Origin of the sequence: Pseudomonas sp. EpS/L25, assembly GCF_001512295.1 — a bacterium.
Taxonomy (GTDB): domain Bacteria; phylum Pseudomonadota; class Gammaproteobacteria; order Pseudomonadales; family Pseudomonadaceae; genus Chryseomonas.
Genome location: NZ_LNUP01000002.1, coordinates 56,591 through 284,492, shown reverse-complemented (window position 1 = coordinate 284,492; position 227,902 = coordinate 56,591). Strand labels below are relative to the sequence as shown.

Annotated in this window: 196 protein-coding genes, 1 tRNA gene and 4 pseudogenes (2 of these 201 cut by a window edge); 119 read left to right on the top strand and 82 right to left on the bottom strand. The window is 67.2% G+C overall.

Annotated elements, in window-relative coordinates; all coding sequences use genetic code 11:
• Together AR540_RS02540 and AR540_RS02535 are read left to right on the top strand one after the other, a co-directional pair.
• Nucleotides 1-398 carry the 3' portion of an SDR family NAD(P)-dependent oxidoreductase gene (locus AR540_RS02540; RefSeq protein WP_059226284.1) on the top strand. The gene continues 328 nt to the left of window position 1, outside the view, so 398 of the gene's 726 nt are visible here — the last part of the coding sequence; its start codon lies beyond the left edge, outside the window; the stop codon is at nucleotides 396-398.
• Between the two features lie 307 nt (nucleotides 399-705).
• Entirely contained in the window at nucleotides 706-960 is a 255-nt protein-coding gene (locus tag AR540_RS02535) for a DUF2790 domain-containing protein (RefSeq protein WP_059226283.1), read from the top strand.
• Between the two features lie 111 nt (nucleotides 961-1,071).
• Here AR540_RS02535 and AR540_RS02530 read toward each other — a convergent pair whose 3' ends face one another.
• Entirely contained in the window at nucleotides 1,072-2,523 is a 1,452-nt protein-coding gene (locus tag AR540_RS02530) for an amidase (RefSeq protein ID WP_059226282.1), read from the bottom strand.
• A gap of 106 nt (nucleotides 2,524-2,629) precedes the next feature.
• On the opposite strand from AR540_RS02530, the gene AR540_RS02525 reads away from it, so the two are divergent.
• The 4 genes from AR540_RS02525 to AR540_RS02510 all read left to right on the top strand — a co-directional run bounded on the left by AR540_RS02525 (nucleotide 2,630) and on the right by AR540_RS02510 (nucleotide 7,120).
• Entirely contained in the window at nucleotides 2,630-3,202 is a 573-nt protein-coding gene (locus AR540_RS02525) for a TetR/AcrR family transcriptional regulator (protein WP_059226281.1), read from the top strand.
• Nucleotides 3,203-3,327: 125 nt separating this feature from the next.
• Nucleotides 3,328-4,242, top strand: a complete 915-nt coding sequence (locus tag AR540_RS02520; protein ID WP_059226280.1) for an EthD domain-containing protein — start codon at nucleotides 3,328-3,330, stop codon at nucleotides 4,240-4,242.
• Between the two features lie 465 nt (nucleotides 4,243-4,707).
• Entirely contained in the window at nucleotides 4,708-5,931 is a 1,224-nt protein-coding gene (locus tag AR540_RS02515) for an MFS transporter (protein ID WP_236711995.1), read from the top strand.
• Nucleotides 5,932-6,148: 217 nt separating this feature from the next.
• Nucleotides 6,149-7,120, top strand: a complete 972-nt coding sequence (locus AR540_RS02510) for an endonuclease (RefSeq protein ID WP_059226278.1) — start codon at nucleotides 6,149-6,151, stop codon at nucleotides 7,118-7,120.
• Between the two features lie 146 nt (nucleotides 7,121-7,266).
• Here AR540_RS02510 and AR540_RS02505 read toward each other — a convergent pair whose 3' ends face one another.
• Nucleotides 7,267-8,499 carry a glutamate carboxypeptidase gene (locus AR540_RS02505; protein WP_059226277.1) on the bottom strand — a complete coding sequence of 411 codons (1,233 nt, stop codon included), beginning with the start codon at nucleotides 8,497-8,499 and terminating at the stop codon, nucleotides 7,267-7,269.
• A 180-nt stretch (nucleotides 8,500-8,679) separates the two neighbouring features.
• A complete protein-coding gene (locus tag AR540_RS02500) occupies nucleotides 8,680-9,129 on the bottom strand; it encodes a DMT family transporter (RefSeq protein WP_059226276.1) in 450 nt (149 codons plus the stop codon).
• Nucleotides 9,130-9,638: 509 nt separating this feature from the next.
• Here AR540_RS02500 and AR540_RS02495 point away from each other — a divergent pair.
• Nucleotides 9,639-12,107, top strand: a complete 2,469-nt coding sequence (locus AR540_RS02495; RefSeq protein ID WP_059226275.1) for a PAS domain S-box protein — start codon at nucleotides 9,639-9,641, stop codon at nucleotides 12,105-12,107.
• 76 nt (nucleotides 12,108-12,183) lie between these two features.
• On the opposite strand, the gene AR540_RS02490 is transcribed toward AR540_RS02495, so the two are convergent.
• The 9 genes from AR540_RS02490 to vapB all read right to left on the bottom strand — a co-directional run bounded on the left by AR540_RS02490 (nucleotide 12,184) and on the right by vapB (nucleotide 20,765).
• Nucleotides 12,184-13,587, bottom strand: coding sequence for an LLM class flavin-dependent oxidoreductase (locus tag AR540_RS02490; protein ID WP_059226274.1), 1,404 nt, complete (start codon nucleotides 13,585-13,587; stop codon nucleotides 12,184-12,186).
• A gap of 8 nt (nucleotides 13,588-13,595) precedes the next feature.
• Nucleotides 13,596-14,549 carry an ABC transporter permease gene (locus tag AR540_RS02485; protein ID WP_059226273.1) on the bottom strand — a complete coding sequence of 318 codons (954 nt, stop codon included), beginning with the start codon at nucleotides 14,547-14,549 and terminating at the stop codon, nucleotides 13,596-13,598.
• Nucleotides 14,546-15,535, bottom strand: coding sequence for an ABC transporter permease (locus AR540_RS02480; protein ID WP_059226272.1), 990 nt, complete (start codon nucleotides 15,533-15,535; stop codon nucleotides 14,546-14,548). The genes AR540_RS02485 and AR540_RS02480 overlap by 4 nt, the downstream gene beginning before the upstream one ends.
• Nucleotides 15,519-17,057, bottom strand: a complete 1,539-nt coding sequence (locus tag AR540_RS02475) for a sugar ABC transporter ATP-binding protein (RefSeq protein ID WP_059226271.1) — start codon at nucleotides 17,055-17,057, stop codon at nucleotides 15,519-15,521. The genes AR540_RS02480 and AR540_RS02475 overlap by 17 nt, the downstream gene beginning before the upstream one ends.
• Entirely contained in the window at nucleotides 17,054-18,019 is a 966-nt protein-coding gene (locus AR540_RS02470; protein ID WP_059226270.1) for a sugar ABC transporter substrate-binding protein, read from the bottom strand. The genes AR540_RS02475 and AR540_RS02470 overlap by 4 nt, the downstream gene beginning before the upstream one ends.
• A 12-nt stretch (nucleotides 18,020-18,031) precedes the next feature.
• Complete coding sequence (locus AR540_RS02465) at nucleotides 18,032-18,388, bottom strand: hypothetical protein (protein ID WP_059226269.1); 357 nt, start codon at nucleotides 18,386-18,388, stop codon at nucleotides 18,032-18,034.
• A gap of 4 nt (nucleotides 18,389-18,392) precedes the next feature.
• On the bottom strand, nucleotides 18,393-19,619 hold the full coding sequence (locus AR540_RS02460; protein WP_059226268.1) for an SfnB family sulfur acquisition oxidoreductase: 1,227 nt from the start codon (nucleotides 19,617-19,619) through the stop codon (nucleotides 18,393-18,395).
• A gap of 505 nt (nucleotides 19,620-20,124) precedes the next feature.
• Nucleotides 20,125-20,535 carry a type II toxin-antitoxin system tRNA(fMet)-specific endonuclease VapC gene (gene vapC / locus AR540_RS02455; protein WP_059226267.1) on the bottom strand — a complete coding sequence of 137 codons (411 nt, stop codon included), beginning with the start codon at nucleotides 20,533-20,535 and terminating at the stop codon, nucleotides 20,125-20,127.
• Nucleotides 20,535-20,765 carry a type II toxin-antitoxin system VapB family antitoxin gene (gene vapB / locus AR540_RS02450; protein ID WP_059226266.1) on the bottom strand — a complete coding sequence of 77 codons (231 nt, stop codon included), beginning with the start codon at nucleotides 20,763-20,765 and terminating at the stop codon, nucleotides 20,535-20,537. The genes vapC and vapB overlap by 1 nt, the downstream gene beginning before the upstream one ends.
• Nucleotides 20,766-21,031: 266 nt before the next feature.
• Between vapB and AR540_RS02445 the strand changes: the two genes are divergently transcribed.
• Entirely contained in the window at nucleotides 21,032-22,216 is a 1,185-nt protein-coding gene (locus AR540_RS02445) for an NAD(P)/FAD-dependent oxidoreductase (RefSeq protein ID WP_059226265.1), read from the top strand.
• Nucleotides 22,217-22,229: 13 nt separating this feature from the next.
• Here AR540_RS02445 and AR540_RS02440 read toward each other — a convergent pair whose 3' ends face one another.
• Nucleotides 22,230-22,490, bottom strand: coding sequence for a hypothetical protein (locus tag AR540_RS02440; protein ID WP_059226264.1), 261 nt, complete (start codon nucleotides 22,488-22,490; stop codon nucleotides 22,230-22,232).
• 258 nt (nucleotides 22,491-22,748) lie between these two features.
• On the opposite strand from AR540_RS02440, the gene cydP reads away from it, so the two are divergent.
• The 7 genes from cydP to AR540_RS02405 all read left to right on the top strand — a co-directional run bounded on the left by cydP (nucleotide 22,749) and on the right by AR540_RS02405 (nucleotide 29,088).
• On the top strand, nucleotides 22,749-22,892 hold the full coding sequence (gene cydP / locus AR540_RS25680; RefSeq protein WP_017641416.1) for a cytochrome oxidase putative small subunit CydP: 144 nt from the start codon (nucleotides 22,749-22,751) through the stop codon (nucleotides 22,890-22,892).
• Between the two features lie 33 nt (nucleotides 22,893-22,925).
• Nucleotides 22,926-24,539, top strand: a complete 1,614-nt coding sequence (locus AR540_RS02430; protein ID WP_059226262.1) for a cytochrome ubiquinol oxidase subunit I — start codon at nucleotides 22,926-22,928, stop codon at nucleotides 24,537-24,539.
• A 10-nt stretch (nucleotides 24,540-24,549) separates the two neighbouring features.
• Nucleotides 24,550-25,689 (top strand): cytochrome d ubiquinol oxidase subunit II, encoded by a 1,140-nt coding sequence (gene cydB / locus AR540_RS02425; RefSeq protein ID WP_059226261.1) that lies wholly within the window; start codon nucleotides 24,550-24,552, stop codon nucleotides 25,687-25,689.
• Between the two features lie 25 nt (nucleotides 25,690-25,714).
• Nucleotides 25,715-25,831, top strand: a complete 117-nt coding sequence (gene cydX, locus AR540_RS02420; RefSeq protein WP_007158843.1) for a cytochrome bd-I oxidase subunit CydX — start codon at nucleotides 25,715-25,717, stop codon at nucleotides 25,829-25,831.
• A complete protein-coding gene (locus AR540_RS02415) occupies nucleotides 25,818-26,114 on the top strand; it encodes a cyd operon YbgE family protein (RefSeq protein ID WP_059226260.1) in 297 nt (98 codons plus the stop codon). Before cydX ends, AR540_RS02415 begins: the two co-directional genes overlap by 14 nt.
• A 216-nt stretch (nucleotides 26,115-26,330) precedes the next feature.
• Nucleotides 26,331-28,292 carry a methyl-accepting chemotaxis protein gene (locus AR540_RS02410; protein WP_059226259.1) on the top strand — a complete coding sequence of 654 codons (1,962 nt, stop codon included), beginning with the start codon at nucleotides 26,331-26,333 and terminating at the stop codon, nucleotides 28,290-28,292.
• Nucleotides 28,293-28,395: 103 nt separating this feature from the next.
• Nucleotides 28,396-29,088 (top strand): NYN domain-containing protein, encoded by a 693-nt coding sequence (locus tag AR540_RS02405; RefSeq protein ID WP_177339181.1) that lies wholly within the window; start codon nucleotides 28,396-28,398, stop codon nucleotides 29,086-29,088.
• A gap of 22 nt (nucleotides 29,089-29,110) precedes the next feature.
• Here the strand turns inward: AR540_RS02405 and AR540_RS02400 are convergent, their stop codons facing one another.
• Nucleotides 29,111-29,758, bottom strand: a complete 648-nt coding sequence (locus tag AR540_RS02400; RefSeq protein ID WP_059226258.1) for a TetR/AcrR family transcriptional regulator — start codon at nucleotides 29,756-29,758, stop codon at nucleotides 29,111-29,113.
• A gap of 145 nt (nucleotides 29,759-29,903) precedes the next feature.
• Between AR540_RS02400 and AR540_RS02395 the strand changes: the two genes are divergently transcribed.
• From AR540_RS02395 to AR540_RS02360, 8 genes are all read left to right on the top strand, one after another.
• Entirely contained in the window at nucleotides 29,904-30,323 is a 420-nt protein-coding gene (locus AR540_RS02395) for a DUF2147 domain-containing protein (protein WP_059226257.1), read from the top strand.
• A gap of 21 nt (nucleotides 30,324-30,344) precedes the next feature.
• Nucleotides 30,345-31,229 (top strand): TorF family putative porin, encoded by an 885-nt coding sequence (locus AR540_RS02390; protein WP_059226256.1) that lies wholly within the window; start codon nucleotides 30,345-30,347, stop codon nucleotides 31,227-31,229.
• Between the two features lie 12 nt (nucleotides 31,230-31,241).
• Nucleotides 31,242-32,876 carry a xylulokinase gene (locus AR540_RS02385; RefSeq protein ID WP_059226255.1) on the top strand — a complete coding sequence of 545 codons (1,635 nt, stop codon included), beginning with the start codon at nucleotides 31,242-31,244 and terminating at the stop codon, nucleotides 32,874-32,876.
• Nucleotides 32,873-33,529, top strand: a complete 657-nt coding sequence (locus AR540_RS02380) for a class II aldolase/adducin family protein (RefSeq protein WP_059226254.1) — start codon at nucleotides 32,873-32,875, stop codon at nucleotides 33,527-33,529. The genes AR540_RS02385 and AR540_RS02380 overlap by 4 nt, the downstream gene beginning before the upstream one ends.
• Nucleotides 33,530-33,537: 8 nt before the next feature.
• Entirely contained in the window at nucleotides 33,538-35,016 is a 1,479-nt protein-coding gene (locus AR540_RS02375) for an aspartate aminotransferase family protein (protein ID WP_059226253.1), read from the top strand.
• Nucleotides 35,017-35,027: 11 nt separating this feature from the next.
• Nucleotides 35,028-35,648: a hypothetical protein gene (locus AR540_RS02370; RefSeq protein ID WP_059226252.1), complete on the top strand. Its 621-nt coding sequence runs from the start codon at nucleotides 35,028-35,030 to the stop codon at nucleotides 35,646-35,648.
• A 22-nt stretch (nucleotides 35,649-35,670) separates the two neighbouring features.
• Entirely contained in the window at nucleotides 35,671-36,858 is a 1,188-nt protein-coding gene (locus AR540_RS02365) for a hypothetical protein (protein WP_059226251.1), read from the top strand.
• Between the two features lie 65 nt (nucleotides 36,859-36,923).
• On the top strand, nucleotides 36,924-38,369 hold the full coding sequence (locus tag AR540_RS02360) for an aldehyde dehydrogenase family protein (protein ID WP_059226250.1): 1,446 nt from the start codon (nucleotides 36,924-36,926) through the stop codon (nucleotides 38,367-38,369).
• 48 nt (nucleotides 38,370-38,417) lie between these two features.
• Here AR540_RS02360 and AR540_RS02355 read toward each other — a convergent pair whose 3' ends face one another.
• Entirely contained in the window at nucleotides 38,418-40,403 is a 1,986-nt protein-coding gene (locus tag AR540_RS02355; protein ID WP_059226249.1) for a sigma-54-dependent Fis family transcriptional regulator, read from the bottom strand.
• A 180-nt stretch (nucleotides 40,404-40,583) separates the two neighbouring features.
• Here AR540_RS02355 and AR540_RS02350 point away from each other — a divergent pair, with 180 nt between their 5' ends.
• From AR540_RS02350 to AR540_RS02340, 3 genes are read left to right on the top strand one after another with little or no spacing between them, the layout of a single operon-like run.
• The gene (locus AR540_RS02350; protein ID WP_059226248.1) at nucleotides 40,584-41,600 is read left to right on the top strand and encodes a Gfo/Idh/MocA family oxidoreductase; all 1,017 of its coding nucleotides are present in this window, start codon (nucleotides 40,584-40,586) and stop codon (nucleotides 41,598-41,600) included.
• Nucleotides 41,601-41,605: 5 nt separating this feature from the next.
• The gene (locus tag AR540_RS02345) at nucleotides 41,606-42,394 is read left to right on the top strand and encodes a TIM barrel protein (RefSeq protein WP_059226247.1); all 789 of its coding nucleotides are present in this window, start codon (nucleotides 41,606-41,608) and stop codon (nucleotides 42,392-42,394) included.
• A gap of 46 nt (nucleotides 42,395-42,440) precedes the next feature.
• Nucleotides 42,441-43,367 carry a sugar ABC transporter substrate-binding protein gene (locus AR540_RS02340; RefSeq protein WP_059226246.1) on the top strand — a complete coding sequence of 309 codons (927 nt, stop codon included), beginning with the start codon at nucleotides 42,441-42,443 and terminating at the stop codon, nucleotides 43,365-43,367.
• 194 nt (nucleotides 43,368-43,561) lie between these two features.
• On the opposite strand, the gene AR540_RS02335 is transcribed toward AR540_RS02340, so the two are convergent.
• The 7 genes from AR540_RS02335 to AR540_RS02305 form a co-directional block, all read right to left on the bottom strand.
• Entirely contained in the window at nucleotides 43,562-44,176 is a 615-nt protein-coding gene (locus AR540_RS02335) for a TetR family transcriptional regulator (RefSeq protein WP_059226245.1), read from the bottom strand.
• Nucleotides 44,177-44,516: 340 nt separating this feature from the next.
• The gene (gene fabF / locus AR540_RS02330) at nucleotides 44,517-45,803 is read right to left on the bottom strand and encodes a beta-ketoacyl-ACP synthase II (RefSeq protein ID WP_059226244.1); all 1,287 of its coding nucleotides are present in this window, start codon (nucleotides 45,801-45,803) and stop codon (nucleotides 44,517-44,519) included.
• A 177-nt stretch (nucleotides 45,804-45,980) separates the two neighbouring features.
• Entirely contained in the window at nucleotides 45,981-47,441 is a 1,461-nt protein-coding gene (locus AR540_RS02325; RefSeq protein WP_059226243.1) for a DHA2 family efflux MFS transporter permease subunit, read from the bottom strand.
• A 73-nt stretch (nucleotides 47,442-47,514) separates the two neighbouring features.
• Complete coding sequence (locus AR540_RS02320; protein WP_059226242.1) at nucleotides 47,515-48,321, bottom strand: oxidoreductase; 807 nt, start codon at nucleotides 48,319-48,321, stop codon at nucleotides 47,515-47,517.
• Between the two features lie 39 nt (nucleotides 48,322-48,360).
• Complete coding sequence (locus AR540_RS02315; protein WP_059226241.1) at nucleotides 48,361-51,429, bottom strand: efflux RND transporter permease subunit; 3,069 nt, start codon at nucleotides 51,427-51,429, stop codon at nucleotides 48,361-48,363.
• On the bottom strand, nucleotides 51,426-52,541 hold the full coding sequence (locus AR540_RS02310; RefSeq protein WP_059226240.1) for an efflux RND transporter periplasmic adaptor subunit: 1,116 nt from the start codon (nucleotides 52,539-52,541) through the stop codon (nucleotides 51,426-51,428). Before AR540_RS02310 ends, AR540_RS02315 begins: the two co-directional genes overlap by 4 nt.
• Nucleotides 52,542-52,617: 76 nt before the next feature.
• Nucleotides 52,618-53,235 carry a TetR/AcrR family transcriptional regulator gene (locus tag AR540_RS02305; protein WP_059226239.1) on the bottom strand — a complete coding sequence of 206 codons (618 nt, stop codon included), beginning with the start codon at nucleotides 53,233-53,235 and terminating at the stop codon, nucleotides 52,618-52,620.
• 97 nt (nucleotides 53,236-53,332) lie between these two features.
• On the opposite strand from AR540_RS02305, the gene AR540_RS02300 reads away from it, so the two are divergent.
• Nucleotides 53,333-54,784: an efflux transporter outer membrane subunit gene (locus tag AR540_RS02300; RefSeq protein ID WP_059226238.1), complete on the top strand. Its 1,452-nt coding sequence runs from the start codon at nucleotides 53,333-53,335 to the stop codon at nucleotides 54,782-54,784.
• Nucleotides 54,785-54,982: 198 nt separating this feature from the next.
• Here AR540_RS02300 and AR540_RS02295 read toward each other — a convergent pair.
• Nucleotides 54,983-55,351: pseudogene (locus AR540_RS02295) on the bottom strand (TetR/AcrR family transcriptional regulator); the annotation flags it as partial.
• A gap of 176 nt (nucleotides 55,352-55,527) precedes the next feature.
• On the opposite strand from AR540_RS02295, the gene xdhA reads away from it, so the two are divergent.
• The 4 genes and pseudogenes from xdhA to guaD all read left to right on the top strand — a co-directional run.
• Nucleotides 55,528-56,967, top strand: coding sequence for a xanthine dehydrogenase small subunit (xdhA, locus tag AR540_RS02290; RefSeq protein ID WP_059226236.1), 1,440 nt, complete (start codon nucleotides 55,528-55,530; stop codon nucleotides 56,965-56,967).
• Complete coding sequence (gene xdhB, locus AR540_RS02285) at nucleotides 56,960-59,359, top strand: xanthine dehydrogenase molybdopterin binding subunit (RefSeq protein ID WP_059226235.1); 2,400 nt, start codon at nucleotides 56,960-56,962, stop codon at nucleotides 59,357-59,359. The genes xdhA and xdhB overlap by 8 nt, the downstream gene beginning before the upstream one ends.
• Complete coding sequence (xdhC, locus tag AR540_RS02280) at nucleotides 59,356-60,180, top strand: xanthine dehydrogenase accessory protein XdhC (protein ID WP_059226234.1); 825 nt, start codon at nucleotides 59,356-59,358, stop codon at nucleotides 60,178-60,180. Before xdhB ends, xdhC begins: the two co-directional genes overlap by 4 nt.
• Nucleotides 60,181-60,202: 22 nt before the next feature.
• Nucleotides 60,203-61,501, top strand: a pseudogene (gene guaD / locus AR540_RS02275) (guanine deaminase); the annotation flags it as partial.
• A 231-nt stretch (nucleotides 61,502-61,732) separates the two neighbouring features.
• Here guaD and ptaA read toward each other — a convergent pair.
• Nucleotides 61,733-62,896: a pyoverdine biosynthesis transaminase PtaA gene (gene ptaA / locus AR540_RS02270; protein ID WP_059226233.1), complete on the bottom strand. Its 1,164-nt coding sequence runs from the start codon at nucleotides 62,894-62,896 to the stop codon at nucleotides 61,733-61,735.
• 311 nt (nucleotides 62,897-63,207) lie between these two features.
• Between ptaA and AR540_RS02265 the strand changes: the two genes are divergently transcribed.
• The gene (locus AR540_RS02265; protein ID WP_059226232.1) at nucleotides 63,208-64,545 is read left to right on the top strand and encodes a YjgN family protein; all 1,338 of its coding nucleotides are present in this window, start codon (nucleotides 63,208-63,210) and stop codon (nucleotides 64,543-64,545) included.
• Nucleotides 64,542-65,594 (top strand): M48 family metallopeptidase, encoded by a 1,053-nt coding sequence (locus tag AR540_RS02260; RefSeq protein WP_082706884.1) that lies wholly within the window; start codon nucleotides 64,542-64,544, stop codon nucleotides 65,592-65,594. The genes AR540_RS02265 and AR540_RS02260 overlap by 4 nt, the downstream gene beginning before the upstream one ends.
• Before the next feature lie 527 nt (nucleotides 65,595-66,121).
• Here the strand turns inward: AR540_RS02260 and AR540_RS02255 are convergent.
• Nucleotides 66,122-67,219, bottom strand: a complete 1,098-nt coding sequence (locus AR540_RS02255) for an NADH:flavin oxidoreductase/NADH oxidase (protein ID WP_059226231.1) — start codon at nucleotides 67,217-67,219, stop codon at nucleotides 66,122-66,124.
• A 92-nt stretch (nucleotides 67,220-67,311) separates the two neighbouring features.
• Here AR540_RS02255 and AR540_RS02250 point away from each other — a divergent pair, with 92 nt between their 5' ends.
• Both AR540_RS02250 and AR540_RS02240 read left to right on the top strand, forming a co-directional pair.
• Nucleotides 67,312-67,635: an ArsR/SmtB family transcription factor gene (locus tag AR540_RS02250; protein ID WP_059226230.1), complete on the top strand. Its 324-nt coding sequence runs from the start codon at nucleotides 67,312-67,314 to the stop codon at nucleotides 67,633-67,635.
• 398 nt (nucleotides 67,636-68,033) lie between these two features.
• A complete protein-coding gene (locus AR540_RS02240; protein ID WP_177339180.1) occupies nucleotides 68,034-69,062 on the top strand; it encodes an SGNH/GDSL hydrolase family protein in 1,029 nt (342 codons plus the stop codon).
• Between the two features lie 59 nt (nucleotides 69,063-69,121).
• Here AR540_RS02240 and uraH read toward each other — a convergent pair whose 3' ends face one another.
• Entirely contained in the window at nucleotides 69,122-69,493 is a 372-nt protein-coding gene (uraH, locus tag AR540_RS02235; RefSeq protein WP_059226227.1) for a hydroxyisourate hydrolase, read from the bottom strand.
• A gap of 217 nt (nucleotides 69,494-69,710) precedes the next feature.
• Here uraH and puuE point away from each other — a divergent pair, with 217 nt between their 5' ends.
• The 4 genes from puuE to AR540_RS02215 are packed head-to-tail and all read left to right on the top strand — an operon-like array spanning nucleotide 69,711 to nucleotide 72,657.
• A complete protein-coding gene (gene puuE / locus AR540_RS02230) occupies nucleotides 69,711-70,619 on the top strand; it encodes an allantoinase PuuE (protein ID WP_059226226.1) in 909 nt (302 codons plus the stop codon).
• Entirely contained in the window at nucleotides 70,616-71,128 is a 513-nt protein-coding gene (uraD, locus tag AR540_RS02225; protein WP_059226225.1) for a 2-oxo-4-hydroxy-4-carboxy-5-ureidoimidazoline decarboxylase, read from the top strand. The genes puuE and uraD overlap by 4 nt, the downstream gene beginning before the upstream one ends.
• 24 nt (nucleotides 71,129-71,152) lie before the next feature.
• Entirely contained in the window at nucleotides 71,153-72,160 is a 1,008-nt protein-coding gene (alc, locus tag AR540_RS02220; protein ID WP_059226224.1) for an allantoicase, read from the top strand.
• On the top strand, nucleotides 72,157-72,657 hold the full coding sequence (locus AR540_RS02215; RefSeq protein WP_059226223.1) for an ureidoglycolate lyase: 501 nt from the start codon (nucleotides 72,157-72,159) through the stop codon (nucleotides 72,655-72,657). Before alc ends, AR540_RS02215 begins: the two co-directional genes overlap by 4 nt.
• A 175-nt stretch (nucleotides 72,658-72,832) precedes the next feature.
• Here AR540_RS02215 and rarD read toward each other — a convergent pair whose 3' ends face one another.
• The 3 genes from rarD to AR540_RS02200 form a co-directional block, all read right to left on the bottom strand.
• The gene (gene rarD, locus AR540_RS02210; protein ID WP_059226222.1) at nucleotides 72,833-73,741 is read right to left on the bottom strand and encodes an EamA family transporter RarD; all 909 of its coding nucleotides are present in this window, start codon (nucleotides 73,739-73,741) and stop codon (nucleotides 72,833-72,835) included.
• A complete protein-coding gene (locus AR540_RS02205) occupies nucleotides 73,738-74,589 on the bottom strand; it encodes an EamA family transporter (protein WP_059226221.1) in 852 nt (283 codons plus the stop codon). Before AR540_RS02205 ends, rarD begins: the two co-directional genes overlap by 4 nt.
• Nucleotides 74,590-74,662: 73 nt before the next feature.
• Nucleotides 74,663-75,247, bottom strand: coding sequence for a DUF3060 domain-containing protein (locus tag AR540_RS02200; protein WP_059226220.1), 585 nt, complete (start codon nucleotides 75,245-75,247; stop codon nucleotides 74,663-74,665).
• A gap of 172 nt (nucleotides 75,248-75,419) precedes the next feature.
• On the opposite strand from AR540_RS02200, the gene AR540_RS02195 reads away from it, so the two are divergent.
• From AR540_RS02195 to AR540_RS02185, 3 genes are all read left to right on the top strand, one after another.
• A complete protein-coding gene (locus tag AR540_RS02195; RefSeq protein ID WP_059226219.1) occupies nucleotides 75,420-76,310 on the top strand; it encodes a LysR family transcriptional regulator in 891 nt (296 codons plus the stop codon).
• Between the two features lie 66 nt (nucleotides 76,311-76,376).
• The gene (locus tag AR540_RS02190) at nucleotides 76,377-76,928 is read left to right on the top strand and encodes a peptidylprolyl isomerase (protein WP_059226218.1); all 552 of its coding nucleotides are present in this window, start codon (nucleotides 76,377-76,379) and stop codon (nucleotides 76,926-76,928) included.
• A 95-nt stretch (nucleotides 76,929-77,023) separates the two neighbouring features.
• Nucleotides 77,024-78,895: an ABC transporter ATP-binding protein gene (locus AR540_RS02185; protein WP_059226217.1), complete on the top strand. Its 1,872-nt coding sequence runs from the start codon at nucleotides 77,024-77,026 to the stop codon at nucleotides 78,893-78,895.
• Here the strand turns inward: AR540_RS02185 and AR540_RS02180 are convergent.
• Nucleotides 78,850-79,467 (bottom strand): hypothetical protein, encoded by a 618-nt coding sequence (locus AR540_RS02180; protein WP_059226216.1) that lies wholly within the window; start codon nucleotides 79,465-79,467, stop codon nucleotides 78,850-78,852. The genes AR540_RS02185 and AR540_RS02180 overlap by 46 nt on opposite strands.
• Nucleotides 79,468-79,581: 114 nt before the next feature.
• On the opposite strand from AR540_RS02180, the gene AR540_RS02175 reads away from it, so the two are divergent.
• From AR540_RS02175 to AR540_RS02160, 4 genes are all read left to right on the top strand, one after another.
• Nucleotides 79,582-79,818, top strand: coding sequence for a hypothetical protein (locus AR540_RS02175; RefSeq protein WP_059226215.1), 237 nt, complete (start codon nucleotides 79,582-79,584; stop codon nucleotides 79,816-79,818).
• A gap of 128 nt (nucleotides 79,819-79,946) precedes the next feature.
• Nucleotides 79,947-80,303, top strand: coding sequence for a 6-carboxytetrahydropterin synthase QueD (gene queD / locus AR540_RS02170; RefSeq protein WP_082706883.1), 357 nt, complete (start codon nucleotides 79,947-79,949; stop codon nucleotides 80,301-80,303).
• A 224-nt stretch (nucleotides 80,304-80,527) separates the two neighbouring features.
• Complete coding sequence (locus tag AR540_RS02165) at nucleotides 80,528-81,994, top strand: inorganic phosphate transporter (RefSeq protein WP_059226213.1); 1,467 nt, start codon at nucleotides 80,528-80,530, stop codon at nucleotides 81,992-81,994.
• A gap of 138 nt (nucleotides 81,995-82,132) precedes the next feature.
• A complete protein-coding gene (locus AR540_RS02160; protein WP_059226212.1) occupies nucleotides 82,133-82,315 on the top strand; it encodes a hypothetical protein in 183 nt (60 codons plus the stop codon).
• A 109-nt stretch (nucleotides 82,316-82,424) separates the two neighbouring features.
• Here AR540_RS02160 and AR540_RS02155 read toward each other — a convergent pair whose 3' ends face one another.
• Complete coding sequence (locus tag AR540_RS02155) at nucleotides 82,425-82,634, bottom strand: hypothetical protein (RefSeq protein ID WP_059226211.1); 210 nt, start codon at nucleotides 82,632-82,634, stop codon at nucleotides 82,425-82,427.
• A 422-nt stretch (nucleotides 82,635-83,056) separates the two neighbouring features.
• Between AR540_RS02155 and AR540_RS02150 the strand changes: the two genes are divergently transcribed.
• The 28 genes from AR540_RS02150 to cobA all read left to right on the top strand — a co-directional run bounded on the left by AR540_RS02150 (nucleotide 83,057) and on the right by cobA (nucleotide 116,620).
• Complete coding sequence (locus AR540_RS02150; protein WP_059226210.1) at nucleotides 83,057-85,288, top strand: NADP-dependent isocitrate dehydrogenase; 2,232 nt, start codon at nucleotides 83,057-83,059, stop codon at nucleotides 85,286-85,288.
• Nucleotides 85,289-85,397: 109 nt separating this feature from the next.
• A complete protein-coding gene (locus AR540_RS02145; RefSeq protein ID WP_059226209.1) occupies nucleotides 85,398-85,850 on the top strand; it encodes an NUDIX hydrolase in 453 nt (150 codons plus the stop codon).
• Nucleotide 85,851: 1 nt separating this feature from the next.
• Nucleotides 85,852-86,961 carry a tRNA 2-thiouridine(34) synthase MnmA gene (gene mnmA / locus AR540_RS02140; RefSeq protein ID WP_153014151.1) on the top strand — a complete coding sequence of 370 codons (1,110 nt, stop codon included), beginning with the start codon at nucleotides 85,852-85,854 and terminating at the stop codon, nucleotides 86,959-86,961.
• A complete protein-coding gene (gene hflD, locus AR540_RS02135; protein WP_059226208.1) occupies nucleotides 86,958-87,578 on the top strand; it encodes a high frequency lysogenization protein HflD in 621 nt (206 codons plus the stop codon). Before mnmA ends, hflD begins: the two co-directional genes overlap by 4 nt.
• 87 nt (nucleotides 87,579-87,665) lie before the next feature.
• A complete protein-coding gene (gene purB / locus AR540_RS02130) occupies nucleotides 87,666-89,036 on the top strand; it encodes an adenylosuccinate lyase (RefSeq protein ID WP_059226207.1) in 1,371 nt (456 codons plus the stop codon).
• Nucleotides 89,037-89,094: 58 nt separating this feature from the next.
• Nucleotides 89,095-90,273, top strand: a complete 1,179-nt coding sequence (locus AR540_RS02125) for a ribosomal protein uL16 3-hydroxylase (protein ID WP_059226206.1) — start codon at nucleotides 89,095-89,097, stop codon at nucleotides 90,271-90,273.
• Nucleotides 90,274-90,284: 11 nt separating this feature from the next.
• Nucleotides 90,285-90,815, top strand: a complete 531-nt coding sequence (locus AR540_RS02120; protein ID WP_059226205.1) for a DUF7931 domain-containing protein — start codon at nucleotides 90,285-90,287, stop codon at nucleotides 90,813-90,815.
• The gene (locus AR540_RS02115) at nucleotides 90,812-91,570 is read left to right on the top strand and encodes a secretin N-terminal domain-containing protein (protein WP_059226204.1); all 759 of its coding nucleotides are present in this window, start codon (nucleotides 90,812-90,814) and stop codon (nucleotides 91,568-91,570) included. Before AR540_RS02120 ends, AR540_RS02115 begins: the two co-directional genes overlap by 4 nt.
• A 258-nt stretch (nucleotides 91,571-91,828) precedes the next feature.
• On the top strand, nucleotides 91,829-92,242 hold the full coding sequence (locus AR540_RS02110; RefSeq protein WP_059226203.1) for an NADH-quinone oxidoreductase subunit A: 414 nt from the start codon (nucleotides 91,829-91,831) through the stop codon (nucleotides 92,240-92,242).
• Nucleotides 92,243-92,252: 10 nt separating this feature from the next.
• The gene (locus AR540_RS02105; RefSeq protein ID WP_059226202.1) at nucleotides 92,253-92,927 is read left to right on the top strand and encodes a NuoB/complex I 20 kDa subunit family protein; all 675 of its coding nucleotides are present in this window, start codon (nucleotides 92,253-92,255) and stop codon (nucleotides 92,925-92,927) included.
• 50 nt (nucleotides 92,928-92,977) lie between these two features.
• Nucleotides 92,978-94,762, top strand: a complete 1,785-nt coding sequence (gene nuoC / locus AR540_RS02100) for an NADH-quinone oxidoreductase subunit C/D (RefSeq protein ID WP_059226201.1) — start codon at nucleotides 92,978-92,980, stop codon at nucleotides 94,760-94,762.
• Nucleotides 94,763-94,764: 2 nt separating this feature from the next.
• Nucleotides 94,765-95,265 (top strand): NADH-quinone oxidoreductase subunit NuoE, encoded by a 501-nt coding sequence (nuoE, locus tag AR540_RS02095; protein ID WP_058764029.1) that lies wholly within the window; start codon nucleotides 94,765-94,767, stop codon nucleotides 95,263-95,265.
• The gene (nuoF, locus tag AR540_RS02090) at nucleotides 95,262-96,611 is read left to right on the top strand and encodes an NADH-quinone oxidoreductase subunit NuoF (RefSeq protein ID WP_059226200.1); all 1,350 of its coding nucleotides are present in this window, start codon (nucleotides 95,262-95,264) and stop codon (nucleotides 96,609-96,611) included. Before nuoE ends, nuoF begins: the two co-directional genes overlap by 4 nt.
• A 136-nt stretch (nucleotides 96,612-96,747) precedes the next feature.
• Nucleotides 96,748-99,465: an NADH-quinone oxidoreductase subunit NuoG gene (gene nuoG, locus AR540_RS02085; protein ID WP_059226199.1), complete on the top strand. Its 2,718-nt coding sequence runs from the start codon at nucleotides 96,748-96,750 to the stop codon at nucleotides 99,463-99,465.
• Nucleotides 99,462-100,472 carry an NADH-quinone oxidoreductase subunit NuoH gene (gene nuoH / locus AR540_RS02080; protein WP_059226198.1) on the top strand — a complete coding sequence of 337 codons (1,011 nt, stop codon included), beginning with the start codon at nucleotides 99,462-99,464 and terminating at the stop codon, nucleotides 100,470-100,472. Before nuoG ends, nuoH begins: the two co-directional genes overlap by 4 nt.
• Nucleotides 100,473-100,482: 10 nt before the next feature.
• A complete protein-coding gene (gene nuoI, locus AR540_RS02075) occupies nucleotides 100,483-101,031 on the top strand; it encodes an NADH-quinone oxidoreductase subunit NuoI (RefSeq protein WP_058793297.1) in 549 nt (182 codons plus the stop codon).
• Between the two features lie 9 nt (nucleotides 101,032-101,040).
• The gene (gene nuoJ / locus AR540_RS02070) at nucleotides 101,041-101,553 is read left to right on the top strand and encodes an NADH-quinone oxidoreductase subunit J (RefSeq protein WP_059226197.1); all 513 of its coding nucleotides are present in this window, start codon (nucleotides 101,041-101,043) and stop codon (nucleotides 101,551-101,553) included.
• A 25-nt stretch (nucleotides 101,554-101,578) separates the two neighbouring features.
• Nucleotides 101,579-101,887 (top strand): NADH-quinone oxidoreductase subunit NuoK, encoded by a 309-nt coding sequence (gene nuoK, locus AR540_RS02065; RefSeq protein ID WP_059226196.1) that lies wholly within the window; start codon nucleotides 101,579-101,581, stop codon nucleotides 101,885-101,887.
• A complete protein-coding gene (gene nuoL / locus AR540_RS02060; RefSeq protein WP_059226195.1) occupies nucleotides 101,884-103,731 on the top strand; it encodes an NADH-quinone oxidoreductase subunit L in 1,848 nt (615 codons plus the stop codon). The genes nuoK and nuoL overlap by 4 nt, the downstream gene beginning before the upstream one ends.
• Nucleotides 103,732-103,758: 27 nt before the next feature.
• Nucleotides 103,759-105,291, top strand: coding sequence for an NADH-quinone oxidoreductase subunit M (gene nuoM, locus AR540_RS02055; protein WP_059226194.1), 1,533 nt, complete (start codon nucleotides 103,759-103,761; stop codon nucleotides 105,289-105,291).
• 7 nt (nucleotides 105,292-105,298) lie between these two features.
• Nucleotides 105,299-106,750 carry an NADH-quinone oxidoreductase subunit NuoN gene (nuoN, locus tag AR540_RS02050; RefSeq protein ID WP_059226193.1) on the top strand — a complete coding sequence of 484 codons (1,452 nt, stop codon included), beginning with the start codon at nucleotides 105,299-105,301 and terminating at the stop codon, nucleotides 106,748-106,750.
• A 334-nt stretch (nucleotides 106,751-107,084) separates the two neighbouring features.
• A complete protein-coding gene (locus tag AR540_RS02045; RefSeq protein WP_236711994.1) occupies nucleotides 107,085-109,118 on the top strand; it encodes a M13 family metallopeptidase in 2,034 nt (677 codons plus the stop codon).
• A gap of 88 nt (nucleotides 109,119-109,206) precedes the next feature.
• Nucleotides 109,207-110,877, top strand: a complete 1,671-nt coding sequence (locus AR540_RS02040; RefSeq protein ID WP_059226192.1) for a bifunctional protein-serine/threonine kinase/phosphatase — start codon at nucleotides 109,207-109,209, stop codon at nucleotides 110,875-110,877.
• 205 nt (nucleotides 110,878-111,082) lie between these two features.
• Nucleotides 111,083-112,327 (top strand): nitrate regulatory protein, encoded by a 1,245-nt coding sequence (locus AR540_RS02035; protein WP_059226191.1) that lies wholly within the window; start codon nucleotides 111,083-111,085, stop codon nucleotides 112,325-112,327.
• Nucleotides 112,328-112,614: 287 nt separating this feature from the next.
• On the top strand, nucleotides 112,615-113,940 hold the full coding sequence (locus AR540_RS02030; RefSeq protein WP_059226190.1) for a CmpA/NrtA family ABC transporter substrate-binding protein: 1,326 nt from the start codon (nucleotides 112,615-112,617) through the stop codon (nucleotides 113,938-113,940).
• Between the two features lie 28 nt (nucleotides 113,941-113,968).
• Complete coding sequence (gene ntrB / locus AR540_RS02025; RefSeq protein WP_059226189.1) at nucleotides 113,969-114,814, top strand: nitrate ABC transporter permease; 846 nt, start codon at nucleotides 113,969-113,971, stop codon at nucleotides 114,812-114,814.
• Between the two features lie 11 nt (nucleotides 114,815-114,825).
• Complete coding sequence (locus AR540_RS02020; protein ID WP_059226188.1) at nucleotides 114,826-115,626, top strand: ABC transporter ATP-binding protein; 801 nt, start codon at nucleotides 114,826-114,828, stop codon at nucleotides 115,624-115,626.
• Between the two features lie 241 nt (nucleotides 115,627-115,867).
• On the top strand, nucleotides 115,868-116,620 hold the full coding sequence (gene cobA, locus AR540_RS02015) for a uroporphyrinogen-III C-methyltransferase (protein WP_059226187.1): 753 nt from the start codon (nucleotides 115,868-115,870) through the stop codon (nucleotides 116,618-116,620).
• A gap of 250 nt (nucleotides 116,621-116,870) precedes the next feature.
• Here the strand turns inward: cobA and AR540_RS02010 are convergent, their stop codons facing one another.
• From AR540_RS02010 to AR540_RS01960, 11 genes are all read right to left on the bottom strand, one after another.
• Nucleotides 116,871-118,283, bottom strand: coding sequence for a lipid II flippase MurJ (locus tag AR540_RS02010; protein ID WP_059226186.1), 1,413 nt, complete (start codon nucleotides 118,281-118,283; stop codon nucleotides 116,871-116,873).
• An 8-nt stretch (nucleotides 118,284-118,291) separates the two neighbouring features.
• Entirely contained in the window at nucleotides 118,292-119,113 is an 822-nt protein-coding gene (locus tag AR540_RS02005) for an acyltransferase (protein ID WP_059226185.1), read from the bottom strand.
• Complete coding sequence (locus tag AR540_RS02000; RefSeq protein ID WP_236711993.1) at nucleotides 119,110-120,510, bottom strand: O-antigen ligase family protein; 1,401 nt, start codon at nucleotides 120,508-120,510, stop codon at nucleotides 119,110-119,112. The genes AR540_RS02005 and AR540_RS02000 overlap by 4 nt, the downstream gene beginning before the upstream one ends.
• Complete coding sequence (locus AR540_RS01995) at nucleotides 120,507-121,595, bottom strand: glycosyltransferase family 4 protein (protein ID WP_059227902.1); 1,089 nt, start codon at nucleotides 121,593-121,595, stop codon at nucleotides 120,507-120,509. The genes AR540_RS02000 and AR540_RS01995 overlap by 4 nt, the downstream gene beginning before the upstream one ends.
• Nucleotides 121,586-122,821: a glycosyltransferase family 4 protein gene (locus tag AR540_RS01990; protein WP_059226184.1), complete on the bottom strand. Its 1,236-nt coding sequence runs from the start codon at nucleotides 122,819-122,821 to the stop codon at nucleotides 121,586-121,588. Before AR540_RS01990 ends, AR540_RS01995 begins: the two co-directional genes overlap by 10 nt.
• 7 nt (nucleotides 122,822-122,828) lie before the next feature.
• On the bottom strand, nucleotides 122,829-124,142 hold the full coding sequence (locus AR540_RS01985; protein WP_059226183.1) for a hypothetical protein: 1,314 nt from the start codon (nucleotides 124,140-124,142) through the stop codon (nucleotides 122,829-122,831).
• Nucleotides 124,129-125,319 (bottom strand): glycosyltransferase, encoded by a 1,191-nt coding sequence (locus tag AR540_RS01980; protein WP_059226182.1) that lies wholly within the window; start codon nucleotides 125,317-125,319, stop codon nucleotides 124,129-124,131. The genes AR540_RS01985 and AR540_RS01980 overlap by 14 nt, the downstream gene beginning before the upstream one ends.
• A 2-nt stretch (nucleotides 125,320-125,321) precedes the next feature.
• Nucleotides 125,322-127,325: a GumC family protein gene (locus AR540_RS01975; protein ID WP_059226181.1), complete on the bottom strand. Its 2,004-nt coding sequence runs from the start codon at nucleotides 127,323-127,325 to the stop codon at nucleotides 125,322-125,324.
• A complete protein-coding gene (locus AR540_RS01970) occupies nucleotides 127,322-128,134 on the bottom strand; it encodes a polysaccharide biosynthesis/export family protein (RefSeq protein WP_059226180.1) in 813 nt (270 codons plus the stop codon). Before AR540_RS01970 ends, AR540_RS01975 begins: the two co-directional genes overlap by 4 nt.
• Nucleotides 128,135-128,139: 5 nt before the next feature.
• Nucleotides 128,140-129,051 carry a glycosyltransferase family 2 protein gene (locus AR540_RS01965; RefSeq protein WP_059226179.1) on the bottom strand — a complete coding sequence of 304 codons (912 nt, stop codon included), beginning with the start codon at nucleotides 129,049-129,051 and terminating at the stop codon, nucleotides 128,140-128,142.
• Between the two features lie 71 nt (nucleotides 129,052-129,122).
• Entirely contained in the window at nucleotides 129,123-130,562 is a 1,440-nt protein-coding gene (locus AR540_RS01960; protein ID WP_059226178.1) for an undecaprenyl-phosphate glucose phosphotransferase, read from the bottom strand.
• Nucleotides 130,563-130,836: 274 nt separating this feature from the next.
• On the opposite strand from AR540_RS01960, the gene AR540_RS01955 reads away from it, so the two are divergent.
• Genes AR540_RS01955 through AR540_RS01945 form a run of 3 tightly spaced genes read left to right on the top strand, consistent with a single transcriptional unit; the run spans nucleotide 130,837 to nucleotide 134,672 of the window.
• Nucleotides 130,837-131,856, top strand: a complete 1,020-nt coding sequence (locus tag AR540_RS01955) for a ligase-associated DNA damage response exonuclease (protein WP_059226177.1) — start codon at nucleotides 130,837-130,839, stop codon at nucleotides 131,854-131,856.
• Nucleotides 131,853-133,574 carry an ATP-dependent DNA ligase gene (locus AR540_RS01950; protein ID WP_059226176.1) on the top strand — a complete coding sequence of 574 codons (1,722 nt, stop codon included), beginning with the start codon at nucleotides 131,853-131,855 and terminating at the stop codon, nucleotides 133,572-133,574. Before AR540_RS01955 ends, AR540_RS01950 begins: the two co-directional genes overlap by 4 nt.
• 3 nt (nucleotides 133,575-133,577) lie before the next feature.
• Nucleotides 133,578-134,672: an FUSC family protein gene (locus tag AR540_RS01945; protein WP_059226175.1), complete on the top strand. Its 1,095-nt coding sequence runs from the start codon at nucleotides 133,578-133,580 to the stop codon at nucleotides 134,670-134,672.
• Here AR540_RS01945 and AR540_RS01940 read toward each other — a convergent pair.
• Nucleotides 134,612-135,112, bottom strand: a complete 501-nt coding sequence (locus AR540_RS01940) for a hypothetical protein (protein WP_059226174.1) — start codon at nucleotides 135,110-135,112, stop codon at nucleotides 134,612-134,614. The genes AR540_RS01945 and AR540_RS01940 overlap by 61 nt on opposite strands.
• Nucleotides 135,109-135,555, bottom strand: a complete 447-nt coding sequence (locus tag AR540_RS24530) for a GNAT family N-acetyltransferase (RefSeq protein WP_160328325.1) — start codon at nucleotides 135,553-135,555, stop codon at nucleotides 135,109-135,111. The genes AR540_RS01940 and AR540_RS24530 overlap by 4 nt, the downstream gene beginning before the upstream one ends.
• 351 nt (nucleotides 135,556-135,906) lie before the next feature.
• Between AR540_RS24530 and AR540_RS01930 the strand changes: the two genes are divergently transcribed.
• The 5 genes from AR540_RS01930 (at nucleotide 135,907) to AR540_RS01910 (ending at nucleotide 140,179) form a co-directional block, all read left to right on the top strand.
• Nucleotides 135,907-136,686, top strand: a complete 780-nt coding sequence (locus tag AR540_RS01930) for a transporter substrate-binding domain-containing protein (RefSeq protein ID WP_059226172.1) — start codon at nucleotides 135,907-135,909, stop codon at nucleotides 136,684-136,686.
• A 99-nt stretch (nucleotides 136,687-136,785) separates the two neighbouring features.
• Nucleotides 136,786-137,523 (top strand): ABC transporter permease, encoded by a 738-nt coding sequence (locus AR540_RS01925; RefSeq protein ID WP_059226171.1) that lies wholly within the window; start codon nucleotides 136,786-136,788, stop codon nucleotides 137,521-137,523.
• Nucleotides 137,520-138,230 (top strand): ABC transporter permease, encoded by a 711-nt coding sequence (locus tag AR540_RS01920; protein ID WP_059226170.1) that lies wholly within the window; start codon nucleotides 137,520-137,522, stop codon nucleotides 138,228-138,230. The genes AR540_RS01925 and AR540_RS01920 overlap by 4 nt, the downstream gene beginning before the upstream one ends.
• A 37-nt stretch (nucleotides 138,231-138,267) precedes the next feature.
• Nucleotides 138,268-139,380: a succinylglutamate desuccinylase/aspartoacylase family protein gene (locus AR540_RS01915; RefSeq protein ID WP_059226169.1), complete on the top strand. Its 1,113-nt coding sequence runs from the start codon at nucleotides 138,268-138,270 to the stop codon at nucleotides 139,378-139,380.
• A gap of 34 nt (nucleotides 139,381-139,414) precedes the next feature.
• Complete coding sequence (locus tag AR540_RS01910) at nucleotides 139,415-140,179, top strand: ABC transporter ATP-binding protein (RefSeq protein ID WP_059226168.1); 765 nt, start codon at nucleotides 139,415-139,417, stop codon at nucleotides 140,177-140,179.
• 76 nt (nucleotides 140,180-140,255) lie between these two features.
• Here AR540_RS01910 and AR540_RS26170 read toward each other — a convergent pair whose 3' ends face one another.
• A complete protein-coding gene (locus tag AR540_RS26170; RefSeq protein ID WP_269085513.1) occupies nucleotides 140,256-140,384 on the bottom strand; it encodes a hypothetical protein in 129 nt (42 codons plus the stop codon).
• A gap of 473 nt (nucleotides 140,385-140,857) precedes the next feature.
• On the opposite strand from AR540_RS26170, the gene AR540_RS01905 reads away from it, so the two are divergent.
• Together AR540_RS01905 and AR540_RS01900 are read left to right on the top strand one after the other, a co-directional pair.
• Entirely contained in the window at nucleotides 140,858-141,583 is a 726-nt protein-coding gene (locus AR540_RS01905) for a TorF family putative porin (RefSeq protein WP_059226167.1), read from the top strand.
• A gap of 658 nt (nucleotides 141,584-142,241) precedes the next feature.
• Nucleotides 142,242-143,459 (top strand): sensor domain-containing phosphodiesterase, encoded by a 1,218-nt coding sequence (locus AR540_RS01900; RefSeq protein ID WP_082706881.1) that lies wholly within the window; start codon nucleotides 142,242-142,244, stop codon nucleotides 143,457-143,459.
• 15 nt (nucleotides 143,460-143,474) lie between these two features.
• Here the strand turns inward: AR540_RS01900 and AR540_RS01895 are convergent, their stop codons facing one another.
• Together AR540_RS01895 and AR540_RS01890 are read right to left on the bottom strand one after the other, a co-directional pair.
• On the bottom strand, nucleotides 143,475-147,836 hold the full coding sequence (locus AR540_RS01895; RefSeq protein WP_059226166.1) for a DEAD/DEAH box helicase: 4,362 nt from the start codon (nucleotides 147,834-147,836) through the stop codon (nucleotides 143,475-143,477).
• An 85-nt stretch (nucleotides 147,837-147,921) separates the two neighbouring features.
• Nucleotides 147,922-148,866 (bottom strand): NAD(P)-dependent oxidoreductase, encoded by a 945-nt coding sequence (locus AR540_RS01890; RefSeq protein ID WP_059226165.1) that lies wholly within the window; start codon nucleotides 148,864-148,866, stop codon nucleotides 147,922-147,924.
• A 207-nt stretch (nucleotides 148,867-149,073) separates the two neighbouring features.
• Here AR540_RS01890 and AR540_RS01885 point away from each other — a divergent pair, with 207 nt between their 5' ends.
• The 4 genes from AR540_RS01885 to AR540_RS01870 all read left to right on the top strand — a co-directional run bounded on the left by AR540_RS01885 (nucleotide 149,074) and on the right by AR540_RS01870 (nucleotide 154,589).
• Complete coding sequence (locus AR540_RS01885; RefSeq protein WP_059226164.1) at nucleotides 149,074-150,303, top strand: maltoporin; 1,230 nt, start codon at nucleotides 149,074-149,076, stop codon at nucleotides 150,301-150,303.
• Nucleotides 150,304-150,402: 99 nt separating this feature from the next.
• The gene (gene egtB / locus AR540_RS01880; protein ID WP_059226163.1) at nucleotides 150,403-151,686 is read left to right on the top strand and encodes an ergothioneine biosynthesis protein EgtB; all 1,284 of its coding nucleotides are present in this window, start codon (nucleotides 150,403-150,405) and stop codon (nucleotides 151,684-151,686) included.
• A gap of 3 nt (nucleotides 151,687-151,689) precedes the next feature.
• The gene (gene egtD / locus AR540_RS01875) at nucleotides 151,690-152,652 is read left to right on the top strand and encodes an L-histidine N(alpha)-methyltransferase (RefSeq protein ID WP_059226162.1); all 963 of its coding nucleotides are present in this window, start codon (nucleotides 151,690-151,692) and stop codon (nucleotides 152,650-152,652) included.
• A gap of 104 nt (nucleotides 152,653-152,756) precedes the next feature.
• A complete protein-coding gene (locus AR540_RS01870) occupies nucleotides 152,757-154,589 on the top strand; it encodes a putative bifunctional diguanylate cyclase/phosphodiesterase (protein WP_059226161.1) in 1,833 nt (610 codons plus the stop codon).
• A gap of 52 nt (nucleotides 154,590-154,641) precedes the next feature.
• Here the strand turns inward: AR540_RS01870 and AR540_RS01865 are convergent, their stop codons facing one another.
• Complete coding sequence (locus AR540_RS01865; protein WP_059226160.1) at nucleotides 154,642-155,652, bottom strand: aldo/keto reductase; 1,011 nt, start codon at nucleotides 155,650-155,652, stop codon at nucleotides 154,642-154,644.
• A gap of 96 nt (nucleotides 155,653-155,748) precedes the next feature.
• Between AR540_RS01865 and AR540_RS01860 the strand changes: the two genes are divergently transcribed.
• Nucleotides 155,749-156,660, top strand: a complete 912-nt coding sequence (locus tag AR540_RS01860; RefSeq protein ID WP_059227898.1) for a LysR family transcriptional regulator — start codon at nucleotides 155,749-155,751, stop codon at nucleotides 156,658-156,660.
• A gap of 153 nt (nucleotides 156,661-156,813) precedes the next feature.
• On the opposite strand, the gene AR540_RS01855 is transcribed toward AR540_RS01860, so the two are convergent.
• Entirely contained in the window at nucleotides 156,814-158,127 is a 1,314-nt protein-coding gene (locus AR540_RS01855) for a DEAD/DEAH box helicase (RefSeq protein ID WP_059226159.1), read from the bottom strand.
• Nucleotides 158,128-158,177: 50 nt separating this feature from the next.
• Nucleotides 158,178-159,092, bottom strand: a complete 915-nt coding sequence (gene prmB, locus AR540_RS01850) for a 50S ribosomal protein L3 N(5)-glutamine methyltransferase (RefSeq protein WP_059226158.1) — start codon at nucleotides 159,090-159,092, stop codon at nucleotides 158,178-158,180.
• Between the two features lie 162 nt (nucleotides 159,093-159,254).
• On the opposite strand from prmB, the gene AR540_RS01845 reads away from it, so the two are divergent.
• On the top strand, nucleotides 159,255-161,021 hold the full coding sequence (locus AR540_RS01845) for a thiamine pyrophosphate-requiring protein (protein WP_059226157.1): 1,767 nt from the start codon (nucleotides 159,255-159,257) through the stop codon (nucleotides 161,019-161,021).
• A gap of 77 nt (nucleotides 161,022-161,098) precedes the next feature.
• Nucleotides 161,099-161,416, top strand: a complete 318-nt coding sequence (locus AR540_RS01840) for a hypothetical protein (protein WP_236711992.1) — start codon at nucleotides 161,099-161,101, stop codon at nucleotides 161,414-161,416.
• On the opposite strand, the gene AR540_RS01835 is transcribed toward AR540_RS01840, so the two are convergent.
• From AR540_RS01835 to AR540_RS01825, 3 genes are read right to left on the bottom strand one after another with little or no spacing between them, the layout of a single operon-like run.
• Entirely contained in the window at nucleotides 161,417-162,286 is an 870-nt protein-coding gene (locus tag AR540_RS01835) for a rhomboid family intramembrane serine protease (protein WP_059226155.1), read from the bottom strand.
• On the bottom strand, nucleotides 162,283-163,242 hold the full coding sequence (locus AR540_RS01830; RefSeq protein WP_059226154.1) for a metallophosphoesterase: 960 nt from the start codon (nucleotides 163,240-163,242) through the stop codon (nucleotides 162,283-162,285). The genes AR540_RS01835 and AR540_RS01830 overlap by 4 nt, the downstream gene beginning before the upstream one ends.
• Entirely contained in the window at nucleotides 163,242-164,126 is an 885-nt protein-coding gene (locus tag AR540_RS01825; protein WP_059226153.1) for an NAD(+) kinase, read from the bottom strand. Before AR540_RS01825 ends, AR540_RS01830 begins: the two co-directional genes overlap by 1 nt.
• 135 nt (nucleotides 164,127-164,261) lie before the next feature.
• Between AR540_RS01825 and AR540_RS01820 the strand changes: the two genes are divergently transcribed.
• Nucleotides 164,262-165,146, top strand: coding sequence for a DUF1853 family protein (locus tag AR540_RS01820; protein ID WP_059226152.1), 885 nt, complete (start codon nucleotides 164,262-164,264; stop codon nucleotides 165,144-165,146).
• On the opposite strand, the gene AR540_RS01815 is transcribed toward AR540_RS01820, so the two are convergent.
• The 3 genes from AR540_RS01815 to AR540_RS01805 all read right to left on the bottom strand — a co-directional run bounded on the left by AR540_RS01815 (nucleotide 165,119) and on the right by AR540_RS01805 (nucleotide 169,749).
• Complete coding sequence (locus tag AR540_RS01815; RefSeq protein WP_082706880.1) at nucleotides 165,119-166,042, bottom strand: pyridoxal-phosphate dependent enzyme; 924 nt, start codon at nucleotides 166,040-166,042, stop codon at nucleotides 165,119-165,121. The two genes, AR540_RS01820 and AR540_RS01815, sit on opposite strands and share 28 nt — an antisense overlap.
• Before the next feature lie 18 nt (nucleotides 166,043-166,060).
• Entirely contained in the window at nucleotides 166,061-167,374 is a 1,314-nt protein-coding gene (locus AR540_RS01810; RefSeq protein ID WP_177339179.1) for a chromosome partitioning protein ParA, read from the bottom strand.
• Nucleotides 167,375-167,694: 320 nt separating this feature from the next.
• Complete coding sequence (locus AR540_RS01805; RefSeq protein WP_059226150.1) at nucleotides 167,695-169,749, bottom strand: NADPH-dependent 2,4-dienoyl-CoA reductase; 2,055 nt, start codon at nucleotides 169,747-169,749, stop codon at nucleotides 167,695-167,697.
• Nucleotides 169,750-170,135: 386 nt separating this feature from the next.
• Here AR540_RS01805 and AR540_RS01800 point away from each other — a divergent pair, with 386 nt between their 5' ends.
• Nucleotides 170,136-171,158, top strand: a complete 1,023-nt coding sequence (locus tag AR540_RS01800) for a hypothetical protein (protein WP_059226149.1) — start codon at nucleotides 170,136-170,138, stop codon at nucleotides 171,156-171,158.
• Nucleotides 171,155-172,189 (top strand): AraC family transcriptional regulator, encoded by a 1,035-nt coding sequence (locus AR540_RS01795; RefSeq protein ID WP_059226148.1) that lies wholly within the window; start codon nucleotides 171,155-171,157, stop codon nucleotides 172,187-172,189. The genes AR540_RS01800 and AR540_RS01795 overlap by 4 nt, the downstream gene beginning before the upstream one ends.
• 211 nt (nucleotides 172,190-172,400) lie before the next feature.
• On the opposite strand, the gene AR540_RS01790 is transcribed toward AR540_RS01795, so the two are convergent.
• The 3 genes from AR540_RS01790 to AR540_RS01780 are packed head-to-tail and all read right to left on the bottom strand — an operon-like array spanning nucleotide 172,401 to nucleotide 175,244.
• Nucleotides 172,401-173,192 (bottom strand): ABC transporter ATP-binding protein, encoded by a 792-nt coding sequence (locus tag AR540_RS01790; RefSeq protein ID WP_059226147.1) that lies wholly within the window; start codon nucleotides 173,190-173,192, stop codon nucleotides 172,401-172,403.
• Nucleotides 173,186-174,178 (bottom strand): ABC transporter permease, encoded by a 993-nt coding sequence (locus AR540_RS01785; RefSeq protein WP_059226146.1) that lies wholly within the window; start codon nucleotides 174,176-174,178, stop codon nucleotides 173,186-173,188. Before AR540_RS01785 ends, AR540_RS01790 begins: the two co-directional genes overlap by 7 nt.
• Entirely contained in the window at nucleotides 174,159-175,244 is a 1,086-nt protein-coding gene (locus tag AR540_RS01780; protein ID WP_059226145.1) for an ABC transporter substrate-binding protein, read from the bottom strand. The genes AR540_RS01785 and AR540_RS01780 overlap by 20 nt, the downstream gene beginning before the upstream one ends.
• A 469-nt stretch (nucleotides 175,245-175,713) precedes the next feature.
• Here AR540_RS01780 and AR540_RS01775 point away from each other — a divergent pair, with 469 nt between their 5' ends.
• Entirely contained in the window at nucleotides 175,714-178,224 is a 2,511-nt protein-coding gene (locus tag AR540_RS01775; protein WP_059226144.1) for a mechanosensitive ion channel domain-containing protein, read from the top strand.
• 2 nt (nucleotides 178,225-178,226) lie between these two features.
• On the top strand, nucleotides 178,227-178,967 hold the full coding sequence (locus AR540_RS01770; protein WP_059226143.1) for an NUDIX domain-containing protein: 741 nt from the start codon (nucleotides 178,227-178,229) through the stop codon (nucleotides 178,965-178,967).
• Here AR540_RS01770 and cysE read toward each other — a convergent pair.
• The 3 genes and pseudogenes from cysE to AR540_RS01755 all read right to left on the bottom strand — a co-directional run bounded on the left by cysE (nucleotide 178,949) and on the right by AR540_RS01755 (nucleotide 180,875).
• Nucleotides 178,949-179,737 (bottom strand): serine O-acetyltransferase, encoded by a 789-nt coding sequence (gene cysE / locus AR540_RS01765; RefSeq protein ID WP_059227894.1) that lies wholly within the window; start codon nucleotides 179,735-179,737, stop codon nucleotides 178,949-178,951. The two genes, AR540_RS01770 and cysE, sit on opposite strands and share 19 nt — an antisense overlap.
• Before the next feature lie 141 nt (nucleotides 179,738-179,878).
• Nucleotides 179,879-180,322, bottom strand: a pseudogene (locus tag AR540_RS01760) (GNAT family N-acetyltransferase); the annotation flags it as partial.
• Between the two features lie 10 nt (nucleotides 180,323-180,332).
• Entirely contained in the window at nucleotides 180,333-180,875 is a 543-nt protein-coding gene (locus AR540_RS01755) for a helix-turn-helix domain-containing protein (protein ID WP_059226142.1), read from the bottom strand.
• Between the two features lie 664 nt (nucleotides 180,876-181,539).
• On the opposite strand from AR540_RS01755, the pseudogene AR540_RS01750 reads away from it, so the two are divergent.
• The 8 genes and pseudogenes from AR540_RS01750 to AR540_RS01715 form a co-directional block, all read left to right on the top strand.
• A pseudogene (locus AR540_RS01750) lies at nucleotides 181,540-181,716 on the top strand (general stress protein); the annotation flags it as partial.
• A 215-nt stretch (nucleotides 181,717-181,931) separates the two neighbouring features.
• Nucleotides 181,932-183,737 (top strand): methyl-accepting chemotaxis protein, encoded by a 1,806-nt coding sequence (locus AR540_RS01745; protein WP_059226140.1) that lies wholly within the window; start codon nucleotides 181,932-181,934, stop codon nucleotides 183,735-183,737.
• Between the two features lie 2 nt (nucleotides 183,738-183,739).
• On the top strand, nucleotides 183,740-184,201 hold the full coding sequence (locus AR540_RS01740; RefSeq protein ID WP_059226139.1) for a chemotaxis protein CheW: 462 nt from the start codon (nucleotides 183,740-183,742) through the stop codon (nucleotides 184,199-184,201).
• Nucleotides 184,198-185,442, top strand: a complete 1,245-nt coding sequence (locus AR540_RS01735) for a CheR family methyltransferase (protein WP_059226138.1) — start codon at nucleotides 184,198-184,200, stop codon at nucleotides 185,440-185,442. The genes AR540_RS01740 and AR540_RS01735 overlap by 4 nt, the downstream gene beginning before the upstream one ends.
• Nucleotides 185,439-185,966, top strand: a complete 528-nt coding sequence (locus tag AR540_RS01730) for a chemotaxis protein CheW (protein WP_059226137.1) — start codon at nucleotides 185,439-185,441, stop codon at nucleotides 185,964-185,966. Before AR540_RS01735 ends, AR540_RS01730 begins: the two co-directional genes overlap by 4 nt.
• Nucleotides 185,963-188,152 (top strand): hybrid sensor histidine kinase/response regulator, encoded by a 2,190-nt coding sequence (locus AR540_RS01725; protein ID WP_059226136.1) that lies wholly within the window; start codon nucleotides 185,963-185,965, stop codon nucleotides 188,150-188,152. Before AR540_RS01730 ends, AR540_RS01725 begins: the two co-directional genes overlap by 4 nt.
• Nucleotides 188,149-189,186 (top strand): chemotaxis-specific protein-glutamate methyltransferase CheB, encoded by a 1,038-nt coding sequence (cheB, locus tag AR540_RS01720; protein ID WP_059226135.1) that lies wholly within the window; start codon nucleotides 188,149-188,151, stop codon nucleotides 189,184-189,186. The genes AR540_RS01725 and cheB overlap by 4 nt, the downstream gene beginning before the upstream one ends.
• 93 nt (nucleotides 189,187-189,279) lie before the next feature.
• Complete coding sequence (locus AR540_RS01715; protein WP_059226134.1) at nucleotides 189,280-190,302, top strand: GGDEF domain-containing response regulator; 1,023 nt, start codon at nucleotides 189,280-189,282, stop codon at nucleotides 190,300-190,302.
• Nucleotides 190,303-190,488: 186 nt separating this feature from the next.
• Here AR540_RS01715 and AR540_RS01710 read toward each other — a convergent pair whose 3' ends face one another.
• Nucleotides 190,489-191,403: a diguanylate cyclase domain-containing protein gene (locus tag AR540_RS01710; RefSeq protein ID WP_059226133.1), complete on the bottom strand. Its 915-nt coding sequence runs from the start codon at nucleotides 191,401-191,403 to the stop codon at nucleotides 190,489-190,491.
• A gap of 6 nt (nucleotides 191,404-191,409) precedes the next feature.
• A complete protein-coding gene (locus AR540_RS01705; protein WP_059226132.1) occupies nucleotides 191,410-198,009 on the bottom strand; it encodes a response regulator in 6,600 nt (2,199 codons plus the stop codon).
• A 257-nt stretch (nucleotides 198,010-198,266) separates the two neighbouring features.
• On the opposite strand from AR540_RS01705, the gene AR540_RS01700 reads away from it, so the two are divergent.
• The gene (locus AR540_RS01700; protein WP_059226131.1) at nucleotides 198,267-200,372 is read left to right on the top strand and encodes an NAD(P)-binding protein; all 2,106 of its coding nucleotides are present in this window, start codon (nucleotides 198,267-198,269) and stop codon (nucleotides 200,370-200,372) included.
• Here AR540_RS01700 and AR540_RS01695 read toward each other — a convergent pair.
• Genes AR540_RS01695 through ccmA form a run of 10 tightly spaced genes read right to left on the bottom strand, consistent with a single transcriptional unit; the run spans nucleotide 200,301 to nucleotide 208,027 of the window.
• Complete coding sequence (locus AR540_RS01695) at nucleotides 200,301-201,212, bottom strand: hypothetical protein (RefSeq protein ID WP_153014150.1); 912 nt, start codon at nucleotides 201,210-201,212, stop codon at nucleotides 200,301-200,303. The genes AR540_RS01700 and AR540_RS01695 overlap by 72 nt on opposite strands.
• Before the next feature lie 35 nt (nucleotides 201,213-201,247).
• Nucleotides 201,248-202,435 (bottom strand): c-type cytochrome biogenesis protein CcmI, encoded by a 1,188-nt coding sequence (gene ccmI / locus AR540_RS01690; protein WP_059226130.1) that lies wholly within the window; start codon nucleotides 202,433-202,435, stop codon nucleotides 201,248-201,250.
• Nucleotides 202,432-202,884, bottom strand: coding sequence for a cytochrome c-type biogenesis protein (locus tag AR540_RS01685; protein WP_059226129.1), 453 nt, complete (start codon nucleotides 202,882-202,884; stop codon nucleotides 202,432-202,434). The genes ccmI and AR540_RS01685 overlap by 4 nt, the downstream gene beginning before the upstream one ends.
• A complete protein-coding gene (locus AR540_RS01680) occupies nucleotides 202,881-203,414 on the bottom strand; it encodes a DsbE family thiol:disulfide interchange protein (RefSeq protein ID WP_059226128.1) in 534 nt (177 codons plus the stop codon). Before AR540_RS01680 ends, AR540_RS01685 begins: the two co-directional genes overlap by 4 nt.
• Nucleotides 203,414-205,375 carry a heme lyase CcmF/NrfE family subunit gene (locus AR540_RS01675; RefSeq protein WP_059226127.1) on the bottom strand — a complete coding sequence of 654 codons (1,962 nt, stop codon included), beginning with the start codon at nucleotides 205,373-205,375 and terminating at the stop codon, nucleotides 203,414-203,416. Before AR540_RS01675 ends, AR540_RS01680 begins: the two co-directional genes overlap by 1 nt.
• On the bottom strand, nucleotides 205,372-205,827 hold the full coding sequence (ccmE, locus tag AR540_RS01670) for a cytochrome c maturation protein CcmE (protein WP_059226126.1): 456 nt from the start codon (nucleotides 205,825-205,827) through the stop codon (nucleotides 205,372-205,374). Before ccmE ends, AR540_RS01675 begins: the two co-directional genes overlap by 4 nt.
• Nucleotides 205,824-206,000: a heme exporter protein CcmD gene (ccmD, locus tag AR540_RS24365; protein WP_065242498.1), complete on the bottom strand. Its 177-nt coding sequence runs from the start codon at nucleotides 205,998-206,000 to the stop codon at nucleotides 205,824-205,826. Before ccmD ends, ccmE begins: the two co-directional genes overlap by 4 nt.
• Complete coding sequence (locus tag AR540_RS01665; RefSeq protein WP_059226125.1) at nucleotides 205,997-206,743, bottom strand: heme ABC transporter permease; 747 nt, start codon at nucleotides 206,741-206,743, stop codon at nucleotides 205,997-205,999. The genes ccmD and AR540_RS01665 overlap by 4 nt, the downstream gene beginning before the upstream one ends.
• Nucleotides 206,744-206,753: 10 nt before the next feature.
• The gene (gene ccmB / locus AR540_RS01660) at nucleotides 206,754-207,425 is read right to left on the bottom strand and encodes a heme exporter protein CcmB (RefSeq protein WP_059226124.1); all 672 of its coding nucleotides are present in this window, start codon (nucleotides 207,423-207,425) and stop codon (nucleotides 206,754-206,756) included.
• Nucleotides 207,422-208,027, bottom strand: coding sequence for a cytochrome c biogenesis heme-transporting ATPase CcmA (gene ccmA, locus AR540_RS01655; protein ID WP_059226123.1), 606 nt, complete (start codon nucleotides 208,025-208,027; stop codon nucleotides 207,422-207,424). Before ccmA ends, ccmB begins: the two co-directional genes overlap by 4 nt.
• 120 nt (nucleotides 208,028-208,147) lie before the next feature.
• Between ccmA and fliK the strand changes: the two genes are divergently transcribed.
• On the top strand, nucleotides 208,148-209,725 hold the full coding sequence (gene fliK, locus AR540_RS01650; RefSeq protein WP_059226122.1) for a flagellar hook-length control protein FliK: 1,578 nt from the start codon (nucleotides 208,148-208,150) through the stop codon (nucleotides 209,723-209,725).
• On the top strand, nucleotides 209,722-210,036 hold the full coding sequence (locus AR540_RS01645) for an EscU/YscU/HrcU family type III secretion system export apparatus switch protein (RefSeq protein ID WP_059226121.1): 315 nt from the start codon (nucleotides 209,722-209,724) through the stop codon (nucleotides 210,034-210,036). Before fliK ends, AR540_RS01645 begins: the two co-directional genes overlap by 4 nt.
• 69 nt (nucleotides 210,037-210,105) lie before the next feature.
• Here AR540_RS01645 and AR540_RS01640 read toward each other — a convergent pair whose 3' ends face one another.
• Nucleotides 210,106-210,996, bottom strand: coding sequence for a VOC family protein (locus AR540_RS01640; RefSeq protein ID WP_059227890.1), 891 nt, complete (start codon nucleotides 210,994-210,996; stop codon nucleotides 210,106-210,108).
• Complete coding sequence (locus AR540_RS01635) at nucleotides 210,993-211,751, bottom strand: serine O-acetyltransferase (protein ID WP_059226120.1); 759 nt, start codon at nucleotides 211,749-211,751, stop codon at nucleotides 210,993-210,995. Before AR540_RS01635 ends, AR540_RS01640 begins: the two co-directional genes overlap by 4 nt.
• Before the next feature lie 161 nt (nucleotides 211,752-211,912).
• Between AR540_RS01635 and pdeM the strand changes: the two genes are divergently transcribed.
• The gene (pdeM, locus tag AR540_RS01630; protein WP_059226119.1) at nucleotides 211,913-212,587 is read left to right on the top strand and encodes a ligase-associated DNA damage response endonuclease PdeM; all 675 of its coding nucleotides are present in this window, start codon (nucleotides 211,913-211,915) and stop codon (nucleotides 212,585-212,587) included.
• 235 nt (nucleotides 212,588-212,822) lie between these two features.
• Here pdeM and AR540_RS01625 read toward each other — a convergent pair whose 3' ends face one another.
• On the bottom strand, nucleotides 212,823-213,047 hold the full coding sequence (locus AR540_RS01625) for a hypothetical protein (protein WP_059226118.1): 225 nt from the start codon (nucleotides 213,045-213,047) through the stop codon (nucleotides 212,823-212,825).
• A 265-nt stretch (nucleotides 213,048-213,312) separates the two neighbouring features.
• The gene (locus tag AR540_RS01620; protein WP_059226117.1) at nucleotides 213,313-214,194 is read right to left on the bottom strand and encodes a polyprenyl synthetase family protein; all 882 of its coding nucleotides are present in this window, start codon (nucleotides 214,192-214,194) and stop codon (nucleotides 213,313-213,315) included.
• A 136-nt stretch (nucleotides 214,195-214,330) separates the two neighbouring features.
• Here AR540_RS01620 and fni point away from each other — a divergent pair, with 136 nt between their 5' ends.
• From fni to AR540_RS01590, 6 genes are all read left to right on the top strand, one after another.
• Complete coding sequence (gene fni / locus AR540_RS01615; protein ID WP_059226116.1) at nucleotides 214,331-215,380, top strand: type 2 isopentenyl-diphosphate Delta-isomerase; 1,050 nt, start codon at nucleotides 214,331-214,333, stop codon at nucleotides 215,378-215,380.
• Between the two features lie 26 nt (nucleotides 215,381-215,406).
• Nucleotides 215,407-216,675, top strand: a complete 1,269-nt coding sequence (locus AR540_RS01610) for a nucleotide disphospho-sugar-binding domain-containing protein (RefSeq protein WP_059227887.1) — start codon at nucleotides 215,407-215,409, stop codon at nucleotides 216,673-216,675.
• On the top strand, nucleotides 216,665-217,831 hold the full coding sequence (crtY, locus tag AR540_RS01605) for a lycopene beta-cyclase CrtY (RefSeq protein ID WP_059226115.1): 1,167 nt from the start codon (nucleotides 216,665-216,667) through the stop codon (nucleotides 217,829-217,831). The genes AR540_RS01610 and crtY overlap by 11 nt, the downstream gene beginning before the upstream one ends.
• Nucleotides 217,828-219,324: a phytoene desaturase gene (locus AR540_RS01600; RefSeq protein ID WP_059226114.1), complete on the top strand. Its 1,497-nt coding sequence runs from the start codon at nucleotides 217,828-217,830 to the stop codon at nucleotides 219,322-219,324. The genes crtY and AR540_RS01600 overlap by 4 nt, the downstream gene beginning before the upstream one ends.
• Nucleotides 219,325-219,326: 2 nt before the next feature.
• Nucleotides 219,327-220,262 (top strand): phytoene/squalene synthase family protein, encoded by a 936-nt coding sequence (locus AR540_RS01595; RefSeq protein WP_059226113.1) that lies wholly within the window; start codon nucleotides 219,327-219,329, stop codon nucleotides 220,260-220,262.
• A 315-nt stretch (nucleotides 220,263-220,577) separates the two neighbouring features.
• A complete protein-coding gene (locus AR540_RS01590; protein WP_059226112.1) occupies nucleotides 220,578-221,108 on the top strand; it encodes a gluconate 2-dehydrogenase subunit 3 family protein in 531 nt (176 codons plus the stop codon).
• Between the two features lie 39 nt (nucleotides 221,109-221,147).
• Here AR540_RS01590 and AR540_RS01585 read toward each other — a convergent pair whose 3' ends face one another.
• The 4 genes from AR540_RS01585 to moaB form a co-directional block, all read right to left on the bottom strand.
• Nucleotides 221,148-221,675: a sterol desaturase family protein gene (locus AR540_RS01585; protein WP_082706878.1), complete on the bottom strand. Its 528-nt coding sequence runs from the start codon at nucleotides 221,673-221,675 to the stop codon at nucleotides 221,148-221,150.
• 268 nt (nucleotides 221,676-221,943) lie between these two features.
• A complete protein-coding gene (gene yegS, locus AR540_RS01580) occupies nucleotides 221,944-222,888 on the bottom strand; it encodes a lipid kinase YegS (RefSeq protein WP_059227882.1) in 945 nt (314 codons plus the stop codon).
• A 284-nt stretch (nucleotides 222,889-223,172) separates the two neighbouring features.
• Entirely contained in the window at nucleotides 223,173-224,369 is a 1,197-nt protein-coding gene (locus tag AR540_RS01575; RefSeq protein WP_059226111.1) for a molybdopterin molybdotransferase MoeA, read from the bottom strand.
• A complete protein-coding gene (gene moaB, locus AR540_RS01570; protein WP_059226110.1) occupies nucleotides 224,366-224,905 on the bottom strand; it encodes a molybdenum cofactor biosynthesis protein B in 540 nt (179 codons plus the stop codon). The genes AR540_RS01575 and moaB overlap by 4 nt, the downstream gene beginning before the upstream one ends.
• Before the next feature lie 90 nt (nucleotides 224,906-224,995).
• Between moaB and mobA the strand changes: the two genes are divergently transcribed.
• The 5 genes from mobA to AR540_RS25145 all read left to right on the top strand — a co-directional run.
• Complete coding sequence (gene mobA, locus AR540_RS01565; RefSeq protein ID WP_059226109.1) at nucleotides 224,996-225,574, top strand: molybdenum cofactor guanylyltransferase MobA; 579 nt, start codon at nucleotides 224,996-224,998, stop codon at nucleotides 225,572-225,574.
• 110 nt (nucleotides 225,575-225,684) lie between these two features.
• Nucleotides 225,685-225,906 carry a YgdI/YgdR family lipoprotein gene (locus tag AR540_RS01560; protein ID WP_059226108.1) on the top strand — a complete coding sequence of 74 codons (222 nt, stop codon included), beginning with the start codon at nucleotides 225,685-225,687 and terminating at the stop codon, nucleotides 225,904-225,906.
• A gap of 76 nt (nucleotides 225,907-225,982) precedes the next feature.
• Nucleotides 225,983-226,059 (top strand) — tRNA-Pro (locus AR540_RS01555).
• Between the two features lie 300 nt (nucleotides 226,060-226,359).
• Nucleotides 226,360-227,613 carry a tyrosine-type recombinase/integrase gene (locus AR540_RS01550; RefSeq protein ID WP_082706877.1) on the top strand — a complete coding sequence of 418 codons (1,254 nt, stop codon included), beginning with the start codon at nucleotides 226,360-226,362 and terminating at the stop codon, nucleotides 227,611-227,613.
• Nucleotides 227,610-227,902, top strand: the beginning of a protein-coding gene (locus tag AR540_RS25145) for a hypothetical protein (RefSeq protein ID WP_153014147.1). Its footprint extends 607 nt past the window's final position; 293 of the gene's 900 nt are visible here — the first part of the coding sequence; its start codon is at nucleotides 227,610-227,612; the stop codon falls past the right edge of the window. The genes AR540_RS01550 and AR540_RS25145 overlap by 4 nt, the downstream gene beginning before the upstream one ends.

The window sequence follows — 227,902 nt, the reverse complement described above, 5'->3', positions numbered from 1 at the left end:
TGCGCACACTGCTGTTCGCCACCCAGGCGGCGACCGCGCTCATGCCGGCCGGTGGCGCCATCGTACTGGTGGGTTCGATCGCCGCCACCATCGGCACCAAGGGCTATGGCGTCTATGGCGCGACCAAGGCCGCCGTCCGGTCCTTCGCGCGGACCTGGGCCAATGAGCTGGCCCCGCGCCACATCCGCGTCAACGTGGTGGCGCCAGGTCCGACCGATACCGCCATGATGGCGGCGGCGTCCGCGGAGATCCGCGAGACGCTGACGACGCTGATCCCGCTCGGCCGGATGGCGCGCGCCGACGAGGTAGCCGCGGCCGCGCTGTTTCTGGTGAGCGACCAAAGCAGCTTCATCACCGGGGCCGAGCTGCCGGTCGACGGCGGCATGGCGCAGGTCTGAACAGGGCGTCCGCCAGGAAGAAATGAAGCGTGTCCTGGTCGGAGCCACCGGCTCGGGGCTTCGAATGGCCGGCCTGGCTTCGCCCACCGCATCGGGCATCGCTTACCGATCCTGGCGGACAGGTTGCCGTCGTCTCATCTGCCAACACGCCTCACTCCACGGGTGGCGGCCGTCATGCGGACGATGCCCCTTGCCCTACGAAAGGTGTCCGTGACGGAATTGTAATCCGCCGGTCAGCCTGCAGCCCTCCCTGCCCTCCTAGAGTGGCCCGGTCAGCGACCCGCTGCCCCACTCAGGAGGACTCATCATGAAAGCGCTCATTCTCGGTATCTTCGGATTGCTCGCCACCGGCTCCGCCCTGGCCGACACCGCCAGTTCCACCCCGATCCACGACAAGCCCGGCTTCTTCGTCCACCTCGACATCGACAAGGTCGTCAGCCAGACCGACCTGACCAGCCGCTGCGGCATCGTCCCGGCTCGCCTCGACTACCTGGATCACAGAGGCCAGGAGCACGTGATGGACTATCTGGTGTATGGCTACGGTTGCTACAACGACAACTGAAGCCTTGCTCAGGCCAGGTGGCGGCAGACAGGACACCCGCCCGGAGTTCATCCGGTGCAGGGGCCCTCTCCGCCCAGCGGCTCGTTGCCGAAGGCGCTCAAGGCCTACTCCCTAACTCGACCGACAGCCCGCCTCCGCGGCTCCTTGCGGACGACCAAGCGCGGGATGCAGACCCTTGACCTGACTCACGCCCTCCAGCAGCGTCGCGACCTGCAGGACCGTGGCCTCGTCGTGCCAGGCACCGACCACCTGGACATTGATCGGCAAGCCGTCGCGGCTGGTACCGAAGCGCATCGACAGGCCGGGCAGGCCGGCGACGTTCAGCGGTACGGTGGCACCCTGGAGGTAGGTGGCGTCGACCGTCTGGCCATCGATGACGAAGCTCTCGACGCCGTGCTTGTGCGCGGGAATCGGCAATACGTGGGTGATGAGGGCGTCGTACCGGGAGAAGTACTCGGCATAGCCATCCCGAATACGCTCAGCCGCCTGCTCGGCCTCGATGAAGTCGCTCATGGAAGTGTCGGGTAGCGACAGCATCGTCCTGGCCATCTTGTAGAGCTCATCTTCCCGCCGACCGACCGTGGCCTGGGCGAAGGCCGGCTTCATTTCCATGACGTGCAGGCGGTTGAAGACATCCAGGGCGAAGTCCCTTTCCAGGGCGGGAATGCCCACCGGCTCGACCGCGACGCCCAGATCCGCCAGCGCCTGGGCTGCCGCCTTGACCGTCGCCGCCACCTGAGGATCGACCGGCCCGAAGCCTGGGCCGACCATCCAGCCCACCCGCAGGGGCCGCGTCGGTTTTTCGGAAAGGTTGCCGAGGTCACGGGCAGCGAGCGTGGAAAAGGCGTCCTGACCATCCGGGCCGGCCAACTGCGCAAACGCCAGGGCGATGTCCCGGACCGAACGGGCCATGGGCCCGACGTGCCAGAAGCGACGCGGTGCCCGCGGCCAGATGCCGGTCATGGGTACCCGACCATGGGTCGCCTTCATGGAGGTGATCCCGGTCTGGGCCGCGGGTCCTCTCACCGAAATGGCCAGATCGGTTCCCAGCCCGAGGGGCGACATGCCCGCAGCGATGGCGGCCGACTCGCCTCCGCTGGAACCGCCCGGCGTGCGTTCCAGATCCCAGGGGTTGTTGGAACGGCCGCTGAGCAGATTGTCGCTCTCGATCCAGTAGGAGAACTCGGGGAGGTTGGTCTTCGCCAGCAGGATCGCCCCGGCTCGCTTCAGGCGCGCCACACTGGTGGCGTCTTGCCCGGGCGTGCGACCGCGAAAGATCGGTGAGCCGCGTTGGGTCATGACGCCGGCCGTGTCGATGGAATCCTTGGCCGTGAACGGCACCCCGTGCAAAGGCCCGAGTTCCTCGCCCGCCAGGACCGCCGCCTCGGCGATCCTGGCGGCGCTGAGCGCACCCTCGGCCAGGATGACGATGGCATTCACCTGCCCATCCAACGCCTCGATGCGATCAAGGTGGGCCTTGACCACCTCCACCGGGGAGACCTCCTTGCGACGGATCAGAGCGGCAAGACTGGTAGCGTCCTGGAAGATCAATTCATTACTCATGGAATCACCTCGTTGAAAAGCCTTTAGGCTTGACTAACTAACGTTAGGTAGACTCAAAGCTAGGTGGTATAGTTCGTCCTGTCAACAGGCTTTTTGGGAGGTGCGGATGAGGGCTCAGGCTGGCGGTAACTCGAGCGAAAGGATCCTGGAGGTCGCTACCCGGATCGCCCAGGCCCATGGCTACGGCGGCTTGAACATGCGCGACCTGGCAGAGCAGGTCGGCGTGAAGGCGGCCAGCCTCTACCACCACTTCGCCGGGAAGACCGAGCTCGCCGCGGCGGTGGCCAGGCGCTATTGGGAAAATTCGGAAGCCTGCCTCGAAGAGCTGACGGTGGCGTTTCCGGACCCGCACGAGCGCCTGCGCCAGTACCCCCACACCTTTCGCATCTCTCTGGAAAGCGACAATCGCATCTGCCTGAGCAGCTTCATGGGCGCCGAATACGATGATCTGCCCGCGCCGGTGATGCAGGAGGTGCAGAGATTCGCCGAGATCAACATCGACTGGCTGGCGCAGACCGTGGCGGAAGCCGGAATCGGCAAGGCCGAAGACGCTCGCGCCCGAGCTCAGGCGATCTACGCGGCTATCGCAGGTGCCCAGCTGCTAGCGCGTAGCCGCGCGGATCTCGGCCTGTTCGACCAGACGATCGGCAGCTACCAGGCCGCCGGCCTGCTGCCATAGAGAACGGGACCGCGCCTTGGGCGGGCACGTACGGACGTCTGTCAGGGGGGCTAGCAACAGGCCTGGAGCTTATCGCTGGAATTCGGGGTCCACTTTCCTAGCCCCTGCCTCCAGGAACGTGCCCCATGATCACCATCAACAGCTACACCACGGTCAGACGCCGTGAGCGAGTACCTCACGAGGTGTTCGCGCACTACTGGCGCGATGTCCACGGCCCGCTCTGCGCCCGCCTGCCGGGCCTTGGCCACTATGTGCAGCACCATTTCGACCGAGACCAGGCCGCTCACCTGTGGCCGCTGGAGCACGGTGTCCAGGAAATTCCCCACTACGAACTGGATGGCATGGTGGAGATCGGCTTCGTTGATGAGGAAAGTCAGCGCACCTTTCAGGCAGCCGGTCCCGTGTTGTTCAGTGACGAGCAGAACATGTTCGCCGAGACGCTCGCCTACGATTTGCCCCAAGGCTCAGAGGCGTTCAAGAACACGCTGGCGGACGAGCACCATAACGGCCCCGACCAGTTGGATCGCCTCCAGCTGCATCTGCACCCCCGCCAAGACCTGGAAGCCCTGAACGACTACCTGACGAAACAGCTAGGCCCCTGGCTGGCTGCGCAACCGGCCGTCCTTAAAGTTCGGGTGCATCCGTGCGTTCCTTTCGTCAATGACGATCAACATCCGCCGTCACCAGACGTGGCTCATAGCGCAGATGCCATCCGTGCGGCCCTGTCGATGCTGGAGATCGTGTTCGCCTCGCCACTGGAGCGCCGACGCTTCTTCGCCAGTGAGGCCTTTCGCACCAACCTTGCCGAACAGGCGCAGCATATAGCTTTCATCAAGGCCTTCGCCGTGTCTGGGGTGTACACCTACGTTCATGCCGGCGAGCTCACCACCGCGGGCCTCAGAGGCAGTCGCGCAGCCGAACTGATCGAACGACTCGGGGCGGTCAACCAGACGCAACCCGAGGTCGTGCATCTGTTTCGCCACGGATCGCTACCTGAGCGAGCTGCCCACCCCTCGGCGCGGACCCCGGGACAGGACTGAAGACGCCCTATCCTGCTTCGGGCGGCTTGGTGTTCCATCTCACCCTCGTCAGGCCGTGTCAGCCGCTACGGCCTGACGAGGAGCCCGCCGTCTGGACAGCACCATCGCTGCCAGCCCGGATGCTCGGGCTAGCCGCGGTATCGCCTAGGCTATTGGTTGCTAGCCTGTAATCTCGTCTATCCCGCAAATACCCCTGGGAGCTTGTCCGTTACCAGGGTGTCTGGCCATTGCAATCACTAAAACGAAATGCAATTCTAAAAAAAGCCATCCATTGGATGGTTGCATCCCGCCATTCCAAAAGCGCCTGCCTGATGACTATCGGATTCCGAGCCCTGTCCGCCATGTACCGCATGAGCGCTAGGCATGGCACCTCCGTCCTAGGCATCGCCATTCTTGTTATAGCGGTACCGAACGTGACACGCCGGCCCGACCGCTTCCCGCCGGGTCAACCCGGAGACAGCCGCAGTGGCAGAACCTGCAACTCCTTCACATTGGCCCGCCGCCGTGCGGGCGCTCGCTCATCGTGACTTCCAGATCTATTTTGCCTGCCAGGGCTTGTCGACCCTGGGCAAATGGGTGCAACAGGTGGCACTCTCCTGGATGGCCTATCACGTCACCGCCTCCGCCACCCTGCTGGGCGTGATCACCTTTCTCACCCTCGCCCCGCAATTGCTCGTAGGTCCGATCGCCGGCGCCTGGATCGACCGCCACGACAAACGCCGCTGCCTGATCGCGGCGCAGTCGCTGTTGTCCATTCAATCGCTGTTGCTCGCGCTCTTGAGCTGGCAGGGCTGGATCGACGCGCCGATTCTGATCGCCATGGCCCTGCTCCTGGGCTTGCTGAATGCCCTGGAAACACCGCTCAGGCAGGCACTCATCGGTAGCTTCGTAGCCGACGCCAGCGATTTGCCCAACGCCCTTGCGCTCAATGCCATGTTGATCAACGCCGCGCGCTTCATCGGCCCCCCCTTGGCCGGTGCCCTGATCGCAGCCAGTAGCGAAGCGCTTTGCTTCCTGATAACCGCGATTGCCTTCGCCACCTTGTTGCTGGGCCTGGCGAAGGTTCAGGGCAGCGCAACCGCCAAAGCCAGCGGTTCGACCAGTGAGATGTTTCGCGAAGGCTTGGGCTACGTGTTCAGCACCCTCTCGGTCCGGCGTTTGATGTTCGGGGTGATCGCCGTGAACCTGCTCGCCTCCAACTACAGCGTCCTGCTGCCGGTACTGGCCAAGACGCTCTACCTCGGCGACGCCCGGATGCTGGGTTGGCTATGGGGTGCGGCGGGCGCCGGCGCCTTCGTTGCCACGATAATGCTCGCCCTCGTCGGCGTCTTGCACCGCCTGCGGCGCCTGATCTTCATTGCCGAATTATGCTGCGCCCTGGCGCTTTGCCTACTGGCGTTCAAGCTGCCGCTTCCGTTCGCATTGCTGTTGCTCGCCCTGCTGGGCTTTGGCATCACCGCCAACAACGTCAGCACCAACATGCTGTTGCAAAGCGACGCGCCGGCGGCGCTGCGCGGCCGCGTGATCGCCCTGTACATCGCCATGCGCTTCGGCTTCGAGGCAGTGGGTGGCCTGCTCGCGGGCCTGCTGGCCAGCGCGATTGGCGCCACTCTCACGCTCGGCATCGCCGGTCTGCTGTTGCTGACGTTCCGCGCGGTGGAGAGCCATCTCAATTCGGCAAAGGAATGAATTGGGGATTCGCAGGTCTGGCCTGTCGCGATAGACCTCAGCCTGCAGGTCGGTCCGGAATGGCAAAGAAGTAGCAGCTACGCTCTTAAATGGGCAACCAAGGTCCGCGCTCCCTGACTGGATCTCGACGCCGGGACAGGGCGGCAGTCAGCGTTAGCGGCCAGTCGCCGTGGCAAAAGCTATACAATTCGGCGCCCTTTCTCACCTGTGAAGATTCATGCGCCTTCTGCTGTCGCTTTTCCTCGCCACACTGCTCGCCACCTCCGCTCACGCAACCGCACCCGACACCTTCGTTGAAGCCAAGGTAATCGCCAGACAAAAAGTCTATTTCGACCAGAACACCAGCGCCCAGGGCGATCTCTACTGCGGTTGCCAGTGGGCGTGGGTCGGCAAGTCCGGAGGACGGGTCGATGCGCCCTCCTGTGGCTTCCAGGCGCGCAAGCAGGAAACCCGCGGCGAACGCACCGAGTGGGAACACATCGTCCCCGCCTGGACCTTCGGCCATCAGCGCCAGTGCTGGCAGAACGGCGGACGGGAACACTGCGTCGCCGACGACCCCGTGTTCCGCGCCATGGAAGCCGACCTCTTCAACCTCTATCCCGCCGTGGGCGAGGTGAATGGCGACCGCGCGAACTTCAACTACGGCATGGCGCAAGGCATGCCGCCGCAGTACGGTCGCTGCTCGACCAGGGTCGACTTCCAGGAGCGCGTCGCCGAGCCGCGGGATGACGTCAAGGGCCTGGTCGCTCGCGTCACCTTCTACATGTTCGATCGCTACGCCCTGAACATGTCGCGTCAGCAGCAGCAATTGCTGATGGCCTGGGATCAGCAGCATCCGGTGACCGCCTGGGAGCGTCAGCGGGATCAACGGATCGCCGCGGTGATGGGCCATGCCAATCCGTTCGTGTCCGGTGAGCGGCACTGGACCCTCGGCTACAAACCCATCGGGGACGGGGTCGTCAGCGCCCTGCCGGCACCCACGTCTGCACCCGTTCCCCCGGCCGACACCACGGACCCTCTGCCTACCCGGTCGGGATCGATCATCGGCAACCGTAACAGCCATGTCTATCACCTGGCCATAGGCTGCCCGAGCTATGCCAAGGTGTCGCCCAAGAACCAGGTTCGCTTCGCCTCCGAAGCCGAGGCGCAGGCGGCAGGTTTCACCAAGGCGGGCAATTGCTCGCCTTGAGGCCTGGGTGCCCTCACCCGGAGGCAGGTTGCCCCTGCGGTACCTGAGCACCTGTGCGCAACGAAACCCTCACCTACGGCTGCGGCCTGCCGTGGGTGCGGGAGAGTCGGCATCCGGCGGACGGCCGCCCGCCTGGAGCGAGCCCTTCATTTGCCTTGTGACAGCTCCACCAGCATCCGCGTGAGCAGGTAGATGCGCGGCGCCACGCTGTCCAGCTCGATGTACTCCTCGGGCGTGTGGAGCTTGCCGCCGACGATGCCGAAGCCATCCAGGGTAGGCACGCCGGCGCCGGCCGCGATGCTGGCATCCGCCGCGCCGCCGCTGCCTTCCACGGTCAGCGTGCGGCCCAGCTCGCCATAGATGCCCTGGGCCATGGCCAGCAGCCGATCGCTCGCCGGGGTCTGCGGCATCGGCGGCAGGCCGCGCTCCAGGCGAGTGGTCACCTCGGTATCGGGAACCTGCCTGTTGGCGGCGATCCGTGCCAGGTCCTGTTCCACCCGGTCGAACTCCTCCGGCAGCGCGGCGCGCACATCGGCCTTGGCGACGGCATGGTCGGGGATCACGTTGATCCGGTCACCCGCCTCGATCACGGTGAAGTTGACCGAGGTTTTCTTCTCCGCGTCGCCCAGGTTGCCCAGCTGCAGTACCTGGTGCGCCACCTCGGTGGCGGCGTTGCGCCCCAGTTCCGGGGAAACGCCGGCGTGGGACGCCTTGCCCTTGACCTCCACCACGGCCGTGGCACTGCCCTTGCGCCACACCACCAGGCCATCGGCCGGGCGTCCCGGCTCCAGGTTGAGCACCACATCGTGCTGTTTGGCGGTGCTGGCGATCAGCTCGGTGGCGGCCGGGGAACCGGTTTCCTCGCTGGCGTCCAGCAGCAGGGTGATCTGTCCATAGTCCTTGAAGTCGAGGGTCTTGAGGATGTCCAGCGCCGCCAGGGCGACCACGATGCCGCCCTTGTCGTCGGACACGCCCGGGCCATAGGCGCGCTGTCCGTCGGTGCGGTATGGCCGCGCCTTGGCCGTCCCTTCCTTGAACACCGTGTCCAGGTGCGCCAACAGCAGGATCCTGGCCTTGCCGGTGCCCTTCAGCGTCGCCACCAGATGCTGGCTCCGGTCCGGCGCGGTGTTCGGTACCTGCTGGAGGGTGGCACCGAGCTTCTTCAACTCGGCACCGACGAGGTTGCCGACTTCGGTCAAACCCGGTGCGTAGCCGGAACCCGAGTCGATGTTCACCAGTTGCTCCAGCAGCTTGAGGGCCGGTGTCCTGGCCTGCTCCGCAGCGGACTTGACGCGCTCGTCGAGCGCGGCGCTGGCGGGCAAGGCGATACAGCCGGCGAAAACGGCGGCGAGGGTCGAACGGAAGAACGAAGCGGACATCGGGCTTTCCCTGTTGGTCTGTTTTAATTAGTCAGACAACTGTAGTCGCAACAAGGACGCAGGGGGAACTCGGGCCGCACCCCAGCAACCCCGAACTGAAGCAGCGAGGCCAGGAGAGGTAGCGACTGTTGCCTTTCCGGCGGAAGGGCAAGCCGGCATAGGACGAATAGCTGTGGCTGTTCAGAAGCGAGCGATCAGGACGACCCCGGCGATCATGAAGACCGCACCCAGCAGGCGCCAACCGTTGACTGCGTGCTGCTCCATGGAGAACAGGCCGAAATGATCGATGGCCAGGCTGGCGATGAGGTTGGCGGTGATGGTGACCCCATTCACCGGAGCCGCACCGAGCCGCTGGATGAAGAGGAGTCCGGCGAAGACCGCGACGGCACCGGCGATGCCACCGAGAGGCGCCCACCAGGGCATGTCGCCGATCTGATTGACCGACGGGAGCGGCCTGGGCATGCAGATGAACAGCCCCACCGCCACGAAGGTGACCATCACGAACGACACGGAAGTGGCCAGCCAGGGATTGACCAAGGCCTTGTTGAGCGAGCCGTTCATGGCCGCGCCCGCGGCCTGCAGGAAGCCGGCAACGACGATGAGGAGGTAAGCCCAATTCGCGGTATTCATAGGAGTCGTCTCGGAGCGGAGCGTGGGGAAAGACGCGGGGCCGGCTCACCGACCAGGCGAAGCCTAGTTACGACCGGACGTCCAGCCCGAAAGTGCCGCCGCAATGCCCTGCGCAGGCTCTGCACCGGGCGTTGCGCGGCAGCCAGCCAGTGGTTCCGCGCGCAGATACTGGCCTTGCCGTTCGTCGCCTGCGCCAGCCACCCTTCTCTCCGCTCACGGCCTGATCACGGCCTGCCCTGGTCGGGGCCCAGCGGTTCCGCCCGAGGAACGAGTCGTGGTGGCCGCAGGGAGCAACCTGGCGCGCCCTGCGGCCAAGAGGACGAAGGAGGCCGCGCTGTGCGCAAGTTATCCGTTATCGCAATAACACGATCGACCGCTGCGCTTGGGCGACCGCTATACTGGCCGAGCACGGCCTGTAACGACTGCCTCGAGCATCCCGTAGCGAAGGCGTCAGCCGGTCGCTCGCTAATTCCCCTTCTGCCCGGCCCGGGCGACGTACGAGCGGTCCGATGAGCACCACGCCCCCGACTTCCAGCCTTTCCTCCAGTCTCGCGCAAGACGTCGACCTCGTGGCAGAGATCGCCGCGATTCCGCGCATCCTGGACACGGTGTGCCGGCTGACGGGCATGGGCTTCGCCGCGGTGGCGCGGGTGACCGATGATCGCTGGATCGCCTGCTGCACCCTCGATCTCATCGGCTTCGGCCTCGGGCCCGGCGACGAGCTGGTGGTCGAATCGACGATCTGCGACGAGATCCGCGACCACCGGCAGCCGGTGGTGATCGACGATGTGGCGCAGGACGACCGCTACCGCAGTCACCACACCCCCCGGCAGTACGGTTTGCGCAGCTACATCTCCGTACCCATCGTGCTGGAAGATGGCAGCTTTTTCGGCACTCTTTGCGCGATAGATCCGCGGCCCGCCCAGCCCAGTCGCCCGGAAGTGCTGGCGACCTTCGAGCTGTTCGCCGGCATGATCGCCCTGGAAATAGCGGCGCAGCGCCGCTTCCAGGCGGCACGCAACGTCCTGCACAGCGAGGCCTTCTCGCGCAGCCTGCTCAAGGCCAGCCTGGATTGCGTCAAGGTGCTGTCCGCCGAAGGCCATATCGAATTCATGAACGGCCAGGGCCTGGAGCTGAATCAGCTGCAGTCCGTGGACCAGGTTCTCGGGCAGGAATACGCGGCGCTCTGGCCGGAAGAAGAAGGCTGGAAGATCCGCCAGGCCGTGGCAACGGCGGCTGAGGGACGGACGACACGGGTGGAGGGTTTCTGCCCGACGGCGCGGGGCGAACCGCGCTGGTGGGAGGTGTCCTGTTCGCCGTTCGAGGTGGCCGGCAGCGACCGCCCGAAGATCATCTGTATCTCGCGTGATATCAGTGGTCGCATCCTGGCGGAAAAGGCCCAGCGGGCGCGCACCGACGCCATGTCGACACTCAATGATGACCTGGAGCGCCAGGTCTCGGCGCGCACGGCCGAACGCGACCAGATCTGGCAGTGCTCGACCGATCCACTCTGCGTGGCCAGTCTCGACGGCTTCTTCCTCAGCCTCAATCCGGCCTGGGTACAGACGCTCGGCTGGACGCTGGAGGAGCTCAAGGCCGAGCCCTTCGTGTCCTTCGTCCATCCTGACGACCTGGCCGCCACGCGCCAGGCCTTCGGTGCCCTGCGGCAGGGCAAGCCAGTGAGCAACTTCGAGAACCGCTACCGTCACCGCGATGGCTCCTATCGCTGGTTGTCCTGGAATGCCGTGTACAACGACGGGCTAATCTATGCCACGGTCCGCGACGTCTCTGAGCAACGGCAGAACGCCCTGGACCTGGCTAATGCCGAGGATGCCCTGCGCCAGTCCCAGAAGATGGAGGCCATCGGCCAGCTCACCGGTGGGGTGGCCCACGACTTCAATAACCTGCTGACGGTGATCAAGTCGTCCTGCGATCTGCTCAAACGTCCGAACCTGAGCGAAGAACGGCGCGACCGCTACATCAACGCCATTTCCACGACCATCGACCGCGCGGCGAAGCTGACGGGACAGCTGCTGGCCTTCGCCCGGCGCCAAGCCCTCACGCCGGAGGTGTTCTCGGCGAGCGCCAACGTACGCGCCCTGCACGACATGCTGGGGACGCTGCTGGGCTCACGCATCCAGATCGAGGTGGACTTGCCGGAGACGCCCTGCCTGGTCTACGCCGATCCCGGCCAGTTCGACACTGCCCTGGTGAACATGGCGGTCAACGCCCGCGATGCCATGGACGGTGCCGGTCGTCTGACCCTCGCCATCGAAACCGTCGCCGCCATTCCGGAAAGCCCGTCGCAGGCAGGCAGCGACTTGCCGGCGGTGGTCATGTCGATCACCGACACCGGCAGCGGCATCGCCCGGGAACACCTGGAACAGATCTTCGAACCCTTCTTCACCACCAAGAGAGTCGGCCAGGGTACCGGGCTCGGCCTGAGCCAGGTATTCGGCTTCATCAAGCAATCCGGCGGCGAGATCCGCGTGACCAGCGAGGTCGGGCGTGGCACCACCTTCCGCCTCTACCTGCCGCTGGTAACTGGCGAGGCAGGCCCGGTGATCACCAGCACACCGCCGGCAGTCGCCGATGGCCACGGCATCGCGGTGCTGGTGGTCGAGGACAACCTCGACGTGGGCACCTTCGCCGTCGCTTCCCTGCGGGATCTCGGCTATCGCCCTGAGCTGGTGTCGAGCGCGGAACTCGCCCTGGCGCTGCTCGCCGAGCGGCCAGGACACTACGACGTGGTGTTCTCCGACGTGGTCATGCCCGGCCTGAGCGGCCTGGAACTCGCCATCGAGATCAGACGCCTGTATCGCAGCCTGCCGGTGCTACTGACCTCCGGCTACAGCCACGTCCTCGCCACCAACAATGCCCAGGGTTTCGAGTTGATCCACAAGCCCTATTCGGTGGAAGAGCTGTCGCGGCGCCTACAGGAGATCCTGGAAGAGGCGGCCGCGCACTGGGTACCCTGACGACGGACTGAACAGCCCGTCGCTCCCCGGAGTATTCGCCGAGAGGGAAGCGTGGCCTGCCAGGCGCGTCAGGCCCTCAGGCTGGTTGGCGCACCTTGGGCTGGTCCCGGTGCCGCGCCAGGTCCCGATAGCCTGCGGCGGGATGCTCCGCCGGCAACAGCGGTCCGGCACCGCCCAGCTTTTCGCGCAGGGTGCCGCTCCGGTAGGCGCCTTTGTAGACGCCGCGCCGTTGCAGTTCCGGCACCAGCAGCTCCACCACGTCGGCGAAGGTCTCGTGGGTCACCGCATAGGCCAGGTTGAAGCCATCCACATCGGTTTCCTCGACCCAGCTCTGCAGCTCGTCCGCCACCGTCGCGGCGCTACCCACCAGCAGCGGTCCGAAACCGCCGATGCCGACCCAGTCGGCCAGCTCCTGCACCGTCCATTGCCTGCCGGGATCGGCGGTGGAGAAGGCTTCCACCGCCGACTGGATGGCGTTGGTGTGCAGGTGCTTGAGTACCTGGTCCGGGCGGTAGGCGGCGAAATCGATGCCGGTCCAGCCGGAGATCAGCGTCAGGGCGCCTTCGTAGCTGACGTAGTCCTTGTAGTCCTGCCACTTGGCCCGGGCCTGGGCATCGGTCGCGCCGACGATGACCGTCTGCAGATTGAAGATCAGCACCTGGCGCGGATCACGACCCGCCTCGACGGCCCGCCGACGGATATCGGCCACCGTCCTCTTGAGCACCGTCTTGGACGGCGCGGCGACGAAGACGCATTCGGCGTGCTCGGCGGCGAATTGGCGGCCACGACTGCTGGCGCCGGCCTGGTAGAGCACCGGGGTGCGTTGTGGCGAAGGTTCGCAGAGGTGGTAGCCCGGTACCTGGAAATGCCGGCCGTGGTGGCCGATGGGATGCACCTTGGCCGGATCGGTGAAGCGACCGGAGGCGCGGTCGCGCACCACCGCGCCCTCCTCCCAGCTGCCTTCCAGCAGCTTGTAGACGACCTGCAGGTATTCCTCGGCGTAGTCGTAGCGGGCATCGTGGTCGGCCTGGGCGGACTGGCCGAGATTGCGCGCGCCACTTTCCAGGTAGGAGGTGACGATGTTCCAGCCGATGCGCCCCTTGGTCAGGTGATCCAGGGTGGAGAGCCGGCGGGCGAAGGGATAGGGATGCTCGAAACTCAGGGAGGCGGTCAGGCCGAAGCCCAGGTGGCGGGTCACCGCCGCCATGGGGGTGATCAGCGCCAGAGGATCGTTGACCGGCACCTGGGTAGCCTCGCGCAGGGTGGCTTCCGGGCCGCCACCGTAGACGTCGTAGAGGCCGAGGACGTCGGCGATGAACAGACCGTCGAACAGGCCGCGTTCGAGCAACTGCGCCAGCTCCGTCCAGTACTCGAGGTCCTTGTAGTCCCAGGAGCGGTCGCGCGGGTGGCGCCAGAGTCCGGGGGATTGGTGGGCCACGCAATTCATGTCGAAGGCGTTGAGGCGGATTTCACGGGACATGGAGACTCCTAATGGGAGGCGTCGTGGCGCCGGGCGAGTTGATTGAGGGTCAGCACCAAGAGAATCAGCAGCCCGGTGGCCACCTGCTGCCAGTAGAAATTCCAGCCCACCAGCAGCAGGCCGTTGGCGGCCACCGCCAGCAGCAGCACGCCCAGCAGGGTGCCGGGCACGTTGGGCCGGCCATGGCGATTCAGGCTGGCGCCGATGAAGACGGCGCCGATGCCATTGATGAGATAGGCATTGCCCGAGAGCGGCACATAGGCATCGATGCGCAGGGCCAGCAGCATTCCCGCCACCGCCGCGGCCAGGGCAGTGGCCAGGCAGGTCCAGAGCGCCAGGCGCCGCAGCGCCAGCCCCGAGTAACGCGCCACCAGCGGCTGGCTGCCCAGCGCCAGCAAGGCGCGGCCCAGGCGCCCACGGGCCAGTACCAGGCCGTAGAGCGTGGCCAGCAACAGTACTGTCCAGACCGCCGCCGGCACCCCGAGCCAACTGCCCGTGGCTGGCCTGACCTCGGGTCTCAGGTACAGCGGCAGGCCGCCCTCGGACAGCAGTTGTTGCAGGCTGGTACCGATGAACAGCAGCCCCAGGCTGGCGAGGAAAGGCGACAGCCCCACGCCGGCCACCAGCAGGGCATTGGCCAGGCCGACCAGCAGCCCGAGCCCCAGGCCACCGGCAAGCGCCACGGGCAGCGGCCAGCCGGCGTTGAGCAGGGCGATGCAACCGAAGGCCGCCAGGTCCAGGGCGATGCCCACCGAGAGATCGATGCCGCCCGCGGCGATGGCGTAGGTCAGCCCCAGGGCCACCAGCACCGGCACCAGGCCATTGTTCAGCAGCAGGCTGAGCAGGTTGCCCCGGCTGAGAAAACCGGGCGCGGCCAGGGCGAAGACCACCACCAGCGTCAGGAACAGCAGCGGCAAGGCCAGGCGCAGGCCGGGACGGCCGAGGGCGAGGGTCGCGTTCATCGGCTGCCCTCCTTGCGCAGACTGGCCGCTGCCACCACCAGCAGGATCAGCGTGCCCTGCACGCCATTGACCAGGAAGCTGCTCACTCCGAGCAACTGGAAGCCATTGCCGAGCATGCCCACCAGCAACGCCGCCAGCAGGGTGCCGCCGACACTCGGCTGGGAGCGCCAGGAAAACACCGTACCGAGAAAGGCGATGGCCACCACCGGCAGCAGCAACTCGCCGGACCCGGGCGTACTACCGCTGAACCAGGCCACCGACAGCAGCGCCGCCAGGCCCGCGCAACCACCCGCCAGCAGATAGCTGGAAAACACCAGCGCCCGTACCGGCAGGCCCGCGGCCCGCGCCGCTTCGGGATGATCGCCCACCGCCGCCAACCGCAGGCCGTAGGGGGTGCGCTGCAGCAGCACCGCCAGCACCAGGGCGGTCGCCAGCAGCACCCAACCGGGAGCCGGGATGCCCAGCAGGCTGCCGAGGGCCAGCCCATCCAGCCAGGGCGCGCTGGCCGGCAGCACGGTATTTTCGCTCAGGACCAGTTCCAGCCCGGCCACCACATTGAGGCTGGCCAGGGTCGTGAGCAGCGGCGACAGGCCCAGCAGGGTCACCGCCAGGCCGTTGACCGTCCCTACCAGCAGGCCGCATGCCAGGGTCAGGCCGATGGCCAGCGGCGCGCCGTACCCCGCGTTGACCAGGATCGCCTGGACCGCTGCGCAGAGTCCAAGATTGGCCGCCAGCGACAGATCCAGCCCCCCGGCCAGGACGTTGCCACCCCCACCGACGATCACCAGGGTGAGGCCCAGCGCCAGGATGCCGGGAATGGCGGCCTGGGCCAGGATATTGGCGAGATTGCCGGCGCCCAGGAACCCTGGCGCCCGCCAGGCGAACAGGGCGGCGATCAGCACGAAGGCCAGCAGCGCGCCGTGGCGGCAGACGTCCAGCCACGCACCCAGGGCGGGCGCGGTCAATTGTTCAGGATGCGAGGCCAAGACCCGCCCTCCTCGTCGCGTCCGCAGCCGGTGCCAGAGCGCCGGTGGCGGTGGCCAGCAGCTCCTCGGTGCTCAGTTCCTTGGCCGGGCGCGCCGGTAGCAATCGTCCGCGGTGCATCACGTGAATGCGATCGCAGAGGTTGAGCAACTCGGGCAAGTCCACCGACAGGATCAACACCCCGGCGCCCTGCTCCACCAGCCGGGCGACCTGGCGATAGAGTTCGGCTCGCGCGGCGAGGTCGATGCCCACGCTGGGTTCGTCCAGCAGATAGAGCCGCGCGTCCCGGGCCAGCCATTTGCCGAGGGCGACCTTCTGCTGGTTGCCACCACTGAGGTGCCGCACCGGCGTCTCCAGGTCCGGGGTGCGGATGTCCAGCGCCTGGCGCAATCGAAGTGCGGCTTGGCGTTCGGCGCCTGGCCGGCGTAGACCGAACCAGCTGAAACGCTCCAGGGCGGCCAGGGTGAGATTCTCGGTCACGGTAAGGTCCAGGGCCACGCCCTGCTGCCGGCGATTCTCCGGCAACAGCGCCAGACCCGCCCGCACCGCGGCCCGGGGATGGGCGAAACGTTGCGGACGCCCCTCCAGCAGCAACTCACCCTCGGTCACCGGCAACAGGCCGAACAGGGTCTTGAGCAACTCCTTGGCGCCCGAGCCGACCAGTCCGGCCACCCCGACCACCTCGCCGCGGCGCACCTGCAGGTCGACCTCGGCGAAGGCGCCCGGACGGCCCAGCTTGCGAGTCTCCAGCAGCACCTCGCCCGGCGCTGCCCGGGCCCTGGGATAGGCCTCGCCCAGGTCCCGATTGATCATCAACCGCGCCATGGCCGCCGCCGGCGTCACGCTGGGCTTCACCTCCGCCACCACCTGGCCGCCACGCAGCACCGTGGCCCTGTCACAGAGGCGCTCGACCTCCTGCAGATAGTGGGACACATAGAGCAAGGCCAGGCCCTGATCGCGCAACTCGCGCAGCAACCTGAGCAGGCGCTCCACCTCGCCATGGGCCAGGGCTACCGTCGGTTCGTCGAGCACCAGCACCTTGGGTGTGCCCAGCAGCGCCCGGCTGATCTGCAGCAGTTGCTGTTCAGCGCTGCTCAGTTCCGCCACCCGGGTTCGCGCGCGGCAGTCCAGGCCAAAGCGCTCGGCCAGTAGCCGCTCCGCCGCCCGCTCCTGCCCGCGGCGATCCAGGAGCGGGCCGCGGCGCCGCTCCTGGCCGAAGAACAAGGCCTCGGCCAGGGTGAAGTTGGGCGGCAACAGCCGCTCCTGGTGGATGATGGACACGCCACGGCGGGCCAACTCGCGCGGACCCGCGCCGAGCAATGACTGGCCGTCCAGGCGCAACTCCCCGGCATCGGGAGTCACCAGGCCAGCGAGCACCTTGATCAGGGTGGACTTGCCGGCGCCGTTCTCGCCGATCAGGCCATGGATCTCGCCGGCCCTCAGGGTCAGGTCGACGCCCGCCAGCGCCTGGGTCACGCCATAGCGCTTGGCGACGCCGCGCAGTTCGAGCACCGCCGTACTCACTGATCACCCCGCAGCGCCGCGACCTGGTCGAGATTCGCGCGGGTGGTGAGCAGGGTCGACACCTGGGTCTCCTTGGGCAGGTCGCGCGCACCAGCGAGGTAGCGAGCGACGTTCTGCACCGCGGTCCGGCCCATCAGCGCCGGTTGCTGGGCGACCACCGCGCCCACCGGGCTGTCGTCACGCTTGAGCAGTTCCAGCACCTCGGGGGTGCCATCGACGCCATAGGTCTTGATCTCGGTACGCCCGGCCTCGATCAGCGCCTGGCTGGCGCCGAGCTGGGGAATGTCCCAGGCCGACCAGATGGCGGCGATCTGTCCCCTGGGATACTTGTTGAGCAGCGCCGCGATCTGGCCACGGGCGTCCTGCACGGTATTGGGGATCACATCGCGCAGCTCGGGCTGGATGATCTTCAAGCCCGGATGGGCCTCCAGCACCTTGCGCAGCTCGGCGTAGCGGATGGCGCACACGGGTACCCCCTGGAAGCCATTGAACACCAGGATGTCGCCCTTGCCCCCAGAGTCCCTGGCCAGTTGCTCGGCGAGTTCTCGCCCGGCCGCGGCATTGTCGGAAGTGGTGTTGTTGAGGCTGTACTGGGACGGCGCATCGATGGTGAACAGCGGGATGCCCGCCGCCTTGATGCGCTTCAGCCAGGGATCTATCACGCTCAGGGTGCCGAGGGTCTGGATCACCGCGTCCGGCTTCTGGGTCACCAGTGTCTGCAGCTGGGTGACCAGATTCTTGTCGTTACGGCCGGCGTCCAGGGTGATGGGAATGCCGCCCAGCCGCTTGACCTCTTCCACCTGGGCCTGGAACGCCTTGAGGTCGAAGTAGTGGCTGGTGCCGGTCATGCTGATGGCGATGCGCTTGCCGGCCAGCGAGGGGATCTCGTCGGCGGATGCCAGCGCGGTCGTGGCCAGCAACGGCACCAGCAGGAGGGTACGGAGCAGAGTACGCAGGGACATGGCTATCCTTTTCTAGTCGAGTGTCGTCAGGTGGTGCTCGCCCAGCAGGCGCCGGAGGTCGCGGGCGGTCGGACCGGCCTGACGCGGCGCAGGCGCCCCGGCCAGCCATTCACGCTGGAGTTCGTCGGCGAGCTGGCGGGCGTGGTCGGCGGCCAGGCGCGCCTGGATCTGCCGCAGCGGCTCGTGATCGGCCGTGCTGTCCCGCGTCAGGGCACGGGCGGCGGCCAGGCGGACCTGGAGATCGCCAACCGCAGCGATCACCAGCGGATCGCGGGCCCGGGAGTCCTGGGGCAGTTGCGCGCGAAGCTGCGCGAGAATGCCTTCGGCGAAGGTGAGTTCTGCGTGGGTAGCGGAGCTGAGATCGGTCATGGCATCAATTCCAGGCATGCCGAGGGGGCTCGACGCCGTTGAGCAGGTGGTTGCCGATGAGGTGGTATTTCCAGCGCACCGGATCGTGCAGCGTGTGGGTGCGGGCATTGCGCCAGTGACGGTCATGGCCGAAGCGTTCGGAGACGCTGCGGGTGCCACCCAGCTCGCACAGGCGATTGGCGGCCGCCAGGGCGATGTCGGTGGAGGCGACCTTGGCCTGTGCCACCACCACCGAGGCCTCTGCAACGCTGGCCGCCGAGGGCCCGGCCAGGGCCCGGTCCACCGCGCCGCCCGCTTCTTCCAGCAGCGCCTCGGCAGCGGCCAGGCGCCAGCTCAGGTCACCGATCAGCGCCTGGCCGAGCGGGTCCTGCCAGCCGTAGTCGAGACCGCTGTCGGTCCAGGGGCGTGACTGGCGCGCCGCCGCCAAGGTCGCCGCGAAGGCACCCCGGGCGATGCCGACGTCCACCGCCGCCTGGATGATCTGGGACACCGGACCGTCCGCCGTCGGTCGCTCGAAGGCCTTCCAGGCCGGCAGGACGGCACTGCGCGGCACGCTCACGCCCTTGAGCAGCACGCGCCCACTGGCGGTGGTGCGCTGGCCGAAGCCGTCCCAATCGTCGATCACCGTCAGACCGCCCGCATCGCGGGGCACCAGCGCGAGATGAGCCAGACCCTCCTCGTCCAGCGCCACCGTGGGCACCACATGGGCGAACAGCGCGCCGGTGCAATAGGCCTTCTCGCCATCGATCCAGGCCGTGTCCCCGGTGAAGCGGATGCGCGTCTCGAACTGGGTGACGGTCTTGCTGCGTGCCTCGGAAAAGGCATTGCCGAAGCGATAGCCCTGCAGCACCAGGCCCAGGTAGTGGCGCTGCTGCTCGGGGCTGCCGGTCAGCAGCAGGTTGTTGACCACGCCCAGGTGATTCTGCGGCAACTGCCCCAGGGAAGGATCGGCCGCGGAAATGCGGGCGATGACCTCGGCGACGGTACCGAACCCAACCCCCGCGCCACCGAAGGCGCGCGGCACGGTGATGGCCCAGAGACCGCTGGCCGAGAAGCGCTCCAGCTCGGCCCAGGGCAGGCGTCGCTCCTGATCGCGGCTGTGTGCTTCGCGAGCGAAATCCTCGGCGAGCGCGGCAGCGGCGTCGAGCGCCTCGGCGGCATCGCGCAGGACGTTGGCGGGGCGTTCGGGGACAGCGCGGGGGATGGCATTGAGTGAGGTGACAACGGCCATGCGAGGACTCCCTTGAGGAAACCCTCCCACCATTGCATGGCCTATGCCACCCAAATAAGTCTTCCAAAACAGTTACTTGGGATAGGTGGCGAAGTTGCGCCTGTTGCCCGCGCAACACTTTGCCGGCCTCGTGTTGCCGAATGAACAGCCAACTCCCACCCCGTACCGCTAGCGAAAACCAGGCCGTCCAGGGATCACGTTTCGCCCCATGGAAATGGGCTGCGGTACCTCTATAGGCGTATGAATCTTACTTCAATGGATCAGGCGCCTGGCCTCATGGTCGGTGATGACAGACGCCTGTTCACACCACCGTTCAACGCTCAACACGTCGACGTCGATGTAGCCGCTTTCGTCGATCAAGGCGTATTCCTCACGCCCTTCTGGAACGAGAGTGACCTAGCCAAGCCGGCTCGATAGCGACGCCGCGGAAGAAGGATCAAAGGGAGCGAGGATCAGCCAGGGGTCGACATCCGCTACATGGGGTGCGCCTTGAACCGCTGCTCCTTTACTCCGCTGGGGATGCCCAATCCTCGACTCTCAACCCAGGCACTCGGTCGAATTCGCGGCGGTTGTTGGTGACGACAATCAGCCCCTTGGCGCGGGCATGCCCCGCGATCATTTGGTCGTACGGGCCTATCTGCTGCCCCATTCGAGCCAGCTCGGCGCGAAGTTGTCCCGTGTGAAAGGCCGCGTCCTGGTCATAGGTGAGTACTTCCAGGCGAGCGGCAAAGCCTTCCACATCCGCCAGATTACGCTCGGGGTTAGAAGACTTCTCCGCACCATAGATCAACTCCATCAGGGTGACCGTGCTGATGCACATCTGACCGTGGTGCCTTTTGAAGGTCTCTCGAACCTCCTGCGGTCGGTTCTTGATGGTGAAAATACAGATGTTGGTGTCGAGCATGAACTTGAGCATCAGAAGGTCTCGCGCTCCTGATCGGCAGGCTGTTCACGCTGCGCCATGAAGTCAGCCGTCACACCATCGCCGTCGAACCAGCTATCCCAGGCTTCGCCAGCGGGACTGATGATGCGGGTTCGTCCCAGGGCGACCACATCGACTCGCTTTACGTCATCAGGAAGGGCTACCGACTTGGGCAGCCTGACTGCCTGGCTACGATTACTCTGAAAAACCGAACCTTGCTCCATGGAATACCTCGCGGGATATATCAGGCGTATATCCCACCTTAACCGCACCGGGGGACATGTCAATGGGGCATGTCACGAACTGAACCGGCACGAAGAGCGGTCACGAGTACGCCGGTCAAGGCTCCGATATCGCCCGTGTGCTCACGGCCGTCGCCCAAGGGCGCGCTCGATCGAACGAACGATCACGCCTTGAAAACGCTATTCCCTCGACCTATCGGGTAACATGCGCCGCCGCAGGCCAGACGTCGGTAGGCAAGGAGTTCAGTGTGTTCGAGACCCAGGTCATCATCATCGGTGCCGGTGCCGCAGGTTTGATGTGCGCGCTGAGCGCTGCCGCGCGTGGGCGCCGGGTGCTGGTGCTCGACCATGCCAACAAGGCCGGCAAGAAGATCCTCATGTCCGGCGGTGGCCGCTGCAACTTCACCAACCTCTATTGCGAGCCGGCCAACTTCCTCTCGCAGAATGCGCATTTCTGCAAATCGGCCCTGGCGCGCTTCACCCAGTGGGACTTCATCGCCCTGGTGGCCAAGCACGGCGTGCCCTACCACGAGAAAAAGCTCGGCCAGCTGTTCTGCGACAACAAGGCCAGCGACATCCTCGCCCTGCTGCTGGACGAGTGCGCCCAAGGCGGCGTCGACATCCGCCTGAACACCGCGGTGCAGGAGATCGCCCGCCTCGATCAGGGTTATCAGCTGCAGACCAGCCTGGGGCCAGTACGCGGTGAATCCCTGGTGATCGCCACCGGTGGCCTGTCCATCCCGACCCTCGGCGCCACCGGCTTCGGTTATCAGATCGCGCGGCAGTTCGGCCATAACATCCTGCCCACCCGCGCCGGCCTGGTGCCCTTCACCGTCACCGATCCGCAGCTGAAGGATTTCTGCAGCGCCCTGTCCGGTACCGCCGTGGAAGACTGCCGGATCACCTGCAACGGCCAGAGCTTCGTCGAGAATCTGCTGTTCACCCATCGCGGCCTCAGCGGCCCGGCGATCCTGCAGATCTCCTCCTACTGGCAGCCCGGCGACACCCTCAGCATCGACCTGCTGCCCCACCTCGACCTGCCGCTGTGGCTCGCCGAGCAGCGGCAAGCGCGCCCCAACAGCGAACTCAAGACGCTGCTGGGCGAGCTGTTCACCAAGAAGATGGCCACCCTGCTCGCCGACAGCTGGTTCCCGTCCAAGCCGCTGAAGCAGTACGGCCCTGACGAACTCAAGGCCATCGCCGCTCGCTTGAACGACTGGCAGTTGGTGCCGGCCGGGACCGAAGGCTATCGCACCGCCGAAGTCACCCTCGGCGGCGTCGACACCCGCGAGGTGTCGTCCAAGACCCTGGAGTCGCTGAAGTCACCCGGGTTGTACTTCATCGGCGAGGTGCTGGACGTCACCGGTCACCTGGGCGGCTTCAACTTCCAATGGGCCTGGGCCTCGGGCTACGCCGCGGCGCAGTACGTCTAGCGCCAGCGCCGCCTTAGCCGAAGCTGACGCCACGCAGCAGCGCAGGATCCACGGTCCGGGCCTGATAGCGCACCGAGACCTGGCCATAGGCATGGGGGTCGAGCACCTGGTCCCAGCCAGTCGGGGTCACGGGCTGGCTGCGGCTGACGTCGGCTTCGGCGACGGTCGGCTGGGCGGCGGCCTGGGTACGTCTTTCATTGAGCTCGGCGGCCATGGCGGTGTAGCTGGCGGTGCTGAGCAGGGCGAGTGCGGCCATCTTGTTGAAGACGTTCATGGTGGATTCTCCTGTCTTGAACACGGGGGCTGGCGTCGCCGCGGCAGCGGTCCGGCGTCAGTCACGGTTCCACCTTGCGCCTTGGCGTCTTAACACCGTCTTAACCCCGCTGAACCCGACCTGAACGACTGCGACAACCTGCCCCAGGTGCTGGCCACTGGCCAATTGATCTGGATCAGTTTTGCCCAGGGCCAGCAGGCGCATCCTGCCTGCAGCCGCCACTCCGTCCTGGAGGGCGCCACGGCTCGCGAGGTCGCCATGAACGGACGCCTGGTCAAGGAACTGCTGGTCATCCTGCTGATCAAGCTGGCGCTGCTGATGGTAATCAAGAGCCTCTGGTTCAGCGCCCCCACGGTCCCGCCCGACGCCACCCAGGCGGTCAGCGCCCACCTGCTGGACTAGCACCCTTTCCTTTAGCTTGAGGAGATTGCCGGGATGATCTCGGAATCCGTCGTGGACCTGTCACGCCTGCAATTCGGCATGACCGCGCTGTATCACTTCATCTTCGTGCCCCTGACCCTGGGGCTGGTGGTGATCCTGGGGATCATGGAGTCGGTCTATGTGATGACCGGCAAACAGGTCTACAAGGACATGACCCAGTTCTGGGGCAAGCTGTTCGGCATCAACTTCGCCTTGGGCGTCACCACCGGCCTGACCATGGAGTTCCAGTTCGGCACCAACTGGGCCTACTACTCCCACTATGTCGGCGACATCTTCGGCGCGCCCCTGGCCATCGAGGGCCTGATGGCCTTCTTCCTCGAATCGACGCTGATCGGGCTGTTCTTCTTCGGCTGGGAGCGCCTGTCCAAGGGCCAGCACCTGCTGGTGACCTGGCTGGTGGCCCTGGGCTCGAATCTCTCGGCGCTGTGGATCCTGGTGGCCAACGGCTGGATGCAGAATCCGGTGGGCGCCGAATTCAACTACGTGACCATGCGCATGGAGCTGGTCGACTTCGGCGCCCTGCTGCTCAATCCCGTGGCCCAGGTGAAGTTCGTCCATACCGTGGCCTCGGGCTACGTCACCGGTGCCATCTTCGTCCTCGCCATCTCCAGCTACTACCTGCTCAAGGGTCGCGACGTCGGCTTCGCCCGGCGCTCCTTCGCCGTGGCCGCCGCCTTCGGCACCGCCGCGGTGATCTCGGTGATCGTGCTGGGCGATGAATCCGGCTATCGCGTGGGCGAGGTGCAGAAGGTCAAGCTGGCCGCCATCGAGGCGGAGTGGAACACCGAGGCAGCGCCGGCCTCCTTCACCCTGTTCGGCATCCCCAACCAGCAGGAGATGCGCACCGACTATGCGGTGAGGATTCCCTACCTGATGGGGCTGATCGCCACCCGCTCCACCAACGAGCCGGTCACCGGCATCAAGGACCTGGTCAGGCAATACGAGGAACGTATCCGGAGCGGTGCCCAGGCCTACGCCGTGCTGGAACGCCTGCGCGCCGGCGACGACTCCGCCGCCAATCGTGCCGCCTTCGACGCCCGCAAGCACGACCTCGGCTATGGCCTGCTGCTCAAGAAGTACGTGAACGATCCCGCCAGCGCCACCCCCGAGCAGGTGCGCCAGGCTGCGCTGGATACCATTCCCGGCGTCGCCAGCCTGTTCTGGACCTTCCGCATCATGGTCGCCTGCGGCGTGCTGATGCTGGCGCTGTTCCTCTGTGCCTTCTGGGCCTCGACCCGGCGCAACGAGCTGCAGAAACCCTGGCTGCTGAAGTGGGCGCTGCTGAGCCTGCCGCTGCCCTGGATCGCCACCCAGACCGGCTGGTGGGTCGCCGAGCACGGCCGCCAGCCCTGGACCATCAGCGAGGTACTGCCCACCCACCTGTCCGCCTCCAGCCTGGCCGTGGGCGACCTGCTGGGTTCCATCGGCGCCCTGGTGACCTTCTACACCCTGCTCTTGATCGTGGAGCTGTACCTGATGATCCGCTTCGCCCGCCGCGGCCCGAGCAGCCTGCATACCGGCCGCTATTTCCACGAGCGCGCCGCCCAGTTAGGCGACGCCCTGCGCCAGGCCGCCGTGGCCAGGCCCGCCGCTCCGGTCAACGTCTGAGGAGACCGCCATGTTCGACTATGAAGTGCTCAAGCTCACCTGGTGGGTGCTGATCGGCGTGCTGCTGATCGGCTTCGCCCTCACCGACGGCTTCGACCTGGGCGCCATGATCCTGATGCCCCTGATCGGCAAGACCGACAAGGAACGCCGCGCCGCCATCAACAGCATCGCGCCGCACTGGGACGGCAACCAGGTGTGGTTCATCACCGCCGGCGGCGCCCTCTTCGCCGCCTGGCCGATGGTCTATGCCACCGCCTTCTCCGGGCTCTACTGGGCGCTGTTGCTGGTGCTCTTCGCGCTGTTCCTGCGACCGGTGGGCTTCGACTACCGCAGCAAGCTGGAAGACGTCCGCTGGCGCAGCGCCTGGGACTGGGGCCTGTTCACCGGTAGCCTGGTACCGTCCCTGGTGTTCGGCGTGGCCTTCGGCAATCTCTTCGCCGGCCTGCCCTTCCAGCTCGACGACACCCTCAGATCCAGCTACCACGGCAGCTTCTTCGCCCTGCTCAACCCCTTCGCCCTGCTCTGTGGCGGGGTCAGCCTGGCCATGCTCTGCGCCCATGGCGGCAGTTGGCTGATGCTGCGCACCCACCACGCCCTGGGCGAGCGTGCCCGCCGCGCCACCGGCCTGTGCGCCCTGCTGCATCTCGTCACCTTCGGCCTGGCCGGCGTCTGGCTGGTCTCCAGCTTCGACGGCTACCTGCTGGTCAGCCAGGGCGATCCGGGCAGCGCCCTGAATCCGCTGCACAAGGTGGTGACCCTCGGCAATCCGGGCTGGCTGGCCAACTACCATGCCCAGCCGCTGACCCTGCTCGCGCCGGTGCTGGCCGCCCTCGGCAGCATCCTGGCCCTGCTCGGCAGCAGCTGGCGCCAGGCAGGCCTAGCCTTCACCGGTACGGCCCTGGCCATCGTCGGCACCCTCGCCACCGCCGGCTGCGCGCTGTTTCCCTTCGTGCTGCCGTCGAGCCTGGACCCGGCCTCCAGCCTGACCGTCTGGGACGCCGTCTCCAGCCACAAGACGCTGGGCATCATGGTCATCGCCGCGGCCATTTTCGTGCCGCTGATCCTGGCCTACACCCTGTGGAGCTACGCACGGATGTGGGGCAAGGTCGACGACCGTTTCATCGACGCCAATCCCCACGGCCTCTACTGACCAGCCCCTCTCAAGGAGACCTGCCATGTGGTACTTCACCTGGATCCTCGGCGTCCTGCTCGCCGCGAGCTTCGGCATCATCAACGCCCTCTGGCTGGAAAGCACCCGGGAGCTGGACGTCCATGACGATGCCGAATGCTGAAGCCCTGCCCCGCGTCCACCCGCTAGGGCGGGCGCTGTCCCTGCTGCTGGCAGCGCCCCTGGCGCTGCTGCTCTTGATCCATCCCGGGCTGATGCTCGACGCCAGCGGCCACTACAGCCATCCGCTGCTGATGGCGGTGATGCTCGGCGTCTCGGCCGGCCTGGTGCATGGCGTCGGCTTCATGCCGCGCCTGTGGCTCTGGCGCCTGCTGTTCGGCCCGGTGCTGGGCTGGCCGCTGCTGGTGCTCGGCTATGCCCTGCTCTTCCAGGCGCAACTGGGCTGATTGACGTCCGACGATAGCGCCCGGCCTTCCCGGGCGCCGCCTTCATCACCCGGCGTACCGCCTGGCCGCACGCCGCGTGCCGCTCCACTCCCGCCGGTGAATAATCTGACTATCAAGGTTCGCCTGCAGGTGCCGACATAACCGGAATCGATCCTGCCCACGCCGGCTCCCCGCCTGCCGCCGGCGTACCCGCTGAACGCCTCAGAGAAGTCCACGATGCTCAGGAATGCCCCCTTAAGTACCAAGCTCCTGCTGATCCTGCTCCTGCCCCTGGCTGGCTTCCTGGTGGTCTCGGGCCTCTACACCGCCGACCGCTACGAAACCTTCAAGGACATGGAGCACACCGTGACCGCCAGTGCCACGGCCCAGCGCATCAGCGCCGTGGTCACCAGCCTGCAGCGTGAACGCGGCGCCAGTGGCGTGTTCCTCGGCAGCGGCGGCAAGGCGATGCAGGACAAGCTCAAGACCTTCCGCCAGGACAGCGACCAGGCCCTGGCCGCCCTGCGCGCCCTGGCCACCAGCGACGACGCCGAACTCCAGACCGCCCTGGGTGCCACGGACGGCCTGCGCGAACTGCGCAGCAAGGTGGATGGCCTGAGCCTCAACAGCACCCAGTCCGGCATCGCCTACACCGACCTGATCAAGACCCTGATCGGCTACACCCACGCCCTCGAAGCCGGGGTGAACGATCCGGCCATCCTGCGCGCCCTGGGTGCCCTCAATCTGTTCGTCGAGATGAAGGAACGCGCCGGTCGCGAGCGGGTGCTGCTCGGCCTGGCCTTCAACCAGAATCGCTTCGATGCCGGCCTGCTGTCGCGCTTCGCCCGCAACCTGGGCGAATTCTCCGCCTACGCCGACGCCTTCCAGCGCAAGGCCACGCCCGACTTCATCCGCGAGCTCGAGGACACCTTCAAGCAGCCCAGCGCCCTGGAAGTCAGTCGGCTGCAACAGCTGGCCTTCACCGTCCCGCTGGGCGACCCCCTCGGCATCAAGCCGGAGGACTGGTTCAACCTCGCCACCCAGCGCATCGACCTGATGGGCAAGGTGGAGGCCGACCTGGGCACCAGCGTCGGCGCCCTCGCCGAGCAGGCCCGCGCCCGCGCCAGCCACCATCTCTGGACCACTCTGGGCCTGGTGCTGGGGGTGCTGTTGGCCGTCTCGGCGCTGGCCTGGGTGATCATCCGCAACATCAAGCAGGCCGTGGAGCAGGTCAACGGCACCCTCACCCGGCTGGCCACCCGCGACCTCACCGCTCGTTGCGCCTACCAGGGTCGGGACGAATTCGGCACCATCACCAATAACCTCAACCTGATGAGCCAGGAGCTCGGCCAGGTGATCCAGGAGATCGGCGCCGCTACCGTGCAGGTCGCCACCGCCGCGGAAGAGGCCTCCGCAGTGGCCATCCAGACCAGCCAGAACGTCGCCCAGCAGCGCCTGGGTACCGACCAGGTGGCCACCGCCATCGCCGAGATGAGCGCCACGGTCAAGGACGTCGCCCGCAGCACCACGGAAGCCGCCGAGGGCTCACGCCAGGTGGAAGGCAACACCAGCCAGGGTCGCCGCGAACTGCAGGCCACCATCGGCCTGGTGCAGGGGCTATCGGTGCAAGCCGGGCGGACCTCCGAGATCATCGCCGAACTCAAGCAGGAAAGTGACGCCATCTCCTCGGTACTGGACGTCATCCGCGGCATCGCCGAGCAGACCAACCTGCTGGCGCTCAACGCCGCCATCGAAGCCGCCCGGGCGGGCGAAGCCGGTCGTGGCTTCGCCGTGGTGGCCGACGAGGTGCGCTCCCTGGCACAGAAAACCCAGCAATCCACCGGCAGCATCCAGCAGATGATCGCCCATCTGCAGAGCGGCTCCGATCGCGCCACCCAGGCCATGCAGGAAACCCTGAACCAGGTCCAGGCCGGCGCCAGCAACGTGGTGCGCGCGGGCGAGCTGCTCGGTGAGATCGCCGAGGGCGTGACCCTGATCAACGACCGCAACATCCAGGTGGCCTCGGCCGCCGAGCAGCAGAGCCAGGTCGCCGAAGAGATCAGCCGCAATGTCAACGACATCAACGACCTGGTGATCCAGGTCAGCGCCGGTGCCGAGCAGACCGCCGTCACCAGCCGCGAACTGGCCCGCCTGGCCGAGCAGCAGCAATCGCTGGTGGGGCGCTTCCGGGTCGCCTGATCGGGTCCGGCGCGGGCGCTTCTTGCGGAGCGCCCGCGCCGGGTGTCGCGACGCCCGGCCGAATGACGGCTCACCAGGAGTTGCCGGCCGTCGATCTCAGGAAGTGCAGCGCGAAGACGCAATTGCGCTCACAATGTACGACTGCGCATCCCGCGTGCGGGTGTATGCCCATCAACGCTACAAGGCTCGGTCCCGCAATACGATGGCAATGACAAAGCAACAGGGTGTGGCCTGGTTCGTCGACGGCGCCTACGCCTTGAGCGCCTGGAACGGCTCCGTCTCCGGCGCCAAATTCGACTATCTCAAGCTGCGCCAATACATCGAAGAAGATGCGGGCGAACGCATCGGCGACGCCTACTACTTCAACTGTGACAGCGACCCGCCGACCATCGCCCAGACCGGCTTCAACAAGTTTCTCAGCTCGGCCCCACCCAAGGGGGCCGGGTTGCGGGTCAAGCTCTACTGGCTGCAAAGCAAGGCCCACGAATGGCCCGCATCGGCGGGCGGGGGGCCGATACTGCATCCCGTGACGGGCGAGCAGTACACGACCAAAAGTCAGAAAGGCGTCGATGTGGGCCTGGCGTTCAACCTGATGCGCTCCCACGCGAAGCGCGGCTGGAAGAAGCTGTACCTCGTCGCGGGCGATGGCGACTTCCATGAGGTCGTCCAGTATCTGGTGGAGAACGAGGGCGTCGAAGTCACCGTGATCGGCGCCCACTTTTCCATCAGTGGCGAGATTGCCCCCTATGTCCGGGTGGTGGAGTTCAAGGATATCGAGGCGGCTATCGCCAGGTAGCCAGGGATAAGGTTCGGCAGCCTCATCCACCCCGTAGCCGCTGCAGATGCCCGGTCAGCATGGCCGACACCGTGCGGCAGGTGCTCTGCGCCGGCAGTTCCTCGTCGAACAGCAGCTCCACGGTGGAGTGGATCAGCTCGACCACGATGCGCGAGACCTGGGCGATGTCCTTCGCCGGCACGTTCGGCAGGATGACCGTGAGCAACTCGGCCTGCTGCGCCGCCACCCGGCGGTGCGAATCGAGCCGCACGTGCTCGAGCGACGGTACGGCGCGCAACGCCTTGAGAATCCACATCCCTCCCGGCGTCTCCGCGGTGACGCGGTAGGTGTCCAGCAACAGGCCCGTCAGAGCCTCTTCCACCGGCTCCAGGGGCCCGGCCAGCAACTGCGGATCGATCCAGGGGGCGATCTGCGCGTTCTGCTTCTCCAGCAGACGCCGACCCAGTTCCTCCAGCAGCGCGTACTTGTTGGGGAAGTAGCGATACAGCGCGGGGGGGGTCAGCCCTGCGCACTCGCAGACCAGATTGGTGGATAGGCGTTCGATGCCGACCTCGCGGAGGACCTCGGCGGCCGCGGCGAGGATGCGCTCATAGGTTTCCGCCGCGCGCTGCTGACTGGGGCGGGCCTTGGGCGTGGCGCGAGACGTTGACGCAGGATCTTTGGCAGCCATGAACGCTTCCTAATGAGACGGAAAAACCCCTTGCGAGGCACAAAAATGATAGTTATAACTATCGTGTAGCGATGACTATCATAACAGCTAGAACGACCTTGAACTGCCTCCAGCCACAACCACAACAATCAGCGGGAGTCTCACCATGAAATCGTCCTTCGCGCTTGCAGCTTTCCTTCTCGTCGCCCAGCTCCCCCTCGCCCAGGCGGCGAGCCCCACGCCGGTCCAGGGCCTATGGCTCACGGCCGACCAGGGCGCGGCGGTCCGCGTGGAGCCCTGCCCGGACAACGCCGCAGCCCTGTGCGGCACCATCGTCTGGGACAAGGACGCCGGCAACGCCCACGATACCTGCGGTACGCGCATCCTGCAGATGACCCGCAACGATGAAGGCACCTGGCGTGACGGCTGGGTATTCGATCCCCGCGATGGGAAGAAGTACAAGGGTTACGTCCGCCGCAAGGGCGACGACCTGAACATCCGTGCCTACGTCGGCACCGAGGTACTCGGCAAGACCGAACAGCTGACCCCCTTGAGCGCCCTGCCCACCAGTCCCCGCTGCAGCTAAGCCACCGCCAGGAGCGACCCCATGAACCGGACCCTTCACCGCGCCCAGGCGGCGGCCCTAGCGTGCCTGGCGTTCGCCAGCGCAGCGGCCCAGGCCGACGATGACCTGGCCAGCTATTCCCTGACCGTGACCTCGCGGCTGCTCTCGGATGTCCGCACCCGCGGCATCTCCGATTCGCTCAATCGCCCGGGGGCCAAGGTCACCCTGGAACTGGCCCACGAGAGTGGCCTGATCGGCCTGGCCGAATTCGGCACCGTGAGCAAGAAGCAGTTTCTCGACGGCGACGGCGCCAGCGTGCTGCTGGCCGGTGGCTATAGATTCGGCGACCCGGAGGCCTGGCACTTCGGCGTCGGCCTGGCCGGGGAATTCTTTCCCGGTGCCCACTTCAGGGCGCCCAGTCGTATCGATCCGGAGACCGGCGAGCCAGGGGGAGTCCACAGCACCAACTACAACAGCCAGTTCGCCGTACTGGAAATCGGCTATGGCGCCCTCCAGGGTCGCATCCTCGACGTGCTCTCGGAAAACTACCGCGGCGCCAACACCGCCGGGGTCTGCGGCGCCCAGCTGCAATTCAACGCCGACCCTACCAAGGGCCTGGAGTGCTATGCCAAGGGTGACCACGACTCCCGCGGCAGCCTGCTCTACGACCTGGACTATCGCTACGAGCTGACGCCGCGCACCAGCCTCAAGCTGCACGCCGGCTACCAGCAGATCCGCCACTTCTCCGAGGCCAACTTCAGCGACTACGGGGTCGGGCTGGTGCATCGCCACTGGGGCTTCGACTTCGGACTGGACTACGTCAGTCCCCATACCCGGGCGCGCGAACTCTACATCGCCGAAGACGGTGACCATCAGCGCGCGACGGACGAGGCCCGCTGGGTGCTGTCCGTGGCCCGTCCATTCTGAGAGTCGGCGCCCATGAAACCTCACGTCTTCGCCACGCCGCCCGCCCCGGTCCAGGCCACCGCCCTCGATGGTCTGGTGCTGGTGGTGGACCTCGGCACCTCCGGCTGCAAGAGCGCCCTGGTCACCCTCGGCGGCGAAGTGGTCGCCTGGACCTTCCATGGCGTCGCCCTGCACGTCGAGGGCCACAGCGCCGAGCAGGAACCGGAAGACTGGTGGCAGGCCTTCCTGCGCGGCGCCGGCGAATTGCTGGCCGCCGATCCGGCGCGTCGACGGCGGGTGGTGGCGGTGTGTTGCTCCACCCAGACCGAAGGCACGGTCTGCGTCGATGCGAATGGCCAGGCCCTGGGCCGCGCGCTGCTCTGGCTGGACATGCGCGGCGCCGAGTCGGTGGCGCGCCGGGTCGGTGGGGGGCGACTGAAGGTGGCCGGCTACTCACCCTTCAAGCTGTGGCGCTGGATTCGCCTGACCGGCGGTGCGCCCTCGCTGTCGGGCAAGGACTCCGCCGGCCATATCGCCTATCTGCAGGACCACCAGCCGGAGCGCTACGCGCGGACGGTGAAGTTTCTCAACGTCCTCGACTTCATGAATCTGCGCCTGACCGGGCGTTGCTGCGCCACGGCGGACTCCATCTGCACCGCCTGGATCACCGACAATCGCGATTCCCGCCAGGTGAAGTACGACGCCGGGCTGATCCGCACCCTGGGCTTCGACCGCGACAAGCTGCCCGACCTGGTGGATTCGGCGGAGGTGATCGGCACCCTGACCGGCGCGGTGGCCGACCAGCTCGGCCTGCCACGCAGCACCCCGGTGGTGGCCGGCTCGGTGGACACCTCGGCGGTGGCGGTGGGCTCGGCGGTGGAAGATTTCGCCCCGCACCTCTACCTCGGCACCTCCTCCTGGCTGGGCGCCCATGTGCCCTTCAAGAAGTCCGATGTCCTGCGCCACATGGCCGCCGTGCCCAGCGCGGTCAAGGGTCGCTACCTGGCCATGGCGCTGCAGACCGCGGCGGGCGCCAACCTGTCCTTCCTGCGCGACAAGGTGCTCTACCACCCGGACGAATTGCTCAGCGACGAGCAGCACCCGGATCTCTATGCCCTGCTCGACCGCATCGCCGCCCGCGTACCGCCGGGCGCCCGCGGCCTGCTCTACACCCCCTGGCTGTATGGCGAGCGCAGCCCGGTGGACGATCCCAGCCTGCGCGCGGCGCTGATCAACCTGTCGCTGGAGCACACCCGCGAAGACATCATCCGCGCCTTCCTCGAAGGGGTGGCGCTCAACACCCGCTGGATGCTGGAGCCCTTCGGCCGCTTCCTCGGCCGCCGACCGGAGCGGATCACCGCGGTAGGCGGCGGCGCCCAGTCCAATCTCTGGTGCCAGATCATGGCCGACGTCACCGGCCAGGTGATCGCCCAACCCGCGGCGCCCATCCAGGCCAATGCCCGGGGCTCGGCCTACATCGCCGCCGCCGGCATCGGCGCCCTCGCCTTCAGCGACGTGCCCGCGCTGCAACGGCCGCCCCGCCTCTATGAGCCCTGCCCCCAGGCGCGGGCGCGCTACGACGACAGCTACGCCACCTTTCTCGAAGTCCGCCGGCGCCTGGCGCCGCTGTACCGGCGGCTCAACCCCAACCAGGGAGCCCGACCATGAGCGATACCCTCGATGTGCGCGAACAGGTGGTGGACCTCTGCCTGCACCTGGTGCGCCGCGGCTTCTTCGCCGCCACCGGCGGCAACCTGGCGCTACGGGTAGACGCCCAGCGCATCGCGGTCACTCCGTCCGCCCTCGACTACTACCAGATGCGCCCGAACGACGTCTGCATCCTGCGCCTGGCCGATCTGCAGCCGCTCGAAGGCAACCGCGCGCCCTCGGTGGAAACCGGGCTGCATGCCCGGGTACTGCGGCGCTTTCCCGCCGTGGGGTGCAGCCTGCATACCCACCAGCCGCTGGCCAGTGCCTGCACCCTGCTGGGCGAGGCGCTGACCATCGACGATCCCGGGCGCTGGCCCGAGCTGGGCCGCCGGCTGCCACTGGTGGGCTATGCCCCGTCCGGCACCGGCTGGCTGGCCAAGCGCCTGGATCGCGCCCTGACCGCCGAGAGCCCGGCCTATCTGCTGCGCAATCACGGGGTGCTCTGCTACGGCGCCAGCGCAGGCCAGACCCTGGCAGTGCTGGAGCAGCTGGAAGCCTTCTGCGAGCACTACCTCGTCCGGCGCATCGCCAACCGCACCGGTATCTCCGCCGCCGACAGCCTGGCGCGCCAGCGCCTGCTGACCACCCTCACCGCCTCCTTCCCGTCCTGAGGTCCGCCATGAACCAGCCCCTGACCACGCCCCCCCTGCTGCCCAGCCCGCCCGCGATCACCGCCTGGCCGGATACCGACACCCTCTATCGCCGCTTCGCCGAGCTGGTCAGGCAACCCATGCGCCCGCTACGCCGCGACGCCCTGGCCAGGGTCATGGGCTATTTCGACGAGCGCTGCCAGGGCTCCCGGCGCCTGGCCGAACGTGCCAAGCACTTCATTCCGGGGGGCGTGCAGCACAACCTGGCCTTCAATCACCCCTTTCCCCTGGCCATCGCCCAGGCCGAGGGTGCCCATCTCACCGACGTGGATGGCAACAGGTACATCGACTTCCTGCAGGCGGGCGGCCCCACCCTGCTCGGCTCCAACCACGCCGGCGTCCGCGAGCAGGTGCAGCGTATCCTCGCCGAATGCGGACCGGTCACCGGGCTGTTGCACGAGTACGAGGTCAAGCTCGCCGAACTGGTCTGCCAGAGCGTGCCCGGCATCGACCAGGTGCGGCTGCTCGGTTCGGGCACCGAGGCGGCCATGGCCGCGGTGCGCCTGGCGCGGGCCTACACCGGCCGCCGCTGGATCATCAAGATCGGTGGCGCCTACCACGGCTGGAGCGACCAGTTGGTCTATGGCATGCGCCTGCCCGGTACCGGGCGGATGGAGGCCCTCGGCATTCCCCGCGGCGCCACCGCCCACACCCAGGAGAGCCCGCCGAACGACCTCGACGCCCTGCGCCGCCGCCTGCAATTCAATCGCCTGCGCGGCGGCACCGCGGCGGTACTGGTGGAGCCCTTCGGCCCGGAAAGCGGCACCCGCCCGGTACATCCGCACTTCAATCGCGAAGTGCGCAAACTCTGCGACGAATTCGGTGCCCTGCTGATCTTCGACGAAGTGGTGACCGGCTTCCGCGCCGGCATGGGTGGCGCCCAGGCCTATTTCAAGGTGCTGCCCGACCTCACCGTGCTGGGCAAGTGTCTCACCGGCGGCTATCCCATGGCCGGCGCCCTGGGTGGCAAGGCCGAGGTCATGCAGTTGCTGGTGGGCGGCATCGGCACCTCGTCGAAGCGCGCCTTCGTCGGCGGTACCCTCTCGGCCAACCCCCTGTGCTGCGTGGCCGGCTACTACGCCCTCAAGGAAATCCAGCGCCTCGACGCCGCCGGCCAGGCCGGCCGCGCCGGCGACCGGCTGCGCCAGGGGCTGGAGGAGATCATCCAGCGGCGCAACCTGCCCTATGTCGCCTACAACCTGGGCTCCATCGTGCACCTGCAGACCTCAGGGGTGCTGCTGCTCGACACCGGCAACCCGCTCAAGCTGCTGCGCCTGCGTAACGAGGCCAAGGCGCGCAAGCACATGATGGAGGAAATGGGTGCCGCCTACACCGCCCACGGGCTGATCACCCTGGCCGGCAGCCGCCTCTATACCAGCCTGGCCGACACCGATGCCGTGATCGACGACGCCCTGGAACGCTTCGACCGTGTCTTCCAGCTGGTATGAGGCCCCATCCGATGCGCCTCGCCCTCCACCAGCAGTGGCTCGACCTGCAGCAGCGCCTGGTACGCCGCGGCGAACTCCCGGCGGTCGCGCTGTCGCTGCGCGTACCGGGCACCGGCACCCTCTGGTACGGCACCCTGGCGGATGCCGAGCCGGCGGAGACAGCGCTCGGCCAGGCCTTCCCGGATGCCGCTGACCACGCGGTCGTCTACCGCGCGCGGCCGGACGTCGGCGCGATCATCCAGGGCGCGGGCAGCTACGGGCCGCTCGTGGCACCGTTCGGCGCCTGCATGCCCGTGCTGTTCGACGAGCAGGCGCGCCACCTGGGCCGCATGGCCGCGGGGGTGAGCGATGCCAGTCGCGTGCCGGAGGCCCTCGTTGGCGGCGGCAACGTCCTGCTGCTGGCGGACCGGCCGCTGTGCCTGGGCACCACCGCCAGCCGCGCGGCGCTCAACGCGGAACTGTTCGAGAAATGCGCCAAGGCCTACACCCTGGCCCAGGCGACCGGTGCCACTCTCACCCGCCTGCCCTGGTGGGTGGTGCTGATCGCCACGCGCCGTCTCGCCCGCGACCAGCGCAACGCCGCCCTGGCCTTCGCCAGCGGCGAGCTGCCAGCGGAAAGCCGCGGCTACTGACCGAAATCTGGAGGTAAGCCCCATGACCGTTCCGCCCCCCTCGCCGCCGCTCCAGGTCGCTGCCACCCTGCTGCTGGGCTCCCTGGCCCTGCTCATCCTGGGCCTGCAACCGCTGCTGCTCGGCGAGCTCTTCACCAGCGGGCGGGCCAGCCTGGACGGCCTGGGCCTGGTGGCGATGGGCGAGATCGTCGCCCTCGGCCTGGGCGTGATGCTCGGCGAGGTCCTGGGTCTGCGCCTGGACCTGCCGCGACTGTTGCTGCCGGCGATCCTGCTGGCGATCGGCACCGACCTGCTCAGCGCCCATGCCGTCGGTGATCTGCCTTTGCTCGGCCTGCGCGCCCTGGCGGGGCTGGGCGAAGGCCTGCTGCTCTGGGCGGCGGTGGCACTGATGGTCCGCCAACCCCGGGCCGAATGGCTGTCGGGTCTGTTCATGGCCTTGCAGACCTTTTGCCAGGGGCTGCTGGCGGCAGTCCTGGCGCTGTGGGTACTGCCCGGCGCCGGCATCCTCGGCGGCTTCCTGCTCCTGGCGGTGGTCACGGCGCTCGCCCTACCGCTGCTGGCCGCCCTGCCGCGCCGCCTGGCGCCGGTCGCACGCCAGACCGCCAGCCCGTCCAGTCCGGGCTGGACGCTACCGCGCGGCCTGCTGCTGGCCTGCGTCGGGGCCCAACTGGCCGCGATCGGCGCGCTGTGGGCCTATCTGGAACCCTATGGCGAAGCCCTCGGCCTGCAGCCTGGCCAGGCCCAGTCGCTGATCGCCCTGAGCCTGGGCGCCCAGTTGCTCGGCGGCCTGGCCGGCGCCGGGCTGGTGAGCCGCCTGCCGGCACCGGGCACCCTGGCGGTGGTGACCCTGCTGCTGGGTAGCCTCGCCACCCTGATCCACGGCCTACCGGTCGGCGCACACCTGGCCTTCGTCGGGTTCTGCCTGCTGTTCACCTTCCTCTGGCAGACCCTCACCCCCTTCCAGATCGGCCTGGCGCTGAGCCTCGACCCCCGGGGTCGCACCGCTACCCTGGTGCCGTCGCTGCAACTGCTCGGCTGCGCGGCCGGGCCGGCGCTGGCGTCACTCTGGCTGAACGGCGCCGAGGTAAGACCCGCCGCCCTCGCCAGCGCCTTGCTGAGCCTGCTCGCCCTGGCCCTGCTCGGCTTGCTCGGCCTCAGCGCAAGAACGAGCCGCCTGCCCAGCCGCGGACGCTTGCGTCGCTCCGGCTGAGCGGGACGCTCGCGCCCGGCTCCACTACCCTTACCCAGCCTCTCGACTCCAGTGCGGATCTCAACATGCCTGCCCCCCTGCTCGATCCAGCGCCATCCACCTTCGCCGACCCGGCGCCACAGCAGCTGTTCCGCGACCAGGCCGCACGGGCACTGGCACTGCGCAGCTCGACCGCCGAAGAGCGCCGCGTCCTGCTGGTCAGCCTGCACCAGGCCCTGGTGGCCCGGCGCGAGGCCCTCTACACCGCCTTCCATACGGACTTCGGCAAGCCCCGGGTCGAGGTGGAGCTGTCCGAGATCATGCCGGTGCTGGAGGAGATCCAGCATGCGCGCCGCCACCTGCGCCGCTGGATGAAGCCACGCCGGGTCGGCGCGACCCTGACCTCGCTGGGCTGCCCGGCCGAGATCCACTGCCAGCCACGCGGCCGCTGCCTGATCATCGGGCCTTGGAACTATCCGGTGTCGACGCTGCTCGGGCCTCTGGTATCCGCGCTGGCCGCGGGCAATACCGTGGTGCTCAAGCCATCGGAATTCACCCCGGCGGTCAACGCCGTGCTGCGGGAGGTGGTCGCCGAGGCCTTCACCCCCGATACCGTGGCCTTCTGCGAAGGCGGCGTGGAGACCGCCCAGGCGCTGTTGGCGCTACCCTTCGATCACTTCTTCTTCACCGGCTCGCCGGCCGTGGGCCGCCTGGTGATGCAGGCGGCCGCCACTCAGCTGGCCTCGGTGACCCTGGAGCTGGGCGGCAAGTCGCCCGCCATCGTCGATGCCAGCGCCGACCTGGACGCTGCCGCCGAGCTGCTGCTCTGGGGTAAGTTCTTCAACGCCGGGCAATCCTGCGTCGCGCCCGACCACCTGTTCGTCGCGCGTGCCATCCAGCCCGCCTTCATGGCGCGCTGCCGTGCCCTGCTGCGACGTCGCTACGGCAGCGATCCCGCCCGCAGTCCGGACTACGCCCGACTGATCCACGAGCGTCACGCGGCCCACCTGACCCTCCAGCTGCAACAGGCCCAGGCCGCCGGTGCCACCCTGATCCATGGCGGCGACCACGACGTCGCCCAGCGCTATCTGGGCCCCACCCTGCTGGATTGCTCGAACGTGAGCAGTGCCCTGGACGAGCTGGAAATCTTCGGCCCGCTGCTGCCTGTCATCGCCTACGACGACCTGGACGAGGTCTTCGCGCGGATCGACGCAGGCCCCAAGCCCCTGGCGCTCTACCTCTGGAGCCAGGATCGCGAGGTCCACCGGCGCGTCGCGACGCGCACCAGCTCCGGCAGCCTGGGCATCAACCTCTGCATGCAGCAGTACACCCAGGTCAACCTGCCCTTCGGGGGCGTCAACCATTCCGGGCTGGGCAGCGCCCACGGCCTGGCGGGCTTCCGCGCCTTCTCCCACGAGCGCAGCGTGATGACGGCAGGCCCCCTGCTGGCGATCCGGTTGCTGTTCCCGCCGTACTCCCCCGCCAAGCTGCGCCTGGCGCAATGGGTCTCGCGCCTGGTCGGGCGCGGCTGAGCGAAGCCAGGCGCCCGAGCATTGCGCACGGCGCCTGGCACCGCCGCTTCAGCGTCCGGTCCGAAAGTCCGCCGGCTCCAGGCCGTAACGGCGCAGCTTGACGTACAGCCCGGCGCGGGAAATGCCCAGTCGGCTCGCGGTCTGCCGCAGGTTGCCGCGGGTCTGTTCCAGGGTCGCGCGGATCAGGTCGCGCTGACCGAGCTCCAGCGGCGTCAGGCGGTCGCCTTCCGCAACCTCGGGCGCGGCCGCGGCGAGCAGGCCGGGCGGCAGGTCCGTCGGCTGGATGAGCGTGCCCTGGGCCAGGTTCATCGCCCGCTCGATGACGTTCTCCAGTTCCCGCACATTGCCCGGCCAACCGTGGGCCACCAGCAAGGCCAGCGCCTCGTCGGCGATGGCCAGCGGCGGTCGCTGCAGATGGCGCCCCAGCTTCTCGATCAGGCTCGCCACCAGCAGCGGGATGTCTTCGCGGCGCTCGCGCAGCGGCGGTACCTGCAGGGTGAGGACGTTGAGGCGATAGAAGACGTCCTCGCGGAAGCTGCCACCCGCCACCGCCTGGGCCAGATCGCGATGGGTGGCGGCGATGACCCGGACGTCCACCGCCTGGGCCTTCTTGGCGCCGACCCGGGTCACCTCGCCTTCCTGCAGCACCCGCAGCAGGCTCACCTGGGCCTCCAGGGGCATGTCGCCGATTTCATCGAGGAACAGGGTGCCGCCGTCGGCGAGTTCGAACTTGCCCGCCGCACCGCCACGGGCGGCGCCGGTGAAGGCACCCTCGACATGGCCGAACAGTTCGCTCTGCACCAGGTCGCGGGGGATGGCGCCGCAGTTGAGGGCGACGAAGGGGCCATTACGCCGGTCGCTGGCGTTGTGGATGGCCTGGGCGAACAGCTCCTTGCCCACCCCGCTCTCCCCCAGCACCAGCACCGTGGCTTCGCTGCGGCTGGCCGCCTGTGCCAGCCGGAGACTGTTCTGCAACGCCGGCGAGCGTCCCTGGATATCGCCGAAGCCATATCGCGCCCGGGTGCCCAGCAACTGGCGGGTGATCTCGCGGATACGCCGGTTCTCCCGCAGCGACAGCACCCAGCCGCCCTGGGCGATGGGCGCGGCGGAGGCCAGGCATGGCAATCCGCTGCCATCCGGCAGCCGCAGGGTGAGATCGCGGTCCTGGCGCTCCCAGCGGCGATCCAGCCAGAGGTCGAGGTCGATGTCCTGGGTGATGAAGCTGGCGAAGGGACGCCCCCGTTGTGGATCGTCGAGCTGCAGCAGTCGGCGGGCATAGCCGTTGAGGCTACGGATGCGGTGGTCGTCGTCGAGCAGGATGACGCCCTCGTTCAGCACCTCCAGCACCCGCTGCTGCTCGTCCAGCAGGGCGGTGAGCGCCAGCTGCCGGGAGATCGCCTCCGCCGCGGCCTGCACCGTGCCCAGGGTATGGCAGTGGAAGTTGCCTACCGCTGCGGTGAGGGTCAGGGCGCCGAGCAGCCGCCCCTGGGTGTCGCGGACCGGTGCGGAGGCGCAGTGCATCCGCCGCTCCCGCAGCTCGCGCTTGAAGTTTTCCCCCGCCAGGACGAACACCAGCCGCTGCTCGCGCAGGGCCAGCCCGGTGCAGTTGGTGCCCTGCACCGATTCCAACAGCCGACTGCCCAGTGGCGTGAGGTCGAGACCGCAGGCGGCCAGGGTCACGCCCTCGGCATCCGCCAGGTTGAGGTGGCCGTCCGGGTTGTAGCGCAGCAGCTCGGCCATGACCGGCGCGGCGATCTCCAGCAGCTCGCGCTGCCGCTGCAGCCGGCGGGCCAGATCCTGCGGCTCGACGAACTCGTAGTGGAATTCCTCCGCGACGATGCCCGCCGCGCGGCTACGCAGCCAGGACGCCCGGATCACCGGTCGCACCAGGGGTAGCTCATCCGCCCCTGCCAGGCAGGCCTGCCAGGCGGCCTCCAGCTCGCGCTGGACGCTTTCGGCGACCGTCGACCGCTGCAGCTCGCCGACGAACTGCAATTCCCGCGTCAGTTCGCTCGGGGCGCGCTGCTCCTGCATCTTCGACTCCTCGTCCAACTATTGGACATGTCCAGCTGGACATGTCTTTTTTATAGACATAATCCTGGACTGACAAGCCCTGCAGCCCGCGGCCTGGCCGCATTCCGTTCTCTGGCATGCTGGTTGCTCAGCCCTCCCCGGCTCACCCCCATGCGTACAACAACCATAAGAGGACGCCTCATGCCCCAGCAGAAAAACCCACTTTCCCTCGGCCTCATCGGCACCGGTCGCATGGGTACCTTCCATGCCACCGCCCTCGCCCAGCACCTGCACGGCGCGCGCCTGGTCGCCCTGGCCGATCCGGCGCCCGGCGCCGCCGCCCGGCTCGGCGAACTTTTGGACGTCACCCACCGCCACACCGATCCCCAGGCGCTGATCGAGAATCCCGCCGTGGAGGCCGTGGTCATCGTCGCTCCGGCCCGTAGCCATGCCGAGCTGGTGGTGGCCGCCGCCCGAGCCGGCAAGCCGGTGTTCTGCGAAAAACCCATGGCCGTGACCCTGGAAGAGGCCGACCGGGCCATCGCCGCCTGCGCGGAGGCCGGCGTGGCCCTCCAAGTGGGCTTCAACCGGCGTTTCGCCACCAGCTTCCGCACCGCCCGGGAACTGATCGTTCAAGGCCGGATCGGCACGCCGCAACTGCTGCGCTCCCTCACCCGCGATCCTGCGCTGCACGATCCGGCGGCGGTGAAACCCTGGACCATCTTCCTCGAAACCCTGATCCACGACTTCGACACCCTCAACTTCTTCAATCCGGGCGCCCGCGCCGTGCAGGTCTACGCGGTGGCCGACGCCCTGGTGCGCCCCGATTTCCGTGACCGCGGGCTGCTGGACACCGCCGTGGTGACCATCCGCTACGACAACGGCGCCATCGCCACCGCCGAGGCCAACTTCCAGGCGGTGTACGGCTACGACGTGCGCGGCGAGGTGTTCGGCAGCGCGGGGATGCTGACCGCCGGGGACGCCCGGACCAGCGAGCTGGTCTGCTACGGCGCCGAAGGCATCAGCCAGACCACCCAGCGCTCCGATGCCGAGTTGCTGCGCGACGCCTACCTGGCCGAACTACGTGCCTTCGTCGATGCCGTGCGCCAGGGCACGCCGGTACCGGTCAGTGGCGCCGACGCCCGCGCCGCGCTGGCTATCGCCCTGGCGGCCATCGAATCGGTGCAGACCGGCCAACCGGTCGCCGTCGCGGAGTGAAGCCCATGACCCCATCGCCCTTCATCCTGGCCGTCAGCGCCGAAATGGTCTTTCTCGACCGGCCCTTCGTCGAGCGGGTCCGCCGCCTGCACGCCCTGGGCTTCGCCGTGGAGATCTGGGACTGGACGCGCCACGACATCGACGCCCTGGCCGCCACCGGCGCGCGCTTCACCTCCATGACCGGCTACGTCTCCGGTGACCTGGTGAGCGCCGAGGGCCGCGCCGCCCTGCTCGCCAGTGCCCGGGAATCCCTGGCCGTGGCCGAGCGCCTGGGGTGCCCTTCGCTCAATCTGCATGGCACCGGCCTGGACCCGCGCGGCCTGCCGGTCAAGCCGCTGGCCGCGGTGAGCGGCCAGCACTGGCTGGCGGCGCGCGACACCCTCGGCGAGATCGCCCGCCTGGGCGAGTCCGCGGGCCGGGTCTTCCTGCTGGAGAACCTCAATACCGCCGTGGATCATCCCGGCGTGCCCTTCGCCCGCGCCGAAGACACCCTGGCCCTGATCGAGGCGGTCGCCAGCCCCCACCTGCGGCTCAACCTGGACCTCTACCACGCCCAGATCGGCGAAGGAAACCTGATCGAGCTGATCCGCCGGGCAGGTCCGGCGATCGGCGAGATCCAGGTCGCCGACGTCCCCGGACGCTGCGAACCGGGCACCGGCGAGATCCACTACCCGGCCATCGCCCGCGCGCTCGCCGCGCTCGGCTATCGCGGCGTGGTCGGCCTCGAAGGCTGGGCCGCTGAAGGTGATACCGAGCGCGCGTTGGAGCGCTTCAGAACGGCCTTCACCCTCTAATCCCCGATAGATGTTTTCGCTCGCATAACAACAAGAGGAACCAGACATGCTGCTTCGCAACCTGCTGTGCGCCGCCTTCGCACTCGCCCTGACACCCCTGGCCCTCGCCGACTACCGCATCGGCGTCAGCATCGCCAAGGTCGACGACAACTTCATGACCTACGTCCGCCGCAATCTCGAAGAGGCCGGCAAGACGGAAAGGATCAGCATGCAATTCGAGGACGCCCAGGGCGACGTCGTGCGCCAGCTGAACCAGGTGCAGAGCTTCCTGGCGCAGAAGGTGGACGCGGTGATCGTGCTGCCGGTGGACACCGCCGCCACGGTGAACATCACTCGCGCCGCCACCACGGCCGGGATTCCGCTGGTGTACGTCAACCGCCGCCCGGACGATCCCAGGCTGCCCGCCGGCGTGGTCGCCGTGGCCTCGGACGACCTGCAGGCCGGGCAGTTGCAGGGGCAGTTCATCGCCAAGCAGCTGAACGGCAAGGGCAGCATCGCCCTGATCATGGGCGAGCTGACCCAGAACGCCACCCGCGGCCGCTCCGAGGGTCTCAAGGAAGCGCTCAAGGCCTATCCCGGCATCAAGGTGGTGGCCCAGCAGAACGCCGACTGGGATCGCAGCAAGGGCATGGACCTGACCAGCAACTGGCTGACCGCAGGGACCCACTTCGACGCCATCGTCGCCAACAACGACGAGATGGCCATTGGTGCCGCCATGGCGCTGCAGCAGGCCGGCAAGGCCAAGGGCGAGGTGCCGGTGGTGGGCGTGGATGGCCTGCCCGACGGCCAGGCGGCGATCAAGCGCGGTCTGCTGGCCGCCTCGGTGTTCCAGGACCCGCGGGGCCAGGCCGTGCAGGCGGTACAGTCCGCGCTCAGGATGATCCGCAAGGAACCGGTCCAGGCGGATGTCTGGGTGCCGTACGAGCTGATCACGCCCAGCAACCTGGCGGACTACACCGCTCGTTTCAAGTAGCGACTGGAGGCGCGCCGGCATGAACGCGGTGGCGTCCCAAGGGTGTACGGGTCGCAGCCAGAAAGGCGGGATCGCCCTGCAGGGACGCCCCGCGAAGGCTGAAAACCGACTCCCAAGGCACAACGGCACTGCGTCCAGGGGAGAAAGGCTTCGGTGCCGCTCCCTTGCTCCACTGGCGCGCCGTTCGCCCACCGTTAGCGCCAGTCTTTCACCAGCGACCTGAAGTAGAGGGTGAAGATCAGCCGTACATCCCTGAGCGGTGCGAAGATGTCCTGGTCACGCAGGATGCCCGCCAGCGTGCCGCAAAACAGGCTATGCAGCTGGAGGCTGGCACTTCTTGGCGTCACCGCGGCCTGCAGGCGCTGCCGCTGGCTGTCGAAGAGGCGTTCGACGAGCGCTACGAATTCGCGGGTCAAGGCATTTTCCCGCTGTTCGACTTCCTGCAGTTCCAGAGTGAATTCGCAACGGTGCATCAGGATGGTCATGACTCGACGCTCCCGTCCCGGCTGAACGAATTTCTCCATGCACTCGACGCACAGTTCGTACAGCCTCATCAGGCAATCACCCTCCCCATCCGCACTCAACTGCTGGGGGACTTCATCGAGCGGAATGCGGATGCGATTGAGCATCTCATGGACCAGCTGCGCCTTGTCCCTGAAGTGCCAATAGACCGCGCCTCGAGTGAACCCACACTCTCTGGCGATCATTTCGAGGCTGGTGCGCGAAACACCATTGGTGAGAAACAACGCCTCGGCTGCATCCAGAATGGTCTGCCGGGTTTGCTCAGCGTCTTCTTTGGTACGGCGCATGACTCTCTCGTTTCAACGGCGTCTGTTCTGGCAGTTTAACGTTTGGCCTGCCTTTTACAAACATTCTTGTATGTATGCTTGCTTAGGGCATCTCTTCGGCACTCCTACCCGATGCGTGCTCGTCAGCCCTGGGACCTACCTAGAGCTGCCCACTGAGGTCTTGGACAGCGGCTGGAGAAAAACAGGAAGAGCGCCTTCTCTTCCTGGTGGACTCAATTTCTATCTGAAAACGACGCAGGGAAACGCCGCTCCTACCGCTATGCGAGTCCAAAAAATCGTGTGCATCGCCGCAAGCGCGAGCGGCCGGCCGAGCTCCGGGTGCTTGCGAGTTCAGCAGGAGTCACGCCCCCATCCAACGCCTGAACAGCACGCTGGCGTTCACCCCGCCGAAACCGAAGCCGTTGGAGAGGGCGTAGTCGATCGGCATTCGCCGAGCCTGCAGGGCGACGATGTCCAGGCCTTCCGCGGCCGGATCGGGGTGGTGCAGGTTCAAGGTCGGCGGCACCACCTGATCGCGCAGGGCGAGCACGGTGAAGATCGCCTCGATACCGCCCGCCGCGCCCAGCAGATGTCCGGTGCTCGACTTGGTCGAGGTGATGGCTACCGGAGCGTGGTCACCGAAGACCGCGCGGATGGCCGCCAGCTCGCCCTTGTCGCCTACCTGGGTGGAGGTGGCGTGGGCATTGATGTGCTGGACCTGGGCGGCATCGATTCCGGCCTGGCGCAAGGCCTGCGCCATGGCGCGGCGGGCGCCGCTGCCGTCTTCCGGGCCGGCGGTGAGGTGATAGGCATCGGCGCTGGTGCCATAGCCCACCAGTTCGGCCAGGGGCGTGGCGCCGCGAGCCAGGGCGTGCTCCAGGGTCTCGATCACCAGCAGCCCCGCCCCCTCGGCCATGACGAAGCCGTCACGATCCCGATCGAAGGGCCGCGACGCCTGCTCTGGGCGGTCGTTGAATCCCGTGGACAGGGCCCGGGCGACGGCGAAGCTGCCCAGGCTCACGCGGTTGATGGCCGCCTCGGCCCCGCCGCAGAGGGCGATGTCGGCCTCGCCACTGCGGATCAGCCGGGCGGCATCGCCGATGGCCTGGACACCGGCGGCGCAGGCAGTGATGGGCGCTCCCAGCGGACCGCGGAAACCGTACTGGATGGACACGTTACCGGCGGCCATGTTGGCCAGGAACGACGGCGCGGTGAATGGCGAGAGCCGGCGTGGGCCGCGGGCATCGGTGGTCCGCACCGCCTCGGCGATGGCGCCGAAACCACCCACCCCGGAGGCGATGATGGTCGCTGTCCGCTCGCGTTGCGCCTCGCTGGTCGGCTGCCAGCCGGCTTGGTCGAGCGCTTCCCGGGCCGCCACCAGGGCGAACTCGATGAAGCGATCCATCTTCTTCAGATCCTTGGCGGCGATGGCCACCAGGGGGTCGTAGCCCGCCTCCGGATCTTCGGCGAGGCTCGGTACCTGGCCGGCGATGAGACTGCCCACCCCGTCGCTGACCTCGGGTGGCAGCAGGCCCAGGCCCGAACGGCCGGCCAGCAGCCGTGCCCAGACCCTGTCGATGCCACATCCCAGCGGACTGACCGTGCCCATGCCGGTCACCACGATGCGTGTTCTGTCGTTGCCTTGCATTGCGCTACCTCTTCTCTCGATGGACGAGGCGCCCGCGGGCGACCTCGTGTCTTGTCCGCGCCCGATCAAGGCGCGTGCCAGCTTGGGGGCCCAAGGGACTGTCCTTGCAGCCGGGATATCGATCCTGTCTCGAAGCCGTCTCGGCAAAGCCTGCCGAACGCCCTACTCCCACGCGTCCTAACGCGCATCGGGAGCACGGTAGGGAGGGACCGCAGACCGCGTGTCCACCGGCACGCACAGGCCCGCGGTAAGTAAGGCCAGGCCGATATGGCACAGGTAGACGGCATCGAAATCGGCGCGCTGCAAGCTGGGATGGCCGAGGAGCAGGACGGTCAGCGCAACCCCCATGACCGATCCGATCTGGCGTATGGCCTGGTTGACGGCACCCCCTACCGCGTAGTGGTCTACCGACAGGCGACTGACCGCAGCACCCGCCAACGAGGGCATCACCAGGCCGACGCCCACGCCACTGAGCACCATGCCTGGCAGCCACTGTGTCAGGTAGGCGGGCTCGAGCCCTGGAACGAAGAGAAACCACAGTCCGCTCATGGCGTAGACCAGACACCCGACCAGCAGCAGTGGACGGTGGCCATAGCGGCTCGCTACCCGGCCCGACAGCGCAGCGGTGGGTACCACCAGCAGCGGGCCGGGCATCATGGCCAGACCGGCAAGTGGCAGCGGATACTTCCAGATCGCGCTCATGTAGAAGAAGAAGGCGAAGAACATCATCGAAAACGCGATGCCGAAGCTCAGGGTCGCGAGATTGACGTAGCTGTAGGTGCGGTTGTGAAACAGGCGCAGATCGACCAGAGGAGCAACCGTAGAGCGCGCCCAGACCACGAATCCGATCAGGCATGCCAACCCGATGCCCAGTGCGCCCAGCAGCTCCTGCCGTGACCAGGCCGGAGACTCGGACTGCACGATGGATAACGCCAGGGCACCGATGCCGACCACCAGCAAGCCCATGCCCACCAGATCCAGCGGCCGCCCCTCGGTCTGTTGTTTCGTCTCCGCCAGCAGTTTCTTTCCCCGCCAGAGCGCGAAGAGGCCCAGGGGTACGTTCAGGTAGAACGCCCACTGCCAACCGAGCGAGGCGACGACGAAAGAGCCCAGGCTGGGACCGACAGCCGCGGCCAGGCCCCCCACCGCGCCCCAAAGGCTTACCGCAACCGCGCGCCTTGTGATCGGAAAGGCGGCCAGCACCAGCGACAGCGACGCGGGCGTCAGCAAGGCCGCCCCGATGGCTTGCAGCACCCTTGCCGCCACCAGCCACTCCACGCTCCCTGACAAGCCGCAGGCGACGGACGCCCCCACGAACAGCCAGACTCCGGTGAGAAATACCTTCTTGCGCCCCTGCCTGTCCGCCAAGCCGCCGGCCGGGATGAGCATGGCCGCGTAGACGACCGTGTAGGCGTTGAGCACCCAGGAAAGGTCCGCCGGCGTCGCGTGCGTGAACCCGGCCCGCAAGGCGCTGAACGCCGCGAACAGCAGGGTGCCATCCATGGCTACGAGAAATACCGCGATGGCGGCCACCCAGAACACCGGCCAGGGTGAAGGCATACCGGCCGCCACACCTGTCGATGCGTTTTCGCCGAGCGCGGGTGGCTCGTCGGTAGGGGTTCTGTCCAGGTGGGTCATGGGATGTCTTCGCTCATTGGACTCGAGGACGTGTCTTGCAAGGCACGTGGGCCGCAGGTTGGCGCGGATCCGGTCAGGCCAGCCCGAAGGTCTTTCGCAGGCCCTTCTCGACGAGGCCGCCCGGCATGAAGCGGCGCAGCCTGACCAGGAGCGATGCCTCGCCTTTGGGGGTGTGTCGCATCTTCCAACCTCCCAGCGCCGCATCGACGATCGTCGTGGCCACGCCAGCGGGATCGGGCGCCTTCTCGATATTCTTCCGAATGGCCTGGGCGACCATGCCGAACTGTTGTCGGTACTCCGGGATCTTGACGGCGGTCTGAGGGGCGTTGAGATCCAGGTTGGTCTTGGTGAACGAGGGCTCGACCAAGGCGACGCGAATCCCGAACTGGCGTACCTCGTGGTCCAGCGTTTCCGAGAGTCCCTCCACGGCATGCTTGGAGGCCGCATAGAGCGCCATGTAAGGCGCCGGCAGAAAGCCCAGCACCGAACTGACATTGACGATGCGACCGGCGCCTTGCGCACGCATGTGCGGCAGCACCGCCTGGATCGTACGCAGGAGGCCGAAGACGTTGGTGTCGAACAGGCTCCGGGCTTCACCGACCGATGTCTCCTCCAGGGCGCCGAGCAAGGTCCCTCCCGCATTGTTGATCAGGACATCGATCCGTCCGGCCCGCGCGATGATGGCGGCGATGCCACGGCGCACCGAGTCTTCCTCACGGACGTCCATTTCGACGAGCTCCACACCTGGAATAGCCTGAGCGCTCTGCTGGCTACGCACAGTGCCGAACACCCGGCATCCCCGTGTTGCCAGCCGGATGGCAGTGACGCGTCCGATGCCAGAAGACACACCGGTGATGACGATAACTTCTGCTTTCGACATGTCAGTGCCTTTTCGTGGAAGGAAGGGAGACGGAAACGATCAGCCGTGGGCAGGCGATGGCTTGATCCTGAACCAGATGGCGTACATGGCCGGCAGGAACACCAGGGTCAGCACGGTGCCGGCGAGGGTACCGCCGATGAGGGTGTAGGCCAGGGTGCCCCAGAACACCGAATGGGTGAGCGGGATGAAGGCCAGGATCGCCGCCAGCGCGGTGAGGATCACCGGCCGTGCCCGCTGGACGGTGGCCTCGACCACCGCCTGGAAGGGTGGCAGGCCATCCTGCTCGTTCTGGTGGATCTGCCCGATCAGGATCAGGGTGTTGCGCATCAGGATGCCCGACAGCGCGATCAGCCCGACCAGGGCGTTGATGCCGAAGGGTTGCTGGAACAGGAGCAGCGTCGGCACCACCCCGATCAGCCCCAGCGGACTGGTCAGGAAGACCATCACCATCGCCGACATGGAGCGGACCTGCAGGATGATGATCAGCAGCGTCAGGGCGATCATGATCGGGAAGATCGGCAGCATGGCGACGGACGCCTTGCCGGACTCCTCGATGGCGCCGGCCTGTACGATGCGGTAGCCCGCCGGCAAACGATCGATGATTGGCTGCAGTTGCTTGAGCACCGCAGTGGAAACGTCCGGTGGTTGCAGGTCTTCTGCGATGTCACCACGCACGGTGATGGTCGGCACCCGATCGCGGCGCCGCATGAGGGGCTCTTCCATCTGCGTCTCCACCTCGCCGACCTGGGATAGCGGAATGCGCTGGCCCTGGGCGCCGACCAGGGTGAGATCGCCCAGCCGCGCCGGATCGAGGCGAACGTCGCCCGCCGCCCGCGCGACCACCTGGACGGTACGGATGTCTTCGCGCACCGCCGTCACCGGAACGCCACTGAGCAGGAATTGCAGCTGCTGTGCCACGGCGCTGGAGGTCAGTCCCATCGCCTGCAGGCGATCCTGCTGCAAGTTGAAGTGCAGCACCGGCGTTCGCGTCCCCCAGTCGGTGTTGACGGTGCGCATCATCGGGCTGGCGCGCATCACCCCTTCCACCTCGCCGGCGATCCGACGCAGCACCTGCGGATCGGGACCGCTGACCCGATAGGCGACCGGGAACGGCGAATAGGGACCGAACACCAGCTGGGTGACCCGCAGCCGCGCCTCGGGCGCGAGCCCGGCGGCGATGGCCTCGCGCAGGCGCAGCTTGAGTGCTTCGCGGGCCTCCGGATTGTCGGTGCGGATGATGATCTTGGCGAAGGACGGGTCCGGCAACTCCGGGCTCATGGCCAGGAAGAAGCGCGGCGCACCCTGGCCGATGTACGAGGTCACGATGCGCGCATCGTCCTGCTGGGCGAGCCAGGCCTCGACCTTGGCGGTCGCCCGCTCGGTCTCGCTGATCGAGGTACCATAGGGCATCTGCACCTCCACCATCACTTCGGGACGATCGGAGATGGGGAAGAACTGCTTCTTGACCACGGCCATGCCGAGGATGGCGGCCACGAACAAGCCGATCACCAGCACCGCGACCAACCACTTGCGGGCGATCACCTGGCCGAGCACGCGGCGGAAGCGGTTGTAGCGCGGCGTGTCGTAGAGCGCGGTGTGCCCGCCTTCGACCGTCTTGGTTTCCGGCAGCAGCTTGACGCCCAGGTAGGGCGTGAAGACCACCGCCACGATCCAGGAGGTGATCAAGGCAATGCCGACGATCCAGAACATGTTGCTGGTGTACTCGCCAGCGGTGGAGCGAGCGAAGCCATTGGGCATGAAGCCCACGGCCGTTACCAGGGTGCCGGCCAGCATCGGGGCGGCGGTGTGGCTCCAGGCATAGGCCGACGCCTTGATCCGGTCATGGCCCTCCTCCATCTTCACCACCATCATCTCGATGGCGATGATGGCGTCGTCCACCAGCAGGCCCAGGGCCAGGATCAGCGAGCCCAGGGTGATGCGGTCGAAGTTCTTGCCCGTGGCGGCCATGATCAGGAAGACAGCGGCCAGGGTCAGGGGCACCGCAGCGGCCACGACGATGCCCACCCGCCAGCCCATGCTGACGAAACACACCACCATCACCACCAGCAGGGCGACGAAGAACTTGACCATGAACTCGTCGACCGACGAGGCGATGTTGACCGCCTGATCGGTCACCTTGGTCAGGCTCATGCCCAAGGGCATCTCGGCGTTGATGGCGCCGACTTCGCTTTCAAGTGACTTGCCGAGATCCAGGCCATTCCAGCCATCGCGCATGACGATGCCGAGCAGCAGGGCGGGCTCGCCGCCGCTACGGATGAGGAAGGTCGCCGGATCTTCATAGCCGCGCTTGACCGTGGCGATGTCCGCCAGCTTGAGGGTCCTGCCCTTGACGATCACCGGGGTGTCGCGAATGGCATCGAGCTGGTCGAAGGCGCCGTCGAGGCGGACGTAGACCTCCGGTCCGCGGGTTTCGATGGAGCCTGCGGGCGTCAGGACATTCTGGGCATTGAGCGCGGCGAAGATGTCTTGCGGTGCCACCCCCAGGGTCGCCAGGCGATCATGGGAAAACTCCACATAGATACGCTCGGCCTGCTCACCCAGGATGTTGACCTTCTTCACCCCCGGCACATGCAGCAGGCGCTGGCGCAGCGTTTCCGCCTCGCGTGCCAGCAGACGCTGGGGCTCGCCCCGGGCCTTGAGGGCGAAGAGCGCGAAGGTGACGTCGGCGTATTCGTCGTTGACCATCGGCCCGATCACCCCGGCGGGCAAGGTCTTGGCCTCGTCGCTGATCTTCTTGCGCGCCTGATAGAACTCCTCCGGTACCTCGGCCGGCGGCGTGCTGTCGAGCAGCGTCAGGGTGGTGAAGGCCAGGCCAGGACGGGTGTAGGTTTCCGAGCGGTCGTACCAGCGCAACTCCTGCAGGCGCTTTTCCAGCTTCTCGGCGACCTGATCCTGCATCTCCTGCGCCGTGGCGCCTGGCCAGGCGGTGACGATGGTCATGACCTTGACCGTGAAGGCCGGATCTTCCGCCCGGCCCAGCTTGAAGAACGACAGTACCCCGCCGACCGAGACCAGCAGGATCAGAAACAGGGTAATCGAGCGCTCACGGACGGCGAGCGCCGACAGATTGAACCGGCTCTCGCTCACGGCTGCTTTCCTTCCAGGGCATCCTTGGCATTCGTGGCCACCCGGATCGCCTCGCCTTCATGGAGCAGATGAGCGCCGAGGGCCACGATCCTGTCACCCTGCTGGAGCGCCCCATCTACCACGGCGGTGTCGTCCGACAGCTGACGAACCTGCACGGGTACCCAGGCAACCTGCTCGGGCGAGCTCTGGATCCGCCAGACTCCGGCGCCCCTGCCTTCGTCATGCAGGGCACCCAGAGGCACCTTCAAGGCATTCCCCCGCGCCACTCCCCCTTCCGGAATACGCAGTGTCACCGTAGTGCCCAGGGGAGCGTTGGCCAGCGCCCCTTCGAGCACATAGCGCGCCTCGAAGGTACGAGTCTCGCGGTCGGTACTATCCGACAACTGCCGCAGCCGTGCCGGTACCGGCCGTTGCGCACTGTCCAGGCGGCTGGCTTGCGCCATGGAACCAAGCGGCGGACGCAGGGTTTCCGGCAGTTGGACAGCGACCTCCCGGGCACCTGCACGAGCCAGGCGCACCACGATCTGTCCAGCGGCCACTACCTGCCCGGTCTCCGCCAGCGTATCGACCACCGTGCCGTCTGCATCGGCTACCAGCACGGCATAACGACTGGCGTTGAGCGCCACCTCGGCCTGGGCTTCGGCCGCCCTGAGCTGCGCCCTGGCGGTATCCGCCGCGGCCTTGATCTGGTCATAGCCGGATACCGAGATCGCCCCGGTCCCGCGCAGGTCCCGGTAACGCGCCTCGTCATCCGCCGCCTGCCGGGCACGCGCCTGGGCGGCCGCGACGGCTTCCCGCTGCGCCTGCAGGGCCAGTTGCAGATCGATGGGATCGAGCCTCAGCAACGGCTGGCCGCGCTTGACGACCTCGCCAGTGTCCACCAGCCGCTCGGCGATCTTGCCCGCCACGCGAAAGCCAAGATCGCTCTGAACCCGCGCCGCGACGATGCCAGTGAAGGTCCGGCTGGCACTCCCGGCCGACTCCACCGCCGCAGCGCGCACCAGGGGCGGTTGCGTACGCGGATCGACCTGAGTGGGGGCATTGCACCCGGCGAGAGCCAGCGGCACGAGTACAGTGACCAAGGCCGGGGAAAGCGAGCGGCGCGCGAACATGGAAGCTCCGAGTGGATACCATCAGAGCCCGCAATTTGATACTAGTGACCAAATTAGTCAATAGTCACCCAGTATTTTAGGGGGAAAGGCTGCGCAGTACCAGGTTGGCCAGTTGGGTAGGAGCGACCTCGAGCTGCTCGAAGCTGTACTGCAGCATCAGCGGATTCAGATAGGGGCGCAGCACCAGGTAGGTGGCGATTATCACGTCGTCGATCGGCGTCTTGCGCTCGAATTGGCCCTCGGCGCGTCCCTGGACGAGGATCTCCCTGAGCAGCTCCTTCAGCCGAGCTTCGTGGGTGACGGTGGCGGGCCAACGACCCGAGGAGGCGGAGATGGCGATTTCGTAGAGCTTGCGGTCCTCGGAGAACAGCTTCAGCGTCGCACCGGGAAGGCTCTGGAACAGCTTTCTCAGCTTGTCTGGCGCGCTGCTGGCCGAGGCTACCGCCGCCCTGGCCTCGGCCTCGATTCCTTCCAGGCAATCCATGCAGATAGCCTCGCCTATGGCCTGCTTGGAGTCGAAGAACTTGTAGATGTAGGCCTTGGAGAAACCGATGCTCCGGGCAAGTTCGGACACCGTCGTCTTCTCGTATCCGTAGCGGCTGAAGTGTTCCCTGGCCGCCACGATGATCTGGTGACGGACATCGTGTTCGGCCGGTCCACGGGACGGGCCGGATGAAGCGGATTCGGTAGTCATGAGCAGGTGGCGTTCCGGCAGTTGCAAAGGAAACGATGAGTGACCAATATACACAACGGTCACAAAACTCGTTAGGCGTCGCTCAGGATAAAAGCCCATGCGCTCCAGATTCCAGATCATTCTGCTCACCGGCGCCGCCCTGGCGAGCGGCTGTACCGTCGGTCCCGACTACCAGGCCCCGACGCTGCCGCTGCCGACGAGCTACCAGCGGCAACCCCAGACGGCGCCCTTGAGCGATCAGGCGCTGGCGGCCTGGTGGGCACGCTTCGACGATCCCCTGCTGAGCCAGCTGGTGGAACTGGCCCTGGCGCAGAATCTCGACCTGGCCCAGGCCGACGCCCGCCTCGCCCAGGCGCGCGCGAGTCTCGCCATGGCCCGGGCGGCGCTGCGCCCGAGCGGGGATCTGGAGGGTACGGCCGGACGCGCCCACCAGTCCCTGGAGACGCCTCTCGGGCGCGTCCTCGCGGCGACCCCTGGCTACGACAGGAACGGGTCATCCTATGAAACCAATCTCGGTGCCAGCTGGGAGCTCGACCTATTCGGCGGCCTGCGACGCGACCGCGAAGCCGCGCGGGCCGACTACCAGGCCACGGCGGCCAGCGCCGACGCCGTGCGCCTGGCCGTAGCCGCCGAGACAGCCGATCTCTACCTGGACATCCGTGGCCTGCAGACCCGCCTGGCCATCGCCCGCCGCCAGGTCGAGACCCAGCGGGGGCTGCTGTCCATGGTCAGGCTGCTCAATGACAAGGGGCTGGCGACCGAACGGGAGCTGCACCAGGCCGAAGGGGCGCTGGCGGAGGTCCAGGCCACGGTGCCCGTACTGCAGTATTCGCTGGAAGTGACCCTGAACGCGCTGGACGTCATGCTGGCAGCGCCGCCCGGCACCTACCGCGGCAGGCTGGCGCAGATGACCCCCATTCCCATGCCGCCGCGCATCGAAACCGCCGGCGATCCCGCGGACCTGCTCAGACGCCGTCCCGACCTGATCGTCGCGGAGCGCCAGCTGGCCGCGGCCAACGCCCGGATCGGCGTGGCCATCGCCGAGTATTATCCCAAGTTTTCCCTGAGCGCCCTGCTCGGCAGCGCCACCACCCTCTCCGGCAGCCATCTCTTCGACCAGGATGCCCAACAGGCGCTGGGCGCCGTGGGAGTACGCTGGCGACTGTTCGATTTCGGCCGCATCGATGCCCAGATCCAGGCGGCCAGGGGGCGCGACGCGGAGCTGCTGGCGGCCTATCGACTCGCCGTCCTGCGGGCGACGGAAGACGTCGAAGGCGCCCTTACCGGCCAGTTGCGCCGCGAAGAGCAAGCCAGCCTGCTGGCCGCCAGCGAACGCGCCCTCACCCAGGCCCGCCAATCCGCGGCCCTTGCCTATGGCAAGGGGATAGTGCCCCTGATGGAGGTGCTGCAGGCTGACGAGCGCCTGCTGCGCACCGCCGATGCCCGGGCCCAGGCACAGACCGCCGCCGCGCGCGCGGCGGTCGCGACCTTCAAGGCGCTGGGCGGCGGTTGGCAACCTTCCTCCGCCACCGTACTGAGCCTGCGCTAGGCAAGGACGGCGAGGGGCCGAACCGGCCCCATCCGCAGCACTGCTCGCCGCAGGGATGCCGGTTCAGCATGCGCCCCAGGCACCACCGGCCTCATCGGGTGACCTGCCACTAGCGTCCGCCCTGGTCGGTGGCAATGCCGCTCGACGGGGGCCAGGGCATGGCGACAGCGCAGCGACGTCCATCCTGGGCGGGATCGATCAGCCCGTGGGGCGCACCAGCTGATGCCGACTGAAGAAGCGCTCCAGCTCGCGGGGCTCGGGCTCGGGCTCGAGGCCAGTGAAGATCTTCAGATCTTCGGGGATGAACTTGAGGCGGTACTCCAGCGGCTCGACGGTCTTCATGCTGATGTAGCCGATCTGGGTCAGGTAGATGGAGCGAGCGCGGGTCTCGGCCGCGCGGTCCTCGAAGCGGTCGAAGACATTGAGGATGGTCTCGGTGATGGACTCGGCATAGGCCTCGCTACGGGCCACCAGGTCGCCGGTGTTCTTGCTCCTCCACTGGTCGATCAGCGCCTCCCGCTCCTCGAAGAACCATGCCTTCCGTCGACGCCGAACTATCGTCTTTTTGCACTATCACCGTGCATACCGCCAACGCCTGCCCCAAGGCTGAGCAGGCGATACATTCCCTCCCCGACAGCCTTGCCCAAAAACGACAATCGGCGTCCACTCGCCCGGGGATTTGTTGACCTATCGGTCAGCTTTACCCACCATCGAAGCAACCAGACCTCAAGTGGAGAGCGGCCTTGATCAGGTTTCTGCTGGACCAGGAGCTGCGCGTCGAAGAGCAGCTCGATCCCAATCTCACCGTGCTCCAGTATCTGCGCGAGCGCTGCGGCAAGACCGGTACCAAGGAAGGCTGCGCCTCCGGCGACTGCGGCGCCTGCACCGTGGTGCTGGCCGAGCCGGAGGGCGATCGGCTGCGCTATCGCACCGTCAACAGTTGCCTGACCTTCGTCGCGGCGCTGGACGGCAAGCAGCTGATCAGCGTGGAAGACCTCAGGCACCAGGGCCGCCTGCACGGCGTGCAGCAGGCCATGGTCGACTGCCACGGCTCCCAGTGCGGTTTCTGCACCCCGGGCTTCGTCATGTCGCTGTTCGCCTTGCAGAAGAACGTCGCCGCGCCGGATACCGCCGCCACCCACGAGGCCCTGGCCGGCAATCTCTGCCGCTGCACCGGCTACCGGCCGATCCTGGCCGCCGCCGAACAGGCCTGTGCCCGGCGCCAGCCGGACCAGTTCGATGCCCGCGAGCGCCAGACCCTGGAGCGCCTGCAAGCCCTGGCACCTGCGCCCGAGACCTGTCTCGAAGGTGCCGGTCGGCGCAGTCGCAGCCCCACCACCCTGGCCGAACTGGCGGCCCTCTACCAGGCGCATCCCGAAGCCCGGCTACTGGCCGGCGGCACCGACCTGGCCCTGGAAGTGACCCAGAACCATCGTCGCCTGGATACCCTGATCTACCTGGGCAACCTGCCCGAGCTTCGCGGCGTGACCATCAGCGACGACCTTATCGAGATCGGCGCCGCCACCCCGCTGGCCGACTGCGCCGCCGCCCTGGCCGCCGACTACCCGGACTTCGGCGACTTGCTGCAGCGCTTCGCCTCCCTGCAGATCCGCAACCAGGGCACCCTGGGCGGCAACATCGGCAACGCCTCGCCCATTGGCGACAGTCCGCCGCTGCTGCTGGCGCTCGGTGCCAGCGTCCTGTTGCGCCAGGGCGAGCGCCTGCGGGAGCTGGCCCTGGACGACTTCTTCCTCGACTACCGCAAGACCGCCCTGGAGCCCGGCGAATTCATCCAGGCGGTACGGGTGCCGCGGGCGCGCGAAGGTCTCGTCTTCCGCGCCTTCAAGGTGTCCAAGCGTCTGGACGACGACATCTCCGCGGTCTGCGCCGCCTTCGCCCTGGAGCTCGACCAGGGGCGGGTTGCGGCGGCACGTATCGCCTACGGTGGCATGGCGGCCATTCCCAAGCGCGCCGCTCATGGCGAGCAGGCGCTACTCGGTCAGCCCTGGACCGCCGCCGTCGTCGAACAGGCTGTCCAGGCCCTGGCTGACGACTTCGCCCCCCTCTCGGACTTCCGCGCCAGTCGCGAATATCGCCTGCTGACGGCGCAGAACCTGCTGCGCAAATGTCATCTGGAGACCACCCAGCCCACGCTCGCCACGAGGGTCACCGCCCATGTCTAGCAGCCTTCCCGTCCGTACCCCCGAGGAGATGGCCGCGGCCTTCGCCGCGGGCCTGGCCACCGGTGTCGGCAAGCCGCTCAAGCACGAGAGCGCCGACAAGCATGTGAGCGGCGAGGCGCTCTATATCGACGACCGCCTGGAATTCCCCAACCAGCTGCACGTCTATGCGCGCATGAGCGAGCACGCCCATGCGCGGATCAAACGCATCGACCTCTCGCCCTGCTACCAGGTACCCGGGGTGGCCCTGGCCATCACCGCCGCCGACGTACCCGGCCAACTGGACATCGGCGCCGTGCTGCCGGGCGATCCGCTGCTGGCCGACGGCGAGGTGCAGTACCTCGGCCAGCCGGTGCTGGCAGTCGCCGCCACCAGCCTGGACGCCGCCCGCCGCGCCGCCCAGGCCGCCCTCATCGAGTACGAGCCGCTGGAGGCCATCCTCGACGTCAAGGAGGCGCTGCGCCGCGAGCATTTCATCTCCCCCAGCCACCGCCACCACATCGGCGATGCGACCGCCGCCCTGGCCGCCGCGCCCCACCGCCTGCAGGGCGAGCTGGCCATCGGCGGCCAGGAACATTTCTACCTGGAAACCCAGGTGGCCTCGGTGATGCCCACCGAAGACGGCGGCATGCTGGTCTATTCCTCCACCCAGAACCCCACCGAGGTGCAGAAGCAGGTGGCCGAGGTGCTGGGCGTCGCCATGAACAAGGTCACCGTCGACATGAGACGCATGGGCGGCGGCTTCGGCGGCAAGGAGAGCCAGGCCGGGATGCCGGCGGCGCTCTGCGCGGTCTTCGCCCACCTCACCGGGCGCCCGGTGAAGATGCGCCTGCCGCGATTCGAAGACATGCACATGACCGGCAAGCGCCATCCTTTCCACGTCGAATACGACGTCGGTTTCGACGACGACGGCCGATTGCTGGGCATCCGCTTCGAACTGGCGGGCAACTGCGGCTACTCGCCGGACCTGTCCAACGCCATCATCGACCGCGCCATGTTCCATGCCGATAATGCCTACTTCCTCGGCAACGCCCAAATCACCGGCCACCGTTGCAAGACCCACCTGGCCTCCAACACCGCCTACCGCGGCTTCGGCGGCCCCCAGGGCATGCTGGCCATCGAGAACGTCATGGACGCCATCGCCCGCCACCGCGGCCTCGATCCGCTGGAGGTGCGCCGGCGCAACTACTACGGCAAGGAAACGCGCAACATCACCCACTACCACCAGATGGTGGAAGACAACCTGCTCGACGAGATGACCGCGGACCTCGCCGCCAGCAGTGACTACCAGGCCCGCCGCGAAGCCATCCGTGCCTTCAACCAGGGCAGCCCGGTGCTGAAGAAGGGCCTGGCGCTGACCCCGGTGAAGTTCGGCATCTCCTTCACCTCCTCCTTCCTCAACCAGGGTGGCGCCCTGGTCAACGTCTACACCGATGGCAGCATCCACCTGAACCACGGCGGCACCGAGATGGGCCAGGGGCTCAACACCAAGGTCGCCCAGGTGGTGGCCGAGGTCTTCCAGGTCGACATCGGCCGCATCCAGATCACCGCCACCAACACCGACAAGGTGCCCAACACCTCGCCCACCGCCGCTTCCAGTGGTACCGACCTCAACGGCAAGGCCGCGCAGAACGCCGCCCAGACCATCAAGGATCGGCTGATCGACTTCGCCAGTCGGCACTTCCACGTCGGGCCCGAAGAGGTCGACTTCCGCAACGGCCACGTCAAGGTGCGCGACCGGCTGCTGAGCTTCGAGGAACTGATCCAGCTGGCCTATGTCGGCCAGGTGTCGCTCTCCAGCACCGGCTACTACCGCACCCCGAAGATCCACTACGACCGCGACCAGGCCCGCGGCCGGCCCTTCTACTACTACGCCTTCGGCGCCGCCTGCTCCGAGGTGCTGATCGATACCCTCACCGGCGAATACCGCCTGCTGCGCACCGACATCCTCCACGACGTCGGTGCCTCCCTGAACCCGGCCATCGACATCGGCCAGGTGGAAGGCGGCTTCGTCCAGGGCCTGGGTTGGCTGACCATGGAAGAGCTGGTGTGGAACGACGCCGGCAAGCTGCTCACCGCCGGCCCCTCCACCTACAAGATCCCGGCGGTGAGCGATGTGCCACCGGACCTGCGGGTGCGCCTGGTGGAGAATCGCAAGAATCCCGAGGCCACCGTGTTCCACTCCAAGGCCGTGGGCGAGCCGCCCTTCATGCTCGGCATCTCGGTGTGGTGCGCCCTGCAGGACGCCGTGGCCAGCGTGGCCAACTACCGCTTCCACCCGGCGCTGGACGCTCCTGCCACTCCCGAGCGGGTGCTCTGGGGCGTCGAGCGGATGCGCCGCCTGGCCGCCGAGGTCCAGGCCGTGCCCACCCCCGCTACAGAGGAGCCGGCATGAGCTCGAAACGCGGATGGTTGGCCTTGCTGGCCGACTTCGAAACACGGGGCGAACCCTGCGTGCTGGTCACCGTGGCCGACGAACAGGGCTCCACGCCCCGTGACGCCGGCACCAAGATGCTGGTGGGTCGGACCGAGCAGCACCTGACCATCGGCGGCGGCCACCTGGAATACCGCGCCGTGGAGATCGCCCGGGAACTGCTCGCCGCCGGCACCCGCCAGCCGCGCCTGGAGCGCTTTTCCCTGGCCGCCAGCCTCGGCCAGTGCTGCGGCGGCGTGACTACTTTGCTGTTCGAGCCGCTGCTGGCCCAGGAGGTGCCGGTGGTGGTCTTCGGTGCCGGCCATGTCGCCCGCGCCCTGGTGCCCATGCTGGCCGGCTTGCCCTGCGCGGTGCGCTGGGTCGATTCACGGCCCCAGGAATTTCCCGATCCGCTGCCAGCTGGCGTGGAAAAGATCGTCACCGACGAGCCGGTCGACGAGATCGCCCGGATGCCGGCCGGGGCCTACTACATCGTCATGACCCATAACCATCCCCTGGACCTGGAGCTGACCGATGCCATCCTCGCCCGCGGCGACCATGGCTACTTCGGCCTGATCGGCTCCAAGACCAAGTGGGCCAAGTTCCGCCACCGCCTCAGTGCCCGTGGTCACGGCGCCGAGCGCCTCGCCACGGTACGCTGTCCCCTGGGCCTGTCCGAAGTCCAGGGCAAGCTGCCCCTGGAAATCGCCATCGCCGTGGCTGGCGAGGTCATCGCCCACTATGGCCGCCAGGCCCAGCAGGCGGATGCGCCGCTACGCCTGGTCACCGCCACTCCTAGTTAGTCGTTCATCATTCGAGATCGTTATGACCGCCATCGCCCACCGCGCCGCCCTGCTCCACAGCATCGCCGACCCGGCCGAGGTGGGGCTGGACGCCTCCTACGAATACCACGCCGACGGCCTGCTGCTGATCGCAGACGGCCGCATCCAGGCCATGGGTTCGGCCGCCGACTTGCTGCCCACCCTGCCCGTCGGCACCCAGGTCATCGAGCATCCCGACGCCCTGATCACCCCCGGTTTCATTGACACCCATATCCACTATCCACAGACCGGCATGATCGCCAGCTACGCCGAGCAGTTGCTGGACTGGCTGGACACCTACACCTTTCCTACCGAGGGCGCCTTCGCCGATCCGGCCAAGGCCGCCGAGGTGGCGGAGATCTTCGTCGGCGAATTGCTGCGTAACGGCACCACCACCGCCCTGGTGTTCGGCAGCGTCCATCCACAGTCGGTGGATGCCTTCTTCCAGGTCGTCGAACGCCTCGACCTGCGCATGATCGCCGGCAAGGTCATGATGGACCGTAACGCCCCGGACTATCTGCAGGACACCGCCGAGTCCGCCTATGCCGATAGCAAGGCGCTGATCGAACGCTGGCATGGCAAGGGCCGGCTGCACTATGCGGTCACCCCGCGCTTCGCACCGACCAGTACCCCCGAGCAGCTGGAAGCCGCCGGACGCCTCTTGGCCGAATACCCGGACGTCTATCTGCACACCCACCTCTCCGAGAACCTCAAGGAGATCGACTGGGTGGCGGCGCTGTTCCCGGAGCGTGCCAACTACCTGGACGTCTATGACCACTTCCAGCTGCTCGGCCCGCGCTCGGTGTTCGCCCACGGCATCCACCTCTGCGACGCCGAATGCCAGCGCCTGCACGACACCGGCTCGGCGGTGGCGCACTGCCCTACGTCCAATCTCTTTCTCGGTAGCGGTCTGTTCGACCTCCAGCGGATGGAAGCCTTCAAGGTCAACGTCGGCCTCGGCACCGATGTCGGCGCCGGCACCAGCTTCTCGCTATTGCAGACCCTCGGCGAGGCCTACAAGGTGCAGCAGCTGCGCGGTAACCGCCTGCATCCTTTCAAGTCGCTCTACCTCGCCACCCTGGGCGGCGCCCGCGCCCTGCGCCTGGACGACCGCATCGGCAGCCTGGCCCCCGGCCACGATGCCGACTTCGTGGTGCTCGACCTCAAGGCCACCCCGCTGCTGGACTACCGCCTGCAACAGTCCAGGAGCCTGGAAGAAACCCTCTTTGTCCTCACCACCCTCGCCGACGATCGCGTGGTACGCGAAACCCACGCCGCGGGTCGCCGAGTGCATAGCCGCGACGCCTGCCACCATCAGAAAACCGCGCAGCGTTTTCCACCGTGCAGCCCTGAACGCGAGGCGAAGGTGGATAAGGCTGCGCCGTTACCCACCCAACCTGCTCGTTCCTAGCGTTTTTTCAGTCTCGTAGCGTGGAAAACCGCGCAGCGTTTTCCACTGGCGGGCCCGCTGCCAAGGCGGATGAGGCTACGCCGTTACCCACCCTGAACAGGCTTTATCGGCGCGTTCGACTGATCAGGCGAGTTGCGCCAGCTGACCGCCCCGACGTTCCAGGGGCGCGAGCCCGGCCAGCGCCGCCGGCTCCTTGAGCACCGCAACGAAGGCTTCGCGGAAGGCCTTCATCTCCTCCGGCAAGCCGACGCTGACCCGCACCCAGGTCGGCCACGCCGGCCAGGTGCGGCCGATGATGATGTTGCGTTTGGCCAGCGCCGCAATCACCTGCTGGCCCGGATGGCCGGTGTCGACCATGAAGCACTTACCCTGGGAGGCCGTGCAGGCGAAGCCACGTTGGCGCAGCCAGGCGAGCGTCTCGTCGCGCGTCGCGGCGTTCTCCTTGCGCCGCTGCGCCACCAGCTGGCGATCCTCCAGGCTGGCGATGCCACCCAGCATGGCGGCGACCGGAATGGCGTTCTCACCACCGAACACCTCCAGCCTGGCCAACAGATCCGGCTTGGCGATGGCGAAGCCCAGCCGCGCCCCGGCCATGCCATAGAGCTTGGAGAAGGTCTGCAGGACCAGGACGTCATCATGCTGGACGGCAAGATCCATGCAGCTTTTCTCGTTGCTCAGATGGATATAGGCCTCGTCGATCATCACCACGCTGCCCTTGGGCCGATTGGCGATGGCGAACTCGATGCGCTCCCGCGCCGTGACGGTACCGGTGGGGTTGTTCGGATTGCAGATATAGATGAGCCCGGCCTGACTGTCGGCCGCGAGCATCGCGGGAATGTCATGGGCGTGGGCGGCGTCCAGCGGTACCTCGTGCACCGGTGCACCCTTGGCTTTGGCGGCCACCACGGCCGCTTCGTAGCTGGGATTGGCCACCACCAGACTACGGGGACCGGTGAAGGCCATCACCGCGTACTGGAGAGGCTCGCTGGAGCCGCAAAAGGCATGCACGTGATCCTTGGGCAGGCCGTGCTGGCTGGCGAACAGCTCGATCAGCCGCTCCTGGTATTCGAAGTGATAGCGCCCACTCAGAGCCGCACCCCGCTGCATGGCGGCCACAGCCTTGGGCGAAGGCCCCAGGGGATTCTCGTTGTAGTTGATCAGCACCTTTTCCCGCACGGGCGACACGGTCGCATCCGCGGCAGCCGGACGGGACCAGCCGACCAGCGGAACCACGGCGGAGGCCAGGGTGGCCAGGCTGACGAAGGAACGACGAGACATCTCGGACATGACTATTTCCTTGTATGACGATAACGCTGCGATGGATCGCCTTACCGTCATGCAAGGTACGGGCCTAACGATTAGCTAGCTATGCGATTTGCCCGTCGGTAGAGGTACCGACCCTTCAGCCGGATCACCCGGCAGGTCTTCATCTCGGCCGCCAGGTCGGCTTCCAGCGCTTCTGAACAGCGCTCACTGCAACGCTTGGGAAATGGCCGTCCGGCAACCCGAGACGACCGCATATCCTCTGCCGATGTCACTCCAGATGGGCGTCCTGGCTATAGTCCCCGCTACCTGACTCCCTACGAAAGGATGCGTAGATGCCCAGCCCTACCTATAGCGTGGTATTTTCCGGTCAGATCGCCGACGGTTTCGATCTGGAACAGGTCAAGCGACGTTTCGCCGATGTCTACGGCCTGAGCGCCGAGCGGCTGGAACAGCTGTTCAGCGCCAAGCCGGTCGTCATCAAGCGCGACATCGGCCGCAGGGAAGCCGAAGGCTACCTGCAGCGCCTGAACCAGATCGGTGCCCTGGCGCGCCTGGAAAGCTCGACGGGCGAACCCGTGAAGTCCCCTGCCAGTGCCCAGTCCGTGGCGGCCCCCGCTGCCTCGCTGACCCTCGTCCCCCAGCAACCGCCCGCAACGCCGATCCAGGCCTGCCGCCAGGTGCAGGACGACGAACCCCGCCGGCTCCCCCTCGAGTTCCATGGCCAGGGCGGCGAATTCTTCCGCATCTGGATCGTCAACCTGGTCCTCAGCGTCCTGACCCTGGGCATCTACTCGGCCTGGGCCAAGGTCCGCACCCTGAGGTACTTCTATGGCAACACCCGGCTGGACGGTAACGCCTTCGAATACCTGGCCGATCCGCGCGCCATCCTCAAGGGCCGCTTGCTGATGGTCGCCCTCCTGGCCGGCTACTACGTACTCAGCCTCTATGTCCCCCTGGTCAAGCCCTTCGCGGGCCTGGCGCTGCTGATCGCCACCCCCTGGATCGTGGTCCGCGCCCTGAGCTTCCATCATCACCATTCCGCCTGGCGCGGCGTACGCTTCGGCTTCGAGGCGCGCCTGGGTGAAGCCATCAAAGTGTTCATCGGCTGGCCGCTGCTAGGCGTGGTTACCCTCGGCATTCTCTATCCCGTCGCGGTACAAAGACAGCAAGCCTTCATCGCCAGCCACAGCCGCTTCGGCACCCAGGGCTTCAGCTTCCAGGCCGGCGTCGGGCCCTACTACCGCATGGTCCTGGGCATCATCGGCCTGGTCGTGCTCGGCATGATCGCCAATGTCGCCCTCTCGCTGACCGGCTCGCCCAGCGCGTCGATCATCGTGCTGCTGCTGACCTACCAGCTGATCTTCGTCTACGTGAAGGTCACCCTGACCAATCTGTACTACCGCAGCACCCGCGCCGGGGTCGTCCGCCTGGGCGCCCACTACGGCCTGGCCTCCTACAGCCTGCTGGTCCTGACCAACCTGGTCGGCATGCTGCTGACCCTGGGCCTGTTCTACCCCTGGGCCCGGGTCCGTACGGCACGCTACGCCGCCGAGCACATCACCCTGGAGGCCGAGGGCGACGTCGAGGCCTTCATCGCCGATCAGCGCAGTGGCGCCTCGGCCACCGGCGGCGAAGCGGCCGAACTGTTCGGTGTGGACCTGGGGCTGTGACGCCAGAGCTGCCAGGCTGGTTCTTCGACGGCAGTACCTCCCGGCGCATCCCTGCGCGCCTGGAGGTGGATGCCGGCCAATGGGCCGTGACCGCGGACGACGGGCAACTCCTGGCCGGCCCTAGTCCGGTGACGGCGGTCAAGCTGTCTTCCCGCCTGGGCAACACCCCGCGCTTTCTCGACTTTCCCGGCGCCGGCCGCTTCGAGACCTCGCACAACGACGCCATCGACGAGCTGCTGCGGGGTACCGACGCGCACCAGGGCCTGGCCTATCGCCTGGAATCCAGCTGGCGACTGGTCCTGTTGTCGCTGGTCCTGGCGATCGCCTTCGCCTGGGGTGGTATCCGCTACGGCATTCCGGCCCTGGCCGAGACCCTGGCCTTCCGCCTACCCGCCAGCGTCGGCACCCACCTGGGCGACGGCACCCTGGCCCTGCTCGACCGCGCGGCGCTCAAGCCTTCCGCCCTGCCCGCTGCCCGCCAGCAAGCCTTGCGCGCACGCTTCCTGGCCTTCGCCCAGGCGACGGACCCCAGTCTCACGGTGGACATCCAATTCCGCGACGCCGCCCGCAGCCTGGGCGCCAATGCCCTGGCCCTGCCCTCGGGCACCCTGGTCTTCACCGATCAACTGGTGAGTCTCGCCGACCACGACGACGAGCTGCTTGCCGTGCTGGCCCATGAACTCGGCCACCTCGAGCGCCGACACGCCCTACGCCACGTGTTGCAGAGTTCAGGCCTGGGGCTGGTCATCCTGGTGGTCACCGGTGATGTCTCTTCGATCAGCGCCAGTGTCTCGGCCATCCCGGTCGTGCTCGCCGAGCTGGGTTACTCCCGCGCCTTCGAATACGAGGCGGATCGCTACGCCGCCCAGGCGCTGGCGGCGCAGAACATTCCGGCCAGCCGGCTGACCGCCCTGCTCGAACGCCTCGAGCGGGCCAGCGACTGTCACGGTAAAGACCAGGAATGTCCCGCAGCCTCGCCCGACGGCCGCTGGGCCGGCTATCTCTCCACCCATCCCAGTACCGCTGAGCGCCGCCAGGCCCTGCAGTGACCCAATAAAAAGCCGCCCCGAAGAGCCATGGCCTTGAATCCGGCGCTTGGGGCAATGGACAGGTGCCACTCTTACGGCGATGCTCCGACTGTAGGAGCAACCGTCTCATCGTAGGGATACATCACGTAGCGTGGAAAACGGCGTAGCCTTTTCCACTGGAGAATTGTGGCGAGGAGGCTCCCTCTCCCCGACCCTCTCCCGCGGGGAGAGGGAGCTATCCAAGCAGGCGTTCAGGGCCATCAGCCACGGCAAGAGCACCCTGAACCGGCGTGACTCCCTGTAGGAGCGGCCGCACCGGCGGACCGCCATGGCCGCGATAAAGCAGCAACGATAGAGGACCAGGTCGTAGCCCTGAAAAGCCAGACATTGGCCAGATGCCGATCAGTTGAGGAAAAACGCCGCGTTCTCGTGAAGAAAACGCGGCGTTTTTTGTGCCTACCCGGGCGACTGGCAGTGTGAAGGCGGCGATCAGCACCTCGACTGACAGGCATCACCCTGGATAGCGTCTCGTCTTGGCAGGAACCGACTCAGCTGCTGCGATAGCGCTCCAGCCAATGGGCATAGGGCGCCGGCAGCACCCAGGAGGGCTTGTCGACGCCCAGGGCCTTGGCCGCATGGTAGGGCCAGTGCGGATCGGCCAGGTGGGCGCGGCCCACCATCACCAGGTCCAGCTGTTCGTCGGCCACCACCTGGTTGGCCAGGGCCGGGGTGTCGATGTTCCAGGCCGAAGCCACCTTCAGGCCGGTGGCCTTGCGCACCTGCTCGGTGATGGGGGCCAGCAGGCCCGAGCCCCAGGGGATGTTGGCGGTCGGGGTGGAGAAGCCGATGCTGACGCTCAGCAGGTCGAGGCCTTCGCGCTTGAAGCCCTGGGCCAGCTCGATGGACTCGGCCAGCGTCTCTTCGTCGCGACCGTCGTATTCGATCACGCCGAAACGAGCGGTCAGCGGCAAATGCTCCGGCCAGACCTTGCGCACCGCGGCCAGGGTTTCCAGCAGGAAGCGGCTGCGGCCGGCCAGATCGCCACCGTACTGGTCGTCACGCTGGTTGGAGTGCACCGAGAAGAAGCTCTGCGCCAGGTAACCATGGGCGAAGTGCAGCTCCAGCCACTCGAAGCCGGCTTCATAGGCACGCTTGGCGGCATCGACGAAGTCCTGGCGGACCCGGGCGATGTCGTCCAGGGTCATGGCCTTGGGTACCTTGGGCAGGTTGGCACCGAAGGCCACGGCGGACGGAGCGATGGTGTCCCAGCCACGGCTGTCGGCGGCGGCGATGTGGTCGTCACCTTCCCAGGGACGGTTGGCGCTGGCCTTGCGGCCGGCATGGGCGATCTGGATGCCCGGCACGGAACCGGCCGCCTTGATCGCCTTGACCACCGGCACGAACGCCTGGGCGTGAGCATCGGACCAGATACCGGCGCAGCCGGGGGTGATGCGGCCTTCCGGCGATACCGCCGTGGCCTCGACGATGACCACGCCGGCACCGCCCCGCGCCAGGCCCGCGTAGTGCACCTGATGCCAGTCGTTGATCACGCCATCGACGGCACTGTATTGGCACATGGGCGGAATGGCGATGCGGTTGCGCAGCGTCACGTCCTTGAGGGTGAAGGGTTGGAACAATGCGGACATCTGAGCGGTCTCCAAGGGAGTGACTGTTGGTTCGTTAATTCGATACTAATCGAACATAGCATGATCGCCAACCCCCGGTGTATGATTGGCCCATGCGCCCTTTCAAACATCCCAGTCCCGATGAATTCTCCCTTGAGCGCCTGTTCCACGCGCTCAGCGATCCGGTACGCCTGGATATCGTCCGCTACCTGGCCCGGGTGACCGAAGCCACCTGCGGCGAGCTGGATGGCGGTCGCCCCAAGTCCAGCATGTCCCACCACTTCCGCGTCCTGCGCGATGCTGGCTTGGTGCACACCCGCAACGCCGGCACCACGCACATGAACCAGCTGCGGCGGGCGGATCTGGATAGCCGCTTCCCCGGTCTGCTCGATGCCATCCTGGCGCAGTCGTCGATACCGGTCGGCGAACCTGCCTGACGCGGATCCCCTGCGCGAGCCTGAACCCTCGTTCATTCGATCTGGCCGCACAGGTCTGCCGCAGCCCCAGCCACGACCGCCGCGTCCTGGTGCACGCCCCGTCCTTTCGTCGCCTCGCTCCTGACCCAAAAGTAGCTGGTGCGCCTCCTCTGGCTCCGTCGAATCACGACTGGAAATCCGCGGCGATCCAGCGGCAACAAGCCCTCTACGACCATCCTTTCCCTCCTGGCGACAGCGCTGGCGCGCACGCTTGTCATTACCCGGAAATTCCTCTATCACGAGGCTGGGGGAACTCCCGACGGCATTTTCCCCTCTTCCCGGTATGAAGGTTGCAGCAGTCGTTGGCAGCGCCTATCCAGGGTGCTGCCGGGAGGTGGGCTATGGGCAGGAATTGGGGATTGGCCAGTGCCTTGGTCGGCGTCGCGGCGCTGCTCGCCCTGGTACCCAGCCCCGAACCCATCGCCGAAGCGCGAGGTATCCAGCGGGTGATCGCTTTCGGCGATAGCCTCATGGACTGCGGCACCTTCGGCCACATCTACGCCACCAACCCCGGACGCACTTATCCCCAGGAAATCGCCGAAGCCTACGGCATCGAACTCGGCCCCAACCGACAGGCGGAAGGCTACGGCCACGAGGGTACGGTCGATACCGATGGCCTCTGCTACGCCGAAGGCGGCGCCGTGACCGGCAGCTTCACCGAGCCGGGTTTCGACCACAACGAAGCGCCCCTCGCCTTTTCCCAGCAGATTCGTAACTTCGAGATGCAGCACGGCCGCTTCCGCCAGCAGGATCTGGTGCTGGTGCAGATCGGCGGCAATGACATCATCGGCCCCTTCTACGACAAGAAGCTCAGGGCCGCGCTGATGGCCGATGCGCCGCTGCCCCCGGACATCCGCGAGCAGGTCGAGGCCCGAATCCGGCATACGGCGATGAACGAGGTCAAGCTGCTGCGCTACCTGCTCAGCCTCGGCGCCCAGCGGTTGGTGGTCCTCAACAACACCGACTACGGCAAGGCGCCCTATCTCGAGCCCTGGACCGAGCAGGTGGCGCAGCGCAATCACGACCTGGTCAAGCTCTACAACGAGACCCTGCAGGCCAATCTGCCAGCCGGCGACCGTCTGCTGCTGGTGGACGCCTACCGGGTGATGGAAGAAGTCTTCGCCCATTACGGCAACTACGGCTTTACCCATGCCGAGGGCGATGCCTGCCTGCCCGGCCGGGAGTTCTGCGACCCGGACAGCTATGTCGAGCCGGGTGCCGACCAGGCCTACATCTTCGGTGCGCGGGGGCATTTCGCCAGCCGCACCCACAGCATGCTGGCCCAGGTGGTGCTGGAACGCATCGCCCAGACCTGGCCCGACAGCGCTGCCCACGACAAGCCGCTGCTGATGACCGCGCGCCTGTCGACCGAGCCGATCTACCACTGAGCCGACGCCCCAGGCTGGTGCCCACCACGCCCGCCCGCACCACGACGAAGCGGACTCGACTAGCTTCCTCGGTAAGTCGAGTAGCTGTAGGGCGAAACCAGCAAAGGCACGTGATAGTGCGCAGTGGCATCGGCAATGCCGAAACGCAGGATCACCGTGTCGAGAAAGGCCGGCTCGTCCAGGTCCACGCCCCGCTGCCGATAGTAATCCCCCACGTCGAACTCCAGCTCGTAGTAGCCAGGCTGGAAGGTCTCGCCCTGTAGCAGCGGCGCGTCGCTGCGGCCGTCGGCGTTGGTGCGCAGTTCCCCCAGCGCCTGCCGGGCACCTTCGGCCAGGCGATACAGACGCACGACGATACCTGCGCCTGGACAGCCCGCCGCGGTATCCAGGACATGAGTCGTCAGGTAACCGGAAGAAGACGAAACGGACATCGGCAAGGCTCCTGCAGGAAAGATCACCCAGCCTAGCAGCTTTCTCGCCGCCGATTGTATACAGCCCAAGCTATCCGGCGACGCCCCCCATCGCGTCCTTTCAAGGCCCCTTTCGCGATCTGACCGGTCAGACCAGTTAGGCAAGATTCTTGCTGGGACTCGGCAAAGGTCTCCAAACATTGTATACAAAACGTCTCGACCGCCAGGATGCCCCTCCATGACCTATCCCCGTGATCTCATCGGCTACGGCGCCCAGCCGCCTCACCCCCGCTGGCCGGGTAACGCCCGCATCGCCCTATCCTTCGTGCTGAACTACGAAGAGGGCGGCGAGCGCAATATCTTGCATGGCGACAAGGAATCCGAGGCCTTCCTTTCCGAGATGGTCGCCGCCCAGCCGCTGCAGGGTGTGCGCAACATGGCCATGGAATCGCTTTACGAGTACGGCAGCCGCGCCGGCGTCTGGCGCATCCTCGAACTGTTCGCCAAGCACCAGGTGCCCCTCACCGTCTTCGCCGTGGCCATGGCCGCCGAGCGCCATCCCGAGGTCATCCGCGCCATGGTCCAGGCCGGCCACGAGATCTGCAGCCACGGCTATCGCTGGATCGACTATCAATACATGGACGAGGCCGAGGAGCGTGCCCACCTGCAGCGCGCCATCGAGATCCTCACCGAGCTGACCGGCGAGCGCCCCCTGGGCTGGTACACCGGCCGCACCGGCCCCAACACCCGGCGCCTGGTGATGGAGGAAGGCGGCTTCCTCTACGACAGCGACACCTACGACGACGACCTGCCCTACTGGGAGCCCGACACCCCCACCGGCAAGCCGCACCTGGTGATCCCCTATACCCTGGACACCAACGACATGAGATTCACCCAGGTGCAGGGCTTCCATACCGCCGAACAGTTCTTCCAGTACCTCAAGGACGCCTTCGACACCCTCTACGAGGAAGGCGCTACGGCACCGAAGATGCTCTCCATCGGCCTGCATTGCCGGCTGATCGGCCGCCCCGGGCGCCTGGTGGGCCTGAAGCGCTTCCTGGAATACGCCCAGCGCCACGAGGGCGTCTGGTTCGCTCGCCGGGTGGACATCGCCCGTCACTGGTACCAGGAGCATCCGCCGGCATGAGCAGCTTCCAGACCCTGACGCCCAGCCAACTGGACCGCGCCGCCTTCGTCGCGGCCTTCGGCGGCATCTACGAACACTCCGCCTGGGTCGCCGAGCGCGCCTTCGACGAGGGCCAGCCGCTGCCGGATGCCATCGAGGCCCTGCACCAGCGGCTGTCCGCCCAGGTGGCCCGGGCCAGCCACATCGAGCAACTGGCGCTGATCCAGGCCCACCCGGATCTCGCCGGTCGCGCCGCCCTGGCCGGTGAGCTGACCGCCGCCAGCACCAGCGAACAGGCCGGCGCCGGCCTGGATCAATGCAATGCCGACGAACTGGCCCGCTTCACCCGCTACAACGACGCCTACCGCGAAAAATTCGGCTTCCCCTTCATCATGGCGGTGAAGGGCAGTAACCGACACCTGATCCTCGCGGCCTTCGAGGAGCGCCTGCCCAACACTCCGGAGCAGGAATTCCAGCGCGCCCTGGCCGAGATCGACCGCATCGCCCTCTTCCGTCTCCAGACCCTCTGACCTCAGTCCGAATACGAGCCCCTCATGAAACGCACCTACGCCGCGCCCTTCGAGAAGTACCTCAACCTCGCCGACGCCCGCCTCGGCACCCGGGTCATCAGCGTCACCGACGACTGGTTCGCCGCCGCCGACCGCATGCTCCAGCCCCATGAGCCGGAGTGGAAGGAAGGCGTCTACGACGACAACGGCAAGTGGATGGATGGCTGGGAGTCGCGCCGCAAGAGGTTCGAAGGCTATGACCACGCGGTGATCCGCCTGGGCGTGCCCGGCTCGATCAAGGGCGTCGACATCGACACCCGCTGGTTCACCGGCAACTACCCGCCCTCCGCCTCCCTGGAAGCCTGCTTCTGCGCCGAGGGCGATCCGGCTGATGACGCTGCCTGGACCGAGGTGCTGCCCGCCATCGAGATGCAGGGCAACAGTCATCACTACCATGCCATCGCCGACGACCGCCCCTGGACCCACCTGCGGCTGAACATCTATCCCGACGGTGGCGTGGCTCGCCTGCGGGTCTACGGCATCCCCCATCGCGACTGGTCGGCCCAGGCCGACGACGAGGTGCTGGACCTCGCCGCCGCCCTCAACGGCGGTCGCGCCCTGGCCTGCAACGACGAGCACTACGGCCGCATGAGCAACATCCTCAATCCGGGGCGCGCCGCCAGCATGGCCGATGGCTGGGAAACCGCCCGCCGCCGCACCCCCGGCAACGACTGGGTGATCATCGCCCTGGGCCATGCCGGCGTCGTCGAGGAAATCCTGGTGGACACCCTGCACTTCAAGGGCAACTACCCGGACAGCTGCCAGATCCAGGGCGCCTATGTCCGTGGCGGTACCGATGGCCAGATCGAGACCCAGAGTCTGTTCTGGAAGGAGCTGCTGCCGCCGCAGAAGCTGCAGATGCACCAGGAACACAGCTTCCGCGAGCAGGTGCGCGACCTCGGCCCCATCACCCACGTGCGCCTGAACATCTTCCCCGACGGCGGTGTCAGCCGACTGCGGCTGTTCGGCAAGGTCGCCCGGGGCCAGGCATGAGCCGGCCGCTGCACATCGAGCCGCTGACCGCCGAGGGCTTCGCGCCCTTCGGCGACGTCATCGAGACCGAGGGCCGCGACTGGTTTCCCATCAACAATGGCTCGACCCAGAGATTCCATGCCCTGGCGCGAGTCGAGACCGGTCCGGCCGACGGCGCGGCGATCATCAGCATCTTTCGCGCTCGGCGCCTGGAATACCCGCTGACCATCGCCATGCTGGAACGCCATCCCCATGGCAGCCAGGCCTTCGTACCCCTGCGCGGCGAGCCCTTCCTGGTGGTGGTGGCGCCCCCGGCGCCGCAGCCGGATGCCCAGGCCATCCGGGTATTCCGCACCGATGGCCGCCAAGGCATCAACTACCATGCGGGCGTCTGGCACCACCCGGTGCTGGCCCTGCGCGACGAGGATGAATTCCTCATCGTCGACCGCGCCGGCACCCTGCCCAACTGCGACGAGTTCTTCTTCGCGACGGAAGCCTGCCCAACGCTAGCGCTCTAGTGAGGTGTTTCAGAAGTTCGCGCAAGAATTGGCGAGTGATTTTTGTTCGTGGGCTAGGCGCCGCGACGAGTCATAGCAGGGCTATGGCGAGAAGTGGCAACGACGTCCAGGGCGGTCCGCCGCTGTGGACAAAAAGCGCCGCCAAAATTGTGTAGTTGACTTCTGAAACACCACACTAGGGGTTGGCCGAGGCGCGCCTGAGCTGCTTGCGCAGCAGGCGCGCGCTATCCAGGCAGACCCAGGCCACCGCCAGCCAGATGGGGCCATAGGTCCAGATGGCGCCGTCCGGCAGTCGCTCGCCGAGGATATAGAGGGCGACGAACACCAGCAGCGCCGGCTCCACATAGCTGAGGATGCCGAACAGACTCAGCGGCAGCAGGCGACTCGAGGCCAGCATGGCGGCGAAGGCGATGGCGCTGAGCAGACCCAACCCCGGCAGCAGCGCCCACAGCCCGGGCGCCTGTTGCAGGATGGCACCCGGCGAGAACCAATGCAGGGCGAGCAACGCGAAGGGCAGCAGGCAGCACATTTCCAGCACGAAGCCGGACAGCGCATCCACCGCCATCCAGCGACGCAAGACGAAATAGGGCGGATAGCCCACCACCGGCAGCAGGCTGACCCAGGACAGCGCCCCGGTCACCCAGACCTCGTTGATCACCCCCAGCAAGGCACAGACCACCGCCAGGCGCTGCAACGGCCGCAGCCGCTCGCCATAGACCAACCGCCCCGTCAGCACGATCGCCAGGGGTAGCAGGAAATAGCCAAGCGACATGGCCATGGCCTCGCCATTCATGGTCGCCCAGACGAACACCCACCACTGAATCCCCATCAGCAGCGCCGCCGCCGGGATGGCCAGACACAGCCGAGGCTCACGCACCAGCCGCTTGAGCGTCGCCCACAGTGCCTTGCCCTCGCGCAGCACCACCACCAGCAGGAGCACCATGGGCAGCGACCAGACCACCCGCAGCGCCACCACCTGCAGGCCGTCCAGGGGAGCCAGCCAGGCGAAGTACACCGGCATCAGCGCGAACAGCACCGACGACAGCACCGAAAGGCCGAGGCCCTTGCCCGACAGCACGCTCATGACCGACGCCCCTGGCGATTGATGAACAGCGACAGCAGGATGATGCCGCCGCCCAGCAACAGCCTAGGCAGATCGGCCGGATGCTGCCAGATCAGCAGGCTGACCAGCAGGCCCGCCGGCACATGGGCTTCGTTCATGATCGCCAGGGTACCGCCGTTGACCCGCAACGAGCCCAGCGTCCACCAGTAGAGCCCGAGCGCCGTGGCGAACACCCCCATCCAGATCAGCACGCCCCATTGCAGCGGTGTGCTGGGCAACCGCGCCGGATTGCCGAACAGCAGGAAGGACAGCGCTGCCACCAGCAGGGCACCGAGAAAGAACAGCCCGAAGTAGCGATGCAGGGCGCCCTGGCCGGCATAGGCATGCCCCAGGTGCTTGCACAGTACCTGGCCGGCGGCGAAGGTCAGGTTGGCCACCTGCAGCAGCAGGAAGCCGAGCAGATAGTCGCCAGTCAGTGGCTGGAAGCGGATCAGGGCCGCCCCGCCCACCGCCACGACGGCCGCCAGCAGCGACCAGACGCGGAAGCGACGCTGCCAGGCATCGTCCAGCAACGTCACGTAGATAGGTGTGAGCACGGTGAACAGCAGCACCTCCGGCACCGTCAGCACGGCGAAGCTGCGATACAGGCACAGGTAGGTGATACCGAACTGCAGTGCCCCAGCGGCCATCAGTCCCAGGGCGAAACGCCCTGGCACGCCGCGCCAGCAGGTAAACGGCAGGAAGAGGACGAAGGCGATGGCCACCCGCACCAGCACGGCGAAGTCGCTGTCGACGCGGCCAGCGAGGTATTCCCCGATCAGGCTGAAGGAAAAGGCCCAGATGAGGGTGACGAGCAGGAGATAAGGCATGACGGCGACGCACGAAAAAGGTGCGCGACCTTAACGCGCCCGCCGCCGGAGGAAAAGCCCCGCTCGCCACGGTCTATCGGTTGGCGTTCAGCCCCGACGGATCGCCAGTGGTGATCGCCGCCATCGACTGGTTGGCCTGGAGCACATTGTCGGCGCCGGAGACCAGCGTCTTCGGCTCGGCCACGCCCGCCGCGCGAGACCAGTACACCTGCTGGTTGGAACCGCCCACCGCGATGTCGGCCTGGCTGAGCAAGGTCAGGCGCGCCTTGGCGCCGTAGCCGTAGGCATCGACCTTGGCCAGGCCTTCGCTGCCAGCCCGCACATTGGCCTGCACCTGCTGGTAACCGCCGCCGATGCTCAGATTGGCCACCGAGCCCTTGACCGTGGTGACGCTGCCCAGGCCGTGGATGGCCAACGTCTGCGCACTATCGATCACCAGGCGATGGTGACTGCCATAGATGGTCACCTCGCCGCATTGGCCTTTCAGGGTAAGTGTATTGCTCTCGCCGGAAAGGGAGACGTCCCGGCCCTGGCAATCGAGGGTTCGGGTCAGATTGAGCCCATCGATCTCGATGGGCTCGGCGGTCCGCTCATCGGCATTGACCAACAGGGGAGCGACGAGCAGACAGCAACCCAGCAACGCCTTGAATGACGACATGGAGACTCCTTGTCTTGCCTAGAGTGGGAAACTCATCGACGGGCTTGGAGGGTCACCAGGAGCGGATATTTGATCCGACATCCGGCATTTTTTCATCCCGTGATACGCGCCGCGTTTTCCCATTGTGCCGTCACGCTCTAACATGCCCGCTTTCGTAGCCACGACGCTCTCGATGAAGACTCCCCGCGTTTCCCTCGACCAATGGCGCACCCTGCAGGCCGTGGTGGATCATGGCGGTTACGCCCAGGCCGCCGAGGTGCTGCACCGCTCCCAATCCTCGGTCAGCTACACCGTCGCCCGCATGCAGGAGCAACTCGGCGTACCCCTGCTGCGCCTGGAAGGCCGCCGCGCGGTGCTGACCGACGCCGGCGCCGTGCTGCTGCGCCGCTCGCGCCGCCTGGTGCAGCAGGCCAGCCAGCTGGAAGAACTGGCCTATCACATGGAACAGGGCTGGGAGTCCGAGGTACGCCTGGTGGTGGATGCCGCCTACCCTACCCGCCAGCTGCTGCGCTGCCTGCGCGAATTCATGCCGCAGAGTCGCGGCTGCCGGGTGCGCCTGCGTGAAGAGGTCCTGTCCGGGGTGGAAGAGGCCCTGCTCGACGGCTCCGCGGACCTGGCGATCACCGGCCTGGTGATCGCCGCCCACCTGGGTGCCTCCCTCGGTACCGTGGAGTTCGTCGCCGTCGCCCATCCCGAGCACCCCCTGCATCTGTTGCAGCGCACCCTGGTGACCGCCGATCTGGAAGAGCAACTGCAGATCGTCATCCGCGACAGCGGCCGCGCCCAGCCCAGGGACGCTGGCTGGCTGGCCGCCGAGCAGCGCTGGACGGTGGGCAGCATCAGCACGGCCGCGACCTTCCTGCGCGACGGCCTGGGCTTCGCCTGGCTGCCGCGGGATGCCATCCAGAGCGATCTCGACCAGGGCCTGCTCAAGCCGCTGCCCCTGGAACAGGGCGCCCAGCGCTTCCACCCCTTCCAGCTCTACAAGACCCGCCAGCACGAGCTGGGCCCGGCCTCGCAGATCCTGATGAACCTGCTGCGCCAGCACGCTCTGCCACGCTGACCGTGGCGGGGTGTCCGTCGGATTGCTATCGTTCGCCAGTCGTTTCCGTCCACTCAAGGATTCATCATGTTCAAAGCCCTGCTTGCCGCTTGCGCGCTGTTCGTCGCTTCCACCACCTGGGCCGCGGACAATCCGCACGTACTCATCAGCACCAACAAGGGTGACATCGAAGTCGAGCTGGATGCGGCCAAGGCGCCGGTCAGCACCGAGAACTTCCTGGCCTACGTCGACAGCGGCTTCTACAAGGGCACCCTGTTCCATCGCGTGATCCCCGGCTTCATGATCCAGGGCGGCGGCTACACCCGGGACATGCAGGAAAAGCGCACCCGCGCGCCGATCAAGAACGAAGCCGACAACGGCCTGAAGAACCTGCGCGGCACCCTGGCCATGGCGCGCACCTCGGACGTCAACTCCGCCACCAGTCAGTTCTTCATCAACGTCGAGAACAACGCCTTCCTCGACCACGGCTCGCGTGACTTCGGCTACGCGGTGTTCGGCAAGGTCGTGCGCGGCATGGAAGTCGTCGACCAGATCGCTGGGGTCCAGACCACGCGCCAGGGCATGCTGCGCGACATTCCCCGTGAACCGGTGATGATTCTCGCTGCCAAACGGCTGTAAGCCGACCCGTCCTGCCGGACGATCCGCTGGGGGTCGTCCGGTAAGCCAGGCGAGGCCCCGGTGCGAGGCGCCGCCTCCCCACACAAGGACCCCGCATGATCTTTCGCCGCTTCGAACGCATCATCGATGCGTTTCGGGAAGCCCCCGACGAAATGCCGCCCACTGGCGTCGGCGCCTTCTATCTCCACTTCCTCAAGCAAGCCTGGCCGGCCTTCGCCCTGCTGTTGGTCGTCGGCCTGATCGGTGCCCTGATCGAGGTGGCGCTGTTCAACTTCATCGGCCAGATCGTCGACCTCGCCGACAGCGCGCCCAACAGCACGGTGTTCTTCCAGGAGCACGGCGGTACCCTGATCTGGATGGCGGTGGTCACCCTGGTCCTGCGCCCATTGTTCATCAGCCTGCACGACCTGCTGGTGCACCAGACCATCACCCCCAGCCTGACCACCCTGATCCGCTGGCAGAACCATCGCTACGTGCTCAAGCAGAGCCTGGGCTTCTTCCACAGCGACTTCGCCGGGCGAATCTCCAACCGCATCATGCAGACCGGCGTGTCCCTGCGCGATTCGGCCGTGCAGGCGGTGGACGCCATCTGGCACGTGCTGATCTTCGCCGTCACCTCGCTGATCCTGTTCGCCCAGGCCGATGTCTGGCTGATGGTGCCCCTGATCCTCTGGATCATCGGCTACGTCATCGCCCTCTGGTATTTCGTGCCGCAGACGAAGGAGCGCTCGGCCATCGCCTCGGAAGCCCGCTCGCAACTCTCCGGGCGCATCGTCGACGGCTACACCAACATTTCCACCCTCAAGCTGTTCTCCCATTCGGCCCAGGAGGAGCAGTACGCCCGCCAGGCCATGGAAGAGCAGACGGAAAAGGCCGAGAGCGCCGCTCGGCTGATTACCGCCATGGGCGTGACCATCGCCATCCTCAGCGGCTTCCTCATCGCCGGCACCACGGGCCTCGCCCTCTGGCTCTGGCACCAGGGCGTGATCAGCGTGGGCGCCATCGCCCTGGCCACCGGCCTGGTGATCCGCATCAACAGCATGTCCGGCTGGATCATGTGGGTGGTCAACGGCATCTTCGAGAACATCGGCATGGTGCAGGACGGCATGAGCACCATCGCCAAGCCGCGCCAGGTCGGCGATGCGCCGGACGCCAAGCCGCTGCAGGTGACCCGTGGCGCGGTGCTGTTCGACGACATCCAGTTTCACTATGGCAAGGGCGCCGGCATCATCGACGGCCTGACCCTGGACGTGGCTCCCGGCGAGAAGATCGGCCTGGTCGGCCCTTCGGGCGCCGGCAAGTCGACGCTGATCAACGTGCTCTTGCGCCTCTACGACCTGGAAGGCGGGCGCATCCTGGTCGATGGCCAGGACATCGCCCACGTCACCCAGGAAAGCCTGAGATGCCAGATCGGCGTGGTCACCCAGGACACCTCCCTGCTGCACCGCTCGATCCGCGAGAACCTGCTCTACGGCCGGCCCGAGGCCACCGACGAAGAGCTGCACGCCGCCCTGCGCAAGGCCAAGGCCGACGACTTCATCGCCCGCATCACCGATGCCCATGGCCGCACCGGCCTGGATGCCCAGGTGGGTGAACGCGGCGTCAAGCTCTCCGGCGGCCAGCGCCAGCGCATCGCCATCGCCCGCACCCTGCTCAAGGACGCGCCCATCCTGCTGCTGGACGAAGCCACCTCGGCCCTCGACTCCGAGGTAGAGGCGGCCATCCAGGAGAGCCTGGAAACCCTGATGGAAGGCAAGACGGTGATCGCCATCGCGCACCGGCTATCGACCATCTCGCGCATGGATCGCCTAGTGGTGATGGAACGCGGCCAGATCGTCGAGATGGGTTCCCACGACGAGCTGATCGCCTACAACGGCCTTTACGCCCGCCTATGGCGCCACCAGACCGGTGGCTTCGTCGGTCACGGCGTACCGGGCAGGCAGCGGGTACGCAGCAGTTCCAGCTGATGGTCCTGGTCCAGGCCGGGATAGAAGCCTTCGATCTTCTGGAAACCACCCAGCCAGCTGCGGCGCTCCACTACGCACTCGAACACCGGGCAGACGGCCTGCCCGGCCTGGCCGCAGTCGCGGTAGTAGGTCAGCAACTGGCTCTTCTGCGCCGTCCCCTGGAAGGGGCCGTGGCGTTCCTGGAGTAGATAGAAATCGATTTCCGCGGCGCTGCGGTGGTTTTCCCACTGGAAGGCCAGGGTGCTGGGATAGAAGAGCACCAGCAAGGTCGCCAGCATCAGCCAGAGAATGGCGGCGGTCACCGGCAGGGGCAACCGCGCACGAAAGCGCCGACCGCCACGGATGACCAGGGCGGTCACCACCGTCACCAGGGCCAGGGCGATGCACAGCGCCGGCAGCCCGGTGATGACTTGCCCGGCCACGCCGATGTCCAGCCCACTGGGCGACGGCACCGTCCGATAGCCGATTTCCAGTCGGTCCCAGCCCAGGCGGTTACCGACCACGCCAGCGAGACCGAAGGCGGCAGCCAGTCCGACCAGGACCCAGAAAGTACGGGAAGTGGAATTACGCATGAGAAACCGTCCGACCAAAGAGCGGGAGACTGCCTAAGCGAGCTGGCGATGGCAAATCAGAATTTTTCCCGATTCGTATGTTCTGTCGAAGGTATCAGCCCGAGGAGCCCGCCCATGTCGATCGATCTCGCCCGTGCCGTCCACATCGTCGAGAAGGCCTTTCTGCCGCTGCGCGGCGAGGTCCGTGAGGATCGGAGCGATGCCAGCTTTTCCCTGGCGGTGACCGATGGCAGCCGGGTCCTGGCCTCGGTCGCCCATGTCGCACGCGGCCAGTACGGCCATGCCGGCCACCTCGCTGCCCTGATCGAACAGACCCGCCTGGAGCTCGCGCGCGACGGCCACTACCTCTAACCCTGGTCGATGCCCGGCTAGAGGACTCGCCCTTCGTCTACCGCCGCGAGGTTCGGCAAGGCGCCGTCGAGCTGGTAGACTGCCGGCCCGCAGCCGCCACACCCCGTGGCCCAACGCGAGTGGTTATTTTGGAAATCTTCAAAGAGTTCACTTTCGAAGCCGCACACGTCCTCCCCAATGTTCCAGCGGGCCACAAGTGTGGACGTCTCCATGGGCATTCCTTCAAGGTCGCCCTGCACATCGAGGGAAACCTCGACCCTCACACCGGCTGGGTACGCGACTTCGCCGACATCAAGGCCGTGTTCAAGCCGCTGTACGAGCGCCTGGATCACCATTATCTGAACGACATCCCGGGTCTCGAAAACCCCACCAGCGAGGTGCTCGCCCGCTGGATCTGGCAGCAGCTCAAGCCACTCCTGCCGGAACTGAGCCAGGTTCGTATCCACGAGACCTGCACCAGCGGCTGCATCTACCGCGGCGACTAGGCTTGCCTGAAAAGCGCCCGCGCTCGGCCATACGGCGTTAAAAATCACCTCGGAATGCTCATTTACCCCTCGTAAACTCCGCTTCCTCGCTGATTTTTGCCTTGCCTGACCTTCGCTCGGCTGCCTTTCAAACAAGCCTTAATTGCCTCTTCCCATTCAAGGCGGCGATGGCGGCAGTCATTTTTCTGCCATAATTCGCGCCTGCCAACTGTCGACGTATCCCCATGTTCGAACTTTTCAGCGGACTCCACGCCTGGGTCGCCATCAGCCTCGTCCTGGCCCTGGCCTTCGTGCTGGCCTTTGAATTCATCAACGGCTTCCACGACACCGCCAACGCTGTCGCCACGGTGATCTACACCAAGGCCATGCCGCCGCACCTCGCGGTGTTCTTCTCCGGCATCTTCAACTTCCTCGGGGTGCTGCTCGGCGGCGTCGGCGTGGCCTATGCCATCGTCCACCTGTTGCCGGTGGAGTTGCTGATCAACGTCAACACCGGTCATGGCCTGGCCATGGTGTTCTCGCTGCTCGCCGCGGCCATCACCTGGAACCTGGGTACCTGGTACTTCGGCATCCCCGCCTCCAGCTCCCACACCCTGATCGGCTCCATCCTCGGCGTCGGCGTGACCAACGCCCTGCTGACCGGCATCCCGATGAGCGAAGGCGTGAATTGGCAGAAGGCGATCGACATCGGCCTGTCGCTGATCTTCTCGCCGCTGGCCGGCTTCGTGGTCGCCGGCCTGCTGCTGCTCGCCCTCAAGCGCTGGCGGCCGCTGTCGAAGATGCACAAGACCCCCGAGCAGCGCCGCGAGCTGGATGCCAAGAAGCACCCGCCGTTCTGGAATCGCCTGATGCTGGTGCTCTCGGCCATGGGCATGAGCTTCGTGCACGGTTCCAACGACGGCCAGAAAGGCATCGGCCTGATCATGCTGGTCCTGATCGGCATCGTCCCGGCCAAGTTCGTGCTTGACCTGGACAGCACCACCTACCAGATCGAGCGTACCCGCGATGCGGCCATTCACCTGGGCCAGTTCTACGAACGCCAGGGCGACAACCTCAAGGACTTCCTCGCCGAAGTGCCCGGCAATCGCGATCTGCCCCAGGAATTCCGTTGCGCCCCGCACATGACCCTGCCCACCCTGCAGGCGCTGCTGGCCGACCTGGACGGCATCACCGACTACCGTGCCATGAGCGACGACCATCGCCAGCAGGTACGCCGCTATCTGCTGTGCCTGGACGACACGGCGAAGAAGGTCAGCAAGCTGCCGGTGCTGACCGCCCGGGATCGCGACGACCTGAGCCGCCTGCGCAAGGACCTCACCAGCACCACCGAATATGCGCCCTTCTGGGTGATCATCGCGGTGGCCCTGGCCCTGGGCATCGGCACCATGGTCGGCTGGCGCCGCGTGGTCCTTACCGTGGGCGAGAAGATCGGTCGCCAGGGCATGACCTATGCCCAGGGCGTCAGCGCCCAGGTGACCGCCGTGGCCGCCATCGGCATGGCCAACGTCTTCGCCCTGCCCGTCTCCACCACCCACGTGCTGTCGTCGGGCGTGGCCGGCACCATGGTCGCCAACCGCAGTGGCCTGCAAGGCAGCACGGTGCGCAACATCCTCATGGCCTGGGTGCTCACCCTGCCCGCCTCCATGGCACTGTCCGCCGGCCTGTTCTGGCTGGCCCACCTGTTCCTCTGATCCCCACCGCCCGGGCGCTGCACGCGTAGCGCCCGGGCGAACCCCTCGTCGGGAAGCCCCGAACAGGACTGCTATTGACGAGTCTAGTGAAATGTGTCCGACCGACACTTTTCCGAGACAGCCGTACGGTGAACGTCAATGAGTCCTGCGACCTACATCCTCCTTCTCGTGCTTGGCTGGCTGGCCCTCTCGCTAGCCGTACTCTGGGCCATGCTGCGCCTGGCGCGTCGCGCTCGCCCCTACCCGACCAGCCTGCCTCGGCTCACCCGGAAGATGGGTACCTCTTCGCCAGTGGCGACCCGCAAGCACCTGACGTGCTGAATCGGTCGAACGCCAGGCAGAGGCTAACCTTCCGATACGCCGAGTGGCGTGCGGATGACGGGAAAAGGAAGATTCTTGTGATTGTTCGAGAAGCGGTGATTCGGACGAATCAGGTGAGCAGGCTGCTTTCCTGAGCGCTGCGGCTCATCTGCTCGAGGATCTGGTCGCGCTGCTGCGGGGTCAGGGTGTCCCAGCAGTGGTGCTTGACGAACAAGCCGACGCCGAAGGCGATGTACAGCGACAGGGCGACGATGACGAGCGTTTCCAGCCCGACGATGGCCCAGGAACGGGTTTTGGACGCATTGTCCTTGGTTTTCATAACGACCTCGTGAAATTCAGAGGGGCGATAGTGTAGTCCCTTAAGCATTTTCCGTGCAGGACCGGCCGTCGATTGGTCAAGGCCATTGACCCGCCCACCGGTGTGCCAGCCACTTCCCTCCCCGCCGCCCGGACCGGTGCCCGGCCGGGGCGATCCTCCTGTGGCACCACGAATGCACGCCAGGCGCCGCGCTGGTATACTCCCGCGACTGACGGGTCGCTGCAGGCCCTGCCGGTTCCGCTGGCTATATCGGCCGACCGCGCAACTTCCGCAGCGACGCTTTGTCGCATCGCACGTCCATCGCCGCCGCGCCTGCCGCGCGGCCCGATAACGCCTTCTTGGGGCGTCTATCGACTCCAGGGTCGATCCTCGCTCGCCCGGCTTCGCGCCACAGCTGTGATAAAGAGGAGTTAAAGCAAGACATGTCCACCACGTCGAAGATCATCTACACCCTGACCGACGAAGCGCCCGCCCTGGCGACCTATTCGCTGCTACCCATCGTCGAGGCCATCACCGCCTCCTCCGGCGTCGCCCTCGAAACCCGTGACATCTCCCTTGCCGGCCGCATCATCGCCCTTTTCCCCGAGTACCTGAAGGAAGAGCAGCGCATCTCCGACCACCTTGCCGAACTCGGCGCACTGGCCACCACTCCCGAAGCCAACATCATCAAGCTGCCCAACATCAGCGCCTCGGTGCCGCAGCTCAAGGCCGCGATCAAGGAACTGCAGGGCCAGGGCTATGCCCTCCCGGACTACCCGGACGAACCCAAGAACGACCAGGAAAAGGACGTCAAGGCGCGCTACGACAAGGTCAAGGGCAGCGCCGTGAACCCGGTCCTGCGCGAAGGCAATTCCGACCGCCGCGCGCCGCTGTCGGTCAAGAACTACGCCCGCAAGCACCCCCATCGCATGGGTGCCTGGAGCGCCGAGTCCAAGTCCCACGTCGCCCACATGGACGCCCATGACTTCTATGGCAGCGAGCGCTCGGCTACCCTCGAGAACGCCGGCAGCCTGAAGATCGAACTGATCGGCAAGGACGGCAGCGCCAAGGTCCTGAAAGAGAAGACCGCGGTCAAGGCCGGCGAGATCGTCGATGCCTCGACCATGAGCCGCAAGGCGCTGCAGAGCTTCATCGCCGCCCAGATCGAGGACGCCAAGGCCAAGGGCGTGCTGTTCTCCGTGCACCTGAAGGCCACCATGATGAAGGTCTCCGACCCCATCATGTTCGGCATCATCGTCGGCGAGTTCTACAAGGACGTCCTGGCCAAGCACGAAGCCGCCCTGAAGGAAGCCGGCTTCGACCGCAACAATGGCATCGGCGACCTCTACGCCCGACTGTCCAGCCTGCCGGAAGCCACCCAGGCCGCCATCAAGGCCGATTTCGACGCCCAGTACGCCCAGCGCCCGGCGCTGGCCATGGTCAATTCCGACAAGGGCATCACCAACCTGCACGTCCCGAGCGACGTCATCGTCGACGCCTCCATGCCGGCCATGATCCGTGACTCCGGCAAGATGTGGAATGCCGAGGGCAACCTGCAGGACACCAAGGCCATCATCCCCGACCGCTGCTACGCCGGCGTCTACCAGGTGGTGATCGAGGACTGCAAGAAGAACGGTGCCTTCAATCCCAGCACCATGGGCAGCGTGCCCAACGTCGGCCTGATGGCGCAGAAGGCCGAGGAATACGGCTCCCACGACAAGACCTTCCAGATCCCCGTCGACGGCACCGTGCGCGTCACCGACGACCAGGGCAAGGTGATCTTCGAGCATCCGGTCGAGGCCGGTGACATCTGGCGCATGTGCCAGACCAAGGACGCGCCGATCCAGGACTGGGTCAAGCTCGCCGTCAACCGTGCCCGCGCCAGCGGCACCCCGGCCATCTTCTGGCTGGACCAGAACCGGGCCCACGACGCCCAGGTCATCGCCAAGGTCGAGCGCTACCTCAAGGACCACGACACCAACGGCCTGGACATTCGCATCCTGTCGCCCGAGGAAGCCACCCGGGTATCCCTGGAGCGCATCCGCAAGGGCGAGGACACCATCTCGGTGACCGGCAACGTCCTGCGCGACTACCTGACCGACCTCTTCCCCATCATGGAACTAGGCACCAGCGCCAAGATGCTGTCCATCGTCCCGCTGATGAACGGCGGCGGCCTGTTCGAGACCGGTGCCGGCGGCTCCGCGCCGAAGCACGTCCAGCAGTTCGTGCAGGAAAACCACCTGCGCTGGGATTCCCTGGGCGAGTTCCTGGCCCTGGCCGAATCCCTGAATCACCTGGGCGAGACCACCGGCAACGCCAAGGCCAAGGTCCTGGCCAAGACGCTGGACCAGGCCAACGGCAAGTTCCTCGACAGCAACAAGTCGCCTTCGCGCAAGGCGGGTGAACTGGACAACCGCGGCAGCCACTTCTACCTGGCGCTGTACTGGGTCCAGGCCCTGGCCGAGCAGCACGACGACGCCGAGCTGCAAGCCCAGTTCGCGCCGGTGGCCAAGTCGCTGACCGCCGACGAAGCCAAGGTGGTCGCCGAGCTGAATGGCGTCCAGGGCCAGCCGGTGGATATCGGTGGCTACTACCACCCCGACCAGGCCAAGACCAGCCAGGCCATGCGTCCGAGCGCCACGCTCAATGCCGCCCTGGCCCAGCTCAAGGGTTGAGCCTAGCCCTGCGCTGAACGCGAACCCCGGCCTTGGCCGGGGTTCGCTGCATTTGGGACCGACAAAGCTTAAGGCGTATACTGCGCGATTACCGATAGCGGAGTCCGAGATGGATTGGCACGCCCACGTCACCGTGGCCACCGTGGTGGAAGACGCCGGCCGCTTCCTGCTGGTCGAGGAAGAAAAACAGGGCCGCCTGGTGCTCAACCAGCCGGCCGGGCACTTGGAGCCGGGTGAGAGCCTGATCGAGGCGGCCTACCGTGAAACGCTGGAAGAAACCGCCTGGCGGGTGCAAGTCCAGGGCGTGATCGGCATCGGTCTCTATGTGGCGCCAGCCAATGGCGTCACCTACTACCGCACGGCCTTCCATGCCCGCCCCCTGGCCCATGAGCCCGGGCGCGCCCTGGACGCCGACATCACCCGGGCGGTGTGGCTGACGCTCGATGAGATCCGCGCCGAGCAGGCACGGCTGCGTAGCCCGCTGGTGCTGGACGCCATCGAGAAATACCTGGACGGCCACCGCTATCCCCTGTCGATGATCGTAGATATGAGAGGTTTTTGAAGTGAACGGCACCCGCGTCATCGTCGGCATGTCCGGCGGAGTGGATTCCTCGGTCTCGGCCCTCTTGCTCAAGGAGCAGGGCTATCAGGTCGAGGGCCTGTTCATGAAGAACTGGGACGAGGACGACGGCACCGAGTACTGCACCGCCAAGGAAGACCTGGCCGACGCCCAGGCGGTCTGCGACCGCATCGGCATCAAGTTGCATACGGCCAACTTCGCCGCCGAGTACTGGGACCATGTCTTCGAGCACTTCCTCGCCGAATACAAGGCTGGACGCACGCCGAATCCGGATATCCTCTGCAACCGCGAGATCAAGTTCAAGGCCTTCCTCGACTACGCCCTGGCCCTGGGCGCCGACCTGATCGCCACCGGCCACTATGTGCGCCGCCGCGACGTCGATGGCCAGACCCTGCTGCTCAAGGGACTGGATGCCAACAAGGACCAGAGCTATTTCCTCCACGCCGTGGGCGGCGAGCAACTGGCGCGCACCCTCTTCCCGGTGGGTGAGCTGGAAAAGCCCGAGGTCCGCGCCATCGCCGAACTGCACGGCCTGGCCACCGCGCGCAAGAAGGATTCCACTGGTATCTGCTTCATCGGCGAGCGGCGCTTCAGCGACTTCCTCAAGCAGTACCTGCCGGCCCAGCCGGGCGACATAGAGACCACCGACGGCGAGGTCATCGGTCGCCATCATGGCCTGATGTACCACACCATCGGCCAGCGCCAGGGCCTGGGCATCGGCGGCATGAAGGACGCCGGTGACGAGCCCTGGTACGTCTTGAGCAAGGACCTGAATCGCAACGTGCTGATCGTCGGCCAGGGCAATGCCCACCCCTGGCTTTTCGCCGAGTCTCTGACCGTCGGCGAGATGTTCTGGGTCAACGAGCTGGACCTCACCCAACCACGCCGCCTCACCGCCAAGGTCCGCTATCGCCAGCAGGACCAGCCCTGCCGGATCGAGCGCCAGGGCGCCGGCTACCGGGTGGTCTTCGACGAGCCCCAGCGCGCCGTGACCCCCGGCCAGTCGGTGGTCTTCTACGACGGCGACGTCTGCCTGGGCGGCGGCGTGATCGAACACTACCAACCCGCCTGCGCCGAGGCCCCCGCCGCATGAATCGTACCCAGGAACAACTCATCGCCCTGGGCGGCGTCTTCCAGGCCGCCGTACTGGTCGACCTGCTGGCCCGCACCGGCCAGGTGCCAGAGGAACCCCTGGCCTGTCTGCTCGGCAGCCTGCTGGTGCGCGATCCGGGCAGCACCCTGGAGGTCTATGGCGGCAGCGTCACCCCCCTGCGCGAGGGCCTGGGCGCCCTGTCCAGCACCCTGGAGCGCAATCCCAACAGCCTGCAGCGCGAGCCCCTGCGCTATGCCCTGGCGATGACCGCCCTGGAACGCAAGCTGGAGAAGCGCGGCGACCTGCTCGACCTCATCGGCCGGCGCCTCACCCAGATCCAGTCCCAGGTGCAACACTTCGGGGTGGCCCACGAGAACGTCATCGCCGCCTGCGGTGGCCTCTACGAGGACACCCTGAGCACCTTCAAGCAGCGCATCCAGGTGCACGGCGAAATGCGCTACCTGCAGCAGCCCGCCACCGCCTCGCGGGTGCGCGCCCTGCTGCTGGCCGGCATCCGCTCCGCCCGCCTGTGGCGCCAGCTCGGCGGTCATCGCTGGCAGCTGGTGCTCAATCGCCGCAAGCTGCTCGACAACCTCTATCCCCTGCGCAACGACTGATCCCCGACTGGCCGGCGGCGGTACTACAGCCCCGGCCTTTGCGTGTAGAATTCCGCCCCTTTCTCCCCCGCTACCAAGAGAATGCCCATGCAGCTCTCCTCGCTCACCGCCGTATCGCCCATCGACGGCCGTTACGCCGGCAAGACCGCCGCCCTGCGCCCCATCTTCAGCGAATTCGGCCTGATCCGTTTCCGCGCCCAGGTCGAGGTCCGCTGGCTGCAGCGCCTGGCCGCCCACGCCGGCATTCCCGAGGTCGCCCCCTTCTCCGCCGAGGCCAATGCCCTGCTGGACAAGCTGGCCAGCGAGTTCAGCGTCGAGCAGGCGCAGCGGGTCAAGGACATCGAGCGCACCACCAACCACGACGTCAAGGCCATCGAATACCTGCTCAAGGAAGAGGTCGCAGGCCTGCCGGAGCTGGCTGCGGTGAGCGAATTCATCCACTTCGCCTGCACCTCCGAGGACATCAACAACCTGTCCCACGCCCTGATGCTGCGTGAGGGCCGTGACCAGGTGCTGCTGCCGCTGATGCGCCAGATCGCCGGCGAGATTCGCGCGCTGGCCCATCGCTTCGCCGACGTGCCCATGCTCTCGCGCACCCATGGCCAGCCCGCCTCCCCCACCAGCCTGGGCAAGGAACTAGCCAACGTGGTCTATCGCCTGGAGCGCCAGATCGAGCAGATCGCCGCCATCCGCCCGCTGGGCAAGATCAACGGCGCCGTAGGCAACTACAACGCCCACCTGTCCGCCTACCCGGACGTCGACTGGGAAGCCAATGCGCGCACCTTCATCGAAGGCGACCTCGGCCTGACCCTGAATCCCTACACCACCCAGATCGAGCCGCACGACTACATCGCCGAGCTGTTCGACGCCATCGCCCGTTTCAACACCATCCTGATCGACTTCGACCGGGACATCTGGGGCTACATCTCCCTCGGCTACTTCAAGCAGAAGACCGTGGCCGGCGAGATCGGCTCCTCGACCATGCCGCACAAGGTCAACCCCATCGACTTCGAGAACTCCGAAGGCAACCTGGGCATCGCCAACGCCATCCTCCAGCACCTGGCCAGCAAGCTGCCGATCTCCCGCTGGCAGCGCGACCTGACCGACTCCACCGTGCTGCGCAACCTGGGCACCGGTCTAGCCCACGGCGTGATCGCCTACGAAGCCACCCTCAAGGGTATCGGCAAGCTCGAACTCAACGCCGCCCGCATCGCCGAAGACCTGGACGCCTGCTGGGAAGTCCTGGCCGAGCCGGTGCAGACCGTGATGCGCCGCTATGGCGTGGCCAACCCCTACGAGAAGCTCAAGGAGCTGACCCGTGGCAAGGGCATCAGCGCCAGCGCCCTGCAGGATTTCATCGACGGCCTGGAGATCCCCGAGGTCGCCAAGGCCGAACTGCGCCAGCTGACCCCGGCCGGCTATATCGGCAACGCCGCCGAGCAGGCCCGTCGGGTCTGAGGCTGCCTATTTTTCTACGCCCGGCACCGCCGGGCGTTTTTCATTGCGCGAGGTGTGCATGAACCCGGATCAACCCCTGCAACTGCTCGGCGGCCTGACCGCCCGTGAATTCCTCCGCGACTACTGGCAGCAGAAACCCCTGCTGATCCGCCAGGCCCTCCCGGAATTCCAGAATCCCCTTGAACCCGACGAACTGGCCGGCCTGTCGCTGGAAGAGGAAATCGAATCCCGCCTGATCATCGGCCAGGACCGCACCTGGGAGCTGCGCCGCGGACCGCTGCCGGAAGACACCTTCGCCGGCCTGCCCGAGCGGGACTGGACCCTGCTGGTGCAATCGGTCGACCAGTTCGTGCCCGAGGTGGCCGAGGTGCTGGAGCCCTTCCGCTTCCTGCCCAGCTGGCGCGTCGACGACATCATGGTCAGCTACGCCGCCCCCGGTGGCGGTGTCGGCCCCCACTACGATCACTATGATGTCTTCCTGTTGCAGGGCCATGGCCGCCGCCGCTGGCGCATCGGCCAGCCGTGCACCGCCGACAGCCCGCTGATTGACGGCCTGGAGCTGAAGATCCTCGCCGACTTCCAGCAGACCGACGAATGGGTCCTGGAACCGGGCGACATGCTCTACCTGCCGCCGGGCATCGCTCATGACGGCATCGCCGAAGACGAGTGCATGACCTACTCCATCGGCTTCCGCGCGCCCAGCGCCGGCGAGGTGCTCACCCACTTCACCGACTTCCTCAATCAATTCATCCCCGAGGACGAGCGCTACAGCGACGCCGGCTGCGCGCCGGCCAGCGAGCATCCTGCGGAGATCCCGCCCGAGGCCATCGAACGCCTGCGCGGCCTGATGGAGCGCCACCTGAGCGACGATCGCCTGCTGCTGGCCTGGTTCGGCCAGCACATGACCGAGCCGCGCTACCCGGAGCGCGTCGCCGGGGAAAACCTCAGCGCCAAGCAGCTGCGCAAGGAACTCGACGAAGGCGCCCTGCTGATGCGCAACCCCAGCGGCCGCATCGCCTGGAGTCGCCTGGAAGACGAGGTGATGGTCTTCGCCAGCGGTCAGAGTCGCCTGCTGCCCATGCGACTGCAACCGCTGCTCGACCTGCTATGCTCGGCGGAGGTCCTGCACGAGGCCAATCTCGCGCCCTGGCTGCAGGACGAGGATGCCATGCGCCTGATCCGCGAGCTGCTCCAGCAGGGCAGCCTGATTTTCGCCGGAGAAGACGAAGACGACTGACAGGAGCTGCCATGGACGAGTCCTTTGCCGATCTGACCCTGGACGGCCTGCCCGAGCCTCGGCTCGGCGAGGACCTCGCCCTGCGCCTCGAGGGCCTGGACGCCTTGCGCGAGCACGGCGTCCGGCTCATCAGCCAGGCCTGCCGGCAGCTCTGCATCCAGACACCGGACCTGGAGGCGCCGCTTTATGACAACCTCGACGTCGAGACGGCGCTCAAACGCCTGCTGCTGGGCAATCCCCGGCACCAGGTGCGCATCCTCATCAACGACAGTACCCTGGCCATGCGCCAGGGCCACCGACTCATCGCCCTGGCGCAACGCCTGACCAGCAATCTGTCGATCCGTCGCCCGCCAGCGGAGCAACGTCCGGAAGGCGCCTGTCTGATCGTCGACGACCTGGCCCTGCTGCGCCGCACCGGTAGCGCCCCCAACGGCTTCGTACGCTATGGAGACCGGGCGGCGGTCAAGGTCCAGCAACAGGTCTTCGACCGTCTCTGGGCCATCAGCCAGCCGGATCAGGAATTGCGGAGGATGGTGCTGTGAAACGTCTGCTGGTTTTTCTCCTGCTGAGCGCTAGCGTCTGGGCCGCGCCACGAACCGAAGTCATCCCGCTGCAATACCGCACTGCCGACGATCTGCTGCCCACCTTGCAGTCGGTACTGGGCGCCGATGGCAAGATCAACGTCTATGGCAACCAGCTGATCGTCAACGCAGAGCCGGCGAAGATTACCGAGATCAAGAATCTGCTGGCGCAACTGGATACCCGGCCGCGGCGCCTGCTCATCACCCTCGCCACCCGCGCCGGCAGCAGCGGTGCCGGGCAGGGCTATGGCGTCACTGGCGATGGGCGTTCGCCCCAGGTCCGCATCATCGAGAACAGCACCGACCAGCGTGAGGATGGCGCCCAGCGCGTCCAGGTCACCGAGGGCTACCCCGCCTTCATCCGCTTCGGCGAAGACGTGCCGGTGACCACCTACCAGACCTCGCCCTACGGGCAGAGCTATGCCCAGACCGATTACCGTCGCCTGGAGCGCGGCTTCCAGGTCACCGCCCGGCTGAGCGGCAACCTGGTGTACCTGGACATCAACAGTGTCGACGACCGCGCTGCCGCGATGCATCCCGGCACTGTCCAGACCCAGAGCGCTGCCACCCGCCTCAGTGGCCCCCTGGGCCAGTGGCTGGATCTGGGTGGTTTTCGCCAACAGTTGGACGAGGATCGTTCAGGTCTCACTCAGTACTACTCCACCGAAGGTCGCAACGACCGTCAGTTGAGTATCCGCGCCGACCTGATCGACTGACAAAATCGGCAAGTGGTAGAACTCTCGTCACATCGGACAATCTAGGGTTCATGCCCTTCGTCATTCTATTCGAGAATAATTCTTATATTCATTCTCAAATAAAACCAGAGTTCCGTTTAATTTGATTCAAGGCAGTCAAATAGAATCTTTTTAAGCTTATAAATTTACAGAATGAATCGATGGAGCATAAAATCTGTTCGCCTTGCGACACCGTGTCGCAGCGATAGCGCCTGATACCCATAATTAAGGATTCAAAGCATGTCTGAGTCGATCAGCCTACTGACCCACAACTGGAGCTTCGCGGTATTCCTCCTGGGCGTGGTCGGTCTGATCGGCTTCATGCTCGGAGTCTCCAGCCTCCTCGGCAGCAAGGCCGTAGGTCGCAGCAAGAACGACCCCTTCGAGTCCGGCATCGTCCCCACCGGTGGTGCCCGGCTCCGTCTCTCTGCCAAGTTCTACCTGGTCGCGATGCTCTTCGTGATCTTCGACGTCGAAGCCCTCTTTCTCTTCGCCTGGTCGGTGTCCATCCGTGAATCGGGATGGGCCGGCTTCGTGGAAGCCTCCATTTTCATAGCAATTCTGTTGGCGGGTCTTGTCTACCTGTGGCGAATCGGAGCGCTCGACTGGGCGCCTGCGAGTCGTCGCCAGCGGCAGGCGAAGTCGAAACAATGAGGCTTTGGCAATGCAATACAAACTCACCCGGATCGATCCCGATGCGGCAGTAGACCGCTATCCGGCCGGCGAGCGGGAAACCGTCGCCGACCCCGTCGAAAGTCAGGTCAACCGCAGTATCTTCATGGGCAAGCTCGAAGATGTCCTGCGGGGCGCGGTCAATTGGGGGCGCAAGAATTCCCTCTGGCCGTACAACTTCGGCCTGTCCTGCTGCTACGTGGAAATGACCACCGCCTTCACGGCGCCCCACGACATCGCTCGCTTCGGCGCCGAGGTCATCCGGGCTTCGCCGCGCCAGGCGGACTTCATGGTCATCGCGGGGACGCCCTTCATGAAGATGGCCCCGGTCATCCAGCGCCTGTACGAGCAGATGCTGGAACCCAAGTGGGTGATCTCCATGGGTGCCTGTGCCAACTCCGGCGGTATGTACGACATCTACTCGGTCGTTCAGGGCGTGGACAAGTTCCTGCCCGTCGACGTCTACGTGCCTGGCTGCCCGCCTCGCCCCGAAGCCTTCCTGCAGGGCCTGATGCTCCTGCAGGATTCCATCGGCGAAGAGCGCCGCCCGCTGTCCTGGGTGGTGGGTGACCAGGGGATCTACCGCGCCGAGATGCCTTCGCAGCGCGAACAGAACCGTGAGCGCCGCATCCAGGTCACCAACCTGCGCAGCCCAGACGAAGTGTGAGTCCCTTTCGGGACCTGCACGCTGACGACGATCGATAGCGACGGAACATCATGACCGCAGACACCGCTCTGTCCGCCTCTGCGCTCGCCCCTGCCGGCGATGCGTCGGTGGTTGGCGAACTCCAGGGCCAATTCGGCGCCGACGCCCTGACCCTGCAAGACACCCGTACCGGCATGCCGGTGATCTGGGTGGCGCGCGAAAGAATCATCGAAGTACTGCGCTTCCTGCGCAATCTGCCCCGCCCCTACGTCATGCTCTATGACCTGCATGGCGTGGACGAACGCCTGCGGACCCACCGCCGCGGCCTGCCCAACGCGGACTTCACGGTCTTCTACCACCTGCTGTCCATCGACCGTAACAGCGATGTGATGCTCAAGGTGGCACTGTCCGCCAATGACCTGCGCCTGCCGACCGCGACCGGCATCTTCCCCAATGCCAACTGGTACGAGCGGGAAGTGCTGGACATGTACGGCATCCACTTCGACGGCCACCCGCTGCCCAAGCGCATGCTGATGGCCGACAATTGGCAAGGCCACCCGCTGCGCAAGGACTATCCGGCGCGGGCGACCGAGTTCGATCCCTATGCGCTGAACGCCGCCAAGCAGGATCTCGAACAGGAAACCCTGAGATTCAAGCCCGAGGAATGGGGCATGAAGGAGCATGCGGAAAATTCCGACTTCATGTTCCTCAACCTGGGCCCGAACCACCCCTCGGCCCACGGGGCCTTTCGTATCATCCTGCAGCTGGACGGCGAAGAGATCGTCGACTGCGTGCCGGAGATCGGCTACCACCACCGTGGCGCCGAGAAGATGGCCGAGCGCCAGTCCTGGCACAGCTACATCCCCTATACCGACCGGATCGACTACCTGGGCGGGGTGATGAACAACCTGCCCTACGTCCTCTCGGTGGAAAAGCTCGCCGGCATCAAGGTGCCGTCGCGGGTGGACTTCATCCGGGTGATGATGGCGGAGTTCTTCCGCATCAACAGCCACCTGCTGTACCTGGGTACCTATATCCAGGACGTCGGCGCCATGACCCCGGTGTTCTTCACCTTCACCGACCGCCAGCGCGCCTACAAGGTGATCGAGGCCATCACCGGCTTCCGCATGCACCCCGCCTGGTTCCGCATCGGCGGCGTCGCCCATGACCTGCCGCGCGGCTGGGACAAGCTGGTGCGCGAATTCCTCGACTGGATGCCCAAGCGTCTGGACGAGTACGAAAAGGCGGCGATGAAGAACAGCATCCTCATCGGCCGGACCAAGAACGTCGCTGCCTACAACACCAAGGAAGCCCTGGAGTGGGGCGTCACCGGCCCCAACCTGCGCGCCACCGGCCTGGACTTCGACCTGCGCAAGGCCCGGCCCTACTCCGGCTACGAGAATTTCGAATTCGAGGTGCCCATCGCCCACAACGGCGACTGCTACGACCGCGGCATGCTGCGCGTCGAAGAGATGCGCCAGAGCCTGCGCATCATCGAGCAGTGCCTGCAGCACATGCCCGAAGGCCCGTACAAGGCGGACCACCCGCTGACCACGCCGCCGCCCAAGGAACGCACCCTGCAGCACATCGAGACCCTGATCACCCACTTCCTGCAAGTGTCCTGGGGTCCGGTGATGCCGGCCGGCGAAGCCTTCCAGATGATCGAGGCGACCAAGGGCGCCAACAGCTACTACCTGACGAGCGATGGCAGCACCATGAGCTACCGCACCCGCATCCGGACGCCGAGCTTCCCGCATCTGCAGCAGATCCCGGCCGTCATCCGCGGCAGCATGGTGTCCGACCTGATTGCCTACCTGGGCAGTATCGACTTCGTCATGGCCGACGTGGACCGCTGAGCATGAGCACCGAAACCCTGATCCAAACCGACCGTTTCGTCCTGAGCGACACCGAGCGCTCGGCCATCGAGCACGAGATGCACCACTACGAGGACCCGCGCGCGGCGTCCATCGAGGCCCTGAAGATCGTCCAGAAGGAACGTGGCTGGGTACCGGATGGCGCCATCTATGCCATCGGCGAGGTGCTGGGCATCCCCGCCAGCGACGTCGAAGGCGTAGCCACCTTCTATAGCCAGATCTTCCGCGTGCCGGTCGGCCGCCACATCATCCGGGTGTGCGACAGCATGACCTGCTACATCGGCGGCCACGAATCCGTGGTCGGCGAGATCCAGCGGCAACTGGGCATCGGCCTGGGCCAGACCACCGCCGACAGCCGCTTCACCCTGCTGCCGGTGTGCTGCCTGGGCAACTGCGACAAGGCCCCGGCGCTGATGATCGACGACGATACTCATGGCGATGTCCAACCCGCGGGCGTGGCCAAACTGCTGGAGGGATACGCATGAGACTGACCTCCTTCGGGCCTGCCAACAGCATCGCCCGTACCCCCGAGACCCATCCCCTGACCTGGCGCCTGCGTGAAGACGGCGCCCCGGTCTGGCTGGAGGAATACCAGGCGAAGGACGGCTACGCCGCGGCGCGCAAGGCGCTGACCGAGCTGGCGCCGGACGCCATCGTCCAGGAAGTCAAGGACTCCGGCCTCAAGGGCCGTGGCGGTGCGGGCTTCCCCACCGGCGTGAAGTGGGGCCTGATGCCCAAGGACGAGTCCCTCGATATCCGCTACCTGCTGTGCAACGCGGACGAGATGGAGCCCAACACCTGGAAGGACCGCCTGCTCATGGAGCAGCTGCCCCACCTGCTGGTGGAAGGCATGCTGATCAGCGCCCGGGCGCTCAAGGCCTACCGTGGCTACATCTTCCTGCGTGGCGAGTACGTCGACGCCGCCGCCAACCTGCGACGCGCGGTGGAAGAAGCCAAGGCCGCCGGTCTGCTCGGCAAGAACATCCTGGGCAGCGGCTTCGACTTCGAGCTGTTCGTCCACACCGGCGCCGGTCGCTACATCTGTGGCGAAGAGACCGCGCTGATCAACTCCCTGGAAGGCCGCCGTGCAAACCCGAGATCCAAGCCGCCCTTCCCCGCCGCCGTCGGCGTCTGGGGCAAGCCCACCTGCGTCAACAACGTCGAGACCCTGTGCAACGTGCCGGGCATCGTCGCCGGCGGAGTGGACTGGTACAAGAGCCTGGCCCGCGAAGGCAGCGAAGACATGGGTACCAAGCTCATGGGCTTCTCCGGCAAGGTGAAGAATCCCGGCGTCTGGGAACTGCCCTTCGGCATCACCGCCCAGGAGCTGTTCGAGGACTACGCCGGCGGCATGCGCGATGGCTTCAAGCTGAAATGCTGGCAGCCCGGTGGGGCCGGTACCGGCTTCCTGCTGCCCGAGCACCTCTCGGCGCAGATGTACGCCGGCGGCATCGGCAAGGTCGGCACCCGCATGGGCACCGGCCTGGCCCTGGCCGTGGACGACAGCGTCAACATGGTTTCGCTGCTGCGCAACATGGAAGAGTTCTTCGCCCGTGAATCCTGTGGCTGGTGCACCCCCTGCCGCGACGGCCTGCCCTGGAGCGTCAAGCTCCTGCGCGCCTTGGAGAAGGGCGAGGGCCAGCAGGGCGACCTGGACACCCTGCTGCAACTGGTCAACTTCCTCGGCCCAGGCAAGACCTTCTGTGCCCACGCACCGGGTGCCGTCGAGCCCCTGGGTAGTGCCATCAAGTATTTCCGCGAGGAGTTCGAGGCCGGTGTGCGCAAGGCGCCCAGCGAGCCGCGGCCGACCGCTTCCGCGAGCGTGACCTGAAGATCGGCCCCAGGGCCGTCTTCACAGCTTTCTGGCCGGGCGCGACCCGGCCGGCGCTGCCACTGGCGATCGCCAGGACGGCGCGAACGTTTTCCCATTAGCCAGACCCGCATCGCGCGGGTGAGAAGAAAACCCTATGGCCACCATCCATGTAGACGGCAAGACGTACGAGGTCGACGGGGCGGACAACCTCCTCGAAGCCTGCCTGTCCCTGGGGCTCGACATCCCCTATTTCTGCTGGCACCCGGCGCTGGGCAGCGTCGGCGCCTGCCGCCAGTGCGCGGTGAAGCAGTTCGCCGACGAGAACGACACCCGCGGGCGCCTGGTCATGTCCTGCATGACGCCATCCAGCGACAAGACCTACATCTCCATCGAAGACGCCGAAGCCAAGGAATTCCGCAGCTCGGTCATCGAATGGCTGATGACCAACCATCCCCACGACTGTCCGGTCTGCGAAGAAGGTGGCCATTGCCACCTGCAGGACATGACGGTGATGACCGGCCACAACAAGCGCCGTTATCGCTTCACCAAGCGTACCCACCAGAACCAGGACCTCGGCCCGTTCGTCGCTCACGAGATGAACCGCTGCATCGCCTGCTATCGCTGCGTGCGCTACTACAAGGACTACGCCGGCGGTACCGACCTGGGCGTCTACGGTGCCCACGACAACGTCTATTTCGGCCGCGTCGAGGACGGTGCCCTGGAGAGCGAATTCTCCGGCAACCTGACCGAGGTCTGCCCCACCGGGGTGTTCACCGACAAGACCCACTCCGAGCGCTACAACCGCAAGTGGGACATGCAGTTCGCCCCGAGCATCTGCCATGGCTGCTCCTCGGGTTGCAATATCAGCCCCGGCGAGCGCTACGGTGAACTGCGCCGCATCGAGAACCGCTTCAACGGCTCGGTGAACCAGTACTTCCTCTGCGACCGTGGCCGCTTCGGCTATGGCTATGTCAATCGCAAGGATCGTCCGCGCCAGGCCCTGCTGAAGGACGGCAGCCTGGAGACCGGCATCGACGCCGCCCTGGATCGCGCCGCCCTGCTCCTGCGTGGCAAGAAGGTGATCGGCATCGGCTCGCCCCGCGCCAGCCTGGAAAGCAACCACGCCCTGCGCGAACTGGTCGGCGCCGAGAACTTCTCCAGCGGCATGAGCGCCCGTGACCTGGCCAATGTGCGCCTGGCTCTGCAGGTGCTGCAGGATAGTCCCCTGCCCGTCCCGACCCTGCGCGCCATGGAGAAGCACGATGCCGTCTTCGTCCTCGGCGAGGACCTGACCCAGACCGCGGCCCGCCTGGCCCTGTCGCTGCGTCAGGCGGTCAAGGGCAAGCCCGAGGCCATGGCCGCGGCGCAGAAGATCCAGCCCTGGCTGAACGCCGCCGTGCAGAACATCGGCCAGAGCGAACGCAATCCGCTGTTCATCGCCAGCGTCGCCGCGACCCGCCTGGACGACGTCGCCGATGCCCGCCTGCATGGCTCGCCGCTGGAACTGGCCCGCTTCGGCCATGCCGTGGCCCATGCCATCGACGCCAGCGCCCCTGCTGTCGACGGCCTGAGCGACGACGTCGCCGAGCAGGCCCGCCTGCTGGCCGAGACCCTACTGGCCGCCGAGCGGCCGCTGGTGGTGTCCGGTACCTCCCTGGGTGAACCGGCGCTGATCGAAGCCGCCGCCAACCTGGCCAAGGCCCTGGCCGCCAAGGGCAAGGCCGGCTCCCTGAGCCTGGTGGTGCCCGAAGCCAACAGCCTGGGCCTGGCGCTCTACGGCGGCGAGTCCGTCGAAGCCGCCTTCGCCGCCCTGGAAAGTGGCGAGGCCGATGCCCTGGTGGTGCTGGAAAACGACCTCTATCGCCGCGCCCCTGCCCAGCAGGTGGACCAGGCCCTGGCCCGCGCCCAGGTGCTGGTGGTGCTGGATCACCAGCGCACCGCCACCGCCCAGCGCGCCGACCTGGTGCTGCCGGCGGCGAGCTTCGCCGAAGGCGACGGTACCCTGGTCAGCCAGGAAGGTCGCGCCCAGCGCTTCTTCCAGGTCTATGAGCCGAGCTACTACGATCCCTCCAGCCTGGTCCGCGAGGGTTGGCGCTGGCTGCACGCCCTGCGCAATACCCTGGACAACCGCCCGGTGGACTGGACCCAGCTGGACCATGTCACCGACGCCGTGGCCACCGCCGCACCGCAGCTGGAGGGCATCCGTGACGCCGCGCCCAACGCCAGCTTCCGGGTCAAGGGCCTCAAGCTCGCCCGCGAACCGCACCGCTACAGTGGCCGAACCTCCATGCGCGCCAACCTCAGCGTGCACGAACCGCGCGCGCCGCAGGACGCCGACACCGCCTTCGCCTTCTCCATGGAAGGCTATGCCGGCAGCGTCGAGCCGCGTCAGCAGATCCCCTTCGCCTGGTCGCCGGGGTGGAACTCGCCCCAGGCCTGGAACAAGTTCCAGGACGAAGTCGGTGGTCACCTGCGTGCCGGCGATCCGGGCGTCCGTCTGATCGAGTCCCAGGGTGACCGCCTCAGCTGGTTCGCCGTCCCGGCTGCCGCCGTGCGCGGCACCGGGTCCGGCTTCCAGGCCGTGCCGCTGTATCACCTGTTCGGCAGCGAAGAGACCTCTTCCCGCGCCGAGCCGGTGCGCGAGCGTATCCCGGCCGCCTACGTGGCCCTGGCCAAGGCCGATGCCGACCGCCTGGGGGTCAACGAAGGCGCCCTGCTGCGCCTGCAGGTCGCCGGCCAGGAGCTGCGCCTGCCGCTGCAGATCAAGCCCGAGCTGTCGGCTGGCCTGGTCGGCCTGCCCGCCGGCTTCGAAGGGATTCCGGTGGACTTCGCCGGCCTCACCGTGGAAGGACTGCAGGAGGCCGCGGCATGACCTGGCTCACCCCTACCCTCGTCGCCGTGGTCATCGGCATCCTCAAGGCCATCGTCATCCTCCTGGCGGTGGTCATCTGCGGGGCGCTGCTGAGCTTCGTCGAACGGCGTCTGCTGGGTCTCTGGCAGGACCGCTACGGTCCCAACCGGGTCGGCCCCTTCGGCGCCTTCCAGCTCGGCGCCGACATGCTGAAGATGTTCTTCAAGGAGGACTGGACACCCCCGTTCGCCGACAAGATGATCTTCGCCCTGGCGCCGGTGATCGCCATGGGGTCGCTGCTGGTGGCCTTCTCGGTCATCCCCATCACCCCCTACTGGGGCGTGGCGGACCTGAACATCGGCCTGCTGTTCTTCTTCGCCATGGCCGGCGTCAACGTCTATGCCGTGCTCTTCGCCGGCTGGGCGAGCAACAACAAGTTCTCCCTGCTGGGTGCCATGCGCGCCTCGGCCCAGACCCTCTCCTACGAGGTGTTCATGGGGCTGTCGGTGATGGGCATCGTGGCGGTGACCGGCTCCTTCAACATGAGGGAGATCGTCGAGGCGCAGCACCAGGGCTGGTGGTTCATCGTTCCCCAGTTCTTCGGCTTCTGCACCTTCTTCATCGCCGGCATCGCCGTCACCCACCGTCACCCCTTCGATCAGCCGGAAGCCGAGCAGGAGCTCGCCGACGGCTACCACATCGAATACGCGGGCATGAAGTGGGGCATGTTCTTCGTCGGCGAGTACATCGGCATCGTGCTGATCTCGGCGCTGCTGGTGACCCTGTTCTTCGGCGGCTGGCACGGTCCCTTCCTGGACACCCTGCCCTGGCTGTCGTTCTTCTGGTTCGCCCTGAAGACCGCCTTCTTCATCATGATCTTCATCCTGCTGCGCGCCTCGGTCCCCCGCCCGCGCTACGACCAGGTAATGGCCTTCAGCTGGAAGTTCTGCCTGCCCCTGACCCTGATCAACCTGCTGGTGACCGGCGCTGTGGTGCTCTACAACGCCCAGCCGGCCATCGGCCAGTGAGGTATTCGTCATGATCAAGGAAATCCTGCACATCCTGCATGGCACCTACACCCAGTTGCGCAGCGTGGTGATGATCTTCGGTCACGCCTTCCGCAAGCGCGACACTCTGCAATACCCCGAAGAGCCCGTGTACCTGCCGCCGCGCTACCGTGGCCGCATCGTCCTCACCCGCGACCCCGACGGCCAGGAGCGCTGCGTGGCCTGCAACCTGTGCGCCGTGGCCTGCCCGGTCGGCTGCATCTCGCTGCAGAAGACCGAGGCCGAGGACGGCCGCTGGTACCCCGAGTTCTTCCGCATCAACTTCTCGCGCTGCATCTTCTGCGGCATGTGCGAGGAGGCCTGCCCCACCACCGCCATCCAGCTGACCCCGGACTTCGAGATGTCCGAGTTCAACCGCCAGGAGCTGGTGTACGAGAAGCAGGACCTGCTGATCTCGGGTCCGGGCAAGTATCCGGAATACAACTTCTACCGGGTGGCCGGCATGGCCATCGCGGGCAAGCCCAAGGGTGCCGCGCAGAGCGAGGCAGAGCCGATCAACGTGAAGAGCCTGCTGCCCTAAGGAGCTGTCGTGGAATTCGCCTTCTATTTCTCCGCCGGGGTGGCCGTCCTGGCCACCTTCCGGGTGATCACCAACACCAATCCGGTGCATGCCCTGCTGTACCTGATCATCTCGTTGCTGGCGGTGTCCATGGTGTTCTTCGCCCTGGGCGCACCCTTCGCCGGGGCCCTGGAGATCATCGTCTACGCCGGCGCCATCATGGTGCTGTTCGTCTTCGTGGTGATGATGCTCAACCTCGGTCCGGTGGTCTCCGACCAGGAGCGCAAGTGGCTGACGCCCAAGGTCTGGATCGGTCCGTCGGTCCTCGCCGCGGCGCTGCTGGTGGAACTGCTGGTGGTGCTCTCGCGGACCCCGGGCGGTGCCACCATCGGCCATACCTCGGTGGAAGCCAAGGCCGTGGGCATCAGCCTGTTCGGCCCCTATCTGCTGGCGGTCGAGCTGGCCTCCATGCTGCTCCTGGGTGCCCTGGTCGCGGCCTATCACCTGGGCCGCAGCGACGTCAAAGACGGGATCGGCGAGTGAGTCGCCAAGGACTGGAGAACAGCCAATGAATGCCATACCTCTGGAACACGGACTGGCCCTCGCCGGTGCCCTGTTCGCCCTTGGCCTGGTGGGCCTGATGGTCCGCCGCAACATCCTCTTCGTGCTCATGAGTCTGGAAATCATGATGAACGCCGCCGCCCTGGCCTTCGTGGTCGCGGGTAGCCGTTGGGGCGCGCCCGACGGCCAGGTGATGTTCATCCTGATCCTGAGCTTGGCTGCCGCCGAGGCCAGCATCGGCCTGGCGATCCTGCTGCAGCTCTATCGCCGCTTCCACACCCTCGACGTCGATGCCGCCAGCGAGATGCACGGATGAACCTGCTACCCCTCACCTTCGCCTTTCCCCTGGTCGGCTATTTCCTGCTGGCCTTCTCCCGCGGCCGGCTGTCGGAGAATCTCTCCGCGCTGATCGGCGTGGGTTCGGTGGGCCTGGCGGCGCTGGTCGCCGCCTGGGTCGGCTGGAACTTCCACGTCGCGCCGCCCGCCGACGGCCACCTGACCATCGTCCTCTGGCAGTGGATGAACGTGGAGGGCTTCGCGCCCAACATGGCGCTCTACCTGGATGGCCTGTCGCTGACCATGCTCGGCGTGGTCACCGGCGTCGGCTTCCTGATCCACCTGTTCGCCTCCTGGTACATGCGTGGTGAAGAGGGCTATTCGCGCTTCTTCGCCTACACCAACCTGTTCATCTTCAGCATGTTGCTGCTGGTCCTCGGCGACAACCTGCTGCTGCTGTACTTCGGTTGGGAAGGCGTGGGCCTGTGCAGCTACCTGCTGATCGGCTTCTACTACAGCGAGCGCGCCAACGGCAACGCGGCGCTGAAGGCCTTCATCGTCACCCGCGTCGGCGACGTCTTCATGGCCTTCGGCCTGTTCATCCTGTTCATGACCCTGGGCACCCTGGACATCCAGGAGCTGCTGCAGAAGGCGCCCGACGTCTTCGCCAGCGGTGATCCGCTGATCGTGCTGGCCACCCTGGCGCTGCTCGGCGGTGCCGTGGGCAAGTCGGCCCAGCTGCCACTGCAGACCTGGCTGGCGGACGCCATGGCCGGTCCGACCCCGGTCTCGGCCCTGATCCACGCGGCGACCATGGTGACCGCGGGCGTCTACCTGATCGCCCGGACCCATGGCCTGTTCGCGCTGGCGCCGGAGATCCTCCACCTGGTGGGCATCGTCGGTGCCGTGACCCTGGTGCTGGCCGGTTTCGCCGCCCTGGTGCAGACCGACATCAAGCGCATCCTGGCCTACTCCACCATGAGCCAGATCGGCTACATGTTCCTGGCCCTGGGTGTCGGTGCCTGGCAGGCGGCGATCTTCCACCTGATGACCCATGCCTTCTTCAAGGCCTTGCTGTTTCTCGCCTCGGGCTCGGTGATCCTGGCCTGCCACCACGAGCAGAACATCTTCAGGATGGGCGGCCTGTGGAAGAAGATCCCCCTGGCCTATGCCAGCTTCCTGGTGGGCGGTTCGGCCCTGGCGGCGCTGCCACTGGTCACCGCGGGCTTCTACTCCAAGGACGAGATCCTCTGGGAAGCCTTCGCCAGTGGTCACACCTATCTGCTCTACGCAGGCCTGGCCGGTGCCTTCCTGACTTCGATCTACACCTTCCGCCTGATCTTCATCACCTTCCATGGCCAGGCCCACACCGAGGCCCATGCCGGCCATGGTATCGCCCACAACCTGCCGCTGGCGGTGCTGCTGGTGCTCTCGACCTTCGTCGGCGCGCTGATCACCCCGCCGCTGGCCGGGGTGCTGCCGGAATCGGTCGGCCATGCCGGTGGTGAAGGCCAGCACGCGCTGGAGATCACCTCGGGCGCCATCGCCATCGCCGGTATCCTGCTGGCCGCCCTGCTATTCCTCGGCAAGCGCTCCTTCGTGAGCGGCCTGGCCAAGAGCGCACCGGGTCGCTTCTTCGGGACCTGGTGGTATCACGCCTGGGGCTTCGACTGGCTGTACGACCTGATCTTCGTCAAGCCGTACCTGCTGCTGGCCCGCCTGCTGCGCCGCGACCCCATCGACCAGGCCATCGGCCTGATCCCGCTGCTGGCGCGCGGTGGCAACCTGGCACTGAGCATCACCGAGAACGGCCGTCTGCGCTGGTACGCAGCGTCCATCGTGGGGGGCGCCGTGCTGTTGCTCGGCGCGCTGCTGCTGGCCTGACCCTCTGACTAAGGATAAGTACACGTCATGCTTCTGCCCTGGCTAATCCTGATCCCCTTCATCGGCGGCCTGCTCTGCTTCCTCACGGAAAAGACCGGCCCGCTGGTGCCCCGCTGGATCGCCCTGTTCACCATGCTGCTGGAGCTGGTGCTCGGCCTGTGGCTGTGGGCCCACGGCGACTACAGCCTGGCTCCGGCACCCGGCGCCGAAACCGCCTGGACCGCGGAATTCCAGATGAGCTGGATTCCGCGTTTCGGCATCAGCCTGCACTTCGGCCTCGATGGGCTATCGCTGCTGATGATCCTGCTCACCGGCCTGCTCGGTGTGCTGGCGGTGACCTGCTCCTGGCGCGAAGTGCAGCGCCACGTCGGCTTCTTCCACCTCAACCTGCTGTGGATCATCGGCGGCGTGGTGGGGGTATTCCTGGCGCTGGACCTGTTCCTGTTCTTCTTCTTCTGGGAAATGATGCTGGTGCCGATGTACTTCCTGATCGCGCTGTGGGGCCATAGCTCCGCGGACGGCAAGAAGAGCCGCATCACCGCCGCCACCAAGTTCTTCATCTTCACCCAGGCCAGCGGCCTGATCATGCTGGTGGCGATCATCGCCCTGGTGCTGGTGAACTACGGTGCCACCGGCGTCCTGACCTTCGACTACGAAGACCTGCTGCAACTGCAGCTGGATCCGAAGCTGGAGTACCTGCTGATGCTGGGCTTCTTCATCGCCTTCGCGGTGAAGCTGCCGGTGGTGCCGGTGCACTCCTGGCTGCCGGATGCCCACGCCCAGGCCCCCACCGCAGGTTCCGTCGACCTCGCCGGCATCCTGCTCAAGACCGCGGCCTACGGTCTGCTGCGCTTCGCCATCCCGCTGTTCCCCAACGCCTCGGCGGAATTCGCGCCGATCGCCATGTGGCTGGGCATCATCGGTATCTTCTACGGCGCCATCCTGTCGTTCGCCCAGACCGACATCAAGCGCCTGGTGGCCTACTCCAGCGTTTCGCACATGGGCTTCGTGCTGATCGGCATCTATTCCGGCAGCCCCCAGGCGCTGCAGGGCGTGGTGGTGCAGATGATCGCCCACGGCCTCTCCGCCGCCGGCCTGTTCATCCTCTGCGGCCAGCTCTATGAGCGCCTGCACACCCGTGACATGCGCCAGATGGGCGGTCTCTGGGCGCGGATGCCCTACCTGCCGGCGCTGAGCCTGTTCTTCGCCTCGGCCTCCCTGGGCCTGCCAGGTACCGGCAACTTCGTCGGCGAATTTTTGATCCTGCTGGGTGCCTTCCCGGTGGTGCCGATGATCACCGTCATCGCCACCTTCGGCCTGGTGTTCGCCTCGGTCTACTCGCTGATCATGATCCACCGCGCCTACTTCGGTCCGGCCAAGGCCGAGGGCGCACTGCATGGCCTGAATGCGCGCGAGCTGTCGATGCTGCTGTTGCTTGGCGTGCTGCTGGTGCTGCTCGGCGTCTATCCCCAGCCGGTGCTGGATACCTCGGCCGCGAGCATGGCCGGTGTCCAGCAGTGGCTCGGCGAAGCCTTCTCCTCTCTCGTTTCCGCCCGGTAAGAGCGCCATGACCTTTACCTACCAACACCTCATCGCCCTCCTGCCGATCATCATCACCGGCCTCACCGCCGTGGTGGTGATGCTGGGCATCGCCTGGCGGCGGGATCACACCATCATCCCGACCCTGGGCGTGATCGGCCTCAACCTGGCCCTGCTGTCCTGCATTCCGGCCCTGGGCGTCGGCGCCATCGACGTCACCCCGCTGCTGCGCATCGACGGCTTCACCTGCTTCTACATGGCGTTGATCCTGATCGCCACCCTGGCCTGCATGACCCTGTCGCACGCCTACATGGAAGGCTACCCGGGCAACCGCGAAGAGCTGTACCTGCTGCTGCTGATCTCCGCCACCGGCGGTCTGGTGCTGGTGGCGGCGCAGAACGTCGCCGGCCTGTTCATCGGCCTGGAGCTGTTGTCGGTACCGGTCTATGGCCTGGTCGCCTACAGCTACTTCAATCGCCGCTCCCTGGAAGCCGGCATGAAGTACCTGGTGCTGTCCGCCGCCGGTTCGGCCATCCTGCTGTTCGGCATGGCCCTGCTCTATGCCCAGTCCGGCAGCCTGAACTTCGCCGACATCGGCATGCAGATGGACGCTCCGGCGAGCACCGGCCTGCTGATGGAAATCGGCCTCGGCATGTTGATCGTCGGGCTCGGCTTCAAGCTGTCGCTGGTGCCCTTCCACCTCTGGACGCCGGACGTCTACGAAGGCTCGCCAGCGCCGGTAGGCGCCTTCCTGGCCACCGCCAGCAAGGTCGCCGTCTTCGCCGTGCTGGTGCGGGTGTTCCAGACCATGCCCATGGCCTCCCAAGACGGCTGGCTGCACGACACCATCGCCTTCATCGCCATCGCCTCGATGCTGGTGGGCAACCTGCTGGCGCTGATGCAGAGCAACCTCAAGCGCCTGCTGGGTTACTCCTCCATCTCCCACTTCGGCTACCTGCTGGTGGCGGTAGCCTCCGGCGAAGGCCTGTCGATGGAAGCCGTGGCCGTCTATCTGGTGACCTATGTGTTCACCAGCCTGGGCGCCTTCGGCGTGATAACCCTGATGTCCAGCCCGAGCAACGGCCAGCGTGACGCCGATGCGCTGTTCGAGTACCGCGGCCTGTTCTGGCGCCGTCCGTACCTGACCGCGGCGCTGACGGTGATGATGCTGTCCCTGGCCGGCATCCCGCTCACCGCTGGCTTCATCGGCAAGTTCTACGTCATTACCGTAGGCGTGGAAGCGGGCATGTGGTGGCAGACCGCGGCCATCGTCTTGGGCAGCGCCATTGGCCTGTTCTACTACCTGCGCGTGATGGTCACCCTGTACCTGACCGAGCAGGGTCTGCAGCGCCACGATGCGCCGATGAACTGGGGGCAGCGCGCCGGTGGCGTGATGCTGATCGCCATTTCCATCGCCACCTTCGTCCTCGGCGTCTATCCGCAGCCGCTGCTGCAACTGGCGCAGCTGACGGTGTTCTGATCCAGGGCGTTGGCCACGATCCCCGCTTCGGCGGGGATCGTCGTTTCTAGGCCCATGGCTTGTTTGAAAAGTCGCCGAGCGCAGGTCAGGCACGGCAAAAATCCGTGAGGAAGCGGATCGGACTCGCGCTCGAGTTTACGAGTGGTAAATGAGCATTGCGACGGGGCCGCCCAGGCCGAGCTGGCGATCCAGCGGATTTTCAACACCGCATGACCGAGCGCAGGCACTTTTCAGACAAGGCCGCTTGCCCTTGGCAGGGCCATCCACGGCCCGCTACCCTGCCGACGCCCTACCCCGCTCCTCATTCGTTCTTTTTCTGGAGACGCTTTCTCCCATGCCTGCGTTGAAACCCCTCACCCTCGCCATCGGCCTGCTGCTCGGCAGCCAGGCGCTCGCGGCCCCCGTCTTCGACGTCACCGAACTGGGTGACCCGGCCACCGCCTGTACCGACCTCGACACCTTCGTCAACCAGAAATGGGTCGCGGCCAATCCCATCCCACCGGACAAGTCACGCTGGGGCTCCTTCATGGCGCTGGGCGAAAAATCCCTCAACGACCAGCACGCCATCCTGCAACGCGCCGCCCACGAGGCGGATCGCGCACCGGCAGGCTCGGTGGAGCAGAAGATTGGCTGGCTGTATCGCTCGGGCATGGACGAGGCCGCCATCGAGCGCGCCGGCTATCGGCCGATCCAGGCGCAACTGGCCGCCATCGAACGGCTGCGGACAACCGCCGATGTGGTGCGCTATCTGCAGCAGAGCTTCGCCCGTGGCGACATGCAGGTGTTCTCCTTCGGCTCCGGCGCCGACTACCAGAACGCCAAGCAGCAGATCGCCTATGCCTACCAGGGCGGCCTGGGCCTGCCGACCCCCGATTACTACACGGAAGCCGACTACGCCGAGCTGCGCCAGGCCTATCTGGGTCATATCGCCCGGCTGCTGGTCCTGACCGGCGTACCCAAGGCCCAGGCCACGGCCCAGGCCGAGCTGGTGCTGGCCTTCGAGAGTCGCCTGGCGCGCGCCTCGGTCAAGCCGGTGGAGCTGCGCAATCCGGAAAACCAGTATCACTACCTGAGCTTCGCCGAGGCCAACCAGGTGACGCCGCACTTCGACTGGCAGGCCTTCTTCGCCAGCCAGGGCGTGACCGGCCAGCAGGGTTTCTCGCTATCCCAGCCGGGCTTTTTCGCCGAATTCGATCGCATGCTGGCGGAGACGCCCATCGAGCAGTGGCAGGCCTATCTGCGCGCCCACGTGATCGATGACGCCGCACCCTGGCTGTCCAAGCCCTTCCAGCAGGAGAGCTTCGCCTTCAATCAGCAGACCCTGAGCGGCCAGCAGCAGCAGAGCGACCGCTGGAAGCGCGTGCTGCGCGCGGTCAACGGCGCCATGGGCGAAGGCCTGGGCCAACTCTACGTAAAAGAGCACTTCTCGCCCCAGGCCAAGGCCCGCGCCCAGGAACTGGTGGACAATGTGATGCAGGCGCTCAGGGCGCGCATCGAGAAGCTCGACTGGATGAGCCCGGAGACCAAGCAGAAGGCGCTGGCCAAGTGGGACAGCTTCCTGCCCAAGATCGGCTATCCGGAGCGCTGGCGCGACTGGAGCGGCCTGACGCTCAAACCCCAGGGCTTCTATGCCAACCTGGAGGCCACCTCGCGCTTCAACTATCACCACGACCTGGCCAAGATCGGCAAGCCCACCGACCGCCAGGAATGGGGCATGTACCCGCAGACGGTCAATGCCTACTACAGCTCCACCGACAACACCATCAACTTCCCGGCCGCCATCCTGCAGCCGCCGTTCTTCTATCCGGACGGTGACGATGCCATCAACTACGGCGGCATCGGCGCGGTGATCGGCCACGAGGCCAGCCATGGCTTCGACGACCAGGGCAGCAAGTTCGACGGTGCCGGCAACCAGGTGGACTGGTGGACCTCGGCCGACCGGAAGGCCTTCGAGGCCCGCACCGGCAAGCTGGTCGAGCAATTCGACAACTATCACCCCCTGCCGGACCACCCCGAGCTGCACGTCAACGGCAAGCTCACCCTGGGCGAGAACATCGGTGACCTTGGCGGCATCAATGCCGCCTACGATGCCCTGCAACTGGCGCTGGCCAAGAAGCCGACAGAAGCTGCCCGGAAGATCGACGGCTACACCCAGCAGCAGCGCTTCTTCCTCAACTGGGCGCGGGTGTGGCGCAGCTCGGTACGCGAGGAACAGCTGCGGCTTTCGCTCAACACCGATCCCCATGCGCCCATGAGATTCCGCGCCATCGGGGCGCCGTCCAACATGCCGGCCTTCGCCCAGGCATTCAGCTGCCAGGCCGGCGACGCCATGGTGCGGCCGGCGGACAAGCGCGTGGAAATCTGGTGATGGCGCCGAGCGGACGGGCGGCTGGGCGCCCGGGTAGTGGGTATCGCTTTTGCATCGGCCTGCCTACCCCTGCCCTGGCGCCTCGTCCATGCCCCTAGAACTCGTCACCGCCGAAGCCACCGCGACCGGCCCGCGCAAGGAAAACCAGGATGCCCTGCGCAGCGTCCAGCCCAGTGCGGCCCTGGCGGCGACCAAGGGGCATCTGTTCGCCCTGGCCGATGGCGTCAGTGGCTGCCCGGACGGTGGCCTGGCCGCCCGCGCCACCCTGCAGGCCCTGGCCCAGGATTACTATTCCACTCCGGAAACCTGGCCGGTGGCCCAGGCCCTGGAACGGCTGCTGCTGGCGCAGAATCGCTGGTTGCAGGCCGCCGGCAACGGCCAGCCGCTGCTGACCACCCTGACCGCCCTGGTGATCCGCGGACGGCGTTTTACCTTGGCCCATGTTGGCGATTGCCGCGCCTATCGCTGGCACGGCGGCAAGCTGACCTGCCTCACCGTCGACCACGTCTGGCAGCAGACCGGCATGCAGCATGTGCTGACCCGGGCCCTGGGGCTGGAGACTCACCTGGTAGTGGACTTCCGCGAAGGCGAACTCGAAGCCGGCGAGACCCTGCTGCTGGTGAGCGATGGCGTCTGGGCGGCCCTGGGCGAGGACAGCATGAGGCGCATCCTCGCCGATGGCGTGAGCGACCCGGACGCCACCGCCCAGGCCCTGGTGGCCGGGGCCCTGCATGCCGGTGGCCAGGACAATGCCAGCGCCTTGCTGGTGCGCGTCGACCGGCTGCCCGACGTGTCCCTGGCCGACACCCTGGCCAGCGCGGACACCTGGCCGCCGCTGCCGGCCCTCAAGCCCGGCCAGCGCTTCGAAGGCTGGACGGTGCTGGAGCGGCTCGGCGAGTCGCGCCAGTCGCTGCTCTACCGGGTCCAGGACGAGAACGGTCGCCCCTGGCTGCTCAAGACGCTGCCAGCCAACCTCCAGCACGACACCCTCGCCGGCCATGCCCTGCTGATGGAGGAATGGTTCCTGCGCCGCGTTGCCGGACGCGCCTTCGTCGAGGTGCATCCGCTGCCGCGACGAGCCCACCTCTACTTCGTGCAGCGGGAATATTCCGGCCGCACCCTGGCGCAGCAACTGCGCAGCGAAGGCCCCCTGGCGCTGGCCGACTGGCTGGACGTAGCCTCCCGCCTCTTGCGCGCCCTCGGTCAGTTGCACAGGCGCAACATCCTCCACCGCGACATCAAGCCGGACAACCTGCACCGTGGTCAGGATGGCGAACTGCGCCTGCTGGACTTCGGCCTGGCCTACTGCCCCCAGCTGTCCCAGGACCTGCAGGACACTCCCGGCACGCCGAGCTACCGAGCCCCCGAGTCCTTCGAAGGTGCCATCCCGAGTCCGGCCCAGGATCTCTACGCCGCCGGCGTCACGCTCTACGAGCTGCTCACCGGCAGCTATCCCTATGGCGAAGTCGAGCCCTTCCAGCGACCGCGTTTCGCCACCCCCGCCAGCGTGCTGCGGCGCCGCCCCGATGCGCCGGCGTGGCTGGAGGACTGGCTGCAGCGCGCCGTGGCGGTCGACCCCAGGGATCGCTTCGAGACCGCCGAGGAGGCCCTGCTGCGACTGGAACAGGGCGAGCGGCAACCCGCCGTCCGCGCCCTACCGCTGCTGCACCGCGATCCACTGCGCACCTGGCAGGTGGTCGCCGCCCTGTCGCTGCTCGGCAACCTGGTAATGGTGCTGCTGTGGCTCTATCGCCACTGAGAACCTGTTTGCGATCTTCTGGCCGTCGGCCATACGGCGTTAAAACAGCTTCGGAATGCTCATTTACAACTTGTAGACTGCGCTTCCTCAGCTGTTTTTGCCTTGTCTGGCTCTAGTCCAAGAGATCGTAAACAGGTTCTGAGAAAGCGCGGATTGGAGCAGCTTTTGCAGGCCATTGGCCAGCCTCCTGTCCGAGTCTCGCCCCATGTCCGATCGCCAGATGCCCCCTGCCCTGCGTTTCATGCTTGCGGCCCGCCGTTGCGAACTGCAGCAACTGGAGGGCCTTGCCCTGACCTGCGAGCTGGTGGAGGACGCCAGCGCTCTGGTGCATGACCTGCAACGTGAACGCGGTTTCAGCAATATCCTGCTGGGGACGGGCAGCGATCGCTATTGCAGCGCCCTGCAACAGCATTCGGCGACGACGCGCTGCAGCGAGACGCGCCTGCGCGAATGCCTGGACACCCTCGACGCCAGCGTGGCCCAGGATCGCCCGCGCCTGCTCAACCGTATCGCCTGCGTCCTGCATCTGCTCGATGGCCTGCCCGGCCTGAGGCGCGGCATTCTCGACCGGCGCCTGGGGATGGAAGAGGCCACCACGGCCTTCTCGCACCTGATCGGCGGCTTGCTGGCGGTCATCTTCGAGGCTGCCGACACGGCGAGCGACCCTGGTCTCAGCCGAACCCTGGTGGCGCTGTTCAACTTCATGCAGGGCAAGGAACTGGCGGGCCAGGCCCGGGCGACCGGAGTGGTCGGCTTCGCCCAAGGTCATTTCGATGTCGTCCTGCTGGCCCGTCTCGACGACCTGGACAGTGGCCAGGCCCGTTGCTTCGCCGGCTTCCTCGATCATGCCGATCCCCAGGCCCTGGCGCTCTGGCACGAGGTGCAGGATTGCGCTTCGCGGCAGCAGATCGAACGGCTGCGTGGCGTCGCCCAGCGCACCTCGGCGAGTGCCCAGGTGGAGCCGGCGCTGGCCGAACTCTGGTTCGAACTCAATACCCGCCGCCTGGACGCCATGCAGGCCGTCGCCCAGCACCTGGTACTGGAACTCCGCGCGCGCTGTGCGAAGAGCATCGCCCAGGCCCAGGCGGACCTGGACAGCCATCGCAAGCTGTCCCGGCGCCTGGCCGAACTCGACCGTGAGCCGAGCACGCCGCTGCTGTTCAGCCTGACCGCCAATCCGCTGGCTGAAGCCCGGCCGGGCGAAGGCCAGCCCGGCATCCTCGAGTTGCTGCACGAGCAGACCCGCCGCCTGCACGAGGTGGAGGCGGAACTCCAGGAAAGCCGCCGTTCCCTGGTCGAGCGCAAGCTGCTGGAGCGAGCCAAGCAACAACTCATGCAGCAGCTGCAGCTGCCGGAAGCAGACGCCCACCAGCATCTGCAGCAACTGGCGATGCGCAGCGGCCGACCGTTGCCCGAGCTGGTCCGGCAGTTGCTCGGGCAGGAGCTCTAGCATTATTCAGCATTCAGCGCGGGCCATCTTCGAGCACTAGCCAATCCAGCACCCTCCATGCGCCGCCAGGGCGCACCCAGGCACCGGAACGCCCCGCGACTGTGCGCCCGAGACCGGTAAAAGGTGTGGATCGGCCGGGATTTCGGGCTTGGCACAGTCCCTGCAAAAAGTCCTGTCGAGCGCCTGGCGCTCCCACAGCAATCCCCGGACGAAGGTGTCCACGCTCGCAGCCAAGGCCTGCCGAGAGTGGATGCCTTTTTTTGTGCCCGAGAAATAAGGATAGGACGATGGACGACAGCTCCCGTAACGATGACCAGGCCGGTCGCGGACTCCCCCGCCGCAGTTTTCTCAAGCAGTCGCTCGGCGTACTGGGCGCTGGCGCCGCGCTCACGCTGCTGCCGGCTGGCCTGAGGTCCGCCGCCTGGGCAGCCGGCAGCGATGCCGTGGAGACGCCCAAGGCCAAGCTTGGCTTCATCGCCCTCACCGATGCCGCACCACTGTTCGTCGCCGATGAGCTGGGGCTGTTCGCCAAGTACGGCATGACCGAGGTGGAGGTGCTCAAGCAGTCTTCCTGGGGCACCACCCGCGACAACCTGGTGCTGGGCTCGGCGGCCAATGGCATCGACGGCGCGCACATCCTCACGCCCATGGTCTATCAGTTGGCCGCGGGCAAGATCACGCCCAATGGCCAGCCATTGCCCATGGCGCTGCTGGCACGGCTGAACGTCGACGGCCAGGGGATCTCCCTGTCCAACGACTACAGGGAACAGAATATCGGCCTCGACGCCAGCGGCTTCAAGAGCGCCCTGGCCGCACGCCAGGCCAGCGGCAAGAAGACCTCGGCCGCCATGACCTTCCCCGGCGGCACCCACGACCTCTGGATTCGCTATTGGATGGCGGCCAACGGCATCGATCCGAACAAGGACATCACCACCATGGTGGTGCCCCCGGCGCAGATGGTGGCCAACATGAAGGTGGGCAACATGGACACCTTCTGCGTCGGCGAGCCCTGGAACGCCCAGCTGATCAAGCAGAACATCGGCTACAGCGCCCTGACCACCGGCGAGCTCTGGGCCAATCACCCGGAAAAGGCCCTGGCCCTGCGCGGCGACTACGTCCAGGCCAATCCCAAGGCTACCGTGGCGCTGCTCAAGGCGGTGCTGGAAGCCCAGCAATACTGCGACGTGGCGGCAAACAAGGCGAAGGTCGCCGAGATCTGCGCCAAGCGTCGCTGGATCGGCGCGCCCGCCGAGGACGTGGTCGGCCGCCTGCAGGGCACCTTCGACTACGGCACCGGCCGGGTGGTACAGAACAGTCCGCACCTGATGAAGTTCTGGAACGAACATGCCTCCTTCCCCTACCAGAGCCACGACCTCTGGTTCATCACCGAGAACCAGCGTTGGGGCTATCTGCCCGGTGACCTGGATGCCCAGGGCCTGATCGCCAAGGTCAACCGCTCCGATCTCTGGCGTGAAGCGGCGGCGGCCATCGGCGTCCCGGCCGGCGACATCCCCAGCGGCAACTCGCGCGGCAAGGAAACCTTCTTCGACGGCAAGGTGTTCGATCCCGCCGACCCCAAGGCCTATCTCGCCAGCCTGACGCTCAAGGCCTGACGTCCCCATCCCCCTAGGAGTGCCGCCCATGAACGCCCACACCCGGCCGCCCAAGGCCCTCGCGACCTTTCGCCCGCACACCCGTCTGCGTCGCTTCGGCCAGCAGGTGCTGCGCAACGGCCTGCCCCCGCTGGTGGTGGGCGCCGTGCTGCTGATCGTCTGGCAACTGTTGTGCAGTCGCCCCGGTGCGGCCCTGCCGCCCCCGAGCCAGGTGGTCAGCGACACCTGGGAGCTGATCACCCAGCCCTTCTACGACAACGGCGGCAACGACGTGGGCATGGCCTGGCAACTGCTGGCCAGCCTCGAGCGCGTCGCCTACGGCTACCTGATGGCCGCCGTGGCCGGCATCGCCCTGGGCGTGCTGGTGGGCCAGTGGGCCTGGGCCATGCGCGGCCTCGACCCGCTGTTCCAGGTACTGCGCACCGTGCCGCCGCTGGCCTGGCTGCCGCTGTCCCTGGCCGGCTTCAAGGACAGCCACCCCTCGGCGCTGTTCGTCATCTTCATCACCGCCATCTGGCCAATCATCATCAATACCTCGGTAGGCATCCGCAACATCCCCGAGGATTACCGCAACGTGGCACGGGTCCTGCGCCTGAACGGCTGGGAATACTTCCAGAAGATCATGCTGCCAGCGGCGGCGCCCTACATCTTCTCCGGCCTGCGGATCGGCGTCGGTCTGTCGTGGCTGGCCATCATCGCCGCCGAGATGCTGATCGGTGGCGTGGGCATCGGCTTCTTCATCTGGGATGCCTGGAACGCCTCGCGCATCAGCGACATCATCCTGGCGCTGGTCTACGTGGGCGTCATCGGCTTCCTGCTCGACCGGCTGGTGGCCCTCATCGGCCGCCTGGTCACCCGCGGCACCGCGAACTAGAGGAATTCCCCATGGCCCAGCCTTATCTCAGCATCGAGCAGGTCGACAAGAGCTTCACCCGCAACGGCATGACCTCCACGGTGCTGCGCGACGTCAACCTCAAGATCGAACGCGGCGAGTACATTTCCATCATCGGCCACTCCGGCTGCGGCAAGTCGACGGTGCTCAACATCGTCGCCGGCCTGATCGAACCCACCTCAGGCTCGATCCTGCTGGAGAACCGCGAGGTCCGCGGTCCCGGCCCGGAGCGCAGTCTGGTGTTCCAGAACCACTCGCTGCTGCCCTGGCTGACGGTCTACGAGAACGTCGCCCTGGCGGTGGACAAGGTGTTCAAGGGCACCAAGAGCAAGGCAGAGCGCCAGGCCTGGACGCTGCACAACCTGGAAATGGTCAACATGAGCCATGCCCTGCACAAGCGGCCCAGCGAGATTTCCGGTGGCATGAAGCAGCGGGTCGGCATCGCCCGCGCCCTGGCCATGGAGCCCAAGGTGCTGCTGCTGGACGAGCCCTTCGGCGCCCTGGACGCCCTCACTCGGGCGCATTTGCAGGACGAGGTGATGCGCATCCAGAGCGAACTGCGCAACACCGTCATGATGATCACCCATGACGTGGACGAGGCGGTGCTGCTCTCGGATCGCATCGTGATGATGACCAACGGCCCGGCGGCCACCATCGGCGAGATCCTCACCATCGACCTGCCGCGGCCGCGGGATCGCATCACCCTGGTGGACGATCCGCGCTACAACGGCTATCGCCACGCGGTGCTGAGCTTCCTCTACGAGAAGCACGGCCACCCCGGCGCCGTGGCCTGAGGATTCGCCCCGTTTCGAGGCACCTTGCCTCGAAACGGGGCGATCTTGCTGCCCGCACAGCACGCGAAGCCGCGGTTCGACTCGCACGGGCAACTGGCACGAAGCCTGCAAACCCCCAGACAACATAGGTCTTTCTTCAACGGCGAGGAAAGGCGCTCCAGGACAAAGGCGTCCCAGCTGCATGCAGCGGGACGCCTTTTTTTTGCGTTACAGTCACCCCTGAACACGAGAGGTAACCCCCATGAGCGGGAAAGTCTGGTTGATCGGCGCCGGCCCCGGCGATCCCGAGCTGCTCACCCTCAAGGCCGTGCGCGCCCTGGGCGAGGCCGAGGTGGTGATGATCGACGACCTGGTCAATCCGGCTGTCCTCGAACACTGCCCCGGTGCCCGGGTGATTCGCGTGGGCAAGCGCGGCGGCTGCCGTTCCACGCCCCAGGCCTTCATCCATCGCCTGATGCTGCGTTACGCCCGCCAGGGTCGCTGCGTGGCCCGGCTCAAGGGCGGTGATCCCTGCATCTTCGGCCGCGCCGGCGAGGAAGCCGAATGGCTGGCCGCCCGTGGCGTGCACAGCGAGATCGTCAACGGCATCACCGCCGGCCTCGCCGGTGCCACCGCTTGCGGCATCTCTCTGACCCTGAGGGGCGTGGCCCGCGGCGTGACCCTGGTCACCGCCCACACCCAGGACGACAGCGCGCCCAACTGGAGCGCCCTGGCGGCGACCGGTACCACCCTGGTGGTCTACATGGGCGTCGCTCGCCTGGTCGAAATCCAGCAGGGCCTGTTGGAAGGTGGCCTGGCGCTGACCACTCCGGTGGCCATGATCGAGAACGCCTCCCTGCCCAGCCAGCGCGAATGCCGTTCGACGCTGCAGGACTTGCAGGTGGACGCCGCCCTCTTCCAGCTGAAGAGCCCGGCGATCCTGGTGATCGGCGAGGTGGTGGGCCAGGCGGCGCTGCAGCAGGCGCTGAGCTTCGCCGACCAGGCCAGCGCCTGATTCCTCAGAACCTGTTCACGATCTCGCGAGCTAGAGCCAAACCAGGCGCAACGACCAACGGGAGTAACAGCCAACGGCTGGCCCGCAGGGTGAGCGCCAGCGAATCAAAGGGCTGAGGAAGCGGGTCGGACTCGCGCTCGGGTTCACGCGTGGTAAATGAGCAGTGCGACGGAGCCGCCCAGGCCGGGCTGGCGACCCAGGCCATTTTCAACGCGGTTTGGCCGACGCGCAGCGGATCGTGAACAGGTTCTCAGGCGCGCCAGGGCTTCCAGCGCCAGGCCAGGGCGCCCAGCAGGACCGCCCCGGCCAGGATGCCGAGCGCCAGCAGAGGCAGGCTGGGCAAGGTGCGCCACCAGTCCCCCAGCAACAGCGCCACGCAGAAACTGCAGAAGGCCAGCAGCCCCTGATCGCGCCAGGCGACCTCGGCGAACAGCTCGAGACGCCGCAGCAGACAGGCCGTGGTGGTCAGCAGCCCGAACAAGGCAGCCACGGCGATGCCCACCGTGCCCAGGACACTGGGCAGTACCAGCAGCGCCAGGGCATTGACCAGATTGCCCGCCAACTCGCAGCGCAGCGGCAGGCGGGTATCGCCGCCGGCATAGGCATAGCGGGCCAGCATGGCATTCCAGGCCCCCACCGCCAGGGGCGCCGAAAACCACACCAGCAACAGGGCGAGGCGTTCGCTGCCGGCCTGCGTCGGCAGCAACAGGGCCACCAGCGCCGGCGCCGTGGTGACGATGCCGACCATGGCCGGCACCGTCAGCAGCACGGCGCACTGCAGCCCCACCCGCAGCAGGGCCAGGCGCGCATCCCAGACACGGCCGCTCATCAGCGCCATGAGAATCTGGTTGAGGCTCATCAGGGCCACCAGCGGCAGGTTGATGAGCTTGCGCGCCAGGTTGACCCAGGTCACCACGCCTTCCCCCAGCCAGGACGCCACCATCCGCTCCAACAGCGCCAGGCCATTGCTGGCCAGGGCGCTGGCCAGCAATGGCCCCAGGCGTGTCGCCAGCTCGCGACCGACGGCACCGGGATCCGGCCAGCGCCAGGGCCGCCAGCCTTCGCGCCAGGCCGTGGGCAGCAGCGACAGCGGCATCAGCAGACTGCCGGCCACGCAGCTCCAAGCCAGCTCCTCGACCGAGACGGCACTGCCGCGCAGCAGCAGGCAGGCCACCGGCGGCAGGTTGAACAGCAGCGAGCCGCAACCGGTGAGGAGGTAGCGCTCGCGGGTGAGCGCCGCCACGCCGAACAGGCCATGCAGCAGCAGTCCCGGGAGGCACCAGGCGAGGATCTTCAGCGCCTCGGCGGCCAGTTCCCCCCCCGTCTCGCTGAGACCGGCGCCCACCACGCCGGTCCAGGCGCCGGCGCCCAGGGTCAGCAGCAGGGCCAGCCCAGCGCCCAGCAACAGCATGCTCGGGGCCAGGGCCGCCAGCCACCGCGCGCGGTCGGCCCCGAGGCGCTGCTGATAGAGCGGCAAAGCGGCGTTGCTCAGCAGTCCCGCCGCCAGGGCGGTGCGCAGCGCCTCGGGCAGGAACAGGGCGACCAGGAAGGCGTCGCTGGTCAGGCCCGCGCCCCAGGCGTGCACCAGCAGCCACTCCCGGGCGAAACCCAGGACCAGCCCGGCCAGGGTGGCCAGCGTCAACCAGAGCGTGGAGCCGAACATGGCGATCCTCAATGCAGGAAGGTGAACAGCCCCTTGCCACCCACCCGATAATTCAGTTCATGGGGCCGCTCCCCCATCACCTTGGCGCCGCTGCCGCCGACGATCTTGTAGGGCGGCACCACCTTGGCCACAACGGTATTGGCGGTGACCACGGCGCCACGGCCGATGTGGGAGCCATGGCCGACCAGGGCACGGGAAGCGATCCAGGCATAGTCGTCGATGCGAATGGGCGCCGACACCGACCAGAACTCCGGCGCGGCCAGGTCGTGGCTGCCGGCGATGATCAGCACATGGGAAGCGATGGCGACGTGGTCGCCGATGATCAGCCCGGCGCGAGCGTCCACCTGGCAGTGCCAGGCGATGACACTGTCCGCGCCCATGCGCAGGTTCTCGATGCCGAGCACCTCGGTATTGCGCCAGATCGAGGAACCCTTGCCGATCCTGGCACCACCCAGGCGCAGCCAGGCCAGGCGCACCGTGTGGCTGGGAATCTTGTTGATGAAGATGTTGTAGAGCTGCTCCCAGACCCGCAGGCCGCGATCACGCAGGGTAGCCAGATTGTAGCCATAGAGCGGCACGAAACTGGCGGGCACCAGACGCTTGAGGCGCGCGAACCAGCGTTGCGCCAGGGGATGGGTGATGCGTGGCTCGATGTCCACCGAGCAGATCGAGTAGCGACGGGCCTGGCCCTCGCCTTCTTCGAAGGCCACGTCGTTCGCCAGCATCCACGCCAGCGCCTCGGCCAGCTGGGCTTCGTCCACGCCCAGCGCGCGGGCTTCCTGCGCCAGCTCGGCACGCAGATCCAGGGGTATGGCAACACGATGCTTCATGGTGGGGTCGTCCGTGGCGGGGTTTCGGGGCCGGCGAATTCCGGATGGGCGCGGGCCTGCTGCAGGCTCAGGGCGAGCAGCAGCCAGAACAGCGCGATCAGCACGTTGGTGAAGCTGAAATAGTGATCGAAGAGGCCGGTGAGCAGGGCCGCCGCCACCCCGCAACTGCTGCCCAGCCAGAGGGCATTGTCCCGGGTGACCTGGGGGATGGGCCCGCGCGGCCGGCACTCGTGCCACCAGCGCAGGGTCACCAAGACGAACAGCAGCATGCCGGGAATGCCCATCTTGTAGATGAAGTTGAGCCAGAGGTTGGAGATGCCCAGCAGGCCGCTGCCCGGCACCGGCGGGTCGACCTTGAAGCCGATGCCCAGCGGATAACGGGTCATGACCTCGGGGAAATGGGTGTATTCATCCATCCGCACCTCGGTACTGGCGTTGGTCGCGGAGAACATGGTCGCCAGCCGCTCCTGCAGCGGCGGATAGGCGGCCACCAACAGCACGCCGACCAGGATCGCCAGGCCGATGATGCGACCGCTGTAGGGCACCTTGCGCGAGCTCAGCCAGAGCAACACCAGCGCCAGGGCCAGGATGGCGCCTCGCGAGATGCTCAGCAGCAGGCCGGCGCAGCCCAGCAGTGCCACGGCGAAGCCCAGCCAGCGCCGCCAGCCAGCCTGCGTCCAGCCATAGAACAGTGCCAGGGGAATGAACAGCGCCAGGGCGCCGCCGGTGAGGTTGGGATGGACCCAGGGCGAGGCCATGCGCGTGTAGTTGCCGGAGAAGATGTCCTTGACCGCCTCGGGATGGGCGTACTTCAGGGAGGTGAGCAGCGGCAGCATGCCCATGGCGTTGCGATCCTTGAGGAAGTAGCCGATGGAGACCACCAGCATCAGCAGGTTGCCCAGCAACAGGGCCACCAGCAGCCGATCGCGGGCGCGCTCGTCGGGCAGCAGCAGGGGCACCAGGAACAGCACCGACAGATTCAGCAGCCAGCGCACCCAGTTGACCGGCCCGCTGCCGGGGGCGGCGATGATCACCTGCCCCACCACGAAGGACACGGCACTGAACAGCATCAGCGCCAGCAGGGCCCGCTCGGTCGACAGCCAGCGCCACTGCCGGTCGTAGCGGCCGAGAAAGGCCTGCCACGCCACCCCGAGCCAGGTCATGCCCAACAGCGCCTCGCTCACCGTGGTGCGCACCCCCACTTCCACCGTGGTGTAGGGGATCGCGGTGGCCGTCACGGCGAACAGCAGCAGCCCCAGCAAGGGGTGCTGCAACAGCACCAGCAGCAGGACGAACCCGGCGGCGACGATGACGACCTTGGCCACCGGCAAGAAACACAGCAAGGCGCCGAACAACACGCCGAAGACCAGGGCGACCAGGGTGCCGAGCCGACTCACTGCAGCAATTCCTGCAGCGCCTCGGCCAGGCGTGCGGCGTAGGCCGGACCGGCGAAGCGCGCGAACCAGGCCGGCCCCTGCTCGTCACGGGGCGCCGGCGTAGCCAGCTCCACCATCAGGCGGCTCAGGGCCGGTACGTCGAAGGCATCGAAGCGCGGTGCCCAGGGCGGCGTCACTTCGTCCAGCGACGAGCCCCAGGCGCAGGCCACCGGCGTGCCCATGGCCAGGGCTTCCACCACCGGCAGGCCGAAGCCCTCGGCGTAGGAAGGTTGCCATAGGCGATCGGCGTTGCGGTAGAGGCCCTTGAGCTGGCCTTCGTCGAGGCCGTCCAGGCAGATCAGTCCGGGCAGCCCGCGCAGTTCGGGCGGCAGGTCGACCGCCTGGCCGAGCAGTACCAGGTCCGGCACGGCGGCGACGGCGCGCGCCGCCTGCCAGGCCGCCACCAGCCGGGCGATGTTCTTGCGCGGCTCCCGGGTGCCCACCGCCAGCCAGTAGCCCGGCACCAGCCCGGGTACGTCTGCAGCGGGCTCCGAGGACAGTTCGACCAGATTGGGCAGCAGTCGGATTCGTTGGCTAACCCGTGGAAAAAGCGCGGCGACGTCTGCCGCGGTGAAGGCCGAAGGGGTCCAGATGCGGGTCGCCCTAGCCAGTGAATAGGCGATGGAAGACCGGTCGATCAGGCGATAGGCCTTGGCGCGCCAGGCCGAGGCGTGGCGATTGACCTGGGTCAACTGGAAGAGATCATGGATCAGCACTACCTGGCGCACACCGGGTACGCGCCCCAACGGCAGTCCCATGTTGGCGGTCGCGATGTAGACATCGGGTTTGAGCTGCCGCAGGCGTCCGGGCAGAAAGCCCGCCTCGAAGACCAGGCGCTGCCGCGGTCGGTGCTGACCGAGCAGGGGCATGTCCTGGACCGGTGTCTCCACCTGACCGCGCAGGGGATAACCCACCGGCAGGCAACCGAAGCGGCGCACCGCCACGCCCGGCAACTGCTCCAGGTAGGTTTCCAGCGCCCGGACCTGGCGGCCGATGCCGGAATGGGGCGCGATCAGCGCCGGACGATAATCCAGACCTACGAGCACCTTGCCTTCTCCCATTGCGTCAGGACGTCCGCATAGACGGTTTCCAGCTGGGTGGCCGCGGTTTGCCAGTCGTGCCGGGCACGGGCATAGGTCCGTCCGGCCTCACCCAGGGCCGCCGCTCTGTTCGGCTGGTCGAGCAGGTCCGCCAGGGCCGCGGCCAGGCCGGCCGCGTCGTCCGCCAGCAGCAGCTCCCGTCCCGGCTGAACCCCGAGACCAGAGGCGCCCTGCCGAGTACTGACCACCGCCAGCCCCGCGGCCAGGGCCTCGATCACCTTGAGCTTGGAACCACCACCCTGGCGCAACGGCGCCAGGAAGATCGCCGCCTGCCCCTGGGCATCGCGCAGGTCGGGGACGAAGCCGGACCACTCCAGGCGCAGATCGCTGAAGGTCTGCGGCCAGTGTTCGGGCATGGCATGACCGCAGATCTGCAGGCGCGCCTGCGGAAAGCGCTGCCAGAGCCGCGGCATGATCTCGCGCACCGCCCACTCCACCGCATCCAGATTGGGGGCGTACTCGAAGTTGCCGACGAAGAGCAGGCGCTGGCTGCCGAAATCGGGACTCACGCTGGCGAAGCGGGCGCTGTCCACGGCATTGACCACCACCGGTACCGAACGCCCGGTCACCTGCGCCAGCAACCGCGCATCGTCGTCGGTCACCGCCACCACCTGGTCGGCGGCGCCCAGTACGCGGCGTTCCCAACGCCGGTAGCGCCACTGGTCGTAGTGCACGAAGCCGGCGAGTGCCCGCGGCAGCTGGCCGTAGGTGGCCCCGCCCAGGGCGGATTCCAGGTTGTGCTCCATGAGCACCCAGGGCTGGGCGCGGCTATCGAGCAGCGGCAGATAAGGCTCGCAGCTGTAGCTATGATCGATGTGGACGAGATCCCACGACTGTTCCAGCAACTCGCCGAAGGTCTTCCGGGTGGCCGTGGAGAAGCCATTGACGCTCGCCAAGAGCGGACAGGACGAAAACAGGATGGCGGCCAGCGTCTGCGGATGGCGCAAGGGGCGCCGCGGCAGGATCACCAGGCGCTCCAGCCAGGGTTCGAGGGCGGCGCGGGCCGTGGCGTCTGGCGGTGTCTTGCTCTGCGCCAGCAGGGTGATGCGATGCCCGCGCTGGGCCAGGGCCCGCAGTAGATGGTAGACGCGGGTCTTGCCGCCACTGGATAGCGGCCAGGGCAGATAGGGCAGTACCCAGAGAAGGCGTAACTCGCGGCAGGCGAAGGTCATGGCAGCCTCATTTCCACGTCAGCAGCTGCAAACTGCCCTTGGCCTGGACGTCGACGCCGTCGGCCCCGCTCAGCTCGCGGCTTTCGCCAGTCAGGGGATCGTGCAGCGTCGCCTGGGTGATTCCCGGCAGATGGACTCGCTCCTGCCCGGCCGACCAGAACAGCCAGATCCGGCTGCCGTCGTCGCGGCGCCAGGCGATGCTGTAGAGGTCATCGGGCGCCCCGACCAGGACAGGCGGCGTCTCGGGCAGCAGGCGCGGACCGGTGAGGGTCAGGAACCGCTGCAGGGCCTGGTACACCGGCTTGGGACTGCCATCCAGACGCAGCAGGCCGTAGTGCTGGTCACGGACGCTGGCGCGGCTGTCCAGGTCGCTCAGGGCGAAGAGGAAGATACGGTCGTAGTCCAGGGCGCTCATCAACGCCAGGCGGCGCAGGACGAAGTCCGCCTGCCCCTGTTCGCCGATGATGTCCTGCTCTTCCTTGGGCCCGGGATAGCTCGACCAGCCCCACTCGTCCGCCCAGATCGCCGGCGGCTGGATGGCGCGCAACCGGGCATTGAGCAACTGGGCACGCTCGACGAAGTCGCGAGCCTTGGGATCGTCGCCTTCGGGGTACTGCGAGTACGGGTGGTAGGCGATGACCGTGCCCAGCTGGGCCACCCCGAGCTTGCCCAGGGCCTCGAGCATCAGGCCACCCCGTATCGGCATCTGACTGTAGTAGGCCATGCCCCCCATCACCACCTGGCGGCCAGGCGCCTCGGCACGCAGCGCGGCGGCACTGACCTGCAGCAGTCGGGCGTAGCGTTCCGGATCTTCGAAGGGTTGCCAGAAGCTGGGCAGGTTGGGCTCGTTCCACACCTGCCAGGCCTGCACCGAGGGATAGCGCTGGGCGAACTTCACCAGGCTCGCGGCATAGAGCGCCGGGTCCCGGGGGGGATAGGCGCCGCGATTGGCGATGCCGAACGGACCGCTGCTGGCGAAGTCCGGGCTGCCTACCAGGTACATTTCCGTCTTCAGCTGGCGGGCGCTCATGACCTGGGTCAGTTGATCCAGCTCCGCGGTGCGCAGGCGGCCCTGCTCCGGCTCCATGATGTCCCAGTGCAGGTCGACGCGAGTCCATTCCAGGCCGAGGTCTTGCAGACGGTCCATCTGCCGCTGGTACTGCTCCGGGCTGAACCAGAGAAAGTGCGCGTTGACGCCGAGGAAATCCCGCCAGACCACCGGCCGCGGCCCCTGTAGCCGTTGCTCGGCCAGCCCCTGGGTGGCGCCGAGTAGCGCGAGCACGCAGGCGGCCGCCAAGCCGCCCTTTCTAATGACGCGCATCGGTATGCCCTCGGCTGGCCTGCTCGAATACCTGACGGAAACGCTGGGCGGTGATCCGCCACTGGCGCTCATGACCCAGTCGCGCGGCCCGCTCCGCCCAGGCGTCCAGGCAGGCGGGCTGGTCGACCAACTCGCACAGGCGCCGCGTCAGGGCGGCCACGTCGCCCTGGGGATAGGTGACGCCGTTGCCATGGGACAGCTCCTCGGCGAAGGCGCGGGCGTCGGAGGCGATCACCCCCCGGCCGCAAGCCAGGGCCCAGGACAGTACCCCGCTGGTGCCCCGCTGGGCGCCGAGGATCGCCAGCTTGCGCGACTCCCGGTAGGGCAGCACCAGCAGATGATGGGCCTGGATGGTCGGGGCGATGGCCTCCTGCGGAACGTCCAGCTGCCAGTCCAGGCAGTCGTCCAGGCCGCGGCGACTGGCGCGCTCACGCAGCTCACCCAGGTAATCGCTCTGGGCAGCGAAGGTGATCTCCGGCGCGGTTCCCCCGGCCAGGGTGAGACGGATGCGACCACGCCAGTCGGGGCGCTGGGTCAGCAGCGTGGCGAAGGCGTCCAGCAGATCCTCGATGCCCTTGCCGCGATAGATGAAGCCGAAGTAGAGCAGTCGCAGGGGCTCGCGGGGTGGCAACGGGGCCCAGGGCAGCGAGGCGTTGCCATGGGGTACAGCGGAGACCTTGGCCGGCACCAGGCGTAGACGGCGACGCAGCGCCTCGGCGCCGGTCTCGGTGAGGGTCACCAGTTGCGTCAGACTCGCCGCCAGCGCCCGCTCCTCGCGTAGGGTGAAGGGATCGCCCAGGACGGTGGCCACCTGTGGCCAGGGCGAGCGCTGCTGCATGAGCAGGCTCAGCGGCCAGGGCTGTTGCCGGCGCCGCCACACCAGGCGCTCCGGATCGTGCACGGTGACGGTGATGGGCAGCCGCGGATAGCGCTGGCGCAACCGCAGCAGGGTCTCGTACTCCCGTACCCGGCCGCCGCCCAGCTCGGCATGGACCACGTCCACGCTGAGCCAGTCGAAATCGGTCAGCCGCCGCGCGGGGCGGCCGCCCTGCTCGGGATGGCGCAGCGGGATGAGCACCTCCATCCCCTCCTCCTCCAGGGCCCGCCGGAAATGCACGGCATAGTCGGCGATGCCGTTGCGCTCCTGCGGGAGGGGTGCCAATAGCGCTATTCGCATGCTTACCCCCGGGTCCGGTGCAGGAAATCGAGGAGCCGCGACGGTACCTCGAAGCGGCGGAAGTTGACGATGATGCCGTCGGTGCGCTTGAAGGCGGTGTCGAGCATCGCCAGGGTGCTTTCCAGCATCGGCACGGTACCCGAGCGCGCCCGCACCACCAGGGCGATGAGATCGGCCTGGTGCAGATAGAGGAAGGCCTGGCTGTTGGCGGCGAGGGCCGAGGCCACCAGCAGCACGACCTCGCCCGGCTGCGGCGCCACGACTTCCGGCGGCGCGTCCTGGGCACTGTCGAGCAGGCGAACGCTGAAGCCCTGGTCACGCAGCAGGGCGGCCAGCCGCTCGGCGACGAAGCTGCAACCTTCGCCATGCCGCGCCGAGGTCAGCCCGAGCCTGAGCCCCTGCTCGCGGATCCGCTCCAGCGGCAGTTGACTCAGCAGCCGATAGAGACTGGCGGTGAAGGCCGGGTCGTCGCGCCGTGGATCATCCAGCTCCTGCAGCGTGGTCCACAGCGGTACCCCGAAACGGGCTTGCAACCGCCCGCCATCGTGGATGCGCTGATCGAGCAGGTAGCACAGGTAGATCACCAACAGGCCGACCGCGAGGCCCGCCGGGATGCACAGCAGGATGATCAGCAGACTCTTGGGAAACACCCGGCTGGGATTGAAGGTTGGCTGCTCGATGATGGCGATGTTGCTGATGCGGCTGCTGTCCAGCGCCCGGTCGATCCGTGCCTTTTCCAGGTTGTCGGCGTAGAGCAGGAAATTCTGCTGGGCGACCTGCAGTTCGCGCATGACCCGGCTGATCTCCGGCTCCTCGGCCATCACCTTCTCCAGCTCGGCACGCACGCCGTTGATCTGCAGGTCCTGCTGGGCCAGCTGGGCCTTGAGGCTGGCCAGGCGCACGGTGCCGTCGGCCAGTTGCTGCCTGAGATTGACCACGATGCTGTTGGGTGCCCGGTTGGTGCTGCTCTTGACGTGCTCCGCCTGCTGGTTCACCTGCTGCCGGAGCTCGGCGATGTTCTGGTCGATCTGCTTGAGCGGCTCGGTACCCGGCAGGAACACCCGCAGCAGGCGCTCGCGCTCGACGATCAGGCCATTGAGCTGCCGCTGCAGGTCCAGGCGATCCGGGTTGAGCGTGCTGGATTCCTCGGTGATCACCTGCTGCGGCAGGGCGGCGATCTGCTGCCGGGCGCTGTTCAGGGAGGTCGTGAGACTGGCGATCTCGGCACTGGTCTGGAAACGCTCCGCGGTCATGCGCTGCAGGGCGTTGCTCTGGTCATGCAGGTAGTCCTGCACGCTGCTGCTGCCGATCCGCCCCAGGTAGCCGGCGAGTTGCACCTTGAGTTGCTCCACCCGGCGTCCGGTGCTGGTGGCCTGCTCCTGATAGAAGGCATAGAGGCTCTTGCGCTCCAGACTCGTCGTCCGGGATTCCAGGTAGGCATCCACCCATACCTGGACCAGCCGCTGCGCCACCGCCGGATCGTCCCAGCGTAGGCTGGCGACCATCACCGAGGAGCCCGGCTCGTGGGTGACGCTCAGGCGCTTGATCAATTCGCCCGCCAGACGCTCCGCGGGGCTCTGCGCCTCGGCCAGCCCGAGGCTCTGCAGGACCACGCGCAGGCCGTCCTTTACCGCGTTGAGGGCCTGCTTGAACTGCCACTTGATGGTCTTCCACAGGCCATCGGGCCGGGCGCCGGCACTCAGCTGCAGATAGCTCTCGGCCACCCTGAGCGCGATCGGCCGGCCGGTGAAGAGCTGCTCCTCGTCGAGGATGGGATCGCGCTGGGTGCTGGGCGCCACCAGCGTCTGCCGGTCGCTGGCCTCGATCGGCAAGGTATTGTTCAGACCCGGCTTGACCAGCAGGCGAGCGGTGGATTCGTACTGCCGCGGCAGCAGGAAGGCGCCGAGGATGGCCACCACCACGGTGACGAAGAAGGCCAGGCGGAATTCGCGTCGGAAGATGAAGAACAGGCGCAACAGATCGCGCAGGGAACGGATCTCGATCATTGGCAATTCGCTCCGGCACTGCACACCGTACGGATGTTGGTGTTGCCGCTGTTGCTGACGTCGCTCTGGTTGAGGTCGTAGTTGAGGCCCACGCCGATGCCCTTGTTGATGGGAATCAGGCGGGTGAAGTACATGTCCACCGCCTCCACCGCGTTGCCGATACCCGACTTGGGCACGAAGATCAGATCGCCCCGCTGCAGCGCTACCGGCGGCAGGTTGCCGCTGAGCAGGTCGCTGAAGGCGAAGAAGTAGCGCTGGTAGTGCCCGCTGGCGTCCCGCCGGACCAGGGCGATGTTGCCGCTGTCAGCGCTGGGCAACAGGCCGCCGGCGCCGATCAGGGCCTGTTCCACCGAAGCCTGGCCATTGAGTTCGTAGACCGAGGGATTGTGCACCTCGCCCCCGACGAAGATGCGGTTGCTCGGCGCCACGGCGATGTTCACCGTGACCCGGGGTTCGCGGTAGAGCTGGGTGCCCGCCGCGGTCAGCCGCTGGGACACCTGGTCCGGGGTCAGTCCGGCCACCGCCAGGCGACCGACATAGGGATAGTGGATGTAGCCATCGGGTTGCACCACGAACAGCGTCTGGCGATCCTCCTCCGCCGGACTGCGGGCGTCGCGGGAGATGCGCAGGGTATCGCCCGGCTGCACCAGCACCGGCGGCGTCGGCTGCAGGGCGAGTTGCGCATAGGCGGCATGCCCCGCCTCCAGGGTGCGGGCATCGGGCAGGCCGATCTTGGCCGGGGTGCCGCAGGCGCCCAGCAGCAGGAGCAGAGGCCCGAGCAACAGGCCGCGGAGGAAACGACGCTTCATAGGGATCAGGCCCAGTAGGTGGAAAACATGCTGATGCGCCGCTTCAGCGCATTGGGCAGCAGCCGCTCCCGATGGCCGAGGCGATAGCCGAGCAGCTTGCAGGCGCTGCGCAGCAGGACCTCGGGAATCCGCCAGGGCTTGCCGGCGGCGCGCAGGGCGCGGATCTCCGCCTCGACGAAGCGCCGCCCCTCGCCCGCCGCCCCGCCGAAGGCGGAGGCGATCCAGTCTTCGCGACCGTAGAAGACGCCGATGTCGAAGTAGCGGCGGAATTCCTCCAGCAGCCGGTAGTCGTGGGAATGCCGCACCTGGGCCTCGGCCACGTAGTGCACCGCCCAGCCACGCAGCAGCATGCGCGCCGCGGTATAGGCGTCCTCGCTGCCGATCACGTCGGTGGGAAAACCGCCGGCATCCTTGAGCGCACTGCGGCGATAGGCGGAAAAGGAGTTGGAGCTGAAGCAGGTCTTGACCTTGAGCTGGGGCGCATCGCTGAGGCGCTTGATGCGGCTCTCGACCGGGTAGTTGAAGGCCCGCGCCTGGGCGCCGAGGATGCCGGCGTCAAGGTGCGGCAACTGGCGGCCGTAGGCGACGCCGATGTCCGGCGCGGCGAACAGCCCGTCGCGCAGATTGGCCAGGCAGTCCGGGTCGGCGGGAATGGCGTCCTGGGTGAGGAAGATCAGCACCTCGGCATCCACCTGCCGGCTGGCCCAGCGCCGCGTACCGCCATGGTTGAACTGCTGCGGCTGGATCACCTCGACGCGCGCGCCGAAGGCGCGGAAGCGCTCCGCCGTGGCGTCCTGGGACTGGGTATCGACCACCAGCAATTCGTCGGGTTGCAGGGTCTGGGCGGCCAGGGCCGGCAACAGGCGGTCGAGATAACGCTCGGCATTGCGAGTCGGAATGATCAGCGCGGTCTTCATCAAGGCACTCCAGTGCGATACGACGATGAAACAACGATCCGGATAATGGGGTGGCGGGGCTGAGGGTTGGCTTAATAGGCCGTTCGGCTCCAGAGCAGCGAGAACGGCGTGCGGCAGAGGATGTACAGGTCCAGCCAGAGCGACCATTCCTCGATGTAGCGCAGGTCGTACTCGATGCGACGCTCGATCTTGTCCAGGGTGTCGGTTTCGCCACGCAGCCCGTTGACCTGCGCCCAGCCGGTCATGCCGGGCTTCACCCGGTGGCGGGCCGAATACTCCATGACCGCCTCCTCGAACCTGAGGCCGGCTGCCTGGGTCGCCGTGGCATGGGGGCGCGGCCCGACCAGCGACATGCTGCCGCCCAGCACGTTGAGCAGCTGCGGCAACTCGTCGAGGCTCAACCGCCGCAGCCAGCGGCCCACCCGCGTCACCCGCGGATCGTCCTGGGTGGTCTGGCGCGCGGCATCCCGGTCGGCCTGGCAGGCGAACATGGTGCGGAACTTCCAGACCTCGATGAGGCGGTCGTTGTAGCCATAGCGCTTCTGGCGAAAGAGGATCGGGCCCGGCGAATCCAGCTTGATGGCGAGGGCGATCAGCAGCATGGGCAGAGCCAGGACGGGCAGCACCAGGCCTGTCAGCAGCAGGTCCTCGCAGCGCTTGAACAGCGGCGCCCAGCCGCTCAGCGCCTGTCGCGAAACCCGGAAGAGATGCACGCCGGCGACCTCCGCGAGAGGGGACTGGGCGTAGCGCAGCGCTACCAGGTCCGGCACCAGCAGCACGTTCACCGGCAGGCGCTTGAGCACCCGGGTTACCTGGTCGATCCGGCGCTCCGCGGTCCATGGCAGGGCGATGAACACCGTATCCAGCCGTAGCTCCTCGATGAGGACGCGCAGGTCTCGGGTACCGCCCAGCCAGGGCAATCCGGCCAGGTGCTCGGGCAGGCGGTTCACCGAGCGATCGTCGACGATGCCCACCAGCCCGCAGCGGAAGTCCTGGCGGACCAACAGGTGGTTGGCCAGGCGCAGGCCATTTTCCGTGGCACCGAGGATCACCGCGCGCTGCAGGTAGAAGCCGCGCTGGGCGAGCCAGTTGTAGGAGGAAAGGATCAGCAGCCGCATCAGCAGGAGCGCCAGCAGGGCGCCGAAGAACCACTTCAGCAGCGGCTCGCGCTGTTCCTCCAGGGAAAAGGGATGTATCTGCTGCAGCACGAACAGGCAGAGTACGAAGGCGGTCAGCCAGGCCAGCGTCAGTCGCCGGAAGCGCAGCAGGTTGCTGAACAACAGATCGCTGTACAGCCCGGCAGCCTGGAATACCGCCAGCACCAGCAGCACCAGCAGGCCGTGGGCCTTCCAATGCTCGCCGACGGGATAGCAGAAGGCACCCACGCCGATTACCACCAGCGCCTGGAGTATCCGGGTAATCAGCACCAGATAGGCCGTGCGTCCGGCGCAGCCATACCACAGCCGCTGGAAGGCTCCATCCTTGGCGCAGGTCGACTCGACACCGTCCATGTTCGCTCCAGAAAAATCCTTGCCGCCTGGCAGTCCCACGTCGAACGAACCGGGCCTTTACGCCACCGGTCCAAACAGACGACACCGAAAACCGCTATCACCCGGAACGGGAATAACCGTTTCACTTCACAACCAAATTGTGACCCAGTTCCGATATCAAAGCACTATCACGACCGGGTTATTCGTCAGCTATTTGCCGCCTTCTGCCATGAAGCCCTGAAAAGGACGGTAATTTGGCGCCAATTTCCCCATAACTCGCCGAGGACGTTCGCCCATGGATCTTGTCATCGCCCGCCCCGATGGCCTCTATTGCCCGCCAGGCGACTTCTACCTGGATCCCTGGCATCCCGTGGAGCGCGCTGTCATTACCCATGGTCATGGCGATCACGCCCGGGTGGGCAACGGTCATTACCTGGCTACGTCGGGCAGCGCCGGCATCCTGCGCGCCCGGCTGGGTGCCGACATCAACCTCCAGACCCTGGAGTACGGCGAGGTCATCGACCACCATGGGGTCAAGCTGAGCTTCCACCCGGCCGGCCACGTGCTGGGCTCGGCCCAGGTGCGCCTGGAATACCGCGGCGAGGTCTGGGTAGCCTCGGGTGACTACAAGGTCGAACCCGATGGCACCTGCGCCCCCTTCGAGCCGGTGCGCTGCCACACCTTCATCACCGAATCCACCTTCGGCCTGCCGATCTATCGCTGGCGCCCCCAGGCGGAGATCTTCGCCGAGGTCAATGCCTGGTGGCGCGCCAACCAGGCCCAGGGGCTGGCCAGCGTGCTCTACAGCTATGCCTTCGGCAAGGCGCAACGGCTCCTGCACGGCCTGGATCCAGAGATCGGTCCCATCCTCGCCCATGGCGCGGTGGAGCCCCTGAATCGGGTCTACCGCGAAGCCGGCATCCGCATCCCGGAAACCCACTACGCCGGCGACTTCAAGAAGAGCGACCCCACGCTGCGCCAGGCGCTGATCATCGCCCCACCCTCGGCCGGCGGCAGCACCTGGATCCGCCGCTTCGGCGAACACAGCGATGCCTTCGCCAGCGGCTGGATGATGCTGCGCGGCACGCGCCGGCGGCGCGGGGTGGATCGCGGCTTCGTGCTCTCCGACCACGCCGACTGGCCCGGGCTGCTGTGGGCCATCGAACAGACCGGCGCCGAGCGGGTGATGGTGACCCACGGCTCGGTCGCCATCCTGGTGCGCTACCTGCGTGACCAGGGGCTGGATGCCCAGGGCTTCACCACCGAATACGGCGAGGAAGACGATACGCTGGTTACCGCGGAGGCCCAGGCATGAAGGCCTTCGCCGAACTCTATGGCCGTCTCGACGCCACCACTTCCAGCAACGCCAAGCTGGCCGCCCTGGTGGACTACTTCGGCAGCGCACCGACCGCGGACGCGGCCTGGGCGGTGTACTTCCTCGCTGGCGGGCGCCCGCGCCGCCTGGTGCCGACCCGCCAATTGCGCGAATTGACCATGGCCCTCTCCGGCCTGCCCGAGTGGCTGTTCGAGGAGAGCTACCAGGCGGTGGGCGACCTGGCCGAGACCATGTCGCTGCTGATTCCCACTGCCGATGCCGCCAATGCCGAGGGGCTCGCCTTCTGGCTGGAGGAATACCTGTTGCCACTGCGCGGCCTGCCACCGGAGGAACTGGCCGAACGCCTGCCGCCGCTCTGGGCGCAACTGGATCGGCAGAGCCTGATGGTCTGCATCAAGCTGATCACCGGCGAATTCCGCGTCGGTGTCTCCAAGCTGCTGGTGACCCGCGCCCTGGCCACCCTGGCCGAGCTCGATCCCAAACGCGTTGCCCAGCGCCTGGTGGGCTATACCGACCTCTCCCACCGCCCCACCGCCGAGGGCTATGGCCGCCTGGTCGCCGCGGAGAGTCCGGACGAACATGCCCAGCGCGGCGGCCAGCCCTACCCCTTCTTTCTCGCCCACGCGCTGCAACTGCCGGTGGAGCAATTCGAGGCGCAACTCGGCCCGGCCGAAGACTGGCAGGTGGAATGGAAGTGGGACGGCATCCGCGCCCAGTTGGTCAAGCGTGATGGCCGCCTGTGGCTCTGGTCGCGGGGCGAGGACCTGATCACCGACCGCTTTCCCGAACTGCACCCGCTGGCGGCGCTGTTGCCCGACGGGGCCGTGATCGATGGCGAGATCGTGGTCTGGAAGGAAGACGCCGCCCCCGACACCCTGCTCAGCAGCGAGGAAGTCAGCGAACACCAGGACCAACGCGATCCGGCCGCGCCCATCCCCTTCGGCGTCCAGCCCTTCGCCCTGCTGCAGCAGCGCATCGGCCGCAAGACCCTGGGCAAGAAGATCCTTGAGGACGTACCGGTGATCCTGCTCGCCTACGACCTGCTGGAGTGGCAGGGGCAGGACCTGCGCAGCCAGCCTCAACGGCAGCGCCGCCGCCAGCTGGAACAGGTGGTGACCGGCTGCGCCAGCCCCCTGTTGCGGCCCTCGCCACTGCTGCATGGTCGCGATTGGCAGGAGCTCGCCCGCCAGCGCGAGGCTTCGCGCACCCTGGGCGTGGAAGGCATGATGCTCAAGGCGCAGGACTCGCTCTATGGCGTCGGCCGGACCAAGGACATGGGCACCTGGTGGAAATGGAAGGTCGATCCGTTCTCGGTGGACGCGGTGCTCATCTATGCCCAGCGCGGCCATGGCCGGCGCGCCAGCCTCTACTCCGACTATACCTTCGCGGTGTGGGACGGCCCGCCGGGCAGCTCGGAGCGGACCCTGGTGCCCTTCGCCAAGGCCTACTCGGGACTGACCGACGAAGAGATGCGCAAGGTCGACGCCATCGTCCGGCGTACCACCGTGGAGAAATTCGGCCCGGTGCGCAGCGTCGAGCCGACCCTGGTGTTCGAGCTGGGCTTCGAGGGCATCGCCCTGTCCAAGCGCCACAAGAGCGGCGTCGCCGTGCGCTTCCCGCGCATGCTGCGCTGGCGCCACGACAAGCCGGTGGCCGAGGCGGATACCCTCGACATCCTGCAGAACCTGTTGCTCTAGGCGATGGGTGACGACGCCCCAGCCGCTGGCGGCCCCGGCGCGCCCCGGGAACCCCGCTGGACGCTGGCACTCGCCTGCCTGCCCGCCCTGGCGGCGATCCTGCTGCTCGGCCTGCTGACCCAGGCCTGGCTGCCCTGCGTGGTGGCCCTGGGTGGTGCCTATACCGTCGGCTTCGGTGCCTACAAGAGCTTCGCCGACGAGCCCCTGGCGCCCATGCTGGTGGCCGCGCTGGGCATGGCCTTTTCCGCCGTGGTGGGCTCGCTGCTGGGCCACTACCTGCCCGCCCTGGTGCTGGCCGGCGCGCTCTGGGCCGCCTGCTGCGCCTGGTTGTTCGCGGTCGGCAACGGCCCCTGGTGGATCACCCAGCAGTGGACCGTGGCCCTGCTGGTGGCCGGCGGCTTTCCGGGCGATGGACAACAGGCACTGCTGCGCGGCGGCCTGGTGCTCGCCGGAGGCCTGCTGCAGCTGCTGCTCTTCGCCCTGCTGCAGAAGGCGCTCTACCGCTCCCAGTGGCGCCTGCACAGCGGCTCCCTCAGAAAGCATCTGCACGCCGTCGTGGTGCTGTTCGAAGACAGACTGCGCCTGGGCCGCTACGGTTTCTACGCCGCCGCCGTGGTCGCTCTCTGCCAGCTCCTCAGCAGCATGCTCGACTACGGCCATGGCTATTGGGCACCGATGACCGCCCTGCTGGTGCTCAAGCCACGCCTGGACGATACCTGGCGCCGAGGGCTGGGACGCCTGGGCGGTACCCTGGCCGGCTGCCTGCTGGCGGGCACGGTGGTCTGGATCGATGCCACGCCCGCCGTGCTGGCCGCGGCCTGCCTGGCCTGCGCCCTGGGCGCCTACCTGCTGCAGGACGGCCGCTACTCGCTGCAGACCCTGTTCATCACCGGTACCACGGTCTTGATGGTCGCCCTGGCGGGCGCTCCCGAGGCCAGCGTCGCCCGCGAACGCCTGGGCAGTACCCTGCTCGGTGGCGGGGTCGCCCTGGCCTTCCTCGCCCTCGAAGGCACCGTCGAACGGCGGCTTTCGCGCCTTCAGCGCTGGCGCCGACTGCGCCAGAAGAAAGCCAGTAGGCCGGCCAGGGCCCCCAGGTAACTGCCGTCGTGCATCCAGGCCGCCAGCAGGAAGCCGTGGGCGTCCTGCACGCAGGCCGGCACGCGTTGCGCGCTGCCAACCTCCAGGGCCAGCCCACCGAGGACCAGGCCGAGGGTCGCCAGGATCACCGCGCCCAGCCCTACCCAGGCGGCGCCCCGCCAGAGCGACCTGCCCGTACCGCTCCGGCGCTGCACCCACCAGGAAAGCGCCAATCCCAGCGGTAGGCCGGCCGCCGCCCCGGCCAGCAGCCCGACCTGGGCTACCCGCCAGCGCGGCGCGATGGACTCGTCGAGCAGGCCGAACTGGGGAAACTTCAGGCAGGTGAAGTATTCCGGGCCGATGCCGTAGCTCAGCTGATCGTGCAAGGCCCCATAGATCGCCGCCAGGCCGACCAGGACGCCCAGCCGCCCCAGGGCAAGGCCCCATTCCCGCACGGTCACCCTGCCAGCTCCTCATGAAAGCCGTGCAACCCGGTACCCGGAGGACGCGGTAGGTAGCCGCAGTGACGATGACCGCAGCGCTCATAGAAGGACGCCGCCCGTGCCGTGCGCAGATAGGCCACCGTGGCGCCCAGGACTCGGGCCTCGGCTTCTGCCCGCGGCAAAAGCCGCTGGCCCAGTCCGCCGCCGCGATAGGCCTCGGCGACCCCGAGCACCTCGATTTCCAGCCCCTGCCAGAACACCTTGCCCAGCAGTCCGGCGATAACACCTGTCGCGTCGCTGATCACCAGGCGCACGGGTATGTCGGCCGACTCGTCCGCCAGCCCTGGATGCTGGGCACTCACGAAGCGGGCGAAGCCCCGTTCCACCGTCTCCGCCTGGGCCCGCGTCGCCGCGAGGATCTCGCAGGCCACGCCTGGTCTGCCGCCTTCATCCATCGTCATCGACTCCTGCTCCCGTTTCCTTTGCACCCAGCCCCAGTAGCCGTTGCTACCGATCAGGTCGGACGTCTCGCTGACTGATGCGGTTTTGCTACCTTTTTGCCCACCCCAGGAGGATTCGCCTCTTTTCAGACCCAAAGTGGTGCGTTCGTCCGCACCATGCAGGAAAGCCGCATCCTTCCGGTGCATAATGCGCCCCACGCTCCGCTCCTACCTGCTACCAGATGTAACCAGCGCGGCAACTGCGTATAGATTTGGGACGATTTTCCCCGCCTGGTAAGCTTATTGCTCCCGCGAGGGCACGGGCGCCGTACTGGCGTCATGATTTCATCCACATTCGCACTAGGATCCGACATGAAAAAAAGCTGGCTGACTCTCTCTGCGCTCGCTCTGTGCCTGGCCGCCGGTTCGGCGATGGCCAAGGAATGGAAAGAGATCCGCTTCGGTGTGGACACCACCTACCCGCCCTTCGAGTCCCAGGCCGCCGACGGCAGCTTCGTCGGTTTCGACATCGAGCTGGGTGAGGCCATCTGCCAGAAGCTGGACGTGAAGTGCAAGTGGGTGGTGAGTGACTTCGACGGCCTGATCCCCGGCCTGCGCGCGCGCAAGTTCGACGGCATCCTGTCCTCGCTGACCAAGACCCCGGCCCGTGCCGAGCAGATCGACTTCTCCGACCTGCTGTGGTCCGGCCCCTCCTCCATGGTCACCAAGGAAGGCGCCAACCTGCAGGCCACTCCGGAAAGCCTCAAGGGCAAGACCGTGGGCGTCCAGCAGGGCACCATCCAGGAAACCTTCGCCAAGCAGAAGCTGGCGCCCAACGGCGTCAACGTCCAGAGCTACCAGAACCAGGACCAGGTCTATGCCGACCTGGTGTCGGGCCGTATCGACGTCGCCATGCAGGACATGCTGCAGGCCGAAGGTGGCTTCATGAAGTCGCCCCAGGGCAAGGGCTACGTTAACACCGCCATCCACGACGAGCTGCTGCCGGCCGATACCGCCATCGGTATCCGCAAGGGCAACGACGAGTTCAAGACCTTCGTCAACAAGGGCATCGCGGCCATCCACGCCGACGGCACCTACGACAAGATCCAGAAGAAATACTTCGGCGACCTGAACCTCTACGATCCCAAGTAAGGTCCGCACGGTCGACGCCCCCGGTGCCACCGGGGGCGTTCTACGCATGGCCGTCGGCGCGCGCCGCCCGCGGTCTCACCAGGCGATTCCCCTAGACGCATGCAGAATTCCTTCGACTCCTTCTTGCAGTCCATCGGCTTGGGCGCGTTCAGCCTGCACGGCTACGGCCCCCTGATCCTGGAAGGCACCCTGACGACCCTCAAGCTCGCCGGCTTCGCGCTGGTGGTGGCCGTCATCCTCGGCCTGCTCGGCGCCTCCGCCAAGCTGTCGCGCTTCACGCCCCTGCGCTTCGTCGCCCAGAGCTACACCACCCTGATCCGTGGCGTACCCGATCTGGTGCTCATGCTGCTGATCTTCTACAGCCTGCAGAACTGGCTGGGCGCCCTCACCGACTACATGGGCTGGGACTACATCGACATCGACCCCATGGCGGCCGGCATCGCCACCCTGGGCTTCATCTATGGCGCCTATTTCACCGAAACCTTCCGCGGCGCCATCCTCGCCGTGCCGCGCGGCCAGGGGGAGGCAGCCCTGGCCTACGGCCTGAGCCGCTGGCAGACCTTCACCCTGATCACCTTCCCGCAGATGATGAGATTCGCCCTGCCCGGCATCGGCAACAACTGGCAGGTACTGCTCAAGGCCACCGCGCTGGTCTCCATCATCGGCCTGGCCGATCTGGTGCGCGCCTCCCAGGAAGCCGGCAAGGGGACTTTCAAGCTGTTCTACTTCCTGATCGTCGCCGGCGTCATCTATCTGCTCATCACCGCCGTGACCAACGCCATCCTCGGCGCGCTGGAACGGCGCTACCACGTCGGCGTGCGGGAGGCCAAGCGATGATCGAACTCCTGAAGCAATACTGGAAACCGCTGCTGTGGACCGATGGCTACCACATCACCGGCCTGGCCATGACCCTCTGGCTGCTGGTGGCCTCGGTGGTGATCGGCTTCCTGGTCTCGGTACCGCTGTCGGTGGCCCGGGTCTCGGAGCGGCGCTGGCTGCGCTGGCCCATCGGATTCTATACCTACGTCTTTCGCGGCACGCCGCTCTATCTACAGCTGCTGATCTGCTACACCGGCATCTACAGCCTGGGCTTCGTGCGTGACCAGCCGCTGCTGGGCAGCTTCTTCCGCGACGGCCTGAACTGCACCATCCTGGCCTTCGCCCTGAACACCTGCGCCTACACCACCGAGATCTTCGCCGGGGCCATCCGCAACACCCCCCACGGCGAGGTCGAGGCGGCCAAGGCCTATGGCCTGGACGGCTGGCGGCTGTACGTGCACGTGATCCTGCCCTCGGCACTGCGCCGTTCGCTGCCCTTCTACAGCAACGAAGTGATCATGATGCTGCACTCCACCACGCTGGCCTTCACCGCCACCGTGCCGGACCTGCTCAAGGTCGCCCGGGATGCCAACACCGCGACCTTCCTGACCTTCCAGGCCTTCGGCCTCGCCGCGTTGCTGTACCTGGTGGTGTCCTTCATCCTGATCGGACTGTTCCGCCTGGCGGAGCGCCGCTGGCTGGCCTTCCTCGGCCCGACCCACTGACCCAAGCAGCCGCGCCCCGCGCGGCTCCGGAGTAGTCATGCGCCACCTCACCCATCCGCTCGTCGCGCCCGTCCCCGGGACCGAGCGTTGCATCCACAGCTTCCACTTCGGCCCTGCCGACAGTGGCCGCAAGGTCTACATCCAGGCCTCCCTGCATGCCGACGAATTACCCGGCATGCTCACCGCCTGGCACCTCAAGCAGCGCCTCAGGGCGCTGGAAGCCGCCGGCGAACTGCTGGCGGAAGTGGTGCTGGTGCCGGTGGCCAACCCCATCGGCCAGGATCAGCAGGTCGCCGACGTCCACCTCGGCCGCTACGAGCTGGAGAGCGGGCAGAACTTCAACCGCCGCTTCCGCGACATGACCGCCCAGGTGGAGGCCGCCGTGGCCGAGCGCCTGGGGGACGACGCAGCCGCCAACCAGGCCTTGGTGCGCCAGGCCTTCCGCACCGCCCTGGCCACGGAAACCGCCGGTACCCAGCTGGACAGCCAGCGCCTGACCCTGCAGCGCCTGGCCTGCGACGCCGAGGTGGTGCTCGACCTGCACTGCGATTTCGACGCCGTGGCCCATCTCTACACCACGCCGGAAGCCTGGCCCCAGGTGGAACCCCTGGCGCGCTACTTCGGTTCGGAGGCCAGCCTGCTCGCCACCGATTCCGGCGGCCAGTCCTTCGACGAATGCTTCACCCTGCTCTGGTGGAATCTCAACCAGCGCTTCGGTGCGCGCCTGCCCATGGGCAGCCTGTCCGTCACCCTGGAGCTGCGTGGCCAGCTGGACGTACGCGACGACCTCGCCAGCGCGGATGCCGATGCCATCGTCCATTACCTGCGTCACCAGGGCTTCCTGTCCGGTACCGTGGCGCCCCTGCCACCGCTACGCCAGCCCGCCACCCCGCTGGCCGCGGCCGAACCCGTGGCGACCCGCCAGGGTGGTGTGCTGGTGCTCAAGGCGCAGGTGGGCGAACTCGTGGAGGCCGGCCAGGTACTGGCCCAGGTCATAGACCCCATCACCGATCAGGTCGAGGACGTGCGCAGCGCCGTCGCCGGCGTCCTCTACGCGCGCTCGAATCGCCGCATGGCCACGGCCGGCATGGTGATCGCCCACGTGGCAGGTACCGAGGCCTACCGCAGCGGCTACCTGCTGTCGCCGTGATCCCTACCCTCCTTCAGCTGTGGAATCCCTATCCATGTACAAACTGACCGTCGAAGGCCTGCACAAGCGTTACGGCGACCACGAAGTGCTCAAGGGCGTCTCGCTCCAGGCCAAGACCGGCGACGTGGTCAGCCTGATCGGTGCCAGCGGCTCGGGCAAGAGCACCTTCCTGCGCTGCATCAATTTCCTCGAACAGCCCAACGAGGTGACCATGACGCTGGATGGCGAGACCATCCGCATGGCCGCCGACCGCGGCGCCGTCCGGGTGGCCGATGCGGCCCAGTTGCAGAACCTGCGCACCCGCCTGGCGATGGTATTCCAGCACTTCAACCTCTGGAGTCACCTGAGTGTGCTGGACAACATCACCCTCGCGCCGCGCAAGGCGCTGGGCGTGGGCAAGGCGGAAGCCGAAGACCGGGCACGCAAGTATCTGGACAAGGTAGGCCTGCCGGCGCGCGTCGCCGATCAGTACCCGGCGTTCCTGTCCGGTGGCCAGCAGCAACGGGTCGCCATCGCCCGCGCCCTAGCGATGGAGCCGGAGATCATGTTGTTCGACGAGCCGACCTCGGCGCTCGACCCGGAATTGGTCGGCGAGGTGCTCAAGGTGATCAGGGCCTTGGCGGAAGAAGGCCGCACCATGCTCATGGTGACCCATGAGATGGCCTTCGCGAGGGAGGTGTCCACCCAGGTGCTGTTCCTGCACCAGGGCGTCGTGGAGGAACAAGGTCCGCCGAACGAGGTACTGGTCGCGCCGCGTAGCGAACGCCTGCGTCAGTTCCTCAGCGGCAACCTGAAATAGCCATGGGCCTCTCGCCAGGGGCGTGGGGCATACCGCAGGGCAGCGCCCTGCGGTTCACGCGGGCGACGGCTGCCGCTTAGCGCCGCTGCTGAGCGCGGCGCTGGGCGGCCAGCCTTTCGCGCTCGCGGCTGGGGATCGGGATAGCCTTCACCAGACCGAGTCGGGCGAGCAGATCCAACACCAGGGCTTGTATACGGTCGTTCATGGAAACTCCTCGAGCCAACGCTCAATCGGGGACAGCCACCACGGGGCAGCGCTCGCTACCCCTCTCGCTACAATATTGAGTCATTCCAGCTCGATTCAATCCGCTTACCCGCGGTTGTTCGTCGCACTGGCCCTGCCCTTTGTCAATAAATATGTCCCCCGGCCCGCTCCGGCGCGGGTTGCAGCCAGCCGCGAATGCCCACCCTCCTCTACGCTGATATCAGAACCCATATCAAATTCAAGGGTCGAGCCATCCCCATCTAGTTCAATTCACCCGGAACGACCTGACGAGTGGTGAAAAAACGCCGCGATCGTTGGTTATCATCGAAGGGCAAGAATGGGTTAGCCGCTGTATCTCATCCAATAACAACGATGTCATCAGGGTGTTCTCACTCGGATGTATTCCCTGCTTGTTGTTATCCCTATATCTCTGCCCTTACTCATCGAATTCACCGGCACGGCGGGAGTGCTTCCATGAACAGATCGTTGCCTTGTCTCATCGTGCTCGGGTTGCTCAGCAGTCCGGTGCTGGCTGCCAGCTGGGGCATGCAGCGCGAGGTCGGGGATTTCGATCTGAAAATGGGCACAGCACCTTCCCGCAGCATGGCCCAGGGCCTGGTGGCGCCGACCTCGGCCGGTATGGGCGGCGGCTTCGACCTGACCCACGACAGTGGCCTGTATTTCGGCCAATGGACCACCAACAACGCCTCCTCCGCCGATACCCCCGTGCTGGAGATGGATACCTACGCCGGCTACAAGCATCGCTTCGCACCCGGCTATGGTTATGAATTCGGGGTGATCAACTACAGCAACCTGATCCAGAACGTCGAGCCCAGCCGCGAGCTGTATTCCGGCATGACGGTCTTCGGCAAGCGCCTGGGCGCGGCCTTCGCCAATGATCCGGGCCGCCAGAATGCCTCGCTCTATGCCGACCTGGGCACGCTACCGCTATTCGAGACCGGCGTGTCCCTGAAGTACACCAACTATGTGCTCGATACGCCGGCAACCGTCGATAGCGGCGGCCTGGTGCGCCGGTTCAACGACTGGTCGGTCAACCTCAGCCGTAAATGGGTGAATACCCTGTTCAATCTCAGCTACAGCGGCACCAGCCTGAGAGGTGCCGACTGTTCGGTGTATTCGGGGCACAACACCTATTGCGACAACGCCCTGATGCTCAAGGCCTCTCATCCCTTCTTCTAGTGGGGTGTTTCAGACGTTCGCGCCAGAATTGGCGAGTGATTCTTTTGCCCGGGCCAGGCGCCGCGACGAGTCATAGCAGGGTTATGGCGAGGAGTGGCAACGCCGCCCGGGCAAAAAAAGCGCCGCCAAAATCGTGCAGTTGACTTCTGAGACACCACACTAGTGTGGCGTTTCAGAAGTTCGCGCAAGAATTGGCGAGTGATTTTTGGGTCCTGGCTAAGCGCCGCGACGAGTCATAGCAGGGCTATGGCGAGGAGTGGCAACGCCGCCCGGGCAAAAAAAGCGCCGCCAAAATTGTGTAGATAACTTCTGAAACACCACACTAGCGTCTGCTCCCTCGCTCCGTCTTACTTGGCATCCTGGTCGTCTTGGCAATCCGGAGGTCTTGCCAAGGGCGCGACTGACACGGTCGGCTCATCGCGTCTCCGTGTCACGGTGACCGAGTCGCTGAGCGAAGCAGGCCGTCGGGTGCTCCTGGCGCCCCCAGATGCACGGCCAACCCTCGCCCCATCACCCAAGAGCAGCGTGGCAGAGCGGTTCGCTCTCGACACAGGTCTTGTCGGAACCGACCTGGATTGGCGATCCTAGGCTCCGACAGTGGCTGGACTGAGCCGGCTGTCGCCGTCTGAAGCCAGCCTTTGCCGACAAGGAGCGCCGTATGTTGGTCGCTGATCAGTCTCATCCACTACTCAAGCTGCTGTCCCACGACATCGGTGAGCGTGAGTTGCGTGAGTCCCTGAGGGTGGTACGCCAGTATCTGGGGATGGACGTGGCCTTTCTCGCGCGCTTTCGCCGGACGGATCGGGTGTTGGAACAGGTGGATAGTCGCGCGGATTGTCCGATCTACGAAGGCCAGGTCATTCCCTTGACCGAAGGCTACTGCCAGAAGGTGGTCAACGGCGACTTGCCCGAGTTGATCCCGGACACCTCGCGGATAGCGGCGACGCGCCAGATACCGGCGACCGCATCGATTCCCATCGGTTCGCACATGAGCGTCCCCATCCAGGTGAATGGCCATATCTATGGCACCCTGTGCTGCTTCGGCTTCAAACCCAATACCAGCCTGGGCGAGCGCGATCTGCAGATGCTGCGCGCCTTCGCCGAGATCCTCGCGTTGCGGCTGCACGAACTGGAAGGCGACCGGCGTGCGCGCCAGGCCATGAGCGACCAGATCGAAGCGGCCCTTGCGCTCGGGGCACCCCGTATCGTCTTTCAACCGGTCTTCCAGCTGGCTGACCTGCGCCTGCATGGCTTCGAATGCCTGTCGCGCTTCGAGGTGGAACCGCAACGCTCGCCGGACAAATGGTTCGACCAGGCCGCCCGCGCGGGTATCGGCGTGCGCTTGGAAGAACGGGTACTGCGCAAGAGCCTGGCCTACCTGGAGACGTTCGCCGCGCCCTACGCTCTCAACGTCAACGCCTCACCGCAACTAGTGACCTCGCCGCATCTGCTGCCGTTGTTCCAGAACGTGCAGGACCTGTCCCGCGTCACCCTGGAGATCACCGAGCACGCCATCATCGAGGACTACGCCGCGCTGGCCGCTGCCCTTGTCCCGCTGCGGCAGCAGGGCATGCGCCTGGCGGTGGACGATGCCGGCGCTGGCTACTCCAGCATGAAGCACATCCTGCAACTGCAGCCCGACATCATCAAGCTCGACATGAGCCTGACCCGTGCCATCCACGAAGACCGCAACCGCCGCACCCTGGCGAAAGGCCTGCTCGGCTTCGCCCATGAAATCGGCTCCCAGGTCGTGGCCGAGGGGGTGGAAACGGCCGGTGAACTCGACACCCTGCGCGATCTGCAGGTGGATTTCGCTCAGGGCTATCTGCTGGGTAGGCCACTGGCCGAAGCCGACGCCCTCGCCCTCATCGGCTGAGCCGGCGCGCGCCGCTCAGCCGGCGTTCGGCACCTGGGGTAGCGGGCGACCGACAGCGCCGCTGTGCGGCCGTTCGCGCCCCAGTTGCTGCAGCGCCTGCCGTGCCCGCACCTGGTCCGCAGGCGGCAGCTCCACCAGCCACCTGACCTCATTGGCGATGCGCGCAGCGATGGGCACGCCATCGCGATAGAGCAGCCGATTGCCAGCCACGGCCGGCACCTTGGTACCGGGCAGCAGGGTGCCCAGCAGATTGAGCGGGTCCAGGGCCGAAACGCAGACCCAGCTGTCGTCCGCCGGACGCTGGCGCCACTCCCGCAGCGGGGCGATCGCGGCCGGATCGGCGAACTGTTCGCCGGAGAGCCCGGCGATGAAACGGCCACCCCGGATCTCGCCGCGGGCCTCCAGGCGGTGACAGGCGCGCAGCAGATCCCGCCAGGGCGGTAGCAGCGTGGTCTCGCGCTCCAACAGTTGCCAGCAGAGCACTCCGTAGCGCCGCAGCAGCACCCAGACCAGCCGCTCCAGCAAGGCGTCCGGCAGCCGGGCCTCGGCAGCCGGCTCGCGCGGATGCAGCGCAGCCCAGCGACCGGCGTCGTCCATGCCACCATAGAGGGGAATCCGTCCGCGGCGTGAACCGGTCCGGCTGCCACGCCTGGCCGCCGGCAGCACCAGGGCACGCAGCCCGGCGAAGCTGTCGGCATTGATCGCCCCGGCACCGACCAGCTCGCCCAGCGCCGTCTCCAGCTCGCTGCGCAGGAGCCGCGCCTCGCCCAGCAGTTCGTCGAAGAAGGAGGCGCCCCGGCGGGTCAGCACCGCCAGTACCCGTTGCGCCTTGGGCGTCAGCAGCTCCGCCGCGGGCGCCATGGTCAAGCCGCTCCAGTCCGCCAGATGCCGCCGGGGCAGCAGGACTATGGGCGTGCTCTTGACTGGCCCGCCGCCGCCCCGCCCCGGGGTGGGCAGGCGCAACCAGACCGCCCGCCCGGCGCGACAGAGATCGTCGAGCCCCGTGAACAGGTAGTCGGGCAGACGGCTCGGCAGGATCTCGCTTTCCCAGCCGGCAGCCGCCACCTCGAAGCCTTCCAGTTGGCCCACCACCTGTTCCAGCCCTTCCCCGCCCCTCAGGGTCGCCGGTCCGGCCAGGTGGTGATGATCCAGCAGGAATCTCAGGTAATCCGCCAGGGCCACCGGCTCGATGGCCTTGCGCAGCCGGCCCAGGGTGTAGCGATGGATACGGGCCAGCAGATGCCGCTCGCACCATTCCACCGCCCTACCTTCCGGCGTGAAACGCCCCTGCAGCACGTAGCCTTCGCGCTGCAGGGCCAACAGCGCCGCCGTGAGACGTTCCGGTGGCAGGCCAAGGCTGGCGGCCAGAGCGGGCTGGTCGATAGGCCCCAAGGCGGTCAGCCGGGCGCGCAACAACTCGACCAGCGCCGCCTCGGCATCGACGGGCGCCGGGAAGCCAGGCGGCTGACTCAGCGCTGGCTCGACGGAGGCTGCGGGAAACAGCTGCTGGAACGCCGCTAGACGCTCGGCGGCGATCCACAGCGTTGCTGCGGGCAGGCGCAACTGTCCCGCGCGCCGGGTCTTGCTCAGTTGGAGCGCCTGGGCGCGCCGTGGCGCCACCTCCGCCTCGGTGAGAAAGCCCACGCCCAGCAAGGCCTCGTGCAGGTCATCGGCGGTCTCCAGCCGCGGCCAGGCTTCGTCGCGCACCAACGCGATGGCGGCCGGGTCCAGGGCACCGAGGTCGTCGGGATCGGCACCACCGAAGCGGCGGTTCTGCACGGCGAGCGTCCGGCGTTCCTCGACCGGGGCATCGTCCAGATAGGCATAGGGCTTGGCGGTGAGCACCTCGGCAGCCAGCGGCGAAGGTGCGGGCAGATCGCGGGTCAGCAAGGTCAGTTGGCCGGCACCGATCCGCTCCAGCAAGGCCAGCCAGCCGCGGCTGTCGAGGGACTCGTGCAGGCAGTCGTCCAGGGTCTGGCGGACCAGCGGGTGATCCGGCACCTGGCGTTCGCCGGACAGGTTTTCCAGGCAGGCGACCTGATCGGGAAAGACCGTGGCCAGGAGGTCTTCGCTGCGCATGCGCTGCACCTGGGTAGCGACCTTGCGTCCGGCGCTGAAGCGCGGCAGGGCCAGGGCCGTGGTGGCGTTCCAGCGCCAGCGCACGGCGAACAGGGGCGCGTCGAGCAAGGCCTGAACGAGGACGTGTTCCGCGGTGCCTGGATGCAGGTAGCGCCAGACTTCGTCGAGTTCGAAGCTGTGGCTGGTGGCCAGTGAAAGAATCAGGGCGTTCTCGGTGGCCGCCGCCTGCAGCTCGATATTGAAATTGCGGCAGAATCTCTTGCGCAGGGCGAGACCCCAGGCGCGATTGATGCGGCTGCCAAAGGGCGCATGGATGATCAACTGCATGCCGCCGGCCTGGTCGAAGAAGCGCTCCATGATCAGCGTCTGCTGAGTCGGCAGCGCGCCCAAGACCTGGCGCGTCCGTCCCAGGTAATCCACCAGTTGGCGGGCGACGCCCTCCTCCAGTTCAAAGGCCGCGCCGATGCGGGCGATGGCCGCCTCCGGCCCCTCGTCCTTGGCGGGCAGCAAGGGCTCGAGGTCCGCCCGCAGCCGTGCCAGGCCGGCCGACAGTTCGTCACTGCGCCCCGGCGCCTCGCCGTGCCAGAAGGGAATGTTGGGCGGCTGACCCTTGGCGTCCTCCACCCGCACCTGGCTGCCTTCGATCTTGACGATGCGATAGGCGGTGTTGCCGAGCTGGAAGACATCGCCCACCAGGCTTTCGAAGGCGAAATCCTCGTTGACGCTGCCCACGGTATGACCCTGGGGTTCCAGCAGCACACGGAAGTCGCCACTCTCCGGGATGGTACCGCCGCTCATCACGGCAGTGGCCTTGCCGCCGCGGCGGCCCCGCAGCAGGCCGTTCACCGCATCGCGGTGCACATAGGCCGCGCGTGGCCCGCGGCGGTCGCTGTAGCCCTGGCTGAGCATTTCCACCACGGCGGTGTAAGCGGACTCGCCAAGGTCCGCATAGGGCTCGGCCTGGCGCAACACGGCCAGCAGGCCCGCTTCCGACCACTCCTGGCAGGCGACCTCGGCCACCAGTTGCTGGGCCAGGACGTCCAGCGGCGCCCGGGGGATGTGCAGGGTGTCCAGCTCACCGCGGCGCACGCAGTCGAGCAGTGCCACGCACTCCACCAGGTCGTCCCGCGAGGTGGGGAACAGCCGTCCCTTGGGCAGACCGCCGACCTGGTGGTTGGCGCGGCCGACGCGTTGCAGGAAGGCAGCGATGGAGCCGGGCGAACCGATCTGGCAGACCAGGTCGACGTCGCCGATGTCGATGCCCAGCTCCAGGGAAGCGGTCGCCAGCAGCAGCCGCAATTCACCGCGCTTGAGACGCTGCTCGGCGTCCAGCCGCTGCTCCTTGGCCAGGCTGCCGTGGTGGGCAGCGACCTGGGCGTTGCCCAGGCGATCCGACAGCTGCCGAGCCATGCGCTCGGCCAGGCGCCGGGTATTGACGAACACCAGGGTGGTGCGGTGCGCCTCGGCCAGTTCGGCGAGGCGGTCGTAGACGAGCTCCCAGGCCTGGGTGGACAGCATCGCCTCCAGGGGAATGGGTGGCACCTCCAGGGCCAGGTCGCGGGCGCGTTGGTGGCCGATGTCGATCACCGTGCAGGGCTTGGGTTGCCCCTGGGCATCGCGGCCGACCAGGAAGGCGGCCACCGCAGCCAGGGGCTTCTGGGTAGCGGACAGGCCGATGCGCTGCAGCGGACGACCCGTGAGGGCCTCCAGGCGCGCCAGGCTGAGCGTGAGATGACTACCCCGCTTGCCATCGGCGATGGCATGGATCTCGTCGACGATGACGCCGCGTACGCTGGCCAGCATGCGTCGACCGGAATCCGAACCGAGCAGTACATAGAGGGATTCCGGCGTGGTGACCAGCAGGTGCGGTGGCCGCCGGCGCATGGCCGCCCGCACCTTCTGCGGAGTATCGCCGGTGCGCACCGCGGTGCGCAGCTCCAGCGGCGGCTGTCCGCGCGCCTCCAGCGCCGCACCGATCCCGGCCAACGGCTCTTCGAGGTTGAGGCGGATGTCGTTGGACAGGGCCTTGAGCGGTGACACATAGAGCCAGAGACAGGCCTCTGGCAAGCCGCCGTCGCGCAGCGCCTCCTGCACCAGGCCATCGAGCACGGCGAAGAAGGCGGTCAGGGTCTTGCCCGAGCCAGTCGGCGCCGCCACCAGCACCGAGGCGCCGGCACGAATGGCCGGCCAGGCCTGGAGCTGCGCCTCGGTCGGTGCGGGAAAGCGCCCCGCGAACCAGCTGCGAGGCGCCTCGTGGAAGTCCGCCAGGACAGCGGTAGCAGGCGTGGATAGGGTCATGGCTCCACTATGGGAGCGGCCCTGCGCCTTCTCAATCCAGCCCGACCGGTGGCGGCTCCGGCCAGGCGGTCAGGCGGTCAGGCGGTCAGGCGATGCGATTGCGCAGTTCGCCGCCCTGGAGAATGGCCGCGATATTGGCCAGCATCACCTGCTGCTGGGCACTCTGCGCCGAGGCGGCGTTGGCGGCCACATGAGGGCTGAGCACCAGGTTGGCCTGCTGGCGCAGCCGCTCGGGGACCTCGGGCTCCTTGGCGAACACATCCAGCCCGGCACCGGCGATCACGTGCTGCTCCAGGGCATCGGCCAGGGCGTCTTCATCGACCACGCTGCCGCGGGAGATGTTGACCAGATGCCCCTCGGCACCGAGCGCAGCCAGGACCTCGGCATTCACCGCACCGATGGTCTCGGCACTGGCGCGTACCGCCACCACCAGCACATCGCTCCAGCGCGCCAGCTCCAGCAGACTGCCGTGATAGACGTAGTCCAGCTCGGCCCGCGGTGAGCGATTGAAGTAGCCGATCTCCATGTCGAAGGCCTCGCCGCGCCGGGCGATGCGCCGGCCGATCTCGCCGAGTCCATAGATACCCAGCCGGCGGCCAGCCAGGCCCGGCACCTGGGGCATGCGCTCGACGGCATTGCCCTGCCAGCGACCGCTGCGGACGAAGGCATCGCCCTGCAGCAGGCGCCGGGCGCTGGCAAGGATCAGGCCGAAGGCGAATTCGGCCACGGCGGTGGCATTGGCGTCGCCGGCGGTGGTCACGGCTATACCACGGGCGCGGCAGGCATCCAGCTCCACCCCTTCGTAGCCGGTGCCGTAGCAGGCCACCAGGCGCAGGGCCGGTAGCGCGTCCAGCAGGGCAGCACGGGTCGGCAGCCCGCCGATGGTCAGCAGCGCCACGGCCTCCTCGGCGCCCGCGGGCAGCGCCTCGGGCGCGGCGGAGGGAAAGGGACCGAGCACCCGGTAGTGGGCTTCGAGCTGGGTGACCAGCCCCTGAGGCAATTGTGGGGCCATCAGCAACGTCGGTTTCATCTTGCAACACTTTCCCTGGCCAAAAACCCAAGCGTCGCCAGCAAAGGCTGGTGACGTCAACCATTCTCTTGAAGCCGCGGGCTTCCCGCCCCGCCATCAGGGTTGCTGCCTCGCGCCAAGCCCTTGATGAAGATGGCTTTTCACGCAACTCCCGGGCTGCGGATCGGGTCCGATCGGCGTCCGCCACACCTAGAGGGATTTTTCCGGATGACCAGAGTGCTTCGCCAGGCCCGTCACGCCTCCTGCCTCGCCCTCCTGAGCGGCTGCCTGCCCCTGACCGCCACCGCCCTGGAATTCAGTGGCTACGGGCGGGTGGGCGTCGGCGGCGCCGCCGAAGGCGGCAAGCAGAGCTGCTTCCAGCTGCCCGGGGCACCGGCCAAGTACCGGCTCGGCAACGAATGCGAGACCTACTGGGAGCTGGAACTGCACCAGACGCTGTACCGGGGCGCCGACGGCACCGAGTTCAAGGTGCACGGCATGGCCAGCCTCTACAACGTCTACGACCGGACCCCTACCTTCAGTGGCGAGAACGGCAATGTCCGCCTGCCACAGATCTGGACCAGTCTCAGCCTGCCGGCGCTCAATGGCGGCGGTCTCTGGGCGGGCCGGCGCTACTACAAGCGTCATGACATCCATATCAACGACTTCTACTACTGGAATCCGAGCGGCACCGGCTTCGGCGTGGAGGACTACGGCCTGGGCGACAGCGGCCTGCGGCTCAGCTACGCCTTCAGTCGCGAAGACAACATCGACCAGCCGGACAAGGCCAACCGCCACGACGTGAACCTGGGCGGCATCAAGACCAATCCCGGCGGCGAGATCGAACTGGGGCTGTCCTACATCCAGCGCGCCGGCCAGGTCCAGAACACCCACAGCGGCTGGTCGGCCACCGCCGAGCACAAGCAGGCGCAGTTCTTCGGTGGGGTGAACGTCTTCACCGTGCAGTATGGCCGTGGTCCGGGTACCGCATTGGGCGCCACCGGCAGCCTGACCGCGGACCAGGACTACGAAAGCCTGCGCATCCTCGAATCGCCCCGCTGGCAGCTCACCCCGCGCTTCGGTGGCCAGTTGCTGGCGCTCTACCAGCGCGACCGGGCGCCCGGCGATGCCGGCCAGACCTGGTATTCCTTCGGCGTCCGGCCCAGCTACGCCTTTACCCGCTTGTTCAAGCTGCAGGTGGAATTCGGCCACGATCAGATCCATCCCGACAGCGGCGCCACCCGTAAGCTGAACAAGGTCACCGTCGCCCCAACCCTGGCCCTGGGTGGCATGGGGCTGATGGATCGTCCGGAAATCCGCCTCTACTGGACCTACGCCAGCTGGAACCGCGGCGCCCAGGACGCGGCAGCGGCCGGTAGCGCCCTGTCCGACAGCGGTGCCTTCGGCGATGCCCGCCACGGCAACAACTTCGGCGTACAGCTGGAAACCTGGTGGTAGGCCGGCGCAAGCGAGACCGCCCGTCATAACCTACCGAACTTTGCTTATGCCTCCCGGTCGGTTTCCTGACTACCAAAAAGGCCGACCAGGGAGAACGCCATGAATCCTCTCGCCCGCGAACTGCCCGCAGCGAGTATCCCCAGCAGCACCCTGCTCGACCGCTATCGGCGCGTACGCCGGGCCAGCGAGGCGCTCTGTGCCCCGCTCACCGTCGAAGACTACGTCATCCAGAGCATGGCCGACGTCAGTCCGCCGAAATGGCACCTGGCCCACGTCACCTGGTTCTTCGAGGCCTTCATCCTCAAGCCCTTCCTCAAGGGCTACCAGACGCCCAATCCAGCCTACGACTACCTGTTCAACTCCTACTACGAGACCCATGGCAAGCCTTTCCCCCGGGCCGCACGCGGGCATCTGTCGCGGCCGGGCGTGGAGGATGTCTATCGCTTCCGCGCCGCGGTCGACGAGGCCATGGCCGAGTTGCTCGGCGCTCCGCCGGCCGAACACGCCGCCGAGATCGCCCGGCGCCTGGAGCTGGGCCTGCACCACGAACAGCAGCACCAGGAGCTGCTGCTGATGGACATCAAGCACATCCTGGCACAGAACCCGCTGTACCCGATCTACCGGGCCGACCTGGCCAAGGGCAGCGCCGCCCCGGTGGCGCCCCTGGGTTGGGAAAGCCATCCGGGTGGTGTCCGGCATGTCGGCCATACCGGCGAAGATTTCGCCTTCGATTGCGAAACCCCGGTGCACCGGCAATTCGTCGATGACTTCCAGCTCGCCGACCGCCTGGTCACCAATGGCGAATACCTGGCCTTCATCGAGGACAACGGCTACGGTCGCAGCGATCTCTGGTTGTCGGATGGCACCGCCGCGGTTCGCAGCCTGGGCTGGGAAGCACCGCTCTACTGGCAGAAGCTGGACGGTGTCTGGCACCACTTCACCCTCGGCGGCCTGACGCCCATCGATCCTGCCGCGCCGGTCTGCCACCTGAGCTTCTACGAAGCCGACGCCTATGCCAGTTGGGCCGGAGCCCGCCTGCCTACCGAGGCGGAATGGGAGACCGTGGCGGCGCGCCAGCCGATCCAGGGCAATTTCGTCGAGCAGGACCATCTGCAGCCCGTCGCCGGCGGAGGTAGCGGCATGCGCCAGCTGTTCGGCGATGTCTGGGAATGGACCGGCAGCGCCTTCCGCCCCTATCCCGGCTTCAAGCCGTTGCCGGGCAGCCTCGGCGAATACAACGGCAAATTCATGTCCGGCCAGATGGTGTTGCGCGGCGGTTGTTGCGCCACGCCCCAGGACCATGTCCGTGCCACCTATCGCAACTTCTTCCATCCCACCATGCGCTGGCAGTTCGCCGGTCTGCGCCTGGCCAGAGAGGTCTGACCCATGGCCCTTGCCGTGCGCTTCTTCGATCAGCAACCGGCGGACGTCGCCGACAGCTCGCTACGGGACGACGTGCTCCAGGGTTTCGCCCAGGCGCAGAAGGCGCTGCCGCCCAAGTACTTCTACGATCAGCGCGGCTCGGAGCTGTTCGAAGCCATCACCCGCCAGCCCGAGTACTACCCCACGCGCACCGAGGAGGCCATCCTCGCCGCGGCCAGTGGCGAGATCGCCCGCCTGGCCGGACGCGATGCGGCCCTGGTGGAACTCGGCAGCGGCGCCAGTCGCAAGGCGCGCCTGCTACTGGAGGCCATGCGCCCGGTGGGTTACCTCGGCATCGACATCTCCCGCGACTTCCTGCTGGCCAGCACCCAGCGGCTGGCCGCGGATTATCCCTGGCTGGACGTCAGTGCGGCCTGCGCCGACTTCTGCCGGCCGATGACCCTGCCCGACAGTCTCGACGGGCTGCGTCCGGTGGCCTTCTTTCCCGGTTCGAGCATCGGCAACTTCACGCCCGAAGAGGCCGGCGTCTTCCTGCGCAACCTGCACCGGATGCTGCCGCACACGGGCGGCCTGCTGATCGGCGTGGACCTGATCAAGGACCAGGCGCGCCTGGACGCCGCCTACAACGACGCCGCCGGGGTCACCGCCCAGTTCAACCTCAACCTGCTCGAACGCATTCGCCGCGAACTCGACACCGACCTGGACCCGACCCGCTTCCGCCATCTGGCTTTCTTCGATCCCATCGCCGCACGCATCGAGATGCACCTGGTCAGTACCCGCGACCAGACCGTGCGTCTGGAGGACCGGCGCTTCACCTTCCGCGCCGGCGAACGCCTGCATACCGAAAACTCCTACAAGTACAGCCTGGAAGGCTTCCGCGCGCTGGCCGAAGATGCCGGTTTTAGACAGCTGCGCGTCTGGACGGACCCGGCCAAGCTGTTCGCCGTCTTCTACTTCGCCGCCTGACCTGCCTGGGAAACCCGCTGCTGTGATGGCCGACGCAAGGGAACTCTCGACCCGATCACGCTCTAAGTAGCAATCTGCTACTACAGCGTATCGGGAAGACGCCTATGGAGCCTGCACCTCTGACTGCAGCCAACGAACGCCAGCGTCTCGCCCTGCTGCGCGACCTTGCCTTGATCGACCGTCCTGCGGACCGCGCCTTCCAGGACATCACGGAACTGGCTGCCAAGCTGTTCGATACCCCCTACGCCATGATCTGCTTCCTCGACGGCCAGGACGTGCACTGTCGGGCCACGGTCGGCTGCCGGCCCTTCTCCGTGCCTCGGGAAGAATCCTTCTGCATCCACCTGCAAGGTCGGGTACAGCCTCTGCAGGTGGAGGACACCACTGTCGACGAGCGCTTCGCCCACCTGCCGGCGGCGACCGGGTCACTCAAGGTGCTCTTCTACCTGGGTGCACCGATCCGCACCAGCGAAGGGTTGATGCTGGGCAGCCTCTGCCTCTTCGACCAACAGCCCCGCGCCGCCCTGCCCGCCGACCGCTTGCTCATCCTGCAACAACTGGCGGGCCTGGCGGCCCAGCACATCGAGTTGCTGCGCACGGGCGCCTACTGGGACCCCGTCACCCAGTCGCCCAACGGCCAACGTTTCATCCAGGATGCGGAAGCCCTGACCCGCGCGGGCCAGGAGGTGATCGCGGTGGCGGCGGATCTGTTCGCCCAGAGCTACCTGAACGACTTCATCAAGGCCATGGGCCAGGCCCATCTCGATGGCCTGGAGCGGGCCATCAAACAACATCTGCGGCGCCTGCTGCCCAGCGGCCAGCCGCTGTATCGCCTGGGCGTGGCACGCTTCGGCTTCCTGCTGCACGACACCGACGAGGCGGCCCAGCAGGCCTTGCTGGAAAACCTGCAGCAGCAGCTGACCGGAGTGATCGACTACAACGGCATTCCGATCCAGACCCGCCTCGGGCTGGGAGTGATGTCCCTGACCGATGATCATCCCACCGACTGGCTGCGCGCCCTGATCGCCACCGCCGACGATGCCCGCGCCGAGATGCGTGGTTGCCGCCACTTCGATCCGCAGCACGACGCGGCCTATCGCCGCGCCTTCGCCCTGCTCAGCGCCCTGCCCCAGGCCCTGCGCAGCGAGGGTCAGCTCAGCCTTGTGTACCAACCGCGCATCGACCTGGCCACCGGGCGCTGCCACAGCGTCGAGGCGCTACTGCGCTGGCAGCACCCGCACCTGGGGCCGGTCAGCCCGGCGGAATTCATCCCATTGGCGGAGAAGACCGCGCTGATCACGGCGCTGAGTGGCTGGGTGCTGCGCACCGCCATCACCCAGGCCTATGGCTGGCAACGCGAAGGCCGGACCCTGGGCATGGCGATCAACATTTCCGCCCATGATCTCAACGATCCGGACTTCGCCGACCAGGCCGTGGCGCTGTTGCAGCGCTATCCGGTCAGCCCGCGGCGGCTGGAGCTGGAAGTCACCGAGAATGCCCTGCTGGGCGACGACACCCTGATCCATCGCCAGCTCACCACCCTGCGCGAGCTGGGCATCGGCATCGCCATCGATGACTTCGGCACCGGCTACAACAACCTGGCGCACCTGCGCGAACTGCCCGCCGATACCATCAAGATCGACGGCAGCTTCGTGCGCGAGCTACCCCATCGCGACAAGGATCGGCTGATCGTCAGCTCGCTGATCGAACTGTCCCATCACCTGGGCTTCCGCATCACCGCCGAGGGCATCGAGACTGCCGAAGCTCTGGCCAGCCTCCTCGCCATGGGCTGCGACGAGGGTCAGGGCTTCTGGATCGGCAAGCCCATGGCCGAGCCCGAGTTGCAGGCCTGGCTGCTGGTACAGCAACCGGACCTGCAGCGCCCTAACCGGCGCGCACCGGTATTCCAGCTGTTCGATGGCGCGGCCAAGCACTAAGAGCCTTGGACAAGCCGTTGGTCTCTTGGCAAAGCCGCGCAAGATGACCGACTCAGGACCGGCTCGCAGGGACGTTGGTGCCCATTCCCGCAGGCAGAAGCGGAGCGATCTGCGCCAACTCCTCCGCGCTGAGCCGGAAGTCTGCGGCGGCGATCAAGCCATCCACCTGCTCGGGGCGCCGCGCGCCAACGATGGCGCCGGTCACCGCCGACTGCCTTAGCACCCAGGCAATGGCGACTGCCGCCGGTGTCAACCCATGCCGCTCGCCGATACCTCGGAACCCTTCCACCAAGGCGAGGTTGCTGGTCAGGCGTGGCTCCTGGAAGTCCGGGCTGCGCGATTTTCGCCAATCATCGTCCGGCAGGCTGGCGATACGCTCGCGGGTCATGGTGCCGCTCAGCAGACCCGACTGCAGGGTGGAATAGGCCAGAACACCGATTCCCGCTCGAGCACAGTAAGGCAGGATATCCGCTTCGATATCGCGCATCAGTGCTGAATAAGGTGGCTGTAGCGAGGCGATGGCCGTGACCGCCTGGCACCGTTCGAGCTGCGCCACGCTGAAGTTGGAAACGCCGATGGCGCGGATCTTTCCCTGGTCACGGGCCTTGGCCAGCACCGCCATGGCGGCCTCAAGCCCCTCGTCCGAGCCGCCCGGTGGAAAGGCCGGCCAGTGAATCTGGTAGAGATCCAACACCTCGACGCGGAGCCGCCGCAAACTATCTTCGATCTCGCGCTCCAGCGAGAGAGGGGCCAGTGAATGAGAGATCTTTCCCGTCGTGCTCTCCCACACCAGGCTGCCCTTGGTGAATACCAAAGGACGCCGTGAGGCCGGTATCCGACGCAAGAGTTGGCCGACAAGCTCCTCGGCATGGCCCAGGCCATAGACGGCGGCGGTATCTATCCAGTTCACGCCACGCTCAAGGGCGTATTCCAGCGTTGCCAGGCTGTCGGTATCGTCCTGTTCGCCCCAACCGAATTCCCAACCCGGGCCAGCGATGGCCCAGGTGCCCAACCCAAGGGGAGAAATACTGAAGCCTGAGTTACCCAGAGGTTTCTGCTGCATGATGTAACCTTCCATACGATGAGGAGTTGTCAGTCTCATCTCGGAGATAGCTCACGATAAGCCCTGGTATTTTTGATGAGTTACTGAGTGAATTTCATCAATATGACGCCCGACCTGCATGATCTCGACGCCTTCGCGGCGGTGGCGCGCCACCGTAGTTTCCGCAAGGCGGCCGCTGAGCGCGGTATATCGGCCTCGGCCTTGAGCCATGCGCTACGCGGTCTGGAAGAACGCTTGGGTGTGAGATTGCTCAATCGAACCACCCGTAGCGTGACGCCCACCGAGGCCGGCCAGCGGCTGCTGGCGCGGCTCGATCCTGCGTTACGCGAGGTCGCTGAGGCGTTGGCCGAGTTGAATGCCCTGCACGCCGAGCCCGTCGGCAGGTTACGGCTGAACGTGCCACGTCCTGCCGCACGGCTGGTACTGGCACCGCTACTGCCGCGCTTCGTCGCGGCCTATCCGCGGGTGCGGATCGACGTGGTGACCGACGACGGCCTGGTGGATATCGTGAAGGATGGCTTCGATGCCGGGATTCGCTTCGGTGAGAGCCTGGCCGGTGACATGGTGGCCGTACCGATCGAGCCACCGCAGCGCTTCGTCTGCGTGGCCGCCCCCGACTATCTCGCCACACAGGGCATACCCCAGACGCCACGCGAACTACTGGCCCATGCCTGCATCGGTCGCCGGTTCCCCAGCGGCAACGTCTATGCGTGGGAGTTCCAGCGCGAAGGGCAGCCACTGCGCGTCGACGTGGAGGGCCCACTCTCCTTCGACGACGACCTGCCGATGATCCAGGCTGCCCGAGCTGGGGCAGGCATTGCCTACGTCTATGAAGCCCTGGTGGTCGATGACCTGGCAGAGGGACGCCTGGCCCTGGTCTTGGACGCCTGGAAGCCACCACCCAGCCGGTTCTTCCTTTACTACCCCGGCCGCCGACACCTGCCCGCCGCGCTACGGGCGCTGGTGGACTTCATCCGTCGGGAGGGCGGTACTCCGGACGGCGCCTGATAACGGCGCCTGTTCGTCCTGTTGGGGGGCGGTTCTGACACGCTGGCCCGGCTGGAATCCGCTCATCCTTGGGCGAGCCAAGAACTTGCACCGCTGGCCAACTCCAGCCGCCCTAGCATTCTGGATCAGCCACCTTGCAGAGATGGCAGTCCATCACTCCGTCGTGCGCTTGCGTGGCGGGGCGAAGCCATCGGCCGAGGTGGGTACCAGGGCGCCCGGGCGACGCTCGGACTTGGGTTTGGCCTTGGCCTTGCCGTCCTTCTTGCCCTCGGTCTTTTTCTTCTTGACGCCCGCAGCCTTGCCCGAGGCCTTGAGCTTCTTCGGCCCGTTGTAGTTGGCCTTGAGGCCCGGCAGCTGGCGCCGCTCGAATCTCAGCTTGAGATAGCGCTCGATGCTGGACATCAGGTTCCAGTCGCCATGGGTGACGAAGGAAATCGCCAACCCCGCCTCGCCGGCGCGGCCGGTCCGGCCGATGCGGTGGACGTATTCGTCGCCACTGCGCGGCAGGTCGTAGTTGATCACCAGGTCCAGGCCCTCGACGTCCAGGCCACGGGCGGCCACGTCGGTGGCGATCAGCACCTTGACCGCACCGCTCTGCAACCGCTCCACGGCCAGCTTGCGGTCCTTGGTGTCCTTGTCGCCGTGCAGCACGAAGACCTTCAGCCCCTCGGCGATCAGGCGCCCGGTGAGGCGATCGGCCTGCACCTTGGTGTTGGTGAAGACGATGGCCTTGCGATAGGTCTCGTTGGCCAGCAGCCACTGCAGCAGCCGCTCCTTGTGCGGCGTCTCGTCGGCCAGGATCACCTGTTGCACCACGGCTTCGTTCAGCTCGCCGGTGCGGTCGAGCAGGAGATTCTGCGGCTCGCGCAGCACCTGCTCGACCACCTGGCGCAGGGCGTTGCCGCCGCCAGTGGCGGAGAACAGCAGGGTCTGGCGGCCTTCGCGTTCGCAACTGGCGGCGATCTGCAGCACGTCCTCGGAGAAGCCCATGTCGAGCATGCGGTCGGCTTCGTCGAGCACCAGCATCTCGATGTCCTTCAGGTCGACGTTACCGGCGTTGCGCTGCTCCAGCAGGCGACCGGGAGTGGCCACCAGGATCTCCGGATTCTTGCGCAGACCAGCGGCCTGGACGCGGAAATCCTCGCCGCCGATCACCAGGCCGGCCTTGAGGAAGGTGAACTGGCCGAAGCGTTCGACTTCCTTGGCGGTCTGCTGGGCCAGCTCGCGGGTCGGCAACAGGATCAGGGCGCGGGCGCCGGACCGGGGCTTGGGGTCCTTGAGCAGGCGATCCAGCAGCGGCAGCAGGAAGGCGGCGGTCTTGCCGCTGCCGGTACGGGCAGTGACGCGCAGGTCATGACCCGCCAGGGCCGGGCCCACCGCAGCGGACTGGACTGGGGTGGGCGTCTTGAAGCCCAGGGTATCGAGGGCCTTGAGCAGGCGCTCGTGCAAAGCGAGTTCGGTAAACACGGGTAAACCTCGGTAACGAAAGGCGGCCGCCGCGGGACGACCACGGGTGATCAGGGAAGCAGACGGCTGCGGAACAGCGCCTGGTGCTCGCGGCACTGGCTGGCGGCGAGCAGGAAGACGCCATGGCCACCGCGCTCGAAGTCGAGCCAGGTGAAATCGACTTCCGGATAGAGAGCTTCGACATGGACCTGGCTGTTGCCCACCTCGACGATCAGGATGCCCTGCTCGGTAAGATGATCGGCCGCTTCGGCGAGCATCCGTCGTACCAGGTCCAGGCCGTCGTCGCCGCAGGCCAGGCCCAACTCGGGCTCGTGCTGGTACTCGGCCGGCATGTCGGCGAAGTCTTCGGCGTCCACATAGGGCGGGTTGCTGACGATCAGATCGAAGCGCTGCCCCGGCAAGCCGGCGAAGCCGTCACCCTGGACGGTGTAGACGCGATCTTCCAGAGCGTGGCGCTCGATGTTCTGCCAGGCCACTGCCAGGGCGTCGTAGGACAGATCGCCCAGGGCCACCTCGGCCTCGGGGAAGGCATAGGCGCAGGCGATGCCGATGCAGCCCGAACCGGTGCAGAGGTCGAGGATGCGCGCCGGCGTGGCCGGCAGCCAGGGTTCGAAGCGGGCGTCGATCAACTCGCCGATGGGCGAACGGGGTACCAGCACCCGCTCGTCGACCACGAAGGGCAACCCGCAGAACCAGGCCTCGCCGAGCAGGTAGGCGGTGGGCACCCGCTCCTGGATGCGCTTGTGCAAGAGCACCCCGAGTTCGTAGCGCTCGTCGTCTTCCAGGGCGCAATCCAGGTAACGGTCGGCGGTGTCCCAGGGCAGGTGCACGGCGCCCAGCACCAGGGCGCGGGCCTCGTCCCAGGCATTGTCATAGCCATGGCCGAAGAACAGCCCTTCGGCATGGAAGCGGCTGACGGCCCAGCGGATGTGGTCGCGCAAGGTGCGCAGGCGGGATTCGCTCATGAAAGGCTCCGGATGATCAGCCGCGTATTCTAACCCGCGCCCGGTCCGGCTGCAGGAACTTAACGGCGGCCCCCTTCTTCCTAACCCTAAGGTTCTGTACGAAAAATGCCTGCGCTCGGCGACTTTTCGTACAGAACCTAGGCGAACAACGAGGAGAACGACATGAGCAAGACCGTAGCCGACCATCTCTGGGAGCGACTCGGCCAATGGCAAGTCGAACGCGTCTTCGGTTATCCCGGCGATGGCATCAACGGCATCATGGGCGCCCTGGGGCGGGTAGCCGAGCAGTTCGACTACGTCCGGGTGCGCCACGAGGAGATGGCCGCCTTCATGGCCTGCGCCCACGCCAAGTTCACTGGCGAGGTGGGCGTCTGCCTGGCCACCTCGGGGCCCGGTGCCATCCACCTGCTCAATGGCCTGTACGATGCCAAGATGGACCATATGCCGGTGGTCGCGCTGGTCGGCCAGCAGGCGGCCTCGTCGCTCGGCAGCGACTATCAACAGGAAGTCGATCTGCACACCCTGTTCAAGGACGTTTCCGCCTATGTGGAAACGGTGGTGCATCCGGCGCAATTGCGGCATGTCCTCGACCGTGCCTTCCGCGTGGCCATCGCCGAGCGCCAGGTGGCGACGGTGATCATCCCCAACGACATCCAGCAGTTGCCGGCGGTGGAAAGCCCGCCGCACCAGCACGCCAATGTACTGTCCGGCGCCGGCGCCATTCCGCCGCGGCCCTATGCCCAGGAGGACGACCTCCAGGCCGCCGCCGACATCCTCAACGCTGGCCAGAAGGTCGCCATGCTGGTCGGTGCCGGTGCCCTGCAGGCGCGCAGCGAGGTGATGGCAGCGGCCGAGAAGCTCAGCGCCGGGGTGGCCAAGGCGCTGCTGGGCAAGGGGGTAGTCTCCGACGAGCTGCCCTATGTCACCGGCTCCATAGGCTTGCTCGGCACCGAAGCCAGCGACCTGCTGATGAAGGAATGCGACACCCTGCTGATCGTCGGCTCGACCTTTCCCTACACCGAATTCCTGCCCAAGGAAGGCCAGGCCCGGGCGGTGCAGATCGACCTGCACGCGCGCAACATCAGCATGAGGTATCCCATCGAACAACCGCTGCTGGGCGATGCCGCGGAAACCTTGAGGCGCCTGCTGCCGCTGCTGGAGAGCAAGCCCCACGCCAAATGGCGGACACGCATCGAAGAAAGCGTGGCCGCCTCCTGGAAGTCGATCAAGCAGCGTGCCCTGGCCCCGGCCGATCCGATCAATCCGCAACGGGTGTTCTTCGAACTCTCCAGCCAACTGCCGCCGGACGCCATCCTCTGTGGCGACAGCGGCTCCCACACCAACTGGTACGCCCGCGACATCCGCATGAGCGGGCAGATGCTGGGGTCGCTGTCGGGCAAGCTGGCGACCATGGGTTGCGGCATTCCCTATGCCATCGCGGCCAAGTTCGCCCATCCGGATCGCCCGGTGATCGCCCTGGTGGGCGATGGTGCCATGCAGATGAACGGCAATGCCGAACTGGTCACCCTGCAGCAGTACTGGAAGAGATTCAGCAACCCGACCTTCATCGTCATGGTGCTCAACAACGGCGATCTCAATCAGGTGACCTGGGAGCAACGCGCCCTGGCCGGTGATCCCAAGTTCGCCCCAGCCCAGGACGTGCTCGATTTCCCCTACGCCCGCTATGGCGAATTGCTGGGCTTCAAGGGCCTGCGCATCCATCGTCCGGACGAGGTGGCCGACGCCTGGCAACAGGCCTTCGAGGCGGATCGGCCGGTGGTGCTGGAGTTCGTCACCGATCCCAGCGTACCGCCCCTGCCGCCGCATATCAGCTTCGAGCAGGCACGGGCGTTCCTGGGCTCCATCGCCAGTGGCGATCCGAACGGCTGGGACATGCTCAAGCAGGGTGCGCGGCAGTTGCTGCGCTAGCTCGCGCCCTTGAGACTCGCTAAGGCGCGCCGAGGCGTATAACCTCGGCAGCCTGATGCGAATCCTGGGGTATGAAGATGAAGTTGCCCGAGCAAGACCGTTTCGATCCACCACCGCTGCGTCTGCGGCGGCCTTTCGTCACCACGCTGACCGCCGGCCTCGGGTTGCTGTCGGTGCTGGCCGGCCTGGCCGCCGTGCTGGTCGGCGGCGGCGCCCTGCTGGAACTGCCGGCACTGGCACCCTATCTGGTCCTGGAGCACGACGTCGCCCTGGGCTTGCTCGGCGCGGGTGCCCTGCTGCTGCTCCTGGGCCGCTGGCTCCGCCTGCGCAGCCAACGGCGCTGGCGCTACCGTAATGCCCTGAGCCTGGCCCCGGAACTCAAGCGCCGGCGCTGATCAGCGTTGGCGCAGTCGCGCCAGCGCGCCACCCATGGTGCCCGTGGCGCAGCCCAGCAACAGCCCGCCGACATGGGCGCCGTTGGCAATGGAACCGAAGCCGAGCAGATCGAAGACGCCGGTGAGGCAGATCACCAGCCAGATCAGCATCATGGCCACCACGCCACGGGGCATCCGGTAGGCCGGGTTGGGCGCCAGCCACTGGAACAGCCAGCAATGGCCGAGCAGGCCGTAGAGCACACCGGAAAGGCCGCCGAACAGGGCCGGTCCGCTCCAGGCGTACTGGACCAGGTTGGCGCCGACAGCGAAGGCCAGGGTCAGCACCAGCAGCATCAGGCCGCCCTGACGAAATTCGATGCGTCGGCCCAGCTCCCAGAACCACAGGGCGTTCATCGCCAGGTGCAGCACCCCGAAGTGCAGGAAGATCGGTGTGACCAGCCGCCACCATTCGCCGCGGGAGAGGCTGACGTCCAGATCGAGGAAGGCGATATGGTCGGCATCGATCAGGCGGAAGTCCTGCAGCGTCAGGTAATGGATCAACGCCAGGTTGTCGCCGAACTCGGTCGCCAGACCCAATGCCAGGGTGATGATCAGGAAGACCGCGCTGATCGGGCTGGCCTTGAGCTGGGTCAGCAGACCCACACCCGCTGAGCGCCGCTCGGCCTTGACCTGGCCCTGGGGGTCGCCATCGGGGTAGCGCTCGTAGAGGGCACGGGTTTCCTCGACCCGCGCCGGATCGAGCACCCAGAGCACCTGACTGTCGCCCTCTTCCACCACGCGGTGGCGAATCCGCACACGGCGCAGGAGCTGGGTGAAGCCCAGCAGATCACGACCCAGGGGCACCCGAAGCACGGGTTGCGGCTGGTTCATCGGCCCTCCTCCCGCTGCACGTCGATCCAGACGAACTTCTCCGGATCGATCTGGCGCTCGTCGTCGAGGCGGTAGGCCACCAGCTTGCCGTACTTGACCGCGCTGTAGTCCAGGCAGGCCAGGTTGGGGCGCAGGGGTTCGGGGTGGCCGTCGCGCCAGTAGTGACCGACGAACAGCAGCGGTTCGTCTTCGCCATAGCAAAGCAACCCGGCCTTTTCCTCGTCGCTCAGGCGTTCGCAGGCGATCTCCGCCGGCAGGGCGTCGGGCTGGAAGACCACGTCGCCATAGGTCTGGGGATCGCTCTCCCAGAACTTGGTACGAAAGCGTGCCCGCACGTAGCCGTCGCTGCCGGTGAGGCGCAGGCCATGGGGCAGGGGCAGCGAGACGCCATTGAGCAGCCGCGAGGCGACCCGACTCGCCAGGCTGCCGGCGCGGATGGACTGGCGGACGAAATCCTCATCGATGCAGGCATCCGGATAGTGGTGCAGGAATTCGTCGATCAGCCGCTGATCCCAGCAGGCGTGGACGATGCGGAAGTGGCCGAAGTCCTTGCACAGCGGCAGGGTGTAGAGCCAGCGCAAGTGATCCTGCCATTCCTCGGGATGGTCGGCGAAGGCGCTCAGGGTCTCCTGGATCAGTTGGCGATGCCGCGGCGTGTGCTCGCGTACCCAGGTCTGGCCGGTGCCAGGCGTGGCCGGGGTGTGCCAGGCCAGGGCATTGAGTTCGTGGTTGCCGAGGATGCAGTGGGCATGGCCGCCCTCGACCATGGCACGCACCCGCCGCAGGGCACCGCGGATACGCGGCCCGCGGTCGACCAGGTCGCCGAGGAAGATCGCCTGGCGCTCGGGGTGCTGCCAGACGCCGTCCTTCTGGCGGTAGTCGAGGCGCTCCAGCAGCAGGTCCAGGGTGTGGGCGCAGCCGTGCAGGTCGCCGATGAGATCGTGGCCCAGGGGCATCAATCGTCTCCCAGCCGACTGCCCCAGCCGAGCTTGGTCCGGCAGATCTCGTAGTAGTTGTGATCCAGCGGATGGATCAGCCTGAGCTTGTGGGGCTTCTTCTGAATGGTCACGGTATCGCCGGGTGCGCAGGTGAAATGATTCTGGCCATCACATGAGACCTGCGGATAGATCGTCATGTTCGGCGACACCAGGATCGACAGGGTGCTGTCGCCGGAGACCACGATGGGGCGGCTGGACAGGGTGTGGGGGTACATGGGCACCACCACGATGGCGTCCAGCTTGGGATGCATGATGGGGCCGCCGGCCGACAGCGAGTAGGCGGTGGAGCCGGTGGGGGTGGCGACGATCAGGCCGTCGGCGCGCTGGCTGCAGACGAACTGGCCGTCGATGTACAGTTCGAATTCGATCATCCGGGTGGACTTGCCGGGGTGCAGCACCACGTCGTTGAGGGCATCGCCCTGGCCGATGATCTCACCGCCGCGCTCGACGAAGGCGTCCAGCAGGAAGCGCGTCTCCATCAGGTATTGGCCATCGAGCACCTCGGCGACCTTGGTCTCCAGCTCGTCGGGGCGGATGTCGGTAAGGAAGCCGAGCTTGCCACGGTTGATGCCCAACACCGGCACCCGCGGGCGCACCAGAGCGCGGGCGGCGCCGAGTAGGCTGCCGTCACCACCGACCACGATCACCAGGTCGCAGATCTCGCCCATGAGCTTGCGCGACACCGTCTGCAGGCCATGGCCGGGCAACACCTCGGCGATGGTGTTCTCCAGGATGACGTTGCGATTCCGCGCCAGCAGAAACGTCTTCAGCCGGCGAATGGTGTCCAGCACCTGGGTGCTGCCGAGTCGGCCGATGATGCCAATGTTACGAAAGGAGTCCATGTCGCGCCGGCGGCCCCGTTGGCTGGATTGGGCGGAAAGTATGGGCGAAAGCCCCTGGCAGCGGCAAACCGCCTGCATCCGACCACGGGTCGCCTCGGTTGATCCGCAACCCCGTCCTTGGCCTATGCTGGCGCCATGACGCCCTTCGCCGAGCTGTGCGCGTTGCAACGCCGCCTGAGCCAGCCCCAGGTGCGCGACCTCGCCTGGACGCTGAGCGCGCCGCCGCTGCTGGTGGCCGACGACACCCGCCACCCCCTGGTCGCCAGCGACTGGGCGGCCCATCCCGAGCGGCTGGCGGACTGGCTACGGCAACAGGACGCGGCACCGGCCGAATTGACCGCCTGGCTGGCGCAGGGCAGCGACCGGCGCCTGGGGCGACAATACGAAAGACTCTGGCAATTCGCCCTGGATCGCGCGCCTGGAGTGCGGCTGCTGGCCGCCAACCTACCACTGCGCGAAGGCGAGCGGACCCTGGGCGAACTGGACCTGCTGGTGGCGGATGACGAGGGTATCCATCACCTGGAACTGGCGGTGAAGTTCTACCTGGGCGAGGGCGTGCCGGCCGCGCCGCGTTGGCTGGGGCCGGGCGGCGAGGACCAGCTGGCGCGCAAGCTGGCCCATCTGCGTGAACGACAGCTGCCGCTGTCGAGCACCCCTTTGGCCAGAGCCGACCTGGCTGCGCGGGACATCGCGCCGCCGCGGGCCGCCTTCTGGATGGGGGGCTATCTGTTCCAGCCGCTCGACGCCGCCCTGCCCTGGCCCGCCGGCGCCTTGCCATCGGCGCAGCCACCGCTGTGGTGCGAACGCTCACGATTGCCCGACGGCCCCTGGGAGGTACTGCCCAAGGGCCACTGGCTGGCGCCAGCCGTGGCGAGCACGCCCTGCCTGCCGTTGCCGGAGGGGGAGCCGATCTGGCCGCAATTGCTGGTCCGCCGCGATGACCGGGGCGACGAAACCGCGCGGTTGTTCCTGGTGCCCCCAGGCTGGCCGCTTCAGCCCGCCGCCAAGGCTGCCAGCTGAGTCTCCAGCGCCCGACGGCCCTGCAGACCGCCACTGTGTACCAGCACCAGGCGGCTGTCGGGGGCCACGGCGCCCTGCTGGATCTCGTCCCGGAGCGCCAGCCAGAGCTTGCCGGTATAGAGCGGATCGAGGGCGATGCCGGTCTGCTCCGCGAAGTCCGCCATGGCCCGGGCCAGCTCGGCATCGATCCGTCCGAAGCCGCCGCGACAGGCATTCACCAGGCGCCAGTTCGTCGTGGTTCCGCGCGGCAGCAAGGTTGCCAGATTGGCCTCGACACCCTGCCCCGGCGGTACGGCCAGCCCACCCACCACCTGCCAGGCCGGATCGGCGGCGCGGATCACCCCGGCCAGGGTAGTGCCGGTGCCGGCCGCCAGCCAGAGTTGCTGGCAGTCCGGCCAGTCCAGGGCGGCGAGGCCCTGGCGCAATTCGGCGGCGATCCCGGCACAGGCGAGCGCCGCCGCCTCGGCACAGCCTCCTTCGGGAACGGGAAGCAGGTCCGGATAGCGGGCCTGCCAGGGTTGCCAGAAGTCGGCGTCATGACGACGGCGATAGCCGCCATAGCCGAGCCAGTGCAGGGTCATGCCCCAGGCCTGGAGGTCCTGGACGGTGGGCGTCTGACAGGGCTCGCCACGCAGCAGGCCGACGGTGGCGAAGCCTTCCTGCTGACCGAGGGCAGCCAGCGCATGGAGATGATTGGAGTGGACGCCGCCCAGGCCGATGAGGCCTCGCCCCTCACCCCGGCGCAGGCGTTCGCGCCAGGGCAGCAGCTTGTAGCCCTTGTTGCCGTTACCGGCGTCCGGGCGCTGGTCCAGGCGCAGCACGGCCAGGCGCAGGTCGCGCGCGGTCAGGAGTGCAGGTTGCACCTCCTGAAGCGTAGCGGGGGTAAGGATCGTCATGGCGGTGACGACGCTGGCTCAGAGATTGGCGACGTCGCCATCGCTGTCGTCGCCCCGATGCTCCGCACAGCGCGTCGAGCGCAGGGGATCGAACTGGGCCGGATGCTCCACCCGCGCCACCGGACGACCGCAGCGTTCGCCGTCCACCTCGGCCTGGCACACCGGCTGCTGGTGATGCTCCAGCCAGCGCTGGTACTGCTCGCGGCTGACCTTGCAGTGTTCGGCGACGAAACCCAGGGGATCGGCACTGAAGCGCGGCACGTCCTGGCGCCCGAGGATGAGATGCCCCGCGCCGGGCTGGAAGGTGACGAAGAGGATGCCCTGGCGCGCCAGGCGCTCCAGCTGCCCTTCGTTGCTGTCGGCGACCAACTGGGCGCAGCGCTCGCGCAACTGGCGGATGTCGTCCTGCAGCTGGCCGTCCAGTTCGTCGCGGTACTTGAGTTCCACCTCGCGGATCGACAGCTGGTTCTTCAGCTCATTCACCGCGGCGGCCACCCGGGCTTCGCTCTCGGCTTCGGCCTGGATACGCAGTGCCTCGATCTTGTAGAGGGCGTTGCGCTCCAGGGTACGCATCTGCTCGTTGAGTTCTTCGCGCTGCTGGCGGGCCAGGTCGTTCTGCTGTTCCAAGTGCTGGGCCAGGGCGGCGTAGCGCACCTCCAGCTCGGCCTTGGCGGTGCGCAGCTCGTCGGCGTCGCGCTGCAGCCGTGCCAGGTCTTCCTGGTGCTGCCGGGTGAGCGTGAGCAAACGGGTGCGCTGGCCGGCGATGAGCTTGTCCAGCGCCTCCTGGTGTTCCTGGGCGAGGATGCGGCGGACCCGCTCCAGACGCGCCTCGACGTCGATGCCGTCGGCGGCGCTGGGATGGTATTCCCCGGCCAGCTCGACCTCGCCGTCGCGCGGCGCGACCAGGCCCAGGCAGTCGCGAATCGCCTGCCAGTCGTCATGATCCTCATCGCTGCGCGGGTCCCAGAGATCACCCTGGTGCCAGGAAATGGCGCATTGGCTGCGGCTGGCCAGGCGGATCGGACCGGCGCCGAGATCGGGACCGACGCCGCCACGCTCGGCCAACTCCATCAGCGGCAGGTCCCATTCGGGCAGCGGGCAACCCTGGGCGTCGAAGGCCAGCAGGAAGAACACGGCGGCCTTGACCCGGCGATGGTCGTCCAGCAACAGATAGACGAAGCGATGGCGCCGGCCCGCGCAGTCGAGCAGTGGGCCCTCGCCGCGCCAGAGCGCCTGGAAATCGGGAAACAGCAGGGCGCGGTTCACGCCCTGGTCGCCGAACCCCAGCACCACCGGGGTCAGTACCGCCTCTTCGTTCAACGTCTCTGCCATCTGTGCCGCTTGCCCTGTCGATCCCACATGAATACCGAGGCCAGCGTCCGTCCCCGTGACTCGCTCAGGCATTGGCAGGGCGAGGGGGACGATGCGACTGGAGGTGCATCCTACCTCTCCCGGCCGGCGGAGCACTAATGCATCCCCCGCGCTACCTGGTGCGCCAGCAGGCGGATCGCCCGGCCGAGGCAGCAGGACGGCAGCTTAGCCAATCCTGCGCGGCGCGACGGGGCCGGCGCCGGACATTGGGACGGCGGTCGGTCTGGAAAGAATGTTATGAGAGACAGGTCACATAAATCTTCCCGGTTTGCAACGAAGAGTTACAGCTGAGCGGCAAGTCGCGTGGCCTGATCGATGGCGCGCTTGGCATCCAGCTCGGCCGCGACATCCGCCCCGCCAACCCGATGCACCGCCATGCCCAAGCCCAGCAGCTCGCTCTCCAGCTCGCGCAGCGACTCCTGCCCGGCGCAGAGCACCACGTTGTCCACCGCCAACAGCTGCTCGGTGCCATCGGGCAGGCGCAGGTGCAGGCCGGCGTCGTCGATGCGCAGGTATTCCACCCCGCCGATGGCGTGCACTCCCCGGTGCTGCAGACGCGCCCGGTGAATCCAGCCAGTGGTCTTGCCGAGGCCCTTGCCGGGTTTGCCGGGTTTGCGTTGCAGCAGCCAGACCTCCCGATCCACCACCGGGGGCGATGCCGGCGCCAAACCGCCACGGGTGCTGAAGCTGGGATCGATGCCCCACTCCTGGTAGAAGGCGGTGATGGGCTCGGCCTCCTGCTGGGCGTGGGTGAGGAAGTCGGCCACGTCGAAGCCGATGCCGCCGGCGCCGATCAGGGCGACCCGCCGGCCCACCGGCTGGCGCTCCAGCAGCACGTCCAGATAGCCCAGCACCTTGGGATGATCGACGCCGGGAATGGCAGGAATCCGTGGGGTGACGCCGGTCGCCAGGATCACCGAGTCGAAGCCCTCGGCCTGCAGTTCGGCAGCGCTCGCCCTATGGTTGAGACGCACCTCGACGTTCAGCCGCTCCAGACGCCGCTGGAAGTACCTGAGGGTCTCGCCGAACTCTTCCTTGCCGGGAATGCGCTTGGCGACGTTGAACTGGCCACCGATGCGTTCGCTGGCTTCGAATAGCACCACCCGGTGACCGCGCTCCGCCAGGGTAATCGCGGCGGCCAGGCCGGCCGGCCCGGCCCCGACCACCGCATGGGTGCGCGGCGCGGCGGCGGGCAGGATCAGCAACTCGGTCTCGTGGCAGGCGCGGGGATTGACCAGGCAACTGGTCAGCTTGCCGGCGAAGGTGTGGTCGAGGCAGGCCTGGTTGCAGGCGATGCAGGTGTTGATCTCGTCGGCCCGGCCCGCGGCGGCCTTGGCGACGAAGTCCGCATCGGCCAGCAATGGGCGCGCCATGGACACCAGGTCGGCCTGGCCGGCGGCGAGGATCCGCTCGGCCACCTCGGGCGTGTTGATACGGTTGGTGGCGATCAGCGGCACGCCTACCCGGCCCTTGAGTTGGGCGGTGACGGCGGCGAAGGCCCCGCGCGGCACCAGGGTGGCGATGGTGGGGATGCGCGCCTCGTGCCAGCCGATGCCGGTGTTGATCAGGCTGACGCCCGCGGCCTCCAGCCAGAGCGCCAGCTGCAGGCACTCCTCGGGGGTGCTGCCCTGCTCCACCAGATCCAGCAGCGAGAGGCGGAAGATGATCAGGAAATCCGGCCCCGTCGCCGCGCGGATGCGCTCGACGATGGCCAGCGGCAAGCGGCAGCGGCTGGCGAAGTCCCCGCCCCAGCGATCGGTGCGGTGGTTGGTACGGGCAGCGATGAACTGGTTGATGAAGTAGCCTTCCGAACCCATCACCTCGACGCCGTCGTAGCCGGCTCGCTGTGCCAGCTCCGCACAGCGCACGAAGGCAGCGATCTGGGTCTCGATCTCGGCGTCAGCGAGTTCGCGGGGCGTGAAGGGATTGATCGGGGCCTGCAGCGCCGAGGGCGCCACCAACTGCGGATTGTAGGCGTAGCGACCGGCATGCAGGATCTGCAGGCAGATGCGCCCGCCGGCGGCGTGCACCGCCTCGGTCACCGGACGGTGGTGCTCGGCTTCCTCGGCGGTGGTCAGCTTGGCGGCGCCCTTGGCCACCGCGCCCTCTTCGTTGGGTGCGATGCCGCCGGTGACGATCAGCCCCACGCCGCCCCGCGCCCGTTCGGCGAAGAAGGCCGCCATGCGGGCGAAGCCGCCCGGACGCTCTTCCAGCCCCGTGTGCATGGACCCCATCACCACGCGATTGCGCAGCCTGATCGACCCCAGTTGCAGAGGTTCGAGCAGATGCGGATAGGCATCTATAGGGGTGGTATTACCAGGGGCAAGTTCGATCATGGCGGTCTCCGGTCGGTTGACCCTTCTCGGGAGGGCCTGCCGCCACGATAGGAGCCCTGCGCCTGGGTCTCAATCACCGGAAATGACAACCTCTTTACCCAAATGTACAGCCGTGGCTTGGCAGAGGCGTTCCAGTCTCCTACCCTGAGCACCTTTGGAGCCTGTTCGAAGGCTGCTGCGCGTCGGCCAAATGGCGTCAAAGATGGCCGGGAAGGCCAGCCCCACCTGGGCGACCCCGTCGCAATGCTCCTTTACCCCTGGTAATCCCGAGCGCGGGTCCGATCCGCTTCCTCAGCCATTTTTGCCTTGTTTGGCTCTAGCTCGCGAGCCCTTGAACAGGCTCTTGATTTCGCTCGGCCGCACGCCGGGCTCGATGCGGAGTGTCGATGCGCAAGCTCGTGTTCCTGGTGCTGATCGCCCTGTTCGCCGTGCTGGCGGGCTGGGTGGCCCAGCGGCCAGCCTTCCATTACCTGTCGGACCTGCGCAGCAGCCTGGCGGTGGACCTGGCCACCACGCCGACCGCGGCCAGCACCGGCAACCTGCTGGGAATAGAGCCCGAACTGTTCGCCCTGGACTACGGCAATCCCGAACGCCTGAGGCTCAAGCTCGACGCCTACCTGGACAATGCCCGGCGCCTGGGCCTGCTCGGCGCCCACACCGTGGTGGTGCTGCCCGAGCACCTGGGCACGCCGTTGGCGCTGATGGGCGAGAAGCCCGAGGTCTATGCCGCGACCCAGACCGCAGACGCCTTCCACTGGCTGATGCTGGGCAATCCCCTGCGCTTCGCCCGCGCCTGGTTCCAGGCCGAGGGTGACCAGCGCCTGGCCGACAGCCTGTTGCGCATGAAGGCCTGGGACATGGCCAGCGCCTACCAGCAACTCTTCGCCGGGCTCGCCCGCCGCTACCAGGTGACCCTGGTGGCCGGCTCCATCGTCCTGCCCGGCCCGAGCCTGGTGGAGGGTGAACTCCAGGTCGGCACCGGCCCCCTGCGCAACGTCACCCTGGTGTTCGGTCCCCAGGGTCAACCGCTGGGGCCGGCGCTGGTCCGGCCGTTGCCCGGCCAACAAGGGGGCGAGGACCTCAGTCCGCCGTTGCTGCGCCTGGATACCGCCCTGGGCCGCCTGGGTGTGATCCAGGGCAGTGACACCACCCGCGCCGGGGTGCTGGACGATCCCCAGGTGGACCTGCTGGCCATTCCGGCCCTGGCCTCGGGCGCGACCCCGGCTCCGGCGCCCTTCGATGCCCAACGCCTGCGCGCGGCCGGCATCCGGGCCGCCCTGGAAGTCCAGTTGCATGGCCGGCTGTGGGAATGGCGCGCCGACGGCACCAGCCAGGGGTTCACCCCGGATGCGGCGGCGGCGACGGATCCGGCCCGCGGCGGCGCCAAGCTGATCAACCTGCGGCTATGAACGCTCCCGCGCTGCGCCTGGGCGATCTGTCCACCGGCTTCGTCCTGGCGCTGGCCGCCGCGGTGACGGCACGGGGCGCGGATGCAGAAAGTCTGTTGCGTCGCTTCGGCCTTACCGCGGCGCGGCTGGCCGAGCCCGGCGGGCGGCTGTCGATTCCCCACTACATGCGCCTCGGCCACGCCGCCCTGGAATTGACCGGCGATCCGGCCCTGGGGCTGGCCATGGGCCAGGCGATGCGCCCCGCCTTTCTCGGCCTCGCCGGAGTCACCGTGGCCCAGGCCCCGGACGTGCGCCACGCGGCGGAGACGCTGCTGCATCTGGAGCCGCTGTACGGGCGCAACTATCGTGGCTGTTCGCGTTGGGCGGCCGAAGGGCGCGACGCCTGGCTGCACTTCTATAGCATCAGCCCCTACAACGGCTACAACAGGTTCGTGGTCGACGTGGTGCTCAGCGCCTGGCTGGCACTGCTGGGCAGCGTGGCCGGCGCGCCCCTGTACCCGCGCCGCGTGCTGATCGAATATCCGGCGCCGGCCGACCTCGCCCCCTACGCAACCGTCTTCGGCTGCCCGGTGGAATTCGGCGCGGCGGAGAACGCCTTGTTGCTCGACACCGCGACCCTGGCCTTGCCCGGCCCGGACCACTGTCCCGCCACCTGGCGCCAGCTGCTGGCCCTGAGCGCAGCGGAACATGGCCGCCTGACCCGCACCCGCGGCCTCACCGAACGGGTGGTGGAGGTCATGGGGCCGCTGCTGCGCCATGGCGAGCCGACCCTGGAGCAGATCGCCAGCCGCCTGCGCCTGCCGCCCTGGACCCTGAGGCGCAAGCTGGCGGACGAAGGCACCCAGTATCGCGCCCTGCTGAACCTGACCCGCCGGGACCTGGCCCTGGCCTACATCCGCGACACCGAAGCCAGTTTCGGCGAGATCGCCTATCTGCTGGGTTTCGCCTCCCCCGCTGCCTTCCAGCGCGCCTTCAAACGCTGGACCGAGCAGACGCCCGGCGACTGGCGACGCCACTCTCGCCTCGCCTGAGAACCTGTTCACGATCTGCTGCACGTCGGCCAAACGGCGTTGAAATGGCCTGGAAGGCCTGCCCCACCTGGACGGCCCCGTCGCCATGCTCATTTACCACGCGTAAACCCGAGCGCGGGTCCGATCCGCTTCCTCAGCTATTGTCGTGGGGCCGCCCAGGCCTTGTTTGGCTCTGGCTCGCTAGATCGTGGACAGGTTCTAAGCGTTCACGCTACCAGTCGCTGCCCTGCCCCAGCAGTTCCAGGGCGTGGTGGCGCAGTTCCAGCAGCCGGGGATCGTCACGCCGGCGGGGATACGGCCGGTCGACGACGATCTCGGCCAGCACCCGGGCCGGTCGCGCCGAGAACACCAGTACCCGGTCACACAGCAGCAAGGCCTCCTCGACGTCATGGGTCACCAGCAAGGCGCTGTAGCGCTGCTGCTGCCAGAGGCGGATCAACTCGCTCTGCATGGCGATGCGAGTAAGGGAATCCAGCTTGCCCAGGGGCTCGTCGAGCAGCAGCAGCCGCGGCTCGTTCACCAGCGCCCGGGCCAGGGCCGCGCGCTGGGCCATGCCCCCGGACAGCTGTCGCGGATAGGCATGGCGAAACTCCAGCAGACCGACGCGGCGCAGGGCCTCGTCCACCCGCTCGCGCTGGGTGGCGAGCAGCCCCCGGGCCTGCAGGCCGAGGGCGACGTTGTCCCAGACGCGGCGCCAGGGGTAGAGGGTGGGGTCCTGGAACATCAGGACGCGGGAGTGATGCGGCCCGGGGATGGCGGCACCGTCGGCCAGCAGGCTGCCACTCTGCACCTGCTCCAGGCCTGCCACCAGACGCAGCAGGGTCGACTTGCCGCAGCCCGAGGGGCCCAGCAACCCCAGGCTCTCGCCGGCGGCCAGGCGCAGATCGACCCGCTCCAGCACGGGCAGGGGACCATCCGCCAGTTCGAACGCATGGCTCAGGCCGCGTACCTCCAGACTCAATCCCGGTGCTTCCGGGTCCAGGAAAGCCGTTGCACTCACCATTTCATCGTCCCCTTCTGCCAGGACAGCACCCGGTCACGGATGGCGAACAGCAGGGTGATCAGACCCGAGCAGAGCAACGCCATCACCAGCAGCGCCGCATACATGTTGGCGTAGGCCGCCCAGCCCTGGGCCCACTGCAGATACCAGCCCAGGCCGGCCTTGACGCCCATCATCTCGGCCACCACCAACACCGAGAAGGACGCCCCCAGGCCCATGAACAGGCCGACGAAGACTTGGGGCAAGGCCGCCGGTATGGCCACCCGCACGACCAGGAAGGCATTGCTCGCCCCCAGGGTACGGGCCACCTCGTAGTAGGCGCGGTCGACGCTGGCGACGCCGGACCAGGTCAGTACCGTGACCGGGAACCAGGTGGCCAGGGCGATGAGGAAGACGCTCGCGCTCCAGCTGGTGGGAAAGAAGAAGAAGCAGATCGGCAGCAGCGCGGTGGACGGGATGGGACCGAGCAGGCGTAGCACCGGATGCACCCAGTAGCCGATGCGCTGGGACCAGCCGATGGCGAGACCGGCGAGAAAACCACAGAGGGCGCCGGCGGCGACCCCGTTGAGCAACAGCCACAACGAGTGCGCCAGACTCAGACCCAGTCGCGGCCAGTCGTCGACGAACACCTCGACCAGTGCCTGGGTCGGGGCGAAAAAGGGGACCGGCAGCAGCCGCAGCTTGGCCGTCACCAGGGTCCAGAGCCCCAGCAGCACGGGCAGCGCGATCAGCCAGGGACCCGCGCGCCGCAGCCTCGCCAGCAGTCGTTCGCTGCGCCCGGACAGCAGCGCCAGCGAGGCCAGGAGCGCGGCGACCACGGTGGCCGCCACGGCCAGTTCGCGAGTGAAGGGCCAGGGCCGCCCGTGCTCGGGATAGAACGGCAGGAACAGCGCCAGGGCCAGCCAGGCCGCCGCGGCGAGCAGGCCACCCCGCCAGGTGAGAGCGGTCGCCCGGACCGGTTGGATGCGCTCAAGCGAAGACGTCGGCATGGATGCTCTCCGCGAAGGCCAGGGGATCGGTCCGCGGCCGCAGGACCTCGATCTGCTTGAGATCGCGGGCATAGACGGCGATTTCCCTGACGAAGGCCTCGCCCACCGAATAGTGGGCATGGGTGTGCTCGCGCAGGATGGCCAGCAACTCCGCCTTCGAGCTGTTCACCGTCTGGGGCAGGAACAGCTCGGCCACTGCCTCGGGATGCCGGGCGGCCCAGGCGTGGGCCTGCAGGATGGCGTGGGAGATGGCCGCGGCCACGGGCTTTTCCTGCCGCGCCAGGGTGCCGCTGACGCCGACCACGCAGCAGCTCAGCTTGGCATAGTCCTCCACCAGATTGCTGGACAGCTCGACCACACCGGGCTGCTGCTTGACCCGGTACATCATGGGGTCCGAACCGCTCGCGGCCTGGATCTCGCCCCGCTCCAGGGCCGGCCCGAGCAGATCGACCGGATACACCCGCCAGGTGATGTCGCGCACCGGGTCGACGCCATGGCGCTTGAGCATCAGCGAGAAGAAGTTCTTGTCCGCCGAAGCCATGTCAGTCACGCCGATGGTGGTGCCCTTGAGCGCAGCCAAGTCGCCCGGGCCACCCTCCCGCGCCAGCAGCCGCAGGCAGCCGCCATGGGTCCCGGCAGTGAGCTGGACATCGAAGCCCTGCTCCAGCGCCTTGAGCCAGCGCAGGGCCATGCCCACCGCGGCCTCGGCCTTGCCGGTGGCCATGGACTCCAGCAGCACCTCGGTGGAGTTGCCGAAGTTGACGAATTCCACGTCCAGGTTGTGCTGTTTGAAGAAGCCCTGGCTGTCGGCCACCGTCACCGGCGCCAGGCAGACGGCATTGAGGTTCACCGCCAGCCGTACCTTGCGCGGTTCCGGCAAGGCCCAGCGGGCGGTGTCCTGCAGGAAATCCACCGGGCTGGCCGCGGTGGCTGCCCCATGGCCGGCGTGCCCTGCATGGACATCGCCCGTCTCGGCGGCGAAGCCCAGCCGGCCAACCAGCGCCGCGGCGGTAGCGGCGCCCGCCATGCCGAGCAGACGGCGGCGATTGAGAGTGTGGATGGTCATGAAGCCTCCTGAACGTTTCCGGGCAGGCTCCACAGCGTCGGGTGGCGTGCCGATGAGGATGTAAAGCGGTCGACCAGCTGCGACGGTCGCGGCAAGCCGCAGCCGGTCATCCCCGAGAGGTGTGATTTCGCGCCTGGCGCGCCTTAGCATAAGGCCGTGCCAGAGCGGTCTATTCGATCCGACGCCAGGCGCGCGGCGCCCGTTCGCTCACCTGGTCTCCAGGCGGTGAGCGTTACCCGAAGACCGAGAGGAATCGCAGCAAAGCGATCCAGCAGCGCGACGGTAAAGCACCAGGGGCGCCTCGGTAAAATTCAATTTAGAGCTAATCTAATATGCAAAGTGGACATCTAATGCGAATCAAGCTCCGGGCGCGTCGCCAGCCGGCAGCGTCATCCGCCGGGGAGTCATCGCGCCGCCTGACGAGTCTATGTGGCCAGACCCGTCTTCCGGCATCGCTCAGGTCGTAACCATGTTCAAAGCCTTGCTCGCCCTGTTCCTCCTGACCCTCGGTACCAGGCTGCACGCCGCCGACGCGCCCGCCACCGCACCGGCCGGCCTCGATCCCCAGCAAGCCCGCGCGGTCGCCACCCTCTTGCAGGACCCGCAACGGCGCCAGGAGCTGATCCTGACGCTGGAGGCCATCGCCAGTCAGCCGGCGGCAAAGGCGGCGACGCCCGCCACCCCAGGCTCGGCCACGACGGCCAGCACCGCCGCGACGCCTCCGGCAGCGAGCACGGACAAACCGCTGGTCCCCCTGGAAGCCAACGGCCTCATCGCCCAGACGCTGACGCGCGTGGGGCATTGGGCGGACAACCTGGGTACCGAGGTGGTCCAGGTACAGCGCGCGGTGCGCGACCTGCCGGATTGGTCCCGTGCCAGCTTTACCTCTGAAGCCGGTCGTCGCGCCCTGCTGCAAGCCCTGCTGACCCTGGCCGTGCTGTTCAGCACCGGGCTGCTCTGCGAGTGGCTGGTCCGTCGCAGCCTGGCTAGCCCGCGGCAAAGGCTGCAGCGCCATGCCGATCACGCCGACAGCCTTGCCCGCCGGCAGGCGCAACGAGCCGCCGCGCAGCAACCGCCCCCCGCAACGTCGCCCGCGGCCGAGGCGGATGCCGCTACCCGCCCGGCGGAGCCCGCGGTGGCCCTGGTGCAGACCCAGCGCGATGGCGTCGATCAATTGGAGGAGGTACCCATCGCCCCGGCCGACAGCGCCGCACCGCCGGCCAGCGATCCGCCGCCGCCGGCGGAGCCGGCGCCCGCCAATCGCGTCCGGCCCAGTGGCGAGGAGCACTGGACCACCCTGCGCCACCTACCCTACGCCCTGGCCCTGCTGCTGTTGGAAGTGCTGCCGTTGCTGGCCTTCTGGGCGGTGGCGGCGCTGTTCATCCACTATCTGGTAGGCACGGACGCCGGGCAGCGCGAGCTGGTCGGTGGCTTCCTCGGCGCCTATCTCACCACCCGCCTCGCCCTGATCGTGATGCGCTTGCTGATCGATCCTGCCGCCCATGGCATCCGCCTGCTCAAGGTCAAGGCAACCCTGGCCTGTACCTTGCTGCGCTGGCTGCACGCCTTCGTCGCCCTGATCACCTTCGGCCTGGCCCTGGCCCAGGCGGCCGACATCCTCGGCGCCAACGAAGCCGGACGCGAGGCCATCGTCAAGCTGGTGTCGCTGCTGGCGCACCTGCTGGTGGTGGGACTGATCTTCCATGTGCGCCGGCCGGTGGCCGCCCGTATCGCCGGGCGCCAGGACGGCAGTAGTGCCCTAGCCGTGCTGCGGGCCTGGCTGGGTCAGGTCTGGGCGGTGTTCGCCGCGGTCTTCGTCATGGGCGGCTGGACCATGTGGGCGCTGGACATCGAGAACGGCCTGCCGCGCCTGATGAACTTCGTCGCGATCTCGGCCGGCATCGTCATCCTCGGCCGCCTGGCGGCGGTGTTCCTGCTCGGTCTGCTGGGGCGTCTGTTCCAGCCCGCCAGCGGCGACGATGCAGCCCCCCCGACGGCCAATCTGCAGCGCTACTATCCGCTGGCCCGCTGGCTGGTGGGGGTGATCGTCACCCTGGTCACCGCCCTGGCACTGTTCCAGTCCTGGGGCTGGAACGTGCTGGACTGGTTCGACGACGGTAGCATCGGACGCAGTCTGCTGTCCGCCTTCCTCACCATCCTGATCGCCGCCATCATCGCCGTGGTGATCTGGGAAGGCGCCAACGTGGCGGTCAACCGCCGCCTGAGCAGCTGGACCGAGCGCGGCGATACCGTTCGCGCGGCGCGCCTGCGCACCCTGCTGCCCATGCTGCGCACCGGCCTGTTCATCCTGGTCGCTCTCATCGTCGGCCTCACCGCCCTGAGCGAGCTGGGCATCAACACCACCCCGCTGCTGGCCAGTGCCAGCATCATCGGCGTCGCCCTGGGTTTCGGCTCGCAGAAGCTGGTGCAAGACTTCATCACCGGTATCTTCCTGCTGCTGGAGAACGCCATGCAGGTGGGCGACTGGGTCACCGTGGCCGGGGTCTCGGGCACCGTGGAGTACCTCTCGATCCGCACCGTGCGGCTGCGCGCCGGGGATGGCTCGCTGCACATCGTGCCCTTCAGCTCGGTATCGGCGGTCAACAACATCAACCGCGGCATCGGCAACGCCGCCCTGCGCATCAGCGTGGGCTATGGGGAGGACATCGAGCGCGCCATCGCCGAACTCAAGGATATCGGCGCCGGCCTGCGCGCCGACGAGGCTTTCAAGGACCTGATCCTGGCCGACCTGGAAATCTGGGGCGTGGATGCCGTCGACGGTTCCATGGTCACCCTGGCCGGGCAGATGAGGTGCATCGACAAGGGCCGCTGGGGCGTGCAGCGCGAACTCAACCGGCGCATCCTCGAACGCTTCCGCGAACGCGGCATCGAGATCGCCAATCCGCGCGCCAGTCTGCTGTTGCCCAGCGAAGCCGGTATCGTGCCCTCGGCCCCCATCCAGCCACGTCCTACGGAGTGACCGTGCAGTATCGCCTGGACGCCTTCAATGGCCTCATCATCGACGCTAACTCGCTGCCACCCAACCGCGAGGCCTTCGCGCCGGCGCTCGCCGATCTGCTCGACCAGGCGCGCCGCGAGGGGCGCAATCTCATCTGGCTGACCCTGCCACTGGCCCTCGGCGAGCTGGTCGGGGTCGCCACGGCGGCGGGTTTCATCTTTCACAATTGTCTCGAAGAGGAGTTGACCCTGGTCTGGCGCGGCGCCCCTACCGCCTTCGCGCCCTTCGTCCCCACCCACAGCCTGGGCGTGGGCGGCCTGGTGCTCAATGACCGAGGCGAACTGCTGGCGATCCGCGAACGCGGCAGCCAGGGCTACAAGCTGCCCGGAGGACACGTCGAGCTGGGCGAGGACCTGGCGCCGGCGGTGATCCGCGAGGTCTGGGAGGAAACCGGCATCCAGGCCGCCTTCCGCGCCATCGTCGGCCTGGTGACCACCCACCCCTATCGCTTCGGCAAGTCCAATCTCTATGTGGTCTGCCGCCTCGCCCCCCTGAACGCCGACATCGCCATCCAGGACCCGGCGGAAATCGAGGACGCGCGCTGGCTGGCGCTGCCCGACTACCTGGCGGACCCGGGCAACAGCGCCTTCAACCGCGAGCTGGTACGTAGCCTGATCCACAGCGAAGGCCTGCGGCCCAGCGACCTGAACAGCGAGCGCTATCCCAAGGCGGAGGTGTTTTTCGCTCAGTCGTCGAAGGACTGATCCATGCTCTCGGCCGGATGGGCGTCCCGCGGGCGCCCCACCGGCCGGGCGGGGATACCCACCACCGTGGTGTGGGGCGCCACGTGATGCAGCACCACGCTGCCGGCGCCAACCTTGGCGCCTTCGCCGATCTCCAGGTTGCCGAGGATCTTCGCCCCGGCGCCGATCATCACGCCCTTGCGTACCTTGGGGTGGCGATCGCCCTGCTCCTTGCCGGTGCCGCCCAGGGTCACCTGCTGGAGGATGGACACGTCGTCTTCCACCACCGCGGTCTCGCCGATGACGATACCGGTGCCATGGTCGAGCATGATGCCGCGGCCCAGCTGCGCGGCGGGATGGATGTCGATGGCCAGCAGGCGGTTGCAACGCGCCTGCAGATGCAGGGCCAGGAGGCGTTCGCCGCAGGCCCAGAGGGCATGGCCCAGGCGATGGGCCTGCAAGGTCAGGAAGCCCTTGGAGAAGAGGAAGATTTCCAACAGACTGGCATAGGCCGGATCCCGTGCCAGTACCGCCTCCAGGTCGGCGCAGGCGGCCAACAGCAGGTCCGGCAGTTCCGCATGCAACGCCCTGAAGCGCCGGGCGAGTTGCTCGGCCTGCCGCGGATCCTCCGCCAGGGCATCGGCGCAACGTCGCGCCAGGGCACTGGCGAGATCATCGGGCTGCAGCAGCGCCCGCACCAGGCCGTCGGCCAGGGCCGGTGCCTCGTGGCACCCCGCCTCGGCCTGGGCGCGCAGGAGTTGCCAGAGTTCGGAAGCGGAGCGAGGAGGCATGGCAGGCGGCGTTCCTAGGGAAAAGGGGGCGCCAAGCTTAGCGGCCACGGCGGGTAACGTCTTGTACATCAACGTGGTGCTGTCGCGTCGCTCGGGCTGCCGGGCATCCAGGGCATAGCCGGGAATCCTGCCCGCTACCTCGTAGCCCAGGGACAGATAGAGCGGCTCGGCGTGGTCGTCGCTGCGGGTATCCAGGGTGAGGAGTTCCCGACCATGAGCCCGGGCGGCGTCTTCCAGCCTGAGCATCAGTTGTCGGGCGATCCCCTGGCGGCGATGCTCGGGATGGACCAGCAGCTTGGCCACCTCGGCTCGATGCGGCTGATTGGCCGGGGTGTCGAGCACCAGCTGGACACTGCCGACCACCCGTCCCTCGTGGAGAGCGGCGAACAGCAGCCGCGCGCCGCGCGCGATACCTGGTGCCACGCCGTCCTGCCAGAAGCCTCTATTGACGGCCGCGGCCAGAGGCAGGATGAAGCCGATGCTCGCCCCCTCGGCCACGCAGGCGGCGAGCAGTCGCTGGAAATCCTCCAGCCGTGCGATGAAGCGTGCAGCATCGAGTTGCTCGATGGAAAGCCTGGCTGACATCGGGCACCTCTCAGACAAGAAATAGCAGATAGCGGGCACCGGCACTGCCACTGAGAAAACGGCTGCTGCCCCAGAGCCGATAACGCAGGCAATCACCCACGCCAAGGCGATGGTGCTGCCCCTCCACCCAGAGTTGCAGCTCACCGTCGAGCATCAGCAAATGGTGTTCGAGGCCTGGACGGGGCGAACTCTCGTAGCGGATGTCCACGCCCGGCCCCAGCTGGCTCTCGATCACCTCCCCCGCGAGTGCCCGGGACGGTGGCGATACGGAGCGGCGGGTGAACGCCAGGACGGGATCGGCCCAGAGTTGCTGTGCCGACCGGGGTACCTGCGCCGGAAAGCTGGCTTCCACACTGTGCAGCAGCCGGGTGAGGGTCAGGCCATAGGCCGTGCAGAGTTGGCCGAGGACCGCCGTGGTCGGGCTGACCTCGGCATTCTCCAGCCGCGACAGGGTGGCCCGGCTCACGCCACTACGACCGGCGAGCTGTTCCAGCGAGAGTCCGTGCTCCAGCCGGAGCGCCTTGAGCCTGAGGGCCAGGTGTTCGTCCAACATGTCTCTCTCCCATTTTAAGGAATTTTTCCCACAAACGAGAATAAAATGTAACTACCGAGCGTCAACGAAAAACGGGAAGGGATATCTCTCTATCGCCTTAAACTTTATCGAACGAAGTATTCACGGCGCGCCTTGCTATCGAGCCAATTGACTTACCTCACTAACCTTACTCAAGAGGCTCTAGCTTTCGTCTTTGACGCCGAATCAGCCAGCCATCGGAATAAGTTATGAATCCTATTATTGGCGCGATAAGAGGTTCAGTGCTCGGAGAGTGTAGTTGTCTCCTGGCAAGAACCTTCCAGGGCACTCGTCGTCTGAGCTTATGTCCTGCCAGTCCAGTAACGGCGCGCCCTGCCGCAGATATTTCTAAATATTTCAGGCCGAGCCCAGTTACATTCAGTTCACCACCGCAATCCTTTACCGAAACCTCTACAGCTCCTGTACAGCCTTGTACGAACGGCTCTAGAGGCGAAGATTACTTGCACAAAGTTATATCGAACTTGTAGCCAGTCCAACAAAAGTACCCCCTATCGCCCATCCAGAACTCGTTTCCGTTAGCGCTACTCTCAATAAGCGAACCGCTGAGCCTCAGGGAGTAAGGGGCGCGGATTCACTAACTCTGTATTGAGGAGAAGTTCTTATGGCTAACAAGAGCAGCAATCCAGGCAACTTCGCCAACAACCGCGAGCGTGCCGCTGAAGCCGGTCGCAAGGGTGGTCGGGCCAGCGGTGGCAACTTCGCCAACAACCCCACGCGGGCCTCGGAAGCTGGACGCAAGGGCGGCCAGAACAGCCACGGCACTCGTCGAAGCGATGCGGCGAGCGAGGCGGCGCCGACCTGAGGCAGCCTGATCTCCCGGCAGCCTCCTGGTATCCGACGCCGTGGCAGGCTGCCGCCCTACCTAGGTGCGGATGTCCGCCTGGCGTTCCAGCCTTTCCGGCCAAGGCCGATTGCGTCGCAACTCACATAAATGCATGACCGTGCTACTTTTATCGGATAGTCAGGGTGTTCCCTTGGGTTCGCTCCTCCCCTTTCCGTCCGCGCGTGCCGGTGCCCATGCTCGATAACATTCGCATCCAGAACAAACTCTTCGCCGGCTTCGCCGCCATCATCGCCCTGGTCGTGCTGTTGCTCTGGCAGACCTACGCCGCCCTGCAGAGCCTGGTCGACGCCAATCGCTGGGATCGCCACACCGCCGAGGTCCTACTGGCGGTCACGGCGCTGGACAACAACCTCCTCGAGACCCGCGCCAAGCTGCGTAACTACTGGTATTCCGGCACGCCCGCCGACGCCGAGACGGCGCGTCAGGCCCTGCCGCAGCTGGCCAACGCCGTACGCACGCCCCAGCAACTGACCCAGGACAACCCCGAGCAGCAACAGCGCTTCATTCGGCTGGCGGCGAGTCTCGACGACTGGCGGCGCAATACCTTCGAAACGCTGCTGCGTCTGCGCGAGACCGGTAACCTCAGCCCGACCCAGCTGGCCAACGAGCCCCTGATCGATGCGCTGAACACCCAGGTCGCCGGCATCCGCCAGCAGATCCAGAGCATCGCAGACGAAGAGCGCAAGCTGACGGCGCAACGGGCCGGGCACACCGAGAGCACCCGCAGCCGCCTCACCTGGACCCTGCTGGCCGGCGGCGCCCTGTGCATACTGCTCGCCGCGCTCATCGCCTGGGTGCTGTCCCATGGCCTGCTGCGCTCGATTCGCGGCCTGACCGATACCGTGGCGCGGATTTCCGCTGGCGAGGGTGGCGCGCGCGTCCAGGTACGGGGGCACGACGAACTGGGCCAGGTGGGCCTGGCCTTCAACCAGATGGCCCAGCAGATCCAGGATGACCACAGCCGGGAGCAGGCGTTGATGCAGCGCCTGCGCGACGACGTCGATGACCTGCTCGAGCTGGTCAACAAGGCCGCCGCCGGTGATCTCACCGGGCGGACCCGCGTCAGTGGCGACGATGCCATCGGCCAGCTGGCCCGCGGCCTGGGCAAGATGATCGAGGACCTGCGCGGCATGCTCACCAAGGTCCAGCGCGCCGGTATCCAGGTGACCTCCTCCACCACCGAGATCGCGGCCTCGTCCCGCCAGCAGGAAGCCACCAGCATCGAACAGGCGCAGACCAGTGTGGAAGTCCTGAGCACCACGCGGGAGATCGCCGCCAACGCCAATGCCCTGCTCAAGACCATGGAAGAAGCCGTGCAGGTGGCCGACGAAACCACCCACGGCGCACTGCAGGCGCGCAGCAACCTGGCGAGCATGGACGCGACCATGCAGCGCATGGTCGCGGCGACCGATTCCATCAACGCCAAGCTCGCGGCACTGTCGGAAAAATCCAGTCACATCAACAAGGTGTTGACCACCATCACCAAGGTGGCCGACCAGACCAACCTGCTGTCGCTCAATGCCGCCATCGAAGCGGAAAAGGCCGGTGAGGCGGGTCGCGGCTTCTCGGTGGTGGCCACCGAGATCCGCCGGCTCTCGGACCAGACCACCGCTGCCACCGACGACATCGAGCAGATGCTCAAGGACATGAACTCCGCGGTTTCCGCCAGCGTCATGGGCATGGACAAGTTCTCCGAGGAGATCCGCCGGAGCGTGCAGGAGGTGGCGAGCGTCAGCGACCAGTTGGCCGAGGTCATCGAGGACGTACAGAAACTGCCGGCGCGTTTCGACATCGTGCTGGAGGGCATGCAGTCCCAGGCGCTGGGTGCCGTCCAGATCGCCGAGACCATCACCCAGCTCAACGACAGCACCCAGCAGACCACCGAGGCGCTCAAGGCCACCAGCGAGGCGGTCCAGTACCTGCAGCAGGCCGCGCAGGACCTGCAGAGCAGCGTCGCCACCTTCTCGGTCAACCGTTGACGATGCAGATCCTGGCCTTCCAGCTGGCCGAGGCGGCGGCGGCCCTGCCGACGGCGGTCATCCGCCAGGTGCTGCCCTATCTCCAGCTCACCCGCTTTCCCGCGGCGCCTGCTGGTGTCGCCGGATTGATGAACCTGCATGGCGCGGCGGTGCCGGTGGTGGACATCACCGCCATGAGTGGCGGACGGAGCGCCCGGCCGCGGCAGGACACCCGCATCCTGCTGGTGGACTATCTACTGTCCACACCGGGTGGCGATAGCCGGCCGCTCGGCCTGGTGGTGGAAGGCGTCGCCGGCGTGCGCCGGGTGACGGCCACCCCGCCACGGCCGGCCGGTATCCCGCTGCCCGACTACCCCTGGTTGGGCGAGGTCCTGGAAACCCCCGAGGGTCTCTGGCTCTGGCTCGACCTGCCACGACTGCTCTCGCCCACCCTGGCCGCGCTGCTGTTCCAGGAGGCCGCGTGAAACTCGATCCGCGCCTGGCGCCCCTGGTGCGTTCCCGCACGGGCCTCGCCATCGCCGATGACATGCTGGGGCGCGCCATTCGCCAGCGGCTGCGCGAGCGCCAGGAGAGCGAGGCGGAGCTCTACATGGCGCGCATCCTCGACGACGAGACCGAATTCGCCGACCTGCTGGACCTGCTGGTCATCCCGGAGACCTGGTTCTTCCGCGATCCCCAGGCCATCACCCACGCGGCCCGCTTCGCCCAGGAGCGCCACGCGCGCAGCGCTCGCCCCGTGCGGCTGCTCAGCCTGCCCTGCTCCACCGGCGAGGAACCCTACACCCTGGCCATGGCGCTGTTCGATGCCGGCCTGCCGGCCAGCGCCTTCCAGGTGACCGCCGTGGACATCAACGAACCCTCGCTGGAGCGGGCCAGGCGCGGTCTCTACGGCCGCAACTCCTTCCGCGCCAAGGACCTGGGCTTCCGCGAGCGCTACTTCAGCGCCGAAGGTGATCGGCATCGCCTGGCCGAGTCGGTGCGCAACCAGGTGCGCTTCCGCCAGGGCAACATCCTCCAGCTCGGCAGCCTGCGCGACGGCGCGCTCTTCGATGTGGTGCTCTGCCGTAACCTGCTGATCTATTTCGACGACCAGACCCAGGGCCGCGCCCTGAGCCACCTGGCCGCCCTGCTGCACGACGACGGCCTGCTCTGCGTAGGCAGCTCGGAAATGGTCAGCGCCATGCGCCACGGCTTCGCCAGCCTGGGCGTGGCCCATGCCTCGGCACTGGTCAAGCGCCAGGCACAGGTAGCGGATGCCGCCCGCTCCCCGACCGTCGCCGCCCCGCCACGGCGCAAGGCCGCACCCCGTCCATCCACGGCACCCCGTGCACCGGCGCCGCCGCCACGCAGTCGCGCCTTGCCCGTCGACACCCCCGCGACGCCCGCGCCACCGGCGGCCTTGGAGCAGGCGCAGCGGCTGGCCGATGCCGGCCGTGGCGACGCAGCCGAGGCCCTGCTGCGCAGCCTGCTCGAACAGGATCGCAGCCAGGCCGGTGCTCACTTCCTGCTCGCCCTGATCCTGCCCGACGAACGCGCCGCCGAGGCCGAGCGGGCGCTGCGCCAGGCCCTCTACCTGGAACCCGCCCATTACCCCGCGCTGTGCCGGCTGGCGCTGATCTGCGAGCGCGCCGGACGCCTCGACGAAGCCGGCCGCCTGCGCGAACGCGCGGCACGCATCCAGCCCGGTGCAGGAGATCAGGCATGAGCCTGGATCGCGAACTGGCCGACGCCGAACGGGCTGCCTGGACCGAGCGCTATGCGGCGCCCGTGGTCGATGCTCAGACGCGCTCGCTCAGCGCCCTGGTATTTCGCCTGGGCGGGGAATGGCTGGGGCTGCCGGGCAGTTGCCTGGTCACCGCCACCGAGCCCACCGCCGCCCACCGGGTGCCTCATCGCCGCTCGCCGCTGCTGCACGGCATCGTGCCGGTACGTGGCCAGCTGTATCCCTGCATCGCCCTGGACCTGCTGCTCGCCGTGGCCCCCGCCAGCCGCCCCCAGGGCTTCCCGCGCCTGCTGCTGATCCGTATCGGCCGCCGTGACTGGGCGATCCAGGTCGACGAGGTGCTGGGGCTGCAACGCTATGCGCCGGCCGAGTTGCAGCCGCCGCCAGCAACCCTTGGTGGCGAGCTGCTGAGTTATCTTGGCGGGGTCTATCGCGAAGGGCCGTACCAGGTCGGCCTGATCGAGCCGATGCGCCTGGAGCGCGCCCTGGAAGAGGCCCTGCGATGAGCCAGCCCCCGCGCGACGTGCGCGAGATGTCGCTGTACGACCTCTTCGCCAGCGAGGTGCAGAGCCACCTGCAGGCCCTGGACGCCGGTCTGCTGCGCCTGGAGCGCGATCCCGCCGATATCGCCGTGATCGAGCCCATGATGCGCGCGGCCCACTCGATCAAGGGCGCCGCCCGCATCGTCGACCTGGATGGCCTGGTCGAACTGGCCCATGCCATGGAGGATTGCCTGGTGGCCGTGCAGGCCGGCCAGCGCCGCCTGGGCGCCGCGGATCTCGACCGGCTGTTCCGCTGCGTCGATGTCCTCGGCGAGGTCAGCCGCCTGGACGAAGCCGCCAGTCAACGCTGGCAGCTCGAACAGCGCGATGCCCAGCGCGCCCTGGCCCAGGCCCTGAGTGCCGCCGACGCCGACGTAGCGCCGAGCCCGGCGGCAACGCCGCCCAGCGCGGCGGCACCGAGCATCGCTGCCGCTGCGGAAGAGCCCCCCGAGGCCGAGCGCGCCCGGGACCCCCTGCGGGTCGACAGCGGCCGCTTCAACCAGATTCTTGCCCTCACCAGCGAGGCCCGGGTGATGGGCCTCGGCCTGCACGGCCTGGTGCAGGGCTTCCAGGGCTATCGCGGCGAACTGCAGGCGCTGTTCGGCCAGGCAGCGGCGGCGAGCAACGAACTGCGCCAACGCCAGGAGGGACTGCTCGATCGCTATCAGCAGCAGCTGCAGGCGCTGGAAGCCTACGAGCGCCGCCTGCTCGGCGTCTGCCAGGGCCTGCTGGACGAGGTGCTCGGCGTGCGGATGCGCCCGCTGCGCGACGCCGTGCAGGGCTTTCCGCGGCTGGTACGCGACCTGGCCAGGAGCCTCGACAAGGACGCCACCCTGCAGGTGGACGGCGCCGACACCCTGATCGACCGCGAGGTGCTCGCGCGCCTGGAGAGTCCGCTCAACCACCTGCTGCGCAACGCCCTGGATCACGGCCTGGAAACCCCGGCCGAACGCCGTGCCCTGGGCAAGCCGGAAAGTGGCCAGATCCGCCTCGAAGCCCGCCACGTCGCCGGTCGCCTGCAGGTGAGCCTGTATGACGACGGCCGTGGCCTGGACCTGGAGCGCATCCGGGCCGCGGTGATCGCCCGCCGCCTGAGCCCCGCCCCGGTCGCTGCCGCCCTGAGCCCGGCCGAGTTGCTGGAATTCCTGCTGTTGCCCGGCTTCAGCCTCAAGGAGACGGTCACCGAGCTGTCCGGACGCGGCGTGGGCCTGGACGTGGTGGCCGATGCCATCCGCGCCCTGGACGGCGAGGTGCGCCTGGAAACCCGTCCGGGTGAAGGCTTCAGCACCCACCTGCTGGTGCCGGTCAGCCGCTCCATCGTCCGCGCGCTCATCGTCGACATCGCCGGCGAGGCCTACGCCCTGCCGGTCACCCGCATCGAACGGGTGCTGCGCCTGGCCGCAGGCGAGGTACATTCCCTGGAGGGCAAGGCCTTCTTCCTGCTCGGCGAGGATCGCCTGGGCCTGGTGGCTGCGCACCAATTGCTCGAACTCGACGCCGGCCCGGCCAGCGACGACCTGGCGGTATTGGTGATCGGCGGCGGCGAAGGGCGCTACGGCCTGGTGGTGGATCGCTTGCGCGGCGAGCAGGGCCTGGCGCTCAAGCCGCTGGACGACATCTTCGGCAAGCTGCGCTCGGTGACCGCCGGGGCCCTGCTCGACGATGGCAGCCCGGTGCTGCTGCTGGACGTCGCCGACCTGCTGACCGGCATCGAGCGCCTGCTGGGCGAAGGCCGGCTGCGCCAGGTGCAGGGCAGCCAGGTCGCCGCTACCCGGCGGGTCAAACGCATCCTGGTGGTGGACGACTCCCTCACGGTGCGCGAGATGGAACGCAAGCTGCTGGAAAGCCAGGGCTACGAAGTGGCAGTGGCGGTGGACGGCATGGACGGCTGGAATGCCGTGCGCGCCGGCGACTTCGACATGCTGCTGTCGGACATCGACATGCCGCGCATGAACGGCATCGAACTGGTGGAGCTGGTGCGTCGCGATCCGCGACTGCACGCCCTGCCGGTGATGATCGTCTCCTACAAGGACCGTCCGGAAGATCGGCTCAAGGGGATGCAGGCCGGTGCCGATTACTATCTGACCAAGGGCAGCTTCCATGATGACGCCCTGATCACCGCCGTGCAGGACCTCATCGGAGCCCCATGAGAATCGCCATCGTCAACGACCTGCTGCTGGCCACCGAAGCCCTGCGCCGCCTGCTGGCCAGCGACGGGCGTCATACGGTGGCCTGGATCGCCCACGACGGCGAGGAAGCCGTGGCACGCTGCGCCGAGGATCGGCCCGATCTCATTCTCATGGACCTGCAGATGCCGCGCCTGGACGGGATCGAGGCGACCCGCCGGATCATGGCGCAGTCGCCCTGCGCCATCCTCGTGGTCACCGCCACCCCGGACGATTGCGAAGGGGTGTTCCGCGCCATGGGCGCCGGTGCCCTCGACGTGACCGCCACCCCGGCCCTCGCCGGCGGGGCCGACGGTGGCGCCCTGCTGCGCAAGATCGGCCGTATCGAACCCCTGGTGCGGCTGCCCGAACGTCCCACCCAACCGGCACTGCCGCAAGCGACCGCGCCGGTCGGCACGACCACCGAAACGCCGGGTGCCCTGGTGGCCATCGGCGCCTCCACCGGCGGCCCGGCCGCCCTGGTGAGCCTGTTCGAGGGCTGGGCCCCGACCGGCGCCGCCAGCGTGGTCCTGGTACAGCATATCGACCGACGCTTCGCCCCCAGCTTCATCGCCTGGCTCGGCAGCCAGATCGCCTGGCCGGTCACGGCCGCCGCCGCCGGCGCCCAGCCGCAGCCCGGCCAGGTCTGCGTGGCCCTGGGCGACGATCACCTGCTGTTGGACGGCCGGGGTCGCTTCGCCTACACCGACGAGCCGCTCGACTATCCCTATCGGCCATCGGTGGATGTGTTCTTCGCCAGCCTTGCCGGCCACCCCCACCTGGGCCGCCAGGCGCTGGGCATCCTCCTCACCGGCATGGGGCGCGATGGCGCGAACGGGCTGTATGCCCTGCGCCAGAGCGGTTGCCCGACCCTGGCGCAGGATGAAGCCAGCTGTGCCGTATACGGCATGCCCGCAGCTGCGGTTAGAATGGGCGCCGCGGAGCGCGTGCTCAGTCCCGCGCAGATCGGTGCCTGGCTGCAGCGACGCTTCGCCTCGCCCCCGGGGGGCAGAACATGACAGGCCGCCAACAGGAGCGTTGGCCGGCGCAGCGGCAGGGAATGGCCAAGTTGAGATGCGGGGTTCTCGCCCCGCTCGCAGAAGGACGCAGTAATGGCCACGCATGAGGGTGGAGCCCTGGACAACCTGACCGCCCCCAAGGTACGGCTGCTGCTGGTGGACGATCAGTTGATCATCATCGAGGCGGTGCGGCGGATGATCGCGGATCAGCCCGACATCGAGCTGCATTACTGCCTGGATGCCCATCAGGCAGTGAACATGGCGCTGCAACTCAAGCCCACCGTGGTGCTGCAGGACCTGATCATGCCCGAGATCGACGGCCTGGAAACCGTCCGGCGCTTCCGCGCGGACCCGACGCTGCGCGACGTGCCCATCGTGGTGCTCTCCTCCAAGGAAGACCCCCAGGTCAAGGCGCAGAGCTTCGCCACCGGCGCCAACGACTACCTGGTCAAGCTGCCTGACAAGCTGGAGCTGCTGGCCCGGGTCCGCTACCACTCCGAAGCCTACGTCCTGCGCGCCCAACGCGACGAGGCCTTCCGCTTCCTGCGCGAAAGCCAGCGGCAACTCGCCGAGGCCAATATCCAACTGCAGAAACTGGTCGCCATCGACAGCCTCACCGGCATCAACAACCGACGGCACTTCGACCAGACCTACGAAGGCGAATGGCTGCGCGCCCGCCGCAGTCGCCAGCCGCTGGCCCTGCTGCTCTGCGACGTCGACCACTTCAAGCGCTACAACGACACCTACGGTCACCTGAGCGGCGATCTCTGCCTGAAGAAGGTGGCCGCGGTGCTGACCGAACAGCTCAAGCGCCCGGCGGACCTGGTGGCCCGCTATGGTGGCGAGGAATTCGCCATGGTGCTGCCGGACACCGACGCCGAGGGTGCGCGCAAGGTCGCCGAAGCCTGCCGGGCGGGGGTCGAGCGCCTGCAGGTGGCCCACAGCGGCAGCGAGATCGGGGTAGTGACCATCTCCATCGGCGTCGGCAGCATCCAGCCGCAGAGCGGTGACGACCACGAAGCCTTCCTCGAACGCACCGACCAGGCGCTGTACCAGGCCAAGGCCAGCGGCCGCAACCGGGTGGAATTGCTGGCCGGGCCCGCCGGCGACGCCTGAGCCTGCCGCTAGTGTGGTGTTTCAGACGTTGACTGCACAACTTTGGCGGCGCTTTTTCGGCCTAGGCGGCGTTGCCACTCCTCGCCATAGCCCTGCTATGACCCGTCGCGGGGCCTGGCCCAGTCGGAACGCCGAACCGCCAAAAAATCACTCGCCAATTCTTGCGCGAACTTCTGAAACACCACACTAGAGACCGGCGCTGACCAGCCGGTTGCGCCCGGCTGCCTTGGCCTGATAAAGCAGGGAATCCGCCGACTTGAGCAGCCAGTGCGGTTCCTGTTCCGGGGTCGGATGGCAGCAGGCCAGACCCATGCTCATCGTCAGCCAGAGACGATCGTCCGCCAGCGGATGGGCGATGCGCAACTCGGCGATCCCCTGCCGACAGCGCTCCAGCACCGCCTCGGCAGCAGCCTGGGAGGCACCCGGCAGCAGCAGGACGAATTCCTCGCCACCATAGCGGGCCAGGCAGTCGCGCTCACGGATGCGCTGCTCCAGCACCTGGGCCACCCGTGACAGTGCCTGGTCGCCCGCGGCATGGCCGTAGGTGTCGTTGTACTGCTTGAAGTAATCGATATCGAGCATGGCGATGGCGAGGGGCCGCCCGCGGTTGACCGCCAGTTGCCACTCCACCGCCAGTTGCTCGTCGAAACGCCGCCGGTTGCCCACCGACGTCAGGGGGTCCAGGTGCGCCAGCTCTTCGAGCAGGCGGCGCTGGCGGGCCAGTTGCAGGTGCAGACGGACCCGTGCCAGCACGGCGAGGGGATTGAAAGGCTTCTGGATGAAATCGCTGGCGCCCAGCTCGAAGCACTCGACCTCGCGATTGAGGTCGTTGGCCGCGGTGATGAAGATGACCGGGATGGCGCTGGTCTCGGCCCGCCGCTTGAACAGTTGGATCAGCTGCAAGCCGTCGATGCCTGGCATCACCACGTCCAGCAGGATGAGGTCCGGATGCTCGCGGGCTGCCTTGGTCAGCGCCTGCACCCCGCTCTTGGCCAGCATGATGCGCGCCTCGTCGCGCAGCAGGTCGGCGAGGACTCGCAGATTGCTCTTCTGATCGTCGACGATCAGAATCAGCGGCAGATCGCTACCCCTTACCTCCATCGGCCCTCAGCCCGACCGCTGATCGATCTGCCGTACCCGGCGCAGCAGATCGAGGGTGGCATCGGCGGCGTGTTCGAATTCGACGTCATCCACCCATTCGCGGATACGCGTCACATCGGCGCCCTGGGGGGTGCCCGCGCAGCGCTCGACGAGTCTGTCCAGCACTCCCTCGGCGGCGAAATCCGAGGCCCGCAACAGCTCGACCAGGCGCTCGAGCATGGCTTCCAGCCCGTCCTCGGACGCGCCCGATTGCGATGGTTCGTCCTCGACCAGCAACTCGTCCAGCGACGCCAGGCAGCGCTCGGCCTCGGCGTGCAACAGGCGAATCTCCTCAGCGAGGGGCTGGGCCAGGCGAATGCGCTTGGTCAGTCGCTGGGCCGCTTCCTGCAGGGCGGTGGCGCCAACGTAGGCGGCGGAGGACTGCAGCGCATGGGCGCATTCGAAGAGACCAGCCACGTCGTCCGCGGCGCGCCAGGCGGCGATACGGCCGGGCAGATCGGCCTGCTGGACGCGGAAATCGCGGACCAGTTGCTCATAGAGTTCGGTGTTGCCGCGCAGCAGGCGCAACGCGGTTTCCGGCTCCAGCGCCGCGGTGCCGCGCGCCCGCGTCAGCAGGCTCGCCTCGTTGACTTCCGCCACCGCCTTGCGCTCGGCGCGCTCCAGCTGTTCGAGACTGGCCCAGGCGGCGATGATGCGGAACAACTCGTTGGGATCGAGCGGCTTGACCAGGTGATCGTTCATGCCGGCCTCCAGGCAGCGCTCCCGGTCCCCCGGCAGGCCGTTGGCGGTCATGGCGATCACCGGCAGCCGCGCCAGCGCCGGACGGTCGCGCAGCAGGCGGGTGGCCGAGAGCCCATCCAGGCGCGGCATGTGCACATCCATCAGCACCAGGTCATAGGCCTCGTGTTCCAGGCGATCCAGCGCCGCCTGGCCATCTTCCGCCACCTCGATGTGGATGCCGGTGTCCTGCAGGAAGCCGATCACCACCTGGCGATTGATGGCGTTGTCGTCCACCAGCAGCAGGCGGATGCCCTGCAGGTCGATCGCCGTCTGCCCCAGCGTCGGCGCCATGGCGGGCGCCAGACCGAGGCCGGCCAGCAGCCGCTGGGGCATGGGCGCGGTGATCGGCTTGTCGAGCAGCTCCAGGCCGACGATGTCCTCGCCCAGGCTGCGCACCTCTTCCGCCTCGTAGGGCGAGGCCAGCATGGCCAGGGGCAGCCCTGGCTGGCGCTCGCGCAGGCGCCGCGCCAGCACCAGGCCGTCATCGGCGCCCAGGCGCCAGTCGACGATGGCCAGCTCGAACGCCTCGTTCCCGGTCGTCACGGCGGCCAGCGCCTGGGCCGCGGATTCCGCTTCGCGGACCTGCATGCCCAGTTCACGCAGGCGCTGGGCGAGGATGCGCCGCGCCAGGGCATGGTCGTCCACCAGCAGCACCCGGCGCACCAGCTGGCTGGGCAGCCGCTCCGGCTCGCCGGTCACCGGCAGGGTCAGTTGCAGGGTGAAGCAGGACCCGCGTCCTGCCTCGCTGCGGACCTCCAGGGAACCGCCCATGAGTTCGGTGAGCTGGCGCGAGATGGCCAGGCCCAGGCCGGTGCCGCCATAGCGGCGACTGATGGAGCCGTCCGCCTGGGTAAAGGGCTGGAACAGCTGGCCCAGTTGCGCCTCGGTCATGCCGATGCCGGTGTCCTCGACGGCGATTCTGAGCCCTACCCGCTCGCCGTCGCGCGTCGCGCCGACGCGGATCAGCACATGCCCAGCCTCGGTGAACTTGACCGCGTTGCTCAGCAGGTTGACCAATACCTGCTGCAGTCGTAGCGGATCGCCCTCCAATTGCAGGGGGATGTCGAGCCCGCAGTCCAGCACCAGCTCCACACCCTTCTCGTGGGCCTTCAGGGCGCAAAGGTTCAGGGTGCGCTCGAGCACCTTGCCCAGGTTGAAGCCGAGTTGCTCGAGCCGGGTGCCGCCGGCTTCGTTGCGGGAATAGTCGAGGACGTCGTTGATGACGCCCAGCAGGCTTTCGCCGGAATCGAGGATCTTGCCGACATGGCCGCGCTGCTCGCCGGACAGCCTGGTGCCCAGGGTCAGACGACTGAGGCCGATCACGGCATTGAGCGGGGTACGGATCTCATGACTCATGGTGGCCAGGAACATCGACTTGGCCGTGGCCGCTTCCTCGGCACGGATGCGCGCCTGGTCCAGTTCGAGGGTTCGCTCGACGACGCGCTGTTCGAGGGTCTCGTAGATCTGCGCATGCTCCAGGGAAATCGCCGCCTGGGTGGCGAGGATGCTCAGCACCTGCAGCCGACCCGGAGTGAAGGCCTGGGCCAGCAGGTTGTTTTCCAGATAGAGCACGCCGATCAGGCGGCCCTGGCGCAGTATCGGCATGCAGCAGATGGAGCGCGGCCGCCGGGCGCGGATGTAGCTGTCGCGGACGAAACGTCCGGCACTGGCGGCATCGTCGAGGATGACCGCTTCCCGGTTACGGATGACGTGGGAGACCAGGGTGAGCGGCACCAGGCTTTCGCCGAGATCCTGCTCGCCCAGCGCCACAGGCAGCCCCTGCAGCACCTTGGGCTCGGCCGCGCCGCTGCACCCCGAGGCCTGCACCAGCCAGCGTCCACCTTCCGGCAACAGCAACAGCCCGTGCTGGGCCCCGCCTTCCTCGAGGATGATGCGCATCATCCGCGCCAGCAACTGGTCCAGTGCCAGTTCGTTGGAAATGGTCTGCAGCGACTTGAGCACCGACAGCCAGTCCAGGCGCATCATCTCGCCGGTGCTCTGGTCATGGGTGCGCTGCACCGTCAGGGAACGGGTTTCCGCGACGCGCAGCCAGCGGGGGAACTCGTTCTCCAGGGCCGCCGCCTTGGCCGCCGCGCCCCAGTGCAGGTAGCTGCGCTGGGCGTCCTGCAGATAGGCCCGGGCAAGACGCGAGCGGCCTTGCGCCAGCCAGAAGCGGCCGTAGAGCTCCTCGGCCAGCGCCGCGCCCTGGCGGAAGCCATGCAGCCGCGCCGACTCCAGGGCCTGCTCGTAGAGGTCCATGGCCGTCTCGGTGCGACCGGCCTGGCGCGCCAGCTCGGCGTCCACCAGGTCGCGCTTGTGGGCGAAGTTCTCCGGGCAGTGCGTCGCCCAACCGGCCAACCGTTCGCGGGCGGCCTGGACCTTGGCCCGCTCCGCCTCCGTCAGCTCGTCCCCGGCCAGCAGGATCAGCGCCTGATAGAAGGCATGCTCGGCAATGCTGAACCAGCCGAAGGTGGCCGCCAGCGAGGCCTCCATGGCCTCGGCATGCTGCCGCGCGGCCGGCAGCCGGCGGAACAGGAAGGCCGCCTGCATCTTGTTGAAATCGTAGTAGTTCAGGCAGAGCACATGGCCGCTGTCCTGCATCTGGCGCACCAGCGCCGCTTCGTCCTGGCCCTCCTCGTCCCAACGCTCCTGGCTCGGCGTCAGCCCCTGCAGCAGGCGCAGCGACTGGCGCAGGATGGTGAAGATCTCCAGGGTATTGGGATCGCCGATCCCCAGCAGGATCGGCTCGATCCCTCCGGCTTCACCGAGGATGTCATCCAGCGGCGCCCCGGCATGCTGCAGGTGCTTGAGGATATGGAAGGCGCTGTAGGCGGTGAAGATGATCTCGCCGGTGCGCTGGCCGGCCGCCAGGGCCTCGCGCAACAGCGCCACGTTGTCCGCGATGGGACTCGACCAGGGGCTGTTGGTCACCGCGAACATGGTGTAGACCTTGCACTTGAGCGGCAGATTGCCGGTGCGGTCCACCAGGTCGACGGCCAGGCGCCCGACCTGGTAGCCCAGCTCGTAGCGCCCGTGGAAGGCCGACAGCAGCGAGCCATAGTTGGCATAGCCGAAGGGCGAGAGGTCGCCGTTGCCGTACTGGATCGACAGCTTGACGATGCGCATCACCGCCAGCAGGCTCATGGGCAGGTCGACGTTGATCGCCGGTCCCCACAGCAGCCCCAGCAGCCGGATCAACAGCTGGGCACGCGGATCATCCATGGTCGGCAGGTCGAGCAGCGCCGCCGGCGACCGCGCGGCGAGCCAGGCGTCGACCTCGGCACTGTCCGCGCCGATGGCCTGGTTGATGTCCGCCGGGTCTTCCGGCCAGGGCTCGTCCAGCGCCCGGACGCCCGCCACGCCCACCGCCAGGGCCTCGGCGAAACGTCCCAGCCCGCTGAACAGATCGATCTGCAGGGCGCGCACGCCCGCTTCCTCGAGGGACGTCCGCGCCCGTGGCAGCAACAGCTCGCAGATCCGCAGCGCCTCCAGGGCGTCGCCACAGAGATGGGTGAGTTCCGCCCACTCGCGATGCAGCTGGAACAGCAGCACATGGCGTCCGCTCCAGGCGGTTTCGTCGATCAGCGTCACTGCGGTGCGCAGGAACTCCAGCGCCGCCGGGTAGGCATTGGCCTGCCGCGTCCGGCGCGCGGCCTCCAGATTGAGCTCCAGCAGTTGCAGGCGTTCGGCCGGCGTCTCGATCAGCGCCAGCGCCAGGTTGAGGTGCGATACCGCCTCCAGCCGCGCCTTCCCGCCTTCGGCGAGGTACAGCTGGCCCGCCCGCAGATGGACGCGCTCGCGCTCGTCGGGCGCCAGCAGCGAATGGGCGGCATGGCGCACCTGATCGTGGGGGAAACTGAAGAAGGTGGGAGCGCCGTCGTCCCCCGCCCCGGCTTCGGTGAGCAGGCCTTCCTGGACCAGCATCTGGCACAGGCGATGGATCGTCGCGGGTGCCTCGCCGATCAGCGCGGCGAGTCGCTCGCAAGAGAACACCGTGCCCAGGCAGGCGGCCCACTGCAGCAAGTGCGAGGTGGCCGGCGGCAGGTCCTGGAGCTTGCCGACCATGAAGTCGACCACGTTGTCATAGACGTCCAGTGCCTGCAGGCGCGGCAGCTCCCAGTGCCACTGGCCGTGCTCGCCATCGAATTCCAGCAGGCCTTCCTGTTGCAGGCTGCGCAGCAACTGTTCGATGAAGAAGGGATTGCCCAGGGTCTTGTCCAGGCAGAGGCCGGCCAGCGCGGCCTGGTCGGCGGCCGGGGCCGGCAGGATCTCGGCGATCAGCCGCTCGATTTCCTCGCGGGACAGCGGCCCCAGCGTCAGGTTGCGAATCGGCGCCGTCGTCACCAGGCGCTCCAGCGGGCTGCCGGCCAGGTGCTCGTCGCGGAGGGTCGCCACCAGCAGTTGGGAACCGGGATGCCGGCGTGACAGCAGGCGCTCGATCAGCCGCAGCGAGGCGGCGTCCGCCCACTGCAGGTCATCCAGCCACAGCAGCAGGGGCCGGTCGTGGGTGGCGAAGGCCAGCAACAGGGCACTCACGGCATCGTCGAAGCGCTGCTCGGCCTGCTGGGGCGACAACTCGGCCACCGGCGGCTGGGGCCCCAGCCAGGCGACCAATTCGGGCGATACATCGGTGAGGACGACGGCATTGCCGTCCAGTAGGCCGAGCAGGCGTTCGGCGAAGTCCGCGCCCAGCGTCTGGCCCAGCTCGACCAGTTCTTTCACCGCCTGGCGCAGCGCGCTGTAGGGCACCGCGCGGCCCAGGGCCTCGAACTTGCCGTGGACCACGACCATCCGCTCGCCCTGGCGACGCACGAAAGCCTGCACCAGGGCCGACTTGCCGACCCCGGAGGCGCCCCTGACGAACACCGCCTCGACCTGGCCGAGGGTCACGCGCGCGAGAGCTTCGTCGAGCAGGCGCATGGCGCTGGCCCGGCCTTGCAACGATCGCGACATCACCAGACGCGCGGGCGGATCCTCGCTGCCCGGCACGAACGCCTCGTCGCGCCCGGCCTGCCAATTCGCCTGGCAACGCTGCAGATCGCGCAGGATGCCGAAGCAGCCCTGGTAGCGCTCCTCCGCGGCCTTGGCCATCAGTTTCTCAACCAGCGCCACCAGCCCGGCGGGGATGCCCGGCACCCGCTCCGCCAAGGCAGGCGGACGCATGGCCAGGTGCGCATGCACCAGTTCGAGGGGATCCTGGGCACGGAACGGCGGCTCGCCGCAGAGCATCTCGTAGAAGGTCACGCCGAGGGCGTAGAAGTCGCTGCGGTAGTCCTGGTGCCGCCCGGTCCGCCCGCTCTGCTCGGGCGCGAGGTAGGTCAGGGAGCCTTCCAGGCGGATCTCGCCGCTGCCTACGGCGCCGAACTCGGTGGCGATCCCCAGGTCGGTGAGGCGCAGCGTACCGGTGTCGCCATTGCAGACGATGTTGCGCGGATTGAGGTCATTGTGGGCGATGCGCAACCGGTGCAACCGCGCCAGCGCGCGGACGATAGCCAACGCCCAGTCGAAGAAATCGTCCAGGGTCAGCGGCCCCCGGCCCAGCAATGCGGCGAGATCGGTACCGCCGATGTCCTCGAGCACCAGCACCTGGCGCCCGTCGTAGTCGACCAGATCCAGCGCCGCGCTCACCGCCCCACTGCCGCTGGCCCGACGAGTCAGCTCGAACTCTTGGCGCAGTCCGGCCTGGGCCTGGGGCGTGGGGTAGTCGGCGGCCAGCAGCTTGAGAATCACCGGTTGTCCGTCGTCCAGGCGGGTTCCGCGGTAGATCAGCGCATGGCGACTCTCGCTCACCCGTGCCTTGCAGCTATAGCCTGGAATCCTCAACACCGCGCTCGCCTCGATCCTGGGACGCCCCGCCGGGTCGTCGCCTCAACTGTAATCAATTGCCCTGCCTGAGCCTGCATGACGAGTCGCCCGGCGCAGGTCGAGCGCGTCGACTCAGGACGTCGTCGCGTCGCTACGCAAGTACTTTTCAGCCGGACCCTAAAGTCTCGAGGGAACTTTTCGATACAGTGATATTACCTTAGCCATCACCAGGCATTCGTCCACTCGCGCAAGAAATTGCACACTTCGGAGCAAACGGCATGGAAGCGTTACCCTCTTTTCGCAAGATCGTCATCCTGGGCGGTGGTGTATCCGCCATCACGGCCGCCTTTCGTCTCACTAGTGAGCCCAACTGGCAGGATCGCTACCAGATCACCCTCTATCAGCAGGGCTGGCGCCTGGGGGGCAAGGGTGCCAGTGGCCGCAACGCCGCGGACCACCAGCGCATCGAAGAACACGGCATCCATGTCTGGTTCGGCTTCTACTACAACGCCTTCCACAGCCTGCGGCAGTGCTACGAGGAACTCGGACGCCCGGCGGGGTCGCCCCTGGCCACCCTCGACGAAGCCTTCTTCGCCCATTCCCATACCGCCTTCGCCGACGACTTCCAGAACACCTGGACCACCTGGCCCATCGATACCCTCGCGCTGCCGGGCAAGCCCGGTGAGGGCTGGAATCCCAAGCCCTTCATGACCGCCCTGGGCGACCTGCTGGAGTGGCTGCTGCGGCTGGGCGAAGTGGATGACACCCCCGCAGCCGCCGCACCGACCGGGCTGTTCGCCCGGCTGCGCGCGCATTGCCGCGAAGAGCTGCAGGAGCTGGCCCTGGGCGAGGCGGAGCGCCACCTGCACGAGGCGCGCAAGGCACTGCCCGCCGGCGTCGATCATCCGCTGCTGCTATGGCTGCTGCGCGAAGCCCGTAGCCTCCTGGGCAAAGTGCTGCAGGAACGCGGCGAGACCAGCCTGGTCGCCCATCGGCTCTGGTTGCTGCTGGACTTCGGCCTCACGGTACTCATCGGCATGCTCGCCGATGAGGTCTACGCCAAGGGCTTCGAGGTCCTCAACGACGAGACCTTCCTGGCCTGGCTGCAGCGCCATGGGGCCAGCGCCGCCACCCTGGACGGCGCCGTGGTCAAGTCGCTGCACGGCGGCATCTTCGCCTATCGCGACGGCGACCTCGAGCAACCCAACGTCGAGGCCGGTACCGTGCTGCGCGCCGCCCTGCTGGCGCTCACCACCTCCAAGGGTTCCTTCATCTGGCGCATGCAGGCCGGCATGGGCGACGTGGTCTTCGCGCCCTACTACGAGGTGCTGGCCAAGCGCGGAGTGAATTTCCAGTTCTTCCACCAGGTGACCGGTATCGAGGCCGCCAACGATGGCCAGGGGCCGCGGGTGACCCGGCTGCAGATCCAGCGCCAGGTGCCGCTCAAGCAGGAGCCCTACCAGCCGCTGGTGGACGTCAAGGGCCTGCCCTGCTGGCCCTCCGAGCCGCTCTACGGGCAGATCCGCGACGACATCGCCAAGGAGCTGCAGGAGCAGCACATCAACCTGGAATCCAACTGGAGTGGCTGGCCGGGCGTCGAACAGCTGGAACTGGTGGTCGATCACGACTTCCATGAGGTGGTGGTCGGCATCTCCGTCGCCGGCCTAGCCGCGCTTTCCCCGAGCCTATGCGCGCTGGACCCGGCCTTCGCCAAGATGACCCGGGAAGTGGCCACCGTGGCGACCCAGGCGGTCCAGCTGTGGCAGGACAGAGACGTCTGGCAACTGGGCTGGACCGGCTCGCCCAAGGGTGGCCAGGCCCCGGAGCTGCTCGGCTTTGCCGCCCAGGCGATGGACTCCTGGGCCGACGTCAGTTACCTGGTGGACCGCGAGGACTGGTCGAGCGGCACCCCGCCCCAGGACATCAGCTACTTCTGCGGGGTCTTCGCCGCCGATCCCGCCCCGCCCATCGGCGAGAAAAACGACTATCCGCAGCGCCAGGCACGCCAGGTAAAAGTAGCCTTCATCGACTTCATGAAGACCAGCCTACTCGATTACTGGCCGGCTGCCGGCACCAACCAGGACTACCACTGGGAATACCTGTTGGCCCCCGCCGACGTCAGCGGCGTGGCGCGCTTCGACTACCAGTACTGGCGCGCCAACGTCGATCCCAGCGAGAGATACGTGCAGAGCGTGGCCGGTAGCAGTCGCTACCGCCTGGCCACCGACGGCAGCGTCTGCCGCAACCTCTACCTGACCGGCGACTGGATCGACAACGGCTTCAACATGGGCTGCGTGGAGTCGGCGACCCTGTCAGGCCTGCAGACCGCTCGCGCCATCCTCGGCCACAGTGAGGTGCTGCCCGGCGAGGACGCCTTCCAGTGACGCCACCGCCTGGGCCGCCGCGAGGGCTTCGCGGTGGTCCGTGGCGGGTGGGTAGGCGGGCTTGTTGCCGTTCAGATAATTCAGCAGCTCAGGCGCCTGGTTCCACCCGGCCGCCTCCTGGTACAGCTCGCGCAGATAATGACGAATCAAGCCATCCATCAGCCGCACGGCCGTTTCCTCGAGGCCCATGCCCTTACCTTCGATGACGGCACGATCCGCCTCGGTGAGCGGATAGTGCGGCGGATAGAAGTCCGCCAGATGCACCAGCAGCGTCACCGAAAATCCGCGCGGGTCGGCCAGCCAGGCGCCAATTTCACCGAAGACCGTCGCATCCTCCACCAGCGCTTGAGCGAACATCAGCCGGTAGAGGGTGATGTTGAGGAATTCCTGGCCGACCTCGTTTTCCAGGCGGGCGTCGTCCTCATAGAGGTGGAAACCGTCGAGGATGGAGGAATTGTGGGCTCGATACCAATGGCGCGGCGTGGGCTCGGCGATGAAATCCAGCCAGCAGCGCGTGGGAAAGGGCGCCTGGTCACTGGGAATATCATGCTGTGCCAGGCAGCCGGCCAGCTCGGACAGATAGATGAAGTTCAGGTTGACGTTGCGCCACCAGTGACTGCCGGTTTCCGGATCCAGGACCCCGGCACGGATTTCCCAATCGAGAAAGGCCAGCTCCGAATCGCCGTAGCTCAGGCCGTCGTTGTCGGCATCGCCGAATTGCTCGTAGAAGGACTCGCGAACCGCCCGCCGCGCTTGCGGATTGTCGCGAATGGCGTCGCAAACGGCCTGGGTCGCGACAACGGCTTCTTCGTAGGTCTTCACTTCCGGGTAGGTATTCATGGCATCCCTGTCCTGATTGGTTTTTTGCTAGCGCATCATGGCGCCGTGGCATCCGCCGCTTCCACGCGCACTCGACCGACTGTGGCGGTCGGTAGCTCCAGCGGCGCTCCCTCGTGGCGCCAGTCGCCCCTGAGCGGATCGCCGCCACGGGCGATCACTACCACCGGACGCACCCGGCGCTGCTCCGACAGCCGTCGTTGGGGCAGCATGGCATCGCTGTCGTCGAGCCTTACCCGCAGCGGCAGATCAGCCACTCGCAGCCGGCGGACCGCCAGCGGCGGACCGGGCTGGTCGGCGGCCAGCGCCAACACGAAGACACTGTCGTCGGGCCGCACCCGCCGCGCCACCTCCGGTGCCAGACTGACCTCCACGGCGAATCCGGAGGGAGTCACACCCTGCCCCGCCGCCTGCGCCGCCCGTTCGGCCCGGGCGATGCCATCGGCCAGGGCCTGGCGCAGCGGGTCCGCCGGATCGAGGCGGGCGCTCAACCGACGCCAGCGGGCGGCCGCCTGGGCATAGTCGCCGCGCTCGTAGGCGGCGATGCCCAGCAGCCCCAGGGTGGTGGGTTCGGCCGGATTGGCCTGCAGCGCCTCATCGGCCAACGCCTGGGCCTGAGCATCGAGCTTACGGCCGGCGGCGAAGAAGCGGGCCTGGGCCAGTTGGCCCAGGACTTCCGGGCGCCGTCCATCGCGGCGCACCACCTGCTCGAAGGCGCTCACCGCCGCATCGTAGCGCCCCTGACCGGCATAGGCCCGGGCGAGCAGATACCAGTTGTCGACGGCCTGGGGTTGCCGGTGCGTGGCCTCTTCCAGATTGGCCAGCAGCGCCTGGGGTGACGGGGGTGGCGCGGCGAGTCGCTGGCTGAGTTGCAGTGCTGGCAGGGCGCCGAGCCACAGATAGAGCCCCAGGGCCAGGCTAGGTACCACGAGGGCAGCGGCGATGGCGAGCCGCCGACCCTGGCGGGAAGCGGGCTGCTCATCGATCGGACTGTCGGCCAGCAGGCTCCGCGCCGCCTCCGCCTCGGCGCCGGCCAGGGCCTGGGCATCCAGCTCGCCCTGGCCGGCGCGTAGCCGTGCCTCCGCCAGGCGTTCCCGGTAGCGCGCGCGATTGATCGCCGCGCGCTGATCTTCCGCCGTCCGCCCACCGCGCAGCAGCGGCACCAGCAGGATCAGCGCCGCCAGGATCGCCAGCAGCCCGGCCAGGCCCCAGAAGGTCAGGGTCATGGCTCCTCCTCCGCCTGCAGCGCGGCCAGCCGTTCGCGCTCGGCGGCGCTGAGCGCCGGTTCGATGCGACGCCGGCGGGTCAGCACCAGCAGCACCCCGGCACCACCCAGCAAGCCCAGAGCCGGCAGGGTCCAGAGCAGCAGCGTGCGCCCCTCGAAAGGCGGGCGATAGCGGATGAACTCGCCATAGCGCTGTTCCAGGTAGGCGATGATCTGCTCATCGCTCTGCCCAGCCGCCATCAGCCGCTGGATCTCCCGGCGCAGGTCGCCGGCAATGGGCGCGTTGGAATCCGCCAGGTCCTGGTTCTGGCACTTGGGGCAGCGCAGTTCGCGGGTCAGGGCCTGGAAACGCAGCCGTTCGGCCTCGTCGCGAAAGCCATAGGTGTCGATGGCAGCGCTGGCCAGAGCCGACCACGCGAGCAATAGGATCGCCAGCAGCCAAGGTCTCATGGCGCGCGCGCCAGGGCGCGATAGCGCGGTCCGAGTTCCTCGTCCCAGACGCGCTGATCGACCACCCCGACGTGGCGATAGCGCACCACGCCCTGGGCGTCGATCAGAAAGGTCTCCGGAGCGCCATAGACCCCCAGGTCGAGTCCCAGCCGACCCTCGTCGTCGCGGATATCGAGCTGATAGGGATCGTGGAATTCCGCCAGCCAGCGGCGGGCGCTGGCGTTGTCGTCCTTGTAGTTGATGCCGTGGATCACCACGCCCTGGGCCTTGAGTCGATTCAGTACGGGATGCTCCTCGCGACAGGCCACGCACCAGGTACCCCAGACATTGACCAGCGCCGGGCGACCGAGCAGATCCTGGCGGCTGAACAGGCGCTCGTCCTGCACGCCGGGCAGCGAAAAGACCGGAAACGGCTGCCCCACCAGGGCCGAGGGCAAGACCTGGGGATCACGATAGAGGCCGCGATAGAGAAAACCGGCCAGTACCAGGAAGGCCAGCAGCGGCAGGCATAGCAGCAGGCGGCGACGCATCAGGAAAATTCCTCGGGTGCGGGGATGGACGCCGCCCGGCGGCGCCGATAGCGCGGATCGGCCAGCGCCAGCAACCCGCCCAGGGCGGTGAGCAGGCCACCGAGCCAGATCAGCCGGACGAAGGGCTTGATCTGCAGGCGCACCGCCCAGGCGCCTGCCCCGAGCGGCTCGCCCAGGGCGACGTAGAGATCGCGGGTGAGGCCAGCATCGATGGCGGCTTCGGTCATGACCGCACCACCCGCCAGGTAGCGGCGCTTTTCCGGCGCCAACAGCGCCACCACGCGACCGTCGCGCTCCACCTGCAGCAGGGCACGTTCGGCGCTGAAGTTGGGCCCCTCGTAGTGCTGGGTACCGGCGAAGCCGAAGCGATAGCCGCCAAGTTCGACCTGCTCACCGGGTGCCAGGCGCAGGTCGCGCTGCACGTCCAGCTGACTGGCCAGCACCACGCCCAGGGCGAGAACCGCCAAGCCCAGGTGCGCCACCTGCATGCCCCAGTAGCTACGCGGCTGGCTACGCAGCCCGCGGCGCCAACCCAGCGCCCCGACCTTGCCCAGCACATCGCGCAGGCCAGTCAGCACCACCCAGGCCGCCAGCGCCAATACCGCCAGGATCGCCGCCTTGGGCTGCGCCAGCCAGAAGGCCGCCAGTCCCGCCAGCACCGCGCAAGCGAGCAGGATGGGTGCCAGCAACCGGGCCAGCCAACGAGTCGGACTCTGCTTCCAGCGCACCAGCACGCCCACGCCCAGGGCCAGCATCAGCAGCGCCATCAAGGGGACGAACAGCAGATCGAAGTACGGCGGACCGACCGACAGCTTGGCGCCGGTGAGAGCGTCGATGATCAGCGGATAGAGGGTGCCGAGCAGGACCGTGGCCGCGGCCGTCACCAGGATCAGGTTGTTGATCAGCAGCAGCGCTTCCCGCGACGCCAGGCCGAAGGTCGCCGCTCCGCTGAGGGCCGGCGCACGCCAGGCGAAGAGCGTCAGGGAGCCGCCCACCACCAACAGCAGGAAGGCCAGGATGAACACCCCGCGGGTCGGATCGCTGGCGAAGGCATGCACCGAGGTCAGCACCCCCGAGCGCACCAGGAAGGTTCCCAGCAGGCTCAGCGAAAAGGCGGCGATGGCCAGCAGCACCGTCCAGCCCTTGAACAGGCCGCGCTTCTCGGTCACCGCCAGGGAATGCAGGAGCGCCGTGCCCACCAGCCAGGGCATGAAGGAGGCATTCTCCACCGGGTCCCAGAACCACCAGCCACCCCAGCCCAGCTCGTAGTAGGCCCACCAGGAGCCCAGCACGATGCCGCAGCCGAGAAAGGCCCAGGCCAGCAGTGTCCAGGGTCGTGCCCAACGTGCCCAGGCCGCGTCCAGGCGCCCTTCCAGCAAGGCCGCTAGGGCGAAGGCGAAGGCCACCGAAAAGCCGACGTAGCCCATGTAGAGCATGGGCGGATGCAGGATGAGCCCGGGGTCCTGGAGCAGCGGATTGAGGTCGTTGCCGTCGCGCGGAAATTGCGGCAGCAGGCGCGCGAAGGGATCGGAGGTGGCGACCAGGAAGGCCAGGAAACCCAGGGCCACCAGCCCGAGGATGCCCAGCACCCGCGCCAGCAGGGCCTGGGGCAACTGCCGCGAACAGACCGCCACCGCCAGGCTCCAGGCCGACAGCGTCAACGCCCAGAGCAGCAGCGAACCCTCGTGGGCGCCCCAGGTGGCGCTGATCTTGTAGTACCAGGGCAGCCGACTGTTGGAGTTGGCTGCCACGTAGGCCACCGAGAAGTCATCCTGCAGGAAGGCCCAGACCAGGGCAGCGAAGGCCAGCGCCAGGAACAGGCACTGGCCGAAGGCGGCCGGGCGCGCCAGCCGCATCCAATCGGCCTGGCCGCGCCAGGCGCCCAGCAATGGCAGGGTGCCCTGCACCAGGGCCATGGCCAGCGCCAGCAGCAGACAGAGTTGCCCGAGTTCCGGGATCATGGCGCCGGCCTCGCGCCATCCAGCGGCCGTCCGGCCTGGCGCAGCGCCTGGCTCACCTCCGGCGGCATGTATTTCTCGTCATGCTTGGCGAGGATCTGGTCGGCCACCAGGCGGCCCTGGTCGTCGAGTCGGCCCAGGGCCACCACGCCCTGTCCTTCGCGGAACAGATCCGGCAGGATGCCGGCATAGTTCACCCGCACCTCCTGTTGAAAGTCGGTGATGACGAAAGTCACCGCCAGGGAATCCACGGCGCGCACCAGGGTCCCCTTCTCCACCATGCCGCCGGCGCGGATGCGGGTGTCCCGCGGCGCCTCGCCCCGGGCGATCTGGCTTGGGGTGTAGAAGAGGTTGATGTTCTGCTGCAGGGCGCTGAGGGCCAGCGCCGCCGCGCCGCCCACACCGAGCAGCAGCACCAGCACCCACAGCAGCCGACGACGGCGGACGGCATTCATGGCTGGCGCTCCCGCCGCCAGCGCTGGCGCAGGTCGCGTTCCAGCCGCCGGCGCGCCTGCCAGCCGTGCAGCAGCAGGCCCAGGAGGATCGCCAGGGTCAGGCCGAAGGCCGGCCAGACATAGAGGCCGTGACGACCCATGCTCAGGGCCTGCGCCCAGTCCAGCCCACTCATGCCCCGCCCTCGCCCAGTTCCGCCCGCACCCAGCGGCTCCGCCATTCGCGGCGCAACAGCTCCAGGCGCATCCGCTGCAACAGCAACCCGGCGAACAGCAGATAGAAGCCCAGCACCATCACCAGCAGCGGTAGCCACATGGCCGGCGGCATCGGCGGACGCTCCACCAGGCTGAAGGTGGCCGGCTGGTGCAGGGTGCTCCACCATTCCACCGAATACTTGATGATCGGCAGGTTCACCGACCCCACCAGCGCCAGGAGGGCGCAGGCCCGGGCGGCGCTCTCCCGTGAACCGCTGGCCTGCCCCAGGGCGATGATGCCCAGGTAGAGGAACAGCAGCACCAGCATCGAGGTGAGTCGGGCATCCCAGATCCACCAGGTACCCCAGGTAGGGATGCCCCACAGCGAGCCGGTCGCCAGGGCGATCACCGTCATCCAGGCGCCGAGGGGCGCAGCGGCACGCAGGGCGACGTCGGCCAGCTTGAGACGCCAGACCAGGCCGACGGCCCCGGCGATGGCTAGCAACAGGTAACAGGACTGCGCCAGGAAGGCTGCTGGTACGTGCACATAGAGAATGCGGAAGCTGTCGCCCTGCTGGTAGTCCGGTGGCGCGATAAACAGCCCCCAGACCAGGCCGACGGCCAGCAGCGGCCCGGCCAGGGCCAGGCACGGCCCCTGCATCCGACCGGCCAGGCGATAGAAGATGGCGGGCGAGCCCAGGCGGTGCAGCCAGGTCCAGTTCATGGGTTCCTCGTCATTGGGCGGCGCCGATGCGCAGGCCGGCGGCCACCGCCAGGGGCGCCAGGGTCAGGGCCAGCAGGGTGAGACAGCCCAGCCACAGCAGGTAGCCGGTGACCGGCAGGCCGTTGCGTGCGGCGTCCAGGCTGAGCGTGCCCAGGATCAGCACCGGAATCTGCAGCGGCAGATTGAGCAGCGCCAGCAGCAGGCCGCCGCGCGCCAGGCCCACGGTGAGGGCCGCGCCGATGGCGCCGATCAGGGTCAGGGCCAGGCTGCCCAGGGTCAGGGCCGCCAGCATCGCCGGCAAGGCCGCGGCAGGCAGGCCCAGCATCAGCGCCAGCAGCGGGGTCAGGGCCACCAGGGCGAGGCCGCTGAAACACCAGTGCACCAGCAGCTTGAGCAGCACCAGCAGCGCCAGGGGCTGGGGCGCCAGCAGCCAGAGCTCCAGGGAGCCGTCCTGCCAGTCGCTACGAAACAGCCCTTCCTGGCCGAGCAGCAAGGCCAGCAGCAGGGCGATCCACAGCAGGCCCGGCGCCAGCAGCGCCAGTTGCCGACCGTCCGGTCCCAAGGCCAGGGGAAACAGGGTGACGATGAGGGCGTGAAAGGCCAGCGGAATGAGCCATTGCGCCGGCCGACGACAGGCCAGGCGCCACTCCCGCTGGAGGACCGCCAGGCAGGCCGCGATCATCGGCCACCCTCCAGCAGCAGGCGGCGATGACCGGCGATGGGGGGTTGCAGCTCCCGATGACTGGTCAGCACCACGGCGCCACCCCGGGCGCAGTGCTCCGCCAGCCGGTGCTCCAGGGCCGCGCAGGTCGCCGCATCCAGCGCGGTGAAGGGCTCGTCCAGCAGCCACAGCGGCGGCGGCTCGGGCAGATGCAGACGTGCCAGGGTGACCCGCCGCCGTTGCCCGGCGGACAGCTGGGCACAGGGCTCGTCCGCCCAGGCCTCCAGGCCCATGGCTGCCAGGGCGGCGCGGGCAGCCGCGCGCGTGAGCGGCTGCCGCAGACCGGCCAGCGCCAGCAGATTTTCCAGGGCACTGAGGCCATCGGCGATGCCCGGTGCATGGCCCAGCCAGAGCAGGTCGGTCGCCGGTGGGCGCTGGACGTGCCCGCCATCGGCCGGCAACAATCCCGCCAGGATGCGCAACAGGCTGGTCTTGCCGCTGCCGTTGACGCCACCGATCTGCAGCAGCTCGCCGGGCCGCACGCGCAGGTCGAGGCCGTCGAACAACAGGCGATCGCCCCGTTCGCAACGGAGCGCGACGGCGTCGAGCAGGGGCGGATTCACGGCATGAGGTTCCACGGGACTAAAGTCGGTCGGGTAGCGGCCGTTAACCCGGCACACCCCAGAAGGCAAGCCTGCCATTATACATAGGCAGCACAGAGGCGACTTTTTTCGGACCTGTCGATGACTTCCATCTCCGCGATCCCGCCCAGCACCGGCGTCACGCCCACCCTGCCCGTCCGGGCCGCGGCGGCGCAGGCGTCCGATGCCGGCGCGCAGATCCTCCAGGCCCTGCAGTCCCTCGACGATCTCATCCCGCCCGGCACCACGGCCAGCGCCGAGGTGCTGGCCACTCGCCCAGCCGGGCAGAACTTCCAGTTCCTGCTGCAACTGCAGCTCGCCCAGGGCGGCAGTGTGCTGCTCACCACCCAGAGTCCGACCAACAACCTGCCGGTGGGTAGCCAGTTGCTGGTGAGTACCCTGGGCTCCACGCAACTGGCCGTATTGCTGCAAAGCCTGGACGGCGAGGCGCCGCCCCCGCCGCTGCAGCACCTGGACCTGCGCCAGCTGCCGGTGGGTACCACCCTGCAATTGCGGGTACTGAGCAGCCTGCTGCAGCAGACACCTGGCGCGGCGCCCAGCTACGAGGTACTCGCCAAGGCACTCACCTCCAGCCTCGAAGGTCGCCAGCTCAAGCTGGAGTCGCCCCGTCCGGTGCCGGTGGGCAGTCTGCTCACCGTGGTGATCAAGGACAGCCAGGAAGTCGCGGTCATGCCCCTGGCCCAGCGCCTCGACCAGCTCGACATCGACCGCCAGCTGCAGAGCCAGGGTCAGCGCCAGCTGTCGATGAACGGCCTGCTGCAGTGGCTGCAGGACGCCCTCCCCGAGCAGGAATTGCCCCCGGCCGTGGGTGCTGCGCTCAAGGCGCTGCTGGCCAATCTGGAAGACACCGAGACCCTCGCCACCCCCCAGGGCTGGGCCCGCGCCCTGGCTCGTAGTGGACTGCAGCTGGAACAGCAACTGCTGGACCGGACCGGGCCCGACGTCGGCGAAGACTTCAAGGCCAACCTGTTGCGCCTGGTAGACCGCCTGCTGGCCAGCGTGCCGGGCGATCCGCTACGCAACCCCCAGGTGCTGGCCCAGACCGCCCAGCAGAACCTGCCCGATGCCCTGCGCCGCGCCCTGGGTGGCGCGGCTACCACCAGCCGCCAGCCCAGCGACCTGGATTTCCCCCTGGGCGAACGCGATGGCCGCGGCCTGGCCGCTACCAACGCCGAACTCGACGAACTGCTGCAACTGGCCACCGGAGTCATCGCCCGGCTGCAGACCCACCAGCTCGCCAGCCTGGCCCAGACCCAGGTCTTGCCGGATGGCTATTACCTCTCGACCTGGCAAACCGAAATCCCCTGGCGCGATGGCGAGCGCCTCGGCGCGGTGCAGGTGCGCTTCCAGGAAGAACGCCCCCCGCCGGACGCCCGCGGTGAAGCCCGCGACAGCCTGTGGAAGGTGGAATTGGCCTTCGATCTGGCGCCGCTCGGTCCGCTGCAGGTCAAGGCCCAGCTCGCCAGTGGCCGGCTGTCCAGCGAATTCTGGGCGGAAAAGGGCGCTACCGCCGTATTGATCGACACCGAACTGCCCCATCTGCGCGAACGGCTGCTGGCCGCCGGCTTCGTGGTCGGTGACCTCAGCAGTCGCCAGGGCCGCCCGGCCCGCAATCCCCGTACCGCCCTCGAACAACGCTGGATCGACGACACCGCATGAGCACGCCCGCCCCCCGCCAGGCCATCGCCCTCTCCTACGACGGCAGCAGCGCCCCGATCCTCTCGGCCAAGGGCGACGCCGAGCTGGCCGAACTCATCCTGGCCACCGCCCGCGAGCACGAGGTGCCCATCTACGAGAACGCCGACCTGGTGCGCATCCTGGCGCGGCTGGAGCTGGGCGCGGAGATTCCCGAAGCGCTCTATCGCACCCTGGCCGAGATCATCGCCTTCGCCTGGCACCTCAAGGGCAAATGCCCGGCGCACCTGGCCGACCAGCCGGACCTCTCGCCGGGGTGGGAGCGGATGCCCTAGGGCTCCGCGATAAGACGCTTGGGCAGTCGCGGCGGCGGACCGCCACGCCCCGATCGACTTGGGCCAATCTCACCCCTCGGCGAATTCCAGGATCACGTTGCCGCAGTGCTCTGGCGCCACCTGCAGGCAGCCGCCCCGCTCGACACCAGACAGGCCGCCCGCTGCCAGCACCTTGATTACCAGGGCCAGGCTTTCCACCGCCACCCGAATGGCGATGGCATGGGGGCGCTCGGCGCGCGCCTGGGGCAAGCCAACCGCACCGTACTCGGCGGCGGCCTGGTCGGGCGTGAGGGCACGCAAGCGGCCGCAACCGCTGTCGGCCTGGAACACGCCATCGACCTGGCCGACCGCCTCGTCGCCGTAGATCAGCCGCCAGCGGGCGACCAGTCGCTCCGGCTCCGCTGCCACGTAGGTCAGGGCCGCGATGCCCTGGGCGCCGTTGGGATGCTGCTGCCACCCGGGCACCCAGATGAGCTCGGGGCGATGCTGGTGGCAGATGAAGTTGGAGACGTCGGGCAGCTCGTCATCGAGGAACAGTCCGAGGGACACCACCGCCTCGCCAGGGCTGCCATCGGGCAGCCGCATGGCGCGGCGGAAGTCGATGCGGCCCTGGCTGGCGAGACCCCGCGCCACCAGCTCGGCATGGTCGCCATCGCAGTCGGTACTGTGCAACGCCACCAGGGATACGCCCTCCTCCCGCGCCAGGAATTCGCCGAGCCGGCGCCCGAAGCAGAAGCCGTCCACCGCCGCGGTGCCGAACTTGCCGGGATCGGCCACGCCGATCAATTCGATGAAGTTGCTGGGAAACATCATCAGGCTGGTGACAGTGCCCCAGGGATGGTAGCTGATGGGCGACGGCGCGAAGCCCAGGCGCCGATAGTTCGCCAGGGCGGCGGCATGGTCCCGCACGCTGACCAGGGGATGATCGATGCCGAAACGTCGCTGGGCCAGGGCCATCAGACCACCTCCGCGGCTTGCAGGGCGCCCAGGGCGGCGGGGACCGGTCCCAGGTCGCGCGCCGGTACGCCGCCGACGACGCGCCCCGCCGGCACCGGGCGGGTCACCACGGCGCCGGCCGCCACCAGGGCACCGGCACCGACTTCGATATTGCCCAGCACCGTGGCTCCCGCGCAGACCAGGGCGCCACGACGAATCTTGGGATGACGGTCGCCGCTTTCGTTGAGGGTGCTGCCGAGGGTGACGCCATGCCAGAGGCTGACCTCGTCCTCCACCACTGCCGTCTCGCCGATCACCAGGCCCAGGCCGTGGTCGACGAAGAGGCCGCGGCCCAGGCGCGCCGCCGGGTGCAGATCGAGCCCCCAGGCGGTAGCGGTCCAGTTCTGCAGCAACACGGCGGCGTGGCGCTCGTCGGCCTGCCACAGCCGATGGGCCAGGCGCTGCACCTGCACCGCGAGAAAGCCGCGGAACTCGAGGAAGCCGCAAAGCTCGTCCGGACAGGCCGGATTGATGAGCGCCAGTCGCTCCAGATCTGCGGTGGCGGCGGCGAGGATGTCCGCGTCGAGCAACTCGGTGAACCAGTCCTGCAGTTCCACCCCGGCCGCGTGCTGCGCCAGCCCCTGGGCCAGGCGATCGGCCAGGGCGCCGGCGAAGGAGGCATGCCGCAGGATACGGGTATCGAGATAGGCCGCCAGGCGCGGCGTGCGCGCCGCCTGGTCCTGGGCCTGCTGCTGCAGCCGTGGCCAAAGTGCCATCATGGATTCCGCTCCCTGTGCGTTTCAGCCAGTCCAGACGAGTATGGTCTGCCCATCCGTCGTCACCAATAGCCGATCCGGGCGCCTGTGTTGCCCAGAGCGCAACGCTGCTGAACCCTGGAACGCAACGGCCATCAGAGCAGGAAGCGTTTTCTGGAGACGTCATGCCTGCCTACCACTCCCTCGTCCTCGCCGGTATCGAACTCTGGCTGCTCGCCGAAAAGGCCATCTATTGGCCGGCACGGCGCGCGCTGCTGGTGGCGGACATCCATTTCGGCAAGGCCGCGGCCTTTCGCGCCCTGGGCCAGCCCGTGCCGCACGGGACCACGGCCGGCAACGTCGCTCGCCTGGACAGCCTGCTGGAGCGCTACGACTGCCGGGAGATCATCTTTCTCGGGGACTTCCTGCATGCTCCGGAATCCCGTGCCCCCCTTACCCTGGACACGCTGGAACGCTGGCGAGAACGCCAGGCCCGGCTGCGCATGCTGCTGATCCGCGGCAATCACGATCGCCGCGCCGGTGACCCGCCAGCCACCCTGGGCATCGAGGTGGTAGCCGAGCCGCTGGAGCTGGACGGCCTGTCACTGCAGCACGAACCTGATCCACACCCACGCCTGCCGGTGCTGGCCGGCCACATCCATCCTGCCTTCCGCCTGCACGGCCGCGGCCGCCAGGCGCTGCGCCTGCCCTGTTTCTGTCTGGAGAATGATCAGGTCCTGATCCTGCCGGCGTTCGGCGACTTCACCGGCGGGCACCTGCTGGCACCTGATCCGGCGCGGCGGTTCTTCGTGGTGGGGGATGGGGGTATCTGGCCCCTGCGCCAGGGCCAGACACCTTAGAGCCTGTTCATAATCTCGCGAGCTAGAGCCAAACAAGGCGCAACGACCAGCGGGAGTAACAGCCAAGGGCTGGCCCGCAGGGTGAGCGCCAGCGAATCAAATGGCTGAGGAAGCGGATCGGACCCGCGCTCGGGTTTACGAGTGGTAAATGAGCATTCCGACCGGGCTGGCGACCCAGGCCATTTTCAACGCGGTTTGGCCGACGCGCAGCAGATTTTGAACAGGCTCTTAGCGGTCAACCTTCCTCGGTGATCCCGGTGATGGTGATGCCATGGCGCTCCAGTAGCGCCACCGTAGGCTCGTCGTAATCCCGCGGGACTTCGCTGTCGTCGTAGTCTTCCAGGGCATCGTCGCGAACGATCTGGGCGATGCGCTCCATGTCGGGCTTCTGCTCGGCCTCGGTGGACACCACCGAGGTATTACCGTCGCTGTTGCTGTAGGCGATTTTCCACTTGGACATTTCTAGGCTCCTCTCTTGGAAACGGCGTTCAAGAGGTTAGAGGGCAAGATGCCGAGGAATTCGCCCTAAGAAACTATTCACGATCTCGCGAGCTAGAGACAAACAAGGCGCAACGACCAACGAGAGTAACAGCCAACGGCTGGCCCGTAGGGTGAGCGCCAGCGAATCAAATGCTTGAGAAAGCGCAGTTTACGACTGGTAAATGAGCATTTCGAAAGCATTTTCAACGCCGTTTGGCCGACGCGCAGCAGATCGTGAACAGTTTCTAACGCGGACGAAAGATGATATCGAGCAGGCCCGCCAAGGCGCCATCGCCACAATCCGCCGCGGCCAGGGCGTCCCGCGCCTGCTTGAGATGGCTCTGCAGCTGGCGCTGCGCATGCTCACGGCCCAGCAGGCTGACCAGGGTGGACTTGTCACCGTCCTTACCGGCGTCCTTGCCCAGGCCCTTGCCGTCGTCGAGGTCGTCGAGCAACTGGAAGGCCAGGCCGAGCTGGCAGGCGAAGACGTGCAGCGCCTCGCGCTGCTGCGCGGAGGTGACCAGGGTCAGGCCGGCCATGCCCAGGGCAGCGGAGAACAGCGCACCGGTCTTGAGCTGGTTGGTGAGGGCGATGGCATCGGCCGGACGCGCCTGCCGTCCCCCGTGCAGATCATGGTATTGGCCGCAGACCAGTCCGGCGGTGCCCACGGCATCGGCGAGCTGGCAAACCATTTGGGTCCGGATCTCCGCCGGTACTCCTTCCAGCCCGGCCACCAGGCGCAGGGCATGGCTGAGCAGGGCCACGGCGGCCAACATGGCGACGTCCTCGCCGTACTGCACGTGCAAGGTCGGCCGGCCGCGGCGCAGGCGGGCGTCGTCCATGCACGGCATGTCGTCGAGGAACAGCGAGGCGGCATGCACCATCTCCACCGCGCAGCCCAGATCCAGCACGGCCTCGTCAGGCTGACCGAGATCTTCGGCGGCCAGGATCATCAGCAACGGCCGCAGCCGCTTGCCGGGCGCGAGGACCCCGCTGCGGATGGCCTCGGCGACCGGATCGTCACCGGCCGGCAACAGCTCTGCCAGACGCTCGTCGATACGGGTACGCTGCCATTGCAGGGTGGCGGCAAAATTGTCTGTCGCGTTCGGCACTAATACGGTCGCCATGAGTCGAGATACTCCAGGTGTAGGACCGACGAACGGTCGCACCTCGGTGGATTAGGTCCTTCGCCAAGCGAACCCGTCGTCCCCTACCAGACCACAACGACCGACGAAAGGTCACTCAGGGCGGACTCTAGAAGACATGGTGGATTGGGAACTGGCAAGCCGCAAGAACGACCATCTGGATATCGTGCTGGATCCCCACAAGGCCCGCAGCGCCGTCACCACGGGCTTCGACACCCTGAGGTTCGCCCATTGCGCCCTGCCCGAACTCGACCTCGATGACATCGATCTCGGCACCCACCTGTTCGATCGTTCCCTGGCAGCCCCCTTGCTGATCAGTTCCATGACCGGCGGCCCCGAGCGGGCTGCCTTGATCAATCGCCATCTCGCGGAGGCCGCCCAGGACCTGGGTATCGCCCTCGCCGTCGGCTCCCAGCGCATCGCCCTGCAGCGGGGTGGCGACCAGGGCCTGACCGGCGAGCTGCGCCGGCTCGCACCGGACGTGCCGCTGCTGGCCAACTTCGGCGCGGCGCAACTGGTGGCGGGCTACGGCCTCGACGAAGCGCGGCGCGCGGTGGAGATGATCGAAGCGGATGCCCTCATCATCCATCTCAATCCGCTGCAGGAAGCCGTGCAGGCCGGTGGGGATCGCCGCTGGCACGGTATTTTGGGTGCCTTGGAAAACCTGGTTACACATCTCTCCGTGCCGGTGGTCGTCAAGGAAGTGGGGGCAGGCCTGTCCGGCCGGGTCGCCCGTCGGTTGCTGGACGCTGGCGTGGCCGTGCTGGACGTGGCGGGTGCCGGGGGCACCAGTTGGGCGGCGGTGGAAGCCGAGCGTGCCCGCGACGAGCAGCAGCGCGCCATCGCCCGCGCCTTCACCGACTGGGGTATCCCCACCGCCGAGAGCCTGCGCCAGGTGCGCGCCGCCTGCCCCCAGGCGACCCTGATCGCCTCGGGTGGCGTCCGCGACGGCATCGACGTAGCCAAGGCCATCCGCCTCGGTGCCGACCTCGCCGGCCAGGCGGCCGCCGCGCTGCCCGGCGCGACCCAATCCACCGAGGCGGTGATCGCGCATTTTCGCGTGGTCATCGAGCAACTGCGCATCGCCTGCTTCTGCACCGGCTCGGCCAACCTGGCCCAGTTGCGCCAGGCCGAGCTGCTGGACGCCAACGCGCTGCAACGCCCATAGTGAAGGCCAGCCGACCGGACGCCGCCATGCATGTCGCCCTGATCTCGCCGCCACTGCCGAGCCACTTGTCCACCCATCTGGTGCTGGGCGAGGCCCTGGTACAGCTCGGTCATCGCGTCACCCTGCTGCATCAGGCCGACGTCGGCGACCGCCCGCGTCCGCCCGGCGTCGACTTCCAGGCCATCGGCGCCGCCAGCCATCCGCGCGGCAGCCTGGCGCCCCTGCTCGCCCGCACCGCCAGTCGCCAGCCCTGGGCGGTGTTCGGGGTGATCGCCGACATGGCGCGCAACACCGACCTGTTCTGCCGCGAGGGCCCGGGCGCCCTGCGCGACCTGGGTGTCGACTGCCTGATCGCCGACCAGATGGAGCCCGCCGGTGGCCTGCTGGGGGACCATCTCGGCCTGCCCTATGCCTCCCTGGCCTGCGCGGTGCCGATGAATCGCGAGCCTGACCTGCCACTGCCCACCCTGCCCTTCGCCTATCCCACCAGCGAGCGCGAGCGCCAGATCGTCCAGGGAGCGACCCGGGTGTTCGACCTGATGATGGGCCGCCAGGGCAGGGTCATCCAGCGCCATGCCCAGGCCTTCGGGCTCGGCGAGCGGCGGACCCTGGACGACTGCTTCTCGCCCTACCTGCAACTGAGCCAGTGCCTGCCCGGCTTCGACTTTCCGCGGCACATGCCGCCCGCGCAGTTCCATGAAGTCGGCCCGCTGCGCTCGCCCAGCGTCCGGCAGCAGCGCTTCGAGCTGGAACTCGACCCGCGGCGGCCCTTCGTCTTCGCCTCCTTCGGTACCCTGCAGGGCAGCCGGCTGGCGCTGTTCCGGCGGGTGGCCCAGGCCTGTCGCCAGCTCGGTGCGCAGGTGCTGATCGCCCACTGCGGCCGGCTCGACGGCACCTCCGAGCGGCGCCTGCTGGACGACGGCGCCACCTGGGTGACCGACTTCGCGCCCCAGGAAGCCGTCATCGCCCGCGCCGATGCCGTCATCACCCATGGCGGCTTCAATACCGTGCTGGACTGCCTGGCCGCCGGCAAACCCATGCTGGCGCTGCCCATGGTGTTCGACCAGCCGGGCATCGCCCGTCGCCTGGAGCGGGTCGGCGCCGGTATCTGCCTGGCGCCACGCCTGGCCAGCCGGGCCCGCCTGACCCAGGCCCTCGGCGCGGTGCTGGCCGATCCGGCCTATCGGCGGGCCGCCGAGCGTTTCGTGCCTATCGCCGCGGCGGCCGGTGGCGCCAGCACGGCAGCGCGACTGGTGGACGGCCTGGCCGCACGAGGACGGGATCGTGCGTCCTGACCTGCTGATCGTCGGCGGCGGCCTGGCCGGTGGCCTGCTCGCCCTGCGCCTGGCCGAAACCCGTCCCGAGCTGGACTGGCGTCTGGTGGAGGCCGGTCCACGCCTGGGCGGCAACCACACCTGGTCCTTTCACGAGCCGGACCTGACGGCGCCGCAGCACGCCTGGATCGATCCCCTGGTCGCCTACCGCTGGCCGCGCTACGAGGTGCGTTTCCCCAAGCGACAGCGCCAGCTGAACAGCGGCTACGCCAGCATCAGCGCCGAACGCTTCCATGAGGTGCTGAGCGCACGCCTGCCGGCGGAGCGCCTGCTGCTGGGGCGCGAGGTGCTGCGGCTGCAGGACGATGGCCTGGTCTTCGCCGATGGCTACACCCTGGCCGCCGGTGTGGTGATCGATGCCCGAGGGCCGCGGCCCGATCCGGCGCTGTGGCTCGGCTACCAGAAATTCCTCGGCCAGGAGGTACGCCTCGCCAGTCCCCATGGCCTTACCGAACCCATCGTGATGGACGCCACCGTCGACCAGCTGGACGGCTATCGTTTCGTCTATACCCTGCCACTGGCGCCCGACCGCCTGCTGATCGAGGACACCTACTACGCCGATGGCGAAAGCCTGCCGGTGGAACGCCTGCGCCAGCACCTGGCCGACTACGCCCGCCAGCAGGACTGGACCATCGCCGAGGTGCTGCGCGAAGAACAGGGCATCCTGCCCATCACCCTCGGTGGCGACGTGGACAGCTACTGGGACCACGTCACGGCCGGTGCGCCCATCGGCCTGGCCGCCGGATTGTTCCATCCCACCACCGGCTACTCGCTGCCCGAGGCGGTGCGCCTGGCGGAGCACCTGGCCGCCCAGCCCTTCGACTCCAGCGCGGCGCTACGCGCTACCCTGCGCCACTACGCCCAGGGGCGCTGGCGACAGCAGGGCTTCTTCCGCCTGCTCAATCGCATGCTTTTCCTCGCCGGCCGCCCCGAGCACCGGGTGCGCGTCATGCAAAGGTTCTACGGCCTCGGCGAACCGCTCATCCAACGGTTCTACGCCGGCCGCCTCACCACCTTCGATCGGCTGCGCATCCTCTCCGGCAAACCGCCGGTACCGCTGAAACCGGCGCTGGATGCCGCCCTGGCTCGTCCTCCCCAGTTCAAGGAAGCAACATGACCCAAGGTAACGCGCCCAAGCGGGCCATCGTCATCGGCGCTGGCTTCGGCGGTATCGCCCTGGCGGTGCGCCTGCAGTCGGCCGGCATCGCCACCACCCTCATCGAGGGTCGCGACAAGCCCGGTGGCCGCGCCTACGTCTACCAGGATGCCGGCTTCACCTTCGACGCCGGCCCCACCGTCATCACCGACCCCTCGGCCCTGGAAGAACTGTTCGCCCTCAGCGGCCGCCGGATGAGCGACTATGTCGAGCTGCTGCCGGTCAGTCCCTTCTACCAGCTGTGCTGGGAAGACGGCACCCGCTTCGACTACGTCAACGACCAGGCCCGCCTGGACGAGCAGATCCGCGCCCTGGAGCCGGATGACGTGGCCGGCTACCAGCGCTTCCTGGCCTATTCCCAGGCAGTCTTCGAAGAGGGTTATGTCCGCCTCGGCGCCAAGCCCTTCCTCAAGGTCGGCGACATGCTCGCCGCCGCGCCGAAGCTGGCCCAGCTCACCGCCTGGCGCAGTGTCTACACCCAGGTGTCGGGGTTCGTGAAGAACGAAAAGCTGCGCCAGGCCCTGTCCTTCCATACCCTGCTGGTGGGCGGCAATCCCTTCGCCACCTCCTCGATCTATGCGCTGATCCATGCGCTGGAACGCAAGTGGGGCGTCTGGTTCGCCAAGGGTGGCACCCATCAGCTGGTCCTGGGCCTGCTGAAGCTCTTTACCGACCTCGGCGGCGAAGTGCGCCTGAACACCCCGGTGGAGCGCATCCTCACCGAAGGCAATAGGGCCACCGGCGTCTGCCTGGCCGATGGCAGCCAGCTCGAGGCCGACCTGGTGGCCTCCAACGCCGACGTGGTGCATACCTATCGCAAGCTGCTCGGTCACCACACCCATGGCGTGGTCGAGGGCAACCGCCTCAAGCGCAAGAGGCACAGCATGTCGCTGTTCGTCATCCACTTCGGCCTGAGCCAACCGCCGGTCGGTCTCGAACACCACATGGTCTGCTTCGGCCAGCGCTATCGCGGCCTGATCGACGAACTCTTCAAGGGTCCCGGCGTGCCGGACGACTTCTCGCTCTACCTGCATTCGCCCTGCGTCACCGATCCGTCACTCGCCCCGCCCGGCCACAGCGCCCACTACGTGCTGGCGCCGGTGCCGCACCTGGGCAATGCCGACGTCGACTGGAGCGTCGAAGGCCCGCGCCTGCGTGACAAGATCCTCGCCTACCTGGAAGAGCGCTACATGCCCGGCCTGCGGGCCAACCTGGTCACCTCGCGCATCTTCACCCCGGCCGATTTCCGCCAGGAGCTCAATGCGCACCTGGGCTCGGCCTTCTCCCTGGAACCCATCCTCACCCAGAGCGCCTGGTTCCGGCCGCACAATCGCGATACCGTCATCCCCAACCTCTACCTGGTCGGCGCGGGCACTCATCCCGGCGCCGGCGTGCCGGGCGTGGTCGGTTCGGCCAAGGCCACCGCCAGCGTCATCCTCGCGGAGCACGGTTAGCCATGACTGCCAGCCACGATGTCGTCGACCACGCCGAGCAGAGCATCGCCGTCGGCTCCAAGAGCTTCGCCGCCGCCGCCAAGCTGTTCGCCCCCGAGACCCGCGAGAGCGCGGTACTGCTCTATGCCTGGTGCCGGCATTGCGACGACGTCATCGATGGCCAGGAGCTGGGGCATGGCCAGGTCGAGGGCGACCGCCTCGGCGGTCGGGCGCGGCTGGCCGAGCTGGAGCGCCTGACCCGCGCCGCCTATGCCGACGAGCCCCTGCAGGACCCAGCCTTCGCCGCCTTCCAGCGCGTGGTGCAGCGCCACGGCATTCCCCTGGCCCTGCCTCTGGATCATCTGGCCGGCTTTCGCATGGACGTGGAAGAGCGCGTCTACGTGGAGCTGGAAGACACCCTGGAGTACTGCTACCACGTCGCCGGGGTGGTCGGCGTGATGATGGCGCGGATCATGGGCGCCGACGACGAGGAGACCCTGGATCGCGCCTGCGACCTGGGCCTGGCCTTCCAGCTCACCAACATCGCCCGCGACATCGTCGAGGACGCCCGCATCGGCCGCGTCTACCTGCCCCGAAGGTGGCTCGACGAACTCGGCGTGCCTCCCGCCGAGTTGGCGGCGCCGCAGCACCGTGAAGCCGTGGCGCAACTCGCCGAGCGCCTGGTACGCCTGGCCGAGCCCTACTACGACTCGGCGCGCCAGGGCATCGCCGCCCTGCCCCTGCGCTCGGCCTGGGCCATCGCCACGGCTCGCGGCGTCTACCGTGAGATCGGGGTACAGGTGCTGCAACTGGGCGCCCATGCCTGGGATCAGCGCGTCAGTACCAGCACCGCCGACAAGCTGCGCCTGGTCTGTCGTGGCGCCGCCCGCGCCATGCTGTCGCGCCACCAGCGCAACGAGCCACGCCCGGTCGACCTCTGGACCCGGCCGCGCCGCTGACGTCGCCCGTCTTGCGCCAGTCACATTTCTGCGCACCTTGGGGGTGCACGCCAGCAAACTTTTGTGCGATAAACGGGTCGGATCAAAGCGACCCTCCAAGAAGCTATTCACGCTCTCGCGAGCTAGAGACAAACTAGGCGAAAAAGCCTGAGAAAGCGCAGTTTACGAGTGGTAAATGAGCATTTCGAAGGCTTTTTCAACGCCGTTTGACCGACGCGCAGCAGATCGTGAACAGCTTCCACGGGCCGCGGATGGATGGATGCCCGCGCCAGAGCGCTGCATCCAGTAGTCAGCCTTCGAGTATGGGATTTGCACATGCACAAGACGGAAACGGCTGTTTCGCACGAACTTTTCGCTGCCCCCGCGTCACTCCTTGCCCTTGGCCTTTCCGGCACCGCTCAGTCCGCCTACAAACCCGAATTCTTCAACGCCACCCAGTGGCGCGCCCTGGTCGCCCTGTGCGTCCACCTGCAGGCCGATAGCGAGCAGGCCGATACCCGCCTGCCGGAATTCATCGACCGCCACATGCTCACCCCCTATGCCCATGGCGATCGCTTGAACGTCGTCGATCCCTTCGACGAGCAGGCCCAGGTCCAGCAAGGCGCCAATCTGCGCGACCTGCTGCGCGATGGCCTGGCGGTTTTGGATGCCTATTGCGTCGAGCGCCTGGGTGCTGGCTTCGCCGATCTGGCCGCTGGCGAACAGGCCGAGGTGGTCGCGGCAGCCTCCGCCGGCACCCTCAATCCCCCGGCCAAGGAATTCATCGACCTGCTGCGCAACGAGAGCGAACGTAGCCAGTACGCCCACTCGCTGTTCGCCGCCTACGACACACCCGCCGTTGCCTGACCCCGGTAAGCGCCTCCCAGGAGGCGCTCCCCTCCTCGCCTAGTCCACGCCTTCCTGCACCTGGTCCCGCGCCTTGCGTTCGCGTGAGGAGTCCAGCGCGCCACCGTGTATCTCGCGCAGCTGCCGCTTGAGTTGCTGGGTGGTGGGCGCCAGCAGGAAACCGAAGGACACGCAGCCCTCCCGCCCGTCCACCGCATGGTGCATGCGATGCGCCTGGTAGAGCCGTTTCAGATAGCCGCTGCGCGGAACGTAGCGGAACGGCCAGCGCTGGTGCACCAGGCCGTCGTGGGCGATGAAGTACAGCAGCCCGTAGAGGGTCATGCCGGCGCCGATCCACTGCAGCCGCCAGTAGCCCGCGTTGCCGAGGGCGATCAGCAGGATCGCCAGGGCGGCGAAGACGATGGCGTAGAGGTCGTTCTTCTCGAACCAGCCGGTGCGTGGCCGGTGGTGGGACTCATGCCAGCCCCACCCCCAGCCATGCATGATGTACTTGTGCGACCACCAGGCGAAGGCTTCCATGCCCGCCACGGTGGCCAGCACGATTCCCGCGTTGATCAGTAGCTCCAAGGTACCCTCCGCAAACGCCTGCTCAGAACCTGTTCAAAGTCTGCTGCGCGTCGGCCAAACCGCGTTAAAAATGGCCTGGGTCGCCAGCCCCACCTGGGCGGCCCCGTCGAAATGCTCATTTACCACTCGTAAACCCGAGCGCGGGTCCGATCCGCTTCCTCAGCCATTTGATTCGCTGGCGCTCACCCTGCGGGCCAGCCCTTGGCTGTTACTCCCGCTGGTCGTTGCGCCTTGTTTGTCTCTAGCTCGCGAGACGTTGAACAGGCTCTCAGGAAGTGGCCGCCGGGGCGGCCAGCGTGCCGGCGGTGGCGCCCAGCAGGGGCGAATCCACCGGCAGGTAGACCTGCAGGATACCCGGACGCACCTCGAATCTCACCCGCTCGCGCTTGACCGGTTCGCCGTCCAGGTTCATGTCCAGGCCCTCGGCGGCTTCCAGCTCGACCCAGGGCAGGCGTGCCCGCACGAACATCTCCTCGGTACTGAAGCCCTTGCTGAGGAATTCGCCCAGGGTGCCCAGCACATCCTGGGACGCCGGCAGGATGCCGATGTCGAGCAGGCCATCGTTGACCAGCGCCGTCGGGCAGAGCACGTGCCCGCCCCCGGCCTGGCGGCCGTTGCCGATGCCCAGGGCGAGGAATTCGCCCTCCCACTCGAAGCCCGGTCCGCGGAAGCGGCCATGGGCCGAATGCACCTCGGCGAAACGGGTCAGGCCGGTCAGCAGATAGGCCGCACCACCCAGCAGGCGCTTGAGTTCCCCCGGGGTGTTGGCGGTCACCTGGGAGCCGAAGCCGCCGGTGGCCATGTTGAGGAACAGCTGACCCTCGGCCTCCACCAGATCGATGGTACTCACCGGTCCATCGAGCAGCGCCAGTGCCGCCGCCGGCTCCAGGGGTACCCCGGCGGCATTGGCGAAGTCGTTGGCCGTGCCCAGCGGCAGCAGGCCGAGGCGCGCCTGGCTCTGGTTCAGGGCCATGGCCTCGGCCACCGCCCGCAGGGTGCCGTCGCCGCCCGCCGCCACTAGCGTCCCGTAACCCTCCCGGGTCGCCTGCGCGACGAAGCGCGCGGCGTCGTCTTCTTCCCAGGTCACCCGTACGTCGACCCGGTGACCGGCGGCGCGCCGGGCGAGGATCGCCTCGCGCACCGCCTCGTTGCCGGTTTCCTTGCCATTGAGGATGACCAGGGCTGCATCAGCCAGGTTGCCTGTAGTCGTCATGATCGTCGTCCAAGGTTGGCGCTGCGCGGCGAGATGGCGCCGCAGGCGCCGGGCGTTGCCCGGCATGCGAATCTGGAGACTAGGACTGTGCCCTGTCGGCCACGTTCAGTCCGACCGCCGCTGCGCTAGGCTCTGTACGAAAAATGCCTGCGCTCGGTGATGCTTCGTTGAAAAACGCTTCGGAATGCTCGTTTACCATTCGTAAACCCGAGCGCGGGTCCGATCCGCTTCCTCAGCATTTTTCGCCTCGCCTGACCTTCGCTCGGCGATTTTTCGTACAGAGCCTAGGGCTTGAACAATTCGGCCAGGGGAATGAAGCGCACCGGATCGTCCACGGCGAAGGTACGGTCCTCGCGAATCTCCACCAGGCCATGGGCCCAGGCCGCGGTCTGCAGCACGTTGGAGCCCTGGTTGCGGTGGGGCACGGCGCGGCCGTCCTCCAGGCGCGCCCGCTGGTATTCGCGGCGTGCGCCGGCGCGTGGCCAGTCGAAACCCGCCGGCACCTCGACACTCAACGGCGCCACCTCGATCTTGCCGGCACGCCGCAGCAGATAGGGCCGCGCCAGCAGGCCGAAGGTCACCAGCGTCGAGGCCGGATTGCCCGGCAGACCGATCACCGGGATGCCACGGAAGCGCCCACAGGTCAGGGGCTTGCCCGGTTTGAGCGCCAGCTTCCACAGGGTCAGCTCGCCCTCGGCGCGCAGGGCCTGGCCGAGGAAATCCGCCTCGCCCACCGACACCCCGCCGGTGGACAGGATCAGATCGGCCTGCAGCGAAGCCAGGCGTTCCCGGGTCTGGGCCAGATCGTCTGGCAGGATGCCCTGGTCCGACACCTCGCAGCCCAACCGCCGTAGCCAGCCGATCAGCAGGGCGCAATTGCTGTTGTAGATCTGCCCCGGCCCCAGCGGCTGGCCCGGTGCGACCAGCTCGTCGCCGGTGGAGAGCACCGCGACCTTGGGTCGGCGATAGACCTCGACCCGGGCGCGCCCGAGGGAGGCGGCCACCCCCAGCTCGACCGGTCCCAGGGCCGTGCCGGCGGACAGCACCTCGTCGCCCACCCTCACCTCGTTACCGCGACGCCGGATGTTGCGCCCAGGGCGCAGCAGCTCCAGGAAGCGCACCCGGCCATCGGCCAGTACCTCGACGTTTTCCTGCATCTCCACGCAATCGGCACCGGCGGGCAGCGGCGCGCCGGTGAAGATCCGCGCGCAGGTGCCCGGCTCCAAGGCGCCAGGCGCCTGGCCGGCGAAGATGCGCTGGGACACCCGCAGCGGCTCGCCCTGCCAGTCGTCCAGCCGCAGGGCATAGCCGTCCATGGCACTGTTGTCCCAGGGCGGCAGATCCAGGTCGGCGATCAGGGGCGCAGCCAGGATGCGGCCGTCGGCCTCCTCCAGCGCGACGCGCTCCAGCGGCAAGGGGCCGTCTTCGGCGGCCATGGCCAATAGGCGGGCCAGGGCCTCTTCCAGGGACAGCAGGCTCATCCGCGCGGCCCGCAGGGTTCGGCCTGCTTGAGGTGCGGCACGAAGTTGCAGGGCCGGTGGCGGTTGTCCAGCTGCTCGCCGAGGATGCCGTCCCAGGCGGTGCGGCAGGCGTTGGTGGAACCCGGCAGGCAGCAGACCAGGGTGCCGTTGGCGAGGCCGGCCAGGGCGCGGGACTGCACGGTGGAGGTACCGATGTCGGCTACGGAAATCTGCCGGAACAGCTCACCGAAGCCATCCACCTGCTTGTCCAGCAGGCAGGCGACCGCCTCGGGGGTGCTGTCGCGCCCGGTGAAACCGGTGCCGCCGGTGATCAGTACCACCTGCACCTGGTCATCGGCGATCCACTGCGCGACCTGGGCGCGGATCTTGTAGAGGTCGTCCTTGAGCAACACCCGGGCAGCGAGGAAGTGGCCGGCGGACTCCAGGCGGTCGACGAACAGCTGCCCGGAGGTGTCGGTCTCGAAGGTCCGGGTGTCGCTGACCGTCAGCACGGCGATGTTCAGCGGTACGAAAACCGCCTCGGCTTTGTGGCTCATCTGATCGATCCAGGGCTAGGATTAAAGGTCGTGTTATAGCACAGGCACCGCCTGCCCTCCCTCGACCCCTTCGCTTGCCACAGGTTCGCCATGCCCACTCCGACCGCTACCTCCATCCTCATCCTCGCCGGTGGCCGTGGGCAACGCATGGGTGGGCGCGACAAGGGCCTGGTGGACTGGCGAGGCCAGCCGCTGGTGGCCCAGGTACAGGCCGCGGTGCGGGCGTTGACCGACGACCTCATCATCTCCTGCAACCGCAACGCCGAGCGCTATGCCCAGTGGGCCGATCAGGTGGTGGCGGACGAGGAACCCGGCTTTCCTGGCCCCCTGGCCGGCCTCCTCGCCGGCCTCGCCGTGGCGCGCCATGACTGGGTGCTCCTGTTGCCTTGCGATGCGCCGCGTATCGACGCCGCTCTCGCCCTCCAGTTGCTGACCGCGGCCCAGGCCAGCCAGGGCCCGGTCATGGCGCGCCAGGGCGGCTATTGGCAACCGCTGTTCACCGCCCTGCCCCGCCAACTGCTGCCGGCCTTGCGCCAGGCCTGGAAGGACGGCGAACGCAGCCCGCGCGGGGCGCTGCTGCCCCTCGGCCTGACCGGCGTGGATTTCGCCGAAGACGATGCCCGTCTCGCCAACTTCAACGACCCCATGGCGCTGGACGCCGCCCCCTGATCTGCACCGCGCAGCAGCAGCAGAAGGCGTGACCCAGCGGTTCCGGGACGAACTCGGCTCTCCGCCCGCGGTCCTAAGGCCGCTTGGTTGCCAAGAAAGGAGACCACCTCATGAACAAGCACCTGCTTCCCGCCGCCCTGCTGGTCGTTGCCAGCGCCCTGCTCGCCGGCTGCTCCACGCCCAGCGTCATCACCCTCAACGATGGCCGCGAGATCCAGGCCACCGACACGCCCAAGTACGATGAAGACTCGGGCTTCTATACCTTCAAGCAGCTCGACGGCAAGCCGACCCGCATCAACAAGGATCAGGTCCGTACCATCAAGGAGCTGTGATTCCTGCCCGGCGCGTTTTTTTCACCTAACCCCTTGTGCTTGCATGAGTTTTAGGTAGAATGCGCGCCATCCATCACGGAGCGTAGCGCAGTTTGGTAGCGCGTCTCGTTCGGGACGAGAAGGTCGCTGGTTCGAATCCAGTCGCTCCGACCATTGCCTTGTTTCTGGTAGTCCCATGTAGTACCAGAAACACCCTCAAAAGCCCGCCCAGTGCGGGCTTTGTTGTTTCTGGTAGTTCCATGTAGTCTCTGGTCATTCCACCGCACCGTGTATGCCGATGTGTATGCCGCGGAAAAATTCGAACCGAAGGCATACAAGGATGAAGCGCCAGGACATCAAGCGTCGCCCCCTCTCCGACACCACCCTCTCCAGCCTAGGTTCTGTACGAAAAGTCGCCGAGCGAAGGTTAGGCGAGGCGAAAAAGGCTGAGGAAGCGGAGTTTACAAGTGGTAAATGAGCATTCCGAAGCCTTTTTCAACGAAGCATCACCGAGCGCAGGCATTTTTCGTACAGACCCTAGAGCCTGAAGCCGCTGTCTACCGCGAGCAGGATGGCAATGGCCTCTACTTCCGTGTCAAACCCAACGGCCAGAAAAGCTGGGAGCTTCGCTACAAGAAGCCCGACGGCAAATGGTCTTGGCTCGGCCTGGGTGCCTACCCAGCCGTGACCGGTGCTGCTGCCCGCGCCAAGGCTACCGATTTGAAAACGGAGGCCGCCAGCGGCAAAAGCCCTATGGTGACCAAACGAGAGCGCAAGGCCGCCGAGGCGCTGGCCGCGACTAACACCTTCGAGAAGCTGGCTCGCGAGTGGTACGACGCTCGCAAGCCGCGCTGGGAGGAAGGCACCGCCCGGCGAATCATCGGCGCCCTTGAGCTGCATGTATTCCCGGCCTTCGGGCCCCGTCCCTTCACCGACATCATGCCCATCGAGTGGATGGAGTTTCTGAGGGGCATGGAGCGAAAAGACATCATCGATCAGATGGGCAACGTGCGCCGCTTCTGCAAGGAAATTTATGACCTTGCCAGGGTCACCGGGCGGGCTACACACAACCCGCTCGAAGGGCTGCACAGATTCCTGCAGACCAAGCCGGCCGAGAACTATGCTCACGTCTCGCAACAGGAGCTGCCGGACCTCCTACGCGCGATGAGCGCCTATCCCCATGCACATGACATCCGCCTCGGCCTGAAGCTGCTGATGCTAACGGGGGTACGGCCGAGCGAACTACGGGAGGCCCCTTGGGCGGAGTTCGACCTAGAGGCCGCCATCTGGAATATTCCGGCCAGCCGCATGAAGAAGCGTCGCGATCACCTGGTGCCGCTGTCTCGCCAGGCGCTCGATCTGCTGGAGGGCATCCAGCAGTTGAATGGGCACTACCCGCTGCTCTTCCCTGGGCGCAACGACCGCAAGAAGCCGCGTAGCAACATGGCCTTCAACATGGCGCTCAGACGCATGGGCTACGAGGGCAGGCAGACGGGTCATGGCTTCCGCCACATCGCCTCGACGACCCTGCGTGAGCATGGGTTTCCTCGTGAGCATGTTGAGGCGCAACTCGCTCATGCCGAGCAGGGCGTAGCGGGCGTTTACAACAAGGCCATCTATCTCGATCAGCGACGAGTGATGATGCAGTGGTATGCAGATCATTTGGACAAGCTTGAAAAAGGCAATGTTGTTACTGTGAATTTCAATGCTGCGAGCCAACAGGGATGAGCACCTATCACTTTAAACAGTGGCTGTCTTTTGAAGAGGCAGCCGCGTGGCTAACTGACACCACGAAAGAACCGTTCACTACTGAAATGCTTGAGAATGCACTGCTCTCAAAGCTCATAATAGTTCATGTGTGGGCGGTAGACCGCCCGGAAGTCCATTTGGTTGGCAACTTCGATAGAGCGGTGATACGCAAGGGTGGGATGCTGCTTCGCATCGAAGCGGAGAGTCGCCCTCCGATAGACGTCAGCGTTCTAACCGATGAATGCATATTTGCAGGCCCTATTCCTAT

What these genes read in the sequence shown, in the direction of transcription:
- AR540_RS02535 (WP_059226283.1), top strand. Translation starts at nt 706, where the DNA reads ATGAAAGCGCTCATTCTCGGTATCTTCGGATTGCTCGCCACCGGCTCC.
- AR540_RS02530 (WP_059226282.1), bottom strand. Translation starts at nt 2,523, where the DNA reads ATGAGTAATGAATTGATCTTCCAGGACGCTACCAGTCTTGCCGCTCTG.
- AR540_RS02525 (WP_059226281.1), top strand. Translation starts at nt 2,630, where the DNA reads ATGAGGGCTCAGGCTGGCGGTAACTCGAGCGAAAGGATCCTGGAGGTC.
- AR540_RS02520 (WP_059226280.1), top strand. Translation starts at nt 3,328, where the DNA reads ATGATCACCATCAACAGCTACACCACGGTCAGACGCCGTGAGCGAGTA.
- AR540_RS02510 (WP_059226278.1), top strand. Translation starts at nt 6,149, where the DNA reads ATGCGCCTTCTGCTGTCGCTTTTCCTCGCCACACTGCTCGCCACCTCC.
- AR540_RS02505 (WP_059226277.1), bottom strand. Translation starts at nt 8,499, where the DNA reads ATGTCCGCTTCGTTCTTCCGTTCGACCCTCGCCGCCGTTTTCGCCGGC.
- AR540_RS02500 (WP_059226276.1), bottom strand. Translation starts at nt 9,129, where the DNA reads ATGAATACCGCGAATTGGGCTTACCTCCTCATCGTCGTTGCCGGCTTC.
- AR540_RS02495 (WP_059226275.1), top strand. Translation starts at nt 9,639, where the DNA reads ATGAGCACCACGCCCCCGACTTCCAGCCTTTCCTCCAGTCTCGCGCAA.
- AR540_RS02490 (WP_059226274.1), bottom strand. Translation starts at nt 13,587, where the DNA reads ATGTCCCGTGAAATCCGCCTCAACGCCTTCGACATGAATTGCGTGGCC.
- AR540_RS02485 (WP_059226273.1), bottom strand. Translation starts at nt 14,549, where the DNA reads ATGAACGCGACCCTCGCCCTCGGCCGTCCCGGCCTGCGCCTGGCCTTG.
- AR540_RS02470 (WP_059226270.1), bottom strand. Translation starts at nt 18,019, where the DNA reads ATGTCCCTGCGTACTCTGCTCCGTACCCTCCTGCTGGTGCCGTTGCTG.
- AR540_RS02465 (WP_059226269.1), bottom strand. Translation starts at nt 18,388, where the DNA reads ATGACCGATCTCAGCTCCGCTACCCACGCAGAACTCACCTTCGCCGAA.
- AR540_RS02460 (WP_059226268.1), bottom strand. Translation starts at nt 19,619, where the DNA reads ATGGCCGTTGTCACCTCACTCAATGCCATCCCCCGCGCTGTCCCCGAA.
- vapC (WP_059226267.1), bottom strand. Translation starts at nt 20,535, where the DNA reads ATGCTCAAGTTCATGCTCGACACCAACATCTGTATTTTCACCATCAAG.
- vapB (WP_059226266.1), bottom strand. Translation starts at nt 20,765, where the DNA reads ATGGAGCAAGGTTCGGTTTTTCAGAGTAATCGTAGCCAGGCAGTCAGG.
- AR540_RS02440 (WP_059226264.1), bottom strand. Translation starts at nt 22,490, where the DNA reads ATGAACGTCTTCAACAAGATGGCCGCACTCGCCCTGCTCAGCACCGCC.
- cydP (WP_017641416.1), top strand. Translation starts at nt 22,749, where the DNA reads ATGAACGGACGCCTGGTCAAGGAACTGCTGGTCATCCTGCTGATCAAG.
- AR540_RS02430 (WP_059226262.1), top strand. Translation starts at nt 22,926, where the DNA reads ATGATCTCGGAATCCGTCGTGGACCTGTCACGCCTGCAATTCGGCATG.
- cydB (WP_059226261.1), top strand. Translation starts at nt 24,550, where the DNA reads ATGTTCGACTATGAAGTGCTCAAGCTCACCTGGTGGGTGCTGATCGGC.
- cydX (WP_007158843.1), top strand. Translation starts at nt 25,715, where the DNA reads ATGTGGTACTTCACCTGGATCCTCGGCGTCCTGCTCGCCGCGAGCTTC.
- AR540_RS02415 (WP_059226260.1), top strand. Translation starts at nt 25,818, where the DNA reads ATGCCGAATGCTGAAGCCCTGCCCCGCGTCCACCCGCTAGGGCGGGCG.
- AR540_RS02410 (WP_059226259.1), top strand. Translation starts at nt 26,331, where the DNA reads ATGCTCAGGAATGCCCCCTTAAGTACCAAGCTCCTGCTGATCCTGCTC.
- AR540_RS02400 (WP_059226258.1), bottom strand. Translation starts at nt 29,758, where the DNA reads ATGGCTGCCAAAGATCCTGCGTCAACGTCTCGCGCCACGCCCAAGGCC.
- AR540_RS02395 (WP_059226257.1), top strand. Translation starts at nt 29,904, where the DNA reads ATGAAATCGTCCTTCGCGCTTGCAGCTTTCCTTCTCGTCGCCCAGCTC.
- AR540_RS02390 (WP_059226256.1), top strand. Translation starts at nt 30,345, where the DNA reads ATGAACCGGACCCTTCACCGCGCCCAGGCGGCGGCCCTAGCGTGCCTG.
- AR540_RS02385 (WP_059226255.1), top strand. Translation starts at nt 31,242, where the DNA reads ATGAAACCTCACGTCTTCGCCACGCCGCCCGCCCCGGTCCAGGCCACC.
- AR540_RS02380 (WP_059226254.1), top strand. Translation starts at nt 32,873, where the DNA reads ATGAGCGATACCCTCGATGTGCGCGAACAGGTGGTGGACCTCTGCCTG.
- AR540_RS02375 (WP_059226253.1), top strand. Translation starts at nt 33,538, where the DNA reads ATGAACCAGCCCCTGACCACGCCCCCCCTGCTGCCCAGCCCGCCCGCG.
- AR540_RS02370 (WP_059226252.1), top strand. Translation starts at nt 35,028, where the DNA reads ATGCGCCTCGCCCTCCACCAGCAGTGGCTCGACCTGCAGCAGCGCCTG.
- AR540_RS02365 (WP_059226251.1), top strand. Translation starts at nt 35,671, where the DNA reads ATGACCGTTCCGCCCCCCTCGCCGCCGCTCCAGGTCGCTGCCACCCTG.
- AR540_RS02360 (WP_059226250.1), top strand. Translation starts at nt 36,924, where the DNA reads ATGCCTGCCCCCCTGCTCGATCCAGCGCCATCCACCTTCGCCGACCCG.
- AR540_RS02355 (WP_059226249.1), bottom strand. Translation starts at nt 40,403, where the DNA reads ATGCAGGAGCAGCGCGCCCCGAGCGAACTGACGCGGGAATTGCAGTTC.
- AR540_RS02350 (WP_059226248.1), top strand. Translation starts at nt 40,584, where the DNA reads ATGCCCCAGCAGAAAAACCCACTTTCCCTCGGCCTCATCGGCACCGGT.
- AR540_RS02345 (WP_059226247.1), top strand. Translation starts at nt 41,606, where the DNA reads ATGACCCCATCGCCCTTCATCCTGGCCGTCAGCGCCGAAATGGTCTTT.
- AR540_RS02340 (WP_059226246.1), top strand. Translation starts at nt 42,441, where the DNA reads ATGCTGCTTCGCAACCTGCTGTGCGCCGCCTTCGCACTCGCCCTGACA.
- AR540_RS02335 (WP_059226245.1), bottom strand. Translation starts at nt 44,176, where the DNA reads ATGCGCCGTACCAAAGAAGACGCTGAGCAAACCCGGCAGACCATTCTG.
- fabF (WP_059226244.1), bottom strand. Translation starts at nt 45,803, where the DNA reads ATGCAAGGCAACGACAGAACACGCATCGTGGTGACCGGCATGGGCACG.
- AR540_RS02325 (WP_059226243.1), bottom strand. Translation starts at nt 47,441, where the DNA reads ATGACCCACCTGGACAGAACCCCTACCGACGAGCCACCCGCGCTCGGC.
- AR540_RS02320 (WP_059226242.1), bottom strand. Translation starts at nt 48,321, where the DNA reads ATGTCGAAAGCAGAAGTTATCGTCATCACCGGTGTGTCTTCTGGCATC.
- AR540_RS02310 (WP_059226240.1), bottom strand. Translation starts at nt 52,541, where the DNA reads ATGTTCGCGCGCCGCTCGCTTTCCCCGGCCTTGGTCACTGTACTCGTG.
- AR540_RS02305 (WP_059226239.1), bottom strand. Translation starts at nt 53,235, where the DNA reads ATGACTACCGAATCCGCTTCATCCGGCCCGTCCCGTGGACCGGCCGAA.
- AR540_RS02300 (WP_059226238.1), top strand. Translation starts at nt 53,333, where the DNA reads ATGCGCTCCAGATTCCAGATCATTCTGCTCACCGGCGCCGCCCTGGCG.
- xdhB (WP_059226235.1), top strand. Translation starts at nt 56,960, where the DNA reads ATGTCTAGCAGCCTTCCCGTCCGTACCCCCGAGGAGATGGCCGCGGCC.
- xdhC (WP_059226234.1), top strand. Translation starts at nt 59,356, where the DNA reads ATGAGCTCGAAACGCGGATGGTTGGCCTTGCTGGCCGACTTCGAAACA.
- ptaA (WP_059226233.1), bottom strand. Translation starts at nt 62,896, where the DNA reads ATGTCCGAGATGTCTCGTCGTTCCTTCGTCAGCCTGGCCACCCTGGCC.
- AR540_RS02265 (WP_059226232.1), top strand. Translation starts at nt 63,208, where the DNA reads ATGCCCAGCCCTACCTATAGCGTGGTATTTTCCGGTCAGATCGCCGAC.
- AR540_RS02255 (WP_059226231.1), bottom strand. Translation starts at nt 67,219, where the DNA reads ATGTCCGCATTGTTCCAACCCTTCACCCTCAAGGACGTGACGCTGCGC.
- AR540_RS02250 (WP_059226230.1), top strand. Translation starts at nt 67,312, where the DNA reads ATGCGCCCTTTCAAACATCCCAGTCCCGATGAATTCTCCCTTGAGCGC.
- uraH (WP_059226227.1), bottom strand. Translation starts at nt 69,493, where the DNA reads ATGTCCGTTTCGTCTTCTTCCGGTTACCTGACGACTCATGTCCTGGAT.
- puuE (WP_059226226.1), top strand. Translation starts at nt 69,711, where the DNA reads ATGACCTATCCCCGTGATCTCATCGGCTACGGCGCCCAGCCGCCTCAC.
- uraD (WP_059226225.1), top strand. Translation starts at nt 70,616, where the DNA reads ATGAGCAGCTTCCAGACCCTGACGCCCAGCCAACTGGACCGCGCCGCC.
- alc (WP_059226224.1), top strand. Translation starts at nt 71,153, where the DNA reads ATGAAACGCACCTACGCCGCGCCCTTCGAGAAGTACCTCAACCTCGCC.
- AR540_RS02215 (WP_059226223.1), top strand. Translation starts at nt 72,157, where the DNA reads ATGAGCCGGCCGCTGCACATCGAGCCGCTGACCGCCGAGGGCTTCGCG.
- rarD (WP_059226222.1), bottom strand. Translation starts at nt 73,741, where the DNA reads ATGAGCGTGCTGTCGGGCAAGGGCCTCGGCCTTTCGGTGCTGTCGTCG.
- AR540_RS02205 (WP_059226221.1), bottom strand. Translation starts at nt 74,589, where the DNA reads ATGCCTTATCTCCTGCTCGTCACCCTCATCTGGGCCTTTTCCTTCAGC.
- AR540_RS02200 (WP_059226220.1), bottom strand. Translation starts at nt 75,247, where the DNA reads ATGTCGTCATTCAAGGCGTTGCTGGGTTGCTGTCTGCTCGTCGCTCCC.
- AR540_RS02195 (WP_059226219.1), top strand. Translation starts at nt 75,420, where the DNA reads ATGAAGACTCCCCGCGTTTCCCTCGACCAATGGCGCACCCTGCAGGCC.
- AR540_RS02190 (WP_059226218.1), top strand. Translation starts at nt 76,377, where the DNA reads ATGTTCAAAGCCCTGCTTGCCGCTTGCGCGCTGTTCGTCGCTTCCACC.
- AR540_RS02185 (WP_059226217.1), top strand. Translation starts at nt 77,024, where the DNA reads ATGATCTTTCGCCGCTTCGAACGCATCATCGATGCGTTTCGGGAAGCC.
- AR540_RS02180 (WP_059226216.1), bottom strand. Translation starts at nt 79,467, where the DNA reads ATGCGTAATTCCACTTCCCGTACTTTCTGGGTCCTGGTCGGACTGGCT.
- AR540_RS02175 (WP_059226215.1), top strand. Translation starts at nt 79,582, where the DNA reads ATGTCGATCGATCTCGCCCGTGCCGTCCACATCGTCGAGAAGGCCTTT.
- AR540_RS02165 (WP_059226213.1), top strand. Translation starts at nt 80,528, where the DNA reads ATGTTCGAACTTTTCAGCGGACTCCACGCCTGGGTCGCCATCAGCCTC.
- AR540_RS02160 (WP_059226212.1), top strand. Translation starts at nt 82,133, where the DNA reads ATGAGTCCTGCGACCTACATCCTCCTTCTCGTGCTTGGCTGGCTGGCC.
- AR540_RS02155 (WP_059226211.1), bottom strand. Translation starts at nt 82,634, where the DNA reads ATGAAAACCAAGGACAATGCGTCCAAAACCCGTTCCTGGGCCATCGTC.
- AR540_RS02150 (WP_059226210.1), top strand. Translation starts at nt 83,057, where the DNA reads ATGTCCACCACGTCGAAGATCATCTACACCCTGACCGACGAAGCGCCC.
- AR540_RS02145 (WP_059226209.1), top strand. Translation starts at nt 85,398, where the DNA reads ATGGATTGGCACGCCCACGTCACCGTGGCCACCGTGGTGGAAGACGCC.
- hflD (WP_059226208.1), top strand. Translation starts at nt 86,958, where the DNA reads ATGAATCGTACCCAGGAACAACTCATCGCCCTGGGCGGCGTCTTCCAG.
- purB (WP_059226207.1), top strand. Translation starts at nt 87,666, where the DNA reads ATGCAGCTCTCCTCGCTCACCGCCGTATCGCCCATCGACGGCCGTTAC.
- AR540_RS02125 (WP_059226206.1), top strand. Translation starts at nt 89,095, where the DNA reads ATGAACCCGGATCAACCCCTGCAACTGCTCGGCGGCCTGACCGCCCGT.
- AR540_RS02120 (WP_059226205.1), top strand. Translation starts at nt 90,285, where the DNA reads ATGGACGAGTCCTTTGCCGATCTGACCCTGGACGGCCTGCCCGAGCCT.
- AR540_RS02110 (WP_059226203.1), top strand. Translation starts at nt 91,829, where the DNA reads ATGTCTGAGTCGATCAGCCTACTGACCCACAACTGGAGCTTCGCGGTA.
- AR540_RS02105 (WP_059226202.1), top strand. Translation starts at nt 92,253, where the DNA reads ATGCAATACAAACTCACCCGGATCGATCCCGATGCGGCAGTAGACCGC.
- nuoC (WP_059226201.1), top strand. Translation starts at nt 92,978, where the DNA reads ATGACCGCAGACACCGCTCTGTCCGCCTCTGCGCTCGCCCCTGCCGGC.
- nuoE (WP_058764029.1), top strand. Translation starts at nt 94,765, where the DNA reads ATGAGCACCGAAACCCTGATCCAAACCGACCGTTTCGTCCTGAGCGAC.
- nuoF (WP_059226200.1), top strand. Translation starts at nt 95,262, where the DNA reads ATGAGACTGACCTCCTTCGGGCCTGCCAACAGCATCGCCCGTACCCCC.
- nuoG (WP_059226199.1), top strand. Translation starts at nt 96,748, where the DNA reads ATGGCCACCATCCATGTAGACGGCAAGACGTACGAGGTCGACGGGGCG.
- nuoH (WP_059226198.1), top strand. Translation starts at nt 99,462, where the DNA reads ATGACCTGGCTCACCCCTACCCTCGTCGCCGTGGTCATCGGCATCCTC.
- nuoI (WP_058793297.1), top strand. Translation starts at nt 100,483, where the DNA reads ATGATCAAGGAAATCCTGCACATCCTGCATGGCACCTACACCCAGTTG.
- nuoK (WP_059226196.1), top strand. Translation starts at nt 101,579, where the DNA reads ATGAATGCCATACCTCTGGAACACGGACTGGCCCTCGCCGGTGCCCTG.
- nuoL (WP_059226195.1), top strand. Translation starts at nt 101,884, where the DNA reads ATGAACCTGCTACCCCTCACCTTCGCCTTTCCCCTGGTCGGCTATTTC.
- nuoM (WP_059226194.1), top strand. Translation starts at nt 103,759, where the DNA reads ATGCTTCTGCCCTGGCTAATCCTGATCCCCTTCATCGGCGGCCTGCTC.
- nuoN (WP_059226193.1), top strand. Translation starts at nt 105,299, where the DNA reads ATGACCTTTACCTACCAACACCTCATCGCCCTCCTGCCGATCATCATC.
- AR540_RS02045 (WP_236711994.1), top strand. Translation starts at nt 107,085, where the DNA reads ATGCCTGCGTTGAAACCCCTCACCCTCGCCATCGGCCTGCTGCTCGGC.
- AR540_RS02040 (WP_059226192.1), top strand. Translation starts at nt 109,207, where the DNA reads ATGCCCCTAGAACTCGTCACCGCCGAAGCCACCGCGACCGGCCCGCGC.
- AR540_RS02035 (WP_059226191.1), top strand. Translation starts at nt 111,083, where the DNA reads ATGTCCGATCGCCAGATGCCCCCTGCCCTGCGTTTCATGCTTGCGGCC.
- AR540_RS02030 (WP_059226190.1), top strand. Translation starts at nt 112,615, where the DNA reads ATGGACGACAGCTCCCGTAACGATGACCAGGCCGGTCGCGGACTCCCC.
- ntrB (WP_059226189.1), top strand. Translation starts at nt 113,969, where the DNA reads ATGAACGCCCACACCCGGCCGCCCAAGGCCCTCGCGACCTTTCGCCCG.
- AR540_RS02020 (WP_059226188.1), top strand. Translation starts at nt 114,826, where the DNA reads ATGGCCCAGCCTTATCTCAGCATCGAGCAGGTCGACAAGAGCTTCACC.
- cobA (WP_059226187.1), top strand. Translation starts at nt 115,868, where the DNA reads ATGAGCGGGAAAGTCTGGTTGATCGGCGCCGGCCCCGGCGATCCCGAG.
- AR540_RS02010 (WP_059226186.1), bottom strand. Translation starts at nt 118,283, where the DNA reads ATGTTCGGCTCCACGCTCTGGTTGACGCTGGCCACCCTGGCCGGGCTG.
- AR540_RS02005 (WP_059226185.1), bottom strand. Translation starts at nt 119,113, where the DNA reads ATGAAGCATCGTGTTGCCATACCCCTGGATCTGCGTGCCGAGCTGGCG.
- AR540_RS01990 (WP_059226184.1), bottom strand. Translation starts at nt 122,821, where the DNA reads ATGACCTTCGCCTGCCGCGAGTTACGCCTTCTCTGGGTACTGCCCTAT.
- AR540_RS01985 (WP_059226183.1), bottom strand. Translation starts at nt 124,142, where the DNA reads ATGCGCGTCATTAGAAAGGGCGGCTTGGCGGCCGCCTGCGTGCTCGCG.
- AR540_RS01980 (WP_059226182.1), bottom strand. Translation starts at nt 125,319, where the DNA reads ATGCGAATAGCGCTATTGGCACCCCTCCCGCAGGAGCGCAACGGCATC.
- AR540_RS01975 (WP_059226181.1), bottom strand. Translation starts at nt 127,325, where the DNA reads ATGATCGAGATCCGTTCCCTGCGCGATCTGTTGCGCCTGTTCTTCATC.
- AR540_RS01970 (WP_059226180.1), bottom strand. Translation starts at nt 128,134, where the DNA reads ATGAAGCGTCGTTTCCTCCGCGGCCTGTTGCTCGGGCCTCTGCTCCTG.
- AR540_RS01965 (WP_059226179.1), bottom strand. Translation starts at nt 129,051, where the DNA reads ATGAAGACCGCGCTGATCATTCCGACTCGCAATGCCGAGCGTTATCTC.
- AR540_RS01960 (WP_059226178.1), bottom strand. Translation starts at nt 130,562, where the DNA reads ATGGACGGTGTCGAGTCGACCTGCGCCAAGGATGGAGCCTTCCAGCGG.
- AR540_RS01955 (WP_059226177.1), top strand. Translation starts at nt 130,837, where the DNA reads ATGGATCTTGTCATCGCCCGCCCCGATGGCCTCTATTGCCCGCCAGGC.
- AR540_RS01950 (WP_059226176.1), top strand. Translation starts at nt 131,853, where the DNA reads ATGAAGGCCTTCGCCGAACTCTATGGCCGTCTCGACGCCACCACTTCC.
- AR540_RS01945 (WP_059226175.1), top strand. Translation starts at nt 133,578, where the DNA reads ATGGGTGACGACGCCCCAGCCGCTGGCGGCCCCGGCGCGCCCCGGGAA.
- AR540_RS24530 (WP_160328325.1), bottom strand. Translation starts at nt 135,555, where the DNA reads ATGACGATGGATGAAGGCGGCAGACCAGGCGTGGCCTGCGAGATCCTC.
- AR540_RS01930 (WP_059226172.1), top strand. Translation starts at nt 135,907, where the DNA reads ATGAAAAAAAGCTGGCTGACTCTCTCTGCGCTCGCTCTGTGCCTGGCC.
- AR540_RS01925 (WP_059226171.1), top strand. Translation starts at nt 136,786, where the DNA reads ATGCAGAATTCCTTCGACTCCTTCTTGCAGTCCATCGGCTTGGGCGCG.
- AR540_RS01920 (WP_059226170.1), top strand. Translation starts at nt 137,520, where the DNA reads ATGATCGAACTCCTGAAGCAATACTGGAAACCGCTGCTGTGGACCGAT.
- AR540_RS01915 (WP_059226169.1), top strand. Translation starts at nt 138,268, where the DNA reads ATGCGCCACCTCACCCATCCGCTCGTCGCGCCCGTCCCCGGGACCGAG.
- AR540_RS01910 (WP_059226168.1), top strand. Translation starts at nt 139,415, where the DNA reads ATGTACAAACTGACCGTCGAAGGCCTGCACAAGCGTTACGGCGACCAC.
- AR540_RS26170 (WP_269085513.1), bottom strand. Translation starts at nt 140,384, where the DNA reads ATGAACGACCGTATACAAGCCCTGGTGTTGGATCTGCTCGCCCGACTC.
- AR540_RS01905 (WP_059226167.1), top strand. Translation starts at nt 140,858, where the DNA reads ATGAACAGATCGTTGCCTTGTCTCATCGTGCTCGGGTTGCTCAGCAGT.
- AR540_RS01900 (WP_082706881.1), top strand. Translation starts at nt 142,242, where the DNA reads ATGTTGGTCGCTGATCAGTCTCATCCACTACTCAAGCTGCTGTCCCAC.
- AR540_RS01895 (WP_059226166.1), bottom strand. Translation starts at nt 147,836, where the DNA reads ATGACCCTATCCACGCCTGCTACCGCTGTCCTGGCGGACTTCCACGAG.
- AR540_RS01890 (WP_059226165.1), bottom strand. Translation starts at nt 148,866, where the DNA reads ATGAAACCGACGTTGCTGATGGCCCCACAATTGCCTCAGGGGCTGGTC.
- AR540_RS01885 (WP_059226164.1), top strand. Translation starts at nt 149,074, where the DNA reads ATGACCAGAGTGCTTCGCCAGGCCCGTCACGCCTCCTGCCTCGCCCTC.
- egtB (WP_059226163.1), top strand. Translation starts at nt 150,403, where the DNA reads ATGAATCCTCTCGCCCGCGAACTGCCCGCAGCGAGTATCCCCAGCAGC.
- egtD (WP_059226162.1), top strand. Translation starts at nt 151,690, where the DNA reads ATGGCCCTTGCCGTGCGCTTCTTCGATCAGCAACCGGCGGACGTCGCC.
- AR540_RS01870 (WP_059226161.1), top strand. Translation starts at nt 152,757, where the DNA reads ATGGAGCCTGCACCTCTGACTGCAGCCAACGAACGCCAGCGTCTCGCC.
- AR540_RS01865 (WP_059226160.1), bottom strand. Translation starts at nt 155,652, where the DNA reads ATGCAGCAGAAACCTCTGGGTAACTCAGGCTTCAGTATTTCTCCCCTT.
- prmB (WP_059226158.1), bottom strand. Translation starts at nt 159,092, where the DNA reads ATGAGCGAATCCCGCCTGCGCACCTTGCGCGACCACATCCGCTGGGCC.
- AR540_RS01845 (WP_059226157.1), top strand. Translation starts at nt 159,255, where the DNA reads ATGAGCAAGACCGTAGCCGACCATCTCTGGGAGCGACTCGGCCAATGG.
- AR540_RS01840 (WP_236711992.1), top strand. Translation starts at nt 161,099, where the DNA reads ATGAAGTTGCCCGAGCAAGACCGTTTCGATCCACCACCGCTGCGTCTG.
- AR540_RS01835 (WP_059226155.1), bottom strand. Translation starts at nt 162,286, where the DNA reads ATGAACCAGCCGCAACCCGTGCTTCGGGTGCCCCTGGGTCGTGATCTG.
- AR540_RS01830 (WP_059226154.1), bottom strand. Translation starts at nt 163,242, where the DNA reads ATGCCCCTGGGCCACGATCTCATCGGCGACCTGCACGGCTGCGCCCAC.
- AR540_RS01825 (WP_059226153.1), bottom strand. Translation starts at nt 164,126, where the DNA reads ATGGACTCCTTTCGTAACATTGGCATCATCGGCCGACTCGGCAGCACC.
- AR540_RS01820 (WP_059226152.1), top strand. Translation starts at nt 164,262, where the DNA reads ATGACGCCCTTCGCCGAGCTGTGCGCGTTGCAACGCCGCCTGAGCCAG.
- AR540_RS01815 (WP_082706880.1), bottom strand. Translation starts at nt 166,042, where the DNA reads ATGACGATCCTTACCCCCGCTACGCTTCAGGAGGTGCAACCTGCACTC.
- AR540_RS01810 (WP_177339179.1), bottom strand. Translation starts at nt 167,374, where the DNA reads ATGGCAGAGACGTTGAACGAAGAGGCGGTACTGACCCCGGTGGTGCTG.
- AR540_RS01805 (WP_059226150.1), bottom strand. Translation starts at nt 169,749, where the DNA reads ATGATCGAACTTGCCCCTGGTAATACCACCCCTATAGATGCCTATCCG.
- AR540_RS01800 (WP_059226149.1), top strand. Translation starts at nt 170,136, where the DNA reads ATGCGCAAGCTCGTGTTCCTGGTGCTGATCGCCCTGTTCGCCGTGCTG.
- AR540_RS01795 (WP_059226148.1), top strand. Translation starts at nt 171,155, where the DNA reads ATGAACGCTCCCGCGCTGCGCCTGGGCGATCTGTCCACCGGCTTCGTC.
- AR540_RS01790 (WP_059226147.1), bottom strand. Translation starts at nt 173,192, where the DNA reads ATGGTGAGTGCAACGGCTTTCCTGGACCCGGAAGCACCGGGATTGAGT.
- AR540_RS01785 (WP_059226146.1), bottom strand. Translation starts at nt 174,178, where the DNA reads ATGCCGACGTCTTCGCTTGAGCGCATCCAACCGGTCCGGGCGACCGCT.
- AR540_RS01780 (WP_059226145.1), bottom strand. Translation starts at nt 175,244, where the DNA reads ATGACCATCCACACTCTCAATCGCCGCCGTCTGCTCGGCATGGCGGGC.
- AR540_RS01775 (WP_059226144.1), top strand. Translation starts at nt 175,714, where the DNA reads ATGTTCAAAGCCTTGCTCGCCCTGTTCCTCCTGACCCTCGGTACCAGG.
- cysE (WP_059227894.1), bottom strand. Translation starts at nt 179,737, where the DNA reads ATGCCTCCTCGCTCCGCTTCCGAACTCTGGCAACTCCTGCGCGCCCAG.
- AR540_RS01755 (WP_059226142.1), bottom strand. Translation starts at nt 180,875, where the DNA reads ATGTTGGACGAACACCTGGCCCTCAGGCTCAAGGCGCTCCGGCTGGAG.
- AR540_RS01745 (WP_059226140.1), top strand. Translation starts at nt 181,932, where the DNA reads ATGCTCGATAACATTCGCATCCAGAACAAACTCTTCGCCGGCTTCGCC.
- AR540_RS01740 (WP_059226139.1), top strand. Translation starts at nt 183,740, where the DNA reads ATGCAGATCCTGGCCTTCCAGCTGGCCGAGGCGGCGGCGGCCCTGCCG.
- AR540_RS01730 (WP_059226137.1), top strand. Translation starts at nt 185,439, where the DNA reads ATGAGCCTGGATCGCGAACTGGCCGACGCCGAACGGGCTGCCTGGACC.
- AR540_RS01725 (WP_059226136.1), top strand. Translation starts at nt 185,963, where the DNA reads ATGAGCCAGCCCCCGCGCGACGTGCGCGAGATGTCGCTGTACGACCTC.
- cheB (WP_059226135.1), top strand. Translation starts at nt 188,149, where the DNA reads ATGAGAATCGCCATCGTCAACGACCTGCTGCTGGCCACCGAAGCCCTG.
- AR540_RS01715 (WP_059226134.1), top strand. Translation starts at nt 189,280, where the DNA reads ATGGCCACGCATGAGGGTGGAGCCCTGGACAACCTGACCGCCCCCAAG.
- AR540_RS01710 (WP_059226133.1), bottom strand. Translation starts at nt 191,403, where the DNA reads ATGGAGGTAAGGGGTAGCGATCTGCCGCTGATTCTGATCGTCGACGAT.
- AR540_RS01700 (WP_059226131.1), top strand. Translation starts at nt 198,267, where the DNA reads ATGGAAGCGTTACCCTCTTTTCGCAAGATCGTCATCCTGGGCGGTGGT.
- AR540_RS01695 (WP_153014150.1), bottom strand. Translation starts at nt 201,212, where the DNA reads ATGAATACCTACCCGGAAGTGAAGACCTACGAAGAAGCCGTTGTCGCG.
- ccmI (WP_059226130.1), bottom strand. Translation starts at nt 202,435, where the DNA reads ATGACCCTGACCTTCTGGGGCCTGGCCGGGCTGCTGGCGATCCTGGCG.
- AR540_RS01685 (WP_059226129.1), bottom strand. Translation starts at nt 202,884, where the DNA reads ATGAGACCTTGGCTGCTGGCGATCCTATTGCTCGCGTGGTCGGCTCTG.
- AR540_RS01680 (WP_059226128.1), bottom strand. Translation starts at nt 203,414, where the DNA reads ATGCGTCGCCGCCTGCTGCTATGCCTGCCGCTGCTGGCCTTCCTGGTA.
- AR540_RS01675 (WP_059226127.1), bottom strand. Translation starts at nt 205,375, where the DNA reads ATGATCCCGGAACTCGGGCAACTCTGTCTGCTGCTGGCGCTGGCCATG.
- ccmE (WP_059226126.1), bottom strand. Translation starts at nt 205,827, where the DNA reads ATGAATGCCGTCCGCCGTCGTCGGCTGCTGTGGGTGCTGGTGCTGCTG.
- ccmD (WP_065242498.1), bottom strand. Translation starts at nt 206,000, where the DNA reads ATGAGTGGGCTGGACTGGGCGCAGGCCCTGAGCATGGGTCGTCACGGC.
- AR540_RS01665 (WP_059226125.1), bottom strand. Translation starts at nt 206,743, where the DNA reads ATGAACTGGACCTGGCTGCACCGCCTGGGCTCGCCCGCCATCTTCTAT.
- ccmB (WP_059226124.1), bottom strand. Translation starts at nt 207,425, where the DNA reads ATGATCGCGGCCTGCCTGGCGGTCCTCCAGCGGGAGTGGCGCCTGGCC.
- fliK (WP_059226122.1), top strand. Translation starts at nt 208,148, where the DNA reads ATGACTTCCATCTCCGCGATCCCGCCCAGCACCGGCGTCACGCCCACC.
- AR540_RS01645 (WP_059226121.1), top strand. Translation starts at nt 209,722, where the DNA reads ATGAGCACGCCCGCCCCCCGCCAGGCCATCGCCCTCTCCTACGACGGC.
- AR540_RS01635 (WP_059226120.1), bottom strand. Translation starts at nt 211,751, where the DNA reads ATGATGGCACTTTGGCCACGGCTGCAGCAGCAGGCCCAGGACCAGGCG.
- pdeM (WP_059226119.1), top strand. Translation starts at nt 211,913, where the DNA reads ATGCCTGCCTACCACTCCCTCGTCCTCGCCGGTATCGAACTCTGGCTG.
- AR540_RS01625 (WP_059226118.1), bottom strand. Translation starts at nt 213,047, where the DNA reads ATGTCCAAGTGGAAAATCGCCTACAGCAACAGCGACGGTAATACCTCG.
- AR540_RS01620 (WP_059226117.1), bottom strand. Translation starts at nt 214,194, where the DNA reads ATGGCGACCGTATTAGTGCCGAACGCGACAGACAATTTTGCCGCCACC.
- fni (WP_059226116.1), top strand. Translation starts at nt 214,331, where the DNA reads ATGGTGGATTGGGAACTGGCAAGCCGCAAGAACGACCATCTGGATATC.
- AR540_RS01610 (WP_059227887.1), top strand. Translation starts at nt 215,407, where the DNA reads ATGCATGTCGCCCTGATCTCGCCGCCACTGCCGAGCCACTTGTCCACC.
- AR540_RS01600 (WP_059226114.1), top strand. Translation starts at nt 217,828, where the DNA reads ATGACCCAAGGTAACGCGCCCAAGCGGGCCATCGTCATCGGCGCTGGC.
- AR540_RS01595 (WP_059226113.1), top strand. Translation starts at nt 219,327, where the DNA reads ATGACTGCCAGCCACGATGTCGTCGACCACGCCGAGCAGAGCATCGCC.
- AR540_RS01590 (WP_059226112.1), top strand. Translation starts at nt 220,578, where the DNA reads ATGCACAAGACGGAAACGGCTGTTTCGCACGAACTTTTCGCTGCCCCC.
- yegS (WP_059227882.1), bottom strand. Translation starts at nt 222,888, where the DNA reads ATGACGACTACAGGCAACCTGGCTGATGCAGCCCTGGTCATCCTCAAT.
- AR540_RS01575 (WP_059226111.1), bottom strand. Translation starts at nt 224,369, where the DNA reads ATGAGCCTGCTGTCCCTGGAAGAGGCCCTGGCCCGCCTATTGGCCATG.
- moaB (WP_059226110.1), bottom strand. Translation starts at nt 224,905, where the DNA reads ATGAGCCACAAAGCCGAGGCGGTTTTCGTACCGCTGAACATCGCCGTG.
- mobA (WP_059226109.1), top strand. Translation starts at nt 224,996, where the DNA reads ATGCCCACTCCGACCGCTACCTCCATCCTCATCCTCGCCGGTGGCCGT.
- AR540_RS01560 (WP_059226108.1), top strand. Translation starts at nt 225,685, where the DNA reads ATGAACAAGCACCTGCTTCCCGCCGCCCTGCTGGTCGTTGCCAGCGCC.
- AR540_RS01550 (WP_082706877.1), top strand. Translation starts at nt 226,360, where the DNA reads ATGAGCATTCCGAAGCCTTTTTCAACGAAGCATCACCGAGCGCAGGCA.